The sequence below is a fragment of the Saccharospirillum sp. ABV4_185 genome (assembly GCF_056159245.1).
The window spans coordinates 1946625-2177310 of the sequence record NZ_JBSWUW010000001.1; the positions used below are offsets into that span (position 1 = coordinate 1946625).

General features: G+C 56.1%; 201 protein-coding genes, 2 tRNA genes, 3 rRNA genes and 2 pseudogenes (1 of these 208 running past the window's edge). 115 read left to right on the forward strand and 93 right to left on the reverse strand.

The features are described 5' to 3' along the window. Positions 1-280: the beginning of an MDR family MFS transporter gene (locus tag ACXAE6_RS09110; RefSeq protein ID WP_475146631.1), read on the reverse strand. 971 nt of this gene lie to the left of the window's left edge; 280 of the gene's 1251 nt are visible here — the first part of the coding sequence; it begins with the start codon at positions 278-280; its stop codon lies beyond the left edge, outside the window. 367 nt (positions 281-647) lie between these two features. On the opposite strand from ACXAE6_RS09110, the gene ACXAE6_RS09115 reads away from it, so the two are divergent. The 16 genes from ACXAE6_RS09115 (at position 648) to ACXAE6_RS09190 (ending at position 25687) form a co-directional block, all read left to right on the forward strand. After that, on the forward strand, positions 648-1700 hold the full coding sequence (locus tag ACXAE6_RS09115) for a substrate-binding domain-containing protein (RefSeq protein ID WP_475146632.1): 1053 nt from the start codon (positions 648-650) through the stop codon (positions 1698-1700). Positions 1701-1793: 93 nt separating this feature from the next. Continuing rightward, positions 1794-3359, forward strand: coding sequence for a sugar ABC transporter ATP-binding protein (locus ACXAE6_RS09120; protein ID WP_475146633.1), 1566 nt, complete (start codon positions 1794-1796; stop codon positions 3357-3359). 45 nt (positions 3360-3404) lie between these two features. Then, a complete protein-coding gene (locus ACXAE6_RS09125) occupies positions 3405-4406 on the forward strand; it encodes an ABC transporter permease (RefSeq protein ID WP_475146634.1) in 1002 nt (333 codons plus the stop codon). Positions 4407-4416: 10 nt separating this feature from the next. After that, positions 4417-5379 carry a sugar-binding transcriptional regulator gene (locus tag ACXAE6_RS09130; protein ID WP_475146635.1) on the forward strand — a complete coding sequence of 321 codons (963 nt, stop codon included), beginning with the start codon at positions 4417-4419 and terminating at the stop codon, positions 5377-5379. 2 nt (positions 5380-5381) lie between these two features. After that, complete coding sequence (locus ACXAE6_RS09135) at positions 5382-6368, forward strand: aldo/keto reductase (RefSeq protein WP_475146636.1); 987 nt, start codon at positions 5382-5384, stop codon at positions 6366-6368. 63 nt (positions 6369-6431) lie between these two features. Then, positions 6432-8168, forward strand: coding sequence for a glycerol-3-phosphate dehydrogenase/oxidase (locus ACXAE6_RS09140; protein WP_475146637.1), 1737 nt, complete (start codon positions 6432-6434; stop codon positions 8166-8168). A 20-nt stretch (positions 8169-8188) separates the two neighbouring features. Continuing rightward, positions 8189-9031 carry a class I fructose-bisphosphate aldolase gene (locus ACXAE6_RS09145; protein ID WP_475146638.1) on the forward strand — a complete coding sequence of 281 codons (843 nt, stop codon included), beginning with the start codon at positions 8189-8191 and terminating at the stop codon, positions 9029-9031. Between the two features lie 182 nt (positions 9032-9213). Continuing rightward, a complete protein-coding gene (locus ACXAE6_RS09150; RefSeq protein ID WP_475146639.1) occupies positions 9214-10755 on the forward strand; it encodes an FGGY-family carbohydrate kinase in 1542 nt (513 codons plus the stop codon). Between the two features lie 181 nt (positions 10756-10936). Then, a complete protein-coding gene (locus ACXAE6_RS09155; protein WP_475146641.1) occupies positions 10937-12103 on the forward strand; it encodes an iron-containing alcohol dehydrogenase in 1167 nt (388 codons plus the stop codon). A 9-nt stretch (positions 12104-12112) separates the two neighbouring features. Next, a complete protein-coding gene (locus ACXAE6_RS09160) occupies positions 12113-13618 on the forward strand; it encodes a CoA-acylating methylmalonate-semialdehyde dehydrogenase (RefSeq protein WP_475146643.1) in 1506 nt (501 codons plus the stop codon). 262 nt (positions 13619-13880) lie between these two features. Beyond that, a complete protein-coding gene (locus ACXAE6_RS09165; protein WP_392801860.1) occupies positions 13881-14651 on the forward strand; it encodes an IclR family transcriptional regulator in 771 nt (256 codons plus the stop codon). Between the two features lie 101 nt (positions 14652-14752). Then, positions 14753-15664: an SMP-30/gluconolactonase/LRE family protein gene (locus ACXAE6_RS09170; RefSeq protein WP_475146645.1), complete on the forward strand. Its 912-nt coding sequence runs from the start codon at positions 14753-14755 to the stop codon at positions 15662-15664. Positions 15665-16077: 413 nt separating this feature from the next. After that, on the forward strand, positions 16078-21012 hold the full coding sequence (locus tag ACXAE6_RS09175; RefSeq protein ID WP_475146647.1) for an RICIN domain-containing protein: 4935 nt from the start codon (positions 16078-16080) through the stop codon (positions 21010-21012). Between the two features lie 290 nt (positions 21013-21302). Further along, positions 21303-23363, forward strand: a complete 2061-nt coding sequence (locus ACXAE6_RS09180) for a hypothetical protein (protein WP_475146649.1) — start codon at positions 21303-21305, stop codon at positions 23361-23363. A gap of 39 nt (positions 23364-23402) precedes the next feature. After that, positions 23403-24566 carry a hypothetical protein gene (locus ACXAE6_RS09185; protein WP_475146651.1) on the forward strand — a complete coding sequence of 388 codons (1164 nt, stop codon included), beginning with the start codon at positions 23403-23405 and terminating at the stop codon, positions 24564-24566. Positions 24567-24610: 44 nt separating this feature from the next. Continuing rightward, on the forward strand, positions 24611-25687 hold the full coding sequence (locus tag ACXAE6_RS09190) for a hypothetical protein (RefSeq protein ID WP_475146653.1): 1077 nt from the start codon (positions 24611-24613) through the stop codon (positions 25685-25687). Between the two features lie 54 nt (positions 25688-25741). Here the strand turns inward: ACXAE6_RS09190 and ACXAE6_RS09195 are convergent, their stop codons facing one another. From ACXAE6_RS09195 to ACXAE6_RS09210, 4 genes are read right to left on the reverse strand one after another with little or no spacing between them, the layout of a single operon-like run. Continuing rightward, on the reverse strand, positions 25742-26548 hold the full coding sequence (locus tag ACXAE6_RS09195; protein WP_475146655.1) for a heme ABC transporter ATP-binding protein: 807 nt from the start codon (positions 26546-26548) through the stop codon (positions 25742-25744). Next, positions 26541-27587 (reverse strand): FecCD family ABC transporter permease, encoded by a 1047-nt coding sequence (locus ACXAE6_RS09200; protein ID WP_475146657.1) that lies wholly within the window; start codon positions 27585-27587, stop codon positions 26541-26543. Before ACXAE6_RS09200 ends, ACXAE6_RS09195 begins: the two co-directional genes overlap by 8 nt. After that, entirely contained in the window at positions 27584-28408 is an 825-nt protein-coding gene (locus ACXAE6_RS09205; RefSeq protein ID WP_475146659.1) for a heme/hemin ABC transporter substrate-binding protein, read from the reverse strand. The genes ACXAE6_RS09200 and ACXAE6_RS09205 overlap by 4 nt, the downstream gene beginning before the upstream one ends. Continuing rightward, positions 28405-29424: a hemin-degrading factor gene (locus ACXAE6_RS09210; protein ID WP_475146661.1), complete on the reverse strand. Its 1020-nt coding sequence runs from the start codon at positions 29422-29424 to the stop codon at positions 28405-28407. Before ACXAE6_RS09210 ends, ACXAE6_RS09205 begins: the two co-directional genes overlap by 4 nt. A gap of 120 nt (positions 29425-29544) precedes the next feature. Here ACXAE6_RS09210 and ACXAE6_RS09215 point away from each other — a divergent pair, with 120 nt between their 5' ends. From ACXAE6_RS09215 to ACXAE6_RS09260, 10 genes are all read left to right on the forward strand, one after another. Beyond that, on the forward strand, positions 29545-31497 hold the full coding sequence (locus tag ACXAE6_RS09215) for a TonB-dependent receptor plug domain-containing protein (protein ID WP_475146663.1): 1953 nt from the start codon (positions 29545-29547) through the stop codon (positions 31495-31497). A 43-nt stretch (positions 31498-31540) separates the two neighbouring features. Beyond that, positions 31541-32677, forward strand: coding sequence for an HmuY family protein (locus ACXAE6_RS09220; RefSeq protein ID WP_475146665.1), 1137 nt, complete (start codon positions 31541-31543; stop codon positions 32675-32677). Positions 32678-32820: 143 nt separating this feature from the next. Further along, on the forward strand, positions 32821-33690 hold the full coding sequence (locus ACXAE6_RS09225) for an ABC transporter ATP-binding protein (protein WP_475146667.1): 870 nt from the start codon (positions 32821-32823) through the stop codon (positions 33688-33690). Continuing rightward, positions 33687-34715, forward strand: a complete 1029-nt coding sequence (locus tag ACXAE6_RS09230; RefSeq protein WP_475146669.1) for a FecCD family ABC transporter permease — start codon at positions 33687-33689, stop codon at positions 34713-34715. The genes ACXAE6_RS09225 and ACXAE6_RS09230 overlap by 4 nt, the downstream gene beginning before the upstream one ends. Continuing rightward, positions 34715-35782 (forward strand): FecCD family ABC transporter permease, encoded by a 1068-nt coding sequence (locus tag ACXAE6_RS09235; RefSeq protein ID WP_475146671.1) that lies wholly within the window; start codon positions 34715-34717, stop codon positions 35780-35782. The genes ACXAE6_RS09230 and ACXAE6_RS09235 overlap by 1 nt, the downstream gene beginning before the upstream one ends. A 13-nt stretch (positions 35783-35795) precedes the next feature. Then, entirely contained in the window at positions 35796-36710 is a 915-nt protein-coding gene (locus ACXAE6_RS09240) for a sucrase ferredoxin (RefSeq protein WP_475146673.1), read from the forward strand. 74 nt (positions 36711-36784) lie between these two features. Continuing rightward, positions 36785-37774 carry an iron-siderophore ABC transporter substrate-binding protein gene (locus tag ACXAE6_RS09245; protein WP_475146675.1) on the forward strand — a complete coding sequence of 330 codons (990 nt, stop codon included), beginning with the start codon at positions 36785-36787 and terminating at the stop codon, positions 37772-37774. A gap of 5 nt (positions 37775-37779) precedes the next feature. Continuing rightward, complete coding sequence (locus ACXAE6_RS09250; protein WP_475146677.1) at positions 37780-38742, forward strand: ABC transporter substrate-binding protein; 963 nt, start codon at positions 37780-37782, stop codon at positions 38740-38742. Positions 38743-38843: 101 nt separating this feature from the next. Continuing rightward, on the forward strand, positions 38844-39092 hold the full coding sequence (locus ACXAE6_RS09255; protein WP_475146679.1) for a type II toxin-antitoxin system HicA family toxin: 249 nt from the start codon (positions 38844-38846) through the stop codon (positions 39090-39092). Beyond that, the gene (locus ACXAE6_RS09260) at positions 39092-39436 is read left to right on the forward strand and encodes a type II toxin-antitoxin system HicB family antitoxin (RefSeq protein WP_475146681.1); all 345 of its coding nucleotides are present in this window, start codon (positions 39092-39094) and stop codon (positions 39434-39436) included. Before ACXAE6_RS09255 ends, ACXAE6_RS09260 begins: the two co-directional genes overlap by 1 nt. A gap of 166 nt (positions 39437-39602) precedes the next feature. Here ACXAE6_RS09260 and ACXAE6_RS09265 read toward each other — a convergent pair whose 3' ends face one another. Continuing rightward, positions 39603-39737 carry a hypothetical protein gene (locus tag ACXAE6_RS09265; protein ID WP_475146683.1) on the reverse strand — a complete coding sequence of 45 codons (135 nt, stop codon included), beginning with the start codon at positions 39735-39737 and terminating at the stop codon, positions 39603-39605. Between the two features lie 158 nt (positions 39738-39895). On the opposite strand from ACXAE6_RS09265, the gene ACXAE6_RS09270 reads away from it, so the two are divergent. The 7 genes from ACXAE6_RS09270 (at position 39896) to ACXAE6_RS09300 (ending at position 43824) form a co-directional block, all read left to right on the forward strand. After that, positions 39896-40051 carry a hypothetical protein gene (locus ACXAE6_RS09270; protein WP_475146685.1) on the forward strand — a complete coding sequence of 52 codons (156 nt, stop codon included), beginning with the start codon at positions 39896-39898 and terminating at the stop codon, positions 40049-40051. A gap of 329 nt (positions 40052-40380) precedes the next feature. Continuing rightward, a complete protein-coding gene (locus ACXAE6_RS09275; RefSeq protein WP_475146687.1) occupies positions 40381-41265 on the forward strand; it encodes a hypothetical protein in 885 nt (294 codons plus the stop codon). Positions 41266-41348: 83 nt separating this feature from the next. After that, entirely contained in the window at positions 41349-41660 is a 312-nt protein-coding gene (locus tag ACXAE6_RS09280) for a hypothetical protein (RefSeq protein ID WP_475146689.1), read from the forward strand. Between the two features lie 108 nt (positions 41661-41768). Beyond that, complete coding sequence (locus tag ACXAE6_RS09285; RefSeq protein ID WP_475146691.1) at positions 41769-41984, forward strand: hypothetical protein; 216 nt, start codon at positions 41769-41771, stop codon at positions 41982-41984. 17 nt (positions 41985-42001) lie between these two features. Beyond that, on the forward strand, positions 42002-42226 hold the full coding sequence (locus ACXAE6_RS09290) for a hypothetical protein (protein WP_475146693.1): 225 nt from the start codon (positions 42002-42004) through the stop codon (positions 42224-42226). Further along, a complete protein-coding gene (locus ACXAE6_RS09295; protein ID WP_475146695.1) occupies positions 42217-43191 on the forward strand; it encodes an MvdC/MvdD family ATP grasp protein in 975 nt (324 codons plus the stop codon). The genes ACXAE6_RS09290 and ACXAE6_RS09295 overlap by 10 nt, the downstream gene beginning before the upstream one ends. Beyond that, the gene (locus ACXAE6_RS09300; RefSeq protein ID WP_475146697.1) at positions 43192-43824 is read left to right on the forward strand and encodes a hypothetical protein; all 633 of its coding nucleotides are present in this window, start codon (positions 43192-43194) and stop codon (positions 43822-43824) included. An 818-nt stretch (positions 43825-44642) separates the two neighbouring features. Here the strand turns inward: ACXAE6_RS09300 and ACXAE6_RS09305 are convergent. After that, positions 44643-45911 (reverse strand): type II toxin-antitoxin system HipA family toxin, encoded by a 1269-nt coding sequence (locus ACXAE6_RS09305; RefSeq protein ID WP_475146699.1) that lies wholly within the window; start codon positions 45909-45911, stop codon positions 44643-44645. Next, on the reverse strand, positions 45908-46291 hold the full coding sequence (locus ACXAE6_RS09310; protein ID WP_475146701.1) for a helix-turn-helix transcriptional regulator: 384 nt from the start codon (positions 46289-46291) through the stop codon (positions 45908-45910). Before ACXAE6_RS09310 ends, ACXAE6_RS09305 begins: the two co-directional genes overlap by 4 nt. A gap of 497 nt (positions 46292-46788) precedes the next feature. Between ACXAE6_RS09310 and ACXAE6_RS09315 the strand changes: the two genes are divergently transcribed. Continuing rightward, a complete protein-coding gene (locus ACXAE6_RS09315; protein WP_475146703.1) occupies positions 46789-47292 on the forward strand; it encodes a hypothetical protein in 504 nt (167 codons plus the stop codon). Positions 47293-47524: 232 nt separating this feature from the next. Beyond that, complete coding sequence (locus tag ACXAE6_RS09320; RefSeq protein ID WP_475146705.1) at positions 47525-50272, forward strand: AAA domain-containing protein; 2748 nt, start codon at positions 47525-47527, stop codon at positions 50270-50272. Positions 50273-50375: 103 nt separating this feature from the next. On the opposite strand, the gene ACXAE6_RS09325 is transcribed toward ACXAE6_RS09320, so the two are convergent. The 5 genes from ACXAE6_RS09325 to ACXAE6_RS09345 all read right to left on the reverse strand — a co-directional run bounded on the left by ACXAE6_RS09325 (position 50376) and on the right by ACXAE6_RS09345 (position 57059). Then, the gene (locus tag ACXAE6_RS09325; protein ID WP_475146707.1) at positions 50376-51890 is read right to left on the reverse strand and encodes a DUF6242 domain-containing protein; all 1515 of its coding nucleotides are present in this window, start codon (positions 51888-51890) and stop codon (positions 50376-50378) included. 396 nt (positions 51891-52286) lie between these two features. Then, entirely contained in the window at positions 52287-53480 is a 1194-nt protein-coding gene (locus tag ACXAE6_RS09330; RefSeq protein ID WP_475146709.1) for a multidrug effflux MFS transporter, read from the reverse strand. Positions 53481-54114: 634 nt separating this feature from the next. Then, on the reverse strand, positions 54115-55143 hold the full coding sequence (locus tag ACXAE6_RS09335; RefSeq protein WP_475146711.1) for a FecCD family ABC transporter permease: 1029 nt from the start codon (positions 55141-55143) through the stop codon (positions 54115-54117). Next, entirely contained in the window at positions 55140-56144 is a 1005-nt protein-coding gene (locus ACXAE6_RS09340; protein ID WP_475146713.1) for a FecCD family ABC transporter permease, read from the reverse strand. Before ACXAE6_RS09340 ends, ACXAE6_RS09335 begins: the two co-directional genes overlap by 4 nt. 9 nt (positions 56145-56153) lie before the next feature. Next, a complete protein-coding gene (locus ACXAE6_RS09345) occupies positions 56154-57059 on the reverse strand; it encodes an ABC transporter substrate-binding protein (RefSeq protein ID WP_475146715.1) in 906 nt (301 codons plus the stop codon). Positions 57060-57237: 178 nt separating this feature from the next. Here ACXAE6_RS09345 and ACXAE6_RS09350 point away from each other — a divergent pair, with 178 nt between their 5' ends. Beyond that, positions 57238-58212, forward strand: coding sequence for an ABC transporter substrate-binding protein (locus ACXAE6_RS09350; RefSeq protein ID WP_475146717.1), 975 nt, complete (start codon positions 57238-57240; stop codon positions 58210-58212). 7 nt (positions 58213-58219) lie between these two features. Further along, positions 58220-59107 (forward strand): hypothetical protein, encoded by an 888-nt coding sequence (locus ACXAE6_RS09355; protein ID WP_475146719.1) that lies wholly within the window; start codon positions 58220-58222, stop codon positions 59105-59107. 444 nt (positions 59108-59551) lie between these two features. On the opposite strand, the gene ACXAE6_RS09360 is transcribed toward ACXAE6_RS09355, so the two are convergent. Beyond that, positions 59552-60973, reverse strand: a complete 1422-nt coding sequence (locus tag ACXAE6_RS09360; RefSeq protein WP_475146721.1) for an MFS transporter — start codon at positions 60971-60973, stop codon at positions 59552-59554. A 102-nt stretch (positions 60974-61075) separates the two neighbouring features. Here ACXAE6_RS09360 and ACXAE6_RS09365 point away from each other — a divergent pair, with 102 nt between their 5' ends. Next, positions 61076-61918, forward strand: coding sequence for a helix-turn-helix transcriptional regulator (locus ACXAE6_RS09365; protein WP_475146723.1), 843 nt, complete (start codon positions 61076-61078; stop codon positions 61916-61918). Here ACXAE6_RS09365 and ACXAE6_RS09370 read toward each other — a convergent pair. Beyond that, positions 61906-62733: a 23S rRNA (adenine(2030)-N(6))-methyltransferase RlmJ gene (locus tag ACXAE6_RS09370; protein ID WP_475146725.1), complete on the reverse strand. Its 828-nt coding sequence runs from the start codon at positions 62731-62733 to the stop codon at positions 61906-61908. The genes ACXAE6_RS09365 and ACXAE6_RS09370 overlap by 13 nt on opposite strands. A 149-nt stretch (positions 62734-62882) precedes the next feature. On the opposite strand from ACXAE6_RS09370, the gene ACXAE6_RS09375 reads away from it, so the two are divergent. After that, positions 62883-64091 (forward strand): hypothetical protein, encoded by a 1209-nt coding sequence (locus ACXAE6_RS09375; protein WP_475146727.1) that lies wholly within the window; start codon positions 62883-62885, stop codon positions 64089-64091. 70 nt (positions 64092-64161) lie between these two features. Here ACXAE6_RS09375 and ACXAE6_RS09380 read toward each other — a convergent pair whose 3' ends face one another. From ACXAE6_RS09380 to ACXAE6_RS09390, 3 genes are all read right to left on the reverse strand, one after another. Beyond that, positions 64162-64521 carry a hypothetical protein gene (locus tag ACXAE6_RS09380; protein WP_475146729.1) on the reverse strand — a complete coding sequence of 120 codons (360 nt, stop codon included), beginning with the start codon at positions 64519-64521 and terminating at the stop codon, positions 64162-64164. A gap of 152 nt (positions 64522-64673) precedes the next feature. Then, positions 64674-65363: a VWA domain-containing protein gene (locus ACXAE6_RS09385; protein WP_475146731.1), complete on the reverse strand. Its 690-nt coding sequence runs from the start codon at positions 65361-65363 to the stop codon at positions 64674-64676. A gap of 11 nt (positions 65364-65374) precedes the next feature. After that, complete coding sequence (locus ACXAE6_RS09390; protein ID WP_475146733.1) at positions 65375-66847, reverse strand: hypothetical protein; 1473 nt, start codon at positions 66845-66847, stop codon at positions 65375-65377. Between the two features lie 255 nt (positions 66848-67102). Here ACXAE6_RS09390 and ACXAE6_RS09395 point away from each other — a divergent pair, with 255 nt between their 5' ends. From ACXAE6_RS09395 to ACXAE6_RS09405, 3 genes are all read left to right on the forward strand, one after another. After that, positions 67103-67897 (forward strand): response regulator transcription factor, encoded by a 795-nt coding sequence (locus ACXAE6_RS09395; protein WP_475146735.1) that lies wholly within the window; start codon positions 67103-67105, stop codon positions 67895-67897. Next, positions 67890-69542: a sensor histidine kinase gene (locus ACXAE6_RS09400; protein ID WP_475146737.1), complete on the forward strand. Its 1653-nt coding sequence runs from the start codon at positions 67890-67892 to the stop codon at positions 69540-69542. Before ACXAE6_RS09395 ends, ACXAE6_RS09400 begins: the two co-directional genes overlap by 8 nt. Before the next feature lie 65 nt (positions 69543-69607). After that, positions 69608-69772, forward strand: a complete 165-nt coding sequence (locus ACXAE6_RS09405; protein WP_392801971.1) for a hypothetical protein — start codon at positions 69608-69610, stop codon at positions 69770-69772. Between the two features lie 46 nt (positions 69773-69818). Here the strand turns inward: ACXAE6_RS09405 and yfaE are convergent, their stop codons facing one another. The 3 genes from yfaE to nrdA form a co-directional block, all read right to left on the reverse strand. Continuing rightward, positions 69819-70085, reverse strand: coding sequence for a class I ribonucleotide reductase maintenance protein YfaE (yfaE, locus tag ACXAE6_RS09410; protein ID WP_392801973.1), 267 nt, complete (start codon positions 70083-70085; stop codon positions 69819-69821). Then, a complete protein-coding gene (gene nrdB, locus ACXAE6_RS09415; protein WP_392801975.1) occupies positions 70082-71206 on the reverse strand; it encodes a class Ia ribonucleoside-diphosphate reductase subunit beta in 1125 nt (374 codons plus the stop codon). Before nrdB ends, yfaE begins: the two co-directional genes overlap by 4 nt. Before the next feature lie 89 nt (positions 71207-71295). Beyond that, entirely contained in the window at positions 71296-73563 is a 2268-nt protein-coding gene (nrdA, locus tag ACXAE6_RS09420; RefSeq protein ID WP_392801978.1) for a class 1a ribonucleoside-diphosphate reductase subunit alpha, read from the reverse strand. 508 nt (positions 73564-74071) lie between these two features. Between nrdA and ACXAE6_RS09425 the strand changes: the two genes are divergently transcribed. The 11 genes from ACXAE6_RS09425 to ACXAE6_RS09475 all read left to right on the forward strand — a co-directional run bounded on the left by ACXAE6_RS09425 (position 74072) and on the right by ACXAE6_RS09475 (position 84150). Next, positions 74072-74857 carry an AraC family transcriptional regulator gene (locus tag ACXAE6_RS09425; protein WP_392801980.1) on the forward strand — a complete coding sequence of 262 codons (786 nt, stop codon included), beginning with the start codon at positions 74072-74074 and terminating at the stop codon, positions 74855-74857. 129 nt (positions 74858-74986) lie between these two features. After that, the gene (gene dctP / locus ACXAE6_RS09430) at positions 74987-76051 is read left to right on the forward strand and encodes a TRAP transporter substrate-binding protein DctP (RefSeq protein WP_475146740.1); all 1065 of its coding nucleotides are present in this window, start codon (positions 74987-74989) and stop codon (positions 76049-76051) included. Between the two features lie 55 nt (positions 76052-76106). Beyond that, a complete protein-coding gene (locus ACXAE6_RS09435) occupies positions 76107-76652 on the forward strand; it encodes a TRAP transporter small permease (protein ID WP_475146742.1) in 546 nt (181 codons plus the stop codon). Continuing rightward, the gene (locus ACXAE6_RS09440) at positions 76652-77929 is read left to right on the forward strand and encodes a TRAP transporter large permease (RefSeq protein WP_475146744.1); all 1278 of its coding nucleotides are present in this window, start codon (positions 76652-76654) and stop codon (positions 77927-77929) included. The genes ACXAE6_RS09435 and ACXAE6_RS09440 overlap by 1 nt, the downstream gene beginning before the upstream one ends. Before the next feature lie 11 nt (positions 77930-77940). Continuing rightward, entirely contained in the window at positions 77941-78975 is a 1035-nt protein-coding gene (locus tag ACXAE6_RS09445; protein ID WP_475146746.1) for a histone deacetylase family protein, read from the forward strand. A 34-nt stretch (positions 78976-79009) separates the two neighbouring features. Beyond that, positions 79010-79363: a RidA family protein gene (locus tag ACXAE6_RS09450; protein WP_475146748.1), complete on the forward strand. Its 354-nt coding sequence runs from the start codon at positions 79010-79012 to the stop codon at positions 79361-79363. A gap of 3 nt (positions 79364-79366) precedes the next feature. Then, positions 79367-80329, forward strand: coding sequence for a bifunctional Delta(1)-pyrroline-2-carboxylate/Delta(1)-piperideine-2-carboxylate reductase (lhpI, locus tag ACXAE6_RS09455; protein ID WP_475146750.1), 963 nt, complete (start codon positions 79367-79369; stop codon positions 80327-80329). 12 nt (positions 80330-80341) lie between these two features. Then, a complete protein-coding gene (locus tag ACXAE6_RS09460) occupies positions 80342-81607 on the forward strand; it encodes a D-amino acid dehydrogenase (RefSeq protein WP_475146752.1) in 1266 nt (421 codons plus the stop codon). A gap of 188 nt (positions 81608-81795) precedes the next feature. Then, entirely contained in the window at positions 81796-82878 is a 1083-nt protein-coding gene (locus ACXAE6_RS09465) for a glycosyltransferase (protein WP_475146754.1), read from the forward strand. Beyond that, positions 82866-83987, forward strand: a complete 1122-nt coding sequence (locus ACXAE6_RS09470; RefSeq protein ID WP_475146756.1) for a hypothetical protein — start codon at positions 82866-82868, stop codon at positions 83985-83987. Before ACXAE6_RS09465 ends, ACXAE6_RS09470 begins: the two co-directional genes overlap by 13 nt. Next, complete coding sequence (locus ACXAE6_RS09475; RefSeq protein ID WP_475146758.1) at positions 83968-84150, forward strand: hypothetical protein; 183 nt, start codon at positions 83968-83970, stop codon at positions 84148-84150. Before ACXAE6_RS09470 ends, ACXAE6_RS09475 begins: the two co-directional genes overlap by 20 nt. Positions 84151-84190: 40 nt before the next feature. Here ACXAE6_RS09475 and ACXAE6_RS09480 read toward each other — a convergent pair whose 3' ends face one another. From ACXAE6_RS09480 to rpsU, 8 genes are all read right to left on the reverse strand, one after another. After that, positions 84191-84748, reverse strand: coding sequence for a TMEM165/GDT1 family protein (locus ACXAE6_RS09480; RefSeq protein WP_475146760.1), 558 nt, complete (start codon positions 84746-84748; stop codon positions 84191-84193). A 246-nt stretch (positions 84749-84994) separates the two neighbouring features. Then, on the reverse strand, positions 84995-87013 hold the full coding sequence (locus ACXAE6_RS09485; RefSeq protein ID WP_475146763.1) for a TRAP transporter permease: 2019 nt from the start codon (positions 87011-87013) through the stop codon (positions 84995-84997). Beyond that, complete coding sequence (locus ACXAE6_RS09490) at positions 87010-87519, reverse strand: DUF1850 domain-containing protein (protein WP_475146766.1); 510 nt, start codon at positions 87517-87519, stop codon at positions 87010-87012. The genes ACXAE6_RS09485 and ACXAE6_RS09490 overlap by 4 nt, the downstream gene beginning before the upstream one ends. A 1-nt stretch (position 87520) precedes the next feature. After that, a complete protein-coding gene (locus ACXAE6_RS09495; RefSeq protein WP_475146771.1) occupies positions 87521-88477 on the reverse strand; it encodes a TAXI family TRAP transporter solute-binding subunit in 957 nt (318 codons plus the stop codon). Between the two features lie 128 nt (positions 88478-88605). After that, positions 88606-90465: an RNA polymerase sigma factor RpoD gene (rpoD, locus tag ACXAE6_RS09500; RefSeq protein ID WP_475146776.1), complete on the reverse strand. Its 1860-nt coding sequence runs from the start codon at positions 90463-90465 to the stop codon at positions 88606-88608. Between the two features lie 203 nt (positions 90466-90668). Then, the gene (dnaG, locus tag ACXAE6_RS09505; protein WP_475146780.1) at positions 90669-92558 is read right to left on the reverse strand and encodes a DNA primase; all 1890 of its coding nucleotides are present in this window, start codon (positions 92556-92558) and stop codon (positions 90669-90671) included. Positions 92559-92857: 299 nt separating this feature from the next. Next, the gene (locus ACXAE6_RS09510; protein ID WP_475146784.1) at positions 92858-93304 is read right to left on the reverse strand and encodes a GatB/YqeY domain-containing protein; all 447 of its coding nucleotides are present in this window, start codon (positions 93302-93304) and stop codon (positions 92858-92860) included. A 42-nt stretch (positions 93305-93346) separates the two neighbouring features. Beyond that, entirely contained in the window at positions 93347-93562 is a 216-nt protein-coding gene (rpsU, locus tag ACXAE6_RS09515; protein ID WP_108126214.1) for a 30S ribosomal protein S21, read from the reverse strand. 215 nt (positions 93563-93777) lie between these two features. On the opposite strand from rpsU, the gene tsaD reads away from it, so the two are divergent. Genes tsaD through folK (ACXAE6_RS09530) form a run of 3 tightly spaced genes read left to right on the forward strand, consistent with a single transcriptional unit; the run spans position 93778 to position 95701 of the window. Next, positions 93778-94818 carry a tRNA (adenosine(37)-N6)-threonylcarbamoyltransferase complex transferase subunit TsaD gene (gene tsaD, locus ACXAE6_RS09520; RefSeq protein ID WP_475146788.1) on the forward strand — a complete coding sequence of 347 codons (1041 nt, stop codon included), beginning with the start codon at positions 93778-93780 and terminating at the stop codon, positions 94816-94818. After that, positions 94815-95171, forward strand: coding sequence for a dihydroneopterin aldolase (folB, locus tag ACXAE6_RS09525; RefSeq protein WP_475146791.1), 357 nt, complete (start codon positions 94815-94817; stop codon positions 95169-95171). The genes tsaD and folB overlap by 4 nt, the downstream gene beginning before the upstream one ends. Further along, complete coding sequence (folK, locus tag ACXAE6_RS09530; protein ID WP_475146794.1) at positions 95171-95701, forward strand: 2-amino-4-hydroxy-6-hydroxymethyldihydropteridine diphosphokinase; 531 nt, start codon at positions 95171-95173, stop codon at positions 95699-95701. The genes folB and folK (ACXAE6_RS09530) overlap by 1 nt, the downstream gene beginning before the upstream one ends. Positions 95702-95718: 17 nt before the next feature. Here folK (ACXAE6_RS09530) and ACXAE6_RS09535 read toward each other — a convergent pair whose 3' ends face one another. Next, positions 95719-96231: a sugar O-acetyltransferase gene (locus ACXAE6_RS09535; protein ID WP_475146796.1), complete on the reverse strand. Its 513-nt coding sequence runs from the start codon at positions 96229-96231 to the stop codon at positions 95719-95721. Positions 96232-96262: 31 nt separating this feature from the next. Then, on the reverse strand, positions 96263-96907 hold the full coding sequence (locus ACXAE6_RS09540) for an arylesterase (RefSeq protein ID WP_475146799.1): 645 nt from the start codon (positions 96905-96907) through the stop codon (positions 96263-96265). Between ACXAE6_RS09540 and ACXAE6_RS09545 the strand changes: the two genes are divergently transcribed. From ACXAE6_RS09545 to ACXAE6_RS09575, 7 genes are all read left to right on the forward strand, one after another. Then, entirely contained in the window at positions 96906-97610 is a 705-nt protein-coding gene (locus ACXAE6_RS09545; RefSeq protein ID WP_475146801.1) for an ABC transporter ATP-binding protein, read from the forward strand. The two genes, ACXAE6_RS09540 and ACXAE6_RS09545, sit on opposite strands and share 2 nt — an antisense overlap. Continuing rightward, the gene (locus tag ACXAE6_RS09550; protein ID WP_475146805.1) at positions 97607-100099 is read left to right on the forward strand and encodes an ABC transporter permease; all 2493 of its coding nucleotides are present in this window, start codon (positions 97607-97609) and stop codon (positions 100097-100099) included. The genes ACXAE6_RS09545 and ACXAE6_RS09550 overlap by 4 nt, the downstream gene beginning before the upstream one ends. A gap of 243 nt (positions 100100-100342) precedes the next feature. Beyond that, complete coding sequence (locus tag ACXAE6_RS09555) at positions 100343-100966, forward strand: peroxiredoxin (RefSeq protein WP_475146810.1); 624 nt, start codon at positions 100343-100345, stop codon at positions 100964-100966. A gap of 512 nt (positions 100967-101478) precedes the next feature. Next, positions 101479-103233 (forward strand): S1 family peptidase, encoded by a 1755-nt coding sequence (locus ACXAE6_RS09560; protein WP_475146816.1) that lies wholly within the window; start codon positions 101479-101481, stop codon positions 103231-103233. Positions 103234-103468: 235 nt separating this feature from the next. Beyond that, positions 103469-104842, forward strand: coding sequence for a S1 family peptidase (locus ACXAE6_RS09565; protein WP_475146822.1), 1374 nt, complete (start codon positions 103469-103471; stop codon positions 104840-104842). 129 nt (positions 104843-104971) lie between these two features. After that, the gene (locus tag ACXAE6_RS09570) at positions 104972-105526 is read left to right on the forward strand and encodes an outer membrane beta-barrel protein (protein WP_475146826.1); all 555 of its coding nucleotides are present in this window, start codon (positions 104972-104974) and stop codon (positions 105524-105526) included. A gap of 25 nt (positions 105527-105551) precedes the next feature. After that, on the forward strand, positions 105552-106121 hold the full coding sequence (locus ACXAE6_RS09575) for a hypothetical protein (protein WP_475146830.1): 570 nt from the start codon (positions 105552-105554) through the stop codon (positions 106119-106121). Positions 106122-106145: 24 nt separating this feature from the next. Here ACXAE6_RS09575 and rsgA read toward each other — a convergent pair whose 3' ends face one another. Next, a complete protein-coding gene (gene rsgA, locus ACXAE6_RS09580; protein ID WP_475146836.1) occupies positions 106146-107162 on the reverse strand; it encodes a small ribosomal subunit biogenesis GTPase RsgA in 1017 nt (338 codons plus the stop codon). Between the two features lie 72 nt (positions 107163-107234). Between rsgA and orn the strand changes: the two genes are divergently transcribed. After that, a complete protein-coding gene (gene orn, locus ACXAE6_RS09585) occupies positions 107235-107777 on the forward strand; it encodes an oligoribonuclease (RefSeq protein WP_475146839.1) in 543 nt (180 codons plus the stop codon). 26 nt (positions 107778-107803) lie between these two features. On the opposite strand, the gene ACXAE6_RS09590 is transcribed toward orn, so the two are convergent. Next, positions 107804-108688 (reverse strand): LysR family transcriptional regulator, encoded by an 885-nt coding sequence (locus ACXAE6_RS09590; RefSeq protein ID WP_475146844.1) that lies wholly within the window; start codon positions 108686-108688, stop codon positions 107804-107806. A 124-nt stretch (positions 108689-108812) separates the two neighbouring features. Between ACXAE6_RS09590 and trxA the strand changes: the two genes are divergently transcribed. The 3 genes from trxA to ACXAE6_RS09605 all read left to right on the forward strand — a co-directional run bounded on the left by trxA (position 108813) and on the right by ACXAE6_RS09605 (position 112501). Further along, complete coding sequence (gene trxA, locus ACXAE6_RS09595) at positions 108813-109139, forward strand: thioredoxin (RefSeq protein ID WP_392802078.1); 327 nt, start codon at positions 108813-108815, stop codon at positions 109137-109139. Between the two features lie 248 nt (positions 109140-109387). Next, positions 109388-112000: an acyl-CoA dehydrogenase gene (locus ACXAE6_RS09600; protein ID WP_475146851.1), complete on the forward strand. Its 2613-nt coding sequence runs from the start codon at positions 109388-109390 to the stop codon at positions 111998-112000. Between the two features lie 114 nt (positions 112001-112114). Continuing rightward, entirely contained in the window at positions 112115-112501 is a 387-nt protein-coding gene (locus ACXAE6_RS09605; RefSeq protein WP_475146855.1) for a DUF1761 domain-containing protein, read from the forward strand. Between the two features lie 22 nt (positions 112502-112523). On the opposite strand, the gene ACXAE6_RS09610 is transcribed toward ACXAE6_RS09605, so the two are convergent. After that, positions 112524-112829: an MTH1187 family thiamine-binding protein gene (locus ACXAE6_RS09610; RefSeq protein WP_475146860.1), complete on the reverse strand. Its 306-nt coding sequence runs from the start codon at positions 112827-112829 to the stop codon at positions 112524-112526. Beyond that, entirely contained in the window at positions 112826-113515 is a 690-nt protein-coding gene (rnt, locus tag ACXAE6_RS09615; RefSeq protein WP_475146863.1) for a ribonuclease T, read from the reverse strand. Before rnt ends, ACXAE6_RS09610 begins: the two co-directional genes overlap by 4 nt. Before the next feature lie 157 nt (positions 113516-113672). Between rnt and ACXAE6_RS09620 the strand changes: the two genes are divergently transcribed. Together ACXAE6_RS09620 and ACXAE6_RS09625 are read left to right on the forward strand one after the other, a co-directional pair. Continuing rightward, positions 113673-114623, forward strand: a complete 951-nt coding sequence (locus tag ACXAE6_RS09620) for a flagellar protein MotY (RefSeq protein WP_475146868.1) — start codon at positions 113673-113675, stop codon at positions 114621-114623. 29 nt (positions 114624-114652) lie between these two features. Beyond that, positions 114653-114955, forward strand: a complete 303-nt coding sequence (locus tag ACXAE6_RS09625; RefSeq protein WP_475146872.1) for a hypothetical protein — start codon at positions 114653-114655, stop codon at positions 114953-114955. Between the two features lie 19 nt (positions 114956-114974). On the opposite strand, the gene ACXAE6_RS09630 is transcribed toward ACXAE6_RS09625, so the two are convergent. From ACXAE6_RS09630 to gluQRS, 18 genes are all read right to left on the reverse strand, one after another. Further along, positions 114975-120017, reverse strand: coding sequence for a DUF6701 domain-containing protein (locus tag ACXAE6_RS09630; protein WP_475146876.1), 5043 nt, complete (start codon positions 120015-120017; stop codon positions 114975-114977). Continuing rightward, positions 119995-120411, reverse strand: coding sequence for a hypothetical protein (locus ACXAE6_RS09635; RefSeq protein ID WP_475146880.1), 417 nt, complete (start codon positions 120409-120411; stop codon positions 119995-119997). The genes ACXAE6_RS09630 and ACXAE6_RS09635 overlap by 23 nt, the downstream gene beginning before the upstream one ends. Further along, positions 120408-121301: a type II secretion system protein gene (locus tag ACXAE6_RS09640; RefSeq protein ID WP_475146882.1), complete on the reverse strand. Its 894-nt coding sequence runs from the start codon at positions 121299-121301 to the stop codon at positions 120408-120410. Before ACXAE6_RS09640 ends, ACXAE6_RS09635 begins: the two co-directional genes overlap by 4 nt. Then, positions 121301-121876, reverse strand: coding sequence for a prepilin-type N-terminal cleavage/methylation domain-containing protein (locus tag ACXAE6_RS09645; RefSeq protein ID WP_475146886.1), 576 nt, complete (start codon positions 121874-121876; stop codon positions 121301-121303). The genes ACXAE6_RS09640 and ACXAE6_RS09645 overlap by 1 nt, the downstream gene beginning before the upstream one ends. Continuing rightward, positions 121860-122399 carry a prepilin-type N-terminal cleavage/methylation domain-containing protein gene (locus tag ACXAE6_RS09650; RefSeq protein WP_475146890.1) on the reverse strand — a complete coding sequence of 180 codons (540 nt, stop codon included), beginning with the start codon at positions 122397-122399 and terminating at the stop codon, positions 121860-121862. Before ACXAE6_RS09650 ends, ACXAE6_RS09645 begins: the two co-directional genes overlap by 17 nt. Positions 122400-122505: 106 nt before the next feature. Further along, positions 122506-123006: a prepilin-type N-terminal cleavage/methylation domain-containing protein gene (locus ACXAE6_RS09655; RefSeq protein WP_475146894.1), complete on the reverse strand. Its 501-nt coding sequence runs from the start codon at positions 123004-123006 to the stop codon at positions 122506-122508. Between the two features lie 220 nt (positions 123007-123226). Beyond that, positions 123227-124873 carry a glucose-6-phosphate isomerase gene (pgi, locus tag ACXAE6_RS09660; protein WP_475146897.1) on the reverse strand — a complete coding sequence of 549 codons (1647 nt, stop codon included), beginning with the start codon at positions 124871-124873 and terminating at the stop codon, positions 123227-123229. A 204-nt stretch (positions 124874-125077) separates the two neighbouring features. Beyond that, entirely contained in the window at positions 125078-125458 is a 381-nt protein-coding gene (gene panD, locus ACXAE6_RS09665; RefSeq protein WP_392802112.1) for an aspartate 1-decarboxylase, read from the reverse strand. 44 nt (positions 125459-125502) lie between these two features. Further along, positions 125503-126345, reverse strand: a complete 843-nt coding sequence (panC, locus tag ACXAE6_RS09670; protein ID WP_475146902.1) for a pantoate--beta-alanine ligase — start codon at positions 126343-126345, stop codon at positions 125503-125505. 27 nt (positions 126346-126372) lie between these two features. Further along, on the reverse strand, positions 126373-127170 hold the full coding sequence (gene panB, locus ACXAE6_RS09675) for a 3-methyl-2-oxobutanoate hydroxymethyltransferase (RefSeq protein ID WP_475146904.1): 798 nt from the start codon (positions 127168-127170) through the stop codon (positions 126373-126375). A gap of 99 nt (positions 127171-127269) precedes the next feature. Further along, the gene (gene folK, locus ACXAE6_RS09680) at positions 127270-127749 is read right to left on the reverse strand and encodes a 2-amino-4-hydroxy-6-hydroxymethyldihydropteridine diphosphokinase (RefSeq protein ID WP_475146907.1); all 480 of its coding nucleotides are present in this window, start codon (positions 127747-127749) and stop codon (positions 127270-127272) included. Further along, a complete protein-coding gene (gene pcnB / locus ACXAE6_RS09685) occupies positions 127746-129086 on the reverse strand; it encodes a polynucleotide adenylyltransferase PcnB (RefSeq protein WP_475146912.1) in 1341 nt (446 codons plus the stop codon). Before pcnB ends, folK (ACXAE6_RS09680) begins: the two co-directional genes overlap by 4 nt. A 618-nt stretch (positions 129087-129704) precedes the next feature. Continuing rightward, positions 129705-131144, reverse strand: a complete 1440-nt coding sequence (locus ACXAE6_RS09690; RefSeq protein WP_475146917.1) for a sigma-54-dependent transcriptional regulator — start codon at positions 131142-131144, stop codon at positions 129705-129707. 74 nt (positions 131145-131218) lie between these two features. Then, positions 131219-134173: a sensor histidine kinase gene (locus ACXAE6_RS09695; protein ID WP_475146920.1), complete on the reverse strand. Its 2955-nt coding sequence runs from the start codon at positions 134171-134173 to the stop codon at positions 131219-131221. Next, positions 134173-134340, reverse strand: a complete 168-nt coding sequence (locus ACXAE6_RS09700) for a hypothetical protein (RefSeq protein WP_392802131.1) — start codon at positions 134338-134340, stop codon at positions 134173-134175. Before ACXAE6_RS09700 ends, ACXAE6_RS09695 begins: the two co-directional genes overlap by 1 nt. A 240-nt stretch (positions 134341-134580) precedes the next feature. Beyond that, entirely contained in the window at positions 134581-136119 is a 1539-nt protein-coding gene (locus ACXAE6_RS09705; protein ID WP_475146923.1) for a DUF3369 domain-containing protein, read from the reverse strand. A gap of 1 nt (position 136120) precedes the next feature. Beyond that, positions 136121-137746 carry a sensor histidine kinase gene (locus ACXAE6_RS09710; protein WP_475146926.1) on the reverse strand — a complete coding sequence of 542 codons (1626 nt, stop codon included), beginning with the start codon at positions 137744-137746 and terminating at the stop codon, positions 136121-136123. Positions 137747-137825: 79 nt separating this feature from the next. Continuing rightward, positions 137826-138737: a tRNA glutamyl-Q(34) synthetase GluQRS gene (gene gluQRS, locus ACXAE6_RS09715; RefSeq protein ID WP_475146930.1), complete on the reverse strand. Its 912-nt coding sequence runs from the start codon at positions 138735-138737 to the stop codon at positions 137826-137828. Positions 138738-138775: 38 nt separating this feature from the next. Between gluQRS and ACXAE6_RS09720 the strand changes: the two genes are divergently transcribed. Then, complete coding sequence (locus ACXAE6_RS09720; RefSeq protein WP_475146935.1) at positions 138776-139939, forward strand: aminotransferase class I/II-fold pyridoxal phosphate-dependent enzyme; 1164 nt, start codon at positions 138776-138778, stop codon at positions 139937-139939. A 98-nt stretch (positions 139940-140037) separates the two neighbouring features. Here ACXAE6_RS09720 and ACXAE6_RS09725 read toward each other — a convergent pair whose 3' ends face one another. From ACXAE6_RS09725 to ACXAE6_RS09740, 4 genes are read right to left on the reverse strand one after another with little or no spacing between them, the layout of a single operon-like run. Next, complete coding sequence (locus ACXAE6_RS09725) at positions 140038-140361, reverse strand: Rieske (2Fe-2S) protein (protein ID WP_475146938.1); 324 nt, start codon at positions 140359-140361, stop codon at positions 140038-140040. A 31-nt stretch (positions 140362-140392) separates the two neighbouring features. Next, positions 140393-141172: a heme ABC transporter ATP-binding protein gene (locus ACXAE6_RS09730; protein ID WP_475146942.1), complete on the reverse strand. Its 780-nt coding sequence runs from the start codon at positions 141170-141172 to the stop codon at positions 140393-140395. Beyond that, on the reverse strand, positions 141169-142185 hold the full coding sequence (locus ACXAE6_RS09735; protein WP_475146945.1) for a FecCD family ABC transporter permease: 1017 nt from the start codon (positions 142183-142185) through the stop codon (positions 141169-141171). Before ACXAE6_RS09735 ends, ACXAE6_RS09730 begins: the two co-directional genes overlap by 4 nt. Next, positions 142182-143504: a hypothetical protein gene (locus ACXAE6_RS09740; protein WP_475146947.1), complete on the reverse strand. Its 1323-nt coding sequence runs from the start codon at positions 143502-143504 to the stop codon at positions 142182-142184. Before ACXAE6_RS09740 ends, ACXAE6_RS09735 begins: the two co-directional genes overlap by 4 nt. Before the next feature lie 176 nt (positions 143505-143680). Here ACXAE6_RS09740 and ACXAE6_RS09745 point away from each other — a divergent pair, with 176 nt between their 5' ends. Beyond that, positions 143681-143857: a hypothetical protein gene (locus ACXAE6_RS09745; protein ID WP_475146952.1), complete on the forward strand. Its 177-nt coding sequence runs from the start codon at positions 143681-143683 to the stop codon at positions 143855-143857. A gap of 22 nt (positions 143858-143879) precedes the next feature. Continuing rightward, positions 143880-145091: a phosphoserine phosphatase SerB gene (gene serB, locus ACXAE6_RS09750; protein WP_475146955.1), complete on the forward strand. Its 1212-nt coding sequence runs from the start codon at positions 143880-143882 to the stop codon at positions 145089-145091. On the opposite strand, the gene epmB is transcribed toward serB, so the two are convergent. Next, positions 145085-146122 carry an EF-P beta-lysylation protein EpmB gene (gene epmB / locus ACXAE6_RS09755; protein ID WP_475146958.1) on the reverse strand — a complete coding sequence of 346 codons (1038 nt, stop codon included), beginning with the start codon at positions 146120-146122 and terminating at the stop codon, positions 145085-145087. The genes serB and epmB overlap by 7 nt on opposite strands. Positions 146123-146159: 37 nt before the next feature. On the opposite strand from epmB, the gene efp reads away from it, so the two are divergent. Further along, positions 146160-146735 (forward strand): elongation factor P, encoded by a 576-nt coding sequence (gene efp / locus ACXAE6_RS09760; RefSeq protein WP_475146961.1) that lies wholly within the window; start codon positions 146160-146162, stop codon positions 146733-146735. 126 nt (positions 146736-146861) lie between these two features. On the opposite strand, the gene ACXAE6_RS09765 is transcribed toward efp, so the two are convergent. Further along, positions 146862-148556: a hypothetical protein gene (locus ACXAE6_RS09765; protein ID WP_475151777.1), complete on the reverse strand. Its 1695-nt coding sequence runs from the start codon at positions 148554-148556 to the stop codon at positions 146862-146864. Between the two features lie 169 nt (positions 148557-148725). Then, positions 148726-149079, reverse strand: a pseudogene (locus tag ACXAE6_RS09770) (hypothetical protein); the annotation flags it as partial. 234 nt (positions 149080-149313) lie between these two features. On the opposite strand from ACXAE6_RS09770, the gene epmA reads away from it, so the two are divergent. Then, positions 149314-150258: an EF-P lysine aminoacylase EpmA gene (gene epmA / locus ACXAE6_RS09775; protein WP_475146965.1), complete on the forward strand. Its 945-nt coding sequence runs from the start codon at positions 149314-149316 to the stop codon at positions 150256-150258. Positions 150259-150260: 2 nt separating this feature from the next. On the opposite strand, the gene ACXAE6_RS09780 is transcribed toward epmA, so the two are convergent. From ACXAE6_RS09780 to ACXAE6_RS09835, 12 genes and pseudogenes are all read right to left on the reverse strand, one after another. Beyond that, the gene (locus ACXAE6_RS09780; protein ID WP_392802174.1) at positions 150261-150836 is read right to left on the reverse strand and encodes a ProQ/FINO family protein; all 576 of its coding nucleotides are present in this window, start codon (positions 150834-150836) and stop codon (positions 150261-150263) included. A gap of 72 nt (positions 150837-150908) precedes the next feature. After that, on the reverse strand, positions 150909-151766 hold the full coding sequence (gene asd, locus ACXAE6_RS09785; protein WP_475146969.1) for an archaetidylserine decarboxylase: 858 nt from the start codon (positions 151764-151766) through the stop codon (positions 150909-150911). A 1-nt stretch (position 151767) separates the two neighbouring features. Next, on the reverse strand, positions 151768-153291 hold the full coding sequence (locus tag ACXAE6_RS09790) for an HDOD domain-containing protein (protein WP_475146972.1): 1524 nt from the start codon (positions 153289-153291) through the stop codon (positions 151768-151770). Positions 153292-153382: 91 nt separating this feature from the next. Then, positions 153383-154591: a urate hydroxylase PuuD gene (locus ACXAE6_RS09795; RefSeq protein WP_475146976.1), complete on the reverse strand. Its 1209-nt coding sequence runs from the start codon at positions 154589-154591 to the stop codon at positions 153383-153385. Continuing rightward, positions 154591-154920: a hydroxyisourate hydrolase gene (gene uraH / locus ACXAE6_RS09800; protein ID WP_475146979.1), complete on the reverse strand. Its 330-nt coding sequence runs from the start codon at positions 154918-154920 to the stop codon at positions 154591-154593. Before uraH ends, ACXAE6_RS09795 begins: the two co-directional genes overlap by 1 nt. A 170-nt stretch (positions 154921-155090) precedes the next feature. Then, positions 155091-155594 carry a 2-oxo-4-hydroxy-4-carboxy-5-ureidoimidazoline decarboxylase gene (gene uraD, locus ACXAE6_RS09805; protein WP_475146982.1) on the reverse strand — a complete coding sequence of 168 codons (504 nt, stop codon included), beginning with the start codon at positions 155592-155594 and terminating at the stop codon, positions 155091-155093. After that, positions 155591-156439 carry a xanthine dehydrogenase accessory protein XdhC gene (xdhC, locus tag ACXAE6_RS09810; RefSeq protein ID WP_475146984.1) on the reverse strand — a complete coding sequence of 283 codons (849 nt, stop codon included), beginning with the start codon at positions 156437-156439 and terminating at the stop codon, positions 155591-155593. The genes uraD and xdhC overlap by 4 nt, the downstream gene beginning before the upstream one ends. Further along, positions 156436-158769, reverse strand: a complete 2334-nt coding sequence (gene xdhB, locus ACXAE6_RS09815) for a xanthine dehydrogenase molybdopterin binding subunit (RefSeq protein ID WP_475146987.1) — start codon at positions 158767-158769, stop codon at positions 156436-156438. The genes xdhC and xdhB overlap by 4 nt, the downstream gene beginning before the upstream one ends. Continuing rightward, complete coding sequence (xdhA, locus tag ACXAE6_RS09820) at positions 158762-160204, reverse strand: xanthine dehydrogenase small subunit (protein WP_475146990.1); 1443 nt, start codon at positions 160202-160204, stop codon at positions 158762-158764. Before xdhA ends, xdhB begins: the two co-directional genes overlap by 8 nt. A gap of 222 nt (positions 160205-160426) precedes the next feature. Then, positions 160427-162061 (reverse strand): annotated as a pseudogene (locus ACXAE6_RS09825) (MDR family MFS transporter). Further along, positions 162062-162496, reverse strand: coding sequence for a MarR family winged helix-turn-helix transcriptional regulator (locus ACXAE6_RS09830; RefSeq protein ID WP_475146992.1), 435 nt, complete (start codon positions 162494-162496; stop codon positions 162062-162064). 85 nt (positions 162497-162581) lie between these two features. Further along, positions 162582-163100 carry a DUF6942 family protein gene (locus ACXAE6_RS09835; protein ID WP_475146994.1) on the reverse strand — a complete coding sequence of 173 codons (519 nt, stop codon included), beginning with the start codon at positions 163098-163100 and terminating at the stop codon, positions 162582-162584. A gap of 76 nt (positions 163101-163176) precedes the next feature. On the opposite strand from ACXAE6_RS09835, the gene puuE reads away from it, so the two are divergent. Together puuE and ACXAE6_RS09845 are read left to right on the forward strand one after the other, a co-directional pair. After that, positions 163177-164091: an allantoinase PuuE gene (puuE, locus tag ACXAE6_RS09840; protein ID WP_475146997.1), complete on the forward strand. Its 915-nt coding sequence runs from the start codon at positions 163177-163179 to the stop codon at positions 164089-164091. Between the two features lie 113 nt (positions 164092-164204). Further along, a complete protein-coding gene (locus tag ACXAE6_RS09845; RefSeq protein ID WP_475147000.1) occupies positions 164205-165407 on the forward strand; it encodes an EAL and HDOD domain-containing protein in 1203 nt (400 codons plus the stop codon). Here ACXAE6_RS09845 and ACXAE6_RS09850 read toward each other — a convergent pair. Genes ACXAE6_RS09850 through ACXAE6_RS09860 form a run of 3 tightly spaced genes read right to left on the reverse strand, consistent with a single transcriptional unit; the run spans position 165401 to position 168538 of the window. Continuing rightward, the gene (locus ACXAE6_RS09850) at positions 165401-166273 is read right to left on the reverse strand and encodes an SDR family NAD(P)-dependent oxidoreductase (protein WP_475147003.1); all 873 of its coding nucleotides are present in this window, start codon (positions 166271-166273) and stop codon (positions 165401-165403) included. The two genes, ACXAE6_RS09845 and ACXAE6_RS09850, sit on opposite strands and share 7 nt — an antisense overlap. Continuing rightward, a complete protein-coding gene (locus ACXAE6_RS09855) occupies positions 166266-167201 on the reverse strand; it encodes an SDR family oxidoreductase (protein WP_475147005.1) in 936 nt (311 codons plus the stop codon). The genes ACXAE6_RS09850 and ACXAE6_RS09855 overlap by 8 nt, the downstream gene beginning before the upstream one ends. Then, positions 167198-168538, reverse strand: a complete 1341-nt coding sequence (locus tag ACXAE6_RS09860) for a flavin-containing monooxygenase (protein WP_475147009.1) — start codon at positions 168536-168538, stop codon at positions 167198-167200. Before ACXAE6_RS09860 ends, ACXAE6_RS09855 begins: the two co-directional genes overlap by 4 nt. A gap of 196 nt (positions 168539-168734) precedes the next feature. Here ACXAE6_RS09860 and zigA point away from each other — a divergent pair, with 196 nt between their 5' ends. Continuing rightward, on the forward strand, positions 168735-169931 hold the full coding sequence (gene zigA, locus ACXAE6_RS09865) for a zinc metallochaperone GTPase ZigA (protein ID WP_475147011.1): 1197 nt from the start codon (positions 168735-168737) through the stop codon (positions 169929-169931). A gap of 237 nt (positions 169932-170168) precedes the next feature. Here zigA and ilvC read toward each other — a convergent pair whose 3' ends face one another. Further along, positions 170169-171653 (reverse strand): ketol-acid reductoisomerase, encoded by a 1485-nt coding sequence (gene ilvC / locus ACXAE6_RS09870; RefSeq protein ID WP_475147013.1) that lies wholly within the window; start codon positions 171651-171653, stop codon positions 170169-170171. A gap of 269 nt (positions 171654-171922) precedes the next feature. On the opposite strand from ilvC, the gene ACXAE6_RS09875 reads away from it, so the two are divergent. The 9 genes from ACXAE6_RS09875 (at position 171923) to ACXAE6_RS09915 (ending at position 182032) form a co-directional block, all read left to right on the forward strand. Then, positions 171923-172087, forward strand: coding sequence for a hypothetical protein (locus ACXAE6_RS09875; RefSeq protein WP_475147015.1), 165 nt, complete (start codon positions 171923-171925; stop codon positions 172085-172087). Positions 172088-172171: 84 nt separating this feature from the next. Beyond that, on the forward strand, positions 172172-173068 hold the full coding sequence (gene ilvY / locus ACXAE6_RS09880) for an HTH-type transcriptional activator IlvY (protein ID WP_475147017.1): 897 nt from the start codon (positions 172172-172174) through the stop codon (positions 173066-173068). A 44-nt stretch (positions 173069-173112) separates the two neighbouring features. Further along, positions 173113-173904 carry a CDP-diacylglycerol--serine O-phosphatidyltransferase gene (gene pssA / locus ACXAE6_RS09885; RefSeq protein ID WP_475147020.1) on the forward strand — a complete coding sequence of 264 codons (792 nt, stop codon included), beginning with the start codon at positions 173113-173115 and terminating at the stop codon, positions 173902-173904. A gap of 80 nt (positions 173905-173984) precedes the next feature. Next, positions 173985-174953, forward strand: coding sequence for a protein-methionine-sulfoxide reductase catalytic subunit MsrP (gene msrP / locus ACXAE6_RS09890; RefSeq protein WP_475147023.1), 969 nt, complete (start codon positions 173985-173987; stop codon positions 174951-174953). Then, complete coding sequence (locus ACXAE6_RS09895) at positions 174953-175594, forward strand: protein-methionine-sulfoxide reductase heme-binding subunit MsrQ (protein ID WP_475147025.1); 642 nt, start codon at positions 174953-174955, stop codon at positions 175592-175594. The genes msrP and ACXAE6_RS09895 overlap by 1 nt, the downstream gene beginning before the upstream one ends. A gap of 448 nt (positions 175595-176042) precedes the next feature. Further along, positions 176043-177571: ribosomal RNA gene (locus ACXAE6_RS09900) — 16S ribosomal RNA — on the forward strand. Between the two features lie 217 nt (positions 177572-177788). Then, positions 177789-180780, forward strand: a 23S ribosomal RNA gene (locus ACXAE6_RS09905). A 229-nt stretch (positions 180781-181009) separates the two neighbouring features. Further along, positions 181010-181125: ribosomal RNA gene (gene rrf, locus ACXAE6_RS09910) — 5S ribosomal RNA — on the forward strand. The 16S, 23S and 5S rRNA genes sit together here, the layout of an rRNA operon. Before the next feature lie 289 nt (positions 181126-181414). Beyond that, positions 181415-182032, forward strand: coding sequence for a hypothetical protein (locus ACXAE6_RS09915; RefSeq protein ID WP_475147027.1), 618 nt, complete (start codon positions 181415-181417; stop codon positions 182030-182032). A 55-nt stretch (positions 182033-182087) separates the two neighbouring features. Here ACXAE6_RS09915 and ACXAE6_RS09920 read toward each other — a convergent pair whose 3' ends face one another. Beyond that, entirely contained in the window at positions 182088-184025 is a 1938-nt protein-coding gene (locus ACXAE6_RS09920) for a sigma-54-dependent Fis family transcriptional regulator (RefSeq protein WP_475147031.1), read from the reverse strand. Between the two features lie 349 nt (positions 184026-184374). On the opposite strand from ACXAE6_RS09920, the gene ACXAE6_RS09925 reads away from it, so the two are divergent. The 6 genes from ACXAE6_RS09925 (at position 184375) to ACXAE6_RS09950 (ending at position 190403) form a co-directional block, all read left to right on the forward strand. Beyond that, positions 184375-185463: an ABC transporter ATP-binding protein gene (locus ACXAE6_RS09925; protein ID WP_475147035.1), complete on the forward strand. Its 1089-nt coding sequence runs from the start codon at positions 184375-184377 to the stop codon at positions 185461-185463. A gap of 1 nt (position 185464) precedes the next feature. Then, a complete protein-coding gene (locus ACXAE6_RS09930; protein WP_475147037.1) occupies positions 185465-186565 on the forward strand; it encodes an ABC transporter ATP-binding protein in 1101 nt (366 codons plus the stop codon). Then, positions 186558-187439 carry a carbohydrate ABC transporter permease gene (locus ACXAE6_RS09935; RefSeq protein WP_475147040.1) on the forward strand — a complete coding sequence of 294 codons (882 nt, stop codon included), beginning with the start codon at positions 186558-186560 and terminating at the stop codon, positions 187437-187439. Before ACXAE6_RS09930 ends, ACXAE6_RS09935 begins: the two co-directional genes overlap by 8 nt. Positions 187440-187443: 4 nt before the next feature. Then, entirely contained in the window at positions 187444-188322 is an 879-nt protein-coding gene (locus tag ACXAE6_RS09940) for a carbohydrate ABC transporter permease (RefSeq protein ID WP_475147042.1), read from the forward strand. 13 nt (positions 188323-188335) lie between these two features. Continuing rightward, complete coding sequence (locus ACXAE6_RS09945; protein WP_475147046.1) at positions 188336-188611, forward strand: DUF2160 domain-containing protein; 276 nt, start codon at positions 188336-188338, stop codon at positions 188609-188611. 67 nt (positions 188612-188678) lie between these two features. Further along, the gene (locus tag ACXAE6_RS09950; protein WP_475147048.1) at positions 188679-190403 is read left to right on the forward strand and encodes an ABC transporter substrate-binding protein; all 1725 of its coding nucleotides are present in this window, start codon (positions 188679-188681) and stop codon (positions 190401-190403) included. Positions 190404-190441: 38 nt separating this feature from the next. Here ACXAE6_RS09950 and trmB read toward each other — a convergent pair whose 3' ends face one another. The 6 genes from trmB to ftsY form a co-directional block, all read right to left on the reverse strand. Continuing rightward, complete coding sequence (gene trmB / locus ACXAE6_RS09955; RefSeq protein ID WP_475147050.1) at positions 190442-191137, reverse strand: tRNA (guanosine(46)-N7)-methyltransferase TrmB; 696 nt, start codon at positions 191135-191137, stop codon at positions 190442-190444. 14 nt (positions 191138-191151) lie between these two features. Next, a complete protein-coding gene (locus ACXAE6_RS09960) occupies positions 191152-191541 on the reverse strand; it encodes a DUF423 domain-containing protein (RefSeq protein WP_475147052.1) in 390 nt (129 codons plus the stop codon). Between the two features lie 81 nt (positions 191542-191622). Next, a complete protein-coding gene (rpoH, locus tag ACXAE6_RS09965; protein ID WP_392806191.1) occupies positions 191623-192495 on the reverse strand; it encodes an RNA polymerase sigma factor RpoH in 873 nt (290 codons plus the stop codon). 204 nt (positions 192496-192699) lie between these two features. After that, positions 192700-193668, reverse strand: a complete 969-nt coding sequence (gene ftsX / locus ACXAE6_RS09970) for a permease-like cell division protein FtsX (protein ID WP_475147054.1) — start codon at positions 193666-193668, stop codon at positions 192700-192702. Beyond that, on the reverse strand, positions 193665-194342 hold the full coding sequence (gene ftsE, locus ACXAE6_RS09975) for a cell division ATP-binding protein FtsE (RefSeq protein ID WP_392806185.1): 678 nt from the start codon (positions 194340-194342) through the stop codon (positions 193665-193667). Before ftsE ends, ftsX begins: the two co-directional genes overlap by 4 nt. Then, positions 194339-195322, reverse strand: coding sequence for a signal recognition particle-docking protein FtsY (gene ftsY / locus ACXAE6_RS09980; protein WP_475147057.1), 984 nt, complete (start codon positions 195320-195322; stop codon positions 194339-194341). Before ftsY ends, ftsE begins: the two co-directional genes overlap by 4 nt. Positions 195323-195537: 215 nt before the next feature. On the opposite strand from ftsY, the gene ACXAE6_RS09985 reads away from it, so the two are divergent. From ACXAE6_RS09985 to coaD, 4 genes are all read left to right on the forward strand, one after another. Next, positions 195538-196419, forward strand: a complete 882-nt coding sequence (locus ACXAE6_RS09985) for a hypothetical protein (protein ID WP_475147060.1) — start codon at positions 195538-195540, stop codon at positions 196417-196419. Next, the gene (gene rsmD / locus ACXAE6_RS09990; protein ID WP_475147068.1) at positions 196420-197004 is read left to right on the forward strand and encodes a 16S rRNA (guanine(966)-N(2))-methyltransferase RsmD; all 585 of its coding nucleotides are present in this window, start codon (positions 196420-196422) and stop codon (positions 197002-197004) included. A 58-nt stretch (positions 197005-197062) separates the two neighbouring features. Then, positions 197063-198466, forward strand: coding sequence for a coniferyl aldehyde dehydrogenase (locus ACXAE6_RS09995; protein ID WP_475147071.1), 1404 nt, complete (start codon positions 197063-197065; stop codon positions 198464-198466). A 68-nt stretch (positions 198467-198534) separates the two neighbouring features. Next, entirely contained in the window at positions 198535-199026 is a 492-nt protein-coding gene (gene coaD, locus ACXAE6_RS10000; RefSeq protein ID WP_392806169.1) for a pantetheine-phosphate adenylyltransferase, read from the forward strand. A gap of 3 nt (positions 199027-199029) precedes the next feature. Here the strand turns inward: coaD and ACXAE6_RS10005 are convergent, their stop codons facing one another. Further along, positions 199030-200157, reverse strand: coding sequence for a succinylglutamate desuccinylase/aspartoacylase family protein (locus ACXAE6_RS10005; RefSeq protein ID WP_475147074.1), 1128 nt, complete (start codon positions 200155-200157; stop codon positions 199030-199032). Positions 200158-200315: 158 nt separating this feature from the next. Here ACXAE6_RS10005 and ACXAE6_RS10010 point away from each other — a divergent pair, with 158 nt between their 5' ends. Further along, on the forward strand, positions 200316-201356 hold the full coding sequence (locus ACXAE6_RS10010; RefSeq protein ID WP_475147077.1) for a GMP reductase: 1041 nt from the start codon (positions 200316-200318) through the stop codon (positions 201354-201356). Between the two features lie 3 nt (positions 201357-201359). On the opposite strand, the gene ACXAE6_RS10015 is transcribed toward ACXAE6_RS10010, so the two are convergent. The 6 genes from ACXAE6_RS10015 to ACXAE6_RS10040 form a co-directional block, all read right to left on the reverse strand. Further along, positions 201360-201842, reverse strand: coding sequence for a GNAT family N-acetyltransferase (locus ACXAE6_RS10015; RefSeq protein WP_475147080.1), 483 nt, complete (start codon positions 201840-201842; stop codon positions 201360-201362). Further along, positions 201839-202903 (reverse strand): glutathione synthase, encoded by a 1065-nt coding sequence (gshB, locus tag ACXAE6_RS10020; protein WP_475147082.1) that lies wholly within the window; start codon positions 202901-202903, stop codon positions 201839-201841. Before gshB ends, ACXAE6_RS10015 begins: the two co-directional genes overlap by 4 nt. 99 nt (positions 202904-203002) lie before the next feature. Next, positions 203003-203611 carry a CDP-alcohol phosphatidyltransferase family protein gene (locus ACXAE6_RS10025; RefSeq protein ID WP_475147085.1) on the reverse strand — a complete coding sequence of 203 codons (609 nt, stop codon included), beginning with the start codon at positions 203609-203611 and terminating at the stop codon, positions 203003-203005. A 2-nt stretch (positions 203612-203613) separates the two neighbouring features. Further along, complete coding sequence (locus ACXAE6_RS10030; protein WP_475147088.1) at positions 203614-204255, reverse strand: ATP-binding cassette domain-containing protein; 642 nt, start codon at positions 204253-204255, stop codon at positions 203614-203616. Positions 204256-204260: 5 nt separating this feature from the next. Then, entirely contained in the window at positions 204261-205976 is a 1716-nt protein-coding gene (locus ACXAE6_RS10035) for an ABC transporter permease (RefSeq protein ID WP_475147090.1), read from the reverse strand. Further along, on the reverse strand, positions 205973-207163 hold the full coding sequence (locus ACXAE6_RS10040) for an ABC transporter substrate-binding protein (RefSeq protein WP_475147092.1): 1191 nt from the start codon (positions 207161-207163) through the stop codon (positions 205973-205975). Before ACXAE6_RS10040 ends, ACXAE6_RS10035 begins: the two co-directional genes overlap by 4 nt. Positions 207164-207349: 186 nt before the next feature. On the opposite strand from ACXAE6_RS10040, the gene glnE reads away from it, so the two are divergent. Both glnE and ACXAE6_RS10050 read left to right on the forward strand, forming a co-directional pair. After that, positions 207350-210166 (forward strand): bifunctional [glutamate--ammonia ligase]-adenylyl-L-tyrosine phosphorylase/[glutamate--ammonia-ligase] adenylyltransferase, encoded by a 2817-nt coding sequence (gene glnE / locus ACXAE6_RS10045; RefSeq protein ID WP_475147095.1) that lies wholly within the window; start codon positions 207350-207352, stop codon positions 210164-210166. A 102-nt stretch (positions 210167-210268) separates the two neighbouring features. Continuing rightward, positions 210269-211270 (forward strand): branched-chain amino acid aminotransferase, encoded by a 1002-nt coding sequence (locus tag ACXAE6_RS10050; RefSeq protein WP_475147097.1) that lies wholly within the window; start codon positions 210269-210271, stop codon positions 211268-211270. A 66-nt stretch (positions 211271-211336) separates the two neighbouring features. Here ACXAE6_RS10050 and ACXAE6_RS10055 read toward each other — a convergent pair whose 3' ends face one another. Next, positions 211337-211642 carry a YhbY family RNA-binding protein gene (locus tag ACXAE6_RS10055; RefSeq protein WP_392806133.1) on the reverse strand — a complete coding sequence of 102 codons (306 nt, stop codon included), beginning with the start codon at positions 211640-211642 and terminating at the stop codon, positions 211337-211339. 19 nt (positions 211643-211661) lie between these two features. Between ACXAE6_RS10055 and rlmE the strand changes: the two genes are divergently transcribed. The 16 genes from rlmE (at position 211662) to ACXAE6_RS10135 (ending at position 229048) form a co-directional block, all read left to right on the forward strand. Next, positions 211662-212333 carry a 23S rRNA (uridine(2552)-2'-O)-methyltransferase RlmE gene (rlmE, locus tag ACXAE6_RS10060; protein WP_475147099.1) on the forward strand — a complete coding sequence of 224 codons (672 nt, stop codon included), beginning with the start codon at positions 211662-211664 and terminating at the stop codon, positions 212331-212333. A 45-nt stretch (positions 212334-212378) separates the two neighbouring features. Beyond that, complete coding sequence (gene ftsH, locus ACXAE6_RS10065; protein WP_475147102.1) at positions 212379-214289, forward strand: ATP-dependent zinc metalloprotease FtsH; 1911 nt, start codon at positions 212379-212381, stop codon at positions 214287-214289. 75 nt (positions 214290-214364) lie between these two features. Next, the gene (folP, locus tag ACXAE6_RS10070) at positions 214365-215210 is read left to right on the forward strand and encodes a dihydropteroate synthase (RefSeq protein WP_475147104.1); all 846 of its coding nucleotides are present in this window, start codon (positions 214365-214367) and stop codon (positions 215208-215210) included. 28 nt (positions 215211-215238) lie between these two features. Next, positions 215239-216588, forward strand: coding sequence for a phosphoglucosamine mutase (gene glmM, locus ACXAE6_RS10075; RefSeq protein WP_475147107.1), 1350 nt, complete (start codon positions 215239-215241; stop codon positions 216586-216588). Positions 216589-216694: 106 nt separating this feature from the next. Next, on the forward strand, positions 216695-217450 hold the full coding sequence (tpiA, locus tag ACXAE6_RS10080; RefSeq protein WP_475147110.1) for a triose-phosphate isomerase: 756 nt from the start codon (positions 216695-216697) through the stop codon (positions 217448-217450). Positions 217451-217455: 5 nt separating this feature from the next. Beyond that, on the forward strand, positions 217456-217830 hold the full coding sequence (secG, locus tag ACXAE6_RS10085) for a preprotein translocase subunit SecG (RefSeq protein WP_475147112.1): 375 nt from the start codon (positions 217456-217458) through the stop codon (positions 217828-217830). A gap of 5 nt (positions 217831-217835) precedes the next feature. After that, positions 217836-217922, forward strand: a tRNA-Leu gene (locus ACXAE6_RS10090). A gap of 437 nt (positions 217923-218359) precedes the next feature. Continuing rightward, a tRNA-Met gene (locus ACXAE6_RS10095) sits at positions 218360-218436 on the forward strand. Between the two features lie 441 nt (positions 218437-218877). Continuing rightward, on the forward strand, positions 218878-219339 hold the full coding sequence (rimP, locus tag ACXAE6_RS10100; protein ID WP_392804597.1) for a ribosome maturation factor RimP: 462 nt from the start codon (positions 218878-218880) through the stop codon (positions 219337-219339). 56 nt (positions 219340-219395) lie between these two features. Next, on the forward strand, positions 219396-220889 hold the full coding sequence (gene nusA, locus ACXAE6_RS10105; RefSeq protein ID WP_475147115.1) for a transcription termination factor NusA: 1494 nt from the start codon (positions 219396-219398) through the stop codon (positions 220887-220889). A gap of 19 nt (positions 220890-220908) precedes the next feature. Then, entirely contained in the window at positions 220909-223500 is a 2592-nt protein-coding gene (gene infB, locus ACXAE6_RS10110) for a translation initiation factor IF-2 (protein ID WP_475147117.1), read from the forward strand. Positions 223501-223589: 89 nt separating this feature from the next. Beyond that, positions 223590-223985, forward strand: coding sequence for a 30S ribosome-binding factor RbfA (gene rbfA, locus ACXAE6_RS10115; protein ID WP_475147120.1), 396 nt, complete (start codon positions 223590-223592; stop codon positions 223983-223985). A 39-nt stretch (positions 223986-224024) separates the two neighbouring features. Beyond that, positions 224025-224954: a tRNA pseudouridine(55) synthase TruB gene (gene truB, locus ACXAE6_RS10120; RefSeq protein WP_475147122.1), complete on the forward strand. Its 930-nt coding sequence runs from the start codon at positions 224025-224027 to the stop codon at positions 224952-224954. A 129-nt stretch (positions 224955-225083) separates the two neighbouring features. Continuing rightward, positions 225084-225353: a 30S ribosomal protein S15 gene (gene rpsO / locus ACXAE6_RS10125; RefSeq protein WP_108126065.1), complete on the forward strand. Its 270-nt coding sequence runs from the start codon at positions 225084-225086 to the stop codon at positions 225351-225353. A 240-nt stretch (positions 225354-225593) separates the two neighbouring features. After that, positions 225594-227711, forward strand: coding sequence for a polyribonucleotide nucleotidyltransferase (gene pnp / locus ACXAE6_RS10130; RefSeq protein ID WP_475151735.1), 2118 nt, complete (start codon positions 225594-225596; stop codon positions 227709-227711). A 203-nt stretch (positions 227712-227914) separates the two neighbouring features. Further along, entirely contained in the window at positions 227915-229048 is a 1134-nt protein-coding gene (locus ACXAE6_RS10135) for an SH3 domain-containing protein (RefSeq protein ID WP_475147126.1), read from the forward strand. Between the two features lie 8 nt (positions 229049-229056). Here the strand turns inward: ACXAE6_RS10135 and ACXAE6_RS10140 are convergent, their stop codons facing one another. Further along, complete coding sequence (locus ACXAE6_RS10140) at positions 229057-229707, reverse strand: replication protein P (RefSeq protein WP_475151738.1); 651 nt, start codon at positions 229705-229707, stop codon at positions 229057-229059. A gap of 40 nt (positions 229708-229747) precedes the next feature. Then, positions 229748-230497: a DnaT-like ssDNA-binding domain-containing protein gene (locus ACXAE6_RS10145; RefSeq protein ID WP_475147129.1), complete on the reverse strand. Its 750-nt coding sequence runs from the start codon at positions 230495-230497 to the stop codon at positions 229748-229750. Between the last annotated feature and the right edge of the window lie 189 nt (positions 230498-230686).

Below are 230686 nucleotides of genomic sequence, written 5' to 3' on the forward strand. Positions count from 1 at the left end.
CCAGGCTGCCGAACGCGATGGCCGATGCCAGGGTGCCGGAAATCATCACCACCCGGCGGCCGAAGCGATCGGACAAATTGCCCACGACAAAACTTAGCGAACTGCCGGTGAAGGCCGCGCCACTCAAAATCAGCCCGATGGTGAACACTGATAGGTCGAACTGTTCTTTGAGCAAAATGGCCATAAAGGGCCAGACCATAAAGTAGGTCAGGCGGGTCAGAAAGGTGCCACCGATAACGGTCCAGATCAGCGGTGAAAATTGCGACAAGCGATCGAACATCGGTGGGCCTGTACGACGACTGGTGAAGGGGGCCGGATTATAGGGAGCGATGGTCAGGGTGTCACGGTGGCGGAGATCGCCGATGTTTTTGTCGGACGGGAATTTATCGCTGCCAGGCGGGAAAAGTGCCTCTGTTTCGGCGCGAAAAAAGACACCGTTAAATCAATAGCAAAATCAAACACTTAATAAAAACGGTACAAAATGTCTCAAAAATGTTTTGACAGCCCCAAAATTGTGCAATTACTATCCATCCATGAAATTTATTTCTTTTAACTGAAATATATTTCAAACCAAGGCGTAATCGACTACCTATGCTGTTCAACGCCTGACGAATCTCAATGCACCTATAAAAATAAGGAGAGTGCTGATGAGTAAGTTGTCCATCCTCAAACGGGGTCTGTGTGGCCTGTCACTGACCCTCGCAGCTGGCTTTACGCTGGCCGAAGAAGCGCCCAGCTCGGGCCACGATCACGGTCCCTTCCGCTGCGATCCGGGCGAAACCTACTACATGAACGTTATGGTCTCTGGCGTCGAGTACTGGTTCCCGGTCTATGAAATGATGAAGCAAGCCGCCGAACAGATGGGTTGCGACACCGTTTACACCGGTACACCGGAATACGACGTTAACAAACAGCTGGCGTCTTTCGAGCAGATTCTGGCGCGCGATCCAGCCGGCATTCTGTTGCATCCGATGAACCCCGATCCCTTTATCGAACCGATCAACCGCGCTGCTGAAATGGGCATCCCGGTGGTGACCTTTGCTGCCGATTCTCCCAACAGCGACCGGGTTTCATTTATCACTTCCGACAACTACCAGGAAGGTCGTTACGCCGCCGACACCATTGCCGAAGCCATGGGCGGTGAAGGTGAATACGCCGTGCTGGAAAACCCCGGTCAGGACAACCACGACCGTCGCATCGCTGCCTTTATCGAGCGCATGGAATCCAACTGGCCAGACATGGAACTGGTCGCCCGCGCGGCGAGCAACCAGGACCCGACCCGCGCCTACAATGCGGTGCTGACCATGGCGCAAGCCAACCCGAATCTGGGTGCGGTCTTTATGCCTGAAGCCAACTCCGCCCTCGGTGCGGCCCAGGCAGCGAAGGAGTTGGATCGCGGCATCAAGGTGTTCAACGCCGACGTTAACGCCAAGATTCTGGACATGATCAAAGCCGGTGAAATTTTCGGTGCGGTCAACCCCAACCAGGGTATCCAGGGTTATATGGGCATGATGTTGCTCTACCTGGCGGCGCATCCGGAACAGATCGATCCGATGAACGATTATCTGCGCAGCGGCTTCAACCCCATGGGTGTGCCCTTCGTCGATAACGGCTTCTCCATCGTCACCGCCGACAACGCCGACGACTTCTATTGGGGTGATTACCTCGAACGTCGTGGCACACGCGGTATTAACGAGTAAGACCGGTTTGGGATCGGCCAGTAGGCGGCCGATCCCAACAGGGATTATTAAGCACCGCAGGGACGCTGTTTTGGACAGATGGGAGGATCGGTTTTGACACGCTTTGATGAAACCGTCTTGGAATTGATCGGCATCGAAAAAGCCTTTGGCGCGACCCGCGCATTAGCCGGCGTTAACTTCAGTCTGCGCAAGGGTGAAATCCATGCACTGGCTGGAGAAAACGGCGCTGGCAAATCGACCTTGATGAAAATCATTGACGGCATTCACCAGCCCGACGCCGGAGAAATTCGCGTCCATGGCAAGGCGACGCAAATCGCCGATCCATTGGCGGCGCAAAAAATGGGTATCGGTCTGGTGCATCAGGAAATTGCACTCTGTCCGGATGTGTCGGTTGCGGAAAATATTTCCATGCCGATGCTCAACGCCAGCAAACGCTGGTTTGTGAATTTTCGTGAGATTCGGCGCATCGCTCGTGATGCCATTAAACCGCTGGCGGATATCGACCCGGACGCGCGCTTGCACGACCTGAGCATTTCCAATCAGCAGTTGGTGGAAATCGCCAAAGCCTTGACCCTCAACTGCGATATTTTGATTTTCGATGAGCCGACCGCAGCGCTTACCGAAAGCGAAACCCAGGCGCTGTTTCGCATCATGCAGCAGCTGAAAGCCAAGGGCATCAGCATTATTTATATCAGCCATCGCATGGCGGAAATTTTTGAGCAGTGCGATCGCATCACCGTACTGCGCGACGGCCAATACGTCTGCACCGAAAACATCGCCGACACCTCACCCGATGCCATCGTTGGCAAGATGGTCGGGCGCGAACTGGGTGAACTTTATCCACCCAAATTGAGCACGCCGCCGGAGTCCGGCGAGGTCTTGCTCGACGTGCAAAATTATTCTGATGAACGCCGTTTTCACGACGTCAGTTTCCGCGTGCATCGCGGTGAGATTTTTGGCATCGCCGGCTTGATTGGCGCCGGTCGCAGCGAGGTGGTGAAAGCCATTTGCGGACTGCACAAACGCAGCCGTGGCGAGCTGACCTTTTTAGGGCAGCGCGCCGACATTCGCAATTATCAGGACAGCGTCGAACTGGGCATTGTCTATCTGTCGGAAGATCGCAAGGAAAATGGCGTTTTTCTCGACCTGTCGATTGCCGGCAACATCGCCGCGCTCGATCTCGATCAGGTGTCGCGTTACGGCTTTGTAAATCGCCGCTTGGAACGCGAGCAAGCCCAAGAATTAGCGCAACGTTTAAACCTGAAATACGGCCGGCTCGATCACCCGGTGTCGTCCTTGAGCGGCGGCAACCAGCAAAAGGTCGCCATTGCCAAGATGCTTTCGGTGAAACCGCGCCTGGTGATTATGGATGAACCGACGCGCGGCATTGATGTTGGCGCCAAATCGGAAATCCATCGGCTGACGCGTGAGCTCGCCAGCCAGGGCGTTGGCGTCATTGTTATTTCTTCCGAGTTGCCCGAGGTCGTCGGTCTGTGCGATCGCGTCATGGTGATGTGCGAAGGTCGCAATAACGGCATCGTCAGCGGCGAGGCCATTAATGAAGATCGGCTGATTCGCCTGGCATCCGGTCTGGGACCGGCGGCGGCAGCAACCAGCGTCGAAAACCCAGCGCAATTTCGTGTGCAACCGGCGACCTAAGGCCGTGCAAAACAATAACAAAAGGCAAACCAGGAGCGTGGTTTTATGACCGCTAACACACCGAGTTTCTCACCCGACCCAAGCAAGCAGGGACTGTTTGGCAACATCCGGAAAATGCGCGAACTGACGTTGATCCTGATCATCGTCGGCCTGTTTATCGTGATGAGTTTTGCCTCACCCTATTTTCTGACCTGGGCCAATATGAAGGCCATGCTGCTGTCATTTTCCACCGAGGGCATCGTCGTCGTCGGCATGACGATGTTGCTGATTGTCGGGGGTATCGATCTATCGGTCGGCGCGGTCATGTGTCTGGCCATGGTCATGGCTGCCAAGCTGTTTGTGCTGGGTATGAACCCCTGGCTGGCGAGTCTGTCGTCGATCGGCATCTGCAGCATTATCGGTCTGATTATGGGTAACTGCGTGACCCGCATTCGCATGCATCACTTTATTGTGACGCTGGCCTTTATGGGGATTGCCCGCGGCGCTTCGATGGTGATTACCCAGGGCACGCCGATCTCGTTATTTTCGTTGCCGCCGGAATTTAAATTCGTCGGTCAGGGCACGCTCTGGGGTGTGCCGTTTTCGATCATTATTTTCTTTGTGGTGGTGATTATCGCCGACTATCTGCTGCGTAACGCCACCGCTTTCCGGAAAATTTTCTACACCGGCAGTAACGAGCGCGCGGCAGAGTTCTCCGGTATTCGCACCAATCGCATCAAGATTGGTGTGACGGTACTCAGCTCGACGCTCTGTGGTCTGGCCGGCATTATTTATATGTCCAAATTTGGCGCGGCCACACCCAACTTCGGTGTCGGGCTGGAGCTGAATATCATCGCCGCAGCGGTGATTGGCGGCGCTTCACTGAAGGGCGGCGAGGGCACAGTGTTCGGCGCAATTTTGGGCATTGCCTTGCTGTCAGTGGTATCGAGCTCACTGATTTTGCTGAACGTTTCGGTGTATTGGCAGGACCTGATTAAAGGGTTGATTCTGCTGGCAGCGGTGGCCATCGATCACATCCTGCACAACCGCTCGGTGCAACAGGGCTAAGGCGAAGGAGATGAAGGTGGATTACGACAAGGCGCGATTGTTCAGCCGGATATTGACGATGCACTTTATCGAGCAGCGCAATCAATCCGATATTTCCAAACTGCTGGGACTGTCGACCGCCAAGGTCAATCGCATCATTCGTCAGGCGCGTGATGAAGGCTATCTGGAGATCAGCATCAAGACGCCCTACCAGTCGTTGTTTGAACTGGAAAAAGCGCTCACCGATGCCAGTGGTATTCCTGAAGCTTTGGTCAGCCCGACCTATTCGGACGACCCGGATACCGTCGCTCGCACCGTCGGCAGCGCCGCCGCCGATTATCTGCTGCAGCATCTGCGCGATGGCGATGTGCTGTGCATCAGTGGCGGCAAGCAGATCACCGAAATCGTTCATGCACTGAATCCGCAGCGCCAGTATGACGTCACCGTGGTGCCGGCCACCGGCGGTGTGCAGGGCAAGCATTACACCGATGTGAATCATCTGGCGATGGAGCTGGCAGAACGTCTCGGCGGCCGCGCTCTGCAACTGCATGCGCCGCTGTTCGCCGACAGCGCCTCCGAACGCAACATGCTGATGGACATGCGCCAGACGCGCGAAGTGCTCGACAAAGCCCGTCACGCCGACATCGCCTTGCTCGGTATCGGTTCCATCGTGCCCGAGGATTCGAGCTACTTCGATTTGCGCGCCATGAGCCGCGTCGATCGCGATGCCTTGATTAACGAAGGCGCAACCGGCGATCTGTTCGCCCATCTGTTTAACGTTGACGGCCAATTGGTCGGTCATCAACACAATGAAAAACTGGTCGCGCTGACGTTGAATGAATTGCGCGACATTCCACTGTCGGTTGGGGTGGCAGCGTCCGCCAGCAAGGTGAACCCCATCGTGGGCGCTTTGCGCGGTCGCTTTTTCAAAACGCTGATCAGCGATGAAGTCACTACCAAAGCAGTGCTAAAACGCTTGGAAAAAGGAGCCTGACTATGAAGATGAGAACGCTCGGCAGCACCGATATTCAAGCCTCGGTTGTCGGCCTCGGCACCTGGGCCATGGGCGGTTGGATGTGGGGAGGTCATGACGATGACAACTCCATCGCCGCCATTCGCGAATCACTCGACCGTGGCATCAATTTAATCGATACCGCCCCGGCTTATGGTCTGGGTCGTTCCGAAGAGCTGGTCGGTCGCGCCATTGAAGGCCGGCGTGATGAAGTCATCCTGGCGACCAAGTGCGGCATGATCTGGCACGACGAATCCAAGGGAAAATTCTTCGTCGATGAAGACGGCCAGCCGGTCAATCGTTACCTCGGTCCGGAGTCCATCGAGTACGAACTGGAGCAAAGCCTGAAACGGTTGCGCACCGATTATATCGATCTGTACATCACTCATTGGCAGGACCCGACCACGCCGATTGAAGCGACCATGAACAAGTTACTGGAGCTAAAAAAGGCCGGAAAAATTCGCGCCATTGGCATCAGTAACGCCAGCGAAGCGGACCTTCGCGAATACCTGAAATTCGGACCGGTCGATGCCATTCAGGAATGCTACTCGGCCATTGATCGCGGCATCGAAACCACCTTGTTGCCGATCTGCAAAAGCAATGGTGTTTCCTGCTTGAGTTACTCCTCCATGGCACTGGGTTTGCTGAGCGGACGAATGACACCGACGCGTCAATTTGAAGGCGACGATCAGCGCAAAAACAATCCGCGTTTCAGCGTCGATAACCGCAAAAAAGTCGCCGATTTTTTTGCCGATATCGAACCTCTGTGCAGTCAGTACCACGCCACGCCCGGCCAGATCATCATTGCCTGGACGTTGCAGCAGCCGGGCATCACCTATGCGCTTTGCGGTGCGCGCAATCCATCCCAGGCGGCGGAAAACGCCCGTGCCGGTGAGGTTGAATTAAGCGCCGCCGATTGCGCACATATCGAGGCTGCCCGGGCCAGGCACTTGTCGGATATCGACGGCTAGCGCTCACGCCAGCGGGCGCGGTTATGCGCGCCCAATCGACCAAATGCAGATGAGATCAGGGTTATGAACGAGCATAGCAGGGCCGCGCTGTGGCAAAAATTAACAGCCAGGGAATCGGCTGAGGTGGTGGTGATCGGCGCCGGTATTAATGGCATCAGTGTCTACCGCGAACTGGCGTTGCAAGGCGTCGATGTGGTGCTGATCGATCAGGGCGATTTTTGTGGCGCTGCCAGTGCGGCACCCTCGCGCATGATTCACGGTGGTTTGCGTTATCTGGAAACCGGCGAGACCGCCCTGGTGCGTGAATCCCTGGCTGAGCGCAACGCCTTATTGCATAACGCGCCCCATTATGTGCGACCGCTACCGACCACAATTCCGATTTTTTACTGGCTTGCCGGTGTTGGTGCAGCGCTCAGTCGTCTGTTCGGTCGCGAGCCCGGTCCGTCACGTCGCGGTGCTTTTATTATCAAGGCCGGGCTCTGGTTGTATGACTTCTATACCCGCCGCCGTCAGCTATTACCGCGACACCGGTTTCGCTCGCGCTCGGCAACCTTGCAGCGCTGGCCACAACTGAATGAAAAACTGGTGTGCAGCGCGACCTATTACGATGCCTGGATCAGTTATCCCGAACGCCTGGCGTTGGAAATGGTGCTCGACACCCAGGCCAGTGCGCCCAATTCGCTGGCGATGAATTACGTCGCTTTGGCGGAGACCGAAGGTGATCAATTAACCCTGACCGACAAAATCAGTGGCGCACAAACGACGCTTAAACCGAAGGTGGTCATTAACGCCAGCGGCGCCTGGATCGATCACACCAATGAGGCGATGAACAGCGCCAGTGAATTTATCGGCGGCACCAAAGGTTCGCATCTGATTGTCGCCAACGAAGAACTGCGCGCAGCCACCGGCGACCATATGATTTTTTACGAAACACCGGACGGTCGTGTCTGTATTTTATTTCCCTTTATGGGCCAGGTATTGGTCGGCTCCACCGACTTGCCGGTGGACTCGCCGGATGCGCCTTATTGCACGCCGGAAGAAGAGCAATACATTCTCGAATCGCTGGCTTATGTGTTCCCTGATATTCGCATTGAGCCGCAACAGATTCTCTATCGTTTCAGTGGTATTCGCCCCTTGCCGCGCAGCGACGCGGCGGTGACGGGCCAGATCAGTCGCAATCATCAGTGCCGCGAAAGCGCGCCAACGCCGCAACGTACTTTCCCGATTCTGTCGATGGTCGGCGGCAAGTGGACCACCTTCCGTGCCTTCGGCGAACAGGTTGCCGATCGGGTTTTGCAGCAGCTTAAACGTGAGCGAAACGTTAGTACCAGCGAGCTTGCTATTGGCGGTGGTCAGCACTATCCGCACGACAGCGGCGCCCGGCAAAATCTGCTCAATGAATGGCAACAGCGTTACGCCGAATCACCGGAGCGGTTGACGCAATTGTTTGAGCGTTACGGCACCCGCGCTGAAAAAGTGCTTGGTTATCTTGCCGCTGGCAATGACCAGCCGTTGCGCAGCCTTAACGATTACAGCGAACGTGAAATTGGTTTTCTGATCGAATTCGAGGCGACCCAGACTTTGTTGGACCTGGTCTTGCGCCGCACCAGTATTGGCATTGGCGGACGCATTACACCCGAGTGTTTAATCGAATTGCAGGCGTTACTGAACCGGCATTTGGCACTGAGTGATGCCGAAGGTAATGCCATGCTGCAACAAACCCGAGACCAGCTTCGCCGCCTGCATGGCCTGGCCGACTGGCAACTGAATCCCGCTGAGCGCAATTCGCGTTCGGCCTGACGCATCATAAGGAGTGCATCATGTTTAATACGCATAAGGTTCGGATGAACCGCTTGTTGAATAACGGAAAATGTCTGGATGTCGCCATCGATCATGGCGTCTGTAATGAGCCGAGTTTTTTGAATGGTCTGAGCGATATGGCCGGTGTTGTTGATCAGTTAGTGGCGGCCAATCCCGATGCCATTCAGATGAATTATGGCCAGGCGGATTTGCTGCAGGATCGCAACGGCAAAGACAAACCCGCCTTGGTGCTGCGCACCGATATGGGCAATCCCTACAACCCGGAACGTCATCGCAGTATGTGGGCGGTGTTGCAGAACGAGGACGATCCGATTAACACGGCGCTGCAAATGGACGCCGCCTGCGTGGTGGTGAATTTATTTATGCTGCCCGATGAACCCGATCTGTTTCGCCAATGCGTGAAGAATATCGGTAAAGTTCGTAATGCCTGCGACCGCGTCGGTATGCCCTTGATGATTGAGCCGTTGGTGATGCGTCCGCACGATGGCAAGGGCGGTTATATGGTCGATGGCGACCGCGAAAAAATCGTCACCCTGGTGCGGCTGGCGCGCGAGATGGGTGCCGATATTATCAAGGCCGATCCGACAACTGAGGCCGAAGATTTCCACGAAGTGGTCGAAGCGGCGCGCTGCCCGGTGTTAGTTCGTGGTGGCGGTAAAGAGGATTTGTCGGCGGTGTTCGGCAAGGCCGAGCAACTGCTGAAGCAGGGCGCGCACGGCATGGTCTATGGTCGTAATATCTATCAGCATCCGGATCCGAGCCGGGTGGTGAAGGCTTTGATGGCTATGATTCATGATGGGGTTAGTGCGGAAGTGGCCATGGGGGTTTATCAGCAGGGTTGAGTTTGCCGGTAGTGGTTCGCTGCCATCTTGGGTGGTCCGCTTGGAGGCACGCCGTGAACCCATCCATGGGGGCTCGACTTTGACATCCATGTCAAAGACGTCCTCCAAGCGGACCACCCAAGACAGCCGCTACTGGCTGTGGTTTAGTCGTTAAAAAACAACAACAAGAAAGCGAGCAAGTTATGGCAACCCAGACGCCTTTATTACTGGGCATCGATTGCGGCAATACTGTGGTGAAAGCGGCGCTGTTCGATTTGAACGGCCGCGAAATTGCGGTGCATGCGCAAAGCGTCGATACCCAAAAACCGGCGCCCGGTTTTACCGAAACCGATATGGATGAGCACTGGCAACGCTGTGTCAGTGCTATTGCCGGTGTGCTTAAAAAAGCCGGAGTCAATGGTGATGCCATAGCGGCCATCGGTGTCAGCGGTCACGGTAATGGTTTGTATCTGCTCGATCGTGAAGGCCTGCCGCTTAAAGCCATTCAGTCGATGGACACTCGCGCTGAAGCCCTGGTCGCCAGTGGCGAATTGGACGCAGCGGCGATTCTGCCGCTGAACCATCAGGGCATTTGGGCGGCGCAGACGCCGGTGTTGTTGCGCTGGTTACGCCAGCATAAGCCGGAGCTGTATCAGCGCATCGGCACCGCTTTTCTATGCAAAGATTCAGTCGTGCATCGGTTAACCGGCGCGCGGTCCAGCGACTTCAGCGATATGAGCGGTTGCGGCCTGATCGACTTTGGCCGTGGCGGATATTCCGATGAACTGCTCGCCGCCTATGGTCTGGACGATGCCCACGACTGGTTGCCGCCACTGCATCAATCGACCGAGGTGGTCGGCGAGGTGACTGCGGCCACAGCAAAAGCCACCGGCCTCGCTGCGGGCACGCCGGTGGTGGCCGGGTTGTTCGATGTGGTTGCCAGTGCTCTGGGCAGCGGTGTTGAACGCACCGGTCAGGCGTCGTTAATCGCTGGTACCTGGAGCATCAATCAGGTCATCGTCGAGCAGCCACCTGAGCCCGGTTCGGTCTTTATGGCCAGTACCTTCGATGCGAATCGTTTTCTGGCGATTGAATCCAGCGCCACCTCGACCGCCAATCTGGAATGGTTTATCCGCGAGTTCTGCGCCGATGAATGCCAGCGCGCGCGTGACCGTGATGCTTCTGTCTACCAGATCATCGCCGAAGAGCTCACCAACGTAACGCTGCCCGCCGATCTGCCGCTGTTCCATCCGTACCTTTATGGCGCCGGCCAGGCGTTGCACGCACGCGGTGGTTTTTATGGTGTGACCGGCTGGCACGATCGCAGCGCCATGCTCTATGCGTTGTTCGAAGGCGTAGTGTTTGGTCATCGCCAGCATCTCGATCGCTTGCGCGCCGCCGGTGTCCACTTCGATTCGGTGCGCTTAACCGGCGGCGGCGCGCGCAGCGATTACTGGGCCCAGTTGTTTGCCGATGTGCTCGATGTCGAGATCGACACCGCCGACGGCACTGAAACCGGCGCACTGGGCGCGGCCATCGCCGCCGGCGTCGGCGCTGGTTGTTTTGCCGACTACGCCGAAGGCACCGCCCGGATGACGCGACTGAGCGCTCACTATCAGCCCTGCACCGATCAGCGCGACTTCTTCGAGCGGCGCTATCAGTTCTTCTGCCAGTTACGCCGCGCCATGGAACCGCTGTGGCAGCAACTGGCGGAGTTCAACCAGGGACTGACCCCGAGCGATTGATTTCCCGTTAACCCTGCTGACCCGGTAGCAAGCACCGGGTCGGTTCTGTGCGGCTCAAAATTTAAATTTGTAAAAACGGTACAAAATGTCTCAATATAAATTATATTGACCAGATAACAGCGAGAGCGGCGCCTGAGCCGACCAACAGAAGCCGGTCCGCCGGCGGCAAGGAGGGTCCGACATGACTCATAGAATCGTTCTACCCCGACTGATGGAAACCGGTGCCGGCGCAGTGCAACAGGTACCGGCCTTGTTGCAGACGCTGGGCTGCAAAAAACCGCTGCTGATCACCGATCCGATTATGGTGCAGCTCGGCCACGCGGCGCGGCTGCAAGACATCCTGGCAACGGCCAGTATTCACAGCGCAGTGTTTGCCGACACCATGGCCGAGCCGACCGAGGATTCACTGTTGCCGGCGGTTGATCAGGTCAAAGCCGGCGACTTCGATGCATTGATCGCCCTCGGTGGCGGCTCGGCCATCGACAGTGCCAAGGCCATCGCCATTCTCGGCAAACACGGCGGCCAGATGGCCGATTACAAAGTGCCGCGCATTGTCGATGAGGCCGGCCTGCCGGTGATCGCCATTCCCACCACCGCCGGTACCGGCTCGGAAGCGACCCGCGTCACCATCATCACCGATGCCAAAACCGACGAAAAAATGCTCTGTATGGGATTGGGTTTTATGCCGGTGGCGGCGGTTATCGATTACGAATTATCGATGACGGCGCCCGCGCGGGTGACCGCCGATACCGGCATCGATGCGCTCACCCACGGCATCGAAGCTTATGTCAGTCAGAAGGCGAATCCGTTCAGTGACCAGCAGGCGTTGGCGGCCATCGAACTGATCGCACCCAACCTGCGCCGCGTCTATCACAACCCCGACGACAAGCCCGCGCGCGAAGCCATGATGCTCGGCGCCACTCTTGCCGGCGTGGCCTTTTCCAACGCCTCGGTCGCTCTGGTGCACGGCATGAGCCGGCCGATTGGCGCGCATTTTCATGTGCCCCACGGTCTCAGTAACGCCATGCTGTTGCCGGCCATCACCGAGTGGTCGATTCCGGCCGCCGAGGCGCGTTATGCCACCTGCGCACGCACCATGGGCATTGCCACAGCAAGCGACAGCGATGCCACGGCCAACGCCAAATTGCTCACCGAATTAACCGCGCTGAACGACGAATTAAAAGTGCCGACGCCGGCCGGCTTTGGCATCCAGGAAGGTGACTTTTTCGGCAAGCTCGAATTAATGGCCGAGCAGGCGCTGGCGTCCGGTTCGCCCGGCAATAATCCGCGCGTGCCGACGGCGGCCGAGATCGTCACGCTCTATAAAAAAGTTTGGAATCAGTCTTAAGGAATCGCCATGAAAACCATCGAACACTTTATTAATAACGCACGAGTCAGTGGCGCCAGCGAACGCTACGCCGACGTCTACGACCCGGCTACGGGCCAGGTTCAATCGCGGGTGCAACTGGCGTCGGCCGACGATACCCGCCAAGCCATCGCTGCTGCCCAGGCGGCCTTTCCGGCCTGGTCTTCGGCGGCCGCTTTAACGCGGGCGCGAGTGCTGTTTCGTTTTAAAGCCTTGCTTGAAGAGCACGAAGACGAACTGGCCGAACTGATCAGCCGCGAGCACGGCAAGGTGCTTTCGGATGCGCGCGGCGAATTGACGCGCGGCAAGGAAGTGGTCGAATTCGCCAGCGGCATGCCGCACGCCCAGAAAGGCGAATACAGCCGCAACGTCGGCACCGGTGTCGATACCCACAGCCAGATGATGCCGCTCGGTGTTTGCGTCGGTATTTCTCCGTTTAATTTCCCGGCCATGGTGCCGATGTGGATGTTCCCTATCGCGCTCGCCGCCGGTAATACTTTTGTGCTGAAACCCTCGGAAAAAGATCCGTCGGTGGCGCTGCGGCTGGCCGAATTGCTGCGCGAAGCCGGCTTGCCCGATGGCGTCTTTAACGTCGTCAACGGCGATAAAGAAGCCGTCGATACCTTGCTGACCGATGAGCGCGTCCAGGCGGTCAGCTTTGTCGGCTCCACGCCCATTGCCGAATACATTTATGAAACTGCGAGCCGTCATGGCAAACGCGCCCAGGCGTTGGGCGGCGCCAAGAACCATTTGGTGGTGATGCCCGATGCCGATCTCGATGGCGCGGTCAGCGCGCTGATGGGTGCCGCTTACGGCGCCGCCGGTGAACGTTGCATGGCGATTTCGGTGGCGGTGGCGGTCACCGATGCCGTCGGCGATGCGCTGGTTGAGCAACTCAAACCACGTGTCGAATCGCTGAAAATCGGCGCCGGTTACGGCGTTAAAGACGAAAACGATATGGGCCCGCTGATCACCCGCGAACATCGCGACAAGGTGCGCTCCTATGTCGACAGCGGTGCCGAGCAGGGTGCTGAATTGGTTGTCGATGGTCGCGATTTAAAAGTGCCCGGTCACGAAGACGGCTTCTTTATCGGCGGCTGTTTGTTCGATCATGTTCAGCCGAACATGACCATCTACCGCGAAGAAATTTTCGGCCCGGTTTTATGTGTCGTGCGCGTGCCCGATTTCGACAGCGCGGTGCAATTAATTAACGCCCACGAATACGGCAACGGCACCGCCATTTTCACCCGCGATGGCCAAGCCGCGCGTCGTTTTGGCGAGGAAGTTCAGGTCGGCATGATCGGCGTTAACGTACCGATTCCAGTGCCCATGGCTTACCACTGTTTCGGCGGCTGGAAGCGTTCTTTGTTTGGTCCACTGCATATGCACGGACCGGACGGCGTGCGTTTCTTCACCCGCATGAAAACCATCACCACGCGCTGGCCCGACAGCGAAGTTGCCGCGCCTGCTGAGTTTGTGATGCCGACGATGAAGTAATCCTTTTCGAGTGCGATGCAAGACGGCTTCGGCCAATGACTGCCTGTCTGAAAACCGCCTTTAGAGCGGAGCAGGGATGAGGTTTGGGCGCAGGGATGCGCCTTTGTTTTTTGTGGCCACTGCAGATGGTCTGTTTCGGTTGCCCAGGTGAGATCCCGGATAAGCCTTTTGCACAAGTGCTCGATAAACCTCAACCTAACGCCCATGTTATAGTCTGCCCACTATCCACTGACCCACCACCGGCACGGAGCCCACCCCACCCATGACCCAACGCCGCGAAAAAGGCTCTTCCATCCTGCGTGTGCTCGACATCCTGAAAACCGTCAGCCTGGCCGAACGCGGTGCGTCCTTGCCGAGCCTGATCGACGAACTCGATATTCCCAAAGCCACGGTGCATCGTCTGGTGCAGCAAATGGAGGAAGCGGGTTTCCTGCAGATCAATCTCAAAGGCAATGTGGTGCCCGGGTCGGCATTGCAGGAAGTAGCGTTGGGTGTGCTCAGCAGCAACGAGGTGAAAATTCAGCGTCAGGCGATTCTGCAGGGCTTGGCGCGGGAAGTGGACGAAACCTGCGGCATTTCCATCCCCAATGGCACCGATATGCTGTATTACGACCGCGTCCAGGCCAACTGGCCGTTGCAGGTGCATCTGCCGGTCGGTTCCGAAGTGCCGATCTGGTGTACCGCCAGTGGCAAGCTGTATCTGGCGCTGTTGCCCAAGGCCGTGCGCGAGCGGGTCATCCGCAATCTGCCATTGGATAAGCGGGCGCGTAATACCGTGACCGACCCGAGCGAGCTGGCGACGGAACTCGAACGCATCCGGGCGCAAGGCTTCGGTACCGATAACGAAGAATTTATCGACGGCATGGTGGCGGTCTCGGTGCCGGTGCGTACCGGCGATGGTCAGTTGGTTGCCTGTCTGTTCGCGCACGGCCCGGTGATTCGCTGCTCACTGGACGAGTTAAAAAGCCATATTCCGGCCATGCAACGCGCCGCCACCGAGCTCGGTCAGGTGCTGGATGGCGTGAAAAACTGAAATATATTTCAATAATGAGATTATTTGTCTCATTATTTTGACTTTGATGCGGGCTACCGCTAGGTTGTTTAAAAAAACAACAACCTTGCGGAGCCCGCTCAATGACCTTCGCCCAACCGCTCGATCAGCCATTTTCTGAGAGTCCCCGCTGTGTGCTGCCCTGCGCCGATGTGATCGGCGAAAGCCCGATCTGGTGCGCCCAATCCGCCACTCTGGTGTGGACCGATATCGAAAGTGACCGCATTCATCGCTTCCATCCCGCCAGCGGCCGGCACAGCGTGCATCAGGTCGATATCGGCATCACTGCTTTAGTGCCGACCGACGCCGGCGACTGGATTGCCGCCAGCCGCAGTGGCCTGTACCGGCTCGATGCCGATTTCAAAACCACCGCCTTCCTGCTCGACCCCTGCGTCGGGCAAACCGACATCCGCCTTAACGATGCCATCGCCGACCGCGCCGGTCGGTTGTGGACTGGCAGTCTGTTTGAGGCCGATTTGGCTAGCGCGAAAGGTGCGCTGTATCGATTGGATGCCGACCTGAATTGCACCACTGTCGATGATGGTTTTGCCGTCGCCAATGGCATCGCCGCCAGCCCGGATGGTAAACGCCTCTACGCCGTCGATATGTTCCATCGCCAGATTCGCTGCTACGACCTGAACCCGGTCAGCGGGGAACTCGGGCCAGCGCGTATTTTCACCACCCTCGCCGAGCACGAAGGCAAACCCGATGGCCTGTGTTGCGACGATCAGGGCGGGCTTTGGGTGTGTCACTGGGGCGGTGGTTGCGTCAGCCGGTTCGAGCCCGATGGCAGGCTGAGCACGCGCATTCATCTGCCGGTTTCCCAGGTCACCCGCTGCACCTTTGGCGGGCCGGACCTGCGCGATCTGTTTATCTGCACCGCCCACTTTGAACTCAGCGCCGCTGCCCTTGAGCGCGAGCCCGAAGCCGGCGGTCTGTTCCACATCCGGGTGCCCTGGAGCGGGCTGCCTGAAGCTCAGGGAGCCTCTGAATAACTCCCTCAGGACTCTGGCTTATCCGAGGGACGGTGCCACAAGGCGGACTCATGCAGGAATGTCGAGACCTTTCAAATGAGTTTAACGCAGTGGCAGCGTTCCTCGGAAAGCCCCGGAGGGCGCGGCTAAAACGTCCTGCCCCGGCGTTGCACTTCTTGACAAGGGCTACGGCCATTGCGCTGCGAAGTGCGCCTTGTGGCAGAACGTTTTAGCTCGCGCAGAGCCCTGAGGGAGTTGTTCAGAGTCTCCCTCTAACTGCGATACGGCAGGAGCCGGCGCGGTTAAGGAGGTTGCCCGATTCTGAAGCTCAGTAAGTTGTGACCGGACTGACCCCACAAAAAATCAGCCGGTCGACCGCTCATCACAGTGCGTCCGAACGATCCGTGCGTTGTTCGTTCGGCAAGGAGATCACAATGAAAACAATAAGAAGGATGCTGTTGGCGACGCTGCTGTCGCTGGCCGCCGTGCCACTCGCCTTTGCCCTGAACGGGCCCGGCCTGGGCAATCTCAACTACAACGCGGGCGAGCTGTACCAGCGCATTTCGCTGGTCGATGGCTCCCTCGGTATTCCCGATAACTCCAACGACCCGGCGGCCGTGTTCGGCCTGAATCTGGGTTATATGTACAACGGCTATTTTGTCGGTATTTTCGCGCCCGACCACGGCCATTCCTCCGGCGGCTGGCTGGTGTTGGATGTTTCCGATCCGCGTAACCCGACGCAGGTGGCGCGCAAATACGATTCCACCTACAGCTTCGGCAATGCCTACAACGGCTACAGCAACGGCCAGCAGGATCCGCACTTTTTAGGCGAGACCGGTGACTTCCGCGAAAACCACGGCACCGGTTTTTCCATACAGGATGGCCGTTATTACGCCGCCATTCCCACCGGCTATGGCGTGGAAATCTGGGACTTCACCGATGTCGGCCCCGGTGTGCCACCAGAGCGCGTCACCGCTTTCGATATTCCCAATATCGCTGCCGGCGACTACACCAACACCTCCTGGCAACTGACCTGGCAGGCGCCGTATTTGTATGTCGCCAACGCCAACCAGGGCATCACGGTGATCGACACCAGCGACATCAATAATCTGGAAATTGTCAGCCGCACGCCGATTTCCCTGCTCGGCGGTTTCCGTATCGGGCCGATCTTTGCGATGGGCAACCATATGGTGGTGTCGAGCATGGACACCAATGGCCGCGTCGCCAGCATCGACATCAGCGACCCGGCGCAACCGCAATTGCTGGCCACCTATTCGCCCGGCCAACGTTTTTACGCCATCTGTTTTAACGGTTCCCAGGTGATGTTCACCAACCGAGGTACACCGGCCTATATGCAGGTGGTCGATATCAGCGACCCGACGCAATTTGTGGAACTGAGCAAGAACGAATTACGCATTGATGAGGCGCTCTATTGCGCCACTCAGGGCGACCGTTATTTCTCCGGTAATCAGGAAGACGTCAGCGTCATCGATATGAGCACCCCGGCCGACCCAATCTCGCTCGGCGCCGGCTCGTTGAACGTCGGCGGTGGCAGCGACCACGGACAGGTATCGGTGTTCGGTAACCTGGTCTATGTCGGTAACGACCACGGCGGTGGCAATGGTTTTATCGTGCATCAGACGGCCGCCGATTCGACCGGCCCCAACGTCACTCAGGTGAGCCCGCGCGATGGCGCCACCAATCAAGGTTTGAAAAGCCGCATCGGTTTGGCGCTGGCTGACAATGCGCTGATCAGCTCGCTCGATAACACCACCTTTATTGTGCGCGAACAGGGCAGCACGGTTCCGCTGGCCGGTCAGTACAGCGGCCAGGGTGATATTGTGAACTTCACGCCCGATGCCGCCTTACAGGCCAACACTACTTATGAAGTGGTGGTGCCGGTCGGTGGCATTACTGACTGGTCCGGCAACGCCACCGACGTAGCTTTTAGCTCCACCTTCACCACCGGCGACGGTTCCGGTTCGGCCGACTGCACCGAGAACTGTCCGATTGGTGGCGGCACTGCCAGCGCCAGCACGACGCAATCCGGTCACCCGGCCAGCGATGGTAACGACGGCGATTACAGCACCCGCTGGACCGCCAGCGATGGCTCGGTGCCGCAATGGTTCCAGGTCGATTACGGCACGCCGCACGAATTCTCCGGTGCCCAACTGACCTTCGAATTCGGTGGCGAGCAATACAACTACACGATCGAAGTCTCCAGCGACGGCAGCAGTTGGACCCAAGTCGCCGACCGCAGCAACAACCCGGAAACCACCATCCAGCAGACGCTGACGTTTGCGCCGGTTACCGCCCAATATATGCGCGTGAACTTCACCTCTTTGCCGCCAAGTTCCTGGGCGGCGCTGTACGAATTCAGCGCGCTGCAACCGGTGCAGGGCTGTAATGCGGTGGGCAACGAAGTCTGCTTTGTGAAGCTGATTGCCGATTCGGAAGTCAACGGCGAAGCCTGGACCTCGGTTGCCGAACTGACGGTGCTGGATAGCAATCTCAACGCGATTTCGGTGGCCAATCTTGACCTGTACGACGTCGACAGCGAAGAGCTGGCCGGTGAAGACGGCTCCGCCTTCAACGCCATCGACAACAACCCCGCCACCTTCTGGCACACCGAATGGCAGGCGGCGAATCCAGTGCATCCGCATCAGATCACGCTGAAGCTGGCGGAAGGTCAGGCGCTGGGTGGTATCGATTATCTGCCGCGCCAGTCTGGCTCCAACGGCCGCATTGCCAACTACCGCGTTGAAGTCAGCGCCGACGGCAACAGCTGGACTCAAGTTAGCAGCGGCACTTTCGCTGATTCCGCCACCGAGCAACGCGCCCTGTTCGATGAGCTGGTGCTGCCATTAAGCGTCGAATTGCCCGCGCCCGGTGCCGTTGAAGCCGGCCAGAGCGTGCAGTTCGCAGCCGATGGCGAAGGCGGCGACGGCACTCTGGAATACGCCTTCGACTTTGGCGATGGCAACAGCCGCGGTTTCTCCACCGACGCGACCGCCAGCCACAGCTACGCCAATGCCGGTCACTATCCGGTGATCGTCACGGTGCGCGATGCAAGCAACAACACCGCCAATGCCAACCGGCTGCAAACGGTGCATCGTACGCTGACCGCGAGCGCACCAACGCGCGCCTCAAGCATTGTTCAGGCCAACGGCCGGATTTATACCGCCAATACCGATGCCGGCACGGTCACCGCGATCAGCGCCTCAACTTTGCAGGTGGATTGGGAAGTCAGCGTCGGCGACAAACCGCGCACCCTGGCGATCGCCAATAATGGCGATGTCTGGGTCACCAACCAGGGCAGCGACAGCCTGAGCGTGCTCGATGGCAGCAGCGGCGCCTTGGTCACCAGCGTCGATCTGCCGCGCGGCTCGCAGCCCTATGGCGTGGTGTTCAATCCAACCGGCAGCGCGCTGTACGTCAGCCTCGAAGCCAGCGGCGAATTGCTGTCGCTCGATACCGGTACCGGCGCCCAGCTCGACAGCCTCGATATCGGCGCAACGCCGCGTGGTCTGGCGGTCTCGGCCGATGGCCAGAACATCTACGTGACGCGCTTTATCTCGCCGCTGCAGCCGCAAGGTGAAGTCTGGCGGGTGAGTGCCGCTGGCCTGAATCTGGCGGAAACCATCGTGCTGCAGAACGACACCAGCACCGTCGATGGCGAAGACCGTTCCCAGGGTTATCCGAACTATCTGGCTTCGGTGACCATCTCGCCCGATGGCGACCGCGCCTGGGTGCCATCGCAGAAAGTGAACACTGGTCGCGGCACCTTCTTGAGCGGTGAAGCCCTGACTTTTGAGAGCACGGTGCGCACCATCGTCTCGCAGATCGATCTGGCGACGCACGACGAAGACTTCGCCGCCCAGTTTGATTTCAACGATGCGAACCTCGCCACCGATGCGGTGTTCACGCCGCTGGGCGACTATGTATTCGTCGCGCTCCAGGCCAACAACAAGGTGGAACTGCTCGACGCCTACGCCGGCTCCAGCCTGGGTCAGCTGATCACCGATCGCGCGCCCAAAGGTCTGGCGATCAGCGATGATGGCCGCCGCCTGTACGTGCACAACTTTATGGGCCGCAGCGTGGAAGTGTTCGATACCGGCGGTCTGATCGACGGCACCAACTTCCTGGCATCGTCACTGGCGCTGGTCGATACCGTCGGCAGCGAAGCCTTGTCGGCGCAGGTGCTCAACGGCAAGCGCATCTTCTACAACGCCGACGACACCCGCATGGCGCTTGATGGCTATCTGACCTGCGCGTCGTGCCACCTCGATGGCGATTCCGACGGCCGCGTCTGGGACTTCACCAACCGAGGTGAAGGCCTGCGCAACACCCGCAGCCTGATCGGCGCCGCCGGGACGCGCGACGGCAATGTGCACTGGACGGCGAATTTCGACGAAATCCACGATTTCGAAAACGATATTCGCAACGAGTTCGGTGGCAGCGGCTTCCTGTCGGCGGCGGACTTTGCCGCCACGTCCGATCCACTCGGCGCGGCCAAAGCTGGCCTGAATGCCGACCTCGATGATCTGGCGGCTTATGTCACCTCGCTCGCGGAAACCCCGGCCAGCCCGTACCGCAACAGCGATGGCAGTTTGACCGCCGATGGCGTTGCTGGCGAAGCGCTGTTCAACAGCCTGAACTGCGCCTCCTGCCACAGCGGTGACTATTTTACTGACGGCCAGCGCCACGACGTCGGTACGATTCAGGCCAACTCCGGCCAGGGCAGTGGGCAATCGCTGGCGGGCGTCGGTTTCGATACGCCGTCGCTGCTCGGCCTCTGGTTTAAAGCGCCCTACCTGCACAACGGTCAGGCGGCGACGCTGGAAGACGTGCTCGATTCCAGCAGCCACGGTGGCACCGCCACACTGACCGCTCAGCAGCGTCAGCAACTGGCCTCATACCTGTTGCAATTGGAAGGACCGGAGGCGTTGCTGACCGGCACCGGCCGGCTGCAATCGAAATCCAGCGGTCGCTGCGCCGATGTGGAAAGCGCCGGCAGTGCCGACGGTGATGATGTGCTGCTCTGGGGTTGTCATGGCGACGCCAACCAACGCTGGCAGGCCACACCGACCAGCGCGGGTTATCTGACGCTGACCGCCGAGCATTCCGGCAAGTGCCTGGATGTGGACGGCAACTCTACCAGCGCCGGCGCCAACGTCCAGCAGTGGACCTGCAACGGTGGCGATAACCAGCAGTGGTTACCGGTCGATACCGGCGATGGCTACTTCCAGTTGCAGTCGCGCTTGAGCGGCTTGTGTCTGGGCTTGCTGAACGACGGCACCGCCAATGGCGTGACGCTGGAACAGCAAAGCTGTTCCAGCAGCGATGGCCAGCGCTGGCGGCAGAACTGAGCCCCTGGTTTAAATACATTGGTATAAAGCCCGGCTACCTCTGAGGTGACCGGGCTTTTCTATTTAGTCTCCTAGTAAGAATTATCGCACTTCCACGCCTTCCTACTCGGGTATGGGCATTGGATACACATGTGGCTGCGGTTAACAGACTGTTTTAGAGCATTGATTTCAAAAGACAAATCAAAGTTAAAGATATTGCTTATCAAATAATAATGATTTGTATTTGCAATGTAAGTTTTTTTGTCATAGTTGTATGAGCTCACTGTATTCATACAACAAGGGAAATAAGGATGAGTAAGTTAAGGATCATCAGCGCCCTACTAGGGAGTATTGGTGCATTCGCACCATTAACAGCTAATGCCGACATTTCGGATTTGTTTGGTGTCGGGCATGAAATGCCTGCCTCAGTGGACGAAACCGTTCATCTAGGGATGCCGTTCAATGCCATGTCGGGTCAATTTCAACACTACCGTTGTATCAATGGTCCCATTGTTGAAGCCGTGGAGAACGGCAGCTCGGAATTGGTCCTGCAGCAGGGGCTAACCGAGAGCGAAATACGCAAGTATCTGTCTGGCAGTATCAGCGCGGGTTTCAACAGTGAACTGCTGGATGGCGTACTAGGTGCCGAAGCCGGTGCTGGCTTGGCGCGGTCATTAAGTGAGAGCGAAACCTCTATTTCTTACTCATATGGCTATGAGCTGGAAAAAATTGTTGAAAGTCTGGTGGTGGATTCGTTTAACAGCGAAGGCTTGCCAGAACATATCAGTAGCGAATGTTTAGACCTGATCGATTTGGTTTCTGATACCAGTCAGCATATCGACAACTCCACTCTGGCATCGATGGGCACCCACTTGCTGACTAATATCTCGTATGGCGCCAGCCTCTTTGCCAACCTAAAAATTTCCACCAGAACTGCTACTGAAAAGTCGCAGATTAACGGCATGTTGGATATTAGCAGCGGTATTCTGGATATCAGCGGTAATTTGAACGACCTGTCTGAGGACACTCGAAGAAACACTACTGTCGAAGTTTATGTGCGTCAGTTGGGTGGCGAACCTAGGAAACTACTGGAATCGTTGAGTGCAGAAAACGGCAATGACGGAACCGCTGTTGTTGCTCGATGTGACTTGAACGATATTGGTCCATGCAGAGATATATTTACGGAAATTATCCGCTATGCGAAAGACGGGTTTCAGGACAGTTTAGTGGATGAATATGGGTACCTTGATGCTTCTAGACTGGCAAGAATTAATTACTTTGTAACCCCGTTTGCAAACTACAATTTGACCAGTTTGATGCTAGATGAGTTAAGCCAACATGCTGCGGATGAGTCAGGTTATTTAATAGAGATGCTGCAGGCATATGAGGCTTACTCGGAAAAGCTATTATTAGTGGAAAATGCAATTTTTTACTCAAATGAATTTTATTCGGATTCATATAGAGCTAACCTGTATGCGCTAAGAGACAAGCTTTCTTATTCAAAGCAGTTGTTTCGGAAGGCATCTGCTATATGTAGAAATGACTTTATTATTGGTTCAAATTGTGAATCGGCCAGAAGTGAGATATATAACTCTTCAATTAGTGCTGATTTAAGTGCCATTCCTGTAAGCAGTGAAGCTTTTAATGAGCTGTTCTACTTGAGCGAAGATATTTATATTGAGAGTTCGAGTGTTACGTTCAAAACTGGTTTAACTAATGGACCGGTAAACGAAAGTAGCGCTGGTGTGGTGTTTTCTTGGCAGGTTATTAACGCTTCCAGCTGTAGTGTTGAAATTCAAGATGAAAGCGGCGAGTTAGTTGAAGATTTTGTCTATATTGATTCAGGTGCAGATGGATCTGTTTTAATAAGTGTAGGAACAATTTCTGGTTATCTTTTCCCTAATAGTTGGTATGGTGATGGAAGCAGTTATGTTGAAGAAGTTCAACGCTGGTTTTTGGATATAAAGCTAATATGTAGTGATCCATTTCAAACTACGAAGTTAGTGTTGGAAGAATCGATAGATCTTCATGACGACAACTTACAGTTATCCGAAATAACATATGAGCATGACTTAATTGAATTAAAACTAAATAACTATACGAACATAGGTTCTAATTGCTGGGTAAGAGCTAGGTGGTCGATACTAGGTGTGTTGGTTCCTTTGTATGATGATCAGTGGACTGAATGGTTTCCGCTTGATGCTGATGGAAATGTATCAATAGGGTTAACGCCAATTGGAGTTAGCTATCTTCCATATGAATCCTTTATTCGTCCTTTTGACTTTATGAATCCGGGCGAATCTGAATTAGAAGATTATCCCTATGCGTTTGATGTATTCTCTAATCCATACGAATATTTGTGTGTTTTTTAATATATATTTTTCAGTGTAGGGTTTTAAGAGGGAATTAAGATGAGTTTCAGGAATGTTTTTATATATTTTGTTTTTTTCTCGTGTTCAGTAGAAGCCTATTCGGATACCATTAATATATATGAAGAAAACAATAGTATAGTTCTGCAAGTAGAGGAGTTCCAAAACGAAAGGCTGATGATTTTGCAACCACATCTAGGTATGGGCTATAAAAAATCAGGAAATGCCTTAACTAATATATTGTGTGTATCGGGTATTGAATCTGAATTTGGCCCAGTTAAAGAAAGTTTTAGACTATTAGCTAATGAATCAATTGAAGCTATGCGCGATGAACTCTTTGGTCGTTTAGATGTAGGTATAAGTCTGGGGGGGTTCTCCCTAGATGCGGGTGGTCTAATTGATAGAAGAACCGTTAGTGGGGATTACTCATCTACCTACTCCTTTATATATCAAGGCGTATCTCGACGACGTGTGTTATTACCACATGATCCGGAGAGCCCCTTGATAGATGGCCACTACGACACCAGTGGTTGTGCATCGATTTTTGCCAGCAGTAATGCGCCAAATATTATTGGCGATGAATTTGTTAACTCAATTTTATTGGGTGGATTATTAAAGTTCGACCTGACAATGACCGCTAAGAAAAAGAGCGATATCGATGTCCTAAAAGGGCATCTAAAAATGGGTTCAAGCAATGGCTTTCACCTGGATATCGCTGGTGCTGAAGAACAAGGCGTTAACCTGAATGAAGTTCGGATTACGCTGAGTTTAAGCCAGCAAGGTGGCCGCCCGGAGATGTTGCAACAGGCGGTAGGTGATAGCGCAGTTAGTTGTCGTGCCAGTAATTGGAGTGCTTGTACTGAGCTGTATACCACGGCAATCAACTACGCTTTTAACAACTTCCCCAGTCAGTTTGATAGCGGTGGTGATGAATTCATCCTGTCATATACGACTGTGCCTTATCGCAATGCCAGGATTGCAGATTTTGAATCACTGGGCGGGGCTGATGAAATTAAACAGTTGGCTGTATTGCTACATCTGCGAGGTGAATACGATCAGGCATTAACCTACCTGAACGAACTGGTTGTATTGGAGGCGAATCAATCGGAAATTGCGGCGGCTGAATCAGAAGTGACGTCACTCGAATCGCAGTATCGGCTCTGCCAGCAGGACCATGAATATTGCAGCAGTGTTGTCATTAACTGATTGATTGCATGGGAGCTGCAGGGTAATGCCTGCAGCTATTTTTCATGAAAAAGCTTTTATTGTTTCTGCTAGTCTTATCCGGTGGGGCTCAAAGTAGCACAGAGCTCGTTGGTCGTGGCTATGATGTTCGATCTCAAGAGCTACTTACTGGTCAGTGTATTGAACCTGTAGGCGAGCCAATACCCCTGGCTGGTTTTGTTGAGTTTAACGCCAACCTGTCGAGCAATGTGGCTGAGGATTATCGCCGAACCAGTGCCAGTGGTCGTCTCGCTGGAAACGTTATTGTTGTCTCTGCTTCTGTGAGTGTGGAGCTGGATTATTCCTATTACGAGAGTACCACAGCAATTGAAGAACGATACTTTCGCGAAATAGAAGATGGTCTTACCAGTTATTCAGAATATCGGCTAACTGACCTGGCAGAGAACCTGTATCAAAATTCGTTGCCAGAGTTCCGTCGTCTATGTGGCAGTGGTTTTGTTGCGGCTCAAGGAGATGGTTCCTTGATGAACAGTCGAATAGTGCTGACATTTGATAGTGAGGAAGAACAGAAGTACTACAAAAAGACCACTAAAGTGAAGGCATTATTCGGGTTGGTTAAATACACAGATGTTGATATTGATGAGTATCTGCATGATTTTTCTATTAATCGAATAACTATCTATTACTCAGAATTTGATGATATTCATTCTCGCTTTATCAACCAAAGCTACAGTTGTTCAACCAACTTTCGAACCTGCATAGAACGTCATCTGGAAATGCTGGATCGGTTATACCTTGCCGGTGACAGCAGCGATGACGCGGGTGTTATCTATCGAGTGTTGCCCTATACCGCTTTGGGTCTGAACCCGTACGATCCAATCAACGATTTCAGGCTCGATCAGGTGTTACTGGTCTCGAACCAGCGCCTGGCACGGTTGCGGCATATGGAGACCGCGCTGAACCGCTGCACTCTGAATACACAGAGCGACTTACAGTATGTGCGAGGGCTGATCGCAGATATTCACCTGCAGCAAGGCTACTGTGTCGAAAGTCCCGATATGAATTGTTTTACTGAGCTCTCCTATCTTTCCACAACTCCGCTTAACGAGCTTTCGTCAGGTTGCAGTCTGTTTTCCAGTTAATGGTTTGAATAAAAAGTCACCTTTAATTGGTCTGTCTAATGATTCTTTGGATCGCTAAATAGACTGGCCAATCGGCTCCACCGCTTCGCGCTGCGCCACCAACAATGGCCAGTCCGCTTCCGGATGCGCCAGTTGATGAGTGCGCAGCGCGAAGGCTTCGGCCACTCGTACCGGGGTGAGACTTTCCTTCACCGGGCCGACCACCAAAGGTCGGCCCGCCTTCATCAGCAACACTCTGTCGGCATACTGCGCCGCTAAGTTAATGTCGTGCACGATGGCGAACACGCCGATGTTTTGCATCGTTAATTGCCGCACTAATTGAAACACCTGGTGTTGATGCGCCGGGTCTAAACTGGCGGTGCATTCATCCAAAAATAAATAGCGCTGTTCCGCCGGTGACGACAACAATTGGTGCAGCACTCGCGCCAATTGCACGCGCTGCATTTCGCCACCGGAGAGCGTCGGAAATAAACGCTCGGCCAGGTGGTCGGTGCCGGTTAAACGCAGCCGTTCCAGCGCCAGTTTTTTCTCCACTGCTTTGCGTTTACGACCGTAAGGCGTGCGCCCGAGTGCCACTACTTCCCAGACCTGAAATGGAAAATGCAGCGGACTCGATTGCGGCATGACGGCGCGAACTTTGGCTAAGTCGGCGCGCGAAAAACTGCGCAACGAACGGCCGTTCAGTTCGACGTCGCCATCCTGCATCGGCCACTGGCCAGACAGAATTTTCAGCAGCGATGACTTACCAGCACCGTTGGCACCAAGCACGGCCACTAATTCACCGGGGTGCAGTTGCAGGTCGATGCCATCGACCAGAGCACGGTTGCCGGCGCGCCAATAAAGGTTGCGGGCGTCAATCATGGTTCAGTGTCCTATCGTTCTGGCGCAGCAATAAATAGAGGAAAAAAGGCCCGCCGATCAGCGAGGTGATGATGCCAATGGGCAACTCCGCCGGCGCTACCACGATACGAGCCAGGATGTCGGCCCAGACGAGCAGGGCAGCGCCGACGATACCGGACAGGGGAATCAACGCCCGGTGGTCGGGCCCAATGGACAGCCGCACCAGATGCGGCACCACCAAACCGACAAAACCGATCATGCCGGCGACCGAGACGCCAGCGCCCACGGCCAGGGCAGTAAACACAAACACCAGCCGACGAATGCGATGCGGGTCGATGCCCAGGTGTTCGCACACGGCTTCGCCCATCAGCAACACATTCAACGCCGGTGCGAGTAACGGGAAGGCAATCAGCGATACCAGAATCCAGGGCGCCGATACCGCCAGATCACGCCAGGTGACCGAGGCCAGCGAACCCATGCTCCAGAAGGTAAAAGAACGCAACGCGGCGTCGTTGGCGAGAAAGGTCAGAATGCCGGACACCGCCCCGGCAAAGGCGGTGATGGCAACACCGGCGAGAATCAGGGTAGTGATCTGGCCGCCGCCGGGGGTGCGTTTGGCGATCCAGTAGATAATCCAGGTAACCGCTAAAGCGCCGCCGAAGGCTGCCAGTGGCAAGGCGAGAAAACCCAAGGTCGCCATCCAACCAGCGAGCAGTGTATTGCCGAGCACAATCACCGCCAGCGCCGCCAAGGCCGCGCCGCTGGACACACCAATCAAACCCGGATCGGCCAGCGGATTGCGAAACAAACCCTGAATCGCCGCGCCGGCCATGGCCAGAGAGGCACCAATCAAAACGCCCATCAGCAAGCGCGGCGCGCGGATGTCGCTGAGCACAATCTCAACGTGGCGCGGCAATTCGATGGCGTTACCCGGCCACCAGCGCAGCGACCATAAACCGAGCTGATCGAGCGACACCGGCACGGCGCCAATCGCCAATGCCATCACCACGGCTAGCGCCAGCAGTGCCGCCATGGCTAACGAAAACGGCGTGGTGTTCATGACGGATTGGCCATGCGCTCCGCCAGTTGTTGCAGCGACCAGCCCAGACGCGGACCGAAGGCCAGCAGGTCGATATCATCGACGCTGTAGATGTGGCCGTTTTCCGCAGCAGCGGTCAGGCGCAAGGCCGGGTTGGCGGCCAGCGTCGCCAAATCGTCCTGGCTGTGAAACACCAGAATGGCATCCGGGTTGGCTTCGATGGCGGCTTCCGGCGTCAGCGGCTTGTAGCCCTGAATATCGCCGAAGGCGTTGTTGAAGCCGGCCACTTGCAAAGCGCCGTTGGCGAGCGTGCCGGTGCCGGCGACCTGAAAACCACGCGAGCCACCGTCCATGACGAACATAACGTTCAGGCGACCGATGTTTTGCTGCAACGCCTGCTGCGCAGCGCGTACTTCGCGGTCGACTTCGGCGGCCAGTTGAGCGCCGGCGTCGCTTAAACCGAGCGCGTCTGCCGTCGCCTGAATTTTAGTTTTCAGACCCTGGAGGCTGGGATCGTTATCGAGAATATCGATCTGCACACCGGCGTTGATCAGTTGCTCCAGTGCATCGGCCGGGCCGGCGTCTTCGGTGGTGATGATGCGTTCCGGCGCCAGCGACAAAATGCCTTCGGCCGACAGGGTGCGCATATAGCCGACGTCCGGCAATTCGGTGGCCGCTTGCGGATAAATCGAGGTGGTGTCGACGCCGACCAGGCGGTCTTCGGCACCCAGGGCATAAACAATTTCGGTGATCGAACCATCGATGGTGACCAATCGTTCCGCTTGCGCCAGGCCACAGAACGACACCGCGACGACGAACACCAGCTCGCATTTCAGTTTCATGCAGTCACCTCGGCAGCGGTCAGCTCATCCATCAGCGCACGCCAGTCGGCGCGTTCGGCATTGCCTTCGTGGCGCTCGCCAAAGAACTGCACGATGGAGTTGCCCTGCGCATCGAAAGCTTCAAGCGAAGTAACCTGACCATCGCTGGTCGGACGGCGGATTACCCAGGCCGTGTCGATCGCTTCGGTGCTCAGATGCAGGTTGAAACCCGGATCAAGAATGTTGAACCAGGGGCCGGTGCGCAGCAGTTTTTGCGGCACGGCGGTGTGAATCTGCACTGCGCCGGCGTTGCTGACAAAGGTCATCAGCGGGATGGCACGGTCGCGGCAGGCGGTGATGGCGGCTTCGCAGACGCTGACATCGACGCGCTCGGCGAGGTCGGTACCGGCGGCTTCCAGGGCGCTCAATCGATCCGTTTCATGGCGTTTCAGCAAACCGTGGAACTGATGCACATCGGTAATGGCGTTCCATTCACTGCGAAATTGATCGACGTTTTTCACGGCGCGACGCACCAGCTTCTCTGCTTTTTCCAACGCCGGGGCCTGAGTTAGCTCGGCGCTGTATTCGGCCACCAGCGCATTCCAGGCATCCACATCGGTCGCGTCTTTGCGGTAGATCTTGATCACCGCCGTGCCCGTGGCATCGAACACCTGCAAGCTGTGGCGTTCGTCTTCTTCCACCGCCACCACAAAGGCCCATTTCGAGAAGAACAACCGCTGGTCCTGAGCGCCCAAAAACAGCCCGGTCTGCTCGCCGCCTTTGAGCTCGCCAAAGACGCCGGTGGTTTCATGCACGGCGTTATCGTTACGCACCAGCGCCATCACCGTGCCCAGCTTGGGCAACTTGCCGGCCAGTTGGTGACCGCTGACGTCGAGCCAGGTCACGCCGTCGCCCAGACGGGTCAACAGCAAGTCCAGTTCGCTGACGTTTAGTTGATCGGCAGCATTGCGAATGCGCAGTTTGGGGGTGTCAGCCTTGAGCTTGGCCCAGGCCTGAGCCAGTTCAGCGTGAATCATGGTGTGCCTCTAAGGGTTAGTTTCTTTTTAAGAATGATTCTCAACTCTGTTGACGAGAGTGCGGTTGTACCTATATCGTAATTGATAAGTATTTGCATTTACAAATGGTTATCAAAAGAAATGAAGAGAGTCAGCCAACCCTTGTCAGGGCGCGCCTATCGCAGCGCCATCTTGCCCGCACTGCTGGTCGCCACGGGCGCTGTTCAAGCTGAACAAAGCCTCCAGAGCGCCGATAAGCCAGAGCTCGACACCGTTGTCGTCACCGGCACGCTCAGCGAAACCCTGATTGAAGACAGCCCGGTGCCGGTGCAGGTGATCAGCCGCGACGCCATTGAAAGCAGCCAGGCAGCCACGCTCGAAGACCTGCTGGCCGATGTGCCGGGTATTCAGTTGATTCAGACGCATGGCCAGACTGGTCAGTCGATTCAACTGAATGGCATGGGTGAAAAACACGTGCTGGTGCTGGTCGATGGTGTGCCCTTGAACCAGGCAAACCGATCCAATATCGATACCCGTTCCATTCGCCTGGCGAACGTCGAGCGCATTGAAATAGTTGCCGCCAATGCGTCGTCGCTGTACGGCAGCGCAGCCATGGGCGGGGTGGTGCAGTTGATCACCCGTCAGGCGGAAGAGCCGGGCTATGAAGTCGGTATTCGCACCCGTCAGGCCGAAGCCAGTACCGACCGTGGCCCAACCCGAACCGACGTCGATGGCCGGCTGGTCACGCCTTTAATCGGTGGGCAATTGGCGTCGACTGCATCGCTGTCTTACGACCTGGGTTTTGATCGCACACCCGATACCTGGGAAGACCAAAGCGCCAGCGATCTGTCCTGGTCGCTGGACGAACGCTGGGACCTGCGCGGCGATGTGAATCACAGCCTCGGTTTTGGCTGGAGCGGCTGGGATTTATCGCAACCCGGTGAACACGCAGTGACCGGCAACCCCAACGAAAACTCGGTGTTCGAACAACACCTCACCGGCCAATACCACGCCAAAAGCGACCAGGCTGAAATTATTCTGGCCGGCGGCTTGGGCCGTGGTGTTTCCGAGCAAGACAAGATGGCAACCGAAGAGGTCGATCTGACGCGCACCTATGAAAGCTGGGACGCTTCCATCGACAGCCGATTGTTTTTCAGTTGGGCATCGCGCGATCAGGTCGTCGGTGCTCGACTCGGTGCGGCTTATCTGGGTCAAACCAAAGAAGAGTTGGGCCAAGCGGATGTCGAAGAAATTGAACCGGCAGACCAGCAAAGCGTTGAGGTTTATGTCCAAGACGATTGGTTCGTCGGTGAGCGGGTCGAAATTGTCACCGGTTTGCGTGGCCATTGGGAAGACAGTTACGGCCTGCATTGGGCGCCGAACCTGGCAACGCGATTGGACTTATCCGAACAGCAATTTATTCGCGCCAGCGTCGGCCTGGGCTATCGCGTTCCGGATTTAAAAGAACGCTTCTATCTGTTCGATCACAGCCTGCATGGCTATCGCGTTATTGGTAATCCAGACCTGGAACCGGAGACGTCTTTAAGCGCTCAGGCCGAATGGGTCGCTGGCCCGGCATCTGTCGAAATCTTTGTGCGCGACGTTAAGAATTTAATCAGCACTCGCGAAGTATCCAGCAGCGGCGGCATAACCGATTACCAATACAGCAACGTCGAAGAAGCCGATATCTGGGGCATTAACTTAGGCCTGGATGGCAGCTGGAAATCGCATTCTTTATCAGCTGAATTTCAATGGCTGTATGCCGAAGACAGCCTAACCGGCGAGCGCCTGGCGCGCCGCCCGGAGTATCACCTTGGCCTGAATCACCAATGGCAATTCAGCACCTTTAAACCGCATCGCTTAAACACTCGATTGACCCATACCGGGCCGCAATTTTACGCCGCCGAAGAGAGTCAGCCGGTCGACCCCTACACCCTGGTTGATGTCTCACTGGCCACCGAATTAACACCCGCCATAACGCTGACCATTGGCGTCGACAACCTGACCGATGTCTGGTCAGAAACGGCGCGCAGTCAAGATCCTTTGCCCATTACCGGGCGTGAGTATTTGGTCGGGGTGCGTTATGCGCCTTAAAAAATAACGGGTAATTGCCCACTTAAAATATAACGGAGGAACTATGCAGCATATTAAATGGGGTGTTCCAGCTACGCTGGTTTTAGTGGCTTTGGCCGGTTGTAATCCGTCTGATTCTTCAGATTCAGGTGGTGCTGGTGGTGATGTAGATGTTGTATTGGATGCGTCATCTGGATGGGCTTTTTTGAATCTGGAAACTGAAAGTGAAGTAAGTGCTACTGGAAATTGGGATTTAGCCTTTGAAGGATCCAATGTACGCAGCAATCCAGGTCGAGTAGAGCTTGCACTGGCCGCCCCACAGGAAGATTTTTTTGATAGCGTAGGGGATCCGGTGGCGAATGTTTTTCTTAATGCTACTGCGAGTTCGGAACTAGAACATTTCAACGCGAATTATGAAGTATCAGAATTATCGTTTGCACCAGATGCAATTGATGCGGCCATAGGCCGAGATGGGACAAACTTTTATACTGGATCATTCGCAGCCAATACGAGTGCCTGGTGGATAGTCCGTTCGGCTGAAGGTGACAGTTTCGCTAAACTTAATGTCACTAACTTTAGTTATAACGGGGCAACAAATGAGATAACTGTTGAAGCGGACTTTTTCGTAAAAAGTAGCGGAGACAGCAGTTTTTCTAGCACTGCCGTTCAGTGGCAGAGTCATAGTTTAACGCCAAGTGAAGCCTGTTTTGACTTTGACAGTGGCTCAACTGTTTCTTGTAACAGTACTACCTGGGATGTGCGGTATTTCAGTGTAGGTCAGACCCCGATGTTATTGCTTAACAGTGAATTCAGTGGGGATGGCTCTGCAGGGCTATATGTTTTTGATGACAAAAGTGATAGTGATGCATCGAATGACGATCACGCTATGACTCAGTCTCAAGTGGACGCAGTAGATGTCTCGACTCTTGCCAGTGCAGTCTTTGCAACGGATCAAGAAAACGAGAGCAACATGTTCTTTAATGCGTATCCCGACTACGGAGATACCTATAATGATTGGTTTGTATATGCCGGCCCTTACGAGACAACTTTTGGTATAGGTAACCACGGTATTTACCCGAATTTTCGCGTCTATGCAGCTAAATATTCCAACGGCGATATCTACCTGTTTCAAATTATTGATTATTACAATGAGGCCGACGAAGGCGGTCACATTAGCGTAAGAATTCGTCCGCTTAATTAGTGATCATTAGCACAGCCATCCAAGCCGGGCCCAGCCCGGCTTTTTCACGCCCGCTTATCCGGCTACCAAGTTTGAAAATGCAACCAATTCGCAATACCATTCCCTTCCTACATATTCTTCTGCTCTGACCTCCAAGAGTGCCCATGACTGCGAATTCCACCGCTAACTCTTCCCGCAACTCTCACAACACTGGCAGCCGTTTGCATGGCGAAGCCCTGACTGTGGGTTATGACGATGCCAATATTCTCGATGGTGTCGATTTTGAAGTGCCCGATGGTGAAGTGACCATTCTGGTTGGCCCCAACGGCAGCGGGAAGTCGACGCTGCTGAAGACGCTGGCGCGTATTCTGTCGCCGCGTTCGGGGCAGGTGATTTTGGATGGTGAAGACATTCATCGCAGCAAGACGCGTGAAGTCGCCAAGAAGCTTGGGCTGTTGCCGCAGGGGCCGATTGCGCCGGAAGGGCTGACCGTGCGTGAACTGGTCGGGCAGGGTCGCTTTCCGCATCAAAGCCTGCTGCGCCAGTGGTCGAGTGACGACGAGCGGGCGGTGAACAGCGCCATGGAAACCGCGCAGGTGATGGAGTTTGCCGACCGGCCGGTCGATGGTTTGTCCGGCGGTCAACGTCAGCGCTGCTGGATTGCCATGGTGCTGGCGCAGGAAACCGATCTGATTCTGCTCGATGAACCGACCACTTTTCTCGATCTGAAAGTCCAGGTCGATTTAATGGATATGCTGGTGCGGCTGGCGCACGACACCGGCCGCACTCTGGTCGTGGTGTTGCACGAACTGAACTTGGCGGCGGCCTATGCCGACCGGCTGGTGATGTTGCGCAGCGGCCGCATCGAACAGTCCGGCACGCCGGAAGCCATCTTTAACAGCGCCAACCTGAAGGCGGTGTTCGATCTCGATGCGCATGTGATTCGCGACCCGCATTCGCAGCGCCTGCTCTGTGTGCCGTCTTCATTAGGCGAGGTGTCATCGACCGTTGAGGTTGGAGCCCGCATCGCATGACGGCCGCTGCCGTCGCCAACCGCGGATCACGACAGCATCTGTGGCTGGGCCTGTCGGCCTTGCCGCTGTGTTTGTTGGTGATCGCGATTTTATTTGCCTGGCATCTGGCCGTAGGCGCCCGCCCGGTGCCGCTGGGTACGGTGTTTCAGGCGTTACTGCATTTCGATCCCAGTCAGTTTGATCACATCATCGTACGTCAGTTGCGTTTGCCGCGTGCGCTGATGGCGGTGCTGGTCGGCGCCAGTCTGTCGGTCGCCGGTGCCTTGTTGCAGGGCGTGACGCGTAACCCGCTGGCCGAACCCCATATTCTCGGCCTGATGGCCGGCGCTTCTTTTGCCGTGGTCATGGTGATTGGCGTCTTTAACTGGCTCGACGGTTTCTGGTTGCCCTGGGTCGCCGCTTTGGGGGCTTTGGTGGCGGCGCTGGTGGTCTGGCTGATTGCCCAGTGGGCACCCGGTGGCGCCACGCCGCTCACTTTGACGCTGGCCGGCGCTGCCATTACCGCCTTTCTCACCGCGCTGATTTCCGTGGCGCATCTGCTCAATCAGGATTCGTTTGAACAGCTGCGTGTCTGGCTGGTCGGCTCGCTGGCCGGTTCCGGTCGGGATCTGATCTGGGTGGCGTTGCCGTGGCTGGGTATTGCGCTGGCGCTGGCCATGCTGCTGGCCAACAAGGTGACGATTTTGGCAATGGGCGATGAAGTCGCGCTCGGTTTGGGCGTGCGCACCGGCTGGCTGAAAGTGCAGGCGCTGCTCTGTGTGGTCGCACTGACCGCCGGTTCCGTCGCGCTGGCTGGCCCGCTGGCCTTTGTCGGCCTGGTAATTCCTCACGCCGTGCGGCTGTTTTTCGGCTCGGATTACCGCTGGATCGTGCCTTATTCGGCGTTGATCGGCGCCGGTTATTTGCTCGGTGTCGATATCATCGCCCGGCTGATTCTGCGGCCACAGGAAATCGCCACTGGCATTGTCACCGCCTTGGTCGGGGCGCCGCTGTTTATTCACCTGGTTCGGCAGCGGGCGCGCTGATGGCTAAAGCATCCCCTTCCGTCTACTGGACCCTGCGTCTGGCCAATGAACGCCTGGCATTGCGACTGCCGCGCCAACCCTTGCTGGCGTTAGTCGGGATGTGTCTGGCATTACTGGCGCTGCTGGCACTGAGTTTGATGCTGGGCAGTTATTCGATGTCACCGGCCGAGGTGTGGCAGGTGCTGAATGGCCTGCATGCTGACTCGGACCGGTCCATCGTGGTGTGGGAATTCCGCTTTCCGCGAACCCTGGTGGCGGCGCTGGTCGGTGCCATGCTCGCCATGTCGGGCGCTGCCTTGCAAAACGTTACCCGCAACGGCCTGGCCGACCCGGCGTTGGTGGGTATTTCTCAGGGCGCCGGTCTGGCCGTGGTGTCGCTGACCATTGTTTGGCCGCAGCTGCCCGGCAGTTGGTATCCCTGGGCGGCTTTTTGCGGTTCGCTGATCGTTGCTGCGTTGATTCAGGCCTTAAGCTGGAATCGACAGGGCGGCAGTTCCATTCGTTTTATTTTGATGGGCATCGGCATGGCGGCGTTTATTACCGCCATTACCTCAGCCTTGCTGACCTATGGCGATGTTCAGCGCGCCTTATCGGCGCTGGCCTGGCTCAGCGGCAGTCTGCACACCGCAGGTTGGCCGGACGTTCAGATGCTGAGCCTGTGGCTGGTGCTGCTGTTGCCGCTGGCACTGGGTTTGTCGCGTGCCATGGCGGCGCTGCAGATGGGTGAAGATACCGCTATTGGTCTGGGCGTATCGGCGCGCCGGGTCCGCTATGCACTGATCAGTGTGGCGGTAGCGCTCGCGGCGATTGCCACGGCGGTGGTTGGCCCGCTGGGGTTTGTCGGGCTGATTGCGCCTCACGCCGCGCGCCGGCTTGCCCGGGCCGGGGTCGGGTTACACCTGTTACTGACGGCGCTGCTGGGTGCGCTGCTGGTGATGTTGGCCGACCTGCTTGGTCGCGCGCTGTTCGCCCCCATACAGATTCCGGCAGGCTTGGTGACGGCCATCATTGGTGTGCCGTTCTTTGTGGTGTTGCTGCACCGAGCTCAGGCCAAAAGCACCTTCTAACGCGGAGTCATCGATGACGCAGTTTTGCGCTCAATACAGTCAGGAGGTTGGCGAGCCGCTGCCCGGTACCGCAGCGCATCTGCCCAATAACCTCTTACTCAGTTGGCCCATTGGCGACTGGACCCGGACCTACCATCAGGCCAAGTCGATGACGCCGGAGGTGTCCGAGCAGATTCGCGCCCTGGTGGCCGCCGGCCGTCGCGTCAATCTGATCCATCGCGCCGATCAAGGCGGTGATGTGCATCGCGCTTACTTAATGCCCGAATGTCTGGCCTTTAACGTCCCACGCGAAGAATTGGCTGAATTCCTCAATGCCTTGCAACAGCAACAGTCGTTGGCGCGTTGGCAACTGGGTTCGGTGCACAGCCGCATCCTGCTGTGCTGCACCCACGGCGTAAAAGACAAATGCTGCGCCAAGTTTGGCAACGCCGCCTTCAAAGCCCTGGATCAGGCGGCGCAAGCCTATGACGACGCTTTTGAAATCTGGCAGAGCAGCCATCTGGGCGGCTGTCGGTTGGCATCCTCGGCGCTGATGTTTCCGGCGCTGCGCAAATACGGCCGCATCGAACCGGAGCAGGCCAGCGCGCTGTTGCAGGCCGAGCTGGCCGACCAACCTTATTTGCCCAATTACCGTGGCGATGGCCGGTTAAGCCCGGCGCAGCAAGTCGCCGATGTGGCGGCACGCGAGCATCTGCAATCGGTTGGCACAGTGCCGTTGAACATTGATCTGACCGAGCTGCCGGCAAGCCGCGCAGGCGGTCTCGATTTCCACGCCCACTGGCAGTCCGCCAGTGCTGAGGGCGCGCTGTATGTACAGCTGGAAGCCATCACCAGCGTTCGTTACGGCACCTGTGCGGATATCGACGAAGGCCTGCCACCGGCGGTTTACGGCACCTGGCAGCCGGTCGTTGTTGAAGCGGTAAGCTGAGTTCGACAAAGCGCATCACAAAACGTTATGGGAATTGTTATCATTAACGTTTTGGTCCAAGTGAAGGATATAAGATGCGCTGCCCTGGTTCTGTGTTCCGTCGTTACGCCGTTTTGCTCACCCTCAGTGTTGCCGCTGCCTTTGCTCAGGCCGACACCCAATACCCGCTCAGTCTGGACACCAAATTCGGCACCACCATCATTCCCGCCCAGCCCGAACGCGTCGCTTCAATCGATTACGCCGGTGGCGATAACTTGCTGGCGCTGGGCTTCCAACCGCTAACGGTGCGTTACTGGTTCGGCGATTACGACAACAGCTACTGGCCCTGGGCGCAGCCGCTGGTCACCGAACAACCGCAAGTGTTACGTGGTGAGCTGAACTTCGAACAAGTTGCCGCCACCGAACCCGATGTGATCATCGCCATCCGCTCCGGCATTACCGCTCAGGAATATCAGCAGTTGAGCAAAATTGCCCCCGTGGTGGCGGTGCCGCCGGGCGTTGGTGATTACGCGCTGACCTGGGATCAACGCGCGCGCCTGGTCGCCCGGGTGTTGAATCGCACCGAAGCGGCCGAAGCGCGCATTACCGAGGTGCAAAATCGCCTGCAACAAGCCGCCGATCAGCATCCCGATTGGCAGGGCAAAAATTTCGTGATGGCGACCTACTGGAACAACAGCGTGGGTGTTTATTCCGCCGAAGACACCTCGGTGGCGTTGGTCCAAGCCATGGGCCTGACCGTCTCGCCCGAAGTTACAGCGCTGACCGAGCCAGGCGAGTTCTACATCACCCTGTCGGAAGAAGAACTGTCGCGTTTGGATGCCGACCTGCTGTTCTGGTACAGCTCGGCGGATTCGCGCCAACAGATCGAAAAACTGCCGCTGCGGCCGCAATTACGCGCCTACCAAGAAGGCCGTGAAATCTTCCTGCCCGACACCTCCGAGCGCAATGGCGCGCTGTCTTACGGCACGCTGCTGAGCCTGCCATACGCGGTCGATCTGCTGGTGCCATTGATAGAAACCGCCATCGATGGCGACCCGACTACCCAAGTTCCCGAACAGGATTAATCGCCATGATACTGAACGCGCTGAAAACGCTCCTGCTGGCTGTGCTGCTCTGCCCACTGCTGGCACTGGCCGAAACCCAGACCGTGATCGACGACGCCGGTCGTGAAGTCGAGATTCCGCTGCAAGCACAGCGGGTGATTTCGCAAAACGACAACCGCCTGACCTTGCCGTTACTGGAGCTGGGCGTACCGCTGGTCGGCAGTGCAGGCCGTTTGGATGCCCAAGGCCAACCCTACCTGCGCGCCGTACCCGATTTGCTCGGCATCACCTTCGCTAACAGCGACATCGATTTTATTGGCAGCTACAACGAACTGGATTACGAACGCATCGCCAGCCTGCAGCCGGATTTGATCATCACCATGATCGAAACCCAGGCCGAGCCACTGTCGCGCATTGCGCCGACGGTAGTCATCGACCCCAACGAATATCCGGTGCGCGAAGGCATGCAACGCCTGGCCGAGATAACCGGCCAGCAAGCCAACCACCAACGCCTGGACGCCAACTATCAACGCAAACTGGCGCAGACCCGCGGTTACTTCGAGGCATTGGAAACCAAACCCGACATCAGCGTGGTGTTCTCGTTTCCCGCCGGCGACGCCCTCTACGTGTATCGCGACTTAGGCGCCTTAACCGTCGCCATCGACGACCTCGGCCTATCGTTACCCGACTGGATCGCTCAAATGGACGAACGCCAGATCTCACTCAGCCCGGAACGGCTGATGGATATAGACGCCGACTTCCTGATCAACTTCTACGGCAGCACCCCAGAAGACGGCCCCGAAGCCGTGCGCGCTGGCCTCAACAACTTCTTCCCCGGCTGGTGCCAAGCCCTCCACGCCTGCCGCCAAGGCCAGGTGCTGTTCTTCCCCTACGCCAGCTTCGGTTATGCGTTCAGTGCGTTGGAGCTGAATTTGGATTTGCTGACCACGCATATTGTTGGGCGGGATTGGCAGAAAAAAGCTGACTGAATCTTGGTGAGGTTTCATCTGGGGAGTCATTAGCAACTAAAAATAGTTGCTAATGCAAAGGTTCGATCTTAGGATGAGCCCATCATCAAAAGGAAGTGAAGATGACCAGAGCAGAGAAGCTCATCGCTAAGCTGGTTAATCTGAGTGGGCCATTTACATGGTCGGATCTGGTTAAACTGCTGAGCCATCTGGGTTATGAGAAACAGGAAGGGAAGGGCTCTCGGGTGAAGTTTCACAATGGTAACCCGACCGACATGATCAACCTGCATAAGCCGCACCCAGGCAATGAACTGAAGCAGTACGCGCGCAAGCAGATTATCGAGAAACTGAAAGAAGGGGGGCTGCTCTGATGGCCAATGAATTGAACTACAAAGGTTACACCGGTTCGATTGAAGCCAGTCCCGAAGATGGCGTGCTGTTTGGTAAAGTGCGCTACATCCGGCCGCTGGTGAACTACGAAGGGCAAACCGTACCAGAGCTGGTGGCCGCCTTCGAAGCAGCGGTGGATGACTATCTGGCGACTTGCACTGAGCAAGGTATCGAGCCTGAAAAACCCTGCAAGGGAACCTTCAATGTGCGGGTAGGGCATGAATTGCATTTGGCCGCAGTGCAGGCGGCGGAACGGGAACACAAAAGCCTTAATGACCTGGTGCGTGGTGCTTTGAATCAATACCTGGAGCATGGCCATCGGTAGGTTAGTGCCGGTGAGCGCCCTGTTCATGGACAGGAGCAAGTCGGGGCACTACCTCATCACTATTGAAGCCGGATACAAAGAGCATGCTCAGTGTTGTGGTTGTGGCGGCTAATCTGCCGGATTGCTTCCAGGCGAGAGGGTTCTAACTGCGCCAGCGAGATCGCTCTTAATCCAGGCTCAGGGCATCAACAGGCAGGTCGAGCGCCTTGGCCCATTTCTCCAGTATGCGGCGCTGCGCAAATACGGCCGCATCGAACCCGAGCAGGCTATGGCGCAGCTCGATTCCGAACACCGCGACCAACCCTCTTTACCCTGTTATCGCGGCGATGCCGCCCAGAGCCCGGCGCAGCAGATTGCCGACATTGAAACGCGCAACCAATTGCAGCGTGTCGGTATTGAACCGAGCCGGGTGAGCATTGTTGCAGAGCAGAGTCACGATAATGGGACCAGCATTTCGAGATGCATTGGCAAACCAGCGGCGCATCGGGAAACCTGAGCATTGAACTGAACCCCATCACCACTGTTCGCTACGCCACCTGCGCCGATATCGACGCCGGCGAACCCCCGGTCGAACATCCCACCTGGCAGCCTCAGGTTGTTGATCTTGCTCGCTGAGTTTTCGCGCAGCGCACGGCGCCAAATCGGGCGTTATGCACATTCTTGAACATCGTTCACTCCCCCAAAAGCGGACACATCCGCGCCACCTGATCTTGAACTCCATCACATTTAGCGTTAACCGTAGACGCACCGCAGATTTCGTCTGACGACAAGTAAAACCATTGGTGTGCCCTGTAACCGGCGGGGCGGTAGCGTGGTTGTTGTGAAGGGCTTAGTGGTGATGCCGGTGCTCATTGCGGGTAGGCGTTGATAGCAAGCAAGGCTTGCGTTTTTAAGGACTTAAAATGAGCGTCTTGTTAGCGTTACAAGGAAACTGAAAGCTCCCAATGATTCTAAATCCTAAATCGCTTGAAAAACTGCGCCTATTGATTAACGAAGAGACTGAGTATCGATCAGGTCCGCAGCTTGTTCGTTTCTTCAATAGCATGGGGTTCAATGATTCATACGGGCAAGGGTTTCCATCGCGATGGATGTACACTGAAGAAAAACTGGAACGAATTAACGGCGCCCCGGAACTAGATCAATGCATCAGAATGGTGCTCAATCCTGCAAATTTCATAGATAGGCTCGCAGACCTCGATAATAGCATTTCCGAGTTGAATAAATTCCTTGCCTTTGACAAGTGGAAAGTCGTGCGCGAGGGAGCTGATATTCAGTTTAGGAAACTAGAGAAAGTTGAAATCGAGGAGCCATCTGCGCCTGACCAAACTGGCATTGATACAGAAGATGAATTCTTAAATAGAGAGTTTTCCAGTGTATCAGTGCAAAAAATCGGATTGGATGGAATGGTTTCTGCGATACTTGAGCAAAGAATCAAAGAGATTGAAAAATGCTATTCCTCTGGCGCTTATCTATCTGTAATTTTTATTGCTGGCAGCACTCTAGAGGGGATCCTTCTCGGTTTAGCAATTAAGCACCCCAAACAGTTCAATACCGCAGCCTCATCACCGAAGGATGGTTCGGGAAAAGTTCGTCAATTTCACGAATGGTCACTTAGTGCGTTCATTGATGTTGCTTACGAACTCCGGCTTGTACAGCACGATACTCAAAAGTTTAGTCACACTCTGAGGGACTTTCGGAACTATATTCATCCGTTCCAGCAGATGAGCTCTGGGTTCAATCCGAGGCAACACACTGCAAAAATATGTTTGCAGGTGTTGAAGGCGGCAATACACGAAGTTGGCGAAAATGTTTATAAAATCAACACATAACCAGGGACTCCAGCCGACCGCTATTTCGCTGGCGCTCCAAACCGATGCCTGAGCCCATGCGTTAAATTGCAAAAGGAAGGATTGTGCGAGACCTGAAAGATGAGATGTTAACTAGCGACATTACGTCCGCAATGGGCTTTGCTTCAGTATCGAAATGGTTAAAATATCTTCTGGCCATTGTCGTGATCGTAGCATACTTCACTAACAGCGATTGGCTCACTGAAGTAATAGTAATATCCGTGGTTGTATCACTAATACTTCCGCTTGGGTTCTTTGATGTGTTTATCCAAAAGCTATTAGAGTACAACACTAAAAAAATAGAAGAGCGTCAAACACTAAATGCTACTGAAGCTAATGAGCACTTTGAAAAATTATATAAAAAATTTGGCAAATAATGACATGTAACAAGGCAAGAAAAACCGAATAAAAATGCGTGGGCTAGACTCGATAATGCTCGCCTTTTGTTGCTGCGTTAAACATCAAAAACGATACTGGAGGTTCAGATGATTAACCGTTCTTTCCTTTTAGAAAAAGCTCATGACGTGAGCGCAGTTGAAAATGACTCTTGGTTTTATGATGATCAGGCTGATATTAATACCATTCCTTTAAACGGAAAAAGTACGCCAGTATGCATGTCTTCTGCAATGGTTACCGGCTCGAAAACCGAGGCTGCACCTGGTGATGATGATCCAGATCCTGATGTGGAATTTATGTACTAGTATTCAGGAGGAAGTCTATGAGACTCCTAAATCAATCATTTCTCCTGTCAAGATCTGTTCCTTTGCTTCCAGAGATGGATGTGGGACGTTCTTATGATGAGGAGCTAGGACTTAATTATTATTCTGTAGATGGCAAAGATATTCCAGTAGTGCTGCTAAGTGGTAGCTTGACTACTCAATCTAAGACACTTGCCGCCCCAGGCGACGATGATCCTGACAGGGAGGCAGAAAGTTGTTATTGATCGTATCGAATAAAACCGACCTTGCCACTGATTATTTGATTGTTCGCCTACATGAGAGAGGTATTCCATTTTTAAGAATAAATACCGAAGATTATCTATTATCGTGGGATGTATGCTTTTCAATACAGGAAAGCGCGACTCATGTAGAGATAAGAAAATATGGTAAAGAATCACTGCCGGTTAAATGTTTCACAGGAGCTTATATCCGGCAACCTAAAATACCCGATTTAAATATAGTTGATGGTGATAAGGAGTTTGCGAAGAGAGAGGTAGGGGAGACACTAAAGTCTATATGGCGAGCAATAGACGATAGTATTTGGCTAAATGCGCCGCGCAGGCTCTTGCTGGCTAGTAACAAGCCAGAGCAGCTTACTATAGCCAATTCCATTGGTTTTAAGATTCCTGATACCTATGTGGGAGCGAACTACGAAAGCATTAAAAAATTCTACCAAACACATTCAGGCAACATAATTGCAAAAGCAGTTAAGCATGGATTTGATTTTGATGGGTATAAAGCGCGAGTTGCAACAACTCAGAAGATAGATGAAGAGTCATTAGCTAGTATGAAGAGCTACGCTGCTATACCAATGATTTTTCAAAACCATATAGAAAAAGAGTATGACATAAGGGTTATAGTTGTCGGTAGCGATGTCTTTGCTACGGCAATTGAATCTCAAGACCATGAAGAAACAAAGACCGATTGGCGACTATCTGATTGTTACAAAATACCGTTGAAGCAATATAAAATTAATTTGCCACAAAAAATTGTAAGTTTGTGTTTGGAAATAACTGAGAAGTTCAATTTAAGGTACTCGGCTATTGATCTGGTCCTTGGGAAGGATAGCGTTTATTACTTTCTGGAGTTAAACCCAAATGGGCAGTGGGCTTGGGTTGAACAGCTAGGAATACATAATATTAGAGATAGTATTATCGATGCGTTGGTCGTTAATAAAGGTCATATGTGAATGAAGTCAATAAGCACAATAAGAGAAATGCTGTCATCTGACGATATTAACGTTGTTCAGAGATGCCAAGAATTTGTGGATGAGAGGGCAAGCTTAGAGCGTATTCGTGGTGAATCCGCAGAGCGAAGAGCAAATATTATATTAAGTACTCTCGGTGCATCTTCGGCATTCTTGGTTTTTATTGCTTCTAATTTTTTAGGCGATCCGGAGAAGGTCGGATGGATCGCTATTATACTGTATGCGGCTGCTGCATTATGGGTCTCTAGATCAGTTTGGTATTGCATAAAAAGTATACGCACCCAAAGTCGCTATAGGTTAAAAGAGGAAAGTGTATTTGAGGTTCAGGATAAAAATGAGATTGATGCCATTAAGGATTTGCTAAGCGGAAAAATATGGGAGCTTCAGAACTCAGTTCAGCCAAACACTGAGCGACTTTTTTATCTTCAAAGAGCACAGCGGGCCTTAATAGTCTTTGTAAGTATTCTTTTACTTCTTGGTGTGGTGGTGATTGTTCGAAATTACTTATCCATTCAGCCAGGCCCTTGTGTTTTATTTTTTGTTTTAGCGCTTGGTGTTATTTTTTGGTTCTTTGGGGACTATTTTATTGAGAAAAGTGGGATATGGAATCATTAACTGAGTTAAACAGGGCACCCACTCTAGCGAAAACACATTTGAAGCGATGATCTTTCAAAGCATTTCAGTTTCGATATAAACGGTTGATGCGTTCGATGTTGGTTTTTAAACATATACGCAGTAGCAGTGGCAAATTTCAGGCACGACAAATCACTGCGTCGATAGCCGAGTTTTTTGCAAGCGCTGATTAGAGAATGTGTTGAGCCAACTAAGGTTTTAAAGGAACTTTCGAAGTGCGTTGAAGTATAGAGCCATTTGTCAGCATCGATATTGAGTCGCTCCAAAATCGGTGGAAGCGAGTCATCTATATGGCCTCGTTTACCTCTGCGAATTTGCCAGTTAACTGGACATATATGGACGTCCGACCACTGTCAAGGCATAGCAGCCCTTCAGGTTAGGCGAAAGTCCAACGCCTTTGTTTTATTTTGCCACTGCCATTATCAATCAAAGGAATGATACAAAGTGCAGTCGTACTGACATATATCCGGCCTTCTGATTGGGGTTTCTTGAGGATACCCCGGGCCTTGATGAGATCCGCACTTGACTGTCTAAAACACCCACTCGATTTGAAGCAACCGTGCCCTGACCAGACTCGTGTCAAGGCGGATTGACCGCTTAATCATCATTGCATCGACGGACCTTGGCAGATTAATCCATTTCGTGGTGTTACCGCTCCAACTCCGTTATTTTTAGCTCGACTGATAGGCCTCCTGCTTCTGCATTAAGGCCCATGTGTAATCCCCCCGCAAACCGGTTGTTTTTATCTGACGTTACAGATTGTTGAATCCCTTGTTCAGCACTAGCGGAATCTTCAAACCTTACTTAATTCGAAAATCGTCATGCAAATTACGCCAGTGTATCTGCAATTTTTCCTTGTGCGTCTCATTCATTGGAAGGTCTTCAATCATTTCCCGCCAATGAGTTCGAGCCTTATCCATCACATCATCCAAGTGCGGTTTTATGGCTTTCCAGGGAATCTCAGCATGATTAGCCCACGACTGAAAATTTTCCATTGAGACGGCGTACCAATCTTTAGTCTTTCCTAAGTTGAGCGCGAAATTTTTTTCACCATCGATATAGACGTTCGTGGTGACGATGTCGTATGCGGGTGAAAGTCGGGGCGTGAATGTGTCTGAATAAATCAAACTCCAATTCTTCAAATGCGCATCGCCGTTAGCTAGAAGAATATTAACGAGTAGTCTTCTGGCTAACTGTTGTGCATCAGTTATGCTGTTGCCAGAGTAACTGTAAATGAGTCGGCCGATTTGTTCATAGTTGGCGTTGTTGTACTTTTCATGCGCATATTTGACCAAAACCTGGGCAAAGTCTTCCATGTGAATGCGCGCGTCACCATTGCGGTCAAAACGTTTAATTGCAAAAGCTAGCTTTTCGTCGGGTAGATTTATCGGAGGAAGATTGTCGAGTTTATTCAATTCAACCAATTTTATTTCTGGAATATCGACACCAACCGATTCAGCTAGTTTCATTGCCGTGTATTCATTCAGAGGTACATCTTTATGCCGGGTGGATGGCGTTTTAACAATCCAATCTCCCAAAACGCCGTTTTTGGAAAGGTTGTAGCGTCCATCCTTTTCTTTCATTGAAAATTTCATTTGGACACCGGCCAGCGAAAATTTATTTTCCGCTGATATTTTTTCAAACCTTACTGCGCGAACATCGCCGTAAGTACTGAGTATATTTCCTGGAACATCGTCAGGCTCCAAAGGCTCGGCGATCAAAGCGCCAGGCAAATCATCACCCAAATATGAAAAAATACGGAACTCGTTGTCGGTATGGACTTTGAGCTCTCGTGCAATTAACTCACGCAATGAGCCTTCAGGAAGTAAGTTAGACAGAACAGGATGTAATTTTTGATTTTTTGCCCAAGGTTCCGACAGTATCTGTCTAGAACGAGGAAATGCTGGATGAGTGATCAAACTGAATGTGGGGCGGTTTGTATCATTTATGAATTCTTCGGCAAAACTAAGCACGTTCTTACCGTTTTGAAAGCCAGCCAAATAGCCAACCAATCTTCCGTGCAAGCTCAACTTAAGCACGTTTATTTCATTGCTACGGTCGTCACTCATGATTCATCCTCCAGCAAACCCTGCCACGGATCATCTGAAAGACTTTCCTTTGCCTCTTCCTCAACCCCATTTCCCGGTTGAAGCCTTTGCGCGCTGCCTGGCTCGGAACTCTCTTGCTCAAGGAGCGCCAAAACAACGCCAAGTTTTTCCTTTGGAATGAGTACAAGCTCGCTATTCAAACCCTTAGCGATCAACTCCAGCGTATCCAGCCTGGGGTTGCCTTTTGATTCCAGACGCTGATATTGCTGACGCGAAACGCCAACACGCATCATCATATCGCTCTGTTTAAGGCCAAGAGCCAGTCGCCGCCGTCTTATCTGTCGCAGTATCGATTTCATCATGGTCAACGTATATGTTGCTTTTCCAGTGAATAGCAACATATTGGTTGCTTATTTTACAGAAGGCAACTTATTTGTTGCTTTTAAGGTGTTCATCCCATCGAAAGCAGAAAAAGAAACATATAAGTTGCTTTTTCTATTGTGCTTTAATGTTGTACTGCTGGACCAAAACCTCACGACTTTCCCACTCAAGCATTTGTTTCCAAGCTTTCACACAAAGCGTTTCAACCAATACTGCATCTTGGAACACCGTTCATCGCCAAAAGCGGACATGACCGCACCCATAAATTTGAGATGCGTCACAAAAAGGCGTAGTCGTAACCCTATTGCGGATAATTAAGAACTTGGCGCGCTCTGTAACCGGCTGGGCGGTAGCGTACGTAGTGGATCTTTCTTACTTGGCGGTGGCGTTATCAACCATCATTGCTTTGCCTTAACTGAAATCAGCTTCATACGATTCTTTAAAGATAAGTATCTTGTTTATTGTTCTTGATAAAACGAAGCTATGAAAAATCGACCTAATTAATGTGTAAGGAATTATGCGTAATCGCACTGTAGAAGAATTAGTCATCACCTTGAGTAACATTGATGAGCTGGAGACTTGGAGGAATCATACACAAGGTTATTCCAGCGTTGACGTGGCTTTAGCTTACGAACAGGCTAAGCCTTTGTGGGTTAAAAGAATGGTTTCTGAACAGAAATTATTATTACACCCGGATTCTATAAAACAGCTAGAAACACAGAATTGGCAGCCGAGTGATACACAAAAGAGAATGATATGGGCAAGCCTGCTCGCATCTGATGAAAGAAATGAAAGTAAAAAAAGGATGTATGCGGTTAAGAACAGCTTGATAAAGAAGTATGGGGCATGGTGGTGGGAAGATGTCTATTACCGAATTAAGCACGCCTATGCGGCAAAAGAGCGGATTAAAAAAATTCACGCTGGTCCTGGTGTTTCCGCATTTATTAATAACACAATCATAGGTTCACAAGCGGCTGGTGAAGAACGAGTTCGAGCCTTAGAAATGATACCAAAACATTGAAGTGAATTATCGCCTTAAGATGACTGCAAGCATGTATCTCTAAAGATCGGTTATGTTGTAATATCAGTTCTTTTGATTTTCTGTTCACTATGATGAGAGGGTGGTAGGCGCCCTGTTAGTGCAATTTGAGCAAGGTTGGATTGATATTAAAACAACAAATCCATATGAAATTAAGATTGATGTTTTTATATTTTTGAAGATTTAAAACTAAAGGACTCAAGTTAACTTAACCATGATTTCAATACACATTGGTAAAGAAGATAAAACCAGGGAAGTTAGCAGCTGGTCGATATTTTGGGACGAAGAAAAGCAGTTGCTTCAATTAAAATACCGACTTCAATCAGGACCAGGCCTAAGCCACCCCCTTTCCGATTGCCGAGTGCTTCCTATGCGAGAGCTGGAGGAGAAGCTACTCAAAAGAACCGGTAGTCTGGATTTTCATAGTATTGAAAGCGCTACTGTTTATGGCGATCGATATGCCGTTGTTTATTATCGAAAGGACGACAGACCTTACCCTTTTAAAATGGAGAATGTTGAGTTTTTTCCGACTACAAGCATGACGGAATCATCAGTCTTACGTTATTTTTTAGATGTCGCAAGAACTCGACGTGATTGCACAGAATCTTCCAATCAGAACATTATAGCCGCCAATATTGTTCGTCAGTTGGAGAGTCTGCCCTCTCGCCCAGACACCGCTTTGCATGCCTACTGTGCGGGAGAAAATGCAGCACAAGAACCTGGTGTTGAACTTATCTATCCGTTCGGTGTAAACGAAAGCCAACTAACGGCTGTTGAGCGAGCGTTTAGCCATCAAATCAGTATGGTTGAAGGGCCGCCCGGGACGGGTAAGACGCAGACCATCTTAAACATCCTGGCAAATATTCTACTTCGTGGCCAAACGGTCGCTATACTGTCGAACAATAATCCGGCGGTCAGCAACGTTTATGAAAAGTTGGAAAAAGTCGGGCTAGGTCATCTAATTGCTAAGCTGGGCAACAGTGAGAACAAGCGTGATTTTTTCCGTGATCTTCCATCCTGGCCTGTTAAGGCACCGTCCTCCCAACCAGTGCCTACTATGGATTCTATTCAAGAGATGCTTTCAACTATTAAGCAGTATCTTCACGATAAAAATCGTGCCGCTCAGTTGCGTGCTGAGATCGACGAGTTAAAGATTGAGCGTCGCTATTTGGAGGAATGGCAACAGGAAAACAATGTAGAACCAGCGGGTTCAATTAAAAGATATGGATTATCATCACGTAAAGTCACCGACTTAATGGCTTACATCGCCTATTTGGGCGATAAACGCATACGGATTAAAGATCGCATTGAGCTGTTTTTGAATTTTAGAATTCTGCGTGCTAGGCCGTTTTCTGAGGAAAAACGGCTATCTATCTTTTATGCCTTGCAAATGAATTACTATGATCAATGTATCAACCATAAAGAATTAGAGTTGAAGGCCTGCGAAGATTCACTAGAACGGATCAATTTTGAGAATTTACTAGTATCGTTGACTACATCGTCAATGAGTTATTTTAAGCATGAATTAAATATTAGAGTTCCAAAAGAGCAAGATTTTGAGTTAAAAAAATATCGGAATAAATTTGACGATTTTTTACGTCGCTTTCCGATCATCGGTAGCAGTACACATTCTATTGTTAATTCCATCGCGCCGGGAGCCATTCTTGATTTTGTGATTATCGACGAAGCTTCTCAGCAGGATCTCCTGCCTGGAATACTGGCGCTCGGTTGTGCAAAAAACCTGGTCGTTGTTGGCGATAGTCGCCAGTTGGCCCACATTCCGACTAAATTGGGTATTAAGGCTCCAGAAGATGAATACGACTGTGAGCGATATAGTTTACTGGATTCTTGTGTCAGCGTTTTCAAGGACGCTTTGCCTAGAACTTTGCTGAAAGAGCACTACCGTTGCCATCCGCTTATTATCCAGTTCTGCAATCAACAGTTTTATGACAACACCCTAATACCAATGAAGCAGGATAAAGGTGAGTCACCCTTGCGCTTGATCATTACAGCCAAGGGTAACCACACTCGAAAAAACGTTAACTTAAGAGAGATCGATTCCTTACTGAAGGTTCTTGATGACGAAGCTCAGCAGGAAGATATTTGGTTGGGGAGTGACGGCCGAGGGTTTATTGCGCCATTTCGAGCGCAAGCCCGACTTTCTGATAATCATTTGCCGGATGACTTTGTTAAGGAAACGGTCCATAAGTTTCAGGGGCGCGAGTGCAGTGAAATTGTTTTTTCCACTGTGCTGGACAAAAAGCGTTATAACCAAAGTCAAGAACGGTTGGATTTTGTTGATGAAGCTCGCATGGTCAATGTGGCGGTATCCAGAGCCAAAGATCGATTTACTTTGGTAACTGGAGATGACGTCTTCTTGGCAAATAATGCACACATCGCTGCGCTAGTGCGTTACATCGAATACTACGGAAAAGCTGATCAGATACATAGAGCGCCGGTTGTCTCAGAATTTGACCTGCTATACAGGGAATACGATCAATCGCTCGAATGGCTTAATAACCGATTACGATCAGAAGATTCGCGCTATAAGTCCGAACAGATTGTCGCTGAACTGCTCCGCCAAGCGCTGTCAGATACTGCGTATCGTGGAATCAGATACCATTCTCAAATCTTGCTAAGCCAGTTGGTGCCACCAGCAACATACGATCTGACAGGTCCAGAAAAACGCTTTTTAGGTAACCGCGCCAGTTGCGATTTTGTCTTGTACTTTAAAGTTGGTAAGCGTCCCTTTGCTGTGGTTGAGGTTGATGGTGGCTCGCATGATAGTCCCGAACAAAAAGCTAGAGATGCTTTGAAGAATAGCGTTTTAGAAAAGAGTGGTATTTATCTCTTGCGAGTGAACACCCAAGAAAGTGGCAATAAAGATAAGGTTGCTAGATTTCTTGAGCAATCAAGTAGAGCTGCAATCGCTGCTAATCAAACAGAACTCACGCCACAGTAGCCAAAATTTCACTTATAAAATTCCGCGATAACCAACCCCGCCAAGATTAAATACCCAAAAACCCAACACCAAAAAGGCGCCGAGGCGCCTTTTTGTTTTGTGGTTACTGTTCGTTTGAGAGCGGAATCTGTAAGGGTGTTTTGATGGACAACCGCCAATCTTTGCCATCGGTGGAGCGCCAAACGTCTTTACTGGGGCCAATCATCCACAAGGCTTTGTCGTCAGGTTTATCCGGAGTGTCGCCGAACACAACCAGTTGGTGATATTGGCGTGGTGAAAAGGCTGGAGCATCGGTTTCCAGGTTCCATGTAACGCCATCGCTGGAAGACCAGATGTCTTTCAGGGGCCTGCTGTGACGGTTTCCTCCAACCAACCACAGTTTTTGCTCGGTTTCACCGGGTGCGGCATAAGCCGCTAGCCCGTGTCTGGCGCGGCCAACGAAGCATGGTTCGGGCTCGGGTGTGCAATTGAGGTTCTGTTTGTTCCAGGTTTTGCCATCCTTCGATGACCAGACATCGTCGTAGTAGGGTAATATGCCAGCGCCATCAACGTCGTCTGATGTACCTCCAACCAGCCACAGTTGGTGCTCAACAGTCCCTGTCTCATCGTGAGTATCAAACACCACCACTCGATGCTCGGATCGTTTTGGGAAGTCGGCCGCTTCGATCACTTGATGCCAATGAATGCCATCGTCTGACGACCAGACGTCGTTTTTGTAGGTGTTGCCTACACTGGTGTTATCAGTGTCACCACCAATCAACCAAAGTCGTTCACCTTCGTTGTTGGCATCGAACGCCACCACCTGATGGTATCTCCTTGCACTGAAGCAGTCGCCGGTGCAGATGGGTTCGTGTTCGGTCCAATGAACGCCGTCTGGGGAGGACCAGATGTCATTGAAATAGTTTCCGTCATTCGCACCACCACCAATCACCCAAAGCTGAGGGCCTTTCGGAACGCCTTCCCCATCGCTGTTGGCCTCGAAGACCACCAGTTGGTGGCCGAAGCGTGGTGCAAACAAGGGTTGGCCCGGGGCTGTTTCTACCTGCTCCCAATGGATGCCATCGGCGGAGGACCAGATGTCGCTACTGGCCGCCCCCTCATTGCCACCCACCAGCCAGAGCCGTTCGCCGTCACCGGCATCGAAGCGGACGACTTGGGTATCGGAGCGTGGGCTGAATTCGGCATAAAAGCTTTCGTTCAGCTCCACTGGGGTAGTGGCTTCCTGTTCACCCTGGCGTAAGCGGGCGTAGAGGGGGTGTTCGAGGCCGAGTTTGAGGTGGGTATTGTCTTTGAAGGTAAAGGGCTGTGTGGTCAGTTCGTGTTCCTGGGCGCAGGTTTCGCCATCGGCGATGACATCGCAGTCCGGGTCTTGGCCGAGGTAGAAGTGCAGGTCTTCCAAGCCATTGTAGTCGCCACTGATGGTCAGTTGGCTGTTGTCAGCACCCACCCAGGCGCTAAGTTCAAGCTTAGAGTTTGGTCCGAGTGGGGGCGGGGGTGATTGTGTACCGGGCGTGGACGAGCCGGAATCACAGGCGGCCAGGCTGAGGGTTAGCAGCATGGCTAAGCTAGGTGCCGACCAATGAGTGTGTTTAAAGGGTTTGCCTAAGGTGTTAGTCATTTCGCTTCTCTCCATAACTGCTTTCCGTAACCGCTTTCTATAAATGCTTTCCATAACCGTTCTCCTTAACAGCGTGATCCAGCCGAGCTGAGTTGGTTTTTTAGATCAGCGTGCTCAGCGAGCGCCAATATATTGACATTAAACCGACGGAAAATAGTGGAATTATTGGCGGAAAATTGAGCGATGAGTCACAAAAGCGAAGGTGGTTGGGGGTTGAAGCTTTGAGGTCTGCTTTTAAAGACCGGTTAACCAAACGCCCCTATGCATTCAGTTGGTTGATCGGTTAAATCCGGTGTGCCGGCCCAAGGCCTGGACGACGCGGTTATTGGGGTGATGGTTCAACGGGCATAAAAAACGCCGGGCAAAAGCCCGGCGTTTTTGCGTTCAGTACTGAGGTTAGGCAGTAGCAGGCTCAACCGTTTTCAGCGTAACCACCGACAACACCACCGCAATGGTCGCGCAGGTTGCGATGCCCGCCACCAGTACGACCGGTGTGCCATTAAAGAGCGCACTCAGAATGGCGATGGCGACTGCACCCAAAACCATCTGCAAGGTGCCACCCAGTGAAGCAGCGGTTCCGGCGATCGGGCCGTGTTCTTCCAGGGCCAGCACCATGGAGGTTGGGATCACCAGGCCGAGGAAGGCGAAGGTGAGGGCGAGCATGGCGACCAGAAGCGGGAAGGCGTCCCAGCCGAGCAGTACAAAGGTCAGCAACAACAGCGCTGAGGTGCCGTAGCCGGCGACGGCCCATTTTACGACGGCGATGGAGCCAAAGCGGTTGCCCAGGTTGGCGGCAATCTGGCTGGTGCTGAAAAAGCCCAGCGCATTGACGGCAAAGAACAGGCTGAACTGGAATGGATTCAGGCCGTAGTAGTCGGTGTACAGGAAGGAGGCGATGGACAGGAACGAGAAGAAACTGGCCATGCCCATGCCGCCGATTAACGTCAGGCCCATAAACACCGGGTCAGCGAAGAGCGTCTTGAACGCGCGCATCATGTTGCTGAATTTAAACGGTGCGCGATCTTCCGGGGCCAGGGTTTCCGGCAGGCCGAATTTGGCGGCGCTGACGCTGACGATGGTGACCAGTGCACAAGCGATAAAGACGGCGCGCCAGCCGAACGGGATGATAACGGCGCTGCCGATCATCGGCGCCAGCATGGGGGCAACGGAAATCACCAGCATCACGGTCGACATTAAGCGAGTCGCCGCTGCGCCGGTGTAGCGGTCACGAATAACGGCGCGCGGAATCGACATAACGGCAGCCGCACCCACGCCCTGGAAGAAGCGCAGTACGATCAGCCATTCAATGCTCGGCGCCAGCGCGCAACCAATGGAGGCGACGGCGAACAGACCGAGACCGAAATACAGCGGCGGCTTGCGGCCCAAAACATCAGACGCCGGGCCATAGAAGAGTTGCGACAGGCCAAAGGCAACAAAGAAGGACATCAAGGTGCCCTGAGTGGCCGAGGTGGTGGTGGCCAGGTCCGCCGTGATGGTGGGCATGGCGGGTAGATACATATCGATGGCGAAGGGGCCAAGGGCGCCCATCAGCCCGAGGATCAGGGCTGTTTTGAATAAGTCGGTATTCACGGATGGTTCCTTTGAGGTTTGATGTCCCGGCAAGGCAACCGAGACGGGTGCGGACACTGCAACAGAATAACGGTTTACAGCGAGTGGCGAATGTCCCGAAGGTCATGCTTTTCTGGCATTTTATCTATGTCGTTCACTCAGCTTCCCTGCTGAGTGAACGACACGCCTTGGCAACTCTGGCGAAGATGCGTGGATCTTCTTGAGTTGCCAAGGCTCGCGCCCGGACGGGTCCGGCGGCGGCACGTCCGTGTGCCGCTTGTGAGGTGAACTCACAATCATCTATGTCATTCACTCAGCGTCCCTGCTGAGTGAACGACACGCCTTGGCAACTCTGGCGAAGATGCGTGGTCTTCTTGAGTTGCCAAGGCTCGCGCCCGGACAAGGTCCGGCGGACGGCACGTCCATGTGCCGCTTGTGAGGTGAACTCACAATTATCTATGTCGTTCCCTCAGCGTCCCTGCTGAGTGAACGACACGCCTTGGCAACTCTGGCGAAGATGCGTGGATCTTCTTGAGTTGCCAAGGCTCGCGCCCGGACAAGTCCGGCGGCGGCGCGTCCGTGTGCCACTTGGCGGCCTTGGTCAATCTTGAGTCTAATCGTTTGGCGCAGCAGCTTATCGACAGTCGGTGATGAATTAATGACGACGCCGGTACAGCAGATAAATAAAGAAGGGCGCGCCGACGGCGGAGACGAAAATACCGGCGGGCAAATCCTGAGGCAGGAAAAGCGTACGGCCGATCAGGTCGGCAATCAGTACCAGGGCGGCACCGGTGCAGGCCGAACCGATCAGTCGGCCGACGATGGTTTGGCCGGTTAAACCGCGTGCCAGATGCGGCGCCAGCAAACCGACAAAACCGATGCCGCCGGCAAAGGCGACCGCAGAACCGGCCAGCCCCACGCTGGATAACAACAACAGCAAACGATAGCGGCCAACGGCCAAACCCAGACCCAGCGCCTGGCTGTCGGTCATGCCCATCAAACCGAGCTGGCGGGCGAACAACAGCGTCAGCGGCAACAGTGTCAGCGTCCAGGGCAATAAACCCCAGACATCCTGCCACTGAGCGCCGTACAGACTGCCGGTTAACCAGACATAGGCGCGCACCGTGGTCGACAGTGGGCTCATCACCAACACCAGGGTGGTAATGGCCTTAAGCGCTGCGGCCAGAGCGATACCGACCAACACCAGCCGGATCGGCAGCACACCACCGCGCCAGGCCAGGCCGTAGATTAAAACCGAACTGGTTAACGCCCCGGCAATCGCCAGCGGCGGCAGCCAGTCCAGGCTCAAGGCGCTGCCCCAAGCCAGAAACAGCACGGCGGCAACGGCGGCGCCATCGGTGACACCGATGATATCGGGCGAGGCCAACGGATTACGCACCAGTTGCTGTAACACCGCGCCAGAAACGCCCAGACCGGCACCGACCAGAACCGCCAATAAAGCCCGGGGCAGACGCAGCGTATGGACGACAAAGCGGTGCTCGCTGTCCGGCTGGATCGCAGCGGTGAAAACATCGGTCGGCGTCAGCACGCTCGAACCCAGGCAAAGGCTCAGCAACAGCAGGCCACCGAGTGCCAGCAACGCCAGTATACAGCCGGTTAGCGTGCGCCGATGTAACGCCAGCGCCAGGCTTTCGGAACGGTTGCGCAACAGAAAATGGCTCATAAGGCAGGGCTGCGTTTGCGGGCGACGGCGATAAAGAAGGGCGTGCCGACCAGAGCGGTGAGCGCGCCGACTGGAATTTCCTGCGGCGGTACGATAAAGCGCGACAGCGTATCGGCGCCGAGCAGCAGGCTGGCACCCAATAACGCAGAGGCCGGCAACACCCAGCGGTGATCGCGACCAAAAAGTCCACGCGCCAGATGCGGAATAATCAGACCGATAAAACCGATCATCCCGGCCAAAGCCACCGAGCCGCCGGCGAGAACCACCACGATAGCGCCCAACGCCAGCCGCGTTGCCAACACGTTCTGGCCGAGGCTGCGGGCGACGGCTTCGTCGAGCATCATCAGGTTGATCTGCCGGACCAGCAGCGCCGTGGCGATCAGCGCGATCACAAAGATCGGCACAAAGGGTTTCATGGTGGCAAAAGAGGTACCGGCCACCGAACCGCCGAGCCAATAGAGAATGCCTTCGAGGCTTTCCTGATTGAGGATCAGCAGGCCCTGAGTGAAGGCAACGAACAAGGCCGTCATGGCCGCTCCGGCGAGCACGATACGCACCGGCGACAGACCGGCCGGTCCGCTCATGCCGAGCAGATACACCAGCACGCCCGCCACCGCCGCGCCCAGATAGGCAAACCAGATAAACTGACTGACCGAGGTCAGCGATAGAAAGCTGAACGCCAGGGCGACAAAAAACAGCGCTCCGGCGTTGATGCCGAACAGGCTGGGCGAGGCCAGTGCATTACGGGTTAACGCCTGCATCAGCGCGCCGGACACCGCCAGGCTGGAGCCAACTAATAAAGCCAGCACGGCCCGGTTCAGTCGGTTGGCGCGCACGATGATGTGGTTGACGACGCTGTCGTCATAGGCAAAGAGCGCCTGCCAGACGGTGTCGAGCGACATCGCCGTCTGGCCCAGCGCTATGCTGGCAAAGCCGCTGATTAGCGTCAGCAGCAGGCAGAAAAACAGCGCCAGGCTTTTGGTGAAGGTGTTGGCTAGCAAGGTCGGAGTTCAGTCCAGACCGTAATGTTCGAACACGCTGTCGACCATGCGCTGGGCAGCAATCGGCCCGCCGCCCATATTCCAGTCGACTTCATTGACGCGGTAAACCTGCTCATTACGCACCGCATCGAGGGTGTTCCACAGCGGATGGCTGGTCCATTCCTGGTAGTTTTCCATCACGGTGGCGTCGGTTTCGGTCATAAAGATAAAGAATACATCGGCGTTCATTGCCGGAATGCTTTCTTTGGACGTCAGCTTCACACCCCAGACATCTTCTTGATGCGCTGGCGGCCGTTCAAAACCCAGTTCGTTCAAAATATTGCCGGCAAAACTGGAGTAATAGATGCGCGCATGGTCGTTGCGGAAATTCAGCAGCGCTACTTGCTGTGGCCAATCGATGGTGTCCAGCTCGGCGACTTTTTGCTGGAACTCGGCGATGCGCGCGTCCCAGTTATGGTGCCATTGCTCGGCGGCGTCAGTGCGACCGGTAGCGGCGGCGACCAGATCGAGCGTTTCCTTAAACTGAAACACCGTTTCGTGAGCGATGGTCGGGGCGATCTGGTTCAGTTGATCGTAAACCGCTTCGTGACGCATCTTGGCGGCGATGATCACATCGGGGTTCAGCGCGGCGATTTCTTCGAGGTTGGGCTGGGTTTCCAGGCCGACGTGTGCCACGCCTTCCAGTTCATCGCGCAGATACTGATACATGGGCTTTTCCACCCAGGAATCGACGACGCCGACCGGAGTAATGCCCAGTGCGACCGCCGCATCGGTAGCGCCCTGATAGAGGGTGACGACTCGCACCGCCGGCGCGTCCAGTTCGGTGCTGCCCATGGCGTGATCGATGGTGAGGGTGTCGGCCTGGGCAAAACCCCAGATGGCAAGCAGCGGCAGGGCGATTCTGAGCTTGAACATGGCGTCCTCTGGTTTGTATCGGCGGGATTGGGTGGCGCGTGTGGCGGCCGTCAGGCCAGCGCAAAGACCCGACATACTATTGATAGGAGTTCTCATTTTCAATACTATTCCGGCCAGTTCCCTTCAACCGGAAGGCGGCCTCTAACCGCACTCCGCTGCCTTATTTTGGAGTCTTGTTGTGTCGTCACTCATGCGTATTGGTGCGTTCTTTTTGTTAGCCCTGGCCGGTGCCGCCCAGGCCGAATCGGCTTTTCCGGTCACGCTGGAACACAAGTACGGCAGCACCACCATTGAGGCGGAGCCTCTGCGGGTGGTTTCGGTCGGTTTCAGCGATCAGGACGATATTCTGGCGCTGGGCGTTAAGCCGGTCGCCATTCGTGAGTGGTACGGCGAGATGCCCTACGCCACCTGGCCCTGGGCGCAGGACGAACTGGGTGATGCCCAGCCGGTGGTGCTCGGTCGTGGCAACCTCGATTACGAAACCATTGCCGAGCTGGAGCCGGACCTGATCATCGGCATTTCCTCGGGCATGAGTAACCGCGTCTATAAGCGCTTGAGCCGTATTGCGCCGACCTTGCCGCAATCGGGCGATTACATCGACTACGGTGTGCCCTGGGATGTTCGCGCGCGCACCATTGGACGGGCGCTGGGTAAAGACGACCAGGCCGAGGCGCTGGTCAGCCGTTTGCAGGCGCGCATTGACGCCGTGGCAGAAAACCACCCGGAATTTCAGGGCAAAGAGGCGGCCATCGCTTTTTATTACAACGGCGATGTCGGCGCCTACAGCTCCAACGATTTGCGCAGTCAGTTAATGCAATCCTTTGGGTTTGATATTCCCGAGGTCTACGACGAAATAGCCGGTAGCTCTTTCTATGCGTCGTTCAGCGAAGAACGCCTCGACTTGCTCGATGTGGATGTGCTGGTCTGGCTGTCGGGCAGCAGTGCGCTGGAAGCTGTCGATGGTTTGTCGTTACGACCGATGTTGACGGCCCATCGGGAAGGCCGGGAAGTCTTTGTCGGCGAACTGCTCGGTGGTGCCTTTTCCTTTATGAGCCCGCTGAGCATGGATTATCTGCTCGACGAGTTGGTGCCGGAACTGGAACTGGCGGTCGATGGTGATCCCAATACCGTCGTTCCGTCATCGGTGGAGTAAGACGATCATGAGCTCAGCGGCGCGCCTCTACAAAGTTCCCACTCTGGCTGATTCGCTGGCACGAATGGCGGCGGTGTCGGAGCATTTGGGCTCGGACGTTGGTCCGCTGGGAGGTGAATGGACGCCCTTCAGTGAATTGCTGAAACAACAGTCGCCGCTGCGCGATGAATTGCTGGCGCTGGAAGCGCAACGCTGCCCGGGGCTGGATGACAAAGGTCAGGTCGCCTTCCTGCTTGGCGGGGTGGTGCACTATCTGGTGATTGTGCTGGCGCCGCTGTTGTTGCTCGGTCGACAGGTGCCACTGTTGCAGGCTGAGCGCCTGGCGTTCCGGACTCGCCAAGTACCCTGGCAACACGGCAAAGAATCCGGCACCTATCAGGCCATCGACTGGCGTTTTATCGATGACCGGTTCTGGACCGACCAAAAGGGTGAACTGCCCGCCGGTGGCGTCGCTGTCGATTCTACTGAAGCGCTTTACCGCCATCTGAATGAACAATTGGAAAGCATTCTCTCGCCGCTGATCGAGCGCTTTAAATCGATCAGCCGGTTAAGCCGCGGCGCGCAATGGCGCCAGGCGGCCGACTCTCTGGCCGGGGCTTTTCTCACCACCGGTCAGGTGTTGCAGATGGAAGCCCAGGCGCGCGCCGTTGCCGATGCGCTGATCGGCGATCCGCAGGCGGCAATGCACAATTCCAAGACCGGCTTTGTCGAGATAGCGGTCGATCACCCCAGCAAACCGGGTGAAACCATTTCCCAGACGTTTCGCGCTCGCGGCGGTTGCTGCCGTTACTACACCGCCGACAGCGGCCATCTGTGCAGCACCTGCGTGCTGGTCAAACCGGTTGAGCGCGATGAACGGCTGCGCCAGCATTTGCTGCGTCACCACCACGACTGAGGTTGCTGGAAAAAACGATCGAGCTGCCAAGTTGTGACGAAAGTCACATTTATCATTTGCAAATGATAATAATTATCGTTAATGTTGTTCTCGAAGGTCGATTCAGTACCCGCCTCGATGGTTTGGAGCACGGTCCGCACGCCATCGAACATGGACGACCTCCGCACCGTTTTCCGATTACTCTCCCTCTGTCGTGATCGGGTCTGGCTGGAAGCGGAACAGGACGTAAGGGTACTGAATGGTTGCCGGCCGGGATGGGTGGGCGAACATGCATCCCGGCCGGTGTTTTTTTTACCGGTCGCCTTTAGCTGCCAAGCCAAGGAACTGCGTTATGGACATCAAAATCAAACTGCTGTCATTGCTGTGCGTGAGCGCGCTGTTTGCTGCTGCTATTGCCATTGCGCAATTCTGGCAGCAGGGCTTCAGCGCGTTCTGATGCCGTTATTACACGGCGCCGGTTGCCGTGCGTCGTTGCAGCCGGATGTAAACCAAGGTGGCAAATGCCAGCGCTGCAATGGCAATAAGCTGCACATGGAAAGCCGCCGTCAGTCCTGCCAATAATCCTTCCGTTAAACCCATCTGATGCACCACCAGGCCATAAAACGCCGGGCCAAAACACAGGCAAATCTGCTGTGCGGTGCTTAACACTGCTGAGGCGCTGCCAGCTTGTTCGGCGGGTACCTGCGACAAGCCAATGCGGAAGAAACTGCCCAGTACCAAAGCCTGACCAAAACCCAGCAAGACGGTGCTGCCAATCAACTGAACCGCATCGGGTTGCGACCAGATGGACGCCAGGGTCAACGGCAACCAGACCAATCCCAGCAACGTCAGCACACAGCCGAACAGCAGTGTGTTGAGTAACCCCAAACGGGCGGTGATGCGGGCGCTGACGTAGGACGCGGCAAAGAAGGCCACACCGCAGGCGATAAACGCATTACCCGATTGCTGCGCCGTCATCCCCAGCCCCATTTGAAAACTCAGCGCCAGGCAAAACATCATGCCGCTGACGTAGGTGAAGAAGAACAGCGCCAGCACCAGACCAAAACGAACCGAGCCGGTTTGCATCAGCGACGGCGGAATCAATGGCCAGCGGTGTTGGTGTTCTTTGCGGCGCTCCAGTTGCAAAAACAGCGGCAACAGCGCCACACCCATCAACATCAACACGAAGCACCAGCGCGGCCAATCCAACAACGGGCCAATTGCCAACGGCGACAGGATGGCGGCGATGGCAGCCGCCAATAACAGCGTGCCGCTGACATCAAAACCCGCCGGTTGTCCGGATCGCGTTTGCGGAATAAAGCGCGGGCCGAGTAACAACACCAGCAGGCACACAGGTACGTTGACCAGAAAAATTCCGCGCCAGCCAGTACCGGCGATGTCCGCTGCGATGATCCAGCCACCCAGAATCTGACCGATCAAAAACGACAGGCCAATGACCGCACCAAAAATGCCAATGGCATTGGAATGCGCCCGACCGCTGAGTGACACATGAATGGTCGCCAACACCTGCGGGATGATCAGTCCACCGGCGATACCTTGCAGAAAACGACCGACCAGCAAGATGGGAATATTGGTCGCCAAACCGCAGAACAATGACGCCAGGCCAAACAGGGCGACGCCGATGTTGAGCACTCGGCGGCGGCCAAAACGGTCGCCACTGCGACCACCGAATGCCAACGTCAGCGCCAGTGCCAGGCTATAAACGCTCATCAGCAATTCCAGTTCGATCTGGCTGGCATTGAGACTGGCACTGATGGTGTTGAGCGCCACATTAATAATGGCAACATCGATTAAGGGCAGCATCTGCCCGCACAACAGTAACACCAGGCCAAGCCGACCCAGGTGTTGAGTGGTGGTTGTGGTCATTCAGGTTCCTTGATTCATACCGAAAGGACGCGCATTATCAGCACCGCATTAAACAGGTACCAGTAAGTAGTTATCCTGGTATAAAAACTAACAGGAAAGGCGATGACCACGGCTGATCAATCCACGCCAGGCCAGGCATTGGCCAACTTTCTGCGCAGTCGACGCGAGAGCCTGGACCCGATTCGTCTTGGCTTGCCGCGCCAGGGCCGTCGCCGCACGCCGGGTTTGCGGCGTGAAGAGGTGGCGCAACTCGCGAACGTCAGCACCACCTGGTACACCTGGCTGGAACAAGCTCGGGAAGTGCGGCCATCGGCGGCGACCATGCTTGCCATTGCCGAAGCGCTGCAATGCAATCGGGCCGAGACCGATCATCTGTTCAGTCTGGCGCAACTGGCTCCGCTTAATCGCGAGTCCGGTGATGTCGACCCGATGCTGGAAGCGTGTCAGAAGATGCTCGATAAACTGCTGCCGTACCCGGCCTATATGCTGAATGCGCGCTCGGATTATCTGGCTTGGAATCGGGCACTGGATCATTTCTACGGTTTTAAATTGAGCGAGCTCGACGAATTTGACCGCAATGTGATGTATCTGGCGTTCAATAACGAAACGCTGCGCAGCCGCTTTCGCGCATTAGAGCAAACGCTGCCACGCATGGTCGGCCGGTTTCGCAGCCAGATGACCGCGCACGAAGGCGATCCGGCATGGCAGCTACGATTAGACAGCCTGATGGTCTCCGAGGAATTTCGCCGCTATTGGCAGCGTTATGAAATCAATGGCGTGGAAAACATGCTCAAAGAAGCACATCACCCTGAGGTTGGCGTTTTACGCTTTCAGGTGTTGAACTGGTGGACGGCGCCGCGCAATGGCGACCGCATGATGGTGTACATGCCGCAGGATGATGCCACCGACGTCAAATTGCACCAACTGATGGCTCAGCCAGATTGATGGTCGAGCGCGAAGAACCCCTCATCCGATAACTGCCGACTGAGCCACGGCAAACAATTGCGCAGTTGCTCGGCCAATAAATAAGGCGGATTCAGCACGAACAGGCCCGAGCCGGTCATGCCATAGCCGTCGCTGTCTTGCGCGATATTCAGCTCCGCCACACACCAGTCTTTGCTCAGCTTCTTCAGCTTGCGCACCAGCGCATCGCTGCGTTCGCGCTGCACGATCGGATACCAGACCAGCGCGCACAGCGGCTGGAATTTACGGGTGACGGTCGCCAGCGTGGCGGCCACCTGGTCGTAATCGGATTTCTGTTCGTAGGGCGGATCGATCAGCGCCAGGGCGCGTCTTTCCTTTGGTGGCATCGCCGACAGCAAACCCTCATAGCCATCGCGTTGATAACAGCGTACCCGGCGATCACCGTGGAAATGGCGCTCCAGTGCCGGGAAGTCGTTGGGGTGCAATTCAAACAACTGCAAACGGTGATCGGCCTTAAGCAGGCTGGCGGCGATGGCAGGCGAGCCAGGGTAGAGCTCGTTCAGATCCAGACCGGTGCGGCTCAGCGCTTCGAGAAAAAACTGCACCTCAGCCGGTGGTTTGTCTGCGGCCAATAAGCGGCTGATGCCGGTCTCGAATTCTTTGGTTTTTTGCGCCTGAGCGGCACTGAGTCGATAGGCGCCGGCACCGGCATGAGTATCGACATAAACCAGCGGTTTGTCTTTGCGCGTTAAATAATCGGCGCACAGGCTCAGCACCAGATGTTTGAGCATGTCGGCGTGGTTGCCGGCGTGAAAGGCGTGGCGATAACTGAGCATGGCGCTGGGAACTCTGAGCGGAAAAGAGCCGGCATACTAAGCGCAAAGCCGCCCTGCTGCCAGCAACGCTCGACTTAAGTTGATGCGGCAGCGGTCGATATAACCGGTTAAGGAAAGTGCTGAGTGTTTCTATTAGGGAGTAATAGATCATGATGAGTAACTACTACGGTTTTTTCACGCAACACCCCGATGCTCAGCGTTATCAGGAGCAACTGGGCCAGGCACTGAACAGCAAAAGCATTCCGGAAAGCCGTTCGCTTTCTGAGTCCGGGTACAGTGCTTTAGTAGACAAGATTCGACAGGCGGCAGAACAGGGCGGCGTCTACGATAACGGCGATGTCTCCTTGAGCATTAGCGAGCAGCCGCTATCGGGGGATTTATCGCCACCGCCGCCGGATATGTATGACGACAAGACCTATGAACCGGAGCCCGGTGTCATCGTTCATACCGATAAACCGCAACTGGCTGGCCAGCCGGATGTGGATCGACGCATTACCCAGGTTGAGGCGACCAAGAACGGCGCCGCAGTCGAGTCTGACGCGCTCAATGCCGTGGTTGAAGCCGCCACCCAGCCGGGTGTTAAACCCTCGGTCTTGTTAACCGCCGCCGGTGCATTAACGGCGGGTACCGAAAGCGTGCAGATGACCACCCGGGTCGATGTCGGCCACTATGGTTCCCGCGCCAGCCTGGCCATTGAACTCGGTGGTGGCAATCTTTATGAGCGCCCCGAACGACGCCAGCAAGACAAGGTAGAGATGAGTTTTCAGGTGGCGTTGGCATCGGGCAACCGGGTGTCCTTAGCGGTCAGCGTCAGTGACACCACCAATACCGAAGCCTACAAAGGCGTCAGCCGCACCCTAGGTATTAACTTCTCCGCTGATCAGGCGCTGTCGGAAGACGATGCCGAAGCCGTCAGCAGCCTGATGTCGAGCCTGGATAATCTCCTTGACCGCTTTAACCACGATAAGTCGGTTGCCGTCGCTGACATCAATGCCTTCAGTGCAACCGTGGCGGAGCAGAACGACGCTGTGGTTTCGCTAGGGGCCACATTGTCGTTTAGCGATGATGGCCCTCGTGAATCCTATCGTCGCATCAACTTTACCGCGCAGGACGACGGCACGATTCAGCATCAGGCGTTCGAGAAAGATATGGAGTATTACTACGCTGACGGTTATCAGCCTGACTTTATCGATGAAACCTATCGTCAAGGCTTCGAGAAATACGATCTGCCGTTTTATGAGTATTACGATGAGTTGGAAGAGGCCGGTCTGAGTGGTCAGTATATCGGTGCCGTCGTCGATACCGACGCGGCTGCGGTTCAGGACCGGCGCGATTATTTCGAGTCTTTCTTTAAGTAGAACCTCAGGCGAAAAGTAGGGCCTCAGACGAAACCGGCACAGGCTGCCGTGCCGGTTCCGTTCAGCCGTTTTAGTGCAGGGTTTGCGGCGGCCGGCAGCAGCGGCTCATCATCGCCACTTCGAAATACAGATCCCTCACCTCACGTTTTTCCGCGCTGCTTTGCGCCAGCTGTTCCAGTCGTTGCAATGGCTGATAAATGCTTTCCAGACAGCGGCAGCGCCAGTCTTCGGGCACGAATTCATCGCTGATGGTTTCGCGCAATAGCTGATATTGTAGCCGGTAATAGTGGCGTTGCGAGGCCTGGCTTTGCAGGCGCTGCGGCACTGGCGCATCCAGCCAGTGCCGCAGCAGCTCGGGGTTGTCCGGCTCGGAAGCAAAGCGAATTTTGCGCGCCAATAGCGCAGTGGGAGCGATGGCAGCCTGGGTCATAACACCTTCCTTGTAATGATAACTATTATCATTAAGTTAAGTGGCGGATGCGAGACTGTCAAGGCAAAAGCCAGGGTTTGGTGTGAGTGTGAGGAACAAAAAAAAACCGGCCACAGAGGCCGGTAAAACAAGCAGAGCAGGACGCCTAAGAATCAGTTCATGGCAATCACACGATCCATCCGTTCCAGATCATTCAACACCTGCCATTCGCCGCCGCCATCAAGCACCCGGGCCTGCCAGGCGTCGAGACGGTTCTGGTAGTCGCGCGGATCGATGTTGTCCTGATTCAGTTTGGTAACGTTCAGCGCCACCACCTGAATGCCGGCGACGTCGATCGGGAAGTCGCGGATATGGCCTTCGGGCAGTTCTTCAGCCAGGTCGGAAAACACCAGCAGGTATTTTTCACCGGCTTCGGTTTCATTCAGATAATCGACCGCCTGAATCACACCGCCAGTGACATCGGTATAGGCGCTGCCGCCGTTCACGCTGGCGATAAAGTCGTGCATCTGTTTCTGGAAGGCGCGCTTTTGATCGTTGGCGGCGCTGGGACGCGGATCGAAGGTGGCCTGAACGATGATGTCTTCTTCGTTAAAGCTGGCGCTGTCGATGCGCGCCAGTGCCAGTGAATCGCCGGTGTTCAGCGTGCCCAGCAGGTAGTTCATGATCTTCTCGGCCTTATCCAGTTGCTGGGTGTAGGTGCCGGAAATATCCATCAGCATATAAACAGCGCGGCTTTGTACCGGCGGTTCGCCACAGCCGGCCAGCAGTACGGTGACCGCTAGGGTGCTGGCGGTCAGACGGCCGCGGCGGGTCAGGTGTTGCAGTGAGTTCAGCAGTCGCATGGTGATTCTCCTCAAACGTCTGCGGTGGATTGGTTGCGGATGCGCTTGCTTTCCAGCAGCGCGGGTTCGTCGTCCCAGTCGTCTTCCGGACGATGCTGTTCGCGACGTGACTTGACCAGTCGTTCCACGCCCAGCGGCACCATGATGAAGAGGTCATAAAGGCTGATGACGATTTGGCAGGCATAGCGGCCCAGGCTGCCGACCAGACGCAAAGCCACTCGCAGGGTGCGCAGCAGGCCAACCATGAGCATGCCCATCACGGTGCGCAGTGAATGGATAAAGGACTCCAGCGGGATGGCCACGAACGCCAGGGCGAACGGCAGAATAAAGCCCATGACCATCTGGCCGATGGACGGAATCCAGCGGAACTGGGCTTCAACCACGGCCACGCCAGACAGCGATTGCTGCAGCGCAGAACGGTCCAGCGCCAGCAGATCACGCATATAAGCCAGTGATGCTTCGATGGTGGCGAGGATGGTCAGAATGGTCAGCGTAATAATGATCATGCGCCGGCGCAGTCGGTCGTCCATGGAGTGAATCACCGGGAACAGATGGGTGATGCGCAGCGATTCGAGCAGGAACAAGCCCATGGCAATTTCCACCAGAATGATGACCAGGGCAGCAATGTCTGAGGTGCGCATCGAACCGATGGTGGAGGTGGCGCCAACCATTTCCGACATCGGCAGGGCGATCAGCTGGAAGTTGATCAGGCCGCCCAGGGTGGCGATCACCAATACCAGGCCGGCAATCAGAAACTGGGTGATGGACGAGGAGGTCAGCGCATTCACCGAGGCGTCTTCGCCTTTGCGAATGGATTCGTAGCGCTGCATCTGGCCGTCGATGGTGCGGGTGCGTTCTTCCAGACCATCGAGGGTTTTCTTAACGTTATCCATCGAGCTTTGCAGCGTGCGCCACTGAGGTTGCATGGTGCTCAGATGGCGATGACGGTCGAGCGTCGCCTTCTGGTACGCCTTCAGCGTTTGCTGGTGCGACTCTTCGATGGCGTCCTTGATGTTGTTGAGCACCTTGTTCATCGCCGGATCGCCGTTGGTCGGCAAGGCCGCTATGGTTTCCACCACTTCGGACCAGGCCGGTGGCAATGGCGCGGCTTGGGTCGAGGCCTGATAGTCAGCTTCGATTTTCTCGATGGCGTCGGCTATTTTGCGGTGCAGCTTGGGGTAAGCGCCCAGATCGCGTTCGACCAGGGTGCTGACGCGATTGAATTCGCGCTCAATGGTTTTTTCCGCCTGGGCCCGGCCCTGAGCGATCAGCACATCGCGGTTGCGGACGATCAGACGGTTCTCCAGCCCACGCACCGAAAACGCCGCCAGACGCATGGCGTTATGGATGGCGCGGCCTAGAGTGATAAAGAGCTGATGAGCCTGCTGGCGGCCCAGGTACAAAACGGTAACCAGCAACACCAGCCAGATCGCCGCCGAGATAGCGACTGAATCGGACCAGACGGTTAGTAGTTGTTCGAACATGATGAGTGCCTCTTGTTAGGTTCGGTGATGAGGCGGAGTGTGGAGGGTGCTGGTGAAAAATTTGTGAGGAGAAATGAGAGGAAGACGGGAGACGCTGGACGGAAGACGCTTGCAACGCAACCAGCGAAGCTGGTTGAGAGCTACCTAGCGTCAAGCATCTCCCGTTAAGCGTCTCCCGTCACCGTTAACTCCTTCACGCTAGAGCCGTCTTTACAATGTTAGACTGCTCCTAACAGTCATCGCAGTAGCCCGATCATGACCAGTATTTTGTGGGTAGAAGACCAAAGTCATTGGATAGAGCGCTTCAAGCCTGTGCTTGAGGCCACAGACTTTGGTGGCCAGCCGACCGAGGTGACCACCTTTAAGTTTGCCGAAGCCGCCTGCCAGCACATCCGCGCCGCCAAAGCAGCGCCCGATGTGGCCTTGCTCGATGCCCATATGGGCGGCAACAGCATGGCCGGTTTGCAGGTGTCGCGTGCGCTGCACAAGCGCTGGCCGGGGTTGCCGGTGCTGTATTTGTCGGAACATTCAGGGACCGACATTGAGCAGGAAGCCTTCGAGCAAAGCGGCACCATGGATTTTATCGCCAAACATCAGCGCAATGTGGAAGCCGTATTGTGCTGGCGCATCCGCGCGGCATTGCGCCAACGACACCACCAGAACAGCACCGCTCAGCCGCAGACTGACGACACCATTCGCAGTGGCTCGCTGAGTATCGACACCCGCACCTGGGAGGTGTTCTGGCATGGCACCCGCCTGATGAACCCGACCAATGCGCGGCGACCACTGGCACCGACGCCGCGCAAAATTCTGCGTTATCTGGTGGAAGCCGCACCCAGCCCGCTGTCGACCCTGCAGATTGCCGATAAACTCGATGCCGACCCGGAACGGTTCTCCTACGCGAATTATCGTCAGCACATTCGCACCCTGAGGCGCGCTTTCGACCAGGCTGAAGCCCAACCCAATGCCTTCAGCGAACGCTGCCGACAGGGGCAGGGCATCGTCACCTTTGGCGACGAAGAATCTTATTGCTGGAGGCCGGATGTCTAAACAAACCGCCAATCATGACCAGCCTTACCAGGCCAAATTAAAGATCCATTTCAGTTGGCCCAGTAGCTTTGCGGCCCTGGCGCTGGTGACCTATTTGTTTATCGCCACCGAGCCTCAGATTGCTGAGTATTACGGCCTGACCGATGCCGTTTTCGACTGGCCTTATAAAGTCGGCGCTATGGCGGTTTTTGCGCTCTTACTGTGGTGGGATGCGCATCGTTATGGCCGCGATCAAATAAAACATCGGCGCGAGCGCGAACGGCTGCGCGATGAAATCAATCAGCTCTGGGACAGCCGCAAGCAATTGCAGCGCAAGGCCCACACCCACGCCGGCCAGGCGGACAAACTGAAATTGTTTATCAGCGATAAGCTGCTCGAATACATCGAATACGACGAAAAATTTCTGCACTTTAAAAGCATCGCCGCCGAAGTGCGTCACAACGGCGTGATCAGTTTCGACAAGGTTCAGGGTGCACTGGAAGCGGCCTATGCCGGCTTGCCCGAAGGCGATTTCGCCCGCCGTATGACCGGCGATGCGTTAGAGCAATTGCGCTATTTGTGGGATCTGTTGGATCTGGCAACAGCGGATAATATTGCGCTGCACATCGCCAACCAGATGGGCGAACTGGAAGAGCAATATTATCAGCGCGAACTGAACCCCGAAGCGACCTCGACCTGGGCACTGCAACCGGACTTCTCGCCACAGCGGGCGCTGGAAAGAGCGCTGATCCCGATGCTCGAAAACCCCGACGATTTTGTGCAGCAACTGCAACAGGATTTACCGCTGCGCTGGAGCGATGACAGCCAGTTCCATATTGAAATAGAACCCTGCGGCAGCTTGCTCGGTAATGAAAACCACTGGGTGCTGATGCTGGAAAACCTGCTGAAAAATGCGCAGTTCTTCAGTGGCAAACGACCCTATCGACACAAGTACCGGCGCATCGCCGTCAAGCTCAGTGAACAACAAGGGCGCGCCCATCTGAGCGTCTTCAATGGCGGGCCGCCGATCAGCGAAGAAGATCAGCAGCGAGTTTTTCAGTTGGGATATTCGACCCGCCGCGTTCAGGAAAATCACGGCAAAGGTTTGGGGCTGTTTTTTGTCGGTGAAATCGTCAAAGGCTACGAAGGCCAGGTACGGATTCGCAATATTGAGAACGAAGCCAGTCGGTTATCGCTGCGGGTGACTTTAAAAGACGGTCGGGTGGTTACCGATATCATTGAAACCCTGCTGGACAACGAACTGCCACTGGTAAAACTGGCCGACGGCACGGCTGACAAAGAACGCAGCTGGCAGTTTGATCATCGCGCTGCGGAAATTGAAATTGCCATACAGGGACGCCGTGAACCGCAACGCTTAACGCTCGATGACAGCAGCGGCAAAACGCTCTGGCTGGACCCGGATAACCCCGGCCGACCCGCCTGGGTGATTCAGCTGCAAAACCGCCGCCGTGAGTCGCAATTGCTGTTCACACCGCTGGATGTGCGCGGTGTGGCGTTTGAAGTGGCCTTGCCGTTGGCGCAGACGCGCCTGGAGGATGATGGTTTCGATAGCGATTTAGAGCCGGATTTCGAGCGGTTAAATGAACCTTTTAGAGCGCTGGAAGATTTTCGCGATACCGGCACGGAACCTTTCTCCAAAGGCTGAGTCGAAGTCTGACCCGGGCGCCGATGGCGGCTGGGTCAACTCACTGCAAACGGAGAATAACGATCATGAGTCAACTCAAACTGCTGAGCCTGCCTGCTGCTGCTTTTATCGTTTTATTGGGCGTCGCCGGTTGTTCCAGCATGGGATCGGACGATCACATGATGGACGACGATATGAAAGACAGCGAAATGATGAAAGACGACGATATGATGAAAGACGACGATATGTAAGTCGTCATGGCGGGCTGATACTCGCAGTGTCAGCCCGCCTTTCTGGTCAATCCCAAAACTCCACAGTGGCATCGACCACCACCTTACAACTGCACGCCAGAATATCGTTGGCGCCGCAGAAGGCGAGCGGCTCGCCGACTTCTTCCACCCGACCACGAATCAGTGTCATGCGGCAGGCGCCGCAATAACCTTCGCGGCACTGATAGGGAATTTGAAAACCCTGATCTTCCAGTTGTTGCAGCACCGTCTTGTCACGCTGCGGGAACAGCGTGACCTTGCGGGTGTTGCGGTTGTCCGAGCGTTGCTGGCTCACAACTCGAAGTCACCCAGCGCATCGGCGTCGACATCCGAATGAATGGCACCGACCAGGTAAGTGGTGATTTCGGTTTCCTGGGGCGCAACCTGGACCGAGTCGCTTTGCAGCCAGGCGTCCATCCACGGCAGCGGATTTTTCGGCGCGCCGAACAACGGCTGCTGACCGAGTGCCGCCAGGCGTTGGTCGGTGATGTGTTCAACGTACTGACCGAGGATGTCGGCGTTGAGGCCAATCATCGAACCGTCTTTAAACAGATACTTGGCCCATTCGCGTTCCTGCTCGGCGGCTTCTTTGAAAATCTTCACCAGATTTTCCTGCTCTTCAGCGGCAATTTCACCCATTTCCGGATCGTCCTGACCTTTGGCCATCAGGTTCAGCATGTGCTGAGTACCGGTTAAATGCAGCGCTTCGTCGCGGGCAATAAAGCGAATGATTTTGGCGTTGCCTTCCATCTTGGAGCGTTCAGCAAAAGCAAAACTGCAGGCGAAGCTGACGTAAAAACGAATGGCTTCAAGCACGTTGACCGAAACCATGGTGAGGTACAGAGCGCGCTTTAATTCACGCAGCGCTTTTTTGCCGTCGGCGCCGGCGCGCCATTCATCGGACGCCGTCTGGAAACGTTGCGTCTGGGCGATCAGTTCGTCGTAGTAACGCGTTACCGAAGTGGCGCGCGCAACGATGGCCGGGTTGGCAACGATGTCGTCGAATACCTTGCCCGGCTCGGTTAACACATTGCGCATGATGTGCGTATAGGAGCGCGAGTGAATGGTTTCGCTGAACGCCCAGGTTTCGATCCAGGTTTCCAGTTCCGGCAACGAGACGATCGGCAGCAGGGCGACATTGGGTGAACGCCCCTGAACGCTGTCGAGCAGTGTCTGGTATTTAAGGTTGCTCAAGAAGATGTGCTGTTCGTGATCGGGCAGGGCGATAAAGTCTTTGCGGTCGCCACTGAGATCGACTTCTTCCGGGCGCCAGAAAAACGACAACTGCTTTTCGATCAGTCGTTCGAAGATGCTGTATTTTTGCTGGTCATAACGCGCGACGTTAACGGTTTCGCCAAAAAACATCGGTTGGCTGAACGGATCAAAATCAGCCTGGTTGAATGTTTTGTAACTCATGATGTGTCCTTGTCAGCCGCAGCTGAAAATCTAACAAATCGGATGGGTCAATGAATTCGGCCCCACCCGAAGGTGAGGCCGTTTAGGATTTAGATTTTGCACGCTCCGGATGCGCAATCGTCGTCCTCGAGTTCGGCGCCGGCGCCGTCTCGGGTGTTGTGATAGTAGAGCGTTTTCACACCCAGTTTGTAGGCAGTGAGCAGGTCGCCGATCAGTTTCTGCATCGGTACCTTGCCGCCTTCGAAGCGGGCCGGGTCGTAGTTGGTGTTGGCGGAAATCGACTGGTCGACGAATTTCTGCATGACACCGACCAGGTTCAAATAACCTTCGTTGCTGCCTTGTTGCCACAGCAGTTCGTACTGGTCTTTGAGGTTGGCGATGTCCGGTACCACCTGCTTCATGACCCCGTCTTTAGAGGTTTTGACCGAGACCAGACCACGCGGCGGTTCGATGCCGTTGGTGGCGTTGGCGATCTGCGATGAGGTTTCCGACGGCATCAGCGCAGTCAGCGTAGAGTTACGCAGACCGTCGCGTTTGATGTCGGCACGCAGGCCTTCCCAGTCCAGTTTCAACTCGGTGTTGCACACCTTGTCGAGATCTTTTTTGTAGGTGTCGATCGGCAGTTTGCCAGCGGCGTACTGGGTTTCGCTGAAACCAGAACAGGCACCGAATTCACCGGCCAGTTTGTTGGACGCCTTGAGCAGATAATACTGAATGGCTTCGAAGGTATCGTGCGTCAATTCCAGCGCCGAACCGTCGGAATATTTCTTGCCGTTCTTGGCCAGGTAGTAGGCGTAGTTGATTACACCGATGCCCAGCGTACGACGTTTCATGGAACCAATTTCGGCGGCCTTGACCGGGTAGTCCTGGTAGTCGAGCAGGCTGTCGAGTGCGCGCACGATCAGTTCGGACAACTCTTCCAACTCATCCAGTGATTCCAGCGCGCCCAGGTTGAAAGCAGCCAGAGTACACAGAGCGATTTCACCGTTCTCATCGTTGATGTCGTTGAGCGGTTTGGTCGGCAGGGTGATTTCCATGCACAGGTTGCTTTGACGCACCGGCGCCTGTTTCGGATCGAAAGCACCGTGGGTGTTGCAGTGGTCGACGTTCTGAATGTAGATACGACCGGTGGACGCGCGTTCCTGCAGCAGGGTGGAAAACAGTTCCACGGCCGGAATGGATTTCTTGCGAATGTCGGTGCGCTGTTCGTACTCAGCGTAGAGCCGTTCGAACTCTTCCTGGTCTTCAAAGAAGGCGTCGTACAGACCCGGCACATCGCCTGGGCTGAACAGGGTGATCTGTTGGTTTTTGATCAGACGGGTGTACAGCAGACGGTTGATCTGCACGCCGTAGTCGAGCTGACGCACGCGGTTTTCTTCAACACCACGGTTGTTTTTCAGCACCAGCAGGCTTTCCACTTCCAGGTGCCACAGCGGGTAGAACAGCGTGGCCGCACCACCGCGAACGCCGCCTTGCGAGCAGCATTTAACGGCGGTCTGGAAATGTTTGTAGAACGGGATGCAGCCGGTGTGGAAAGCCGCGCCGCCGCGAATCGGTGAGCCGATGGCGCGAATACGACCGGCGTTGATGCCGATGCCGGCGCGCTGGCTGACGTAACGTACGATGGCCGCTGAAGTCGCGTTGATGGAATCCAGGCTGTCGTCAGACTCGATCAGTACGCAGGAACTGAACTGACGTGTTGGCGTACGCACACCCGACATCAGTGGTGTCGGCAGTGACAATTTGAAGGTGGAAGCCGCTTCGTAGAAACGCTGGATAATGTCCAGACGCTGGTCTTTCGGGTAGGACGAAAACAGGCTGGCGGCGATCAGTACGTACAAAAACTGTGGCGATTCATAAACATCGCCAGTCACCCGGTTCTGCACCAGGTATTTGCCTTCGAGCTGCTTGACGGCGGCGTAGGAGAAATTCAGGTCGCGCTCGTGACGCAGGAAGCTTTCCATTGCTTCGTAGTCGGCTTCGGAGTAATCGGTGAACAGGTGTGAATCGTAGCGGCCGGCTTCGACCATGGCTTCAACGTGGTCGCGCAGTTTCGGCGGCTGGAACTGACCATAGGCGCGTTTGCGCAGATGGAAGATCGCCAGGCGCGCGGCCAGGTATTGGTAATCGGGGTTTTCTGCACTGATCAGATCGGCCGCGGCCTTGATCAGGGTTTCGTGAATATCACTGGTGGTGATGCCATCGTGAAACTGCAGCTGGGCTTTCAGTTCCACCTGGGAAACCGATACATCGTCGAGGCCTTCAGCCGCCCAGTTCAGTACTTTATGAATTTTGTCGAGGTCCAGTGGTTCTGAATGCCCGTCGCGCTTGGCCACTGTGATTTGAGAAGTGTTCACCTGCGTCTCCTGTTTGGTCTTCTGGTGGTGACGCGTCGAACGGTGCAAACCCTCCTGGCTTGTTGCCGTTGTGCCGCAGTTCACCTCCGCCTGCTGGGTGTCAAAAAGGAACGCCCTGAGGGCTACTGAAAGCAGGGCGTTTCGCTGTGCATTTGGTTGCCTCGACCGGCAGGATTACGACGGCGGATCCTGCGTTGTGCACCACCCGGGACAACGTTTTTCAAACGTGCGGAGCGGGCTGTTATGGCGCTTTTCAGGCCACTGCTGATGTTCAGGGCGCTGCTGGGCTTAAGTGCCAAAATGCCTAGATATGGTGGTCGCTAACGAAGATGCTGTCAATATATAGTTTTCAGGTGAGTGTTCGCTTGCCCGCTATTGACCGCATATAGGGGGGCTGAATCTGACTGGTTGATTTTTGTGCGCGAACGCGTTGGGATAGGTTCAAACGCATGCCTTTCGTCAACCCCAAGATGTCGTTTACTGAAACCTAATTCCGCAGGTGTACACCATGGCCATCGTACAATTACAAACCTGTACATTGACGCAGCAATGGGTGTCGCACTCGCACGACCATCATCAGTTGATTCTGGCAACCTCTGGCAACACCGAACTGAGCATTGAAGGTCGGGGTAACCGCATTACCGGCGATACCGGCTGTCTGATTCCGTCCGGCTATCATCACGATTACCTGGGCGATGGCCGTAACACCACCCTGGTGATGGATCTGCCGGTCGCGGCCCTGGGCAAACTCACGCGCAGCGACGATGCCCAGCGTCTGTTCGAGCGACCCACCTTTTATAGTGTGCCCGGCGCACTCAAACAGATGGGCGCTACCCTGGCGCAGCAGGCGAGGGTGACACCCGGGCTGCACGATGAAATCTCGGCGCTGATTCTGCGCACGCTCTATTTGGGATTGTACGATCGGGCTCTGCCGGCCGAGCGACGTCCTGCGGTAGCGGCGCCGTCGGTGCACAGCCGGTTGTCGTCGGCCAGCATGAATCAGTTGGTGGCCTATGTTGAGGCGCATCTGGCCAGCGATATTAAAGTCGAAGATCTGGCGGCGCTGTGCTGTCTCAGCCCGGGCTATTTTCATCAGGCGTTTCGCGCCCAGACCGGCCAGACGCCCATGGCGTTTGTGCAGCAACGTCGCCTGCAACGGGCGCGCTGGTTGCTCAGTGAAACCGATTGGCCGATCGGCACCATCGCCGCCGAAGTGGGTTTTCGCGATCAGGGCAGTTTCAGCCGCGCCTGTCGACGCCGCTTCGGCTGCGCGCCTTCTTCGCTGCGTACCTGAGTTTCGGGCAAAACTGCCTGAGCCTCGGGCAAGCTTCTCTTACCGCTCTCCCTTAGAGTCGAAATAACGCGATCACAGCGGCTCCATAAACCAAACCAATAATAATCGCTTAAAAAAAGGGAGAGACCCATGATCAGCAAGCAGACAACAGCGCTGGCGCTAACCGCCGGCCTGGCATTCGGCGTTGCCGAAGCCGCGGAATACGAAATGGCCATTGCCACCCTGATTCCGGAAAACCTGAACAATAACGCTATTTATCCGGCCCTGGTGCATTTTAAGAACCAGGTTGAAACCCGCACCGACGGAGACGTGGAAGTCGTTATCTTCGGCGGCGGTCAGCTGGGTTCGGAAGTGGAAACCGGTTCGCAGGTTCAGGCCGGTGGCCGGGCGTTGCAATCGACCATTCTGACCTCCGGTGCGATGTCGTCCTTCTATCCGAAATATCAGGCGGTCACCACGCCCTTTATGTTTGAAGACTGGCGTCAGGCCTGGGCGTTCTTCGACGGTGAATGGTTTGCCGACTTTATGAGCGGCGCCATCGACGAAGCCGATATGCGTTACCTCGGCACCTTCGATGACGGCGGCGGCTTTGTGGCCTTTACCAATAATGAGCGGCTGATTCGTACCGTCGAAGATCTCGAAGGCCTCAATATTCGCGTCGAAGAAAACCCGGCGCACGTGGCGATGATGAATGCGCTGGGCGCATCCGCTACACCCCTGCCCTGGGGTGAATTAATCACCGCGTTGGAAACCGGGCTAGCCGATGGTCAGTTCAACGCGCCGGTGTTGAACACCACCTTCAACTTCAACGAAGTAACCGACTACACCACCTTGACCGGCCACGTTTATAACAGCGCCAGCTGGGTGGTCAGCGAAAGCTGGTATCAGGAACTGCCGGAAGAGTATCAGCAGGTGATCATTGAAGCGGCGCGCGAAGCGGTGACCATGAGTCACGGAGCGTCCGGTGCTTTTGCGACCGCCAGCTGGGAAAAATCCTGCGAGGTGTTTGACGAGTGCTACCTGATGCCGACCAGCGAACGTCAGCGCATGGCTGAGATTGCGCGTCCGGCCTGGAAGGAATGGATCGTGAATGATTTCGGTCTGGATGAAAGCCTGATCGACGATCTGTGGGCTGAAGTCGAGCGCATCGGCAGCGAACTTGAGCAGCAGGACTACGCCCGCTACGGCAACTGAAACTGACCGTTGACCGGCGCCCGGTCGTGGTGTCGGTCGACTTCTGGAGTCTGTGATGAAGCGCTTGTTAACCGCAGCGCGGGCGTTGAGCGATGGCGTTAATACCGCCGCCATTGCGGTGTGCATTTTCTGTGTACTGGCGATGCTCGCGATATCCTTTACCGGTTTTCTCTACACTCTTTTCACTGGCGGCGCGCTGAGCTGGACCTACTCATTGGCGCGTTTGTTTTTGCCATGGATTGGTTTGCTGTCGTCAACGGTGGCACTGCATTCGGGTGAACACGTCGCCATGACCTTGTTAATGCGTGTCCTGCCCGACTGGGGTGTGCGCATTGCCGCTGGTTTATCGATGGCGATTCTGGCGCTTTTTGGTCTGGCGCTGATTGTTTATGGCTGGGATTTTTTCAGCAACGCCCGGCAGATTTATATGGTCTCCGACAGCATTCAGGTGTCGTATAAATTAACCACCATTGCCGTACCCATTACCGGCGTGATCATCCTCTTGCATCTGGCGCAGGGCTTTTCGCTGCTCGAGCATTATCTCGATGAAGACGAGCTGATCGATTCTGCGTTGGATGATACCGAACAGGAGGGCGCGTGATGGCCGTCGCGGTAATTGTTTTTATTTTAATTTTGTTGATCGGTGCGCCGGTGGCGATTGTCATGGCCGTCTCCGGTATGGCCGGTTCTTTTATGCTCGGTGGCGAACGCATGATCGGTATTGTGGCCGATCGCATGTTCTCCGGCGTGTCCGGCTATATGTTGATTGCCGTGCCCTATTTTATTTTTACCGCCGAGCTGATGAACCAGGGCGGTTTGACGCGCAAACTGATTGCTTTTAATAACGCCTTGCTCGGTCGGGTGCGCGGTGCTTTGTCGCATGTGAATGTGACGGTCTCCTTGTTCTTTGCCGGTCTTACCGGTGCGGCCATTACCGATACCGTGGCCATCGGCAAGATCATGATTCCGGAGATGAAAAAGCAGGGGTACGACGCCGATTACGCCGCCGCCATTACTGCCTGTTCGTCGATCATCGGGCCGATTATTCCACCCAGTGTGGTGATGGTGGTCTACGCCTCCATGCTGCGCGATATTTCGGTGATCGATTTATTTGCCGGCGGTATTATTCCCGGCGTGCTGATGGCGGCGGTGTTGCTCGGCACCAGCCTGGTGTTGTCCTTTAAACGCGGTTATCCGCGTCAGCCGGCGCAGTCGATCAAGGTGGCGTTGATTGCGTTTTTGACCGCGCTGCCCGCCTTGTTTGTGCCGGTGATTATTCTCGGCGGCATTTTGACCGGCGCCACCACCATTACCGAAGCCTCCGGCTTTGCCACCGTCTATGCGTTGGCGATTGGTTTTCTGCTCTATCGTAACCTGACCTGGCGCAAGGTGTTGGAGTCGCTGGTGACTACGGTGCGTTTATCCGGCGTGGTGTTTTTTCTGTTGGCAACCTCGGCGGTGCTCAGTTGGTTTGTGACCCGCTCGGGCATTGCCCGCGATGCTGCCGAAATTATTACCGCCATTTCCGATGTCGCCATCATTCAGATCTTGCTGGTCTGTGTGCTGCTGATTTTGCTCGGCACTGTGATGGATGTGTTGCCGGCGCTGGTGGTGGTTGCACCGGTGATCGTGCCGGCCATGGTGCGGCTCGGTTTTGATCCGCTGCACTTTGCCATCGTTATGATCGTCACGCTGAACGTTGCCAATGCCACGCCGCCGGTGGGCATGACGCTGATGACCGCCGCGCGCATCGCCAAGGTGCCGTACGAGCGTGCCATTGTCGCCAGCTGGCCGTTTTATCTGGCGTTTCTGGTGGTCATTGTCTTGCTGGCGCAGTTCCCGCTGTTGTCGACCTGGATTCCTTCTTTGCTGGATTAATGGAGCCGAAGATGCAGTGCTTTTATTCACCGCGCCAGGCGGATCATTCGCCCGATACCTTTTTGTTGCGCGGCGAGCCGGCGCCTTCGCCCGAACAGAGCACCCGCGCCGACGTCTTGCTGGCCGCGCTCGATGAAGCGGGATTGGTGATTGAACAACTCGATGGACAGGGTTCAGCGGCGCTGGCGCAGCGACTGGCTTTGGTGCACCGGCCGCGTTATCTGACCTTTTTGAAAACCATCCAACAGCGCTGGGGCGAACTGCCCGGTGCACCGCAGCGCGTTGCACCCAACGTTCACCCAACATCCTCCGCTCAGCATTACCCCGGCCACCCGGTCGGTCAGGCCGGTTGGCATCTGCACGATATGGCCTGCCCGTTAGGGCCGACCAGTTACCGCGGCATTGTCGCCAGCGCGGCCACGGCCGAACGCGCCGCCGAAGCGGTGTTGCTGGATCCGGCGCAGCGCAGCTATGCCTTGTGTCGTCCGCCAGGTCATCACGCCGGTCCGGAACGCGCCGGGGGGTTTTGTTTTTTGAACAATGCGGCGCTGGCGGCGGCGGTGTTGCGTGAACGCTTTGCGCGGGTGGCGATTGTCGATGTCGATCTGCATCACGGTAACGGTACTCAGGAAATTTTTTATTCGCGCAACGATGTCTGGACCGGTTCCATTCACGCCGATCCGGATGGCTTTTATCCGTTTTTCTGGGGCACGGCGAAGGAGACCGGTGAGGGCGCGGGCGAGGGTTTTAACCTGAACGTGCCGTTGCCGGTCGGTGCCGATGGTGATGCCTTTATGGATGGGCTGGAAACCTTACTTGAAGGTTTCGATGACTTTGGCGCCGAAGCGGTGGTTATCGCCCTGGGACTGGACGCCCATCAGGACGATCCGCTGGCCGGCATGACCTTGACTACCGACGACTTTAACCGCGTTGGTCGGCGGCTGGCGCAACTGACACAGCCGATGGTGGTGGTCCAGGAAGGCGGTTATCCGACGCCGGCACTGGGCGCTAACCTGAGCGCTTTTTTATCCGGCCTGAACGGCTGATTTTTTTTACTGTAACGATCGATAAGGAAACCCCATGAGCATTCAATATCACAAGCCAGGCGCACGCATGAGTCAGGTCACCGTTCACAACGGCACGCTCTATTTGGCCGGTCAGGTGGCCGCCGATGCCAGCGCTGACACCGCCGGTCAGACGCAGCAGATTCTGGAGCAAATTGACGCGCTTTTAGCGGCGGCCGGCTCGGATAAGTCGCATCTGTTAGCGGCGACGATCTGGGTCACCGATATGGCTAATTTTGATGCCATGAACGCCGCCTGGGATGCCTGGGTCGTGCCCGGTCGGCCGCCGGTACGCGCCTGCGTAGAAGCCAAGCTGGCCAAGCCGGAATGGCTGGTCGAAATCATGGTGACCGCCGCCGTTAAGGAGTAAGGCATGGATATTCTGTCGTCGCAGGCCGTGGCGACGGCCTTGCCTTGGGCGGCGCTGGTGGACCGACTGAACACCACCTTCCGCCAGGGCATCGAAGCGCCACCGCGTCATCATCACGCCATCGAACGCCCCGACGGCGAAGCGACCATGTTGCTGATGCCGGCCTGGGAGCCGGATGGGTTTATCGGCATGAAGATGGTCAATGTGTTTCCGCAAAATGCGGATCGTGGCCTGCCGGCCATTTCCGGCTTGTATCTGCTGTGCGATGGCGACACCGGTCAGCCGCTGGCCTGCATGGATGGCAGCGAACTGACGCGCCGTCGTACTGCAGCGGCCTCGGCGTTGGCGGCGCGGTATCTGGCGCGCGAGTCGGCCGACAGTCTGGTGGTGGTCGGCACCGGTCGCTTGGCGCCCATGCTGATTGAAGCGCATGCCGCAGTGCGACCAATCCGGCGTGTGCGTATCTGGGGTCGCAACATTGATAAAGCCAAAGCGCTGGCTGATGAATACCGTGGCTACAGCGCTGGCTTGCAGGTGTTGGAGTCGGTTGAGGCAACGGACGATCTGGCCAGCGCCGTCGCTGATGCCGCCGTGGTCAGTTGCGCCACCCTGTCCACTGAACCGCTGGTACGCGGCGCCTGGCTGAGCCGTGGTACTCATCTGGATCTGGTCGGCGCTTTTCGGCGCACGATGCGCGAAACCGATGCTGCCTGCATCGATGGCCAGGCGGTTTTTGTCGATACCTATGCCGGCGCCGAAGGCGAGGCGGGGGATCTGCATTTTGCGCAACACGAAAGTGGTTTTGAGTTTGCCGATATCCGCGCCGATCTGGCTGAGCTGACGCGACAGCAGCATTCGGGGCGCGCCGATGAAGACGCCATAACGGTGTTTAAATCGGTCGGTGCATCGCTGGAAGATCTGGCGGCTGCGATTGAAGTCTGGCAGCAGGTAAAAGCAGCCAATTAAACGGACACTAACATGAAGGTTGTAGTGATTGGCGCCGGCGTGACCGGCGTCACCCTGGCTTGGGAATTGTGTCAGCGTGGTCATGACGTCACCGTTGTTGAAGCACTCAGTGAGCCTGGCCTGGAAACCAGCCGCGCCAATGCCGCCCAGCGTTCTTATGGCGCGGTCTATCCCTGGGCCTCGCCGGCCTTGATGCGGCAGGCGTTGCGAACTTTTTTCAGCAGAAATGGCGCTTTCAAACTGGCGTTGCCGCCCAGCCCGGAGACGCTCGCTTTTCTGTTTCGCACGCTCAAACACGCTCTCACACCTGGCCGCTTCGATGCCAACCGCGAAGCCATGTTGCGTCTGGCTGAACACAGCCGGCAGTGCTTTTTGGCGCTGCAGGAGGAGTTGGGAGCGGCGCTGGCATTCGATGGCGATCACCGGGGTTTGATTGAGCTGGCCAGCAGCCACACAGAGCGTGAACGCTTGGGCGCCGATACCGCCCTATTGGAGCGTTTAGGTATCGACTATGAACTGCTCGATGCCGCAGGCGTACGTCGTTACGAGCCGGCCTTGAATAATGATGCGCCGCTGGCCGGAGGGCTGCGCCTGAACAGCGATGGAACCGGTGATTGTTATCAGTTCACCCAGGCTTTGGCTGCACAAGCAGCCGCAGCGGGTGTGCGCTTTCGCTACGGTGTCTCGGTTAAAGAACTGGCTGTAGAGAACAACAGAGTTCGCGCTGTCATCCTCGATAACGACGAGCGGCTGGAACTCGATGCGGCAGCGCTCTGTGCCGGCTTTGCCAGCCGGGTGCTGGCACGGTCTGTGGGTCTGGCGGCGCCGATCTATCCGGTGAAAGGTTATTCGATGACGCTGCCGCTGATCGATGCTGACCAGGGACCACGCTCCACGGTGCTCGATGATCGCTATAAGGTGGTCTGTACCCGTTTGGGTGGGCGGTTGAGAGTCAGTGGTTTTGTGGAATTGTGTGGTCTCGATCGGCGTCTGCCGCAAGCGCGGTTTGAGGTGATGCAACAGGCACTGCGCAGCCGCTTTCCCGCAGCAACCAGCGGCCAGGTGGAGCAGGCCTGGGCCGGTTTTCGGCCGATGACGCCGGACGGTCCGCCACTGTTGGGTGCCAGCCCGGATGGCCGTTTGCCTAATCTGTATTTCAATACCGGCCACGGTACCTTTGGCTGGACGCTCAGTGCTGGCTCCGCCAATTGGGTCGCCCGCCAGCTCGATGGTGAAGCCTTGCCTGACTATTTAAAGGGTTTTGGGATTCGCGGCTGAAGGATGATCGGCTTTGTTTTAAAGGTATAGCATTAGAATACCAATTATCCTTTTGAGGCCGAAAAATAAATAATAGTCGCGAATCAGTCCACAAAACCTCCCTCTGCTGATTATTAGCACTTGCCTTTAAGGTATCTAAATGATCTCCTTCTGCGCTTTCGAATTAATGAAACGTATAAGGTGGTTGGGTGTCTGCGGTTCAGCTCTCCTTGGTTATTCCGACTTATAACGAAGTTGAAAATATTGCTACTTTGGTACAACGGTTGCGCCAAGCCTTAGCGGGGCATTGCTGGGAGGTCATTTTTGTCGATGATGATTCACCTGACGGTACGCTGGCGGCGATTCAACAGCTGGCCAGCAGCGATGAGCGCATTCGTTATATCAGTCGCAAAGGGCGCCGTGGTCTGAATTCTGCCTGCAAGGAAGGCGTACTGGCCGCGCATGGTAAGTGCGTGGCGATCATGGATGCCGATCTGCAGCACGATGAAAGCATTCTGCCGCAGATGCTGGTTCAGGCGCAGCACCATGATCTGGTGGTGGCCAGTCGTTATAGCGGTGACGGCGGGGTATCGGATTGGTCGCGTCTGCGCTTGTTGGTCAGCCGTGCCGCTACCTTGCTGAGCCGGATGTTTATCCGCCATTCACTGAGCGATCCGATGAGCGGCTTTTTTCTGATGCGCGGCGACTTTGCGCGACGTTATATCGATCAGGTGGGCAGCGACGGTTTTAAAATTCTGCTCGAGCTGGTGGCCAAGTCATCCAGGCAGACGCGCATCGCCGAGGTGCCTTATGTATTCCGTAGCCGCCTTGCCGGTGAAAGCAAACTCGACAGCCGGGTGGCGTTGCAACTGCTTGAGTTCCTGTGCAAACACCGCTTCGGTGAACGCTTTCCGTTTGCGCTGTGCCTTTATGGTCTGGTCGGTGCAATTGGTGTGGCGGTGCACCTGAGTGTGTTGTGGTTACTGCTGCAGGTTTTTGCCGTGGACTTCCGCCTGGCGCAAGCCGCAGCAATTATGGTGGCGATGGTGGGAAATTTTCAGCTCAATGACTGGCTGACCTTTGCCAACAATCAACGTCGTCATGCGCATTATTTGAAGGCGTTGTTGTCTTACGGTCTGGTGTGTTCCATGGGTGCCGGCCTGAGTTATTTGGTCTCTGTCTTCCTCTACGCGCACGATACCCAGTGGTGGCTGGCCAGTTTCTCTGGCATTCTTGCCGGCTTTTTCTGGAACTATCAGGCGTCGAGGTTATGGGTTTGGTGTCGCGTCTAACATTAAAATGGGGCCAGCAGGAATGGCCTGGCAGTGACCTCGGCATTGCGCTGCTGTTGTTCGCCGCCAGCAATGTGCTGGTCTATTCGGTGGTGCTGATTGGCTCGGGTTTTCTGCCCATAGCGCCGCCCAGTTTTTCCGGTTTCTGTCTGGCGGACTGTCTGTGGTATGCCGATCTTACCTCGGTCGGCTACGCCGATGGCAGCACCAATACCGATAAGCTCCGCTACGCAAACTGGGCGTTTTTTCCGTTGTTGCCGATGCTGGCGCGCGGCTTGGTAGCGGTGCTGCCGATCAGCGCTGAAACGGCGTTGATACTGTTGGGTAAGTTGTTTCTGCTGGGCAATATTTACGCCTTTATCAAACTGCTTCGGCACTATCATCCCGATGTACAACCGCAGTGGGCTGGCGCCTTGGTTGCGCTGAATCCCTTCGTTATTTATATGCACGCCGGCTATACCGAGTCGCTGTATTTCCTGCTGTTGACGCTGGCGTTTATCGCTTTGCAACGCGGCTACTGGTGGTCGGGTGCGATAGCGGCGCTGCTATCGGCCACTCGGGTAGTGGGGGTGTTTTTTTTGTTGCCCTATTTGTTGCTGGCTTGGCAGCGTCGGGATAAGCAACAGTGGTTGAGTCGCCGCAATCTGAACTGGCTGCTGGGACTGATGTTGATACCCTTGGGCCTGGCGCTGTTTATGATGTTTCTGGATCAACAGATTGGTGATCCGCTGGCCTTTAAGTCGGTACAGATATACTGGAGACGCACGCTGCAAAATCCGATCGCCGTTATTATTGATGGCTTTCGCGGTTTTGAATCCGGCTATTACTCGCTGACGGCGGTGCTGGGGATTATCTCAATCATAGTGCTGATGTATTGTCGGCAATACGCCCTGGCACTGTTTATGATTCCGACCCTTTTTATACCATTGATGACCGGCCTGATGTCGATGCCGCGTTTTGTTTTTTGGCAGCCGCCGTTTCTGGTGGCGCTCTATTTTGTCTTTTATCGTCTGCACCGCCTCTGGCCGATATACTTTGCCGCCAGCGGCGTGTGGATCGCCATCATGGTGTTAGCCTGGTTTGTGCCTCATGCGTTATTCAAGTACTGATCTGTTGCGCGGTCTGGCCATTATTGCGCTGGCGGTATTTTATCTGTGGCTGGGTTGGCGCGTTCTCGTGGCCACGCCGGACCCGGTCTACCAAGCCTGGTTAGACCGGGAGATAGAGCAAGTCCGAATTGAGCGTACGGCTGGCAAAATTCCACCGAAATAACCCGATTGAATGCGGAATATTGTCGCTGTCAGTGCCGGCGTCAGAACGACACCAGCGTCCACACCCCAAAGCCGATAAAGAGCGCGCAGGCGAACAGATGAGCGGCGCGCACCGGCAGTCTTTGCATCACCCAGTTGCCGGCAAAAATGACCGGTAAGTTAGCCGCCAGCATGCCGGCGGTGGTGCCCAGCGTGACCCAGAAAATAGACTGATATTGTGCCGCCAGAATAACCGTCGCGATCTGGGTTTTGTCGCCGATTTCGGCCAGGAAAAACAACACCAGTGTTGCCAGGAAAGGCCCCCAGCGTTCGACGCTGCTGGTATCGGCGTCGTCTTTATCGGGAATCAGAATCCACAAGCCGACGGCAATAAAACTCAGACCGATCAACCAGGGGCCCCAACCCGCCGGTATCCAACCGACCAGCCAGTCACCGAGCCAGGCCGAGATGCCGTGGTTGATGACAGTAGCGATCAGAATGCCGAAGGTGATGGCTGTACGCGCGCGAAAACGTGTGATTAACAACAGCGTCAGTAATTGGGTTTTGTCGCCGATTTCGGCAAGAGTCACCACAGCGGTGGAACTGAGCAGAGCGTCCAAGATGATTCCTTAGGGGCGGGATGAGATCACGTAAGGCAAACCACACGGTCCCGCCCGGCACCGTGCCGTTTGCCTTAGGTCTCATCAAGCCAGCCGAGAGGCTGGGTGCGACGACCATGAGCTGTGGCTCAATTATGTTGACCGCCGCGCCGGTGGGGATGGAACACTACCGGCCGATTACTCCCCCAAGACGGCACGCAGTTTAGCGGCTCGATCTGGGGGAGACAAGCGACGACCCTGGGTTACTCAGCCGTTGGCCGGAGCGTCTTGGTGTCTGGACGATGACCAGGCATTGATCGACAACAGCGCCGCCATGGTGACCACCCCGGCTATCTCAAACGCCAGGCTCGGATAGAAGATGGCAATAACCGCCGCCGTCAGCACCAGTCGTTGCCAGATCGGCAGCGGTGCAAACAGATAGCCCTCAATCACGGCGGCAAAGGCAACCAGAGCCAGAATGACAATCAAGCCATTCCACAGCAGCAACGGCGGCGGCCCGCCTTCGATGATGATCGGATTGAACACGAAGAACAGCGGAATCAGGTAGAGCCCCTTGGCGAACTTCCACGACTGCACACTGGTTTCCATGGTCTTGCTGCCCGCAATCGCTGCAGCGGCGAAGGCCCCGAGCGCCACCGGCGGGGTGACGTTGGAATCCTGCGAATACCAGAACACCAGCAGGTGAGCGACCAGCAATGACAGCCCGAATTCGTTGGTCAGCGCCGGACCGACCAAAACGATCAGCACGATGTAGCTGGCCGTCACTGGCAGACCCAGGCCGAGAATCAGGCTGGCGATGACCACCAGCAACAAAGCCAACAGCAGGTGGCCGCCGGAGAAGGCGATCATCATTGAGGAAAACTTCAGCCCCAGACCGGTTAAGCCGACCACACCGACGATGATGCCCGCCACCGCACAGGCGATGGACACCGCCAACGCATTGCGCGCGCCCAGCTCCAGCGCTTGCAGTAGTTTGATTGAACCGTCACGCAGCGCTTGCAGCACAGATTGACGCAAGCGTCCGTCGCGGCGGCCTTGTTGCACCGCCAGCCAAAGCCCGTTTAATCCGGCCACGCCGATCAGCCCGACGATGGCGTAGAAACCCACGCGCATCGGCGAAATACCCAACACCAGCAGATGCACCAGCATCAGCAGCGGCGCCAGAAAATACCAGCCGCTGGCGAGCACCTGACGCAGTTGTGGCAGCTCTGAACCCGGCAAACCTTTCATGCCTTGTTTAACAGCGATGATGTGCACAAACAGATAGACGGTGGCGAAATACAGCAGCGCCGGAAAAATGCTGACTTTGACGATGTCCAGATAGGGCAGGCGGGTGTATTCGGCAATCAAAAAGGCACCCGCGCCCATCAGCGGCGGCATGATCTGCCCGCCGGTACTGGCAGCGGCCTCGATGCCACCGGCCTGAGCCGGGCGATAACCGAGCTTCTTCATCAGCGGAATGGTGAAGGCACCGGTGGTGACCACGTTGGCGATGGCGCTGCCGGAAATCGAACCCATGCTGGCCGACGCCAAGACGGCTGCTTTCGCCGGACCACCGCGCTGACGGCCGGTGGCGGAAAACGCCAGGTCGATAAAGAACTTGCCCGCGCCGGTTACTTCCAGCAGCGCGCCGAACAGCACGAAGATAAACACAAAGGTCGCCGCCACACCCAGCGGCAATCCGAAGATGCCTTCCTGACCCAGATAGAGCTGAGCGGCCAGGCGATCGAGTGAATAACCCCGGTGACTCAACAGGCCGGGCAACCAGTCGCCCAGCCAGGGCAGGGCGCCGCGCGAACCGGCCAGCGCATAGACAATGGCGACTGCACCGATAATGGTCAGACCGGTACCGACGGCGCGGCGGCTGGCTTCGAGCACGGTGACGATGCAGATACAGGCAACGACGATATCGGTGCGCGTCCAGAAGCCGGCGCGGCTTACGATGTCGTCGAGAAAATACACCAGATAAAAGCCCGACAGCGCAGCGGCTGCAAACAGCGCGGTATCGAGTGCGATCGCCAGCGGGCCGCGTGTCTGGCCCGGGCGTGGACCAAACAACACAAAACACAGCATCAGCATCAAACCCAGATGGATGCCGCGTTGATAAAACAGGCCCAGCGGTTGAATGCCGGCGCCGTACAGATGGAACAGCGATAAACCGATACCCAGGATGGTAATCAGCGCCAGGCTGAAGCGGTTGCCCGGCAACGCCTGCGGCTGCCAGCTGCCACTGGTTTGGATGGGAAGGGCGGAATAGTGACTCATAACGATGAAGGTCCGTCAGTCGATGGGATCAGCCGAATTTCGACGCGTTCACCTGCCGCCAATTGGCTGAGGCTGAGACGACGCTCACCCACCTCAATTCGATGATCGACGCGCACACTGCCGACGCGCAACAGAAAACGATTGGCCGGCACCGGTGCATCGATATCGACAATGCGATAACCGTGCTCGGTGTCGGATAACAAGCGACCGCGCCCCGGCGTATGGCCCAGTCCAGCGGCGAAGTCCGGTGTGTGTGTGCTGCTCAGCAGCATCTGGCCGTCGGCCACCCGGTAGCAGTCCTCAACCTGAAAGCCCTGTACCGAGTGATGCCACAGCAGACACCAGCGACCGTCAGCCGGTAACGCCAGGCTGGCCAGCGGTGCGCCGCCTGCTGCCTGAACCACCAGCGTTCCAGCCGATTCCGGCGCTGCCGCTGGCGCCTTGGCCAGCAACAGCACCGCGCCCAGAACGATCCAGGCCGAGCGCGACAAGCGTGGGCGACTCACCTCAGCGGCGCAGCCGGGCCGGAATGTCAGCGCCGATTTCCTCGTAGTAACGCAGCGCACCCGGATGCATTGGGATCGGCGTAGAAGTCAGCGCAAACTCGACCGTGGTGTCGTCAGCGGCCGGATGAATGGCGCGCAGTTCCTCGACCCGTTCGAACAGCAGCTTGGTGATTTCATAGGCCAGGTCATCGGACATGGCAGTGTTCACCACCAGAACGTTGGGAATACCAACGGTCTGCACGGCGCTGTCCATACCTTCGTACAGGCCGGCGCGCAATTGATAAGGCGCGAACACCGGCTCTGCGGCAACCGCATTGCGGATTTCCGCATCGCTCAGCGGCAGCAGGCGAATATCACGCGCGCTGGCCAGGCTGAGGATGGAACTGGTGGGCGGACCAACGCTCCAGAAACCGGCGTCGATATCGCCATCACGCAGTGCATCGGCGGTTTCGTTGAAGTTCAGGCGTTGCACGGTGAAGTCGTCATAGCTGATGCCATTGCTTTCCAGAATCGCCTGAGCGTTGACTTCGGTGCCGCTACCGGGAGCGCCGACAGAGACGCGCTTGCCGGCCAGATCGGCCAGCGAGTTGATGCCTGAATCGGCGAGCGTGACGATTTGCACCGCATTGGGGTAGAGCGACGCCAGCGCAACTACATCCAGTTTGCGGCCGGAGAAGCGCTCACCGCCTTCGTAGGCTTGCAGCACGGTGTCGGCCAGAGCGATGGCAAGGTCAGAATCCTCGCGATGGATCAGACCCATGTTTTCCACCGAGGCACCGGTGACTTCCGCCACAGCGGTGGCGCCATCCAGATGTTCGCTGATCAATTCGGCCAGACCGCCGCCGAGTGGGTAGTAAGTACCGCCGGTACCGCCGGTGGCAATGGACAGGTCTTCAGCCTGAGCGGCGGACCAGCCCAGCAGCAGGGTCGCGCCCAAAGCAGGGAGTAGGGTTTTCATCGTGCGTTCCTCTGTTGTTGTTGTTTTGCGAAGTCGGTTTCTGTGAACCGAGGTCGATAGTACCCGAGCTTAGCGATGGCCCACAAAAAAACCGGCTCTGGGGCCGGTTTTTTAATCGAGCTGGTGACTTATTCGTCGAGGAAGGAGCGCAAATGATCGCTGCGCGTCGGATGACGCAACTTGCGCAACGCCTTGGCTTCGATCTGACGAATCCGCTCACGGGTCACATCGAACTGCTTACCGACTTCCTCGAGGGTGTGGTCGGTATTCATGTCGATGCCGAAACGCATGCGCAGCACCTTGGCTTCGCGCGCGGTCAGGCCGGACAGCACTTCACGCGTGGCTTCGCGCAGGCCGGTGACGGTGGCCGAATCGATCGGCATTTCCATGGTGTTGTCTTCGATAAAGTCGCCCAGTGAGCTGTCTTCATCGTCGCCGATCGGCGTTTCCAGGGAGATCGGTTCCTTGGAAATTTTCAGCACCTTGCGGATCTTGTCTTCCGGCATTTCCATGCGTTCAGCCAGTTCTTCCGGCGTCGGCTCGCGACCCATTTCCTGCAGCATCTGGCGGGAAATGCGGTTCAGCTTGTTGATGGTCTCGATCATATGCACCGGAATACGAATGGTGCGCGCCTGGTCCGCAATGGAGCGGGTGATGGCCTGACGAATCCACCAGGTGGCGTAGGTCGAGAACTTGTAGCCGCGACGGTATTCGAACTTGTCGACGGCTTTCATCAGGCCGATGTTGCCTTCCTGAATCAGGTCGAGGAACTGCAAACCGCGGTTGGTGTACTTCTTGGCGATGGAGATCACCAGACGCAGGTTGGCTTCCACCATTTCTTTCTTGGCACGGCGCGCACGCGCTTCGCCAATGGAAATACGCCGATGGATGTCCTTGATTTCCGCCAGGGTGATGCCGCTCTGCTTCTGCACATTGCGCAGTTTGCGCTGGGCACGACGCAGTTCGACTTCGTACTTAAAGGCTTCTTCGGCGAAACGGCTGTCTTCGAGCAGGTTGTTGAGCCACTGTTCGTCGGTTTCGTTACCCACGAAGGTGTTCACAAACTCTTTGCGCGGCATCTTCAACTGACGCACACAGATTTGCAGCAGCTTACGTTCCTGGACACGAATGGTGTCGACCACGTCTTTGATCTTATCCAGCGATTCATCGAACTGACGCGGCGCCAGTTTGAAGCAGGAGAAGGTCATGCCCATGGCGTTCAGCGCGTCGTTGGCTTCCTGGCTGTAACGGCCGTGCTTGTCGATCGCCTTGGTGGCGTCTTTGAGCTGTTCGGCCAGCAGGGTGAAACGCTCGCGCGCCAGTTCCGGATCCGGACCGCCTTCGTTGTCGTCGTCATCGCTGTCGGAATCGTCGTCGTCATCGCTGTCATCGTCGCGGCTGTCATCTTTGATGTCAGGCGGGGCGATGGCGTCCGGTGAGTCGGCGGCCGGTTCCGGGTCGGAATCATCCGGGTCCTGGAAGGAGGTGAGGAAGTCGGACAGACGGCCGCCTTCTTCAGTCTGGCTGTTTTCGTAGGTCTGCAGAATGTCTTCGATAACACCCGGATAAAACGCCATGGCCTGCATGACTTCACGGGTGCCTTCTTCGATACGCTTGGCGATAACGATCTCGCCTTCGCGGGTCAGCAGCTCAACGGTGCCCATTTCGCGCATATACATGCGCACTGGGTCGGTGGTGCGGCCGGTGTCGGTTTCCACCGCAGCCAGAGCGGCGGCGGCTTCTTCGGTGGCGTCATCGTCGTCGGTACTGCTTTCATCGTTCATCAGCAGTTGCTCGGCGTCGGGCGCCGATTCAAACACGCTGATGCCGATGTCATTGATCATGGCAATGATGTCTTCTACCTGATCCGGGGAGTTGATTTCCTCCGGCAGGTGATCGTTGACTTCCGCGTAGGTCAGGTAGCCCTGTTCCTTACCGCGGGCGATAAGTTCTTTGAGGCGTGACTGTTGCTGAGATTTTTCAGCCATAGAAACCCTGTCAGTTCAGTAGTGGATCAGGCGGGCGCAAAACAGCCCTACATTTTACCGTAATTCAGGGTGTTAGCCAATTTTTGACCAACACTTTCTCAGGGTCGAAAACGGCTTGGCCCGGTAGCAGCCAAGGCGTTTCGGTGATGAAGTCAGTAAGTCCGCCCTGGCCGAAGTCAGTATCGGTCGGTCTAAACTGCCCATCACAGCTTGCGTTGCTTTTGCAGCTCTAGGAAGCGCTGCTTCTCAGCCTTCGTCAGTGAAGGATCCAGGTTGTTGATGCGCTGTTTCAGCGCCTCATACTCCGCATGCGGAGCCCTCTTTTTAAGGGCGACCAGCAGTTTTTCAAGTTCTGTCCTGGCCAGCTCAGTGGCATCGGTGTTCTCACCTTCCAGAACCCGATGCTCCAGCCACAGATAATCCGAAGCCGCGATGGGCGCCAGGGTCGCGCGCAAACCATGCTGACAAAGATAGTCAAAGGCATGGTAAAGATCGTTGCCGGGCGCTTCTTGCAAAAGCCCGACCACTTGCGTCAGCAGGCTTTTGCCTTCCTGCTCAGGCAGTGTTTCCAGCGCTGCCAGGTCTAGTTCGTGGGCCATTTCCGGATGGCGAATCAGCCAGGCCAGACAGCGATGCACCAGCGAAAAGCGCACGCCCATGCCACTTCTCAGGGCCTGGCTGTTGGCGCCTGCGTCGCGATAGGGCGGCGCCTCGTCATAAGAGCCATAGTCGTCCGGCGGCGGTTGGTCATAGGCCGGCATCGGTTCGGGTTCGGCCGTGGCCGGTTTGATCGGCTTGTAGCTGCGCAGTATCTGCTCGACCGGTAAACCGACCAGGTTTGATAACTGTTGCAGCAGCAATTGATGCAGCACGCCCTCGGGTACCTGGTCGATCCAGCCGCGGGCGATGCTCGCCAAGCGCGCTTTGCCATCCAGGCTAGAGGTATCGGCCTGAGACTGCAGATGTTGAAACAGAAAATCGGGCAGGCTCTGTGCCTGGCGGGCGCGGTGCATAAAGCCGTCGTAACCTTCTTTGCGCACCAGGCTGTCCGGGTCTTCGCCGTCGGGCAGGAACAAAAAGCGCGCTTGCTGGCCGTCGCGGATTTCCGGCAGGGTGTTTTCCAGAGCGCGCAGGGCGGCGCGGCGACCGGCGGCATCGCCGTCGAAGCAGAAGACGATTTCCGGCGTCAGTTTAAACAGCCGCGAGACGTGCGTCTGGCTGGTGGCGGTACCCAGTGTTGCGACGGCATTTTTTACGCCGAACTGCGCCAGCGCCACCACGTCCATATAGCCTTCTACGATGATGATGTTGTCGAAATTGCGCAGCGCCTGACGCGCTTCATAAAGGCCGTAGAGTTCCTGGCCTTTGTGGAAGATCGGTGTTTCCGGACTGTTCAGGTATTTGGGTTTGCCATCGGGCGATAACACCCGGCCACCGAAGGCGATGGTGCGGCCGCGCAGGTCGCGGATTGGGAACATCAGCCGTTCGCGGAAGCGGTCGTATTCGCGACCATTATCGTTGCGAATGGTCATGCCGGTGGCCAGCAACTGGCCGCGGTTTTCGTCGTTGTCGCCAAAATGCTGGATCAGGTTCTGCCAGCCGGCGGGCGCGAAACCGATCTGGTAGCGCTGCACCACCTCTTCGCTGAGGCCGCGATTGAGCACGTATTGCTGCACGTCGCTGGCTTTGGGGTGGTGATACAGCTGGTGAGCGAAATAGTCGCCACAGCTGCTCATCAAATCGTAGAGGCTGCGCTGGCGTTTTTGCCGTTCGCGTTGCTGCGGTGATTGTTCCTCGCGCGGCACGTCGACGCCGGCCAGGCGCGCCAGTTCTTCCACCGCTTCGGGAAACGGCAGGCGTTCGTATTCCTGCAAAAAGCGCAAGGCGGTGCCGGAAGCGCCACAGCCGAAACAGTAATAAAACTGCTTGGCCGGATTGACCGAGAAGGACGGTGATTTTTCGTTGTGAAACGGGCAGCAGGCCCAGTGATCTTTGCCTTTGCGTTTGAGCGGTACGCGCTGACCGATGACTTCGACGATGTCGGTGCGTTCGAGCAGATCGTCAATAAAGTCGTTGGGGATCAGGCCGGCCATGCGTTCCTCAGTTACTTCTCAGTACTTTTCAGTCGCTTTCTTAGTCACTACAGCGTACTTGAAGGGGCACTCAACCGAGTGATGGGTCGGTGGGTGCTGGCTTCGGGGCATCTGCAGCATGGATGCTGCAGTTGAGTCTACAGGGATGTATTTACGACGTCCCCGAAGGTTGCGCGCATCGGCTCATCACGAACCCGATGCAATGTGCTCAAATCGACGGCATAGCATACCGCAAGCTTAAGGGCTTGCCAGTGAGTAGATTTAGAGAATTTAAGAGATGTGGCTGAGCGCAGGAACACTCAACCCAGGCGGGCTTTGATGGTCTTGCTGACCGCGCCCATGTCGGCTCGGCCCTGCAGTTGGGGTTTCAACACACCCATGACCTTGCCCATATCCTGCATGCCGCTGGCGCCGGTCTGGCTGATGGCCTGATCGACCAGGGCGTTGATTTCGTCTTCGCTAAGTGCCGCAGGCAGAAAAGTGGCAATCACCTCCATTTCTTCCCGCTCAACTGCGGCCAGATCGTCTCGATTCGCAGCTTCAAACTGCTGGATGGAATCGCGACGCTGCTTATTCATCTTGTCCAGGACGGCCAAAACTCGGGCATCGTCCAGCTCGATTCGTTCGTCAACCTCGATGCGTTTGAGCTCGGCAAGGATCAGGCGAATGGTGCCAAGGCGCGCCTTTTCTTTGGCACGCATGGCGTCTTTCATTGCTTCGGTGATCGCTTGCTTGAGCTCAGACATCGTCGGTTAACCCACTAGAAACCGGCTTTTAAAAGGTATTGATCAGTAGAGACGGACCAGGCGCTTCTGTTCACGCTGCAACTTCTTGGCGTGACGCTTAACGGCGGCAGCGGCTTTGCGCTGACGAACCCAGGTGGGCTTCTCATAGTGTTCGCGACGACGAACTTCAGACAGCACACCGGCTTTTTCGCAAGAACGCTTGAAACGACGCAATGCGACGTCGAATGGCTCGTTTTCTCTGACTTTTACGCTTGGCATTCAATCAACCTTTGTTTGTGGGTTTGGCCTCAACTCAGGAAATACGGGCGTTTCGCAACCCCCTGAATTTGAGGCGCGCAATTTTACGTCGCCCTCTGCCGGGTGTAAAGCCTGGGTTCCTTTATCGGTGGTGCTTCATTACACTGCGCAGCGCTGTTCCGACCGGAACTAAGACCCTAAACGATGATCCTTAAGTGACTGACTGTGGAGCCCGGATGCGCGTTCTCGGTATCGAAACCTCCTGCGATGAAACCGGTGTTGCCCTCTACGATACGGACAGCGGGCTCTTGTCTCATGCGCTGTTCAGCCAGGTGGCCATGCATGCGCAGTTCGGCGGTGTGGTGCCCGAACTGGCGTCGCGCGACCATATTCGCAAGCTGGTACCGCTGATTCGACAGGCGTTCAAAGAGGCCGATCTGCCCTTTGGCGAAGTCGATGCCGTGGCCTATACCGCCGGTCCCGGCCTGGTCGGTGCCTTGATGGTCGGTGCTTCTCTGGCGCGATCGCTGGCCTGGACCTGGGAAGTACCGGCGCTAGGCGTACATCATATGGAAGGTCACCTGCTGGCGCCGATGCTCGAAGAGAACCCGCCGCGCTTTCCCTTTGTCGCTCTGCTGGTCAGTGGCGGCCATACCCAGTTGGTCGATGTGCGCGGTGTGGGTGAATACCAACTGCTTGGCGAAAGCCTCGACGACGCCGCCGGTGAAGCTTTTGATAAGACCGCCAAGATGATGGGCTTGCCTTATCCCGGTGGCCCGCTGCTGTCGAAACTGGCTGACACCGGCACCCCGGGCGTGTTCGAGTTTCCCCGCCCGATGGTCGACCGGCCGGGCATGGATTTCAGTTTCTCTGGTTTAAAAACTGCCGTACGTCTGACCGTGGCCGAACATGCCGTCGACGAAAGTGTGCCTGAAAACGTCATGGCCGATATCGCCTGTGGCTTTCAGGAGGCGGTGGTCGATACGCTGGTGATTAAATGTCGGCGTGCGCTCAAGGCGACCGGGCATCGCGCGCTGGTGATCGCCGGCGGCGTCAGCGCTAACCGTCGGTTGCGGGAGAAATTGCAGGCCATGGCCGATGATCAGCGCTGCAAGCTGTTTTATCCGCGTTTGGAGTTTTGCACCGATAACGGCGCCATGATCGCCTACGCCGGTGCGCAGCGGTTATTGGCCGGGCAGCATTCGGATTTGTCGATCGACATTAAAGCGCGCTGGCCGTTAGACAGCCTGGAACCCATCGCCGCGGAGTCGTTATGACCGATCGCGTTTTTCTCGAAGGCTTAAAGGTCGAAACGCTGATCGGTGTTTACGACTGGGAACGCGAGATCCGCCAGAACCTCTGGCTGGATTTATCGCTGGCCTACGATTGCGCGCCGGCAGCACAGCATGACGATATCAGCAAGGCGCTCGATTACGACGCTCTGTCGCGCCATATCCGCAGCTGGGCTGCCGAGCAAAGCTTCGAGCTGATCGAAACCTTCGGCGAACGGCTGTGTCAGGAGATTCATCGCTTTGCTGGCATTACCGACATTGAATTACGCATTAATAAAGCTGGCGCTGTGGCCGATTGCCAGGCCGTCGGCATCCGCATAAGGCGAACCTTCCCTTGATGGAAAGAGCTGAGAGTAATGCTGCCGTGGTCGATGTGGCGCTGAGTCTGGGCAGCAATATCGATCGTTACCGTCATATCAGCGGCGCTCTGGATGCGTTGGCTGACGCCTTTGGTGAGCTGCTCTGTTCGCCGGTCTATGAAAGCGAATCGGTCGGTTTCGATGGCAGTCCGTTTTTGAATTCGGTGGTGCTGATTCGCACCGCTAAACCGCTGGCTGAGATAGTGCGTTTGCTCAAACGCATCGAAGACGATCACGGTCGTAATCGCAGCGGCCCCAAATTCAGTCCGCGTACCCTGGATATCGATGTGCTGACTTACGGCGATGTGGTCGGCGAGTTGGATGGCATTGAATTGCCGCGTGCCGAAACTGCCGAGAACGCCTTCGTGCTCAAACCCATGGCGGATATTCTGCCCGACACGCTATTGCCCGGCAGTGAGCAAAGCTACGCTGAGCTGTGGGCGGCCTATCCCAAAGACCGCCAGAAACTCTGGCCGGTTGCTTTCCAATGGCGCGATCAGGCGCTGTAATTCCCTAGCTTTATTACTTACCCAAAAAACCGTTCACCGGCCGCTACATCACGCCGCACCACTGTGTTGGCGGCGATGATGGCATCATCGCCAATGTGGATGCCGGGCAAAACCTTGGCACCTCCTCCAATCCAAACTCGATTGCCGATACGTATTGGCTTGGCGATGCATTCGCCGGCCGCGCGGGCGGTGGCGTCTCTGGGGTGGTCGATGGTGTAGAGGTGAACGCCCGGGCCAAGCAGAACGTCCTCACCAATATGGATGTCGGCGGCGTCGAGCAGAACGCAGTGAAAATTAATGTAGACGTTCCGACCGAGGTGAATCTGGCTGCCATAATCACACTGGAAGCCGGGCTCGATGACGACCTGGTCATGTGCTGCAAAAAGACGCGTGATATGACGCAGATTGCCCTTGCTGGGGTGCGCATTAAAACGCGCGCAGGCCAGGCGGGCGGTTTCGCGGCGCTGGCGTAAATCGGCGTCTTTGGCATCGAAGGGCAAGCCCTCGCGCATGCGCTCGAACTCAGTCATGACCGGCCTCGGTGGCGTTGTAATCTTTCTGTCAAGATGACATTTCGCTCAGGGCAGCGGCGACCAGCGGCCATACATTGTCCAGCACCTGAGGCTGGGCGGCGGCGGTTGGATGCAGGCCATCGTCCTGCATAAGGGCGTCGGTCAGTGCCACGCCTTCGAGCAGGAACGGCAGGTAGCGCAAGTCGAATTGCTCGGCCAGATCGGCGTACTGCTGAAAAAACGGTTCGGTATAACGGCTGCCAAAATTAGGTGGCAATTGAATGCCCAGCAGAATGACCTCGGCGCCAGCGCGCTGGCTCAGTTCAATCATGCGGCTGAGGTTGGTGGTGATGCGCGGTACCGGATAGCCACGCAGGCCATCGTTGGCGCCGAGTTCGAGCAGCACCAGATCCGGCTGATGCTGTTCCAGCAAGGCAGGCAGGCGATCGAGCCCGCCGCGTGAGGTTTCGCCGCTGATGCTGGCGTTGATGACCTGGTGTGAGGTGTCCTGTTGGTCGAGTCGCTGCGCCAGCAAACTGACCCAGCCATCTTCTGGGTCGATGCCATAGCCGGCGCTGAGACTGTCGCCCATCACCAAAAGGGTGGCGGCACGGCTTGGCAGAATGGCAAGAATCAAGACTGCAGCCAGCAGGCTGCGGACAATCCATTTGCTCTGTAGAGAAGTAACGCTCATGACAACGGAATCCAAGGCGATGATCGAGACCCGGCAGCTTAAACAGGAAGTGCCCAGCCGGGAAGGGCGCTTAGTCATCCTTAAAGGCATCGATATGCGCATCGAACGCGGTGAATCGGTGGCCATTGTTGGCGCGTCCGGTTCGGGTAAATCGACACTGCTGGGCATGCTGGCGGGGTTGGATCGGCCGTCCAGTGGTGAAGTCTGGTTGGGCGGTCGCGAGATCACCGCCCTGGATGAAGAACAGCGCGCTTTATTACGTGGCGAGTTGGTCGGTTTTGTGTTCCAGAACTTTCAGTTGTTGCCGTCGCTGACGGCGTTGGAAAACGTCATGCTGCCGTTGGAAGTGAAAGGCGTCAGCGATGCCGAAAAACGCGCGCGTGACTGGTTGCAGCGCGTCGGTCTCGATGGTCGTGAAACCCACTATCCATTGCAATTATCCGGCGGCGAACAACAGCGTGTAGCCGTCGCCCGAGCCTTCGCCAGCGAAGCGCCGATTCTATTTGCCGACGAACCGACCGGCAATCTCGATACCCGAACCGGCGAGACCATCGCCGATCTGTTGTTTGACTTAAACCGCGCCAGCGAGACCACTCTGGTGCTGGTCACTCACGATCCCAAACTCGCCGCGCGTTGCTCGCGACAACTGGAAATGAAAGCCGGTGAGTTGGCTGAGCTTTTCAGTGAGGAGCAGCCAGCGTGAATTTATCGTTAAAACTGCTGTGGCGTGACTGGCGCGGCGGCGAACTCAATGTGCTGATCGCGGCCTTATTAGTGGCCGTGACTACGGTAACCAGCATCGGTTTGTTCACCGATCGCATCCGCAATTCCATCCTCGATGAAACCGGCAGTTTGCTCGCTGCCGATGCGCAGATTCGCGCCGGTTCACGCCAGACCATCGATGACGCCGTGCGCGAACAAGCTCAGGCTGCCGGTCTGCAAACTGCCGACATGGTGACCTTTCAGGCCATGGCTTTCGGTGCCGATGGCAACTTGCAGCTGAGTTCGGTTAAGGCGGTATCCCGTGCCTATCCCCTTAAAGGTGAGGTGGTGTTGGCGGACACTCCTTTCGGTGTGGGTCAAGCGATCACCGAAGGCCCGGCGCCGGGTGAAGCCTGGCTAACTTCGCGCCTGTTTCCGGCGCTTGGCATCAACGTCGGCGATACTATTGGTTTAGGCAATGCGGAGCTGACCGTTACCGCCGCTTTAATCAGCGAACCCGATAGCGCCGGCTCGTTTTTTGGCGTCGGCCCCCGGGTGTTGATCAACGTCGCCGATATCGAAGCGACCGGCGCGGTGCAACTGGGTAGCCGAGTGCGGTATCGGTTATTGCTCAGTGGCGATGTTGCCGATTTTCGTGATCAGTTTGAGCAGCAATTCGGTGACGCCTCTGATCGCCAATATCGTTGGGTCGAACCGAGTGAAGCCAACGACGGCATTACCTCCGCTTTGGAACGCGCGGAAAGTTTTCTGATGCTCGCCGGTTCACTGGGCGTGATGTTGGCCGGCGTTGCCCTGGCGCTGGCATCGCGGCGCTACGCCGATCGTCAGTTGGGTCATGTTGCGTTACTGAAAACGCTCGGTCTGACACCGCGTCGCATCGCCCGACTTTACGCCGGTAATTTGCTGGTGCTGGGTGTGCTGGTGGTCTTTGCTGGTTTGGCGCTGGGTTGGTTTCTGCACTGGGGTTTCCTCGAACTGGCGGGCGACTTGCTGCCACGTGAACTGGAGCCGGCGGGCATTCGGCCATTGTTGATCGGCTTTGTAACCGGTCTGATTTGTTTGCTCGCTTTTGCCTTTCCGCCGGTCTGGGTGTTGCGCCAAACACCACCGGCGCGCGTGCTGCGTTCCGAACTCGAAGGCGGCACGCTCGGCCGCCGCTTAACGCTGGCCCTGGGCGCGGTGGCCGTGGTGGCACTTGTTTGGTTGTACAGCGGTGATCTGTGGTTGACGGCGGCCTTGCTTGGCGGTGGTTTGGTGACTGTTCTCGGCGTCTCGGTATTGGCGGTTTTGCTGATCGCCGTGGTGCGTCGTTATGGCAGTCGTCTGGGCACGACCTGGCGTTTGGGGCTGGCCAGCTTGCAGCGTCACAGTCGGCAAAATGCCTTTCAGATTATGGTGTTTGCCATCGCTCTGATGTTGTTGTTTGTGCTGACGCTGTTGCGCTCGTCGCTTATTGGCGAATGGCAGAATCAATTGCCCGAAGGGGCGCCCAATCATTTCGCCTTTAATTTATTCGAAGATGAGCGCTCCGGTTTTGAAGCCGTGCTCGATAACGCCGGTGTCGATCGTGAACCCTTTTATCCGATGATTCGCGGTCGTCTGACCGCTGTCGATGGCGAGTCAATGGATGATCGTCTGGCGCGATTGCAAACCGATGATGACGACTTCCGCCGCGAACTGAACCTGACCTGGAGCGATAGCCTGGCGGACGACAATGAAATTGTCGCCGGTGACTGGTGGCAGGCGGAAAACGCGGGCCAAACGCGAGTCTCAGTTGAAGAAGATTTTGCCCGTGAGCTGGATGTCGAGGTTGGTGATGAACTGAGTTTCGACATCGGCGGTCAGTCGGTGGTCGCCGAAGTCGCCAGTCTGCGTTCGGTGCAATGGGATTCGATGGCGCCTAACTTCTTTATTATTTTCAATGGCCCGATTCTCGATGGCGCCGGCGCGGCGTATCTGACCAGCTTCTATCTCTCGCCCGAGCAGAAACCCATGCTGGCCGAGTTAATGCGGCAGTACCCGACGGTCACTTTGATTGAAGTGGACGCCATCATCAGCCAGATCCAATCCATCGTCGGCCAGGTTACTGTCGCTGTGGAGTTTATTCTGGCGCTGGTGCTGGTGGCTGGTTTTATCGTGCTGCTTGCCAGCGTCCAGGCAACACTCGATGTGCGGCTGATGGAAAGTGCCATCTTGCGAACGCTGGGCGCGAAAGCAGCGCTGGTTCGCGGTGGTTTATGGATAGAGTTTTCGGCCTTGGGCGCGCTGGCCGGCTTGCTCGGCGCCTTCGGTGCCGAAGCTGCGCTGGCCTATTTCCAGGTGGAGATGCTCAATCTGGAGTGGACGCCGCACACTACTCTTTGGCTGTCTGGCCCGATCATCGGTGCGCTGGTGATTGGCGCCATTGGCGTGGTGTCAACGCGTCGGGTCATTAAGGCACCGCCGATGGTGGTGCTGAAGTCAGTTTGAGCCTTGCAACGTGGATCGGTGCTTGAAGGCGCCGGTCCAAGCCCCCATTCTGTAGTGCGCAGTAAGCCGATGATTGATTGACAGAGTCGAAGATGGTGATAGCTATTTGCTATAACCTTTATAGAGGTCCATGTCATGAGTTGTCATCACAAAGGCCGTATTCTTAGGCTGCATCAATGCATCGGTGATGCCCCGATTTTTTGACCCTAAACACACCATAATTGGATCCGACAGGAGTCTCGTATGAGCGTATTGCTTGGACGTAAAGCCCCCGAATTTGTAGCCCCCGCCGTACTGGGCGATGGCCAGATCGTTGACGACTTTAACTTTGCTGAAACCATCAAAGGCAAATACGCCCTGGTGTTTTTCTATCCGCTGGACTTCACCTTCGTTTGCCCGTCCGAGCTGATCGCTCTGGACCACCGCGTTGAAAAACTGAAAGAACTGGGCGTTGAAGTCATCTCTGTATCCGTTGACTCTCACTTCACCCACAACGCTTGGCGCAACACCCCGATCAACGAAGGCGGCATCGGCAAAGTGAAGTACACCATGGTTGGCGACATGAACCATGACATCTCCAAAGCCTACGGTGTTGAGTCCATCGGTGGCGACAGCTACTACCCCGCCGGCGTTGCTTTCCGTGCGTCTTTCGTGATCGACAAGCAAGGCGTGGTTCGCGCTCAGCACATGAACGACGAACCTATTGGTCGTAACATCGACGAACTGGTGCGCGTTGTTGAAGCGCTGCAATTCTTCGAAGAAAACGGTCACGTCTGCCCGGCTGGCTGGCAGAAAGGCGATGCCGGCATGGTTAACACCCCGGACGGCGTTGCTGAGTATCTGGGTAGCAACTCAGAGAAGCTGTAAGTTTGTTTTAGCTTTTCAACTAAACCCGGCATTAGCCGGGTTTTTTTGCCTGGAACTTTTTATTTAAGGGAATACTGAATTTTATTTTGAGTTTTATCTTCGACAAATAAAGTGTGTTGATGGTGTTCGTGAAAGCTTGTCAGAATTATGACGTTTGAGCAGCTGATGAATTAGGCGTGAATATTTTTGTCGGTATTTTGACTTGGTGGCTTTTTTTAATACTTTTCAGTGGGAGTCGGTTAAAAATTAATTGTTTCGAAGCATAAAAGAAAATCCTTCCGATTCTGCTATAGCTTGGCGGTTTCTCAGTAAGCCATCACTCACTTTGCTTGTTAGCGCTAATTAAAAACCAAGGTTTTTAAATACTAAGGCGCACATCTGTCCGCTTTTGGCGAATTTTTTTCTTTTCATTTTTCCTCGGCTTGGAATACTTCCACACTTTGCCGCCCCTCGGTGCAGGTGGTGGGGACATATTGACTATCCACTGACGGATGTAGTGAGGGGACCCTGTTGTGAAAATTAAGCAGTTTTTCTTGGGCTTGATTGCTTGTTTGGCGATTCAAGGTGTAATGGCTTCGGCGTATGACGGCACATTCGATAGGATCATCGGTGGTGACCCAGTGGCGGGTGACAGCAATAACTATTTTGCGTTAATTGTTTATCCTTATGACGACGGTAACAATTTTTATATCCCTCACTGTGGAGCCTCTTATATTGGTGACGGATTGTTGCTTACCGCTGCGCATTGTCTGCCTATTCCAACTGGACACATTCTTGGTGATGGACCAAGAGTGTATTTATCAAATTCACGTAGTCTTGCATTCTTGGATTGCAATTCGGGTTCAGGTTGTTCACCTACTACAGATGAACCTGTTGGTGGAAGTGGACACTCTTCAGATCCGGATAAAATCATCTCTGGCATACTTAAAAACACGGGTAATACTGGTGATTTTTATCAGATTTCACGTGACAAACACCCCCATGTTCTCTATGGAGTGGGGTCAAGCAAGTCCAATGATATTGCTATTATTCAGTTAACAACTATTCCCACTACTGGCGTTGCTATCGACCCTTTCCCTACGAGTCGCCCTACGGCACCTAGTACGCTGACGGTAATGGGATACGGTAATACCAATTATGACGAAGCGGATGCAGGTAAAGAAGCAGCTACAGACCCCAGTGAATTTCCGATTAATTTGATGTCAGTGGAACTACCATTTGTTTCAGATACTGACTGTGTGTCTGTGTACGGCACGTCGTTTGACGATAACAATATGTTATGTGCTGGTTACGTAGACGGCATGAACGGCACGGATAGAGTGGATTCTTGTCAGGGAGATAGTGGTGGCCCATTGATCTCTGCTGGAAACCAGGTGGTAGGTGTTGTGAGTTTTGGTTATCTCTGTGCTGAAACTTATGGTGTGTATGCAGATACATATAAACTGCGAGGCTGGATCAGCGCTACAAGAAATGAAATAGTAGGGGATTTGGATTTTCCTCCTTTCGTTTCTTTTGGTGTTCAGAGCGGTAAAGCAAAGGGTTTTACCGCTACTAAGATATGGACGATTGAGAACACCAGTACTTCTTCTGTTTTACTTACAGACTTTGATTACACAGGAGTAACCAATTCGGATGCTTTTGAATTTAATGGTTCGACCTGTGGAACCGAATTGGAAGTAGGTGCTAAGTGCGGAGTGACTATTACAGGCACCTTTGATGGTGAAACATCGAAAGCTGAAACCGGGTACTTCACTTTTGAAGCGGATGGCGTTTTTATGCAGGTGGACCTGGCTGGTCGAGCTCAGTTGAGGTCTGGGATTGTCGGTTCTACGAGTGAAAGTTCTTCAAGTAGTTCTTCCTCAGCCGGCTCAGCCGGCTGGCTGGTGTTAGCTCTGGCAGCACTACTGGCATTTACGCGCTTTCAGGCATTGCGTCGTTCTTTATTGGCGGTTATTGCTGGCTCGGTGCTTAGCGCCTGTGCTACCAGTACTTCCACCGCTGATGCTTCTGAGGTGATCTATAACCCAGAGTTCAGTGAGCAAGAGATCGCGTTTGAACTAATGTCGACGGGTTGTACATCGGCGGACGATCTGGCGGTGTCGGTCGATGGTGATATGCTGACCATTGAGCGGTTAAAGAAAGATATGTGCCGTACTACGCCTCATTTGGTGCGGATGGCATTGCCCCTGCCAGAAACCAATAGTAACTGGACGCTGAAAAACCCTGTGGGTGAGTCCAGCCTTCAGGAACAACCAATCCTTAATTGATTGCAGTATCACATCTCTAAATTTTAAGCGGCCTTAGAGCCGCTTTTTGTTTCTTATACTTGCCGTCTGAATAAATAGCATTTGATATCGGTAAAGAGCAAAGCAGTCGTCTTCTTCATCCCACGTTGCGCTTTCTATTGATAGCGCATACCTTTCTGTTGCAAGCCACTTCGGCTGCTTAATATCACCTGTCGTTATATCGCCGGTTTCGGGGCGATGAGAAGGATCTCAAGCGATGATGAAACATGGGCTATGGATAGCTGTTTTTCTACTGTTGTCGTCTTCTGCCAGTGCGCTGGACATCACTCCAAAGATTATTGGTGGGGAGGCAGTGGAGGTTGGTTACGATTTTTATGCTGCGCTTCTGGTACCCCGTTCTTTATCGGGCGACTCCTCCAATGTGGTCTGGTTTCATAGCTGTGGTGGCAGCTATCTGGGGGCTGGCATTGTGCTGTCCGCGGCGCATTGTTTTACCCATTTAAAAGAGGGCGACTCATTCGCTGTTGTGCTGGGGAATCACTCCGGGGAGTACGGTTATGTGCATTGTGCAGGCTCAGGTGATTGCCGTTTGGTGGGGACTGACAGTCCGCAGCCAGGACTCGATTACAAAGGCTATATCGCCATGGAAAAGCTGCCATCTGCTGCTTTCCAGGTGCGTCGCTCCAGTCATACAGTTGCCGTGCACCCGGATTTTCGTTTGGCGACGTTGCGTAACGATGTGGCGCTGATTCGTTTGCCCATGAATGCCGATAGTGTGTTCATCAATCTCTCTATGCGTGGACAATCGACCTTGCTTGCCGATGCGGTTGTCATTGGTCATGGTGACACCCGTAAGTCATTCAATAATGATGTGGCTGAGCCGAGCGCCGTGCTCCAGGCCGTTGCGTTACCCACGGTGTCCGATCGCACCTGTCAAGATGAGTATGCCCGCCTGGCAGGTGACGCTGACTTAATACATGGGCCGTCCATGCTGTGTGCGGGTTTTGCTAACGGGGTAGATCCGACTGACGGCAATAAGCCGAAGGATTCCTGCCAGGGCGATAGTGGCGGTCCCTTGATCTATTATGCGGTTAACGGTTATGAGCAGATTGGCGTTGTCAGCTGGGGTTTGGGCTGCGCTAAATCCTATAGCGTTTATGCCGATATTAAAGAACTGAGACCTTGGATAGTGAATAAGATGAACGAGCGTTCCTGGAGAAAGCAAGGCGGCACGATGTTTTCGAGTGGTTGGTGGGTGTTGTTGTCGTTGCCATTGATGGTGCTGCGCCAGCGCAAGGTATTATTGGCAGGTTTTGTGAGTGGCGTCCTGGCTGGCTGCTCGTCCATGCCCCAGGGCGCGGGTGAGCCCGAAGTGCTGTTCAATCCGGAAGTCACGGCGGAAGGCTTTGAGTTTTCCGTGGTCTCTCATGGCTGTACTGAAGATGATCATCTGTTTTTGCGGGTTGAGGGTAACCGTCTGACGCTGTTGCGCACGCAAAAAGACCTGTGTCGTACCTCGCCTCAGATGCTGCGTTTTGTGATGCCGTTGCCGATCTCCGACAACGTTTGGCAGATCGAAAATCCGGTGCGTTATTCCAATCGGGTGGGTCACGGCGCGGCGCCGCTATGAAACCATGCTGAGGGTTGCGGACAGATCCGACACCTTTTGTCGGCATCGGTCATTGCATGCCTTTGGCAATACCGTAAGATTCCAGACAGGTCGCTTTGAGCCGTAGTGACACTTTATGGAAGGTCTCCAGTGGTAAAACGAATTCTCTTGGCGTTGCTTGTTTTGAGTAGCGCATCAGCCTATGCCGAGCGCAACGATATTCTGGTGGGTCTTGGTATTGGCTTGGGGCCATCCGATGCCGATTTCTCCAGTACCGGTTCGGATATTACCGTTTATGAACGTCCCATCTTCATGACGTCCTTTAAGTTGGGCGGCATGTTCTCGCCTCAGCACGCCTTGTATTACCAATATCGCCTCGGCTTTTTCCGCTTCGACCGTTCCGATTGGGAGGATGGCGCCCGGGGTGTCAGCTCTTTTTCTGGTCTGGGTTACACCTATTTTCTGAATCCGACGGTCGGCTCTCCTTATGTTGAGGCGGCTATGGGCATGAGTCGTGTTGCGCTGTCGCAGGAGTTCAGCGAGGGCGACGCTGAAGGTTTCGGTTTCCTGGTGGGGGCGGGTAATGAGTTCAGTGAGAACCTGCATATGGGCGCTGTGTTGGACGTCAGTGACACCATTAATCGCTCAAGCCGGGAAGGGTTGTTGTTGAAGACATTCACTTTCCAGTTGGAATATAAATTTTGAGCCTGCGTTCGGGGATGTTGTATCGATGATCAAAAAGATCGTTTTAATCGTTGCAGGTTGCCTGCTCGTCAGTCAGGCCAATGCCGAGCGCAATGAGTTAGTGCTGAATCTGGGCTTGGGTTATGGCATCAACAATCAGAGTGTTTCTACCTGGGATGTTGAAAATCAGCCGGCGGCATCCAGTGATGGCCTGGTAGGGCGGGTTAAAGTGGGAGTGATGACGACGCCGGTCGATGCGCTCTTTGTGTTCGGGCAGGCTTCTCGCATGAGTTATGACAACCAGGAAGCGAACATTGATACCGCGACCCTGGGTCTCCTCGGTGTGGGTTATACCCATTATCTGGAGTCGGATATCGGTTCGCCTTTCTTTTCATTGGGCGTCGCTCTGAGTCGATTTGACGCCGATAATGGTAACGACCCTATCGTCAACACCGGCCAGGCGTTTTTGCTCGAAACCGGTTATGAAGCGAATGATCACTTGCAGCTGAGTTCGATTTTTATGATGTCGCGGATGACGGACCGTGATTGGTACGACGACAATTTTGTCGACGTTGCCAACACCTCGGTCATCTTCAATATTGAGTTGAAACTCTAGCGGCGGTTTATTCCGCTTATTCCGTCAGCGCGGTTCTTCGCGCATCGATACTTCATCCAGCGAATCCCGGATTGCCAGAAAGCTCTCGTAACGTCGTTGCGAGAGCGTGCCATCTGCGACCGCCTGACGCACCGCGCAGCCCGGTTCACTCTTGTGATTGCAATCGCGGAATTTGCATTGGCCGGCTGAATTGGCCAGTTCCGGAAAGCCGGCGAGCAGGCTGTCGGCGTCGACGTGCCAGAGGCCAAATTCACGGATGCCGGGGCTGTCGATCAAGTCGCCGCCACCGGGAATGTGATACAGCTTGGCGGTGGTGGTGGTGTGTCGGCCTTTGCCGGTGGCTTCGGAAATATCACCGACTTTAATCACTTCTTCCGGTAATAAAGTGGCAATGATGGACGATTTCCCGACACCCGATTGCCCGACAAAAACCGAGTTACCCGTCGCCACCAATTGCCGGATTTCCGCCATACCCGCTTCGGTCTGGGCGGAAAGCGCGTGGGTTTCGTAGCCGAGGTTTTGGTATTCACGCAGTTCGTCGCGCATTTCCGGCGCCTGGTCCAGGCAGTCGATTTTGTTCAGTACGATGATCGGGTGGATGTCGTGGTGCGCAGCGGCGACTAAGTAGCGATCAATCAGGTTGGCCGGCGTTCTCGGGCTGGGTGCGGCGACGATGATGATGCGGTCGACATTGGCGGCGACCGGGCGCATCTGGCCGCGGCTGTCGGGACGACCCAGTTCGCTGCGTCTGGGCTGGCAGGCGGTGATAACGCCGCTGTTGTTGTCGTCCGGTTGCCACAGCACCAGATCGCCTGTGACCAGCGCCGGCAGGTTGGTGCGTTTGTGGCAACGGGTGCGCTGGCCGTCATCGCTTTCCACATCGGTGGTGATGCCATAGTGACTGACCACCAGACCGGGGCGGGCGTCGCCGAGCGCGCTTTCATCGATGGTGGCTTCTTTTTTCTGCGCGCGCGACAGGCGTTCATCCTGAACTTTGCGAATGCGGAATTGTTGCTGGCGGGACAGTTTGCGTTTGCTCATGAATCGACGTGAAGGCTCAGGCGCTATACTCTGCGTCTATTCTACACGTCCACCGGAACAAAGGTTGAATGCATGGATAAACAAACGAATCTGATTTGGGTTGATCTGGAAATGACCGGCCTGGATCCGGACACTGATCGCATCCTGGAAATCGCCACGGTGGTCACCGATAAAGATCTTAATGTGCTGGCCGAAGGGCCGACGCTGGTGGTGCATCAGAGCGATGCGCTGCTCGATGGTATGGACGAATGGTGCACCACTCATCATGGTCAGTCCGGTTTAACACAGCGCGTTAAAGACAGTAACTTAAGCGAAGCAGCAGTGGAACAGCAGACGCTCGATTTTCTCAATGAATGGGTAGAGCCGGGCGCATCACCGCTGTGTGGCAATTCCATCTGGCAGGATCGGCGTTTTCTGATTCGTTATATGCCCAAGCTCGACAGCTACTGCCACTACCGCAATATCGATGTTTCGACGTTAAAAGAACTGGCGCGACGTTGGCGGCCGGACGTGTTGGACGGCGTGCATAAAAAAGGCAGCCATCGCGCGCTGGATGATATTCTCGATTCCATCAACGAACTGCGGCATTACCGCGAGACCTTCTTGAAAGCCTGACCTGAAAGTCTGAGCCATCAGGCCGGTTACAGTACGCTGTACAGCCGGCCGATGTGGTTCTGGAAATGATCGAGAAACAGTCGGGTTTTTAACGGCAATTCGCGGCTGCGGTAAATCACCGTCAGTTGCTGCGCCACCGGCTGGCCTTCCAGCTTGACCTCCAACAGCGCGCCACGGCGCACAAAAGGCTCGGCCTGGTAGCGCGCCAGCCGGGCCAGGCCCAGACCGCGTATCGCCGCCTGCAATTGCATGTCCGGGCTGTTCAACACCAGCCGACCCGTTACCGCTACCGATTCAACACCCTGGCCTTTGCGAAACGACCACTGGGTCTCACCGGCCTGCAAAATACAGCGGCAGCGTGCCAGGTCACTCAGTTGAGTGGGTTGCTGATCGCTGCAATGACGCGCCAGAAACAAACCCTGAGGAATGCTCATCAGGGTGCGGGCGATCCACTCACTCGGTGGCAGCGGGTTATCGTGCAGCACAAATTGCAGGTCGTAATCCGGCGAGGGTGCCGGGAACAGGCCGCTGTATTGAGTGCAACTGAGGCTGATGTCCGGGTAGCGCTGCAGGAACTCGCTGATCAGTTCGCCCATCTGGGTGGTGAACAGTTCCTGCGGCATCTGGATCGCCAGCCGGCCTTTGGGCTGACGCTGGTAGGCGCGTACCGAATCCTGAATATCATCGAGTTCTTCGATGTAGGGCGTGGCGCTGTCGAACAGCATTTGGCCGGCCTCGGTTAAATCCAGCCGGCGCGTTGAGCGCTCCAGCAGTTTGACGCCCAACTGCTCTTCGAATTGACGCAGATGGCGGCTCAGCGTCGATTTGGGTACCCCGCGTTTGTCGGCGGCGCCGGTGATGCTGCCGGCTTTGACGGTATCGATAAAGAGGGACAGGCCGTCCAGATCCATAAAAGCTGCTCCGATTGATTGTGCCAAATATGGCACAAAGAAGCTCAAAATTCATGGCTAGTATCAAATGGGATCGCACCTATCATAGGCGGTGTCAAAGTTAGTCATTCAAGGAAACAACATTATGTCTGCTGTAACCATGCTGAACGCTGAACAATTCGCCCAGTCTGTTGAAGGCGGTGAAGGCCTGACTTTGGTCGATTTCTACGCCGACTGGTGCGGTCCATGCAAAATGATCGCTCCTGTTCTGGAAGACCTGGCTGGTGAATACGACGGCAAGGTCACCATCGTTAAGCTCGATGCCGACGCTCATCCGGAAGTACTGTCCAAGTACGGTGTTCGTGGTCTGCCGACGCTGATGATGTTCGAAAACGGTAAGCCGGTCGGTACTCGTGTTGGCGCTCAACCCGCCAGCGCGCTGAAAACTTTCATTGGTGAGCACGCTTCCTGATTCCCCTTTTCCCAGGGAGCAGCGGGCTTTTTCCCGGCCCGCACATTTCTAGCCCGGCTTTATGCCGGGCATTTTTTTGTCTGCGGTTTTTGTATTCAACAAGAGTCGGTTTGGGTGTTTTTTATTGCGCTGAAGTCAACAACCGTTAAAAAAATCTCCTAGTATTGGCATCTGAGTCCGTAAATCGATACGTTTTCAAACAGTTGTTTGGTTTACTGTGACAAGTGTTTTTTAACCGGGAGATCCTTATGAACCATTTACTGGTGTTGATCCTCGCTGTGGTGGTGATGCTGGCGGTGTTGCGGCGTGAGCCGGGCGCGTTGGTGTCGGTCATCACCCTGGCGGTCCTGACGGTTGTCGCTTTCGTGTTGGGCAGTCCGTTGCTGGGCTTGTTGTACGCCCTGATCGCTGCGGCCGTGGCCTTTGCCGGTCTGCCGCAATTGCGGCGCAGCTGGCTGACGCCCAAGTTGTTCGCCTTTTTCAAGCAAGTAGCGCCGCGTGTGTCGCAAACCGAGCGCGTTGCTTTGGAAGCCGGCACCGTCTTCTGGGACGGTCAGTTGTTCTCCGGCCAGCCGCGTTGGCAACAGTTGCTGGGTCAGCGTAATCCGGGGTTAAGCGAACGTGAGCAGGCGTTTATCGATAAGCAGTGCGATCACGTCACCGGCCTGGTCAATGCCTGGGAAGTTGCCGTTGAGCAAGCCGATTTGCCGGAAGCGGTATGGGATTACCTGAAGAAAGAAAAATTCTTCGGCATGATCATCCCCGAGGAATATGGCGGTCTGGGTTTTTCTGCCAAGGCGCAATCGGCAGTGCTGCAAAAGCTGTCGTTAAACGAAACTTTGATGGTCGTTGTCGGCGTGCCCAACTCTCTGGGCCCAGGCGAGTTGCTGCTGAAATACGGCACTGAAGAGCAGAAGAATCATTACCTGCCGCGTCTGGCCGATGGTCGTGAAGTGCCTTGCTTCGGTCTGACCGGTCCGCGCGCCGGTTCCGATGCCACTTCAATCCCCGATACCGGCATCGTCTGCAAAGGCATGCACAACGGCAAGGAAGTGGTCGGTGTGCGGCTGAATTTTGAAAAACGCTGGATCACCCTGGCGCCGGTCGCCACTGTGGTCGGTCTGGCATTCCGGATGTTCGACCCGGATAAACTGCTCGGCGATGTTGAAGACATCGGCATCAGTTGCGCACTGATTCCGCGCGACACTGACGGCATGGAAATCGGTCGTCGTCACTGCCCGATCGGCAGCCCCTTTATGAACGGCCCGATCAAAGGCAAGGATGTATTTATCCCGCTGGAGTATTTGATCGGCGGCGCCGAAATGGCCGGCCAGGGCTGGCGCATGCTGGTCGAATGTCTGTCGGTGGGTCGTTGCATTACCTTGCCGTCTGGCGCGTCCGGAACCGGTCGTTATATGGCCGGTCTGGCCGGTGGCTTTACGCGCATTCGTCGTCAGTTCAATACGCCGGTGGCGGAAATGGAAGGCGTTAAAGTGCCGTTGGCGCGCATTGCAGCCATGGGTTACATCGCCCGGGCGACGGTGGCGCATACCGCCAATATGATCGATAACGGCCAGAAACCGGCGGTGCCCTCGACCATTCTGAAAAGTCAGTTGACCGAGTTCCAACGTCAGATGGTGACCGATGCCATGGACGTTCATGGTGGCAAAACCGTCACTCTGGGTCCGCGTAACTATTTAGGCATTGGTTATTCGGCGACAGCGGTGTCGATCACTGTTGAAGGCGCCAACATCATGACCCGCAGTCTGATGGTGTTCGGCCAGGGCGCGATTCGTTGTCATCCCTATGTGCTCGATGAGCTGGCGGCCAAAGACGCCGATGACATCAAAGCCTTCGACAAAGCCATCTTTGGCCATTTGGGCATGGTCGCTGGCAACGTGGCGCGTTCGTTCAGCGCAGCGCTGGGTGTACCGACGGGTAGCAATCCGTTCAATGGCGAGGCTGCACGCTATGCGCGCGCTGTAAACCGCTTCAGCGCCTCGTTCAGTCTGATGGCGGATGTCGCCATGGGCACGCTCGGCGGTTCGTTGAAGCTGCGTGAAATGCTCTCGGCGCGGCTCGGTGATGTGCTGTCGAATCTGTACATGACGTCGATGGTGCTCAAGCAATGGCAGGAAGGTCGCAAGGTGCCGGGTGAAGAAGCGCTGATGCGTTATTCCTGTGAATTCCTGTTGCACCGTGCTGAACTGGCGCTGGATGAAGTGCTGCACAATCTGCCTAACCGTTGGGTGGCGCGGGCGGTGCGTCCGGTGGTCTTGCCGCTCGGTCGTCGCTGGCATATGCCGGCGGACCGGCTGACCTCGGAAATCGCTCACGATGTATCGACCGATTCCAAGCTGCGCGCTTATCTGCTCGAAGACACCTGGCAGACGCAGAGCAAAGGTCAGTACAGCAATCCGGTCGCGCGTTATAACGCCTTGCTGAAGGATAATGAGCGCGCCACCGATCTGTACCGCACCATCGACAAGGCCTACGCCAAAGGTCAGTTGCCGATGACGGCGCTGCACCCGGAGCAGCGTTTTGAAGAGGCGTTGAAGGCCAAGCTGATCAGCCAGGATGATCGTGACTTTATGGTTGCTTACGAAGCCGAGGTGCTCGACTTACTGACGGTCGATGACTTTGCCTTCGACGAACTGGCGCGCGATCAATCCAAGGTGGTGTGGCACAACGGCAAGCCCAAGTCTGCTGCCAAGGCACCGGCGAAAGCCAAAGCAAAGGCAGCGCCAAAAGCAAAAGCCAAGGCGAAGTCCAAGGCCAAGACGGATGCCAGCGCCACCACAACGGCGCGCAGTACCTCCGAGAAGAGTACGGACAGTTCATCCTCGAACGAGACCAGCTAAGCCGCTGCGTACCCGGCGGTGGCGTTGCCTGAACGGCACGCTGCCGCCACTTCCCTTTCCTCCGTTTTATCTCCTATGCTGGCAGCATTGTTTTGCTGACCGGGAAGCTTTGTCATGGTGATGGATATTGTCGCAGTCGTATTGGCCACGGTTGTCGGTATGGGCGTTGGCGCTTTGTGGTACGGCCCTCTGTTGGGTGAGGAATGGCGTCAGGCAGCGGGTGTGACTTTGGAGCAGGTACAACAGTCCAATTTTAAACTGATGATGGGCGCGACCGTCGGGCTCGAATTGATCATGGCGATTTTCTTCGAACTGGCGGCACGGGATGACACTGTGATGCACGGTGTGCAATTGGGTTGTTTGACGGCGCTGTTTTTTGCGCTGGCACTGGCCGTGCACTATCTGTTCGAGCACCGACCGATGCGGCTCTATCTGATCAACGTTGGCCACACCAGCCTGGTGTTTATTCTGATGGGCGCGATCTGCGGCTTTTTACGCTAGGAAGGCGCTAGCAGGACGCTGATCAGTCTTTGGCGAGGCGGTCAAGCACAGCGTTTTTCTTGTCGGCGAAGGTCTGTTCTTTATCGCTGCGGGTGCCGACTTTAATGGTCGAACTCAAACGCGTGACACCGGCTTCATGCAGTTCCTGATGGCAGGCCTTGATGGCGGCGAAGACCTCGTCCCAGTCGCCATACAAGGTGGTGCCGTAGGCGTGCAGTTCGGTGTCGATAGCAAAGCGCGCCAGAATCCGCTGGCACTGGGCAATTTCATCGGCCACTGACACGCCTGCGCCGATAGGAATAACACACAAATCAGCCATGCATTTCATGAACCATGCTCCTGATCCATAGCGTCCATCGCATCGGCCATTGTCGCCGGCTCTTCAAACAGCGGCCAGCCACCGAGTTTTTTCCACCGATTCACCATTTCGCAGAACAGCTCTGCCGTCTTGCGGGTGTCGTATTCGGCACTGTGGGCTTCGCGGTCGTTAAAGTCGATGCCAGCCGTAGTGCAGGCTTTTTTCAGCACCGTCTGACCGAAAACCAACCCGGCCAGTGCCGAGGTATCGAAGGTGGAAAACGGATGGAACGGATTGCGTTTAAGGTTGGCGCGATTGGCCGCGGCCATCATAAAAGAATGATCGAAGGTAGCGTTGTGACCCACCAAAATAGCGCGCTTGCATTCGGTTTCTTTAATGCCACGACGCACCATTTTAAAGATGCTGGTCAGGGCGGTGCTTTCGTCGACGGCCTCGCGCAGCGGGTTATCCGGATCGATACCGGTAAACTCCAGCGCAGCCGGTTCCAGGTTGGCGCCGGCAAAGGGTTCAACGTTGAAGAACTGGATTTCATCCGGTTGCAGCCAGCCTTCGTTATCCATGCGTAAGGTCATGGCTGCCACTTCCAGCAGGGCATCGGTCTGGGCATTGAAGCCGGCGGTTTCAACGTCAATAACAACAGGGTAGTAGCCACGAAAACGCTGCGATAGCAGCCAGTGGGCATCGGGGTGCGACACGCGCGCTCCACTCCAGGGGTTTGTCGGTCATCTTAATGAAGTAGCTTGCTATGGCAAGGAAACTGATGGTCCGGCCGATAACCTCATCAAGACTGGCAAAGGCTTTGCTATAGCCAATAATAATCCGCACAGAACGACCGTAAGACGAGGAAATTCCATGAACGGACGGCAACGATTGGCCCGGTGGCGGCGCACGGCGGCGAGAACTCGCCGTTTCAGCGTGTGGCTGATGCTGGCCAGCCTGACGTTGACCAGCCAGGCAGTCACCTTCGGTACCGGCATGACCGATACCGACTGGGTGTCTGAAGGCAACGAATTCTACTGCAAATTCATGCAGCCGATTCCCAATTACGGCATGGCGGTTTTCTTTCAGGAAGCCGGCCGGGAGCTGGAATTTTATCTGGAAGTGTCGCGCAATTTGATGGCCGAAGGCGAAGCGGCGATCACCATCGAAGCGCCGGAATGGCGTTCCAGTGCGCTGACCTCGGCGCTCGGTTATACCCGGGTGCGTGAGCGGTTGATTCCGTTGCGGGTCGAACCGGACCGGGCGCGGCGCATGATGGCCGAGCTCGGTAATGGCATGTCGCCGACGCTGACCCGCCAGGCCAAGTACCGCTCCGAGCCGGTGCGGGTGCGGCTGTCACCGGTCGATTTCAAACAGTTTTATCCGCAGTACCTGGCCTGTTCGGCGGGCCTGCTGCCGGTGAATTTCGCGCAGATTGAACGTACCACTGTGCTCTATCCGCCGGGCCAGGATTATTTAACGCCCCAGGGCGAATCCATCCTCGATGACATGATCACCTACATCGAGGCCGATCCCTTTATTTTGTCGCTGTCGGTCGTCGGCCACAGCGATAACCAGGGCACCCGCTACGAAAACCGGCGGCTGTCGGAGCGTCGCGCCAATCTGGTGACCGATTATCTGGTCGAACACGGCATCGAACCAGGCATGATCGAAACCGATTATCAGGGCGACCGCTATCCGGTGGCCAGCAACGAGACCGTCGCCGGCCGTAACGCCAACCGTCGTACCACCATTCTGGTGCGACGACTGGAAGACCAACCCAATGATCCGCTCGACGGCCTGCCGGATTTTGAAGCGCGCTGAACGATTGCAGTAATGGAGAACGAGACTACATGACGACCCCTGCCGTGGAACTGACCAAAGACCGCCTGATATACCGCCGTGGCCTGCAAGCCAAGACCGAGCTGGATATGGCGGACCTGGAAGAAGTGGCCGTGATGGCCAATAACGACCTGTGCTATTGGCACCTGCGCACCCGCACGCGCGGTGAGGCGCTGGTACCGGTCGGCATTCCCGGCGAAGCCCAGATTCGCCAGTATATGTCGCGCTGGCGCGGCTTCGATTACGACGCCCTGGTGCGCTTTGTCAGCGAGCCGCCGGCAAGCGGCAGCCTGCGCTTATGGCCGTTAATCTGACCTCTTTTGCGGGCTTGCGTTAACGGAAGCCCGGTCCCTGGAACAGCAGCGGCGGTCGGCCGGTATATTGGCCGAAGTACAGCATGGAGGCGGGTCCGTTCTCATCCGTGCTGCTGTCATCATCCCAATCCCAGCTCAACCAGTTGGGCACCCGGGCACGGACGCCAACTACGCCGATGGCGCCATTGCCAGCCACGGTGAAATAACCCTGGCCGCTTGTTAAACCGCTGAGTTGGCCGGTGGCGCTGGCCGCAATGGCGGCGCAGTCAGCCACATCGTTCTCTCCATCCAGGCGACACACGCCATCGGCTACGAGGCCGGTCAATTCTGTGTTGCTGGTTTGGCCGTCGGCAGTGACAAGGTTCTGGAAGGTAAAGGCGGGTTCCTGACCCGGATCGACAGCGGTCAGGGTCTCCACCCAAACCGGGAGAATCACCTGAGTCGTGGTGCCACTGGCACGCGGATCGGCGTTTAGCCGGCCGTAGTGTAGTTGCACTTCAGACAGTTCGAAATCGAAGTGCGCGCAGGCTTCCTCTGCATCGCCATTGGGCTTATAGCAGATACCATCACGGTCGGTCAGCGCATCAGGGCTCAGGCGCAATCTGTCGATTTTCTGCGACAGATCGCTAGCATCAGGTACGGCTTTACGCGGCCAGGTCAGTTCGACATCCGCTAAGCCCAGGTGCGCGGCCGTGTCGGCATCGTAGTCGACGTCGTCTGCGTCGCGCTGCCAATTGAGATCGTCACTGTCGTATTGCAGCGCAGCGCCGGTCGTATTCTGGCTGTCGAGGCGGGTGATCGAGCCTGAGAACTGCGCATCGAATCTGAACAGGTCGCCATCGTAGTTGGCCAGCGGCTGATTGGCGTAGTCTTTGGCGACGATGTTCACACTCAGGCCGCTCAGATCGCCCGCTTGACCCTGATAGCGATAAGTTTGCTCACTCCATTGCGCCAGACCTTCCTGGCTGACGCTCAGCCAAGCCGGTACAAAACGCCCCAGCAGACGCTCATTGATGTCGACGCTGACATCCGCCACGCCATCGATGTCCAAATAGCTTTCGATCTGGCCACTGAGCGCGGTGACCCCGACTTCTGAATAGCTGACGCCCGAGGTTTGCAGTTGGTTGTCGTCGTCGGTGGCGCTCCACTGATCAGTCTCACTGATCTTTGGTGCGATGGCGCCAGCGACGCCGGCACTGGGCGCGTGCAGATCCGATGACCAGGTCACCTCGGGCATGACCGTGGTGCGGCCGAAGCTGGCAGTCGGCTTGCCGTCACTGTCGAGCCCGGCCAGGATCACCGAGAAGGGGGCGCCGGCGATTTCAAAATAGTCCTCGTCCAGTAAGTCAGCGACGCTTTCATTGATGCCCGGTGTTCGCCCTGAGCCTTCAACCGTGACGATCTGTAACGCTGCCGGCCGCACGCGCAGATCAATTTGATCGCTGATGGCGGTGATGGAGCTCGGATCGCTGTCCGGGTCATCAAACTCAAACGACATCAGCAGCGGCTGCTTGCCAACGTCTGGTGCCATGACTTCGAAGCTGGCGGTTGAGTTGGTATTGAAGGTCAGTGCAACGCTGGTGCGCTCGGCGCCGGCTATCTTGTCTTGTGGGTTGGGCAGGTTGGTGTCGTTGAGCACCACCTGTTCACCTGCCAGGCAGCTGGCCGGGTCGCTGCAGCGGCTGCCGATGCTGAAATCGAGTGTTTCTCCATCATTAAAAACCCCCTGACAGATGCGCGTGCCTGGCTTGGTTTCGACCGCCTGAACGCTGATATCCCGTGCTGTCCCGGCGACCAGATCGATCAGCGGCAACGAACTTTGGTTGCTGTCATTGGGGTCGAAAAAGCGCAGCCCGGTGTCTTTCATGGTGACGTTGCAATTGGTCTGTTCGGTTGTGCCGATAAAGCATTTTAGTGCGCTGGCATTGGTCGTCGCCGGTGTGCTGTTGGCGACCGAGAGGCTGTAGTCGCCGGCATTGCTCAACCACAGATTCAGGCGGTCGCCACTGTTGATGTCGTCACCGGATACCCTTCTGTTGATGGGGCCGTTAGCGTTCAGCTGGATATCAAATGGCTTGCTGTATTGACTGCTGCATTGGGCATCGAGGCAGGCGCGCACCGCCACCGCCAGCGGTTCACAGGTGAGGCCGGTGGCGCGACTGCGCACCAGTTCGAAGTGGTGAATTTCTGGTTCATAGGGTTCGGCCCTGGTGGCACAGACTTCCAGGTTGTCGATTTCGTGACTGGCGCTGGAGCCGCCGGTCGAGCCGGTCAGAGTGAGCAACATCTCGGCAGGTATTGCACTCTGGCCGGGATGAGTGAGCGCATCGAAGGGCCCGACCAGACGATCGAAGATGCCATCGTTGTTGGCATCACGATCGACGCTGACCAGCGCCTGGCTGCCGTTGCTGTGATCGACCGTCAGCCGATAGCGCTGAGCATTATTACGTCCGGTCAGCAGCGCCGGCGACAGGTTGGCGGCGGTGCCGGTCAGGTAGGCGTAACCGCTTCGGCCTTCACCTGAGCCACGAACCGACACCGAATTTGGCCGCTGGCCCACACCGCCCTGACGACCTTCGGTGGCGTTGGCGTAGTTACCGAACAGATCAATACCGGCACCCAGCCAGCCACCGAGGAAGCCATCTTCGTTGGCATTGTTGTTCTGGGCGTAACCGAGCGAACCGCCGTAACCACCGGCGACCGGCGCGCGGCTGGCATCGGACAACACGATAGCGACGCCGTCGGCGGCATCGTCGTTGTTGGTGTAGGCGTAAAAATCAAATTCGACCTGGATGCGATTACCGGCGCTGGGAAAACGCTGCAACAGCGTCGCTGAGGTCGCGCGATCGGTCGCATCGTCGGTCAGGCGCAGTCGGCCGCCCTGGGTTCGTGGGGTAAAGCCATTGCCATTAACCTGCCATTGGCTGCTGTCGAGTGCGCCCTGGAAATTGTCGGTGATGCAAAACGGTTGGCTGCCGCCGCACTGGCTGAGGTCGCGATCGCCGCCGTCGAGGTTTTTGCCCTGGCGTTGCAGGTCGTACAGCAGTTTGACGTCGCCGTTGCTGAACAACTGCTCGAACACCATGACTTCATCAAGCTCACCCTGAAAATACGTCGGCCCGCCGTTGGTGTTTTCTACCCGGCCCAGGCTTTCGAAGTAGGTTCCGATCAGGCCGCTGGCCTGACGCCCGGCATGATCCAGTTTGCCATCGATGTAGATGCGGTAATTGCCATTACTGGCGTTGCGAATCAGCACGACGTGATGGAAGTCGCCGTCGTTGATGGCTTGTTTCGATTTGCCGTTGCTGCCATTGCCGACGGCCAGACCGATGTGCCCGCGACTGTCCAGCCAGCCCCAGAAAATATCGTCGGTGCCGCCGCTCTCTTCGACGCCGCTAATGCCCGGTGCCAGATAGGGAGTGTCGTTGCCGGTGGCCCTGGTTCGAATCCAGAAGCTTAGCGTCGCATCGCCCCTCAGGGCGTTATAGAGCGATGGCGCGCGGATAAAATCGTCAACACCGTCAAATTCACCGCCGCGACACAAAAAGCCGGACACCGTACTGATATTACCGCCGCCGGTGCCGCTGTTATTGTTGTCGCTGCTGTCGGTGACTTCGCCGGGGCTGCCGTTCCAGCGCGGTTCGTCCATGCGCCACTCCAGTTTCGGTGTGGGCAGCAACGCGTCGCAATGCACCAGATACTGCGCTGGTATGGGGGTGAAATTGGTGCGGCCGTCGTTGGTGATATCCCACAGCAATTCGATGCGGGCACTGCCGGTTGCTTCGTAATAGTCCAGCTCCAGTCGGTAGTAACGATTGGCGTCCAGGTTCAGTTCGGCGCTGTCCAGAGTGGCGCTGTGATTGGTCCAGTTATTGATGATCAGGAATTCGTCGACGCTCAGGCGCACGCCGTCGTCGCTGCGCACGGCGATTTCAAACGCATCACTGGTTGGGGCGCGTAGATAGCCGCTCCAGCGAATGGAAAAATCATCGATACCGAGCGCTGCAACGTTGGGTGAACCGAAGATTCCCCAGTTGAAATCGATCTGCTCATCGGTGCGGCTGAAGGCGCTTGGTGCGCTCAGGTTGGTGTTATCGAAATACTCTCCGGTTAAGCCAGTGGCGAGTGGGCAATTCACCGGTGGGCGATTGATGCAGCCCGGGCTCTCCGGCGTGCAGTTGCCAAACACCTGACTGTCGTCGGAGACGTTGATGGTGGACCAGCTTGGCGCTGTCAGGTCGCCATAAATCACCGAGCTGTTGATTAAGCTGATGGCGCCATTGCGGGCGTTGGCGTTGACCACCCCGGTGGCGCCGCCCAGGCTGGAATCGGTAATGCGGATGGTGCCGGCGTTGAGGCTGCCATCGGTCATGGTGACCCGGTCGAGGTACATCCGATTACTGGTGGAATGGAAATCGCCGGTCAGGGTACCGCCCGTAATGCGGATATCTCCGTTTGACTGAGCACCACCGAGTAAGTCTGAATCGGTGGCTGTAATGCTGTTGGCCGTGCTGGTGACCTGACCGGCAACCTCGCTGTCGGTCAGCTGGATATTGCCATTTGCCGTGACCGTTCCTTGCAGCAAGGTGCCGTTGGCGATAATGCCGTGATTGGAACTGGTGACATCACCACTGACCCAACCGCCGGACAGGTTGATACTGCCGCCCGTAGTTATGCTGCCATCGACGCTGCTATTGGTGAGGTTAATGTCGCCGCTGCTGGCTTCCAGGTCGCCGAACACCGTGGCGCCGTTGGCATCGATATCACCATAGCTCGACTGTATCTTGATTGGATTGGCGGTTGTGCCGATTGTGGCGTTGCGCAGGTTAAAACCGTCGTTGGCAATCAATGTTGCAGAGCCGTTGGCGACGACGATATCGCCACTGCCCAAAGCGATACGGCCGTTGCTGTTGCAGCGATAGGTCGAACCAGAAACGCTCCAACTGGTTGAACAGTAAGGGCGCTGACCCAGCGACAGATTGTAAGTCGCTGCCTGCAGGGTACCGATGCAGCCAACCAGCAGCAGACCGAAAACCGGCTTAATTAAATTCCAGCGTCGCATTCTGCTCCGTCCACACATAGTCTGCCGCACCCAGCTGGCCGTATTCGGCCCGGGCCGTTAAATCATAAAGAACGATGATCGGGTTACCGTACTGTCGTTGCTGGCAAAGCAGGCGGACGCTGATAGTGGGGTAAGCGGGTACGGTTACCGTCGCTCCGTCTAGAGTGCCCGTGCACAGGGTGGCCGGAGCAGCAGCGGTGACCAGTTGCTGAGTTCCCCATTCGAGCCCGGCCTGGGCCGCCAGACGCGCCCGGCTTTGCAACAGGTTCTGGGTGATCTGTCCGCTGCTTTGAGTGGCGAGTGTCGCCAGCAACGCCAGGGCGCCGCCGAGTACGATGATCAGAAAGATCACCGCCACCAGGGTGAAACCTTGCTGGCGCTGCGGCGATGTCATAGCGCACCCGCCAGGATGATGGTGTCAATCAAACGGATATTCTCGCGCGCATTGCCGACACTCAGTGTCACCGTCAGGCTGGGCGGTTGCATAACGGTGCCGGGATGCCAGTCGAAGCGGCAGCTTTGCACCGAGTCGATCACCCGGGCGCTGGTTACAGCATTGCCAGCAAGCGACAGGCGGGCGCTCAAATCGCTGTTGCTGACGCTGTTGTAACCGCTGTGCCGCCACAGAAAACCGCCACTGCACTGATACGCCACCGGACCATCGCTGAGATAGGCGCGATAAAACGGAGAGTGGTCGGTAAAGGTGTGGGTGGCGTTGTGCAGATTAAGCGTCGTTACCGGGCAGTCGCCACAGGCACCGCAGTCACAGTTAAGGTCGGCTGGGTCATCGCTGTGAACATTGTAGCCGCTGATGACTGCCACGCCCCCGGTTGAGGCATTGGCTTGCCAGTCACCCAGCACCTGGGTGGCGCTGCCGCCGGCAATACTGACTCTGGCCGGCAGTTGTAAGTTGCCAAGGTCAGCAAAGACATCAAAGGCGTTATCACCGCCGGTTATCAGTTGATCAAAACCGCTCAGTGCTTGTTGCCGATAGCGCAGTCGGGGCGTGGCGCCGGTCTGGCTAAAACCGAGAAATTCCACGGCTTGGGTATCGCTGTTATTAATCGGCGTGCGCACCGAGTTAGGCACCGACTGACTCAAATCCTGACGCAGATGAAAAAAGGCGTATTCCGCCTGCTGTACCCAAAAAGCGCGTTCGCTGGACTGGAACACACTGCTGTAACCGCGACCGATTAAAGGCCCGACCACCACCGCCAGAATACCGGTGATGACGATGACAATGACCAGTTCGACCAGGGTAAAACCGCGGCTGGATGTCAGCATCAGCAGCCTCCCTGAGTGTCATGGATATAACTGGTGCGGTAAGCGTCGAGTGTCAGTGGCTGGCCGCGCGGATCGGTGACCGTGACGCTAATGCGGGCGACCTGTGGAATGCAGCCGGCGGTGTTGCTCAGGCCGCCGAGCGAAACTCCAAAGCCAGCGTTGACCGCTATCTGAACCCGATAATCAGCCAACTCCGATATCGGCGAGCCATCGCGAAAACGCGGTCCGTCGGGGTCGGAATCGTAACCGTTGTAGTCGCAGATATTGTCCCAGCCGTTGCGGTCGTTATTGCTCAGCGTTTCCGGTGTCGGGCAGACGCTGAGAGGAATGCTGCCGGGGTTTAACACCGGGTCATCATTGCTGTCGAAAAAGGCTTTGGTCTGAACTTCGTTGAGCATGGCTTCGGCCAGCAGGCGGCTCTGGCTGCGCAGCATCGGGTCGACATTACGCAGCACCAGTACCCCCAGAATTTGCAACACGGCGACGGCAGCAATGCCGAGCACGACGATGGTGATGATCAGCTCGATCAAGGTTAGCCCGGCCTGGCGTCTGGCGCCCTTACTGCAAGCTGGCATAGCCGGTGACTCCATCCAGACGCAAGCTGGCGCCGTTACTGAGGGTGATGATGGTATTCGGATCCGGTCGGTTATCGGCGTCTAACGTACCGTCACATTCCGACGTGAGCCTATGTACCTGGCCGCGCGGGGTGAAAATCAGCCGTACCAGCGGCGTTGCTGAACTGGCGGGCAGTGACAATCTGCCGCTCAGGGTGCCGCCATTGCCGTCGCTGAACGCATAGGCTGGAGCATCACCGCAGACCGGTGCCGGTGAGCTGAAACCGTTACTGGAATCGCAGCTGGTGGCGCTGTCCTGATCTCGCCAGACGCTCCAGCCGTTGCTGTCGATGCGCACTTCATAGCTGCACTGAGCAGTAACGGCGCGATTGCGTACCAAGTTTAAGGCTGACTGAAAGGCGGTGCGGTCGTCTGCGGCTTCGAAGGTATCGGCGTTAAAAAAACGCGGCATGCCGACCGCGGCCAGAATGCCGATGATGACAATGACCAAGACCAATTCGACAAGCGTAAAACCGCGTTCCATAGACTGACCTGTGTACTGAAATGCAAAACGCCCCGACCAAGGCGATGCCTGTGTCGGGGCGTTGCTGACCACCCCTGAATAGTTGGGGTATCTATCTTAACGCTGCTTACTGGCAGGTTGCTGAGGTCGGGGTTGACGAACCACCAACGACACCAGTGCCAATAACAGGAGGCGTGGTTGCATCCACAGCAGCAACATAAAATACGCATGCATCTGTGTCTGCGAGTGCGTTGTTAGTGATGATCAATCCAGCGTTAGTTCCATCAACGCCGGAAGAGCGAGTTAGGGTAAAACCTTCTAAGTTGGCTGCCTGGACTATGCCAGTTGCATTGTCGTCTGCGCCGGGATAACCGAAGTCCATATCAATATTGCCTTCGAGGAAGGTAGTAGAACCTGATGCAGTCGTATCACAGGTTGCATCTGCGAGACAGGACGCATGAGCGATGGCTGAACTAGATTTGACTGCGCCCAGCGCACCTTGCAAGGCAGCCGTAGAAGCCTGGCTACTAAAATCCACAAAACGCGGCAGGGCAAACGCCGACAGAATGCCCAACACCACGATGACCATGATCAGTTCGATAAGCGTAAAACCTTGCTGTTTTTTCATTACTTCTTGTATCCGTATCGGTCAATTTTAAAAAAGGTGGGCCGGAGTGCAGGAGGGGATACCGTCAGAACGGGCCGCCGACTCCACACTGGCTGCCTATAAAGTGTAGACAATTCTAGAGTGTTCACACGGCTATTCAAACGATTTTTAAAATAGAAAGAGATTCGCTAGCCCAGATACTATCTGGGCTAGCGGTATATCGGCGGGAAATTAGAAAGGTTTAATTGGTTTGGTTGTCGCGAAATCGTTTGATTAATACAGCGGTCGACGAATCATAGCCATCGGTATTGCCAGTGGAGAGCGCCTCGAAAACGCTGTTGCCGAGCACCTTGCCCAACTCAACACCCCACTGGTCGAACGAATTCACGCCCCAGATAACGCCTTGTACAAAAACTTTGTGTTCATAGAGCGCAATCAGCGCACCGAGAATTTCCGGCGTCAGTTTTTCAAAGATAAGGGTATTGCAGGGTCGGTTACCGGCGATCACCTTGTGCGGCGCCACTTCCCGAGCTTCGGCTTCGCTCATGCCTTTGGCCGTCAGTTCAGCCATGACTTCGGCTTCGGTCTTGCCTTCGAGCATGGCCTGTTGCTGGCCGAGGAAGTTGGCAAATAACCACTGATGATGATCATCGACCGGGTTGTGGCTGGTCAGCGGCATGATGAAATCGGCCGGGATCAAGCGCGTGCCCTGGTGCAATAACTGGTGGTAAGCGTGCTGGCCGTTGGTGCCGGTGCCACCCCAGATCACCGGGCCGGTGGACCAACTGACCGGCTTGCCATCCTGAGTCACGCTCTTGCCGTTGGATTCCATATCCACCTGTTGCAGGTGATTGGGCAGATCTTTCAGCGTTTCATCATAGGTCAGCACCGCCTGCGTTTCGGCACCGAAAAAGTTGTGATACCAGACGCCCAGCATGCCCATGATCACCGGCAGGTTGTGTTCCAGGCCAGTGGTGCGGAAGTGTTCATCCATGGCGTGCGCGCCGCTGAGCAGTTGTTCGAACACATCGAAACCGAGCACGATCGACTGCGCCAGACCAATGGCCGACCACAGCGAATAGCGCCCGCCGACCCAGTCCCACATCGGAAACATATTGGCTTCGTCGATGCCGAATTCGGTGGCGGCTTTAACGTTGGTGGACACGGCGACGAAGTGATGTTTCACATCGTCCGGCTTGCCGCCCTGACGTAAAAACCAGTCGCGCGCGGCTTGCGCATTTTTCAGTGTTTCCAACGTGCCGAAACTTTTCGAGGCGACCACGAACAGGGTGGTTTCCGGGTCCAGATCGCGGCAGGTTTCGGTGACATCGGTGCCGTCGATATTGGCGATGTAACGCAGCTCGTAGCCGTCTTGCCAGTAAGGTTTGAGCGCGTCGGACACCACCTTAGGCCCAAGGAAGGAACCGCCGATACCGATGTTCACAATGGTGCGCAGTTTCTTGCCGGTGTAGCCAGCGAACTCGCCACTGTGCACCGATTCAGCAAAAGCGCGCATGCGTTTTAAGGTGTCGTTGACGGTGGCGGTGATGTCTTCATCGCCGACCTTGATCGGGTGATTGCTGCGGTTGCGTAAAGCGATGTGCAGCGCCGGACGGTTTTCCGAGCGATTGATCACCTCACCCTTGAACATGCCTTCGATGGCTTTGGGCAGACCGGCTTCGCGCGCCAGTGCCATCAGTTCGGCCAGGGTTTCATCGGTGATGCGGTTTTTTGAGTAATCCAGATCCAGACCGGCGGCAGAGACGGTCAAACGCGGACCGCGTTGCGGGTCTTCAGCAAATAGATCGCGCAGATGCAGCGGTTCAACGCGCTTTTTGTGTTCGTTCAGTTTCTGCCAGGTGCTCAGTTGCGTCGGATCGTAGGACATGGCTTGGCTCACTTTGATCGGTTCTGTGACTGGAAAATGAAGGCGTTGAGCCACGCTTCAAGGTGGCCAAACGGGCTGTCATTTAATGACAAAAAGCAGGGCAAGACCACCGTGGGGTGAAAGAAAACTACATTTTTGGGTGGGAGACGTCGGACGGGAGATGCTGAAAAGCAATGGCCGCCCTTGGCGGCCATCAAACAAAAATCAGGCGAACTGAACGGGGATGGCGTTGCTGGTGTGGCTGACGCTGTTGTCGGCGTTCATATAGAGCATGCTCGGTTTGAACTGAGGCAGTTCGGCTTCGTCGAGCACGGCGTAGGCGCAGATGATGATGACGTCGCCGACCGACGCCTTGTGTGCCGCGGCGCCGTTGACCGAAATAATGCCGGAACCGTCTTCGCCGCGAATGGCGTAGGTGGTGAAGCGTTCGCCATTGGTGATGTTGTAGATCTGGATCTGTTCGTATTCGTGAATGCCGGCCATATCGAGCAGGTCACCGCCGATGGCACAGGAGCCTTCATAATCGGGTACCGCATGGGTGACACGGGCCTGATGCAGCTTGGCTTTGAGCATGTTCAGTTGCATGGATCAATCTCCACCTTGGGAACGCAGTCAGCGCGATTCTGGAATCAGCGATCGAGCTGGATGTTGTCGATCAGTCGCGCCTTTCCTAAAAACGCAGCGGCGAGGATAACCAGTTGGCGGTCATCATCTCCGGCCGGTTCCAGGTCAAGACGGCGGCTGATATTGAAGTAATCCGGCGTGAAGCCGGCTTCGGTCAGGCGTTCCTTGGCCTGGCGGGTCAGTTGCGCGAAGTGGTTGTCGCCGGCTTCGATGGCTGTCGCCGTTTCCCTGAGGATTTGGTACAGCTTGGGTGCGCGTTCGCGCTCATCCGAGGTTAAGTAATTGTTGCGTGAACTGTGCGCCAGGCCGTCGTCGGCGCGACCGGTATCGACGCCGATCATGCGAATCGGCAGGAACAGATTATCGACCATCATCTTCAGCACGGTGAACTGCTGATAATCCTTGAGGCCAAAGACGGCAACATCCGGCTGCACCTGGTTAAACAGCTTGAGCACGATGGTGGCGACGCCGACAAAATGGCCGGGACGACTGGCGCCGCAGTGCAAGGTGGTGATGTGTTTGACGTCGACGCGAGTCAGATCCGGTTCGGGATACATGATGGCCGTGGTCGGGGTATAGAGCAGTTGACAGCCTTCGGCGATCAGTCGTTTTTTGTCTTCTTCCAGGGTGCGCGGGTAGCCGGACAGGTCTTCGTTTTCGCCAAACTGAGTTGGGTTGATGAAGATGGACGCGACCACGATGTCGGCGTTTTTGCGCGCCTCGGTCACCAGCCGCATATGGCCTTCGTGCAGGTTGCCCATGGTGGGCACGAAGGCCACCGTTTTGCCGCCCTGGCGCAGTTCGGCCAGGCTGGTGCGCAGCTGCGCCAGGTTATCGACGGTTTTCATCGCAGATTCTCTCTCGCGCTGGGAACGTTATTCAAAGCTGTGTTCCGGGCCGGGGAAGGCGCCGCTGGTGACATCGCGAATGTAGGCGGTGACCGCCGCTTCAATGCTGTCGTTGTCGGCCATGTAGTTTTTGACGAACTTGGCCATGCGATGCGGATTGAAACCGAGCATATCGTAGCTGACCAATACCTGAGCGTCGGTATCCGGGCCGGCGCCAATGCCGATCACCGGCACTGAAACCGCCTCAGTAATGGCTTTGCCGAGTGCCGACGGCACGCATTCGAGCAACAGCATATCGGCACCGGCATCGACCGCCGCCAGGGCGTCGTTGATCATCGCCTGGGCGGCCGCTTCGTCGCGGCCCTGCACCTTAAAACCACCGAGCTTGTTGACCGCCTGAGGCGTCAGACCCAGATGAATGCAGCTGGGAATGCCCATGCGGCTTAACGCAGTGATGTGCTCGGCGAGCCAGGCACCGCCTTCAATTTTGACCATCTGCGCACCGGCCTGCATCACTCGGCCGGCGTTGTGCAGGCATTGCTCGACGCTGCCGTAGCTGTTGAACGGCAGGTCGGCCATCAGCAGGGCGCCCTGGTTGCCGCGCGCCACGTTGGCGGTGTGATAAACCATGTCGTCCATGGTCACCGGCAGAGTGGTTTGCTGGCCCTGAATCACGTTGCCCAGGGAGTCGCCGATCAGCAATACATCGATGCCCCATTCGGAGAATCGGTGGGCGAAGGTGGCGTCGTAAGCGGTCAGAACGGTGAATTTCTCACCCTCGGCGACCTTTTTTTGCAGGCTCGCCGTTGTCTTGGTTTTGGCCATGGTACCGGGCGTTGTCGCTGAAGAGGGTGCGAATGGTTGCGATTTGGTCCGAGCAAGTCAAGCAACGCTTGTCATCAAAGTGTCAATCGAGGTGAGCAGTCAGTCTGGCAGCCGCTTTATGGACTGATCGGCAACGCTGTCGAGCCAGTTTTGTACGCTGCGACCGGCAATCAGCAGTTGTGGATTAAGATCGGCCAGCGGGTAGAGCACGAAGGCGCGCTGGTGGGCACGCGGGTGGGGCAGGGTCAGCTTTGGGTCATCCGATTGCAGATCGTCGAAGGCGATGATGTCCAGATCCAGGGTTCTCGGCCCCCAGCGTTCATGACGCACGCGGCCAGCGCGCTGTTCCAGTTGCTGCAAGGCGCGCAGCAGTTCGATCGGGCTCAGTCGGGTTTCAAGCAGGCAGGCGGCGTTAAGGAAGTCCGGCTGTTCGGGGCCGCCAACCGGCGCGGTGCGATAACGCTTTGAGCGCGCCACCAATTGGCTGTCGGGCAGTTGGGCGATTTGTTCCAGCGCCTGGTCGAGCAAGGCACCGGAATCACCCAGGTTACTGCCCAGCGCAATCCAGGCCTGACTCACGACTCGGAACTGTTGGACGCCGGTGACCGACGCCGGCGACGCTTCGGTTTGGTATTGGCGGTATCGCGTGCCATAGCCGCGCGGACATCGGGGTTCTGTTCCTGATAATCGGTCCACCAGTGACCCAGATTGCCCGGCTGTTCGCCGGAGCGTTCACGCACCAGCAGGAAGTCGTAACCGGCGCGGAAACGCGGATGAGCCGCGGTTTGCTCGGCACGTTTGGGGGTGCGCTTGGGCAGGCGCAGCTGCAATTCCCAGATGTCTTTCATCGGCAGCGAGAAACGCTTGGGAATGGTGATGGAACGCACCTGGTCGGCCACTACCTGCGCCATGGCCTGCTGCCAGGCCGGTACTTCCGGGCTGCCCATATCGATGCGATGTTCGGCATCTTCGCGCACCGCCGGCCACAGCAGCGCCGCGTACAAGAAGGCGGGCGTGACCGGACGACCGCGATTGATGCGATCGTCGGTGTTGATCAACGCCTGTTCGATAAAGCGGTTGTAAGGGCGGTCGCTGTTGCGCGCCAGAGCCGCGTGGGTGGCTGGCAACAAAGGCTCAACCAGACCGTATTCGCGCATCAGCCGCCAGGTTGCCAGACCCTGGCCGGACATCAGCATCTTGATGACTTCATCAAACAGCCGCGCCGGCGCCACATGGCTGAGCAGCGGCGCCAACTCGGCGATGGGTTTGCTGGTGCGCGGTTCGATGTCGAAGTCGAGTTTGGCGGCGAAACGCAGCGCTCGCATCATCCGTACCGGATCTTCGCGATAACGGGTATAGGGGTCGCCGATGATGCGTAGGGTCTGGTTTTCCAGGTCTTTCAGGCCGCTGCCGTATACGCGCAGCGAGAAATCTTTGGGGGTGTAGTAGAGCGCATTGACGGTGAAGTCGCGACGTTCGGCGTCTTCTTCGAGGCTGCCGTAAACGTTGTCACGCAGCAGCAGGCCTTCGTTCGATTGTTTTTGCTCGCCCGGTCCGGCATCGCCAGCACGGCCGCGGAAGGTGGTGACTTCGATGATTTCGCGGCCGAAGGTGACGTGCACGATCTTGAAACGACGGCCAATCAGGCGGGAATTGCTGAACAGCTTGCGCACCTGTTCGGGTGTGGCGTCGGTGGCGACGTCGAAATCTTTGGGTTTTAAACCCAGCTGGAGGTCACGGACACAGCCGCCGACCAGATAGCCCTGATAGCCGGCATTTTGCAGACGATACAGCACCTTAAGTGCGTTCGGGCTGATGTCCTTGCGGGAGATACGATGGTGATCACGCGTCACCGTCTGCAGTGCCTGCGCCGGGCCTTTGGCGGGCAACCAGCGCTTAATCCATTCTACGACCATGCGAGGGCTGTGTTCTCAACGAAAAACGAAGGGCGCAGTTTAGCGGAACTGACGGCTGTTCTCCATGACCGGCGCGAAGCTGTCCGCAGCGCCGCAGATTCGGGTGGTTTGGGCGGTTAAATATGGTTCGTGAACGGGACAAAGACGGGGAAGGGGACAAAGACGAGAAAGCCGGCACGAGGCCGGCTTCAGCAGCAAGAGTACAATGGCGGGCCGTTGTTGTTTTTATTGAGGCCTTACTCTGTGAGTGCGGTTTTTATTGTTATTCAGCGTTTATTGTTTTTGTTTTTGCGCTTTAGGCGATGCGGTCCGGATCCGAATGCAGCCCCCTTATTGTTGTTTTTGGGTGGGGGCGCTTTAGGGCATCTCGGTCGACCCATTATTGTTTTTGTTCGCGGGTCTTTCCTGCATTGCGCGCTAGTAAGAGCAGGCTGCGTGCCAACAATAAAAAATCTTTATTAAACAAATGGTTAGCGAAGTGTGGTTAAAACGTAAACAGCTCGTCAGCGTCTATCTGTTACGTAAGGTGTCAGTTTTGTTACGAAGTTTTGGGCGGGATAGTTACGGTCATTTGGGGAGCTGTTCGACCGGTGGAACGCTGAGCGAAAGCGGACGTTTTTAACGCGAAGAGCTGGCGGTCGCGGCACTCTTTTTCGGGCGCGGAATGCCCAGGCGCTGGCGACGCTCCCACAGGGATTTGCGGCTGATGCCGAGTTTTTGCGCCAACTCAGTCTCGGACATGCTTTGCTGGTGCTCCAGGACAAAATGCTGGAAATAGTCTTCCAGCGACAGTTCTTCGTTTTCCGGTTGCAGCTCGTTGCTGCTGTTCTGGTCGTTACCGGCACTTTCGCGGCCCGCCAGCGATTCCGGAATCTGCCATTCGTTTTCATCCAGGCCCAGCTCATCCAGGCCGATTTCACCGTCATCACAGAGAATCAGGGAACGCTGAATGGCGTTTTCCAGTTCGCGCACGTTGCCGGGCCAATCGTATTTCAGCAGCGCATCGCGAGCGTCACGCGACAACACCACCGAACCTTCGAGCTTCAAGCGGCGGGCGTGCTTGGCGAGCAGGTGTTCAGCAATGTCGAGCACATCCTGGCCGCGTTCGCGCAGTGGCGGCAGGGTGACTTCGATCACCTGCAGGCGGTAATACAAGTCTTCGCGGAAACGACCTTCCTTAACCAGTTGTTTGAGGTTGCGGTGGGTCGCGGCGATCAGCCGGACATCAACGGTACGCGCATGGACTGAGCCGACGCGGCGCACTTCGCTTTCCTGCAACACGCGCAACAGCCGGGCCTGGGCTTCCATCGGCAACTCACCGATTTCATCCAGAAAGAGGGTGCCGCCTTCCGCCGCTTCGACCAGACCCTGACGCGCCGCTGTGGCGCCGGTGAAGGCGCCTTTTTCGTGACCGAAGAGTTCCGACTCGATCAGGCTTTCGGGAATGGCGGCGCAGTTGACGGTGACCAGCGACTGGTCATGGCGCGGGCTGTGCTGATGAATGGCGCGGGCGGCCAGTTCCTTACCGGTGCCGGATTCACCGTGAATCAGGATGGTGACATCGGCCGGTGCGACCCGCCTGATGCGTTTATAGAGTTGCTGCATGGCATCGCAGCGACCCACCAGATCACCAAGAACGCTGGCGGCCTGGGGTTCGTCCGGATTGGGGTTGTCAGACTCCTCCGGGCTCTCGATACGGACCTGCTGACGACGCTGCTCATTAATGATGCGGCTGACGGTGCGCACCATCTCTTCATGGTCGAAGGGTTTGGCGATGTAGTCGACGGCGCCCATTTTCATCGCATCGACGGCCGAACGCATGGAAGCGTAACTGGTCATGATCAGCACCGGGACGGACTTGGCCATCTCGATCAGATCGGTGCCTGGGGCGCCGGGCAGGCGCAGGTCGGTGATGATGAGGTTGAAGCGGTTCAGGTCGTGCTGGCTGGCTTCGGTGACGGATTCGGCTTCGGTCACTCGGTACTGGTGACGTTCCAGCAGGCGTTTCAGTGCCGAGCGGATGATGCTTTCGTCTTCAACAACGAGGATGTCGCTCATCTTGGCCTCCGTCAGATCGCCCGGTGGGCGTCGCTGTTAGCGCTGGCACCGGGCTGGGAAAGCCGTCCGGTGACCTAGTCAGATTCGGTCTCGCCTGTTACCTCTGGTAACAGGGTGTGCAAGGGTAACCGAATTGTGAAACGAGTGCCAAGCTTGTCGGCGTGGAAAGCCGGGCTCTCGACGCTGATATGGCCGTAGTGTTCCTCGACGATGGTGTAGGCCAGAAACAGCCCAAGGCCAGTGCCTTTGCCGACTTCCTTGGTGGTGAAGAATGGATCGAAGACGTGATCGATCACCGCTTCATCGATGCCGCTGCCGCGGTCAACCACTTCCACCAGCACGCTTTCGCCGTCCACGGTGGCGCTGATAACAACGGTCTCACCCGCCGGGCTGGCATCGCGGGCGTTACCGAGCAGATTGATAAACACCTGGCTGAGCCGCTGCGGCTCGCACAGCAGCACCAGTTCCGGGTCGATCTGGTTATCGAACTCGACGGTCTGGCTGTGCGACAACGACAGCAGATCGATGGCGTCCTGCACCACCTGGCGCAGCGGATAAGGCTGATGCTCGCTCTTGCTGTCGTCCTGCTGGCCGGCGTGGGCGAAATTCACCAGCGAACGTACGATGCGGGTGACGCGCTTGGCCTGATCGCGAATCTGATCGGCAATCTGCTGTTGCTCTGTCGGATCGGTGACGTAGCGCAGATCCTGCGCCAGACAATCGATGCCGGTGATGGGGTTGCCGATCTCATGCGCCACACCCGCGGCCAGCCGGCCAATCGACGCCAGCCGCTCCGAATGCACCAGTTCCGATTCCAGCAATTTGTGCTCGGTTTCGTCTTCGAGCAGCACCACCTGACCTTCGTTCATCGACAGCCGCACCGGGCCAGGCGCCTGATGCAGGCTGAACCAGCGCTTGCCGGGGCCCTGGACATCGGGTTGTTCGACCGTGACCTTGCTGGCGCCGCTTTGAATAAAATCGTGCAGCAGGTCGTGCCAGTTAGTCGGCAGACTGTCCAGGCGCGCGCCGATGGCTTCGTTCTCGCTGATGCCGGTCATCTCCGCCATCACCCGGTTCCACAGCAATATTTCGCCGTCGTTGGCCAGGTGACAGACACCGATGGGCAGGTTGTAGAGCGTCTCGCGATGGTGGCGCCGCAGCCGGTCCAGCTCCGCCGCCATACCGGTCAATTGATGGTGGAAGCCATCGAGTTTTTGCTCGAAGAAATGAATGTCGTCGCGCTCGATGGTACCGCTTTGCTCGTACGGCAGCGCCCGTGCTACCAGGGCTTGAGCAACACTGGGGCCCATCAGGCCGGACAGATTGGCTTCGATGGTGTCGCGTAATCGGCGCAGTGCGTAGGGCCGGTATTCACCGAGCGGAAAGCCCAGCGTTTTCAAGGCGCGCTTCACTTCACGCTCGGCCATGATGCGACCCAAGGGCCGGCTCAGCGATTCGATAAATTCTTCGGCATTGCGCGCTTTCAGCGGCAGGCGATGACGGCGGTCAACCGAAGTGATGACACAGGTCTGGGCCGCTTCCTGCTCTTCCGGACTGGTGCGGGTAAAGACCGAAACCAGGATAAAGACCAGGGTATTCAGCGCCAGCGAACTGAGGGTGGTCATCGACCAATGATCGGTGTGCAGCGCGAATTGCAACGGCAACCGATTGGTCAGATGCAGGCTGTCGGTGACCAGCGGTACCAACAGGCTGATGGTCCAAACCCCCAAACCGACCAACATGCCGGCGATATAGCCTTTGCGGTTGGCGCCAGCCCAGAACAGCAGGCCGAGAATGCCCGGCAGCAGTTGCAGCAAGCCAGTAAAGGCGGTGATGCCCAGTGACGACAGGTTCTGCAACTGCCCCAAAAACAGATACAGACAGTAAGACAGGCCGATCACCACGCCGATCAGCAGGCGCCGCACCCACAGCAGCCAGCGGTAAACATCGGTATCGAAGCTGGGCTTGTGGAACGGCAGCACCAGATGATTCAGCGCCATCGACGCCAGGGCGATGGACGCCAGCACAGTAATGCCGGCGGCGGCGGACAGACCACCCAGAAACGCCAGCCAGACCAGCCAGGGTTGTTCCAGCACCAGGCCCAGACCGAGCGAGAAATATTCCGGATTCACCGGCGCGCCCAGACTCATGCCAGCCCAGAAAATCGGCATGATCGGCAAGGCCATTAACAGCAGATAAATCGGTACCGCCCAGGCCACCAGCCGCAGCCGGCGCGGGTCGGCGTTTTCCCGAAACAGCAACTGGAACAGATGCGGCAACACCAGCGGTGCAGCGATAAACATCAGCAGCAGTGAAAACCACTGCACCGGTTGCAAGGGTTCGATGGCGCGGTTAACCGGCAGACTCGCCGGCCATTCCAGCAAGCCGGACCAGCCACCGAACAGATGACTTAGGGCGACCGCACCCAGCACCAGCAGCACAATCAGTTTGAAGGCCGATTCAAATGCCAGCGCGAAAATCAGCCCCGGGTGTTTTTCACTTGGAGTCACATCGCGGGCACCGAAGAGCACCGAAAACGCCAGCAAAATCACACAGATCAGCAGTGCCAGCGGTTTGGCCTGGGTTTGCGGATCGAGCCGGGTCAGGGTGTCGGTGATGGCCTGAATCTGCAGCGCCAGCAAGGGCAACATCGCCAATAGCACGCCGAGCGCCGTGACCAGGCCGGCCCAGCGGCTGCGATAACGAAAGGCGAACAGATCGGCCAGGGAGGCCAGTTGATAGCTGCGCGCCAGCTCGTGTACCGGACGCAGAATGATGGCGGAAAACATCAGCGCCACGGCCATGCCGAGGTAGTAAGCCAGATAGCCATAACCGACTTCGTAGGCCAGACCGACGCTGCCGTAAAACGCCCAGGCGCTGCAGTAGACGCCGATCGACAACACATAGACCAGCGGATGCTGGGTCAGGCGCTGCGGCACCCAGCCGCGCTCGGCGGCGTAGGCGATCAAAAACAGCACCAGCAGATAGCCCAGACCGACGGTCAGCAGCAGTTCCCAGCGAAACACCATCAGCGCCGGCTCCGCAGATATTCAGCCAGGCCGTTGATGGCGATCAGCCCGGCCCAGATTAAAAACGGCAGCGGCCACAAATCGCTACGACCCGCCCAACCCAGCGTAAAGGGCAGCAGCAGATAGAGCGGCAGAATCAGTAATTTCAGCAGAATGGAAAGAGACATCGGGACCAGCGTTCACTATGCGGCGGCCATAGTACCGCCCTAGGCGGTCCAAGGTAAGAGCATCCGCCCTAGGCGGTCCAAGGTAAGAGCATCCGCCCTAGGCGGGGTCCAAGGTAAGAGCACCCGCCCTAGGCGGTCCAAGGTAAGAGGACCCGCCGCAGGCGGTCGAAGGTAAGAGCACTGCCGCAGGCGTTTGAAGGTAAGCACGCCGCCGTTCGCGAACGCTAAGACACAGAGCGTTCAGCTGGGGTCTGGATAGCGGCGTTTGATCTCGGCGAATTCATCAAAATTGGCCAGCAACAGATCGACCAGTTGCGGGTCGAAGTGCTTGCCGCGTTCGCCGGCAAACAGCCCCTTAACCTCTTCCAGCGCCCAGGGCTCTTTATAACAACGGCGGCTGGACAGCGCATCGAAGACATCCGCCAGGGCGGTAATGCGTCCGCCGATGCTGATGTCTTCGCCGGCGAGGCCGCGTGGGTAACCTTTGCCGTCCCAGCGTTCGTGGTGTTCACGCGCAATCTGGGCGCCCATTTTCAGGATCGGTTTATCGGTGTGGCTGAGCAGGTCATAGCCGCATTGAGCGTGGGTTTTCATCACCGCCCACTCGTCGGGGTCGAGCGCTCCGGGCTTGTTCAGGATAGCGTCCGGAATGGCAATCTTGCCTAAGTCATGCAGTGGTGCGGCCTCGCGAATCAGTCGTGCTTCGGTGCTGGGCAGACCGGCTTTTTGCGCCAGCAGATAACTGATCTCAGCCACCCGGCGCAGGTGCTGGCCGGTCTCGCGCGAGCGATGCTCAACCGCATCACCGAGCAGATAGACCACCTCGCGCTGGCTGTCTTCCAGTTCGGTGCGCAGCGCCAGGTTCTCAAAGGCGGTTAACGCATTCTGGCAAAACACTTCCAGCAGATGGCGCTCCATTGAATTGCGCACCACCAGTCCGTTCAGAAACAGCACGCTCAGATGCATCTCGCTGGAGCGGTACAGACACAGATAGCCACCATCGAGTTGCTGGGCACGAAAGCCGGTATCCAGACTTTTGATAAATGACTGAGCACTGACCGGCAGCAGATCCGCCACCGGCTGACCCACCTGGTGATTGTATTGGCCGGTGCCGGCGAGCACCGTCAGGCGACCGAACTGCTCATGCGCAGCAACGCCTTCGCACAGCGCATAGAGCGCATCTTCATCGGGCGAGAGGATGGCGGAAATCTGCTCCAGAATGCCGTGCGCAAAATCCTGGATAAAGGCATGTTGCTGCAGCGCCGTCGAGGCGTTGAGGATGCGCTCCAGCCCCTGGCGGTTGCGCTCCAGCGCCAGAATGTCGCGGTAGGAGCGCAGGCACGAATACATCAGGGTGTGCATCTTGCTACGCGTCAGTTCGGTTTTCTCTTTGTAATCGTTGATGTCGTAATCGGCGATGATGGTTTCTTCCGGTGCCTGGCCGGGCTGGCCGGTACGCAGCACGATGCGGGTAAAGGAGTTGCGCAACTGGTCGCGAATCACCTCGACCATATCCAGACCGGCGTGCTCGGTTTCCATCACCACATCGAGTAGACAGAGCGCCAGGTCAGGGTGGTTGCGTACCTGTTCGATGCCCTCGGCCGCACTGTAGGCGTGGTGAAACTGCAATGGCCGGCCATCGAACTGGAAGTTACGCAACGCCAGAGTGGTGATGGTGTGTACCTCATCGTCGTCATCGACAATCAGCACTTTCCAGGGTTTTTGGTCGCTCGGACCGTCTTGAGATTGTTCTTCAGCAAAGATCAGTTCGTCACTCATGCTAAGCATCCTCCACTGGCTCAGCTGCCGGCTCCAGCGGCAGCGTGATGCGGAAGCGGCAGCCGTCGTGCGGCGGGCTGTGTATCTGAATGCGCCCGCCCAATTTACCGGTTACCAGATTGAACACGATGTTCATTCCCAAACCACTGCCGCCGCTGGAGCGGCGCGTGGTGTAAAAGGGGTCGAAGATGTGTTTCAGGGTTTCCTCGCTCATGCCCTGACCGTCGTCTTCGTACAGCAGTGCCAGACTGTTGGAACCGGCCGGAGCGTTGGAAAAACGAATCTGGCCGGCGCGTTGGCCGTCGTCAAAACCGTGCAGCAGTGAGTTGATCACCAGATTGGTAACCACCTGCGCCAGCGCACCCGGTGACAGCCGCGTGGTGATGTCCGGGTCGATATCATTAATGATCTCCACCGGTGCGGTCTTGTACTTGGGTCGCAAACTGGCCAGCACTTCATCAATGTAGGCGTGCAGATTGATGCGGCGTTGTTCTTCGCTGGTCTGGTCGACCGCCACCTGTTTGAAGGAGCGAATCAGCTGGGCGGCGCGGTCGAGGTTGGCCGACAGCAAATCGCCGGTTTCCAGACATTCATTAAAGAAACGCTCCAGATCGGACTTTTTCAGCTCATTACCCTGCAGCGCCCGCTGCGCCAGTCGCGCTTCGGAGGTCAGGTGGCTGGCGGCGGTGATGGAAATGCCCAGCGGTGTGTTCACCTCATGCGCCACGCCGCTGACCAGATTGCCCAGCGACGCCAGTTTTTCGCTCTGCAGCAATTCTTCCTGAGCAATTTTTAATTTATCGAGCGAGTCGGTCAGGCTGCGGTTGCTTTGTTGCAACTGCTCGGTGCGTTCGGCGACGATTTTTTCCAGATTGTCCTGGTGCCGACGCAAGGCTCTGTCGCGTTCGACCAGACTGTCGTGCTGGCGGTTGAACACCTCATAGAGCTGACCGATTTCGTCGTTGCGACCTTCCAGCAAGGGTTCGCGCTGCTGGCTCCACTGGGTGACGTCCCGAGGCGAGATGCGTTGCACATAGTCGCTGAAATGGCGGATGGGTCGCGCCACCAGATGCTGCACCACCCAGTACAAAGCGCCCAGCAAGGCGATGATGGCGACAATGGCCGACACCAGCGCGCCGCCCAAAACCAGGCCCACCTGGTTGCGGATCAATTCGTTTTCCGAACGCAGATAAATCCAGCCAATGGTGGTCAAACTGCCGTTGAATTCGTGCTCTACCGGCGTGGCGATGATCAGGGCGGTTTCGGTGAGTTGTTCGGTGCGCGAGTCGGCCGGTTGCAGCCAGTCCGGATTCTGGCCGGCCAGATCGCCCAGTTGCAGATCAATCTCTCCCTCCACCGAGCGTATCGCCACGCCGGAGATGTAAGGGTCGCGCAGCAGCGCCTCGGCGGCGCGCTCGACATTGGCGCTGTCGAACGCCCAGATGGATTCGTTGATCAGCGGCAACATATTACTCAGTGAGGCATCGACGTTCTGGTCGCGCAAGCCTTCCATGGTCCGCGTCAGCGTCCAGGACTGCATCAATATCGTCACCAGAATGGCGCAGGCCACACCCAGGGTGATGGCGGCCAGCAAGCGTCTGGCGAGAAATGCATTGACCTCAAACATGGCAGTTCTCACAAGAGTCTGGTTCAAGGTTAGGCGGGGATATTGGCTTTTGCCAGTGAGCGGTGGCACTGCTGTCCGCTCAGCGTTCCAGCCTTAGCTCGACACGGCCATCGAGGCGACGATCAGACCAGTGCTGTTCAGCGGCGACCAGCATTTGCTCGGGGGTGTCGGCCGCAACATCCAGCGCTAAGCATTGCAGCGCCCGTTGCAGATTGGCGCTGGCCTTTCGATCGTCCAGCGCCGGAGCGTGATTCTGCTTGCTGAGTTTTTGGCCGTTGTCGCCGATCAAGACCGGGAAGTGAGCGTAGTCCGGCGGCGTGGCACCGAGACTGCGAAACAGCGCGCGTTGCCAGGGCGTGGAGTCGAGCAGGTCGATGCCGCGCACCACCTCGGTAATGCCCTGGTCGAGGTCATCGACAGTCACCGCCAGTTGATAGGCGAAGGGACCGTCGCGACGGCGCAGCACCACATCGCCCAGCTCGCGCGCCAGATCGACGCTTTGTTCACCCTGATAGCGATCACTGAAACGTTCAATGACCTCGGGTACCTGCCAGCGAATGGCGGCGTCCGTTCTCGGCTGACGACAGTCACGGCAGTTGCCCGGGTAGATGGGTTGGTCGGCCAGTTGCTTGCGGCTGCAACGGCACCAGAACAGTTGATCGGCGCTCGTCAGTTGTTCCAGTGCGGCTTCATAGGCGTCGCTGCGCTGGCTTTGATAGCGCACGCTTCCTTCCCAGTGCAGACCATGCGCTTCCAGGCTGCGCAGAATGGCCGCGGCCGCGCCGGGCTGTTCGCGCGGCGGGTCCAGATCTTCCATGCGCACCAGCCAGGCACCATCACGCGCGCGGGCATCCAGATAGCTGACCAGTGCCGCCACCAGCGAACCCAGATGCAAAGGGCCAGTCGGTGACGGCGCAAAGCGGCCGCGATAGGGCGTATTGATCATGCGTAGCAGGGTTCCGCAATTGAAGCTCGGCCTGACATTCTGCATGATGCCGCCGGACCTTCCCAGCCATGGACTCGCCAACAATGAAGCTAGCCAACCGCACCGACCGAATTCAGCCGTTCCAAGTGATGCAGATACTGGCGCGTGCCAAGACGCTGGCTGACCAGGGGCGTTCGGTGATTGGGCTCTACGTTGGCGAGCCGGATTTCGGTACCCCGCGAGCCATTATCGAAGCCGGCCAGGCGGCGCTGGCTAATGGTCATACCGGCTATACACCGGCGACCGGTTTGCCCGAACTGCGCGCCGCCATCGCCGAGCGGTATCGTCGCTGGCACGGCGTTGAAGTCGCACCGGAACGCATTCTGGTGACGCCCGGCGGTTCCAGCGCTTTGCTGTTGGCGTTCGCGGCCAGCATCGATGCTGGTCGCGAGGTGTTGCTGCCAGAGCCGGGTTATCCCTGTAATCGTAATTTTCTCGAAGTAATCGGCGCTAAGCCGCTATCGGTGCCCTTGGCTGAGCAAGGCTTGCGATTGTCGTTGCCCGAGCTGGAAACTGCGCTGACGCAGAACAGCCAGGGCTTGCTGCTGGCATCGCCCTGCAACCCGACCGGCCAGGTGCTGACCTTGGATGAATGGCAGCAGGCGGCGAATTTTGCGCAGCGTCATCAGTTGGCCTTGTTTGCCGATGAGATCTACCACGGCCTGAGCTTTACCGATGAACTGCCACCTTCGGCGCTGAACGTCACCGACGATGTCTGGGTGACCCAGAGTTTCTCCAAATTCTACGGCATGACCGGCTGGCGTCTGGGTTGGCTGGTGGTACCGCCTTACGCTATCGAAGCGGCGGAACGGCTGGCACAGAATCTGTATTTATCGGCGCCGTCGATGGCGCAACACGCCGCCCTGGCAGCTTTTGACACTGAGGTCGAAGCCGAGTGCTTTGCCCGTCGCGATGAACTGCGTAAGCGCCGCGATTATTTGGCACCGAAACTGGAAGAACTCGGCTTACCTTTGCTGGCGCAACCGGACGGCGCTTTTTATCTGTACGCCGATATGTCGGCCTATGGTGACGATGCGGTGGACTGGTGCGATCGACTGCTGGAAGAAACCGGCGTGGCCATCACGCCCGGCGTCGACTTCGGTGGCGCGACGGAAAACAGCGCGGTGCGAATTGCCTATACGGCGGAGGTTGCGGTGCTGGAGGAGGCGGTGGCGAGATTGGCCGCCTTTGTTGGGAGACGCGATTAACGGGAGACGCCAGGCGCACGCTCCGCTGACGGAAGACGCCAGATAGCGGTATCCAGCGTCTCCCGTCTGGGCGGCACTCCGCTCCCGGCGCGAAGCGCCTAAGCGTCTCCCGTCAAAACGATTACATCGTTTTGAACAACAAACTCCACCGGCGTCAGATACTCGCCCTGGCAGGGCCCTACCAGACAATGACCGGTTTCAATCTCGAAAAGGGCGCCGTGGGTGGAGCATTCGATCAGCGCGCCGTCCATATCGAGAAACTGGTTTTCCATAAATTCCAGCGCCGTATTCAAGTGCGGGCAGCTGTTTTTGTAGACGTAAATCTGATCGTCTTTGCGCACGGCAAAAACCGGGTTATCGGGCAAATCGAAACCCAGAGACTGACCTTCTTCCAGCTCGTTAACGTTGCACAGTTCGGTCATGACGTTCCTCAGTACTCCCCTCAGTATTCGTTCAGTGACTGATAATCAGCGGGCAGTCGTGATGCGGATGCGGCTGCACCGTCACGCTCAGCCCAAAATGTTGTTGAATGTTTGCCGCGGTCAGCACCTCGGTGGGTCGTCCGGTGCATACTGACCGACCGCGATTGAGCAACAGCACCCGGTCGGCGTAGCGTGCCGCCAAATTCAGATCGTGCACCACCAGCAGCACACCTACACCGCGCCGGGCAAAACCACGCACCGCCTGAAACAGCATCTGTTGATGATGCAGGTCGAGGCTGGCGGCGGGTTCATCCAGTAACAGAAAACGATGGCCTTCCGGCTGGGCGTCCCAGATTTGCGCCAGCACTCGTGCCAGGTGGACGCGCTGGCGTTCGCCACCGCTGATTTCGTGAATATTGCGCTGCGCCAGGTCGGTTAATTCACACAGTGCCATGGCCTCGGCGACGATGCTGTCGTCGCGGCGTTTGCCGGTGGCGTGGGGGTAGCGACCCAGCGCCACCACTTCAGCCACGCGAAAGGCGAAATTTAAAGAGTGTTGCTGAGGCAGCACCGCGAGCAGACGCGCCCTGTCTTCACCGCGCCAGTCGTTGATGGCCTGGTCGTGCAGGCATACCTGGCCGGCGTTTGGGGTGCGCTCGCCACTGAGCAGATTCAGCAGGCTCGATTTGCCCGCGCCGTTCTGGCCGATCAGCGCCAGCACTTCGCCGGCGTCGAGCTGAACGGAAACCTCGTCCAGTGCGGCGCGGCCGGGAGACAGCTGCAATTGCAAACGCTCGCCCGTCAGACTCATAACCCGGCATTCCGTTGGCGATGGATCAGGAAAATAAAGAAGGGTCCGCCGAGCAGGGCGGTGATAATGCCGACCGGTAATTCAGCCGGGCTGATCACCAGGCGCGCCAGCCAATCGGCCCAAAGCGTCAGCAAGGCACCAAAGCCCAAACTCAGCGGCAACACCCGGCGATGGTCCGGGCCCACCAGCAGACGCACCATATGCGGCACGACCAGGCCGATAAAGCCGATGATGCCGGTAAAGGCGACGGCGGCGCCGACACCGGCGGCACACAGATAAATCACCTGGCGTTTCAGCCGTGGCACATCAAAGCCCAGATGGCGACACTCGGATTCGCCCAGCAAGAGGGCATTCAAGGGTTTGTGCAGCGGCCAGGCCAGCAGGGTGATGGTTATCAACACCGTGGCGGTGACCACCACCGCTGACCAGGTTGCAGCGCCGAAGGAGCCCAGCGTCCAGAAGGTGAGGGTGCGCAGTTGTTCGTTGCTGGCGAGATAGGAGCACAGCCCCAAACCGGCTGCGGCCACCATGTTAAAGGCGACACCCGCGAGGATCAGCCGCAGCGGTGAACTGGCGCTGTCGCGGCCGAGCAGCATCACCAGTTGAGTGGCGATTAAACCACCGATAAAGGCCGTGGCGGGCCGGCTCAGTGTTTGCAAAGCAGGCGGCAACATCGTCAGCAGGGCCGGTGCAAAAATCAGCGTGGCGACAACCGCCAGGGTGGCACCACTGGAAACGCCCATCAGTCCAGGTTCCGCCAAAGGATTGCGAAACAAACCCTGAATCAGGGCGCCGCTGATACCGAGCAAAGCGCCCACACAGAGCGCCAGCAGCAGACGCGGCAGGCGAATCTGCCAGACGATCAGGCTGTCGACACCGACGCCCGGCTGGACCAGCGACTGCCAGACATCGGCTGTGGTCAGGCTCGATGGCCCCACGCTCAGCGCGCAAAAGGCCGACAACAGCGTCAGTGTGATAACCAGCCAGGCCAGCTTGCGGGCGCTGACGGTCATCGCAAGCGCTCGACCAATGTGTGCGCCTGAGACGCCAGCAAACGATCGCGATGGCCGGCAATGGCATCAAGCTCCCAGACTTCCAAACGACCGCCGTCGCTGAGCGTAATGTCGCGCAGCAAAGAGACCTCGATGCTCTGGTTCACTTCCTGGTACTGCAACATCGGTTCAGCCAGATAGATGGCGCCACGCGGTTGTTGGGCGCTGACCTGTTGCAGCCACTGGGCCGCATCGCCGGCGACCAGCGGCAACGGCAGGCCGTGCTTGGTGGTGCGCGAAACAAACGCCGGACCGGCACTTAACGAAAAACCAAAGGCCGGTTGCAACGCCGGATGTTCGCGCTGGCTTTGCAGAATCGCCAGTTGCAGGACGCGCGCAGCGCTGACCGCGTGCATGGCGAAGTGCTCGTCATCACCCAGACCGAACACCAACGTAAAACCTTCGGGCAGCAACACCCCGCCGTAAAGTTCACCGACCTGAGTGATCAGGTTTTCGTAGCGCGCCCACAGGCTTTGCAGTTGGTGGGCGTCGTAGTGGCGCGTCATGGCGTCCCAGTTATGGCACTGCACATGGAGCAAGGCGACGTCGCAATAGGCACCCTGTTCGCCCGCCAGATGCACCTGTTCCAACAGGCGTTCGGCTTCGCCGTCGCTGCTCGCAGTCGCCAGGGTACGCAACACCTGACTGTTGGAATCGAGCGAATTGCTCAACCGCGCGACTAACGCCTTCAGTTGCGCTTCCGGCGGGCCGCTGAACTGAGCCCGCCAGCCCGGCAGATGCTCACTCAGCTGTCGTGCCAGCTTGCCGGTGGTGGCGTCCTGAATCTGGCTGCGCCAGAAAATCAGTCCACCAGCGCTGGCCAGCGCCAGCAGATTGAACAAAAACCAGGAACGTTGAGTGCGGGTGCGCCATTGAATCAACAGACGTTGATCGAGTTGAATTTCGGCCTGGCCAAGCAGCGTCGATTCAAAATGAACCGGATGTTCAAAGGCCACTGGGTCCAGTGGTTCGGGGCCGACCGGCCGGGAGTTGAGCGTTAAATTCTGATCGGCGGCGCTGAGCGAGGCCGAGGCCACTAAGGGTTCTTCGGCGGTGCGATTAAGCAACAGGCTGATTGCCAGGCGATCGCTACGCTGCAAGGGCGCGGCGATATCAAAAGCCAGAGTCCGTGCCAGACTTTCGCCGAGGCGCTGCTGGGTTTGGTCGATGGCATTCAGCGCTGGCACATACCACAGCCAGGCGAGCAACAGATTGAGCACGACCAAAATGGCCAGTGCGAAGGCGGTCAATGGCTGCCAGAGCCAACGCAGAGCATGCATGGTGGAATAATTCAGTCTGGTCGATACAATATCGCCTCCGCTAGGGGGCCCCCCGGAGCGACAGTCGGTTGAATGGACTGTCGATCCAAGGGCGCAATGGTAGCGGTATTCGTCGCTTTAAAGAACCGCCCGGCTTATCAGGCCGGTCCGCCCAATCGATGTTGAGAGGATGTCCCATGAGTGATGCCGCCAACCAACTGGCTGCCCAGTTGAAAGAAATCAAACACGGTCTGTTTCTGATGGGCCCGGATCGCTACCGCGCGTTGTCGACCCACGAAACCGAAGACCTGATCGCCAAGCTGGAACAGGTTGCCGACCAGGCGTTGCAAACGCTGGAAAACATTAAGGGCTGAGCCCAACTGACGGAGCTCGTCCTTGAGTACCATCCTGATGCTCAAGGTCAGTGGTCATGACCGCCCGGGCCTGACCGCCGACCTGACCGAGACGCTGGCGCAGTTCGGCGTCACCTTGCTTGATTTAGGGCAGTCCGTCATTCACGACCAGGTGTCGCTGGGCATGCTGCTGAAGTTGCCCGACGGCGAAGACACCTCGGCCCTGTTGAAAGAAATTCTGTTTCGCGCCCACGATTTAGGCATCGACGCCCGCTTTACCCCGGTCAGCGACGACGCCTACAGCGACTGGGTCAGCCAGCAAGGCAAAGATCGCTACGTGCTGACGCTGCTGGCGCGGCGCATCAGCGCTGAGCAACTGGCCTGGGTATCGCGCGAAGTCTCCAGACAGGGCCTGAACATTCAGGACATCACCCGTCTGACCGGCCGCATCGCGCTCGACCAGGCCGATGACGTGGGCCAGGCCTGCATCGAGCTGACCTTGCGCGGCCAACCGGCCGACGATGCTGCCTTGCGCCAGGCGTTTCTGGATATCAGCGCCCGCTTCGATATCGACGTCGCCTTCCAACTCGATTCCGTTTACCGCCGCAACCGTCGTCTGGTCTGTTTCGATATGGATTCAACGCTGATCGAAGCCGAAGTGATTGACGAGCTGGCGCACGCCGCCGGCGTCGGCGATCAGGTGGTCGCCATTACCGAACGCGCCATGGCCGGTGAGCTGGATTTTCAGGCCAGTTTCCGCGAGCGGCTGGCGTTGCTAAAAGGGCTGGATGAAAGCGTGCTGGCAGACATTGCCGAGAAGCTGCCGCTGACCGAAGGCGCCGAACGCTTGATCGGCACACTCAAAGCTTACGGGTTTAAAACCGCTATTTTATCCGGCGGCTTTACTTATTTCGGTCATTATCTGCAGCGCAAATTGGGCATCGATTACGTCTACGCCAACGAGCTGGAAATTGTCGATGGCAAGGTGACCGGCAACGTCAGCGGCACCATTGTCGATGGCGCGCGCAAAGCGCAATTGCTGCGCGAACTGGCGCAGCGCGAAGGCATTAAGCTGGAGCAAACCATCGCCGTCGGTGACGGCGCCAACGACTTACCGATGTTGTCGGAAGCCGGCCTTGGCATCGCCTTTCGCGCCAAACCGCTGGTGCGTGAGAGCGCACGCCATTCCATCTCAACCTTGGGCTTGGACGCCGTGCTCTATCTGCTCGGCTTCCGCGACCAGGACATCTACTGATTCAGCCAGCGCTTGCCGGCATCGCCCGGCACTTCGCGCACCAAACGCGGCACCAGATAACCGGGCAGACTGGCTTGCAGATCGCGCCATAACTGCCGGGCTCGATCGTCCGGTACATCAAAGTGCGCGGCGCCGCGCACTGGGTCGAGCTGATGCAGGTAATACGGCAGAACATCGGCGTTAAACAACGCCTGGCTCAAGTCGGTCAGCGCTGCGATCGAATCGTTCACGCCCGCCAACAGCACCGCCTGGTTCAGCAATAAAGTGCCATTTTGACGCAGCGGCGCCAGCGCTTGCCGGACTTCGTCGTTAATTTCCTGAGCGTGATTGGCGTGCACCACCAGCACGGTTTTCAGGCGTGTCTCTTTTAGCAACCGCAGCAAGCCGGCATCGATGCGTGACGGCATCACAATGGGTGTGCGGCTGTGAATGCGCAGCGTGGTCAGGTTCGGCAAGCGTTCCAGATCGGCGATTAACTCGGCCAGTCGGTCATTGGGCAAACTGAGCGGATCACCACCGCTGAAAATCACTTCGTGCAGATCATCCTGGCTGGCTAAGTAATCCAGCGCGCTTTGCCATTGCGCCGGGCTTAAGCGGTTATCGGCGTAGGGAAAATGCTGACGGAAACAGTAGCGGCAATGCACCGCGCAGGCCTGGGTGGTAATCACCAGCGCGCGGCCACGGTATTTGTGCACCACACCGGGCGCTGGCGCGTGCTCGCGTTCGGCCAGCGGATCGTCTTGAAAACCCGGCTGCGGATCAATCTCTGCCGCGCTCGGCAACACCTGACGCAACAGCGGATCGTGCGGGTCTTGATGGCGCATCCGGCGCACAAAACTCAAGGGCACACGCAGCGGAAACTCAGCCTCGGCCAGCGCGGGCCTGTCCAAATCGGCCGCCGTTAACGCCAGCAGGTCCAGTAACTGCGACACCGAACGCACGGCGTTTTTCAGGTCGCTTTGCCAGTCGGGGAGGGCGTCAATCGAAATCAGGGCGGGGGAGTCCACAGCGGGCTCGAACTCGGTTAACATACGCTCCTCTTGAATTTCCAGGCAATCAGGACAGGTCATGGCCTCCTATTCTACCAATGAATTTCGTTCAGGGCTGAAAGTGATGCTCGAGGGCGACCCTTGCACCATCGTCGAAAACGAGTTTGTGAAACCCGGTAAAGGTCAGGCCTTCAACCGGGTCAAACTGAAGAACCTGAAAACCGGTCGTACGTGGGAACGCACCTTTAAATCCGGTGAATCCGTCGAGTCCGCCGATGTTATGGACATCGACATGGAATACCTCTACGAAGACGGCGAGTTCTGGCACTTTATGAAAACCGACGGCTCGTTCGAGCAGTTACCGGCCGATGCCGCCGCCGTCGGCGACACCAAAGACTGGCTGAAAGAACAGGAAACCTACGTGGTCTGCCTGTACAACGGCGACCCCATTTCGGTCACCCCGCCGAACCACATCGAGCTGGAAGTGGTGGAAACCGATCCAGGTTTGAAAGGCGACACCGCCACCGGTGGCTCCAAGCCGGCAACGCTGTCGACCGGTGCTGTGGTGCGCGTGCCGCTGTTCCTGAACCAGGGCGAGAAAATTCGCGTCGATACCCGCACCCGCGAATACATCAGCCGGGCCAAATCCGACTGAGTATTCCAGAACAGCGTTATTGCGGTTTCGCACAGCCGTTGCACAACGAACGGAATAAAAAAACGAACCTCCATTGAGGTTCGTTTTTTTTGTGCGCGAAGGTGGCAAAGCGGTTAGGCGCACCTTTTATTTGGAGACATAGACCCGGTCGCCGTTTGTCAAGTCTACGGCCAGCAGGGCTCTTGATCCTGTGTCCAGCACCAGTGCCCGGTTGTTGATGCTGTCGAGTGCGATTGCAATGGGGTTGCTGAACCTATTATCGCCGCCCGCGGTGGTGGGGTCGGAAATAACGGTGCGTGCGCCAGTCGTGAGGTTTACGGCCAGCAGGGTGTTAAAACCTCTGTCCAACACCAGCGCTTGGCTGTTGGCGCGGTCGAATGCAATCGCAATTGGAAGGCCGAACATCCGGCCGCTGAAGCCTTGGGAATTATCGGAAATTACCCAACGTTGGTCGGATTCGAGATCCGCAGCCAGCAGGGCATTTAAACCTCCGTCCAGTATCAGTGCGAGCTTGTTGTCGCGGTCGGATGCGATTGCAATTGCAGCCGGAGAGGAGATGAACAGCTGGTCGCCGTAGTCGTCGGTGTAGTCGGAAATGACGCTGCGTTTGCCGGTATCGAGGTCCACGGTCAGCAGTGCCTTTAAACCTTGGTCCAATACCAGCGCCTTGTTGTTGACGCGGTCGAGTGCAATCGAACTGACAAGGCTGAACGTCGGTTCGCTGCCCTGAGTGTCGTTATCCGAAATCACCTCGCGTTTGCCGGTGCTGAGGTCTACCTTCAGCAGGGCCCTTAAACTGAAGTCCAACACCAGCGCCTTGTTGTTGTCGCTGTCGAGTGCCATCGCAATGGGGGAACGGAATGTCGGGCCACCGTCCTTGGTGTCGTCATCTGAAATCACCCTGCGGTCGCTGGTGTTGAGGTCTACCGCGACCAGGGCATCTAAACCGCTGTCCAGCACCAGTGCTCGGGTGTTGTCGCGGTCGAGCGCGATCGCCCCGGGTGAGCTAAACGCCTTGTTGCCACCTCCGATGGTGGTCTCCGAAATCACCGTGCGTTGGCCGGTGTTCTGGTCTTTGTCGAGATTCACCGCCAATAGGGCATTTAAAACATCGTCCACCACCAGCGCCCGCTTGTTATCGCTGTCGAGTGCGATCGCAATTGGATTTCTGAACGCCTTGCCGCCGCCGATATTTTCATTCGAAATCACCGTGCGTTGGCCGAAGACGTCGTGGTCGGTATCGAGATTCACCGCCAGCAAGGTATCTGAACCACTGTCCAGAACCAGCGCCCGCTTGTTGGCGTGGTCGAGTGCGATCGCACTAGGGATGTCGAACCCCGTGCCGCCTTCTACGGCCTCGTCATCCGAAATGACCGTGCGTTCGCCGGTGTCGAGGTCCACGGCCAGGAGGGTATTTGAACCGTCGTCCAGCACCAGCGCCTGGTTGCTGTCGCTGTCGCTGTCGCTGTCGAGTGCGATTGCAGTGAGCTTGCCGATCGTTGGGCCACTGCCCATAGTTTCGTTATCCGAAATAACCTTGCGCTGTCCGGTGTTGAGGTCCACTTCCAGCAGGGCATCTAAATCTTCGTCCAGCACTAGAGCCCGGTTGTTGTCGCTGTCGAGTGCCATCGCATTGGGAAAGCCGAACGCCGTGCCGCCGTTGGAGAGATCCGAAATCACCCTGCGTTGCCCAGTGCTGAGGTCCACTTCCAGCAGGGCACGGGAACCGGCGTCCAATACCAGCGCCCGGTTGTTGATGCTGTCGAGTGCGATTGCAGTTGGGAGGCTGAATGCCTTGTCGCCCCCCCCCAATGGTGGCATCGGAAATCACTGTGCGTTCACCGGAGTCGAGGTCCACGGCTAGCAGGGCATCTAAACCGCTGTCCACCACCAGCGCCCGGTTGTTAACGCTGTCGAGGGCGATTGCATTGGGGTTCTTCAAGATATTGGGCTGGTAGGTCACCTGTGCCTGGGCGGCCAGGCTGTTACGGTTGCCTGCCCGGTCGCGAACATCGACGGTAATGGGGTTGTTGCCTTTCAACAAGGGCACCTCGGCCGACCAGTGTGCAAAGCCATCATCGCTGGTGGCGGGTACGCTATTGACGACAACCGAATCGACGCCGATGTCGACACCACTGGCGGTACCTCGGACCCGAACGGTGTCGGATTCAGTGAGGGCGTTGGGTGTGGGGAATTGAATGGTGGCAGTGGGTTGTTTTATATCTTTGGTGCTGGAGGAATCGCAAGCGGCCAGTAACCATACTAACTGGCCGATCAGCAAAGCGGTGTAACCTATCTTTGGAATCCGTTTCATCGTGTTGCTCCATGATGCTGGGGTCTGCATTGCTTGTCGCAGGGTGCCCGGGCCTGAGTTATAACCTCCTGCCTGGGGCTCAAACTGAGAGACAATAAAGGACGCCCATTTGAATAAGCGTTTGAAATATCGTTGTTTTTTTAAGTGCGAATATGATTGTGTGACGCGGTTCTCGTTTAACGGAGAGCCTGTGTTGGTCAGCGGAGCGAAGAGGATGGCAACGATGGATGGACTGGGGAGAGATGATGATCACAGGCACTCAAGATGACTGACTGGCAACCCACAGCGAGCTTGAACAACCTGCGCCGCCGGGCTCAGTTATTGGCGGATATTCGCGCTTTTTTTGCGGCGCGCCAGGTGCTGGAAGTTGATACGCCGGTGTTGTCGAACGTCGGCGTGACCGATGTCAATCTCACCAATATCCGCACCACCGATGGCGGCTTTTTGCAGACCTCGCCGGAGTACGCCATGAAGCGGTTGTTGGCGGCGGGCATGGGCGATTGTTATCAGCTCGGTCATGTGTTTCGTCAGGACGAAAGCGGCGTGCGCCATAACGCTGAGTTCACCTTGCTGGAGTGGTATCGGTTGGGTTGGGATGACGTTCAGTTAATGGATGAGGTGGCGCAGTTGTGTCGCGAGGTTTCAGGCCAGCCAGAATTAGCAGCCGAACGCTTGAGTTACCTTAAAGCGTTTGCACAGGCGGGGTTGCCCGATCCGCACCGGGCTGATTTAACGGAGTTGCGCGCTGCCGTGCATCAGCATTTGTCGGCCGACAGCCGTGATTGGCAACGCGATGACTGCCTCGATGCGTTGATGGCGCTGGTGGTGGAACCCTCTTTACCGGCCGATCAGCTGACCTTTATTACCCATTATCCCGCCAGCCAGGCTGCCTTGGCGCAACTTGAAACTCAGGATGAGCTGACATTGGCGCGGCGCTTTGAGGTGTACTGGGGCGCTATGGAACTGGCTAATGGTTATTTCGAGTTGACCGATGTGGCCGAGCAGCAGCGGCGTTTTGCCGAGGATCAGCAGCGCAGAAAAGCTCAGCAATTGCCAGAGGCGGAGATGGATCAGCGCTTGCTGGCGGCGATGCAGGCGGGTTTGCCGGATTGCGCCGGGGTGGCGCTGGGTGTGGATCGATTACTGATGCGGATATTGGGCGAGGACCGCATTGCAGCGGTCCTGCCCTTTAACCGGGAAAACGCCTGAACTCAGTCGTTTTTGGGTTTGTTGACCAAGGCTTCCAACTTGCGTTGCAAGCGATTTTCCTGGTCTTCGGCCGACACCTTCGGCTGCGCCGGTTTTTTAGGTTTGGCTTTCGGTTTTGCCTTGGCTTTTGCTTTGTCTTTTGGCTTGGCTTTGGCGGCACGCTCGGCACGGCGCTTGTCGATGGCGTCGAGTTTTTCTTTGGCGTGAGCGGCGTCTTCGGCGCTCACGGTGCCGGCGGCGCTGCCGTCGATGGTGACGCGATCGGCACCTTCCACCATGCAGGCGTAGTAGGAACGCAACCGCACATAGACGTTGAGCGCGCGGCGAATGCGCGTTTTCGACAGTTTGCCATCTTCGGCCAGCGCTTCATGAATACCGATTTTCAACGGCTTCGGCTGACGCGGATTAAACGCCTGTGGATAGAGTTCGCACAGTTCGTCCATGGCCTTGCGATTGGCCTCAAACTCTTTTTTACGCTGGGCGTCGGTCTTCTTTTTCCTGGCCGTAGCCGCCTCGGCCTGAGGCTGGGCTTCAGGCTTGGTTTGAGACACGTCTTCCTGGGTCGTTTCGTCGGTCATGGTCTGTCCGGCAAGCTCATTGAACGGCGCAGGATACCGGCTTTGAAAACCCGATTCCAGAGACCTTGTTCATCATTTTGTCGCATTGAGCGGTTGGCCCAGTCGAACCGGCTGGCCGGCGCTGATGGTGGCGTCCCATTCCAGGGCGTCGGCTTCGAATAAAGCGATGACGGTACTGCCCAAACGAAAGCGTCCCATTTCCTCGCCACGCTTGAATTGGGGGCCGTCTTCGCCGAAGTGCTGGTGTTTGATGCGGCGGCCGTCGGGCGCGACGATGCCGGACCAGACGGTTTCGATGCTGGCGACGATCATGGCGCCGACCAATACCAGAATCATGCGGCCGTGCGCGGTCTGGAATTCGCACACCAGCCGTTCATTGCGCGCAAATAAACGCGGCACCTTGTCGGCGGTAACGCCATTGACGCTGAACAGCCGACCGGGCACGAAGGTGGTGCGGATCAGTTTGCCGTCACAGGGCATATGAATGCGGTGGTAGTCGCGTGGCGATAAATAGAGCGTGGCAAAACGACCGTCGCGAAAGGCTTTGCCCTGGTCGGCGTCGCCACCGAGCAATTCGGTCAGGCTGTAGTCGCGGCCTTTGGCCTGGAAAAGTCGACCGTTGTCGATATTGCCAGCCTGGCTGACGGCACCGTCGACCGGGCAGATTAAGCGCTGTTGGTCGTCCGGTAAGGGCCGTGCGCCGGGCTTAAGCGCGCGGGTGAAGAAGTCGTTGAAGTTGCGATAGTCGCTTAAATTCTCGCGTTCGGCTTCGCTCATATTGACTTGAAATTGCTTGGCGAAACGTCCGATAAAGAGGCGGCGAATCGGTGCCCATTCGCTGGCGGCCAGACGGCCGACAACACGAGACAACAGATGGTGCGGCGCCAGATATTGGCTGGCGACGAAAAGGCGTTCGGTCAGTAAGCTCATCTTATTTCCGGTTCAGGGCGCTGTTCCAGTCGGCACAAAATTCACGGAACAGGCGATAATCGTGTTCGTTCAGTTCTTCTTTATCGTCTTTGGCGTCGGCGTAAATCAGCAAGGGTATTGCTGTTCCTATCTTGAACGAGCGTAAGAAAAACGCTTCGCCATCGGCGGCTTTCAACAGATCGGCCGGCAGGGTTTGCTGGCCTTTGTTGCGATTGCTGTCGTTGACCCACAAAGCGGCGGTCCGGCGACTGAATTCCTGCATCACCGTGCTTTTAAACAACGGCAGGCGCAGGTTACGCAGCAGCAGATAATAACTGCAACCGGCGGTGCGCGTCGCCTGCCAGTTACCTTCGATCATTTTTAAAATCACGATACGACTGAGCCCCAGACCTTTTTGCAGGCCTTCGAGCGCTGTCTTGTGGACTTCCGCATCGGGAAGTTCAATGTCGCGCCGCAACAGGGTGCGGGCGTTATCCAGATGATCCTGATTCACAGCGCTGCGCTTTTTCACCGGTGGCGGTGGCGGCGCTGGCGGCGGCACGGGTTTAGCGGCCACGCGGGGGCGCGGCTCTTGGGGTTTTTCACGCAGGCGCAGATCATCGGCGGTATCGAGATTGGGGTCGCGGACTTTTTTGGGTGCGACGCCCGGTGCCGCTTTACTGATCGGTGGCTGGTGCGCCAGCAATTGCCGGGCCGCGCTGCCGGCTTCCGGCAGGTGGTATTGACGCGCTGCCTGGGGAATCCAGATTTTCAGTCGCTGGCGGAAGTCGGCGAGGCCCAGCGCCGTTGCACCGATTTTGCACAGTCGGTCCAGTGCCGGCGAATCCCACGACAGCCTCAGTTGATACGCCAGTTCGTGACTGAGCGGCAGCAGCGCACTGAGCATGGCGCTGCGATTGGGCAACAGACGCTCGCTGATCTGATCGAGTTCTGCGGCGCTCAGATGTTCTGGTGGCTGCGGTAAGTTCAGGTAATGGCACAGCCGGCGAGTCCAGTGGGTCAGCGATTGTTCGATCAGGGTTTCGACCAGTTCGGTTCGGTCACGGCCTTCGGTCGAGCGTTGCTCAAAGGCTTCCATACGCTGCGGTTCCAGCAGCCACAGCGCCCAGAAACCGAGGTTGTGAAACAGCACGCTCCAGAAATCGGCGTCGCTCCAGGGCAGGCTGCGCTGCTCGAACCATTGCTTCATCAGGCTGGCGGCGACCAGGCTGTCGGCAATGTTCAGGCGCAGGCCGCGATAGGCAGTGCTGCCCGGGCTGATGCGCGGAATGGTGCGGTTCAGGTTGATCAGGCGTTGTACACCGAGCACAGCGGCGGCGTGATCGAGGGTGCTCAGTTGCTGGTCGCGGTTGGCGTAAATGCGGTTGGCCTGCCCCATGATCTGCATCGCCAGCAGTGGATCTTCGCGCACGGCCTGGTTCCAGTCGGACAGCGGCGCGGCCGACGATGGCAAGGCACTTTGGGGAATCAGAGCGGGAAGATTGGCCGCTTGAATACGTTCTAGCCAGGGGTTGGAAGTGCTCATCCGCAGGTCGTCGGGTCCGGTTGTGGCTGGTCCCCGACACGGATCGGGGTGGGCCGGCAATCCCAATGGCCGACCCACATTTTAGTGTGGCTTAAAAACGTTGTTTTAACCAGTTGCCCAAAGCGACGCGTTCGTCGTCGGTCATCTCCGTTCGGTTCAGGAACGGCATGTCTCGGGTGACCACGGCGCGTTGTTCGATGCGTCCGGACCAGCGTTCAATCTGCGCCAGGTCATCGAGCACCACGCCCGATGGCGCCGACGGAAACAGGCTGTCGGTCGGCTGCGCCGAATGGCAGGTGGCGCAGCGGTTCTGCACCAGCGCCAGAGCGTCGGCATCGGACATCACCGAAGCGGTTTCTTCGCTGTGAGCGGCGCTGTTGCTGATTGCCGGCGTCGATTCAGGCCAACTCAGAATAGCCGCCATCAGTACAAAGGCGATGCCGGCGGCGACCAGATAGGCCGGTTGCCGAACGCCGCGATGCGCCAGGTTGAAGTAATGCCGCACGCACAGGGTGATGGCGATGATGGCCATCAAAATCAGCCAGCTGTCGTCGCCCTGATAGGTCATCGGGTAGTGGTTGCTGATCATCAAAAAGATGACCGGCAGCGTGAAGTAGTTGTTGTGGACGCTGCGTTGTTTGCCGGTGAGGCCTGGTTTCGGGTCGGGCAGTTCGCCCCGCGCCACGGCGGCGACCATTTTGCGCTGGCCGGGGATGATCTTGAAGAAGACGTTGGCAACCATGATGGTGCCGATCAACGCGCCCATATGGATAAAGGCGCCACGGCCGGAAAAGGTGTGCGTCAGCAGCCAGGCAAAGCCGCAACCGATGATAAAAACAACCACGCCAAACCAGCGGCTTTCGACCAGCCTGGTGCGACACAGGGCGTCGTAAATCACCCAGCCGGCGAGCAGGTATCCCAGACCATAGAGGATGGCGCGACCGGTGCTCAGCGGCATCACATTGGGATCGATCAAATAGGCCTGGGCGCCAAAATAGTAGACCCAGGTAAGCAGCAGGAAGCCGGTGATCCAGGTGGTGTAGGCTTCCCATTTGAACCAGTGCAGCTTGTCGGGAATCGCCTTGGGGCCGACCTTGTATTTGGCGACTTCGTAGAAACCACCGCCGTGTACCGCCCACAGATCACCGCCAATGCCGGCGTCTTTTTTCCATTGCGGTGGCTCGGTCAGATGGTTGTCGAGCCAGATAAAGTAAAACGACGAGCCAATCCAGGCGACGCCAGCGATGACATGGAACCAACGTAAAAACAGGCTGACCCATTCAGCGAAAAAAACGTCCATTAACTGCCTCGGTAGGTGGAATAGCCAAAGGGACTGACCAGCAGCGGCACGTGATAGTGCGCGTCGCTGCCGGACAACTGAAAGCAAACGGTCGCTTCGGGATAGAAGGACTGGCCGTGGGTGGCGGTCAGATAGTCGCCGGTGTGAAAGGTCAGGGAGTAGACGCCATCGGCAAAACCGCCTTCGGGCCAGTCGCCAAAACGGCCGTCATCGTTGGTGACGCCTTCGGCGATGACAGTGCCGCTGGCGTTTTTTAGCGTCAGCTTCATGCCCCGGGCGGGCTGGCCCAGGGTGGTGTCGAGCACATGGGTTGAGAGGGTGTGGCTCATTTTGACTCCGTGTTTTTGTTGTCGGCGTTAGCCGCGCCGGTTGGCGGGCACTCCCCCAGAGGGACGCTGCAAGTACCTCCCTGTAAGCTCGTGATTCCCATCCCTGGGAATCCACGCCCTCTGGTGAAGTGCCCGCCAACCAGCGCTTAATGCAGTGGTTTCAAACCGGTTTACAAGACGGCTTCATCCAACCGTTTCAACGTAATTTTCAACTGCTGCTGCGCCGCCAGTTTCAGTTCCTGATCGGTGCTGTTGTCGATGCGGGCGTTGAGCAGTTCCAGCATCTGGTCGGCGGTTTTGCCGCTGGCAAAGACAATAAAAATAAAACCGTGTCGTTTGAGGTAGCGCTTATTGCCATCGGCCAGTGCCTCTAACGTTGCTTCGCTGGCGCCCGTCGCACCGGCCTGTTCGGCGCTCGATAGGTCTTTGCTGGCGTGGTATTTGGCGCGCAGGCTGTCGATGTCGCCAATCATCGGATGGCCTTCGAACGCCTGGCGCCAGTCTTCTTCATTGGTGCCGGCCCAGTGGATACGGGCGCTGTCGAGCAGGTCGGTGCGGTCTTTGAAGGGCCGCGCCGCAACCATGCGATCAATCCAGCGCTCGGCAGTGCAGGTGGTGCGCAAAAAAGCGGCCATCTGATCGGCGGGCAGGGCGTTGATTTCTTCCACTGTCATGACGTCTTTTCCTGGCTCAATGACTGACTGTGTTGCCAGTTCAGACCGGTTGTTTTTTTACCGGTTTGCGCAACCGGCTGATGCAGCCTTTGGATCAGTTGGCCAGCGATCGAAACCGCCACTTCCGCCGGACGCTTGCCCGGAATGTCTGCCTGGCCAACCGGGCAGATAACGCGCGCGATATCGGCGTCCGACCAGCCGCGATGCGCCAACCGCTGACGAAAACGCTTGGCTTTGGTGGCCGAGCCGATAACGCCGATATAGCCGATATCCGGCCGCTTCAGTGCCGCCTGTACCAGTTCGAAATCGAGTTGGTGATTGTGCGTCAGAATCAGTACCCAGCCGTTTTCCGGTAAATCCGCCACCGCATCGACCGGATTGCTCAGGCATTGCACGCGTACGCCGGCGGGCGCGTCTGCCAGCCAATCGGCGCGCGGGTCGATCCAACTCAGTTGCACATCGAGTGGCGCCAGTATCGGTAGCAAGCGCTGGGCCACATGGCCGGCACCGAACACCGCCAAAGGTTGGCGAGCGTTTACCAGCACTTCAAACAGCAACTGAGCCGCGCCGCCGCAGCATTGGCCGCGACTGGCGCCGAGTTCAACGCGTTCGACCTCGGTGCGGGCCTCGCCTGCAGCAAGTAGTTCACGCGCGCGCTCAATGGCCTGATATTCCAGGTTGCCGCCACCGATGGTGTCCCACTGATCGGCGGCGCTGACTACCATCTTTGTGGCGGCGTCGCGTGGCGTGGAACCGGCGGTGCTGAGTACGGTGATCAACACCAGGGGCTCGCCGTTTTGTTGCAGCTCGTTGACCGCTTCGAACCAGCGCCAATGTCGTTTCATTGGGTATTTCCTCGCAGCGATTCGATGGCGAACAGCACCCGTTCGGGTGTCGCCGGTGTGTCGAGCGCCGGGCTGAGTTGGTAGTCACTGACGCTGGCGATGGCGTCGCGCAACGCACACCAGACACTGATCGGCAACATCAGCGGCGGCTCACCGACGGCTTTGGATTTAAACACTGTGTCTTCGCGATTCGGCTGCGGGTAGAGGTCGACATTGAACACCGGCGGGGTATCGCCGATGGCCGGGATTTTGTAATTGGCCGGGCTGTTACTGAGCAATCGGCCGCTGTCGTCCCATTTCAGTTCTTCGCTGGTCAACCAGCCCATGCCCTGAATAAAGCCGCCTTCAATCTGACCGATGTCGAGCGCTGGGTTGATGCTGTCGCCGACGTCGTGCAATACATCGACGCGATCGACCGAGTATTCGCCGGTCAGGGTGTCGATGCTGACTTCCGAGCAGGACGCGCCGTAGGCGAAATACAGGAAGGGCCGACCTTTGCCGTTTTCGGCGTCCCATTCCAGCTTGGGCGTGCGGTAGTAACCGGTGGCTGAGAGTGAAATTCGGTTCAGGTAGGCGGTTTGCACCAGGTCGGCGAAGTCGATGATGTTGTTGCCCAGCGTGACTTTGCCGGCCTGGAAGCTGACTTCATCGGGCCTTAAACCATAGTGATCGCAGGCAAATTCGATCAGTCGCTGCTTGATCGCCCGCGCTGCGTTCTGCGCCGCCTTGCCGTTCAGATCGGTGCCGCTGGACGCTGCCGTCGGTGAGGTGTTGGGTACCTTGTCGGTGCGGGTAGCCGAGACCTGGACGGTTTCCAGGGCAACACCGAATTCGAGCGCGACGATCTGCGCCACCTTGGTAAACAGACCCTGACCCATTTCCGTGCCGCCGTGGTTCAGGTGAATCGAACCATCGGTATAGATGTGCACCAGCGCACCGGCCTGGTTCAGGTGTTTGGCGGTGAAGGAAATGCCGAATTTTACCGGCGTCAGCGCCAGGCCTTTTTTGATGATCGGGCTGGTTTTGTTGAATTCGGTGATCGCGGCGCGGCGCTGCCAGTAATCGCTGGTGGTTTCCAGACGTTCGATCAGCTGCGGCAGAATGTTGTCTTCTACCGTCATCTGATAGGGCGTGACATCGCGTTCACCCTGACCATAAAGATTGCGCTTGCGAATGGTCAGCGGGTCTTCGCCGCGATGGCGGGCGATGTCGTCCATGGCCGCTTCGATGGTCATCATGCCCTGAGGGCCGCCAAAGCCGCGAAAGGCGGTGTTGGAGACGGTGTGAGTCAGGCAGCGGTAGCCGTCGATGGCCGCATCGCCGAGGAAATAGGCGTTATCGGCATGGAACATGGCGCGATCGACAATGGCGTTCGATAAATCCGGCGAATAACCGCAGAAGCCGTTCACTTCTATTTTCGCTGCCTGAATCACACCGGCGTCGTCAAAACCCAGCTGCCAGCGGTTATCGAACGGGTGGCGTTTGCCGGTGGCGCTCATATCGACGCTGCGCGGCAGCCGTATTTTTACCGGCCGGCCGGTGTGATGCGCCAGCAAGGCAGCGATGCAGGCCCACTGCGCTGCCTGGCTTTCCTTGCCACCGAAAGCACCGCCCATGCGGCGTACATCGACTGTGACCTTGTTAAAGGCAATACCCAGCACTTCGGCGACCAGCTTCTGCACTTCGGACGGATGCTGGCTGGAGGTGTACACCAGCATGCCGCCGTCTTCTTCGGGAATGACCAGGCTGGCCTGACCTTCGAGATAGAAGTGTTCCTGACCGCCGATCTGAATACGGCCGCTCAGTTGGTGTGGTGAGTTTTTGAGTGTGGTATCGGCATCGCCATGGCGAAAGTGCACTGGCTTGCCGACCTCGGCGCCGATGGCTCGCGCCTGTTCGACGCTGAGAATGGCGTCGCTGGCTTCGATCTCCCAGCTTGCCGCTTTGACCGCCAAGCGCGCCTGTTCGTAGCTGTCGGCAGCGACGGCGAATAAGGGCTGGCCGTGGAACAGAATGGTGTCTTCAGCCAACACCGGATCGCCGCCGAAGACGGCGCCGATGTCGGTATGGCCGGGGACATCGGCGACGCTGATCACCCGCTGCACGCCGGCGGCTGAACGCACCGCATCCAGTTGCAGCGACTTAAGCGTGCCGTGCGCGACATCGGCCTGGCCGACCGCCGCGTGCAGCAAACCGGCCGGTTCGGGCATATCGTCGATATAGCGGGCCTGGCCTGCGACCTGACGGCGGGCGCTGTCGTGTTCGACCGGCTGGCCGGCCTGGCCGAGGCTGAATTCGGGCTTGAGCAGGGCGTCGGTCAGTTTACGCATGATGGAAGGCTCCCGGGTTCGATACACGGGTAATCAGACCGCTGTTGCTGGTCTCCAAATAGAAGCGGCGCAGCAGATTGGCAGTGACGGTGACGCGGTACTGGGCGCTGGCGCGGACATCGTCGATGGGTTGCAGCCGGCTGGCGAGGTCGCTGGCGACGGCGTCGATATCCAGTTGCGACCAGGCTTGGCCAACCAGCTGTTGCGACCAGTCATCGAGGCTTAATGGCGTCGCCGCCAGGCCACCAAAGCCAGCGCGGAAGGCGGTGACGCTGTCGCCATCGCGTTCCAGATAAAAGCAGGCGCAGACGGTGGAAATATCGTCTTCAAAGCGTTTGGAAATCTTGTAGGCGCGTACCGTGCTGTTGTCCGGACGGCGCGGAATATGAACGGTGTCGATCCATTCGCCGTCGGCCAACACCGTTTGGCGATAGCCGGTAATCAGCTGCGCGACCGGCAACCGACGCTGACCGTTTGAGCTTGCCAGCGTGACCTCGGCGTTCAACGCAATCAGCAGCGGCGGGGTATCGCCAATCGGTGAGGCGTTGCCCAGGTTGCCACCCAAACTGCCGCGATTGCGGATCGGCGTGGAGCCGAGGCGATCAAGCCATTCGCTGGCTTCGGGGTAGTCGGCCAGCAGCGCGGGTGCCAGATCGGCGTAAGGCAGGGCGGCGCCGATGTTGATAAAGGCGTCGTCGACGCTCAGTTGCTGCAATTCTTCGACGCCAGTCAGGTCGATCAGGGCGGGCAGCTCTTTGACCAACTGGGTTTTCTCCAACGCCAGGTCAGTGCTACCCGCGCTCAGCCGAGCTTCGGGATGCGCTGCCAGTACCTGGCCCAATTCATCGCGGTTGCGCGGCTGCCAAAAGCCGACACCGCTATCACTTTGGGCCGGGTTCAGCGCCGCTAATTCGGCTTCGATGGTGTCCGCCTGTTCGCTGAACGCATCGCCATGGTGTTGTTCGAGCAGTTCCAGGGCGGCATCGATGATCGGCCGGTAACCGGTGCAGCGACAGAGGTTGCCGGACAGCGCATTCAGCACCGCCACGCGTTCCGGCGCGACCTCGCTGTGGTAGAGCGCGAACAGACTCATGATAAAACCGGGCGTGCAAAAACCGCATTGCGAGCCGTGGTGTTTCACCATGGCCTGTTGCACCGGATGCAATTGGCCGGTTGCGGCCAGATGTTCGACCGTCAGCAACTGTTTGCCGGCCAGGCTGTGCACGAAGGTGATGCAGCTGTTGACGGCGCGATAACGCAGCCCTTTCTGGGTGCGTTCACCGACCACCACGGTGCAGGCGCCGCAGTCGCCGGAGGCGCAGCCTTCCTTGGTGCCGGTTAGTTTGGCGTGCTGCCGCAGGTATTCGAGAACGGTGAGGTCCGGATCGGTCGGCGTCAGCTCGACGCGGGACCGGTTTAATAAAAAGGTGGTCATGCCATGGCTCGCTGTTCGCGGGCAAGCCGTCACGGTTGCTTGCCCTTGTTGTTTTTAGCAATGCAAATTAAAGACCATAATATGACCGAACGGTCAGGAAATGCAAAGAAGCAGTGGCGTCGCAAAGGTGAGGTTTGGTAACAATCTGTTTGGCGCCTTGGTCGAACCAAAACGATGCGTGCTGTTTTTGTTGTGCGCTGTTTTGGTTCGGATGGCGAGGCTTCAGACCGAGGCGGTTGAACGCCTTGGTTGCAGTCGGGTTTCGGGAATAAAGCAGGTGACTATCAGGCCGAGCAGAATCACCAGCGCCTGGGCCCACAAAATAGCGCTCATGCTGTCGGACCAGGCGCCGCGCAGATCGCGATCCAGCGCTTCAGCGGCGGCCAGCGTTGCCAGGCGCTCGTCTTCGACAGACAGCGACAGTGGCTGTGCTTCAGTTTGGTAGTGCGCTTCTATATCCGCCTGCAAGGCCGCCAGGTCGAGATGCGGTTGCTGCACATCAGCGCGGGTTAACTCGACCACGGCCTCGTAGTCGGTCAGTGCAGCGGGAATGGTTGGCAATACCTGACTGCTCAGTTGCACCTGCATCACCGCCGCGAAAATAGTGCCCATCACCGCTACGCCCAGCGTGGAACCAAACTGGCGGGTAAAGTTGGCGGCACTGGAGGCCATGCCGATTTTGTCGGCCGGCGCGGCGTTGATCATCATCTGGGTAAAGAGCGGCATGGACGGGCCCAGGCCGATGCCGAGTAAGACGACGCGGGTGGTGACAGACAACTGGCTTTGATCCGGGCTTAACGTCAAAGTCAGCCAGACAACGCCGGTCAGCAACAGCAGCAGGCTGGGAATCAGCACTGGCTTGTAGGCGCCGATGCGCGACACCAACTGACCGCTGACGATGTTGCCAAAGACAATGCCTAACGTCAGCGGGATCAGCGTCGCGCCCGAAGCGGTGGCGCTGACGCCCAGAGCGTTGACCATATAGAGCGGAATAAACACCAGCGAGCCGAGAAAGGCAGCACCGACCAGAAAGCTGGCCAGCGCCGATTAGCCATAGCGCGCATCGAGAAACAGACGCAACTCGATGATGGGTTCGGCCGCGCGCCATTGATGCCAGCCAAAAGTCAGTGCCGCGCCGACCGACAACGCCAGCATGCTCAGCGTCTGAGGGGCGCTCCAGGCAAAGCGGGACGGCGCCAGCGACAGCGCCAGCAACAGCGGAATCACCGCCAGCAGTAACAGCAGGGCACCGCTGTAATCGATGGTGCGGGGGCCGTCGTGACGCAGCACTGGCATGCGCGTCAGCACAAAGGTCAGCGCAATCGCCGCAATGGGCAGATTAACGAGGAAGATCCAGTGCCAGCCGACCAGGTCGGTCAACAGACCGCCGATGCCCGGGCCGATCACCGAACTGAGACTAAAGACCGCACCGAACAAACCCTGATAACGCGGCCGCTCTTCGGGGGTAAAGAGATCGCCGATCACCGCCAGCGCATTGGTCATAATGGCGGCGCCACCCAAGCCTTGCAGCGCCCGCGCCAGGACCAGTTGCAGTGGCGATTGCGCCAGGGCGCAGAACAGACCGGCGGTGCTGAACAGCAGTATGCCGGTGGTGATGCTGTTGCGCCGGCCATAGAGGTCGGACAGCTTGCCCCAGATGGGCAGCGTGGCGGTGCTGGTCACCAGATAGGCGGTGGCAATCCAGGTAATCCAACTGGTGGGGAAGGCCAGCTCGCGCACGATTTCCGGCGTGGCGGTAGTGACAATGGTTTGGTTGAGCGCGGCCAGAAACAGCGCCAGCATGGCGCCGATCAGGGTAGCGTTGCGCTCCGCTTTGGTGAATTCGTTCTTGGGCATTTACTGCTCCTCAATGAGGGTGGCGGCCAGCTTATCCATGACCCGGGTCGCCGCCGTCAGTTCGTCCTGGGTCAACCCCGATTGCACGATGATGGTGTGCAGCGCCTCAGAGACCTTCGCCAGCAAACTTTCGCCTTGCTCGGTCAGCGACAGCAGAAAGCGGCGGCTATCGGCCGGGTCCAGTTCGCGGCGGATCAGGCCGTTTCTCAGACCGCGCTCGATCAGATGAGATACCCGAGAGTTGGAAACCTGGATGCGTTTGCTGATGTCACTCGGTGAGCGCACACCCTGGGCAACGGCCGACAACAGCGGGTAGTCGCTAAAGGCGTGCCCGGTTTCTTGTTCGACTCGCTGGGCCATCACCGGTTTGATCAACGAAACGTAGCGGCGAATGCTGCTTTGGAAGCGTCGGCTGTCTTCAAGTTGGGGTTTCATTACACTTCCTAAATAATTTAGTTTAGGTAGTAAATAGTTTACCGAAAGAAGTTATGGCTGCCAGTGTGGATCGTCGTTAGAGCGGTTATTGGCGGTTTCGCTGGCTGTCAATTAATCGGTACAAGTCGTCCAGGCGGGCGTTGGAGAGGGCGCGGTAATCGAAATAGGGGGTCAGTATCAGGCGTCGTGACGGTGACCAGCGAAAGCCGTTTTCGCTGTGCAGATCGTCCAGTTGATCAAGCCTGCAACTCTCGGCGTAGGCCTTACCCATAACCAGTTGCCAGCGGTTTTCCGACTTCAGTGGTGGCGCAGAGAACAGCAGTGCGCAACCGCTGCCGGCTTGCAGCAGACGCTGGTCGCGACAGTCTTGCCAACTGGCTTCTTGTGGCTCGAGACGGTGCACTAACTTGGCGTAGAGATTAAAAATTTTGCGCCAGTGATTGCCCGTTGCACTGACCATCGCGCCCAGTTCCCCGGGCACCAGCGGCTGCAGTCGGTCGAGGCTCAGATAGGGTTCCAGCGGTGGTCGATGCGGTGCGAAGAGCACCCACTGGGCATCGGCATCACCCAGGCCAATGGCCGTGTTCGCTAGGTCTTGGGGCATTGCGAATCCGTAAGTTGTTCAATTGGTCGGTTTTTTGCTGTGAAATGTGCTTTCTATCTGTGATCGGAGTTTACCCATGTCCAGTTCGCAAACGCACTATCCGCGCGACCTGATCGGTTACGGTGCCCAGCCGCCCGCGGCGCAATGGCCCAATAAGGCACGGTTGGCGGTGCAGTTCGTGATCAATTACGAAGAGGGCGGTGAAAACGGCCAACTGCACGGCGACGCCGAATCGGAACGTTTTCTGTCGGAAATTGTCGGTGCCGAAGCTTATCCAGAGCGTCATCTGAGTATGGAAAGTATCTACGAATATGGCAGCCGCGCTGGCTTCTGGCGGTTGCATCGGTTGTTCACCGAGCGTCAGTTGCCGGTGACGGTTTTTGGCGTGGCCATGGCCATGGAACGTCATCCCGAGGCGGTCGAAGCCATGCTCAAAGCGGATTGGGAAATTGCCTCCCATGGTTACCGCTGGATTCATTATCAAACTATTTCCGAAGCCGTTGAGCGCGAACATATGGCGTTGGCGATCGACATTCATCAGCGTCTGACCGGTAAACATCCGGCTGGTTGGTACACCGGTCGCACCAGTCCGAATACGCTGAAACTGGTCGCCGAGCGTCCGGAGTTCCTTTACTGCTCCGACAGTTACGCCGACGATTTACCCTATTACGATCTCAATTATCAACGACCTTTATTGATGGTGCCCTACACCCTGGACACCAACGATATGCGCTTTGCCACACCTCAAGGCTTCAACAGCGGCGAGCAGTTTTTCACCTACCTGAAAGACGCCTTCGATGTGCTTTATGACGAAGGCGCAACCACCCCTAGGATGCTCAACATCGGTCTGCATTGCCGATTGGTCGGCCGCCCGGGCCGCTTTGCCGGCCTGAAACGCTTTGTCGATTATGTGCAATCGCACAGCGATGTTTGGGTGACAACCCGAGAAGCCATCGCCCATCACTGGCAGGCAATGCATCCACTAAATTAGTGAGTTTTAATGCAGCTCCAAGCGGTCCGATCCGACACCCAGCCGGTTTTGCCAGCGGGCAATTTCCCGATGTCATTGGTATAGTAGCCGGCTGAAGTTTCGGAGGGTGTATCGTGTCCGAAGAAGTACTGTTTGCCCGCCAACCGATTTTTGATCGTGGCTTGCAGGTGTTTGGATATGAATTGTTGTTCCGGCAGGGCGATCTAACCCAGGCCGTTTTCGAGGATGGCGATCTGGCCACCCAGGCGGTCATGCTCAATGCTTATACCCACAGCAACATCGCTCAGGCACTGAATCAGAAACCCGGTTTATTGAACGTCACTAAAACGATGCTCAATGCGCTGCCGGATTTTCTGCGTCAGACCCTGATTATTGAAGTGCTGGAAGATTATCACGCCGATGACGACCTGGTGCCGATACTCAGTCATTTGCGCGAGCGCGGCTTTCGCATGGCGCTGGACGATTTTGAGCAGAAAGATTATCGACCGGAACTGATTGATCTGGTCGATATTGTCAAAATTGATGTGCTGGCAACCAGCCGCGATGGCATTGTCGAATTGGTGCGCGAGTTGTCGTCTCACCCGGTAAAACTGGTGGCAGAAAAAGTTGAAGATTACGACACCTTTCAATTTTGTCTGGACCAGGGTTTTGATTATTTTCAGGGCTATTTCTTCTGTCGCCCCGAAGCGGTTCATGGGCGACGATTACAGCCGTTGCGCGTTAATCTGCTGAAAGTTCTGGCGCAGTTATATAAGCCGGATGTGACTGTTAATGACATCTATTATCTGGTGCAACAGGACACGGTGTTGTCTTATAAATTGTTGCAGCTGGTGAACTCGTCTTTTTATCGTCGGGCGCACAGTATCGAATCCATTCATCAGGCAGTGACCTTGCTGGGGATCGATCGCATTCGTGGTTGGGCAACCTTGATTAATATGGATCGCTTTGAAAACAAACCCAAAGAGTTGCAGCGCGAAGCTCTGACCCGGGCGTTCTTCTGCGAGCAATTGGGTGAGCGCCTGGCACCGGATGAAAAGGACTGCTTTTTCACTGTAGGTTTGTTATCGGTGCTGGATGCACTGATGGATCAGCCTATGCCGCAGGTGCTCATTGAACTGCCGCTTAAGGAAGATCTGAAAGCTGCTCTGAGTGACAGAATTGGATTGACAGGACGAGTGCTGAATCTGGCGACAGATTATGCACATGGTAAGCCTCTCGAAGCTGATTTTTTGCGCGACTATGAGCTGGAGCTGGTTGATTTGTCGGCGTTGTATAACGGTGCTATTGAACGGGCCGATGAATTACTCGGTCAGTGATGATGGGTATTTTGATGGGGTGGTGATCCTGGCCGGACGGATTGATCGGATGTTAATTCTTCCGCCAATCGCTGGCGCATCAGGCGTAAATACAGATCGGGTAACAGCCGATATAACCAGGCGGCCATCGCACTGAAACGGTCTGGAAAACAACGGCGTTTGCGTTTGCGATGAATGGTGATAATACGCTCGGCCATCCAGCCAGCGTCGCGAATTTTTCCGACCGACGAGCGTTGATGCTGAGCTCTATGGCCATTTTGGTCGAGCGCATTCTGCTCAATGGGCGTTGCCAGAAAACTCGGATAAATCAGCGTTAATTCATCGGCGCGAATCAACCCTTCAGCACGGGCGGTTTCAAAAAACTGATGCAGAGCTGCCTTGGCGGCGCAATAACCTGCACGGCCGAGCACCGGCATCCAGCCAGCCATGGAACCGATCACTATTATCCCCCGATCACGATGGTCGGGGGCTGTTCCCAGTAACGGACGCAGCGCCAACGTCAGTTCCAAAGGCGCAAAATAATCCACCGCCATAACCCGACGAAACACCGCCGGCTGCGTCTTTTGGGCGACGCTGCGATGGGTGATGCCGGCGTTGTTGATCAGCAAGGTCAGACTCGGAGTGAGCGTGGCGACCCAGGCGGCAATTTGCTCAGCGGCATCGAACTCGGTGAGGTCTTGCAATTTGCTGCAGTGATTGGCTTGCGGTTGTTGGGTTTGTAGTTGAGTCAGGCATTTTTGCAACGCTTCGGCGTTGCAATCGACCAGTAATAATCGATGGCCAAGCCGTGCATAACGCTGCGCCAATTCCCAGCCCAGCCCAGAGGCAGCGCCGGTAATCAGAATAGTGGCTTGGGCATCAACCATGCGGCAAGGTTCTCAGGCCAGCGGCGAATTCGGCCAAGACTTCGGCGGAGGTTTTGCGCGGACAGTAACCAAACTCCTGTTTTAAAGCGGTATTGGCCAGTACCGGCCGGTAGCGCAGAAAATTCAATTGCTCTGGACCGTAAGCGGTTAACCCCAAAAGACGCCCGCACCTTAAACCAAAACGCACTAAAGGCACCGGTAAATGCCAGATGGGTTTACCCAATTGTTCGGCAATCTCATCCAGGGTGAGCGCACCGTCGCCCGCCAGATTGTAGATGCCGCTTTTTTCTTCGCGCACGCCCTGTTCGATAATGGCGAGCACATCCTGATCCCAGATAAAGACAAAAGGCGAACTGGAACCCTTTAACGCGATCAGCCGTTTGCCTTCGAATAAACGGGTGATGAGGTTGTGGGTGTGGCGACCGAGAACGGTGCCAGGACGCAAAATTAACTGGCGTAATTCCGGGTGGTTTTGGCGATAGTCGGCGAGCCGTTCTTCGACCAGCCGTTTGTGCCAGGCGTAGGAAAATTCGATGTTGCCGCGCAGCGCATCATGCTCGGTTAACCAGTCGGGATTGTCGGCATGATAACCGTAGGCGGCGCCGCTGGATGTGAGCGTGAAATGGCGTACACCGGTGGCGACGCAGGCAGCTAATAATTGCTCGGTGCCTTCGACATCGATGCGGTAGTCGCGCTCGCGATCGCGGCTGGGTTCGAGTACCGAGGCCAGATGAATAACGTGGGTGAAGGCTTCCTGGTCCATCCAGTCGGCGAGACCCGCGCTGGTAATATCGCGCTGTTCGATGGGAAAAGCGCTGTCTTCTTTGGGCCGAATATCGAGACCGGTAACGGCGTAGTGCTTACTTAACCGACAGCCCAACTGATAACCCAGATAGCCACTGGCGCCAGTGATGAGGATGTGTGTCATGCCACTTCCTCGGCGCTGTGCACGATGCTGCGCAGCGGCGATTCGAGATCGCGTTGCAGGCGTCGCTGGTGCTTTTTCAGCGTCTTCAGGTAGGTCGCTTTATGGACGTAGTAAGCCATGCGATCGACGGCCAGATAGTTCATGCCACCGCGACAGTCGCTGTTCGGATGGGCGCGAATAGCGCGTTCAAACTGACGCGCCGAAGCGGTGTCGCGAGCGCGCTGATGCAGGTAGAGCGCGACCAGATGGGCTTGCTCATCACGACCCTGCCAGCCCAGACCGGCGGCTTCGATCATGCCCATCACAAACAGATTGGGGTTGTCCGGATTGAACACATTTAAAAACAGGTCCGGCGCGGCGCCCTGCCAGTTCAGTTCGCGAGAATCGATGTAGGGATAACTCAGACGGTAGCCGGTAGCCTGAAGAATCAGATCGTAGTCGGCCTGTTCACCATTGCTGAAAGTGACGCTGTGGCCATCGACCGCTTGCACATCCGCACGTGGTTGTATATCGCCATGACCGATGTGATGCAGAAACTGGGAGTTCACCACCGGGTGTGATTCGTACAGGCGATAATCCGGGTCAGGCAGGCCGTAATCGGATGGCTTCCCGATCAAGGCGCGGATGATGCCGCCATCGATCCATTGTTTCAGCCGGTTCGGCAAACGTACCTTGCCGCCGAGAGTATCGATGGGGCGACCAGCGACGAATTTGGGCAAAAAATAATAACCGCGGCGCACCGACAGATCGACACGGGCAGCGCGGTGCACGGCGTCGACGGCGATATCGCAGCCACTGTTGCCGCAGCCGATGATCAGCACGCTTTTGTTATCGAACACAGCCGGGTCGCGATAGTCGGCGCTGTGCAGTTGCTCACCACTGAAATGGCCGGGCAGGTCGAGGTGTTTGGGTGCGTGTAAAGTGCCGCTGGCAAGCAATACCCCGGCGACGGCATGACGTTGCTGACGACCCTTGCATTCGGTCTCGATCTGCCAGTGGTCGCCATCACGTTCGACCTTGAGCACCCGGGTGTTAAAGGCAAAGCCGGAGTGCAGGTCAAAGTGTTCAGCGTAGGCCTCGAAATACGCCTTCATCTGGTGGTGACTGGGGTAGGGCGGCACCGATGCAGGCATCGGGAAGTCGCGAAATTCGGTCATGGTTTTCGACGAAATCAGATGCGCCGATTGGTACATCGTCGAGTGCGGGTTATCGATGTCCCATAACCCGCCGACGCCGTCGTTCAGTTCGAAACCGATCCACGGCAACTGGTACTGGCTGAGCCGGCGCGCGGTGCACAGTCCCATCGGACCGGCGCCGATAATGGCGTAGGGAAGCATGACCCTGTCCTTAAGTGGTGATTCAGACACCCAGCTTAGGGTCAGGAGCCTGGCCCTGGCTTGGCTGCTTCGGGACGGTCAGTGGTTTATTTGAGACAGGATGCTGTTTGCTGATCGGGTGGGTGTTGGTTATGAATGATATGTTGTAACATAAATATATCGAATCTGATCTCAAATACCGCCTTCAGGAGTTGCAATGACACTGCATAAAAAGCTTCCGGTTACCGTCCTGTCCGGTTTTCTGGGCGCTGGCAAAACCACCGTACTCAATCATCTGCTCAACAATCGCGAGGGTCTGCGCATCGCAGTCATCGTCAACGATATGAGCGAAATCAACATCGATGCCGCTACGGTGCGCCAGGATGTGTCGCTGAACCGGCGCGAGGAAAAGCTGGTCGAGATGAGCAACGGTTGCATCTGCTGCACACTGCGTGAAGATTTGTTGATTGAAGTGCGGCGTTTGGCCGAAGCCGGACAGTTTGATTATCTGGTGATCGAATCGACTGGTATTTCCGAACCGCTGCCGGTGGCGGAGACCTTTACCTTTGCCGATGAAGCAGGGGTGACGCTCAGCGATGTGGCGCAGCTCGATACGCTGGTGACGGTGGTCGATGGTGCCAACTTTTTAACCGATTACGATCAGGCTCAGGCCCTGGCCGAACGCGGTGAAAGTCTGGGTGAGGAAGATCAGCGCAGTGTCACCGATCTGCTGGTCGATCAGGTGGAATTCGCCAACATTATTTTGGTCAGCAAGACCGATCTGATTGCACCGGCGGAACTGAAACGTCTGAGCGCTATTTTGCGCACGCTCAATACCGACGCCGAGATTGTGCCCATTGTTAATGGTCAGATTCCCAGTCAGAAAATCCTCGCCACTGGCTTGTTTGATTTTGCCAAGGCCGAACAGGCACCAGGCTGGTTGAAGGAAATGCGCGGCGAACATCTGCCGGAAACCGAAGAATATGGCATCGGCAGTTTTGCTTATCGCGCCCGCCGGCCGTTTCATCCGCAGCGCTTTTTCGACTTTCTGCACAGCTCAGATTTGGCGGGCAAACTGATTCGCTCCAAAGGTTATTTCTGGCTGGCGACGCGGCCGGATTTCGTCGGTCAGTGGCAGCAGGCCGGCGGCATTGCACGCTATGGCTTTGCTGGCATGTTCTGGGCGGCGGTAGCAAAAGAACAGTGGCCGCAGGATGACGATTACTTGGGTGCCATTCGTTCGATCTGGCAGGAACCCTATGGCGATCGTCGCCAGGAATTGGTGTTTATCGGTCAGAACCTGGATCGTGATCAGGTGGTGGAAAAACTGGATGCCTGCTTGCTCAGCGAAGCAGAGCTGGCTGCTGGCGAACAGGCCTGGCGCGAACTGGAAGATCCGTTTCCGGCCTGGTAGGTGGTTTGGCTATTGCTGAGCGCCGCCGCTTGGTGGTGCTACCTTTTCCCTTTCCTGAAAATTGCTCCTGCATTGTCAGGATACCGTCCATCCCTGGACATAACCGTCAATTGCGTCCTGCATTGTCGGGTACCGTCCATCCCTGGACATAAAAAAAGCCCGCCGATTGGGCGGGCTAACACTCATTCCCTTTTGGGGACCTCACTGAGAGACGGTCACCCGGTCGGGGCTATGCAATCAAGCCTCGACCAGACGTTTCATATCCGTCATATAACCGCGCAGTTCTTCACCGATCCATTCGATGGGGTGGTTGCGAATCGCTTGGTTGACGGTAATCAATTCGATGTTGTCGACTTCGGTGCCGGCATTACCCAGACCTTTGCCAATAACGTCGGTTTTGATTTTCGGCATGAACTTTTCAGCCAGCAGCGGAACCGCCGCATTGGCGAACAGATAGTTGCCGTACTCGGCGGTGTCGGAGATCACCACGTTCATTTCGTACAGCTTCTTACGCGCAATGGTGTTGGCGATCAAAGGCAGTTCGTGCAGTGATTCGTAGTAAGCCGATTCTTCGATGATGCCGCTGTCGACCATGGTTTCGAACGCCAGCTCAACACCGGCTTTAACCATGGCTACCATGAGGATGCCGTTGTCGAAATATTCCTGCTCAGACAGATCGTTTTTCACTTCCGGCGCTTTTTCGAAAGCGGTCTGGCCGGTGGCTTCGCGCCAGCCCAGCAGGTCTTTATCGTCGGCGTCCCAGTCGGCCATCATGGTGGCGGAGAAGTGACCGCTGATGATGTCGTCCTGGTGTTTCTGGAACAGCGGTGCCAGCAGGCCTTTCAGTTCTTCAGACAATTCATAAGCACGCAGCTTGGCCGGGTTGCTCAGGCGATCCATCATATTGGTGATGCCGCCGTGTTTGAGCGCTTCGGTGACGGTTTCCCAGCCGTACTGGATCAGTTTGCTGGCGTAGGTAGCGTCGACGCCTTCGGCGATCATCTTGTCGTAGCACAGCAGTGAACCGGCTTGCAGCATGCCGCACAGGATGGTTTGTTCGCCCATCAGGTCGGATTTCACTTCGGCAACGAAGGAGCTTTCCAGCACGCCGGCACGGTGACCGCCGGTGGCCGCGGCCCAGGCTTTGGCGATTTCCAGGCCTTCGCCTTTGGGATCGTTCTCCGGGTGAACGGCGATCAGTGTCGGTACACCAAAGCCGCGCTTGTACTCTTCGCGTACTTCGGTGCCCGGGCACTTGGGTGCGACCATGACGACGGTGATGTCGTCACGAATTTTCTGACCGACTTCGACGATGTTGAAACCGTGCGAATAACCCAGGGCCGCGCCTTGCTTCATCAGCGGCATCACCGCTTCGATGACGCTGGAGTGCTGTTTGTCCGGTGTCAGGTTGACAACCAGATCGGCCTTGGGAATCAGGTTTTCGTGGGAGTCGACTTCGAAGCCGTTCTCGGTGGCGTTTTTCCACGATTGGCGCTTGTTGTCGATGGCCGACTGGCGCAGGGCGTAAGCGACGTCCAGACCGGAATCGCGCATGTTCAGACCCTGGTTCAGACCCTGGGCACCACAGCCGACGATAACGACTTTCTTGCCTTTGAGGGCGTTGCAGCCATCGGCGAACTCGGCTTTGTCCATAAAGCGACATTTGCCCAGCTGAGCCAGCTGCTGACGCAGGTTGAGGGTGTTGAAATAGTTAGTGCTCATGCGAAATCCTGTTAACAGTCATGGTGGAGAACCCACCGTTAGCGCCGCAGTCTAGCGGTTTTTGGATATTGCTTTAAATGAATTGTTCACAACGGACTGTTGCTGGAAATGCAGCAGAAGAGCGGTTGTGGTGCAGCAAGTCATATAAGGCTGCGAGTCGCAGGTATTAATCGCTCAGGAATAATCGTTCTCAATAGCGGTGGCTGTACATTCTTTGCTAAACTCTTCGCCGGGAAGGGGTCGGGCCCATTCTCATAAAGGAGTTAAGCATGTCTATTAAGCAACTGTGGCTGGCGCTTTCCCTATTGGGGATGGTCACACTGATGAGTCGGCCACAAGCGGTCACCAGCCTGACAGAAAGCCTGATTGATGCCGGATTTTGGGTGCTGTCCGCGACCTACGAAACCTTCATCAAACTCAATACTGACTACTGACGCAATTGTGCTCTGTCTTTATTGCGTTTGCTGCAATAAAGGCTGGGCCATGCCATAATCAGGCCTCTTCAGAGGAGGCCCGTTATGGATCTGCGAGCACTGAAACAGTTCTTGCACCTGTCTGCGACCCTGCATTACGGCAAAACATCCGAAGCCATGCACGTCAGTCCTTCGACGCTCAGTCGAAGCATCGCCCGTTTGGAAGACGAACTGGGTGCTACCCTTTTCGAACGTGATAACCGCACTGTGGTGCTGACTCAGGCCGGTCGGTTGTTTCGTGAATTTGCCGAGTCGACCCTGGCGCATTGGCAGGATCTGCGCCACAAACTGCAGAACGATCCGGTCGAGTTGCGCGGCCAGATTCGCCTCTATTGCTCGGTGACCGCCAGCTACAGCTTTATGCTGGGATTGCTGACCGAATTCCGTGCCCGTTTTCCCAATATTGAAGTGGTGCTGGAAACCGGCGATGCCGCCCAGGCGGTGCAGAAGGTGATGGATGATGAAACCGATATCGCCATCGCGCCGCGTCCGGATCATTTGCCTAATCCGTTGATGTTTCAGTCGATCGTGGAAACACCGCTGGAATTTATCGCGCCGGCGATTGATTGCCCGGTGCGTACTCAACTGCAACAATCGCCCATTCCATGGGGCCAGATACCCTTTGTGGTGTCCGAATACGGCCTGGCTCGCAAGCGTTTGGACAACTGGTTTCGCGCCCACAGCATCAAGCCGAATATTTACGCTCAGGTGGCCGGTAACGAGGCCATCGTCAGCATGGTAGGGTTGGGATTCGGTATTGGCGTGGTACCCGGGCTGGTGATTGAGAACAGTCCGTTGCAAGAGAAAATCGAGCGCATTGAGACCGACAGCCAGCTGGAACCTTTTGACGTGGGTGCTTGCGTCCTTAATCGACGTCTGCAGGATCCGTTGGTGAGCGCTTTCTGGAAAACGGCCAGTGATCTGACCGATACCGTGAACTGAAGTGTCGGTGGCTAACATTTCGATTTTATTATTTGGAGGGAACTATGAGTTCCAATGACAGCAAGGTGGCACAACCGACGCAAAATCTTCCGGTGCAACAGCCAGCCCATCGCCGTGGCATCTATCTGCTGCCTAACTTGCTGACCACAGCGGCGCTGTTTGCCGGCTTTTTTTCGATTGTCTCGGCCATCAACGGCGATTTTGTGCGTGCCTCCATTGCGATTTTTGCCGCTCAGTTGCTGGACGGCATGGACGGACGCGTCGCGCGTATGACGCATACCCAAAGCGAGTTCGGCGCGCAGTACGACAGCATGTCTGACAACATGGCCTTTGGTGTGGCACCGGCGATTTTGATCTTCCAATGGTCGCTGCACAGCCTGGATAATCTGGGCTGGGTTGCCGCCTTTATTTTTGTCGCCGGTGCGTCCTTGCGTCTGGCTCGGTTCAATATTCAGATCAACAGCGTCGACAAAAAATTCTTTGTCGGTCTGGCAAGCCCTGCTGGCGCCGCCATTCTTTGGGGCTCTGTCTGGGCGTTGACCAAGTCGGGTGTGGCCGGCGAGTCGGTTGCCTGGATCATGGTCGTCGTTGTGCCTTTGGTCGGTGCCATGATGGTCAGTCCGATCCGCTATTATTCGTTTAAAGACCTTAGTGACCGTGGTCGCGTGCCTTTTGTGGTGTTACTGCTGTCGGTAGCGGTGTTGGCGCTTATCGCTCTGGACCCGCCGCGAGTCCTGTTGGGTATGGCGGTACTCTATGCGTTGTCAGGTCCGGTTTTTGAAGTGTGGCGACGCGCCCGCCAATATCGCAACGCGCGTAAGTCCGGAACTTCCTGAAGCAAAACCGGTCAGAGGTCCGTTGCGTACAGTATGTTAACGGGCCTCAAGGCCCAACACCGGTTTTGACGGAGGGCTCCATGATTATCAAACAACGCTCCGAACTGACAGAGAATGACGTCACCCCGAAATCTGCCTATCTGAATCGTCGTCAGTTGATGCAGGCTGCCGGCGGTCTGGCAATGACCAGCCTGGTACCCGCAGCCATGGCGACGCCACCGGCAGCACCGCCCTGGTTAAGTACCAAGGTTGCCAACACCGCGTATCGCTCGATCACCACCGATGAAGGTGTGACCGATCAACGTGACGCCACCAGCTACAACAACTTCTATGAATTCGGTACCGGTAAAAGTGATCCGGCCAATCATGCCGATGAGTTCAATCCTTATCCTTGGGAAATTGAAGTCGGCGGCTTGTGCGATAACCCCGGCACTCTGGACCTGGAGGCGTTGCTCAGCGGCAAGCGTACCGAAGAGCGTATCTATCGACTGCGCTGCGTCGAAGCCTGGTCGATGGTGATTCCCTGGATCGGTATCGAACTGGCGGCCTTGCTCAAACCCTTCCAGCCGAAATCCAACGCGCGCTATGTGGCTTTTCAAACCATCCAGCGTCCGGATGAATTGCGCGGGCAACGCTCCTTGTTTTCCTTTATCGACTATCCCTATGTCGAAGGCTTGCGAATGGACGAGGCCATGCATCCCTTAGCCTTCCTGGCGGTGGGCATGTATGGCGAGCCGTTGCCCAATCAGAACGGCGCGCCGATTCGTTTGCTGCTGCCCTGGAAGTACGGTTTTAAAAGCATCAAGTCGATCAGCAAGATCGAATTCGTCGAAGAGATGCCGCCAACCACCTGGAATATCGCCAATGCCAACGAATATGGTTTCTATGCCAATGTGAATCCTGAGGTCGACCATCCGCGCTGGAGTCAGGCAACTGAGCGTCGTATTGGTCCGAATGGCGATATCAATCGAATCGATACCCGTCTGTTTAATGGTTACGACGAAGTCGCTTCGCTGTACCAGGGCATGGATCTGCGGACTTTCTTCTAATGCGTATTCAGTTATTACCAAAGCAAGGCTTGCTGTGGTGGGTCTTATTTTTGCTGGCTCTGTCGCCGGCGCTTTACTACTGGACCCTGTTTATCGCTGATCCGCGCACTCTGGGTGTGGATGCGTTGGAAGTGGTGCTGGAAGAGATGGGCAAATGGGCGCTGTGGCTGTTGTTGATAACGCTCAGTTGCTCTCCCTTGTCTCGGCATACAGCATTTAGGGCCGTTCGCTATCGACGCATGCTGGGGCTTTATTGTTTCTTCTATGCCAGCTGTCATCTGGCGACTTATCTATTTGGCTGGATCGAGTTGGATTGGCGCGTCTTTGTCGAAGACCTTGGTAAGCGTCCCTTTATCTATCTCGGTATGCTGGCCTGGGTGGGGTTGTTGGTTTTGGCGATCACGTCACCCAAAGCCATGGTGCGTCGTCTGAAGAAAAACTGGAAACGTCTGCACCGGGTTATATATCTAATAATAGTGTTGGCATTGATTCATTTCTGGCTGCAGTCACGAGTGTCGTCATTTGAAGCCTGGCTTTATACCTTGCTGGCGGTGGTGCTCCTGGGTGAGCGTTTGGTCGTCAAACTGCGGGCACGACGAGGTACAAAAAGCGATAGTGCGCTGAAACAAAAAACCGCCTGAACGTTGTTCGTCATCTTTCTTTCAACTTTCCCCGTGGCGGCCGTTGACAGCGGCCGCAAAAAGACTATTATACGCCTCCCTCGCCGCTGAGCGCGGTTGGGGAGCGAAGTTTTCCAGTCTTTCTTCTCTTGGTTCGGTGCTTTCTAAGTGCCTGTTTTGAAAAGAAAAAATCTGAATCTTCGGTTGACAGTGCGGCGCCGATCGGTAGAATGCGCGCCACGCTAAAGGGTGGTCACCAACAGCTGTGACACCTTGTGATCTTTAACATCGTCAGAAGTAATTCGTGTGGGCGCTTGTGGGTCGACCTATATGTCCTTAGGGACAAAACTCGATCGACAAGTGACCTGTCAGAAATTCTGAGAGGCGTTTATTCGAACTTAGGTTCGAATGAGCTTGCGAACGAGTCATGAGTAAAGGCGGAGTGTCTTTGGATGCTTTGCCAGACTTTAAACTGAAGAGTTTGATCATGGCTCAGATTGAACGCTGGCGGCAGGCCTAACACATGCAAGTCGAGCGGTAACAGGACTAGCTTGCTAGTTGCTGACGAGCGGCGGACGGGTGAGTAACGCGTAGGAATCTGCCCGGTAGTTGGGGATAGCCCGGAGAAATCCGGATTAATACCGAATAATCTCTACGGAGGAAAGGGGGCTTCGGCTCTCGCTACTGGATGAGCCTGCGTGAGATTAGCTAGTTGGTGGGGTAAAGGCTCACCAAGGCGACGATCTCTAGCTGGTCTGAGAGGATGATCAGCCACACTGGGACTGAGACACGGCCCAGACTCCTACGGGAGGCAGCAGTGGGGAATATTGGACAATGGGGGCAACCCTGATCCAGCCATGCCGCGTGTGTGAAGAAGGCTTTCGGGTTGTAAAGCACTTTCAGACAGGAGGAAGGGGTTTCGGTTAATACCCGAGATCATTGACGTTACTGTCAGAAGAAGCACCGGCTAACTCCGTGCCAGCAGCCGCGGTAATACGGAGGGTGCGAGCGTTAATCGGAATTACTGGGCGTAAAGCGCGCGTAGGCGGCAAGTTAAGTTGGATGTGAAAGCCCCGGGCTCAACCTGGGAATGGCATTCAAAACTGGCTCGCTTGAGTACGGCAGAGGAGTGTGGAATTTCCGGTGTAGCGGTGAAATGCGTAGAGATCGGAAGGAACACCAGTGGCGAAGGCGACACTCTGGGCTGATACTGACGCTGAGGTGCGAAAGCGTGGGGAGCAAACAGGATTAGATACCCTGGTAGTCCACGCCGTAAACGATGTCGACTAGCCGTTGGGACCTTTAAGGACTTGGTGGCGAAGTTAACGCGATAAGTCGACCGCCTGGGGAGTACGGCCGCAAGGTTAAAACTCAAATGAATTGACGGGGGCCCGCACAAGCGGTGGAGCATGTGGTTTAATTCGAAGCAACGCGAAGAACCTTACCTACTCTTGAAATCCTGCGAACTTGGTAGAGATACCTTGGTGCCTTCGGGAACGCAGTGACAGGTGCTGCATGGCTGTCGTCAGCTCGTGTTGTGAAATGTTGGGTTAAGTCCCGTAACGAGCGCAACCCTTATCCTTATTTGCCAGCGATTCGGTCGGGGACTATAAGGAGACTGCCGGTGACAAACCGGAGGAAGGCGGGGACGACGTCAAGTCATCATGGCCCTTACGAGTAGGGCTACACACGTGCTACAATGGCCGGTACAGACGGTTGCGAAGCCGCGAGGTGGAGCTAATCTGAAAAAGCCGGTCGTAGTCCGGATTGGAGTCTGCAACTCGACTCCATGAAGTCGGAATCGCTAGTAATCGTGAATCAGAATGTCACGGTGAATACGTTCCCGGGCCTTGTACACACCGCCCGTCACACCATGGGAGTTGATTGCACCAGAAGTGGGTAGCTTAACATTGGGCGCTCACCACGGTGTGGTTGATGACTGGGGTGAAGTCGTAACAAGGTAACCCTAGGGGAACCTGGGGTTGGATCACCTCCTTAAACCTAGACTCGCAAGTGTCCACAACGAATTACTTCTTAGAGGCTGAATCGAGCGATCGATTTGGCCTTTAGGCGTTCTTTAACAATCTGATTGAAGTTTTCTCAAAGAAAGAAGTCTGATTAAAACCAAGCGTAGCAATATCTTTGTCGTTCAAGACGTCGCTCATAAGCTTGAAGCGTGAAGCCACTTCGGTGGGGACACTCCTTCGGGTTATATGGTCAAGCGATTAAGCGTACAGGGTGGATGCCTTGGCAACTGGAGGCGATGAAAGACGTGGTAGCCTGCGAAAAGCTTCGGGGAGGTGGCAAACGACCTGTGATCCGGAGATGTCTGAATGGGGAAACCCACCTGCTTTTAGCGGGTATCTTGTTCTGAATACATAGGAGCAAGAGGCGAACCGGGGGAACTGAAACATCTAAGTACCCCGAGGAAAAGAAATCAACCGAGATTCCCTCAGTAGCGGCGAGCGAACGGGGACCAGCCCTTAAGCACCGGGCCAGTTAGTGGAAGGTTCTGGAAAGGACCGCCATAGTGGGTGATAGCCCCGTACACGAAAGCTCAACGGTGTGAAATCGAGTAGGTCGGGACACGTGGTATCCTGACTGAAGACGGGGGGACCATCCTCCAAGGCTAAATACTCCCAGTTGACCGATAGTGAACCAGTACCGTGAGGGAAAGGCGAAAAGAACCCCGGAGAGGGGAGTGAAATAGACCCTGAAACCCTGTACGTACAAGCAGTCAGAGCCCCTTCGGGGGTGATGGCGTACCTTTTGTATAATGGGTCAGCGACTTACATTACGTGGCGAGGTTAACCGTATAGGGGAGCCGTAGCGAGAGCGAGTCTTAACTGGGCGTCCAGTCGCGTGATGTAGACCCGAAACCCGGCGATCTATCCATGGGCAGGTTGAAGGTTGAGTAACATCAACTGGAGGACCGAACCCACTAATGTTGAAAAATTAGGGGATGACCTGTGGATCGGAGTGAAAGGCTAATCAAGCCGGGAGATAGCTGGTTCTCCTCGAAAGCTATTTAGGTAGCGCCTCGGACTTATACCTACGGGGGTAGAGCACTGTTTGGGCTCGGGGGTCATCCCGACTTACCAACCCCATGCAAACTCCGAATACCGTAGAGTACTATCCGGGAGACACACGGCGGGTGCTAACGTCCGTCGTGGAAAGGGAAACAACCCAGACCGTCAGCTAAGGTCCCAAAATCCATGTTAAGTGGGAAACGATGTGGGAAGGCTTAGACAGCTAGGAGGTTGGCTTAGAAGCAGCCACCCTTTAAAGAAAGCGTAATAGCTCACTAGTCGAGTCGGCCTGCGCGGAAGATATAACGGGGCTCAAACATGGTACCGAAGCTACGGACTTGTGGAATTCACTTAAGCTTGCTGGAGCGAAGCGGAAGCCAAGCGTTCCCGAACGTTGAGTTCGGTGAGGCTGGGATGATGCGAGCGCAAGAACAGTGGGTTTAAGGAATTCCACAAGTGGTAGAGGAGCGTTCTGTAAGCCGTTGAAGGTGTGTTGAGAAGCATGCTGGAGGTATCAGAAGTGCGAATGCTGACATGAGTAACGACAATGGGAGTGAAAAACTCCCACGCCGAAAGACCAAGGGTTCCTGTTCAACGTTAATCGGAGCAGGGTGAGTCGGCCCCTAAGGCGAGGCTGAAAAGCGTAGTCGATGGGAAACGGGTTAATATTCCCGTACTTGGGTGTACTGCGATGGGGGGACGGAGAAGGCTAGGTGATCCAGGCGTTGGTTGTCCTGGTTCAAGTGAGTAGGGAGTGGGATTAGGCAAATCCGGTTCCACAATCCTGAGACACGATGACGGTCGTTCTACGGAACGCGAAGTCACTGATGCCCAGCTTCCAGGAAAAGCCTCTAAGCTTCAGGTACACCGGAACCGTACCCAAAACCGACACAGGTGGTCAGGTAGAGAATACCAAGGCGCTTGAGAGAACTCGGGTGAAGGAACTAGGCAAAATGGTGCCGTAACTTCGGGAGAAGGCACGCTGGTGTTAGGTGAAGGTCTTTACGACTGGAGCTGAGGCCAGCCGAAGATACCAGGCCCCTGCGACTGTTTATTAAAAACACAGCACTGTGCAAACACGAAAGTGGACGTATACGGTGTGACGCCTGCCCGGTGCCGGAAGGTTAATTGATGGGGTTAGCTTAGGCGAAGCTCTTGATCGAAGCCCCGGTAAACGGCGGCCGTAACTATAACGGTCCTAAGGTAGCGAAATTCCTTGTCGGGTAAGTTCCGACCTGCACGAATGGCGTAACGATGGGGGCGCTGTCTCCACCCGAGACTCAGTGAAATTGAAATCGCTGTTAAGATGCAGTGTATCCGCGGCTAGACGGAAAGACCCCGTGAACCTTTACTACAGCTTCACACTGGACTTTGAACTTGTTTGTGTAGGATAGCTGGGAGGCTTAGAAGCGTGGACGCCAGTCCATGTGGAGCCGACCTTGAAATACCAGCCTGGCAAGTTTGAGGTTCTAACTCAGCCCTGTGATCCAGGGCGAGGACCGTGTGTGGTGGGTAGTTTGACTGGGGCGGTCTCCTCCCAAAGAGTAACGGAGGAGCACGAAGGTACCCTAAGCATGGTCGGAAATCATGCGGTTAGTGTAATGGCACAAGGGTGCTTGACTGCGAGACGGACAGGTCGAGCAGGTGCGAAAGCAGGTCATAGTGATCCGGTGGTTCTGTATGGAAGGGCCATCGCTCAACGGATAAAAGGTACTCCGGGGATAACAGGCTGATACCGCCCAAGAGTTCACATCGACGGCGGTGTTTGGCACCTCGATGTCGGCTCATCACATCCTGGGGCTGAAGCCGGTCCCAAGGGTATGGCTGTTCGCCATTTAAAGTGGTACGCGAGCTGGGTTTAGAACGTCGTGAGACAGTTCGGTCCCTATCTGCCGTGGACGTTGGAAAACTGAGAAGAGCTGCTCCTAGTACGAGAGGACCGGAGTGGACGAACCCCTGGTGTACGGGTTGTGATGCCAATCGCATTGCCCGGTAGCTACGTTCGGACGGGATAACCGCTGAAAGCATCTAAGCGGGAAGCCCCCTTCAAGATGAGTTTTCCCTGAGACTTCGAGTCTCCTAAAGGGCCCAGGAAGACGACCTGGTTGATAGGCTGGATGTGTAAGCGCTGTGAGGCGTTGAGCTGACCAGTACTAATGGCCCGTGCGGCTTGGCCATATAACGCCCAAGGGGTGTTGGCGGCTTGGACGCAACAAAGATAGAGCTATAGAACACTTGGACGATCGGACGAAGACGGCTGGTGAGAAAGAAAGCTAGAAAGCTAGCTAGCTGTAAGAAAGATGAGAAAACGTGTCAATCAGAGCGAATTGGGTGCGTTGTTGACAGGAGCCGAGTAAAGAAGGGCTTCGTTGCAGACAGCAAAGAACAACAGCCACCAACCAGTTTGCTTGACGACCATAGAGCTGTGGAACCACCTGACTCCTTGCCGAACTCAGTCGTGAAACGCAGCCTCGCCGATGGTAGTGTGGGGTTTCCCCATGTGAGAGTAGGTCATCGTCAAGCTTTTAATACCGCCCCGGACCAGAGATGGTTCGGGGTTTTTTATTGCCTGGAAACCGGGGGACGACGATGTCCTACTCTACGAGTCCCGGGATGCCGGCCAAGTCCTCGTCAAGCTTTTAATACCGCCCCGGACCAGAGATGGTTCGGGTGGTCCGACGGGTCGATTTTTTTATTGCCTGGAATCCGGTAACAACATTTTATGTCTGCTTGCTAATCCCACCGTATTTTTAACTCTCTTCGACGCATTGAAGTTGTTAGAGTTATTGGATATCTCTTGCTAGGTAAGATTATGAATAGTTTATGGAACGCTGGTCTTAAAAGTCTGGCGGTCATACTTTTGGCTGGCTGTAATCCCGCTTCAGATGCCGACACTAAAACGCACCCAGAGCCGGTTAGCACTGAGGCTATTGGTGTTGGCCATGATCAGGGTGCTGTTGAAATACAGGCGCTCGCGCATCATTGCCTGGCGGGAGAACGTGTCTATCTGTCAGCCAAAATGCAGAAGGTTAATAGAAACACCGAGTCTGGTCTTAGTTATGAACTTCAGCCGACGGATAAGGTTTTGTCACTGTGCATGACGGATGAAAGCCTGACCTATCGCTATGGCGCGATTGGTGAGGTAGGGCTGGAACATACAGCTACTGTTGAACACCCCTTTGCATACTTTGAGCAAAGCATTGGCCGTGTATATGAGCAGATGTTTTATTTTAATAACGGCGACTATTACTACTATGTTGTCGAATCTGGGGGTATGGGACGCGGTGTGGGCTTGAAGGTATTTCAGGGTGATCGGTTAATTGGCGACTATTTTTCTGGCCTAGAAGACACTGACTTTTACAGCAGCATGAGCGTTATTAATAATGCCCTCTTGTCCTCACAGGTTCCCAGGGCTGCTCACCTGAACTGATAGCCGTGTTGTTGCGCCGTCGGTAATTTGTAATCAGCAATGCATCATGGCTGTTTCAGCGTAGATATTTATAAACAGTATTACGACTGACTCCAGCCAGGCGAGCTGTTCGACTGATATTGCCTCCGGTCTGTTGATAATAGGTTCGTATCTTTTCTGCCTGCGATGTCTGAATAGTATCTGCCGGATTGCTATCCGGTGCCTGAGGCTGTTTACATTCTGGTGGTGTATTTAAATCGTCGTAAAAATCTTTAGGCAGATGTTCCGCTTTAATGAGACCGTCGTCGCTCATCGCACTGGCGACTTTCAAAACGTTGCTTAACTGACGCATATTGCCGGGCCAAGGGTGTTGTAGAAAGAGATCCAACACGGCGGGTGACAAGCGTGTTTGACTGGGGTTTCCTGGATGCAGTCTTTGCGTTGCGTAGTTGATGAGTTCCGCTTTATCCGTGCGTTGCCGAAGAGGTGGTATGGTGACATTCAGTCCGGCTAATCGGTAATACAGGTCCTGACGAAAAGTGCCTTGCTGCACGGCTTGCTTCAGGTCGCGATTAGTCGCAGAAACTAGCCGGATATCGATTGGATAGGTTTCGGTTGATCCCAGTGGGGTCACAACCCTTTCCTGGAGAACCCGCAGTAACCTTGCTTGCATGGCAATTGGCATCTCTCCGATCTCATCGAGAAACAGCGTGCCGCCATCGGCGCGTCGGATTAAACCGATAGCGCCATCCTGGCTGGCACCGGTAAAGGCACCTTTGTGATAGCCAAAGAGTTCGGACTCAATCAGATCAGCAGGAATAGAGGCACAGTTTACCGCGACCAGGTTCTTGTTACTGCGACTGCCGTGGTAATGCAGTGACCGGACCAGTATTTCTTTTCCCGCCCCGGTCTCGCCATGAATCAGTACCGGAATATCTTTTTCGATGACCTTGCTGAGCTGAAGCAGGACCTGCCGAACGACAGGATCGCCATGTTCTAATTCATCAAATGGCACAACATCGGCGGGCAGTTGGTGATGTTTAGTAAAAGTGGCCGCGTTAGATTTTGTTGGTTTATCCTCAGTTTGTGCCTGTCGATAATCCGGTATTTTCAGTACTGGAGCTAATGGCGGCTGCACCCTTACCCAGGTGTGATAGCGACCGAACGCCTTTAATGATAGAGGCGTGTTGGCGGGTTGATGACATAATTCGAGAAAACGGCAATTGAATATTTGTTCGATGTTCAGCAGCGCCAGGTCTTGTGCCAGCATTGCCCAAGCGCGCCGGTTGGCGGAGATAACCTTGCCACTGTCATCTAACACCAGCATGCCGGACCAATGAGAATCCAGCCCACTGATGTTGGCGCTGAAGGTGACAATAAAGTGTTCCCGCTGGAACGCGGCATAGATCAACTGATTCTCAACACTCAGCGACATCAGTTTTACCATGCCAAGGGTGTGATCTTGAGGCAAATAAGCATCGGATGAAATATCGAGCACACCGATCATTTTTTTGTGTGTGTCGTAAATCGGCGAGGCTGAACCGACCATATAACGATTCGCGCGCAGAAAATGTTCGTCCCGGCTCACCTGGACGGCCTGGCCGGTTGCTAAGGCGGTACCGATAGCATTGGTTCCGGTGCCCACTTCGCGCCATTGGTAACCCGGAAGCAAGCCGTGACGGTCGCTTTCATGGAACCGGTTCGATCCCCAGGTATTCAGCACTTGTCCTTGGTTGTCGGCCAGAACAATCAGGCAGGCCGAGTTGGACAGAATGTTCTGGTAATGGGGCAGAACCTCGTTTTCAGTGGTGTGTACTAGGTTGTGATGTTCGTCGAGTAAAGCGGCCACATGACCTCGGCGAACCTCGCCAAACTGCGGCTGACTGCTGTGTGATAAACCATAAGATTCGCACCGGGACCAGGAGTTCTCGATGACTTTATGGTGGGGTAAGTCAGCCGTATCTGACTGGGTCGATTGCAAGCCCTGGAGCAGGGCCTCATCCATCTCTGTCATTGCCATTCTCAGGTAGAAGTTTCGTTATTGTTGTACTTCTTCCAGCCTTATCAGGCGCTTCCAGCATACCTGAAATCTGTTCAACGGCTACTGTTCATAAGACTGAACAACTGTTGAACAGCACTGTTTCAATATGAACATAAATGAACAGCTTGAAAAAGTGTTCTTTGCGCACTCATCTTTTTAAATTTCGCTAACTATTTGAAAAATATGACAATAAAAATTTGTTCGTTTTGTTTCGTATTGTTGGCACTGAAGTTGTAACAACGGGTGAAGAACGCTGAAAAGGCGACCTGCTGACACTTCAATGAACAGCAGGCACCAAAAATAACAACAAAGAGAAACAGCAATGTCCTTAACCCTTGAGCGCGTTAGCAAAGCCGTTGGCGGTCAGGAATGGATCAAAGACATCAGTCTGACGCTGGAGCCGGGTTCCTTTAATGTGCTGCTTGGGCGCACTCTGGCTGGTAAAACCAGCTTAATGCGGCTGATGGCCGGCCTGGAACGTCCGACGTCTGGCTCCGTTATTATGAACGGTGTCGATGTGACCGGAATGCCCGTTCGTAAGCGCAACCTGTCGATGGTCTACCAGCAGTTCATTAACTACCCTGACCAGACAGTGTACGAAAATATAGCGTCACCATTACGTCTGGCCCGGTTGCCGAAAAAGGTTATTGACCGACGCGTGCGTGAAACTGCGCAAATGCTGCATATCGAATCCCATCTGGAACGTTTTCCATTGGAGCTCTCTGGTGGTCAACAGCAGCGCACGGCAATGGCACGAGCACTGGTTAAAGATGCCGACCTGATACTCTTTGACGAACCCCTGGTTAATCTCGATTACAAACTGCGCGAAGAGTTCCGTGAGGAATTGCGCGAATTGTTTAAAGCCAAGCACTGCATCGCTGTTTATGCCACGACCGAACCGAATGAAGCATTGGCTCTGGGTGGTCACACCGCCGTTCTGCATGAAGGTGAGTTGCTGCAATACGGAAAAACACCCGATGTTTATCACCGCCCCAAAGACATCCTTACCGCCCAGATGTTTTCCGAGCCGCCGATCAATATTGTTGCTGGCCGAGTAACGGAATCGGAGGTGACTTTTGATGAATCGGTGCACTTCAAACTGAATCAGGATTTAAGCGGGCTCAAGCCAGGCAATTACCAATTTGGCGTGCGGGCATCACACATTGGCCTGGTGCCACACGCCGATGATGACCTCGAACTGACGGTGCGTGTCGACCTCGCCGAGATCAGCGGTTCAGAAACCTTTCTGCACGTGCGCAGTGAGCAATTTGAGCTGATTTTGCACCTGTCGGGTGTGCACGAGTATGCCGTTGATCAGGAAGTGAAAGTCTACTTCCCGACCCACAAAATTTATGTCTTCGACTCGACCGGCGCTGTTGTGCATGTGCCGACACGTTTAGGAGGTCGATGATATGGCGGAAATAATCTTACGCAGTCTGGCGCATACATACGATGCCAAGCCGGGTTCTGACTCCGATTATGCCATTCGGCAAATGGATCATGTCTGGCATCAGGGCGGTGCTTACGCCTTATTGGGGCCTTCAGGCTGTGGCAAGTCAACCATGCTGAACATCATCTCGGGCTTGCTGAGTCCTTCGCAAGGCGAGGTGTTATTCGATACCGAGCGTGTAAACGAACTGTCGCCGGAAGAACGCAACATTGCGCAGGTTTTTCAGTTTCCGGTGGTGTACGACACCATGACGGTCTATGACAACCTGGCCTTTCCGTTGAAAAACATCGGTATGGCCAAGCACCTGATCCCCGCCAAGGTTCATGAAGTTGCGGACATTCTCGAATTAACCTCTGTGCTACATCGCAAGGCCAAGAACCTCAGTGCCGATGAAAAACAAAAAGTGTCGATGGGGCGAGGATTGGTACGTGATGATGTATCAGCCATCTTATTCGATGAGCCGTTAACCGTTATCGACCCTCAGTTGAAATGGAAGCTGCGCCGCAAGCTCAAGCAAATCCATGAGCGGTTCAACATCACCATGATTTACGTGACGCATGATCAGCTTGAGGCCTCGACCTTTGCTGAGAAAATTGCCGTTATGTACGACGGTCAGATTGTTCAGTTCGGGACGCCAAGGGAGTTATTTGAACGCCCAGCACACACCTTCGTAGGTTTCTTTATTGGAAGTCCGGGTATGAACTTTTTAGAAGTGACGGTTGATGCCCATAGTGTTCATTTCTCAGGTTTGAAGATTCCTGCTAATCCGCATCGGCTGAAGACTGCTATCGCTTCCGGTTCCTCCAATATAAAGGCGGGTATACGGCCAGAGTTTATTCATGTCTGGGATGACCCCAATGACGAGGCTTTCGAAGTTGAGGTGCAGGATGTTGAAGACCTGGGTACCTATCGGATTCTGTCGTTCTTTTTAGGGGATCAGATCGTCAAAGCCCGCTTGAACGAGGATCAAGCGGTTCCTTCGCAAAAGGCCTACGTCAGCTTTCCTGAGCAATGGTTGAATATCTACGTGGATGAGTACCGGGTGGGAGGTGAAGATGAATAAAGTAGAGAACAATAAAGCCTGGTTTTTGGTCTTGCCCATGCTGCTACTGGTGGCGTTCTCGGCCATTATTCCACTGATGACCGTTGTTAATTATTCGGTTCAGGATATTTTGGGCAGCAGTGCTTATTTCGTTGGCACGGAATGGTTTAAGGACATTCTTAAGGATAGCCAACTGCAGCAAGCGCTTATCCGGCAATTTATTTTCTCATTCACAATTCTCGCGATCGAAGTGCCATTGGGGATCGGGGTTGCTTTGCTGATGCCCAAGAACGGTTGGCGCGCATCTTTAGTTTTGATTCTGGTAACGCTGCCTTTATTGGTGCCTTGGAATGTAGTCGGAACCATCTGGCTGATTTTTACCCGCACTGATATTGGCCTGGCCGGCGTTGGCCTTCGGGAACTGGGGTATGCCTATAATATTACGCGTAATGATGGCGATGCCTGGGCGACCATTGTATTGATGGATGTCTGGCATTGGACACCATTGATCGCGCTGTTGTGTTACAGCGGATTGCAGGCGATTCCTCAAGCTTATTATCAGGCGGCTCGAATCGATCGAGCATCACGCTGGGCCATTTTCCGATATATCCAACTGCCCAAACTGACCAATGTATTAGTCATTGGTGTGCTGCTGCGATTTATGCACTCCTTCATGATTTATGCCGAACCCTTCGTTTTAACCGGTGGTGGACCCGGAAGCTCGACGACCTTTCTTAGTCAGACGTTAACGACTATGGCCATTGGGCAACAGGATCTGGGTCCGTCTGCCGCTTTCTCCATTATTTATTTCCTGATCATTTTAGCGGTCTGCTATTGCTTCTACGTGGCCATCCTAAATATGGGACGTGACAAGAACACGTCGCAGTCGAGGTAAGCTTATGACGACTTCAAATCATCATTCGACAGCGCCTAAAGTCGCTTTTGCTAAACGCAGATCCGTTAACAGTCCTAATTTTCAGCGTTGGCGACAACGATTCCTGCTCGGGTTGTTTTTGGTTTTTCTGCTGCTGCCTATTTATTGGTTGGTTAGCATGTCGTTTAAGACCAATACCGAAATTCTCTCGGGCTTTTCGTTATTTCCGAAGAACCTGACCTTTGCCAGTTATATTGAAATATTAACGGATCCCAGTTGGTACATGGGTTATGTTAATTCGCTGATGTACGTTGTTACTAATATGGTGATCAGCATCCTGGTCGCCTTGCCAGCTGCTTACGCCTTTAGTCGGTATAAATTTATTGGCGATAAACATCTTTTCTTTTGGCTGCTGACCAATCTGATGGCGCCACCTGCGGTGTTCTTGTTGCCGTACTTCCAGCTCTATTACTCAGTGGGTTTGTTTGACACTCATATAGCTGTCGCCTTAGCGCACTGCCTTTTTAACATTCCGCTGGCGGTCTGGATTCTCGAAGGCTTTATGAGCGGTGTGCCCAAGGAAGTGGATGAGACGGCCTACATTGATGGTTACAGTTTTCCGCGCTTTTTTATCCGTGTCTTTATTCCCATGATCCGCTCGGGTATCGGCGTCACGCTGTTCTTTTTGTTTATGTTTTCGTGGGTCGAACTGTTGCTGGCCAGAACGCTGACCGCAACTGATGCGCAGCCGATTGGCGCCATCATGACCCGTACCCGAGGCGCCTCAGGCATTGATTGGTCGTTGCTGGCTGCGGCCGGCACTTTGACCATCCTGCCTGGTGTCATGGTGGTTTATTTCGTGCGCAACTATATCGCCAAGGGCTTTGCTCTGGGCCGGACCTGAAAGGAGAGGTGACATGCTTCAGTGGATGGTATGGACCTTACCAACAGCCGTTTTTTTTACGGCGATAGCGGTGATGTTGTTTGGGATGACCCTATGGCAGTTGTGGGTTCCTACAATTGAACGAAAAGGTTTTCTGCCCATTGTCACCACTCGTGGCGATCGGCTTTTTATTGGTCTGTTGTGTGCGGCTTATCTGCACTTGGCTGTTGTCGGTTTTACCGACATCTCAATTTGGTTTGCCTTAGCTGCTTCGGCTGTATGGATGGCGGTTCTAATGCGCTGGGGTTAAGTCAAATTAACAATCATGGACGAGATAAACGTCAAGGATGACTGTTCTCGATAGCAACGAGGTGGCTATGAATAACAATAAGATCCCCTACCTATCTACGCTTGCACTCAGTGCTTTGATGGCATCAGGCAGTATTCAGGCAGAAGACCGACGTGCGGTTATTGAGCGCTGGGTTGACGAAGAGTTTCAACAATCGACCTTGACCCGTGAGCAACAGATTGCGGAGTTGGAATGGTTTGCCGAGGCCGCAGAACCCTTTCGTGGTATGCAGATTAACACCGTCGCCGAAGGTCTAACGACGCATGAGTATGAAGCCAATGTTTTGGCCAAGGCCTTTGCGGAAATTACCGGTATTGAAGTCACGCATAACATCATCGGTGAAGGTGATGTTGTCGATACCATGCAGACGCAAATGCAGTCGGGTCGTAATATTTACGATGGTTTCGTCAATGACTCCGACGCCATTGGTACTCATATTCGTTACGGTGTGACCACTAACATTTCCCGGGCCATGGAAAACGAGTGGGCGGACTATACCCTGCCAACACTCGATCTGGATGACTTTATTGGTATCCAGTACACCACCGGCCCAGACGGCAGCATCTACCAGTTACCGACGCAGCAGTTCGCTAACCTTTATTGGTTCCGCTACGACTGGTTCCAGCGTGCTGACTTCCAACAGCAATTCCGTGACATCTATGGCTATGACCTGGGTGTTCCGACCAACTGGACGGCGTACGAAGATATTGCCGAGTTCTTTACCGAGCATGTTGGCGAAATTGATGGCCGCAAGGTTTATGGCCACATGGATTATGGTCGGCGCGATCCTTCGTTAGGTTGGCGTTTCCACGATTCCTGGTTGTCTATGGCCGGCATGGGCAGCCCGGGTGTGCCCTTTGGTAATCCGGTGGATGACTGGGGGATTCGTGTCGATGAAGACAGCAATCCGGTTGGCGCCAGTGTTTCCCGTGGTGGTGCAACCAACTCTCCAGCGTCGATCTTCGCCGTGACCAAGATGGTCGATTGGCTACGTGATTATGCGCCGCCCGAAGCCCAGGGGATGACCTTTGGTGAAGCGGGTCCGGTTCCTGCTCAGGGTAATATTGCTCAGCAGATGTTCTGGTATACGACCTTCACGGCCGACATGATTGACCCGGATTTACCGGTCAACAGCGACGAGGGTCCATTGTGGCGTATGGCTCCATCACCGACCGGACCTTATTGGGAAGAAGGTATGAAGGTGGGTTATCAAGATGTGGGTTCCTGGACGTTCTTTGAATCAACGCCTGAGGATCGCCGTACCGCTGCCTGGTTGTTTGCGCAATTCACCACGGCCAAATCCGTTTCCTTGCAAAAGCTGTTGACTGGTCTGACACCGATTCGTCGTTCCGATATCGAGTCGGAACAATTTGGGGCCATGGCACCACGCCTAGGTGGGCTGGTTGAGTTCTATCGCAGTGAGAACGAAAACTGGTGGACACCGTCATCCACTAACGTGCCTGATTACCCGCGTATGGCGCCGCTGTGGTGGCAGAACCTGGCACCGGCGGTAAATGGTGATATCAGTGCTCAGGAAGCCTTGGATAACTTGGCGGAGGAGATGGATGACATCATGGCGCGTTTGGCGCGGGCGAATGTCTTTGATCAATACGCGCCGAAGTTGAATGAAGAACGGGATCCGGAATACTGGTTATCTCAACCCGGTTCGCCGAAAGCTAAACTCGCAAATGAAATGCCGCAGGGAACCACGGTTCCTTATGATCAGTTGATTGAGAATTGGATCAATAACTGAGTTTAAAAGGGCCAGCTAAGGCTGGCCCTTTTTTTAGCTTAAAGCTTTCGGTAAATCAGATCCCAAACTCCATGACCTAGGCGTTGGCCGCGTTGTTCAAACTTGGTCACGGGGCGATGTTCTGGGCGACCGTTTTGATAGTTTCCGGTGCCTGCGATGTTCTCAAAACCTTCGGCGGCGTCCATTACTTCCAGCATATGTTCCGCGTAGTTTTGCCAGTCGGTCGCCATGTGGAAGGTACCGCCCTGGACGAGCTTGCGACGCAACAATTGCGCGAATTCCGGCTGCACGATACGACGTTTGTGATGACGTTTTTTATGCCACGGATCGGGAAAGAAAAGCTGGACACAATTCAGGCTGTGGTCCGGAATACAGTCGTGCAATATCTCCACCGCGTCTTCGCGAAAAACGCGGATATTGGTCAGTTTATCTTGCTGGATATGATGCAGCAGTCGACCCACGCCCGGGGTATGAACTTCGACGCCGATAAAATTGGCCTGTGGTCGAGCTCTTGCCATCTCAGCCAGTGAGTCACCATTGCCGAAGCCAATCTCAAAGATGACCGGGGCGCTATTGCCAAACACTTGCTGCAAATCCAGCAGGCCCATTTTATGTTCCAGACCATAGTCATCCCAGCCAGAATCTAAGGCTAACTTCTGGCCTTCAGTCATGCGCCCGGTACGCATGACAAAACTACGAATTTTGCGCTGAATGGGCGCTCTTCCCTCGGTCATGATGAATCCTTTGATTATCGAGTCGGGCGCCAGCGCCACAGAATTAAAATAAACCAAACCCAGCCGGCTAATTGGCTTAAACCACCGATGGGTGTTAAGGCGCCGAGTATTGGCAAATCGAGCAGCACCAGAGCATAAAGACTGCCGCTGAATATAACGCTGCCCAGTGCCAAGCAGTAAGCGGGGCCAATCAATTTTTGTTCGGTAGCCTGCAGTTGAATGGCGCCAACAGACAGCAATGCCAAGGCATGGAAGAGTTGATAACGCACGGCCGTTTGCCAGGTCTCCAGACGTTGGCTATCAACCAGAGTTTCCAGGGCATGACTTCCAAAAGCACCCAAGGCAACACCAAGGCCTGCCAGCGTTGCAGCTGTGATCAGGATTAGCCGGGAATCTGCATTCATGGTGATTTCGCTATTCGTTTAAACGTAAAAAAGCCGCTGATAACACAGCGGCTTTAATAATTGCCTGAAGAAACCGGAAGGTTAGAAGTCGATGCTCATAACCTTTTTAACTTTCTTCATGGCGTTCTTTTCGAGCTGACGAATACGCTCTGCTGAGACGCCGTAAACATCGGCCAATTCGTGCAGGGTGGCCTTGTTTTCGTTCAGCCAGCGACGTTGGATGATGTCTTTAGAGCGATCATCCAGGTCAGCCAGAGCGGCGAATAGCTGCTCATTGGCGTCGGTTTCGTAGTCTTCCTGTTCGACCACTGCGGCCGGATCGGCACCCTGGGCCACCAGATAATGAACCGGGGACAGTGCCGGGCCTTCGTCATCGTCGTCAGTCGGAGCATCGAAGGTGGCGTCGTGAGCCGTCAGTCGACCTTCCATCTCATAAACAGTCTTCAGATTGACGCCCAGATCGTCAGCAATGGCTTGAGCTTCGCGCTCATTCAACCAGCCCAGACGCTTCTTGGAGGAGCGCAGATTGAAGAACAGTTTGCGTTGAGCCTTGGTGGTCGCAACCTTAACGATGCGCCAGTTGCGCAGAATAAATTCGTGAATTTCTGCCTTGATCCAATGCACGGCAAAGGACACCAGACGAACGCCAACTTCCGGGTTGAAGCGACGCACGGCTTTCATCAAACCAACGTTGCCTTCTTGGATCAGGTCACCCTGATTCAGGCCATAACCGGAATAGCTTTTAGCAATATGAACCACAAAACGCAGGTGTGACAGGACCAACCGGCGGGCTGCATCGATGTCTTCCTGATAATAAAGCCGTTCGGCCAACTCTTTCTCTTCTTCTGCGGTCAGCAGATCGAAGGCGTTGACTGATTGGATGTAAGACTCCAAATTTTGGCCCGGAGCCAAAGAATCCAGAGCTAGAGCCGGAACACTGCTGTTCAGTTTCACGTTGTCTCCTCCCCATCACGCGTTTGTAACGGTGGATGCGGTTTATGTGTCACTAATACTATCAGAAAACCGCGTTACGACCCTAGTATCGCCAGTAAAGGACCTGAAAAACCAGGGTTCAGTTTGGATGGTAACGATAGCGAAATTGCATCGACCTGCCAGTGAACAAAGTCACCTACGCTGCACAGGCCGCTGTGGATCAATCTAACGCGGTTCGGCTTCGCGCAAGTGGCGCCATAACGCGATATGTGTCCCCGCCAGGCTCACTAAGGTAGCGCTGAGCAAGAGGATGAGCGTTTCGCCAAAGTCGAGCCAGGTGACGTGAGCGTCCAGTCCATAGGTATCCAGGAAGGCGCTCAGAGGAGTATGCAGCCACCAGGCGATACCGCTGACCAGAATCCAGGCGGCGATGCCACCGAGCAGCCCATACCAGAGCCCCAAATAGAGAAAAGGACGCTTGATAAAGGCTTCTGTGGCGCCCAGTAGTTTGACGATGCGGATTTCTTCTTTGCGTGATTCGATGGCCAGGCGAATGGTATTGCCGACGACCAGTAAAACGGCAACACCCAAGAGAATGGCCAGACCGGTAACCCCAGTGGCAATCAGCTCCAGAAAGCGATTCAGCCGGTCGATCCAGGCCAGATCGAGCTGAACATCTTCAACCTGAGGCAAACCTTCAATCAGCAACTGCAGCGCTTCCAGATCGGCGGCACTTTGACCATCAGGGACCACGACGATACTGGCGGGCAGCGGGTTACTTTGCAGTTGCAAGCGATCGTCATCCAGCGTCAGTGACTGGCTGAAACTCTGCCAGGCTTCATCGGCGCCGACGTAACGCGTGCTGATAACTTCCGGGCGCTGTCCGAGTTCTTCGGTGAGCGTGCGACCCTCATCCAGACTGGTACTGTCGGTCAGATAGAGGGTGATCTGACCACCGGCCTGCCAGCGTTCGGTCTGGTGTTCGAGCGAAGCCAGGGCCAGATAAAATAACGTTGGCAGCGTCAGTGAGATGGCGATAACCAGCCAAGTCAAAGCACTGGACACCGGGTTGCGGACCAAGCGCATCAAAGCGGATAGTGCACAGTCGCGATGATGGCGTATCCAGGCGGTGGTCACACCCTGAGCTGGCTCGTCACGGCGGCGGTTCTTGGCTTGTTGACGCTGTGCGGTCATGAACGGCCTCCACTGAACGGCGTGGTCAGCAGACGACCTTCCTGCAAGGAGACCACCCGATAATTCAGCCGTGCGATCAGGCCCAGGTCGTGACTGGCGATCAGCACAGTGGTGCCAACCCGATTAAATTCCGAAAACAGCGCCATGATGTCGCGTGACAAGGCAGGATCGAGATTACCCGTCGGCTCGTCGGCTAGCAGCAGTGCCGGTTTGCGGACCACCGCCCGGGCGATGCCGACGCGTTGTTGCTCGCCGCCAGACAGTTGAATGGGGCGATAGTTTTCGCGTTCGAGCAGACCCACTTTATCGAGCGCCGCCCGCACCCGGCGAGTGACATCGCGCGGATGCTCACCGGCAATCACTAACGGCAGCGCCACGTTGTCGAAAACCGTCTGGTCCATCAGCAGTTGATGGTCCTGATGGACGATGCCCAGATCGCGGCGGAAGAACGGCACCCGGCTTTTGCCCAAACGATTGAGCAAATGGCCGTTGACCCTGAGTTGGCCGGAAGAGGGCTTTTCGATGCGCATGATCAGTTTCAGCAAGGTACTTTTGCCGGCGCCACTGTGACCGGTTAAAAAGACCATTTCGCCGCGTTCGATATGCAAATTGACACTGGCGATGGCTTCGTGGCCGCCATCATAGCGTTTGCTGACCTGATCGAAGTGAATCATTCGCTGTCCTGATCCAGCAGCGCGTCGACAAAGGTGTCAGCTTCGAACGGTCGCAAATCATCGACCTGTTCGCCCACACCAATAAAACGCACGGGAATACCCAGTTTGCGCGCCAGTGCGAAGATCACACCGCCGCGGGCGGTGCCGTCCAGCTTGGTCAGCGCCAGGCCAGTTAGATTGACCGCATCGGTAAAGCTTTGTGCCTGGCTGATGGCGTTCTGACCGGTTCCGGCATCGAGCACCAGTAGGACTTCATGGGGCGCGGTGTCATCGAGTTTTTTCATCACCCGCACCACCTTGCTCAGTTCCTGCATCAGGTTGTCTTTGTTGTGCAGACGGCCGGCGGTATCCGCGATCACCACATCGATATCGCGCGCCTGGGCGGCCTGAACGGCATCGAAAATTACCGAGGCACTGTCGGCGCCGGTGTGCTGGGCGATCACCGGAATGTCATTGCGTTCACCCCAGGTCTGGAGTTGTTCAACGGCCGCAGCCCGGAAGGTATCGCCGGCGGCGAGCAGTACAGAGTGCCCCTCTTTTTCCAGGCGCTTGCTCAATTTGCCGATGGTCGTGGTCTTGCCAACGCCGTTTACCCCGACAACCAGAATTACATAAGGCGCCTTGCTGCGATCAATCTGTAACGGGGCTTCGACCGTTTTCAGTTCGCTGACCAGAGTGTCACGCAAAGCCGAGACCAGGGCGTCGCTGTCTTTGAGTTCACGACGCCCGAGAGTGTTGGTGAGAGATTCCAGGATGGCACTGGTTGCTTCAATACCGACGTCAGCGGTGAGCAGCAGGGTTTCCAGTTCCTCCAGCAAATCATCGTCAATCTGCTTCTTGCCACCTAAGGCGGTGGCGAGACCCGAGGTCAGGTTGCCTCGCGTACGGCCCAGGCCCTGACGGACCCGGCCAAACCAGGAGGCATCGTTATCGGGAGTGTCGGTCGGTGTGTTAGAGCGCTTTTTGCCAAAGCCGAACATGTAGGATCAAACCTTCTAATAGATGACAGGCCGATGGCGGCCCCAAGCCGGCCTATGCTAGCAAAAGCGCTCGGCCAGCCAAAGCGATCTGTCTAGCGTGGCATCTGAAGCGGCGCTTCGGTACATTTGTCGCCACAAAACGTTGGCTGGGTCACAGCGCGTTTTGCATCGCCGCCAAGCCGTGCGCGGCTATTATCAATCAGTCTGGGTCGAGCATGTTTCATTTCAGTCGTCGAACGCTCTGGATCATTATTTACATCACCATTCCGCTGATCTTCATTTTAAATCAGTTGGGCGGCGAGCCCGATTCGGATTCAGCACAGAGCGTTGAGCAGCGCTGGTCACTGGATGACATCGATTTTCAACAGAACGCTAATCGCTGGCAGGTGGATTTACCGCAAGCTGAGCAAATCTGGCTCAGTATCATTCAGCCTCAGGCGCCGGCGCAGACCTTGGCAAGTGGTGATTCTACCGGGCTCAGTCTCACTCGCCAGGGTGGGCAATTTGTGGTCACAGTGGTTAATCCGGCCAGGCTGCAGTTGCTGGAAACCAGTGTCGATTTTCTGGTCGATTGGCTGCCGGACAGCGATAACCGGCGCATCGTCGTGTCCGGTTCGTTAAACGATGAATGGCTGGCGGCGCTGGCACCGCTAAATGGTCAATTGCAGGGTGAGGCTCGCCAAACTGAGATCCAGCCAGCGGCGGCCGTATCGCGACTGACCGCGCCGCCGATGGGCAGTGATGAGCAACTGGCGTTTCTGATCTGGGTCGATGTGCTGGAGCAACGTTTGGGCGGTTATCAGCCTGAGGTTCGCTGGGACCATCGAGCGATCCGCAGTCAGGTGCTGTTTAACCAGACCCTGGCGCCGTCGCTGTTTGCTCCCGTCAGCAAAGAAGAACTGGAGCCGGTGCTGTCGGCCTATCGCAATGCAGCGGCGCAACGCGAGCGTCGGGCTGATCAGATTCATCGTTACCTGGTGACCACCGCCGTCTATCAGCTGCCACTGGATTTCTTATTGCGCCAACCGGAACGACTGGCGCAGGTGGATCTGGCGGCAGTCAATCAACAACGTCAACAGACTATGGAATCCCGTTAGATGGCACGCAGAAATCGTCCCAACCCCGGCCGTGGTGCTGGTCTGGTTCGTTTGATTGGCGGTCAGCATCGCGGCCGGCGATTGTCTATCGCCAACCTCGATGGCTTGCGCCCGACCGGAGATCGACAGCGCGAAACGCTGTTTAACTGGTTGCAGTTTGAGTTGGCTGGCAGTCGGGTCGCTGACCTCTATGCCGGTACGGGTGCCTTAGGGCTGGAAGCCTCATCGCGAGGGGCCGAGCGGGTCTGGTTAATTGAGCAACATCCGCAGGCGGTGACGGCCTTGAAAGCAGCGGTGGCACAGTTGCAGTCCGATGCCGAGGTTCAGTCCGCCGATGCGCTGGATTGGTTGGCGCGTACCGATGCCGGCCCATTCGATGGTGTCTTCGTGGACCCGCCATTTGCTGCCCAGCTGTGGCAATCCACATTAAAAGCGTTGGTGGCTCGGCCTTTGTTGCGTGACAACGCCTGGGTCTACGTCGAGGCGCCGGTCAGTTGGCTGCCTGACGTTCCTGAGCAATTCCAGTTGAGCAAAGAGAAAACCAGCGGTGAGGTGGTGCAGCGGCTGTACCGTTACACAGCTTAATTGACCGGCGGTCATTTGGTTGTTAGCGTCGCCTTTGTTGTCCTCAGGAGCCAGTACGGTGGCGGATCTCAATACCGATTTTGACGCTCAGCGTCGTGCCTTTGCGCAGCAATCCTATCCCAGTCTTGCCGAGCGAAAACATCGGCTGCGCCAGCTTAAACGCCTGATTCTGGACAATGAAGCGGCCATAGCGGAGGCCCTGGATGCCGATTTTGGCGGACGGGCGTTTTATGAAACGCGCTATGCCGAAGTGCTGCCGGCCATCACCAATATTAATCATACTCTGCGCTCGCTGCGCCGTTGGATGAAGCCGCAACGACGCCTGCTGCATTGGCTGTATCAGCCGGCAACCGGTGGTGTCTGGTCTCAGCCGTTGGGTGTGGTGGGCATTATGGTGCCCTGGAACTATGGCTTGTTGTTGGCTTGCGGGCCGCTGATTTCGGCGCTGGCGGCGGGTAATCGCTGCATGATCAAGCTGTCTGAACTGACCCCACGCTATGGTGAGTTAATGGCTCGGCTGGTCGCGGACTATTTTTCTGCGGATGAAGTCGTAGTGATCAATGGTGAGCGGGACGTCGCTCAGGCATTTGCTGCGCTGCCATTCGATCATCTGGTGTTCACCGGTTCCACGGCCGTCGGCCGCCATATCATGACCGCTGCTGCAGCAAATCTGACGCCGGTCACGCTGGAATTGGGGGGTAAAAGCCCGGCCTGGGTCGACCCCAGTATTCCGGTGGAAGAAGCCGCCCGGCGCCTTGTTTTCACCAAGTGCACCAACGCCGGCCAGACCTGCGTAGCGCCGGATTATGTGCTCTGTCCGCCGGATCGTATCGCTGCCTTTACCCAGGCTTATCTGGCCGAAGTGAAACGCCAGTACGGTGACGATCCCAGACTCAGCCCGGATTATTCCGCCATTATTAATGCGCGCCAGCATCAGCGTTTAACCGATTATCTCAAGCAGGTTCAACAGGCTGGCGGGCAGTTGCATTGGGCCGGACCGACTCCGAACCTGGACGATAGCAGTGCCAAATTGCTGCCGGTGGTGCTGACCGGCGTGGACCCTGAAAGTGCTGTTATGCAGGACGAAATTTTCGGACCCTTGCTGCCGGTATTGCCGTGTGCGGATGCGGCTGCGGCCGTTGACTTTATCAACCAGCGTCCGCGCCCTTTGGCGCTCTATGTGTTTGGTTATGCGCGCACCTTGAAGCCGCTGTTTCGCGAACGCACGCACAGCGGTTCGCTGCTGTTTAACGACGCCCTCATTCAGGTTGCCCAGGACAATCTGCCTTTTGGTGGTGTCGGTGCCAGCGGCATGGGCAACTATCATGATCGGGCGGGTTTTGAACGGTTGTCGCAGATGAAGTCGGTGATGGTGAAGGGGCGCTGGTCCAGCCTGAAGCTGGTTTATCCTCCCTACGGCCGCTGGATTCACCGCCTGATCCAATGGCTGATACTGCGCTGAGTGCGCGCATTTGTGCGCCTATGGCGGCTGGGTTACCATTCGCCGGCGTTTAAACTCCGGAGTCTTGAATGAGCCGAACCGTCGTTTACCCAGGTACCTTTGACCCCATTACCCTGGGCCATATGGACCTGGTCGAACGTGCCTTGCGCCAGTTCGATAAGGTGATAGTGGCGGTTGCCGCCAGCCCCAAGAAGAAGCCTTTATTCAGCCTGGACCAGCGCGTGGAAATGGCGCGCGAAGTCACTAAAGACTTTGGCAATGTCCAGGTCGAAGGGTTTCGCAATCTGCTGGTCGATTTTGCCCGTGAGCAAAATGCCTTCACCATTTTGCGCGGTCTGCGGGTGGTCAGCGATTTCGAATATGAATTCCAGCTGGCCAATATGTATCGGGCCCTGGCGCCGGATATCGAAAGTCTGTTTTTAACCCCGTCTGAACAGTTCTCCTTTATTTCCTCCACCTTTGTGCGGGAAATTTCGCTGTTGCGTGGAGATGTCACCAAGATGGTGCATCCCTACGTGCAACAGGCGCTTAAGGAAATCTATCACCAGGAAGAAGACTGACGATCAGTTAGTCAACTGGGTTCCAGGCTTGATCTGGCGTTGCTGCGTCGCGATCATCGCCAACTGCGAACCCGGATAGGCAATGTAACTTTGCGTACGGCCGAATAACAGACCATCGGCCGGCGCATAAATCGCCTCACGTTGCGCCCCTTCACCATCGAGCAGAACGACGTCAGCCAGATGATCTCCCTGGCGGATTTGCTCACCCAATTCGCGTCGATACACCACCAGACCGTTGCTGTTCGACGATACGACTTTGACCTGATCAACATTGATGCGGGTTGGCGGCAAGCCCAATTCGCTCGCCTGTGCCTGGGCGCCGCTGTTGCGCACAAAACCCTGTTTTTCCAGAAACGCCAGGATGCCCTGGGCGTCACGTCGGGCGAAGGTTTCATTCACATCCTGTCGACCACGCAGTTCGAGGGTGGCCGCAAAACAGGGTCGATCCAAGGGGGCGTTGAAAGCGCTGGCGACCCGCACCCAGGGCTGGGTATGACTGCCATCGAAAGCCACGGTGCCGCGCACGTCTTCTTCCAACCGCACCGGAAAGCCCAGACAGTCGGCCAACTGGCTGCCGATGTCGTTCTGGTGATTGCCGTAAAACAGATGCGGCAGGGCGGCATCATCGCAGTGCAGATCAAGCACCACAGTGGCATCAAGTGACTGACTGAGCAGCGCTTTGTGCAGCGCATCGATTTCATAATGGGCGGTCTTTTCTGCCACCAGTCGACGCAGTTCAGCGCGTACTTTTTGATCATTTTCGGCTGCGTTATCACCCAGTTGATCACTGAGCCGGTCAATCAGCTCATCGCTGTCGATGGCCATGCCGCGATTGAAATTCTGTCCGGTTGTGGCATCAAAACGGCCGGGAAATTTGCCGAACAGACGTTGGTTAAGTCCCACTGGATTGGCGTAAGGCACGATGACGATGCGTTGCTCAATATGACCCGCCGCATCCAGCTTTTGCAGCTCCTCAAGCAATATCTGGATGGTCAGCAGCCCCGGCCATTCATCGGCGTGCAAGCCCGCTTGCAGATAAGCTTTGTGTTCGCCCTGGCCAAATTCGTGCACGGTTAAAAAGCGCTGATGGCCTGGCGCTGGCGCCGGTAGCGGTAGGCGGGTGGTGTGCATGAGCAACTCCTGAAATGTTCGCGGACTGAACCTCGGCTGGCCCAGTGAATGGTGGCGCAGTTTACACCCAGCGAGTGTCGACGGGCAGCATTGGTGACGCATCCAGGCACTGATATGCTGCAAACATCCGCTCGGATAATTGCCACAGGAGTTTGATGATGCGTGTCGAAGACGAGGTCAAGCTGGGCTTTAAGGACGTGATGATTCGTCCCAAACGATCCACTCTCAGTAGCCGTTCTCAGGTATCGCTGGAGCGCCACTATCAGTTTCGCAACAGTGGGCGACAGTGGTCCGGCGTGCCCATTATCGCTGCCAATATGGACACCGTTGGCACCTTTGCGACTGCAACGGCGCTGGCCCAATCGCAACTGCTTACTGCGGTGCATAAGCATTATTCGCTCGACGATTGGCGTCAGTTTCTGACTCAGGCCAGCGACGCGGATTGCACCGGTCTGATGGTCAGTTCAGGCACCTCCGATCAGGATTTTAAACAGCTCGGTGACATCCTGGCGCTCGACAGTCGACTGGCCTTTATCTGTGTCGACGTGGCCAATGGCTATTCCGAACACTTTGTGCAATTTGTCGCCAAGGTGCGGGCGGCGTTTCCATCGCACACCATAGTGGCGGGCAATGTGGTGACCGGCGAAATGACGGAAGAGTTGTTACTGGCTGGCGCCGATGTGATCAAGGTCGGCATCGGGCCGGGTTCGGTCTGTACCACCCGCATTAAAACCGGGGTTGGCTATCCGCAGATCAGCGCAGTGATTGAATGCGCCGATGCCGCTCACGGTTTGAACGGCCATGTTATATCCGACGGCGGCTGTACCTGTCCGGGCGATGTCTCCAAAGCCTTTGGCGCCGGGGCTGACTTTGTCATGCTCGGTGGCATGTTGGCTGGTCACGATGAAAGCGGCGGTGAGCCGATCGAAATCGATGGCCGTCAGTATCGGCAGTTTTACGGCATGAGTTCGGACACCGCCATGGGCAAATATCAAGGCGGTGTTGCTAACTATCGGGCCAGTGAAGGCAAGACGGTCAAGGTGCCGTATCGCGGTCCGCTGGCAGCGACCTTGCAGGATATTCTGGGTGGCGTGCGTTCGACCTGTACCTATGTCGGTGCCTCCGAACTGCGTGAACTGACCAAACGCACCACCTTTATCCGCGTTCAGGAACAGGAAAACCGGGTCTTTACCGACTGAGGTTCAGCAATCCTTGGGTATTTGATATTGCCAGCGTTGCAGTCGTTGCTGGCTGTCACTGAGGAAGTCACCTTTGTAGTTAAAGCCGTATCTGTTGAGTACCGCCTGGCTGGCCAGATTATCGTCTTCGACGACGGCAAGCACTCGTTTCACTTCGGCCACGGCGCTGGCTCTTTGGCAAAGCCAGCCAACCAATTCGTTGGCAAGGCCGCGTTGTCGATAGGCGGGATGGACGCGGTAGCCAATCTCCACCCAGTCTTGCTGAGGCGGCCCTTTGAAGCCGCCTGCGGCCACCCAGCGATAGTCCATCCAGATTCCGGCAGGACGGTACCACTGGGCTTCGCGGCTGGCCGGGGCGAGCTTGTCGAGCAGCTTTTCGACCAGGGCGGCGGTACCGAATAACTCCCGGCACTGGTCTGGCCGTGCCAACAACTCTTTGAGCGTGGCGTCGGACAGCCAGTCGATAACTGGGGGGGCTTGCGTCATCCGTCCGTCGGGTCGTTATCGAGCAGATCACGGGAACGCAAATCGGACAGACGCTTCATCAGGTGCTCCAGTTCGGCGTGTTTTTCCTGACGTTCATTGACCCGATCTTCAAGGAAATCGATGACCTGACGCTGCAGTTTGGTTTTGCTCAGGCGGTTGATATTGGTGATGCCGCCCGGGTTGCAGACGTTCACTTCCAGCAGCCGTTCACCGATCAGATCCAGACCGACAAAATCGAGACCATCGGCGACCAGTTTCGGGCCGATCTTACGACAAACCCGCTTTTGACCCTCGGTCAGCTTCCACGGATGAGCACTGCCGCCGGCCTGAATGTTGGCGCGGACATCGCCTTCGGCCGGTTTGCGGTGGTAGGCACCGATGGCCTTGCCGTTGAGCATCAGCACGCGCACATCGCCGTCTTCTGCGCCTTCGATGTATTCCTGCAGGATGACGTAGTTATTGCGTTCGCGATCGATGTAGAAATCGAGCAGCGAATTGATGCTCGACTGGGCCGATTTTTCCAGCACGATGACACCGTGGCCGCCACTGCCATCGAGCGGTTTGAGAATCATCCGATCCTGTTTGCTCTCGCGGATGACCCGCTTGAGGTAATCCTTGTTTTTGGAAACATGCGTTTCCGGCAGGAAGTCGTTGGACGGATCGTGGAAGGTGGTGTTGTACAGCTTATTGCTGGCCTTGCGCAGACCATCCACATCGTTGATGACCAGCGTTTCGTTTTTGACCGCATCGAGAAAGCTGAGCAAGGTTGGTTCAATCGGCGGATCCTTGCGCACCATGATGCAGTCGAAAGCGTGCAGCGGCAGCATCTTCTCGTCGAATTGCACCCGCTTATACAGCGCTGACACGCTTTCAGGCACTTTTTGCATCGGCTGAATGATGCGCGAGAAACCGTGAACCACATTGTTGCGTACGGTCAGATTCTGCGGATACAGCAGGGCCACCTTATGCTGACGCATCAGGCATTCCTGGATCATGACCAGAGTCGAGCTCTTACCCGGTTCGATGTCTTCCCAGGCGTTGATTAAAAAGGCGATGTACATGTCTGGCCCTTGGTTGGTGAACGACAGCAGCCTAAACCGCTTGTCGGGTAGCAAGCAATGCGCATGCCTGCAAACCCTGATTGCGGGCGCCTAGCATACTCAAGTGCGCAAAGTGTGAAAGCCCCCGATGACACGAGTGGCGGTGGTGATCACGCAGAGGACAAAAAACAGGCTGGCGAGCAGCACAAAGGCGTCCGGAAACAGGCACATCAACACAAAGAAAGCGATGGTTTCGGTGCCTTCGGTGATGCCACCCAGATAGTAAAAGCCTTTGTTTGGATAGCTCATGCTGGTTAGGCCGCGACGTTCGGCCTGGATGGCAAAGGCCAGAAAGCTGCTGCCAGTGCCCATAAAACCGAACAACAGCAGGGCGGCAGGCAAGGCGTTGGTATCCGGCCGCGCCAGCGCAAAGCCGGCGATAATGGCGGCATAGAATAGGAAATCGAGCACGATATCGAGGAAGGCGCCGCTGTCGCTGGGTTGATTGAGCCGGGCCAGTTCGCCATCCAGGCCATCGGCGATGCGGTTCAGGGCGATGGTCAGCAGTGCCAGGCCGTACCATTCAACGGCCAGCAGCGGTAACGCCAGCAGACCGACGGCAAAGCCGCCCAGGGTGACCTGATTGGCGGTGACATTGCGTTTATCCAACTGGCGCGCAGTGCTTTGTAAGGGGCCTTTGATCAGTCGCAAGGTCCAGCGATCGAGCATGGTTATTCTCCGCTTGGGGCGATCAGTTGCAGTAAGGGGCCCTGGACAGGGCGGTCCGTTGGATCGTGGGTGACCAGCAAGGCCGGAATGCCCAGCTCGGTGATGCGGGCAAACACCCAATCGCGAAAACTCTCCCGCAATTGCTGATCGAGCTTGGCAAAGGGTTCGTCGAGCAGAATCAGTTGTGGTTCGGCCAACAGCGTTCGCAACAGGCTGACGCGGGCGCGTTGCCCCCCGGAAAGGGTGGCGACATCGCGGCCACCCTGGCCGTCCAGACCGGCGCTTGCCAGTGCCGACTCAATGCGCAAGCGTCGTTCGGTTTTGTTTAAGCCCGCCGGTAATCCGAACGCCAGATTATGAAAGACGTCCAGATGCGGAAACAGCAGATCGTCCTGAAACAGAATGCCAACGCCTCTGTCTTCCAATGGCAACACCGCTAGGTCGTGGCCGTTCAGCTGTATCTCGCCTTTGGCCTCAAACGCCGGCAGCAGTGTGCCGCAGATGGCGGCCAGCAAGGTCGACTTTCCCGAACCGCTGGGGCCCATAACGGTGGCGATTTCACCGCCGGCCAGTTGCACGTTGAGTGGCTGAAACAGCAGTTGCTGATCAAGGCAGATAGTCAGTTGCTGTAATTCAAAACTCATGCGAATCAAAACCCACCCTGTTGCAAGTCACGAGAACGACGGTAACGCCAGCTGACGGCCAGCGCCGCCAGCGCAAAACCCAATAATGGCAATCCCTGTTGCGCCAGTGCATAGACGGCTGCGGTGCGACGATCGCTGCCACTGGCGAGACTGACAGCTTCGGTGGTGAGGCTGGCAAAGCGCCCGCCGCCCATAAAGAGCGTCGGCAGATATTGCGCCACCGAAACGGCGAAGCCGGTGGCCAGTGTGTAGCCGATGGGCCGCCACAACATGCCCAGTTTGATGCGCCACCAGGCGTGCCAGCGTGAGCCACTGAGGGTCTGCGCCAGCCAGCTGTAGCGATCGTCAAAGGCGCGGTAGGGACCGCTGAGCGTAAGAAAGGTATAGGGCAGCACAAACACCAGATGCGACCAGACCAGAACCCACCAGTGACGATCCAGATTGAACCAGATCAGCGTCACCTGAAAGCCAAACAGAAAGGCGATTTGCGGCACCAGCAACGGCAGGTACAGCAACCAGAGCAAGCGCTGAGCATTAAAATCGCGTCGTTGATAGTGCAACCGGACTTCGTTTTCCAGCGCCGCCATCACCAAAACCAGCGCAATCAAGGCCGCACAGAGGCCGGTACTTAAGGTCAGCCAAAGCGCTGAGCCGAGTTGTTGGGGCGCGTTTTGCCAGTGGCTCAGATCGAACTGCGGTAAAGCATCGGGAAAGCGCCAGGCTCCGGCCAGTGACCACAGCACCAGCACCAGCAGAGCGCCACCGTAAGCCACAGCACCAATCCCGAGCACTACAGTGGCCAACGGCCGCAAGCTAGGTGAACGCCGCCAGCGTTGACCCGAACGGACTGACTGTTGTCGCCAGAAACGCACCAGCGGTTCCAGCAAGCGCAGGCAGAGCAACACCGCCATGGTCAGTGCCAGCAAGGCGGTGGCGCCCGCGGCACCGGGTAAGCGCAACAACAGATCCGGGTCGTTAAAGAGTCGATTGACCAGCACCGCCACCGTTGGTGGTGTGGTCGGCCCGGCGATCAGCGCCAGATCGACGACGGAAAGGTTATAGGCTGCGACGGCGAAAAAAGGCAGTCGCAAGCGGGGATACAGCTGGGGCCAGAGCAGCGTCAGCCAGATTTTGGCGCGGCCATAACCCAGACTGCGTCCGAGCCAGAGTGTCTGCGACACCTTGAGCGACGGCAATGACGCCAGCGCCATAAAAAGTAGAAAAGGCGTCTCTTTCAACGCCAATACCAGCATCAGGCTGATGCCCCAGGGGTCCTGAAAGGTTAGCCAGTTGGGCGGGTAAGCCGGCACGCCAGTGAGGCTGGCAAAGAGCCGCATCAACCAGCCGCTGGGCGTGATCAAAAACCCCAAACCGATGGCAAAGGCAGCATGAGGTACCGACAGCACCGGCGCCAGCCAACGCTCCAGACGACGAAACAAACGCGATGGATAGAACGCCATCAACATCAGCAACATGGCCGTGAGCGCCAGTAAGGCGGAACCGAGACCAGTGATCAACGTCAGTTGGATAGCGCTGAAAAACCCCGGATAAGCGAAGAGGTCGTACCAGGGTTGCAGGCTAAAACGGTATTGGCCCAGCGCCGGAAACCAGCCAAAAGCCGGCAGCCAGGTGCCGGCCAGGCCGACGCTGACCGGTATCAAAAACACCGCCAGCGTCAGGATGGGGACCCAACTGAGATTGAAGCGTGGCGTCCAACTCAACGAGCGTAGCGTTCCAGCCAGGCTTGTTCCAGGGCACCGACCCAGGAGGCGTGTGGCTCGCGCAGTACGGCGCCTAACTCGTCCGGCGATAAGGTGGCAGCGCCCATAGGCAGAGCGTCAAACAGGGCGCTTTGATCGGCGCTCAGTTTGTTCATCGCCAGCACAGTGGGGTCACCCCAGACGTTGGTGTTGGCTTTACGCGCTTGCGCTTCCGGCGACATCAGGAAGTTGGCGACCACTTGCGCAGCGGCGCTGTGGCTGCTGTTGTAAGGAATGGCGACAAAGTGGGTGTTGCCGATGGAGCCGGCATCGTGCACGGAGGTGCGCACGCTGTCGGGCAGTTCGCCATTGGCGATGGCGTTACTGGCGTCGTTGGGATTAAAGCTCAGGGAAATGACGATTTCGCCGTCGGCCAGCAGCCGCTGCATTTCCGGTGCGCCGTTGGTGAAGGTCTGGCCGCGACGCCACATCAGCGGATGCAGTTCATCCAAAAACGCCCACAGCGGTGCGGTAACCGCATCGAAATCGGCCTGGTCGACCGGTTGATAGAGGGCGTCGGGCGAAGTGGTTAGCTCCAGCAACGCCTGCTTCAAAAAGGTGGTGCCGTGAAAGGCGGGCGGCGCCGGGTAGGTGAAGCGGCCTGGATTGTCATGGGCAAACTCCAGCAGTTGCGCCATGGATGCCGGTGGCGTATCCAGTCGCGCGCTATCGTACATAAACACCAGTTGTGCCATGCCCCAGGGTGCTTCGAGATGATCGACCGGCGTGGTGAAATCGAAGCGGGTCGTCGGTTTATTCTCGGTATCCACCAGGGCGTAGTTCGGCAGATCTTGAGTGAAGGGACCGAACAGCAAACCATTGGCTTTCATGGCGGCGAAGTTTTCGCCGTTGATCCACACCAGATCGACCGAGCCGTTGGTATTGCGGCCAGCGGTTTTCTCCGACAACACCTGGCTGACCACAGCACCGGTTTCCGCCACTTTGACGTGCTCCAGATTAACGCCGTATTCCTGCTCCACTCGATCAGCAACCCAGCTCAGGTAATCGTTGATCGGCTGGCTGCCGCCCCAGGCATGGAAGTAAACCGTTTGGCCGTTGGCTTCGTCGAGAATGTCTTGCCAGTCGTCGGCCCAGGTAGAACAACTCAGGGCAGTGAGAGTGGTTAACAGCAATACTAAGCGTTTCATGGAATATCCTTAAGCAGGGATCGATCACGGCGAATGATGGTACCTCAAGCAGACGGCGTCTTGGGGTCTAAAGTTCCTTAATTCGTTGTCGCTATGCATTTGGATGACTGTCGTTTGGCTGGCGTCAGGCTTGACAGTCTGGACCCGGCTGCCGAGCCTGAGTGCCCTTGGATTTAGGAGTTCCTGATGATCGACGCCAATCACCCGCTGACCGACCAGGCTGCCTGGCAAGCCCTGACAGAAGATCAACAACAGGTGCTTGAAAAAGCGGTGCTGTGCAGTCCGTGGTTGGCGCAATGGCTGGAAGGTCGTGAGTCGCAATGGGTTGATTTTGCCAGCAGTCTGCAACTTGATGTAGACGCCGCTGAGCAGTTGCGAGCGCGCAGTCGGGATTGGTCGCTGGATAACGAAACTCAGGTGCTTGCCGATTTACGTCAATGGCGCAACTGGCACCTGGCGCGGCTGATCGTGCGTGATGCCGCTGGTTTAAGTAACGTGCGCCAAACAGCCCGGGCGGTTTCCGACCTGGCCGACGCCGCCATTGGCGAGGCGCTGGATTATGCGCATCGTTTTTGGGCGCAGCAGTGGGGTGAACCCGGACCTTCCGATTACGGTGAAGATCAACAGCAGTTGGTGGTTTTGGCCATGGGCAAACATGGCGCGCGGGAACTGAATTTATCGTCCGATATCGATTTGATTTTTGCCTTTCCAAGTCAGGGTGAAACCAGTGCCGGCAACAGTCACGAAGCCTTCTTTACCCGCGTCGGACGCAAGCTGATTCAACTGCTGGATACCCGCACCGAAGACGGTTTTGTATTTCGCGTCGATATGCGTTTGCGGCCCTGGGGACAAAGCGGCGCTCTGGTCAGTAATTTCAACGCCATGCAGCGTTACTACACTCAGCAAGGTCGTGAATGGGAACGCTATGCCATGATCAAGGCGCGGCCGGTCACTGGCGCGCCCGCGGCCTGCGAAGCACTGATGGCGGAATTAAAGCCCTTTGCTTATCGGCGCTATGTCGATTTTCAGGCGCTGGGTGCGCTGCGTCGACTCAAAGATTTGATTCAAAAAGAAGTCCGGCGTCAGGGGCTGGAAGACAACATCAAACTCGGCCGTGGTGGGATTCGCGAAGTCGAATTTATCACCCAGGCGTTTCAGTTAATTCGCGGTGGTCAGGATACCGACTTGCAGCAGACCGGAACCTGGCCGGTGCTGAAATTATTGTCCGGCGAAGGCTATTTGCCCGCGGGCGTGGTCGAGGAATTAACCGCCGGTTACGACTTTTTACGCGACCTGGAACACCGCATTCAGGCGCTGCATGATGAGCAAACCCAGCGTCTTCCTGCCGACCCTAAGGACCTTGAGCGTTTGGCGTTCAGTCTGGGTCTGGCCGATACCGAAGCGCTGCTCGCTGAGCTTGAGCAGCACCGCGAACGCATTCACTTTCATTTCAGTCAGGTTATCGCCGAAGACAGCGCTGCCGATGCTGATGCCGAGTCTCACTGGCTGGCCTATTGGCAAGATCCGGCTGCGCAACCGGAGCAACTGCCGGAGGCTGCCGCCGAAGCGGTGCAGGCATTTCGCAATGAACCGGCCGTGGTTCGGCTGAAAGGTGAAGGTCGCGCCAATCTGGATCGGCTAATGCCCTTGCTGTTGACCGAACTGGCGCGGACTCATCAACTGGACAATGGCTTTATTGCCATTCGTCCCATTCTTGAAGCGGTGTTGCGGCGCAGCGTTTATTTTGTGCTGCTGGTGGAAAATCCGGAGGCGTTGCGTCAGTTGTGTCGTCTGGCGCCAGCGTCATCCTGGATTGCCGACTTGCTGGAAAACAAACCCTATTTGCTTGATGAACTGACCGACCCGGACAGCCTGTATCGTTTGCCTGATAAGGTCGAATTAAAAGACGAGCTGTTGCAGATGTTGTTGCGTATTCCCGGCGATGATCTGGAGCAGCAAATGGAGGTGATGCGTCATTTTCGTCATGGCCGGGTACTGCGGGCAGCGGCGTGCGAAGTCACCGAATCCTTACCGCTGATGAACATTTCCGATTATCTCGCCTGGGTTGGCGAGGTTGTGGTGGAGCAGGCTTTGGCGCTGGCCTGGCAACAGATGGTAGAGCGGCATGGTCGCCCCAGTCGTGATAACGGGGATTGGTGTGAGCTGGATTTCGCGGTGATTGCCTACGGCAAGATGGGCGGTCTGGAGTTGTCCTATGAATCGGATCTCGATCTGGTATTTCTGCACGATGCCGCCAGTCAGGGCGAAACCGAAGGTCCCAAGATCATCGATAACAGTCTGTTTATGGCGCGCCTGGGTCAGAAACTGATTCATCTGCTGTCGGCACAAACACCGTCCGGCAACCTTTATGAAGTCGACGCCCGCTTGCGACCGTCGGGCAATTCCGGCTTGCTGGTCAGCAGCCTGGCGGCCTTTGCCAAATATCAGAACAATCAGGCCTGGACCTGGGAACACCAAGCCCTGGTGCGGGCGCGTTGCATTGCCGGTGATCCTGAAATTAAACAGCACTTTGAACAGATTCGCGCGGACGTATTGCAACATCATCGCGATCGGGAAACGCTGCGCCAGGAAGTGGTTAAGATGCGCGCCAAGATGACCCGCCATCTGAGCAGTTCAGACAACACTCTGTTCGATATAAAGCAGGATGCCGGCGGTATCGTCGATGTGGAATTTATGGTGCAATATGGCGTCTTATCATGGGCTGCGGACTACCCGGAGCTGACGCGCTGGTCGGACAATATCCGTTGTCTTGAGCAACTGCATCGAGTGGGTTATCTGAGCGAAGCTGAGCATCGTCGTTTGCTGTCTGCCTACCTGGTTTTGCGCCGCGAGGTGCATCAACGTATTTTGCAGCGCGAGGCTAATGTGCTTGAAGGTGCGCAGATCAGTGCTGAACTTGCTGGCGTTCGCGAGGCAGTCACTGACTGCTGGCAAGCCCTGATGGAAGCGTCGCCCCGGCTGCCTGAGCGCCGTTTGGAGTGATGTAACGGAGCTTTGGGAAATTATTCAAAGACTCCTTAAGGGTCGCCGGTGTCGCCGGCGCTGTTAATGGTCCGTCCGGACCCTGGAAATTTGGAAATTATGATGGCCGCATTTGGAACCGTTTTTATGCCGCAGATGGCGCAGGCCCGGTACGAGGGTGGGCGTTGGTCGTCGACTGAAATCGTCCCGTCCGACGCGCTTACGCTCCATCCTGGCGCGCATGTTCTGCATTATTCCAGTACCTGTTTCGAAGGCTTGAAGGCCTTTCGTCACGCCGATGGTTCGGTGAAGCTGTTTCGTGTGGAGGCCAATGTAGAACGCTTGGCTCAGAGCAGCCGTTTGCTGAACCTTCCAGCGATCGACAAAGCCCAGTTGACCGAGATGATTGTTGATCTGGTGGCGCGCTTTAAAGATGAAGTGCCGCAAGCGCCGGGGTCGATGTATATCCGCCCGACGCATATCGGTACTGAAGCGGCCATCGGTAAAGCGGCAGCCCCAACCGATAGTTCCTTGCTCTACGTGCTGTTATCACCCGTAGGTGATTATTTCAGCGGCGGCGGTGGCGGTCTGACGTTGTTGCTGGAAGAGGACGGCATGCGTTGCGCGGCTCATATGGGCATGGTGAAAAGTGGTGGTAACTACGCCTCTGCCTTGACGCCCATTCTGACGGCCAAGGCCGAGTACGAAGCCGATCAGGTATTGTTCTGTCCGGGCGGTGATGTCCAGGAGACCGGCGCGGCCAACTTTATTTTGATCGACGGCAACGAAATCATCACCAAAGGCCTGGATCGTTCCTTCCTGCACGGTATTACCCGCGATTCATTGCTGACGTTGGCGCGGGATCGCGGCATGACGGTGAGCGAACGCAACTTGACGGTTGATGAGTTGCTGGAACGTGCGGCCAAACCCGGTACCGAAGCGGCTCTGTCCGGAACTGCGGCCGTACTAACACCGGTCAGTCGATTGATCCGTCATGGTGAGTCCTATCCGGTGGGCGCAGGCAAACCCGGCCCGACCACGGAAGCATTGCGCCTGGCGTTGAATCAGGTGCAGTGGGGCGAAGCGCCGGATGAACACCACTGGCTGACGCCGGTAGGCGCTTAACGCAGAACGGGAGACGCTCGACGCTATTTAGCGTCTCCCGTCTCCCGTCTCCCGTTTAGCGTCTTCCTAAACTCTCAACAAATTAGACAACTTCGGATTCGGCTTGTCTTCACGGCGTAGCAACAGTGCGACGTGACCAATGGACTGCACCAGAGTGGCGTCCAGTTGTTCGCAAACGGAAGCGATGGCGGCTTTCTTTTCATCGCGGTCGGCCAGGTTGACCTTAATCTTGATCAGTTCATGATCGCGCAGCGCCCGGTCGATTTCCGCCAGGACCGATTCGGTCAGGCCTTTTTCAGCAACGGTGACCAAAGGATTAAGGTCGTGACCGATGGCCCGGTAGCGTTTTTTCTGTTCCTGATTCAAACTCATTTCACTTAATTCCAACTCGATGCGTGCAAGCGCGCCATTGTACGTTACAACCGCCCAAACGAGGAAACCCGTGGCCCGATCTAAAAGCAGCAATGACTGGCTGCGTGAACATTTTGATGATCAGTTTGTGCGCCAGGCTCAACAGGACGGCTTTCGCAGTCGCGCCAGCTACAAACTGATTGAGATCATAGAGAAAGACAATCTGCTCAAGCCGGGCATGACAGTGGTTGACTTGGGCTCAGCGCCCGGTGGTTGGTCACAGGTGGCTGCTCGTGCCGTCGGTGACGACGGGCGTGTCTTTGCTTCCGATATTCTGGATATGGACCCGGTTCCCGGGGTCGAATTCATTCAGGGGGACTTTACCGAACAGGACGTCTACGACGCCCTGCTGGCGCTGATCGGCGAGCGTCCGGTGGATCTTGTAATCTCCGACATGGCCCCCAACATGAGCGGGGTGGCCGCGGTCGACCAACCGGCTGCCATCTACCTGGTCGAATTGGCAATGGAGATGGCAACAGCTATCCTGAGGCCCGGCGGCAGTTTTGTTGCCAAGGTCTTTCACGGTGAAGGCTTCGACGACTACGTCAAGGCCGCCCGTCAGGCTTTCACGCGTGTGGTGATGCGCAAACCGAAATCATCACGTGCCCGCTCCCGCGAGACTTATCTGGTTGCCCAGGGGTTCCGGGGTTAAGCGACAACGCAGCGATGCTGCAAAGAATGAGTAAAGTAGAACCTTATGGCTAAGAATCTAGTTCTCTGGTTGATCATAGCGGCGGTGCTGCTGGCGGTGTTCAATAATTTCGACATGGCGCCCAGTACCGAAGAGATGAGCTACTCCCGCTTCGTCCAGCAGGTCGAGCAGGACCAGATCCGTTCAGTGACCTATCAGGGTTTGAACATCCAGGGCATTCGTCGCGATGGTTCGAGTTTCGATACCGTTCGCCCGCCCTATGTGGATGACTCCCAACTGATCGATCAGATGATCCAGCACAACGTCGATGTGGTGTCCAAACAGCCGGAGCAGCAGAGCATCTGGACTCAGTTGCTGGTTGCAGCCTTCCCGATCCTGATCATTCTGGCAGTATTCATGTTCTTTATGCGCCAGATGCAAGGTGGCGCGGGCGGCGGCAAAGGCCCGATGAGCTTTGGTAAAAGCAAAGCCAAGATGCTCAGTGAAGATCAGATTAAAACCACCTTCGCCGATGTGGCAGGTGTGGAAGAAGCCAAAGAAGACGTTCAGGAATTGGTTGAATTCCTGCGCGATCCGGGCAAATACCAGCGTCTGGGTGGCACCATTCCGCGTGGCGTCTTGATGGTCGGCCCTCCCGGTACCGGTAAGACCCTGCTGGCTAAGGCCATTGCCGGTGAAGCCAAGGTGCCGTTCTTCTCCATTTCCGGCTCTGACTTCGTCGAGATGTTTGTGGGTGTGGGTGCGTCCCGTGTCCGCGACATGTTTGACCAGGCTAAGAAGCAAGCGCCGTGCATCATCTTTATCGATGAGATTGATGCCGTTGGCCGTTCGCGCGGTGTTGGCATCGGTGGCGGCAACGATGAACGCGAACAGACATTGAACCAGTTGCTGGTCGAAATGGATGGCTTTGAAGTAAACGATGGCGTCATCGTTATTGCTGCCACCAACCGTCCCGACGTGCTCGACCCCGCCTTGCTGCGTCCGGGTCGTTTCGACCGTCAGGTCGTGGTTGGCCTGCCCGATATCCGCGGTCGCGAGCAAATTCTGAAAGTCCACATGCGCAAGATTCCGGTGGCTGACGATGTGAACGCTGCAGTGATTGCTCGTGGCACGCCCGGTTTCTCCGGTGCCGATCTCGCTAACCTCTGTAACGAAGCCTCCCTGTTTGCCGCTCGTCTGAGTCGCCGCGTGGTCAGCATGGAAGAGTTTGATCGGGCCAAAGACAAAATCATGATGGGCGCTGAGCGCAAATCCATGGTCATGTCTGAGAAAGAGAAGATTAATACCGCCTATCACGAGTCCGGCCACGCCATTATTGGTCGTTTGGTGCCCGAGCATGACCCGGTTTATAAGGTGTCAATCATCCCGCGCGGTCGTGCTTTGGGTGTGACCATGTATCTGCCGGAAGAAGATCGTTACTCGGTCAGCAAACGTCATCTGGAAAGTCAGATTTGCAGTCTCTATGGCGGTCGTATTGCCGAGGAGATGACCAACGGTGTTGATGGCGTGACCACCGGCGCGTCGAACGACATCGAACGGGCGACGCAGTTGGCGCGTAATATGGTCACCAAGTGGGGCTTGAGTGAACTCGGTGCTCAGCAGTTCGAAGAAGAACAGCAGGGTTATCTGGGTGATCAGGGTTCTATGTCCAAAGTATCGGGTGAGACGGCCAAGGCAGTGGATGCCGAGATCAAACGGATTCTCGATAAGTGCTACAAAACCGCTTACGACCTGTTGGAAGACAATCGCGACAAGCTCGAAGCGATGAAAGATGCGTTGATGGAATATGAAACCATCGACGCCGAACAGATCGAAGCGATCATGAACGGCAATAAGCCGAACCCGCCGAAAGGCTGGGAAGATCGCAACAAAGGCGGCCCGGACCCCGATCCGGCACCGGCCGGTCAAACCGCTGATGACGATGGCGAACTGAACCGCGAAGGTCAGCCGGAGTAAGGCGGAACTGACGAGCCAGATCAAACGGCGCTGCGGCGCCGTTTTTTTATGTGTGCGCACCAGTGAGAGAGTGGAATGAACAGTTGGCAGCAGTGGCAGTGTGGGAATCGCACCCTGGATCTGAGTCGCACTCAGGTTATGGGCGTTTTGAATGTAACTCCGGACAGCTTTTCCGATGGCGGTCGGTTTGTCGGTCAGGATGCAGCCATTCGCCACGCCGAAGCTATGGCGGAGGCCGGTGCTGCCTTGATCGATATCGGCGGTGAAAGCACGCGCCCCGGCGCTGCCGAAGTCAGTGTGCAGCAGGAGTTGGATCGGGTTTTGCCGGTGGTCGAAGCCTTGTCAGGACGGGTTGATGCGGCCTTGTCGGTTGATACCAGCACGCCGGAAGTAATGCGTGAAAGCGCTCGGCTGGGTGCGCATCTGATCAATGACGTGCGCGCTTTATCCCGCCCCGGTGCGATACAGGCGGCGGTCGATACGGGCTTGCCGGTCTGTCTGATGCACATGCAGGGACAGCCCGGCACCATGCAATTAAGCCCGCAATACGCCGATGTGGTGGTGGAGGTCGAGCGCTATTTAGGTGAACGCATAGCTGCCTGTGAGGCCGTGGGGCTGCGTCGTCAACAACTTATGGTTGACCCGGGGTTTGGCTTTGGCAAAACGGTAGGTCACAATCTGGCGCTGCTTGATCAACTGGCTCGTTTCCGCGCTTTCGATTGCCCGATTCTGGTGGGTATGTCGCGCAAATCCATGATTGGTGATGTTTTGGGTAAACCGGTTGATCAGCGTCTGTATGGCAGCCTGGCCGTCGCCGTTACCGCGGCTTTGAAAGGGGCGGCCATTGTGCGGGTGCACGATGTGGCTGAAACCGTCGATGCCATCACCATGACCAACGCCGTCCAGTACGGTGTCGATTAGCACCGCTTTATAGGGAGAAACACTCCAGGTGAGTGACGTAAAACGTTATTTTGGAACCGATGGTATTCGGGGTCGGGTTGGCCAGGGTGTGATCACTCCTGACTTTGTATTGAAGCTGGGTTGGGCCGCCGGTCGCGTTTTTGCGCGTGAAGGCAAGGGTCGCATTCTGATCGGTAAAGACACTCGCATTTCCGGCTATATGTTCGAATCGGTATTGGAATCGGGCTTGTCGGCGGCAGGCTGCGACAGCTTGCTGGTCGGGCCGATGCCAACGCCGGCAATTGCTTATCTGACGCGCGCTTTTCACGCCGATGCCGGCATCGTTATTTCAGCGTCACATAATCCCTACTACGACAACGGCATTAAGTTCTTTTCCGCTGCTGGTACCAAACTGCCCGATGAGCTTGAGCTGGCCATCGAAGCAGAGCTTGAGCTGGCCTTGACGACAGCAGAAAGCGATCAATTGGGTAAAGCCAATCGCATTCCCGATGCCGGTGGTCGTTATGTCGAATTCTGCAAAAGCACCGCCGGCTATATCGGTTTGGGTGGGCTGAAGATCGTGCTCGATTGTGCCCACGGTGCAACCTACGACGTGGCTCCCAAGGTGTTTCGGGAGCTGGGTGCCAAGGTCAGCGTTATCGGTGCCCAGCCGGACGGTTTGAACATTAACGAAGGGGTGGGTTCGACTCATCCGGCCAACCTACAGCGTGCCGTTCTGGAACAGCAGGCTGACCTGGGTATCGCCTTCGATGGTGATGGCGACCGGCTGTTAATGGTCGATGGCGATGGTGAGTTGGTCGATGGCGATGAGTTGCTGTACATCCTCGCTGTTCATATGAAAGCAACGGGCCAACTGGCCGGTGGCGTCGTCGGTACGCTGATGACCAATCTCGGACTGGTGGTGGCGCTGGAGCGCGAAGGTATTGAGCTGGTTCGCGCTCAGGTTGGTGATCGTTACGTGCTTGAGCAGCTGAATGAGCGTGGCTGGAATCTGGGTGGTGAAAATTCGGGCCATCTGGTGTGCAAACACGTCACCACCACGGGTGACGGTATCGTTTCTGCGTTGCAGGTTTTGTGCGCGCTGATCCAGGCGGATCAGACGCTGTCGCAAGCCAAATCGGGTATGCGCAAATTTCCGCAGGTGATGATTAACGTTCAGATGCCGCAGAAAAAAGACGTCCTGTCATTGCCATCTGTGGTCAATGCCGTGGCTCATGCAGAAGCCACTCTTGGGCGCAGCGGTCGTGTCTTGTTACGTCCGTCAGGAACTGAGCCGCTGGTTCGGGTGATGGTCGAAGGCGAAGACGTAGCACTGGTCAAGCGCACCTGTCGTGAATTGGCCGCTCAGGTAACAGCCGCAGTGCAGGAAGCCGTTTAAGGCTTCTGGGCTAAGCCCTTGTTTTGAAACCACTCTTTTTTGAGATCAGCTTGCCCATGGCAGGCAAAGGAAGTACACTCTGCGCCCGTTTTGAGGGAGGCCTGCAATGCGCCGCAAGCTGGTAGCCGCAAACTGGAAGATGAATGGCAGCAAAGCTCAGACTGAGAGTCTGTTGAATGCTTTTGTTGCCGGCATTGATGCAAAAGCCATGGACGCAGTGGTGTTTCCACCAGCGTTGTACGTTGCTCAGGTTGCCCAGATGTTGAACGGCACTGGCATCGAGTGGGGCACTCAAAACGTTCATGCTGCGGAGAAAGGCGCCTATACCGGCGAATTGTCTCTGGGCATGGTGAAAGATTTTGGCTGTCACTATGTATTGATTGGTCACTCCGAGCGTCGTGAACTCTTTGCTGAGAGCAACGCTGATACGGCGACCAAGGTGGCAGCGGCACTGGCTGCGGATGTAACGCCAATGCTGTGCGTTGGAGAAACGCTGGCAGAACGTGAAGCTGACACCACCGAACAGGTGGTAGGTGAGCAGCTGGATGCAGTATTGAACGAAGTGGGTATTGCGGCGTTCAAGCGCATCGTTATCGCGTACGAACCGGTTTGGGCGATCGGTACGGGCAAGACAGCATCGCCGGAACAGGCTCAGGCCGTGCATGCTTTTATTCGCGGTCGTCTGGCTCAGGCCGATGCCGATGTGGCGGCTCAGAACCGCATTTTGTACGGCGGCAGTGTTAAAGCCGCTAATGCACAGGAATTGTTTCAGCAGCCGGATATTGATGGCGGGCTGGTCGGCGGGGCGTCCCTGCTGGCTGATGAGTTCGTCGCCATCTGTCAGGCGGCAGCAGAGGTCTAACGGATATGATGGTTGAGAATTTAGTTTTGGTTGTGCACGTCTGCCTGGCCGTTGCTGTGGTCGGTTTCGTGCTGATCCAACGTGGTAAGGGTGCGGATGCCGGTGCTTCCTTTGGTGGCGGTGCATCTCAGACGGTTTTTGGCAGTGGCGGCAGCGGTAACTTCCTGACTCGCACCACCGCCATTTTGGCAACCGGCTTTTTCCTGACCAGCTTTGGTTTGGCTTATATTGCCAAGCAAAAGGCGAGTGGTCTGGATGATTTGGGCCTGGATATTCCCGCTGCAGAACAGAGCGTGAATACTCAGTCCGAAACGGCGGGTGATCTTGGTGAGATCCCGGCTGGTGAAGGCAGCGCAACATCGGAAGTACCTGCCGAGTAAGTTTTGCCGACGTGGTGGAATTGGTAGACACGCCATCTTGAGGGGGTGGTGGGCTTTTGCCCGTGCTAGTTCGAGTCTAGTCGTCGGCACCAATACCCGGGCCTGGTTTCCAGGCCCGTTTTCTTTCTCCCGGACTCTTTGCTCCGGGCAGCCTTGAAAGTCGAGTGACGCATCCCTATAATTCGCGCCGCCCGGGGATGATCCTTAGTGGGAGTCATCCAGTTTTGAGACCACCGGAACAGGTTCCGGGATATAAATAACCTGAAAGTTTGATGCGGGGTGGAGCAGTCTGGTAGCTCGTCGGGCTCCCACACCGCAAAAGTCGAAGGGAGTTTTAGCGACCTTCGGCTTATGAGACCGATCCGGCCAGGTTCCGGGATATAAATAACCTGAAAGTTTGATGCGGGGTGGAGCAGTCTGGTAGCGCGTCGGGCTCCCACACCGCAAAAGTCGAAGGGAGTATTAGCGACCTTCGGCTTATGAGACCGACCCGGCCAGGTTCCGGGATATAAATAACCTGAAAGTTTGATGCGGGGTGGAGCAGTCTGGTAGCTCGTCGGGCTCATAACCCGAAGGTCGTAGGTTCAAATCCTGCCCCCGCTACCAATTGGTGAGGTCGTTCAGCTTTAGGGTTGTGCGTCCCAGCGGTAAGGTCCAGGCTGCACATCCGTGTGCAGCCGTAAAAACGGACAGGAAGCATGCTTCCTAAACGTCCATTTTTACCCTGCCCCCGCTACCATTTGAAATGTTGTTTCTATATATGAAGAATCAGCATTTCCGGAATTCCACGGAATTCCAGGGTCTTCGGACCACCGGAAGCCAGAGGGCCTTCCGTAGCATAAAGAAGTCCGCTGGACTTCAGCATTAAGCCCCTCATGCAGGGGCTTTTTTGTACGTGCAGCCTCGCAGTGAGGTGAATGGCTACCGACGGCGGCCATTGTCGAGATCAGTTGATTTTGATCTGGGCCTGCGGAATCGACGCCGGTGCGACGATTCCAAAGTTGCCCTTTTTTTGTTTTTGAAAAAGCGCTCAAACAGAGGACGCCCATGGCGAAGGTAGATGAACTGACAACGCTGATCGAACCGGTTGTGACCGGTTTGGGCTATGTGTTCTGGGGTTTGGAATATGTGGCGCGTGGTAAGCACAGTTTGTTGCGCGTTTATATCGATCATGAAGATGGCATTACTGTCGATCATTGCGCTGAAGTCAGTCATCAGATCAGCGCTGTGATGGATGTCGAAGACCCGATCAGTCAGAACTACACCCTGGAAGTGTCATCGCCAGGCATGGATCGGCCGTTATTCACTTTGGAACAATTCGCTCTTTATATTGGTGAGTGGATTGATGTTCGACTGCGCGCTCCGTTCGAAGGACGACGTAAGTTTAAAGGCGTACTGAGCGCCATCGAAGACGGTGATATTTGCGTCACCCTGGATGGCAGCGATTACCTGCTGCCGATTGAAAGTATAGAAGTGGCGCGTTTGGTTCCGAACTTCGACAACGCATAACCGATTAATCGAAAAGGAAAGCCCGGTACAGGCCCGGCAAACGAGAGGCTGAGACGATGAGCAAAGAAATTCTTCTGGTCGTGGACGCGGTAGCGAATGAAAAGGGTGTATCCCGTGAAGTCATTTTTGACGCCATGGAACTTGCTCTTGCCGCTGCGGCTAAGAAGCGCTTCGACGATGAAGGCGAAGCGGACATCAAGGTAGTCATCGACCGCGAAACCGGGGAATACGAAACTTTCCGTCGCTGGACGGTAACCGCCGATGACGTAGTCCCAATGTTGGGTTCGGAGTGGACGGTGGAAGAGGCGCATGAGGTCGACAAGACACTGCAGCCTGACGACATCTACGAAGAAAAAGTTGAGAACGCCGGCTTTGGTCGTATCAGCGCCCAGGCCGCCAAGCAGATTATCGTGCAGAAAGTGCGCGAAGCCGAACGCGCGAAAATTGTTGAACAGTATCGCGAGCGTGTTGGTGAAATGGTGTTGGGTACGGTCAAGAAAGTGACCCGCGACAACATCATTGTTGATCTGGGTAACAACGCCGAAGCGGTATTACCGCGTGAAGAAGTGATCGGCCGCGAAACCTTCCGCATCGGCGATCGAGTCCGCGCTGTGCTGCAGGGTGTACGCGCCGAAGGCCGTGGCCCTCAATTGGTATTGAGTCGCGCCAGCAACGAAATGCTGATCGAATTGTTCCGCATTGAAGTGCCGGAAATTCAGGAAGAAGTGATCGAAATTCGTGGTTGTGCCCGCGACCCGGGTTCACGCGCTAAGATCGCGGTGAAAACCAATGACGGACGCATTGATCCGGTTGGCGCCTGTGTCGGTATGCGCGGTTCACGCGTGCAGGCCGTTTCCAACGAGCTGAACAACGAACGCGTCGACATCATTTTGTGGGACGACAATCCTGCGCAATTGGTGATCAACGCCATGGCGCCGGCGGAAGTCGCGTCCATCGTTATGGATGAAGACACTCACACCATGGACGTCGCTGTTGCTGAAGATAACCTGGCGATCGCCATTGGCCGCAGCGGACAAAACGTTCGTCTGGCCAGCGATTTAACAGGCTGGACCATCAACGTCATGACCGAAGCCGAAGCCGGTGAGAAACAGGAAGCTGAAGCCGGTCAGTTGGTCACTTATTTTGAAGAAAAACTGGCTGTCGATGAAGACATCGCCCTGGTACTGGTTGAGGAAGGCTTCACCACTTTGGAAGAAGTGGCCTACGTACCCCAGGAAGAATTTCTCGCCATCGAAGGTTTTGATGAGGACATTGTTCAGGAATTGCGTCAGCGCGCCAAAGATGTGCTGTTGACTCAGGAACTGGCCAGTGAAGAACAGCTGGATTCCGCCACCCCTCAGGAAGATTTGCTGTCCATGGAAGGCATGGATGATGGTCTGGCTCGCCTGCTGGCGAGCAAGGGCATTTGCAGCATGGAAGATCTGGCGGAACAGAGCATCGATGAACTGATGGACATCGATGGAATGAACGAAGAGCGCGCCGGTCAATTGATCATGGCAGCACGGGCGCCTTGGTTTGAAAACGACTAATCACGGGTAGGAGGAATCCATGGCAGAAGTCACCGTTAAACAACTGGCGGAGAGCGTTGGTACACCCGTTGATCGTTTGTTGAAACAGATGAGCGATGCGGGTCTGCCGCAGCAGTCGGAAAGCGACGCCGTCAATGACGACCAGAAGCAGACCCTGTTGACATTTTTGAAGAGCAGTCATGGTGAAAGCAATGACAGTTCGCCGAAAAAAATCACCTTAAAGCGCAAAGTGACCACTCAATTAAAAACCGGTGGTTCTGCGCGCGGCAAAACGGTCAATATCGAAGTGCGTAAGAAGCGCACCTACGTTCAGCACGATGCTGTAGAAACGACCGAAAGCGAAGCGCCGGCTGAAGAGAAAGTAGCAGCGGAAGCGCCAGCACCGACAGCGAATGACAGCGCCACTCGTCGTGCTGAAGAAGACGCCAAACTGGAAGCGGCACGTCAGCGCGATGCTGAAGCAAAAGCCAAAGCGGAAGCGGATCGCAAAGCAGCCGAAGCGGCGCGTAAATCAGCGCAAAGCGAAACGGTTGAAGAAGATCCGCAACTGGCGGTGGCGGATGCCGAAGCCAAACTGGCTAAGGAAGATCGCACCACCGAGAAGAAGAAACACAAAACTGAAAAACCGGTTCGAGTCGATGACGGCCCGGCCGGTGACAGTCGTAAAGCGGGTCATAAAAAAGGCGGCAAGAAAGCCGAGGTGGCTCAGCGTGTGGCCAGCGGTCGTGGCGGTAATAAGCATCAGCAGATGTTGTCGGCCTTGGATGAAGGTGAAGGTGATGGCTTTGGTCGTCGCCGTCGTCGCAAGTCGAACAAGCGTCGTGATCACCAGTTCGAACGTCCAACCGCACCGGTGGTGCGTGAGGTGCAACTGGGTGAAGCCATTACCGTGGCTGACCTGGCGAACCAGATGTCGATCAAAGCCGCTGAGGTGGTCAAGGTATTGTTCAAGATGGGTGTGATGGTGACTGTTAACCAAAGCATCGATCAGGATACTGCCATCCTGGTGATCGAAGAGATGGGCCACAAGTATGCGGTCGTCAATGAGAACGCCATGGAAGACGATTTGATGGAAGTGAGCTACAGCGGTGAAGAAACCGCCCGCGCTCCGGTCATCACCGTTATGGGTCACGTTGACCACGGTAAAACCAGCTTGCTCGACCACATTCGTCGCACTCGCGTTGTGGCGGGTGAGTCCGGTGGTATTACCCAGCACATCGGTGCTTACCACGTTAAGACCGACAAAGGCATGATCACCTTCCTGGATACACCGGGACACGCGGCCTTTACCGCCATGCGTGCGCGTGGTGCTCAGGCGACCGACGTGGTGATTCTGGTCGTCGCTGCCGACGATGGTGTGATGCCGCAAACCGAAGAGGCAATTCAACACGCCAAGGCAGCCGGTGTTCCGCTGATCGTTGCCATCAACAAGATGGATAAAGAAGAAGCCGATCCGGATCGTGTTATCAATGAACTGTCGCAGCGCGATGTCATTCCCGAAGCCTGGGGTGGCGATACGCAGTTTGTGCAGGTCTCGGCGCATTCCGGTCAGGGCATTGACGAGTTGCTCGACGCTATTCTGTTGCAGGCTGAAGTGCTGGAACTGAAAGCGCACGCTACCGGTCCGGGTAAAGGTGTGGTGGTTGAATCCAGTCTGGATAAAGGCCGCGGCGCCGTTGCTACGGTCCTGGTTCAATCCGGTCTGTTGCGCAAAGGCGATGTGGTTCTGGCGGGTGCTTTCTACGGTAAGGTACGTGCCTTGCTGGATGAAACCGGCCAACAGGTTGACGAAGCCGGCCCCTCCATTCCGGTCGAGATTCTCGGCTTGAACGGTACGCCTGACGCCGGCGACGACTTTGTTGTCGCTGAGAGTGAACGGACCGCACGTGAAGTGGCCGAGATGCGTTACGAGCGTGCCAAGGAATCCATCCAGGCGCAGCAACAGGCGGCCAAACTGGATGCCTTGTTCCAGGGTATGGGTTCGGATGAACTGCAGAACCTGAACATCGTACTCAAGGCTGACGTGCGCGGTTCGCTGGAAGCGATCAGTGCTTCACTGCAGAAACTCAGCACCGACGAAGTCAAGGTGAATATCATCGCCAGCGGTGTGGGCGCGATTTCCGAGTCGGATGCCAACCTGGCGATTACCGCCAGTGCGGTGGTCTTCGGTTTCAACGTTCGTGCCACCGGTAAGGCGCGTACGGTCATCGAAAATGCCGGCCTGGATCTGCGTTACTACAATGTCATTTACGACCTGATCGACGACGTCAAAGCCGCCATGAGTGGTCTGTTGTCGCCCGATCTGCGTGAAGAGATCGTGGGTCTGGCGGAAGTGCGCGATGTCTTCAACTCACCGAAGTTTGGCCAGGTCGCTGGCTGCATGGTGGTTGAGGGTACCGTCTACCGCAACAAGAAGATCCGTGTTCTGCGCGACGAAGTGGTGATCTACGAAGGCGAACTGGAATCGCTGCGCCGCTTTAAAGACGACGTTCAGGAAGTACGTCAGGGAATGGAATGCGGTATCGGTGTTCGCAACTACAATGACGTGAAAGCCGGCGACAAGATCGAAGTCTTTGACGTTAAAGAAGTGGCACGCAGCATCGAAGACTGATGCTTCTCGTCCCGGTTCTAGGCTGGGGCGGATGACTGCCCAGACTGACCAAAATGGTTGGTCTGGGCGCTAATCGTTTAGGTAATCTCATGGCTAAAGACAACAGTCGCCTGCGCCGGATCGGTGATCAGATTCAACGCGATCTGTCAGTACTGATTCAGCAGGAAGTCAAAGACCCACGCCTGGGCATGGTGACCATCAATGCGGTCAAGGTCAGTCGCGATCTGTCCTACGCTGACATTTATTTCACTTGCATGGCCTTTGGCGATAACGCCGAAGCTGAACAGCAACGCGATGAACAAGCCGCCTTGTTGAATAAGGCGAGTGGCTTTTTGCGTTCCATGCTGGCGCAGGAAATACAGCTGCGCGTAATGCCGCAATTGCGTTTTCATTATGACCAGGTACTGGAAAGCGGCACCCGCCTGACGGGCTTGATTGACGAAGCCTTACGTCAGGATCAGGCTCGTCATCAGGACGACGACTGAGTCGTCCTTTTTCCCTCCCATTTATTTCCTAGCTGATTCATGGCACGCAGAAAAAAAGGTCGTCCTTTGGATGGCGTAATACTGGTTGATAAACCCGATGGCTGGTCGTCCAACGGCGTGCTGCAAAAGGTGCGTTGGTTGTTTCAGGCACAAAAAGCCGGTCATACCGGTGCGCTGGATCCGCTGGCCACCGGCTTGCTGCCGATCTGTCTCGGTGAAGCCACTAAATTCAGTCGTTTTTTGCTCGATGCCGATAAAGCCTATCGCGCCACTGCCCGCTTGGGTGTGCGTACCGATACGTTGGATGCCGAAGGCGCAGTGATCGACAGCCGTCCGGTACCTGAGTTGCAGCGTGAAGCGGTAGAGCGGTTGTTGGCTGAGCGGTTTACCGGCGACATCGAGCAAGTACCGCCGATGTACTCGGCGCTTAAGCGCGATGGTCAGAAACTCTATGACCTGGCGCGCCAGGGCAAAACCGTTGAGCGCGAAGCGCGGCCGGTGCAGATTTTCAGTCTGACACTGGTTGAGCTCAACGACGACGAAATGGTGTTGGACGTGCATTGCTCCAAAGGCACTTACATTCGCACCCTGGTCGATGACATTGGCGAGGCACTCGGCTGTGGCGCTCATATCACCGCTTTACGCCGGACCCGCCATGGCCGTTTCAGTCTGGATCAGGCGCAGGCATTGCAAACCTTGATCGAGCGACAGGAGGCACAGGGCCACACCGCTCTGGATGAGTGGTTGCTGCCGTTGCAATCTTTGTTAGTCGACTTGCCTGTTATCGAATTGAGCGAAGCCCAGGGGCAGCGTTTCAGTCATGGTAATCCGGTGAGTCACTTCCGTTTGGAAGCGCCGTTTGAAGGCCTGGCTCAGGCCGTCGCCGAAGGGCGTTTTCTGGGGGTCGGTGAGGTCGACGCCAGCGGTGAATTACACCCGCTTAGAGTGATCGCAACCAGGGCGGTATGAGGCTTTGTTCCTGCCCGGTTGCTGATGTATAATCCCGCGCGGTTTGCAGCTGTGTAGCTGCACGCTGGAATGCCACTGTTAATATGCGCGGTGGTCACTCCTTTATTTGGCATATTCGTGGAGTTACCCATGTCACTGACAGTTGAACAAAAAGCGGAAATCGTTAAGGAATTCGGTACCGGCGCCAACGATACTGGTTCCCCGGAAGTCCAGGTTGCATTGCTGACCCGTAACATCGAAGGTCTGCAGGGCCACTTCAAGGATCACAGCAAGGATCACCATTCTCGCCGTGGTCTGATCCGCATGGTTAACCAGCGTCGTAAGCTGCTGGACTACCTCAAGCGGAAAGACGTCGAACGTTACGCTACCCTGATTAAGAAACTGGGTCTGCGTCGCTAAGCGATACCGCCAAGGGCTCCGTCAGGGGCCCTTGTTCGTTTCAAGCCAGTGTCACTGCGCTCCCGCCGTTGTATTTGGATCTGTAGTTTCGGACGACCGTGAACAACGATATTTCCCCGGGCTGGTGTTATACCGCCTGCGGAGCTTCTATCCATGAGGTCTCAGCCAGACTTTATCGATAGAAGCATCGTTGGGATCGGGGTCCACCCATTAACCAAAAAGGAGACTCGAGTGAGTCATTTGACCCCTAAAACCCATAGCTTCCAGTTCGGTGGCAAGACCGTCATTCTGGAAACTGCTCGTATCGCTCGTCAGGCCACTGGCGCTGTACTGTGCACCATCGACGACACCGTCGTGCTGGCCACCGTTGTCGCGGCCAAAGAAGCCCGCGCCGACCAGCCGTTTTTCCCGCTGTCGGTTCATTATCAGGAAAAATATTACGCCGCGGGTAAAATCCCCGGTGGCTACCTGAAGCGTGAAGGTCGTCCTTCTGAGAAAGAAACCCTGACCTCGCGTCTGATCGACCGTCCGATCCGTCCTTTGTTCACCAAAGGCTTTATGAACGAAGTTCAGGTCATCATCAACGTGGTGTCTGCCAACAAGACCGATGATCCGGATATCGCCGCGATGATCGCGACATCGGCTGCGCTGACCATCTCCGGTGTACCGTTCAATGGCCCGATCGGTGCTGCCCGTGTGGGTTACACCGATGAAGAGGGTTACCTGCTGAACCCGACTTTCGAACAACTGGAAAGCTCGCGCCTGAACATGGTCGTTGCCGGTACCGCCGATGCGGTTCTGATGGTGGAATCCGAAGCGCAGGAACTGAGCGAAGATCAGATGCTGGGCGCCGTTCTGTTCGCTCACCAGGAATACCAGGTTGCGGTTGAAGCAGTTAAAGCCTTCGCCGCTGAAAACGGCAAACCGCGTTGGGATTTCCAACCGAAAGCTGAAAACACGGCTCTGATCGAACAAGTGAAGGCCGGTTTCGGTGACAAGATTGCCCAGGCTTACCAGATTTCCGACAAGATGGAGCGTTACGCCGCTCTGGACGCCCACAAGGCGGAACTGGTTGAACAACTGGCCAGTGAAGAAGGCCCGTCGGCTGACGAACTGAAAGGCGTCTTCGCCAAGCTGGAGAAACAGCTGGTGCGTGAGCGCATCGTTAAAGGCGAGCCGCGTATTGACGGTCGTGACACCAAAACTGTTCGTCCGATCACCGTTGAAGTCGGTGTGCTGCCGAACGCTCACGGTTCTGCGCTGTTCACTCGTGGTGAAACTCAGGCGCTGGTGGCAACCACCCTGGGTACGCTGCGCGACGGCAAGATGGAAGACCAGTTGAACGGCACCATCACTGACCACTTTATGTTCCACTACAACTTCCCTCCGTTCAGCGTCGGTGAAGCGGGTCGTATCGGTGCGGTGGGTCGTCGTGAAATCGGCCACGGTCGTTTGGCCAAGCGTGGCGTGCTGGCGATGATGCCGAATCAGGATGACTTCCCTTACACCGTGCGCGTGGTGTCTGAAATCACCGAATCCAACGGTTCTTCGTCCATGGCCTCAGTCTGTGGCGCCTCTCTGGCGATGATGGACGCCGGTGTGCCGGTGAAGAGCCCGGTCGCGGGTATCGCCATGGGCCTGGTGAAAGAAGACGACGGTTTTGCTGTGTTGACCGACATCCTGGGTGACGAAGACCACCTGGGTGACATGGACTTCAAAGTGGCCGGTACCAAAACCGGTGTTACCGCTTTGCAGATGGACATCAAGATCGAAGGCATTACCGAAGAGATCATGGAGATCGCTCTGGAGCAGGCCAACGCCGCGCGTCAGCACATTCTCGATGAAATGAACAAGGTGATTGCGAGCTCTCGTACTGAGCTGTCCGACAAAGCCCCGACCATGCAAACGATGAAAATCGACACCGATAAGATTCGTGACGTCATCGGTAAGGGCGGTGCCACCATTCGCTCCATCGTCGAAGAAACCGGCGCTGAAGTGGATATTTCCGACGACGGTACTGTCCGTCTGTACGCCCCGGATAACGCCTCGGCCACCGCTGCCAAGAACAAGATTCTGGCGCTGACCACCGAGCCGGAGCCGGGCACTGTGTATCAGGGCAAGGTAGTACGCATCGCCGACTTTGGTGCTTTCGTACAATTCCTGCCGGGTAAGGACGGTCTGGTGCATATTTCCCAGATCGCTGACCGTCGCATCGAGAAAGTGACCGACGAACTGAGCGAAGGCGATGTCGTTGTGGTCAAGATTCTGGATGTTGACAACCGTGGCCGCGTTAAGCTGTCTATGCGTGAAGTCAGCGACGAAGAGCGCGCTTCATTCGCGGAAACGCCGGCAGAATAACCGCCAGGCACTCGGAAAGACTAAAAAACCTCGGTTTACCCGGGGTTTTTTTATGGCATTATCAGAACAGTCCGGGAATCTCTCCCCAAGATGGACATTCTACGTCTGACGGCCTGTGGTATGCTTCATGGCTGTACCTTAGCGATGTTATGGCACCGACGCCTATTGCACGGTGTTACAACCAGTGGTTGAATGAAAAGGTTATGAAATTTTTGGCTGATTCTGATGTGACAAGCACTTCGTTCTGGTTGCGCCACCCCGACTCAACTCAGGCGGCGGTTCACCTGGCATTACAATGGCTTGCCTACGTATATCCTTCCAGCGAACAACACCTGCGTGAAACACTGCAACGTTCGCTTTCCTATACTGATGACACTCTGGTCGAGCGCTGGCGTCAGCTGCTTGAAAACCAACCTCTGGAGCAACACGTTGAAGCGTTGCGCTGGATGTCAGAAACCCTGTCGCGCGACCAGGTCCCGTTTCTGGTCGAAACCTGTTGGCGGATGTTGCTGGTGTTTCACGAAATGCCCAGTCAGGTGCCTCTGGCACTGCGTTTGCTGGGGCGAATTCTGGGAATTTCCGAGGACCGGGTGCTGGAAATTGGTGAGCGTGTCCAGCGTGAGACCCAGGATGAAAAGGGTGACGTCGAACGTCCGCCGCTGTTACCGGAAGACCCTCGTTATCTTGATCGCATTGAGTGGCGTCTCTTTGGTGTTCAGGCTCGTACCCGTCGTAATTCGCTGCCCAAGGCCAATAAAGACAGCCAGTGGATGTCCTACACGCTGGTATTTTTAATCGGCTTTCTAATGGGCGGCAGCTTCATCAGCTATATGGTGTGGGGCGCGCCACAATGGGGGCGTCAACCAGTACCGCGGCTCTCCCATCTGGTGATGGATCCGGTTGAGAACCCACAGACAGCTGTTGTTGAAGAAGAGACAGCGGAGCCTGTACCCCAGACCGTTGCCGAGACCCCAGCGGTTACCCCTGAAGCACCGGTCAGTGCTGCTGAGCCAGAACCGGCCCAAGTTGCCGCCGTGGCTGAGCCAGAACCAGAACCAGAACCCGCGCCACCGGAGCCAACGCCTATTGTCCAGCAGCAACCCAGTGATGGGCCGGCCGTCTCCTCTACCGGTTCTGAAGAAGTGCTGATGGCAGTAACGGCGTCGGTGCTGAACGTTCGGGCAGAACCTTCCACATCCTCGCCGGTTATTATGAAGCTGGGGCAGGGCGCGCGCGTTTGGGTTGATCCTGAGCAAGCGCAAGGGTTTTGGGCGCATGTACGCGTTGCCGGTGAAGTGGGTTATGCCAGTGGTAACTTTTTAACACCGGTAAACTGAAACCCGTCTTATTCTGGTAATTCCACCTTAAGGTCGAGCGCCGTCAGGCGCTCCTGACTGTGCTGGCGATAGCGCGCGCGCAACTCGCTGCCAGCCGGTTTCTCCAGATAGTAAGCCAGTTGGTAGGCGTCAGCTTCGATGGCGCCCGCAGCTATTAATTGCTCCACTAGGCGATCTTCGGCGCTGAAATCCGGTGCCGGCAGAGCCCTTTCCTCAGTATCGAATTCAATCTCCTCGCCTTCAGCCAGCCGCTCGACCAGACTCCGGTACACTCCTTCAAACGCCGGCCAGCTATACCGCTCTTGTTCTGAACGCAATTTGAAATAACCGGTTTCACGCGCCGCCCATTGAACAGCGGGGTGGGTCCAATGACGTTGCGCGGGGGCGTGACTGTTCTGACAGGCTTCGAGGTAGGCGTCGCGAATGGATGGCAATCCCAAGGCTTGCGGATCGGGCGTTAAATAACGCACGAATTCAGCGATCGTCGGTGGCCAGGCCAGTTCCAGCTTGCACTTTTCCAAGGCGTATTCGATGCGCGACTGCTCGACACCGGCCAGGCTGTAGGCCCACTCGCGTTTCGCCTGAGTCAGGGTCTGTTCATCACCATAGGCGCTTTCGAAACGATGGGTGTAGATCAGCTGCATGCGCGCAAAGATCATATTCACCAGCAGTTTGGTGTCGTGATCCAGGGCGCTTTTTTTACCAGTCGGTGTCGCGGATGTTACGGAGAGCTTCCCGGACTTTAGCCCGCTTGTCCCGAGAAGGGTTTGCAGGCTCTTGGGTGCGTTGGTTGCGCTCATAACGGCCCTTATTGTTCAGTTGATCGTGCCAGGCGCGCTGAACCCAGTTCAGAAAGCGCACATCCCAGCTGTATTCCGCCTTGTCTCTATCCTGATAGTACTGACGGAATTTAGCCAGCTCCGACAGCGCAAAGGTCAGCGGTATATCGTGAAAGGTTAATAGCCGTGGGAAGTCTTCTGAGGGTTCCCAGTCGGCGTGCATGCGGCTGCGTTCAGCGCGCACCGACGGCATCGGTGGTTGGTCCGCCTTGAGGTAATCCAGATCATTTTCGACCTGATTACGGCGCCGGGCATCGTTCATGCGGTGGACCGGCAGGCGTTCGACCGGAGGCGTTTCGGCCGTCGGTGTCTGCACCGTTGGTTGTGGATCAACATCCTGCTGTGGTTGCGCCAGGTCGGCCAGGGTGATTTGCCAGGGACCTTCACCGGAGACATCCAATAACCCTTGAGCCTGCAAGCGACGCAATACCGAACCGACCTGGACCGCACTCCAGAACGGCAACAGACGTCGCCGGTGCTGATCAGTCAGTTGCAAGGCAGGGCCACTCATCAGCGTCAGCTCACTGAGCAACTGATACAATAGGGCTTCTTCCAGGCCCAGGGTTTCGGCCAGGGCCGGAGAAACCACCAGGACTTTCTCGGGTATCACTGAGGTTACTCTCCGATGTACCAGGGTAAGACCGACGCGGATAGCCGGCTTGGAAACAGCGCTAAACCGCAGGTCAGGCTGAAGGTGCCAGTCTAACATTGCCGGCGGCCTCAGTAGAATGACAATCGGCCATGGCGTCCTTGGCTTTACGGCGTTAGGCTGCGCAGCGGCCGGTTTGGCCGGGGCTTA

Bases quoted from the DNA above. Each gene is read 5' to 3' on its own strand.
- ACXAE6_RS09115 (WP_475146632.1), top strand. From the start codon at position 648: ATGAGTAAGTTGTCCATCCTCAAACGGGGTCTGTGTGGCCTGTCACTG.
- ACXAE6_RS09125 (WP_475146634.1), top strand. From the start codon at position 3,405: ATGACCGCTAACACACCGAGTTTCTCACCCGACCCAAGCAAGCAGGGA.
- ACXAE6_RS09130 (WP_475146635.1), top strand. From the start codon at position 4,417: ATGAAGGTGGATTACGACAAGGCGCGATTGTTCAGCCGGATATTGACG.
- ACXAE6_RS09135 (WP_475146636.1), top strand. From the start codon at position 5,382: ATGAAGATGAGAACGCTCGGCAGCACCGATATTCAAGCCTCGGTTGTC.
- ACXAE6_RS09140 (WP_475146637.1), top strand. From the start codon at position 6,432: ATGAACGAGCATAGCAGGGCCGCGCTGTGGCAAAAATTAACAGCCAGG.
- ACXAE6_RS09145 (WP_475146638.1), top strand. From the start codon at position 8,189: ATGTTTAATACGCATAAGGTTCGGATGAACCGCTTGTTGAATAACGGA.
- ACXAE6_RS09150 (WP_475146639.1), top strand. From the start codon at position 9,214: ATGGCAACCCAGACGCCTTTATTACTGGGCATCGATTGCGGCAATACT.
- ACXAE6_RS09155 (WP_475146641.1), top strand. From the start codon at position 10,937: ATGACTCATAGAATCGTTCTACCCCGACTGATGGAAACCGGTGCCGGC.
- ACXAE6_RS09160 (WP_475146643.1), top strand. From the start codon at position 12,113: ATGAAAACCATCGAACACTTTATTAATAACGCACGAGTCAGTGGCGCC.
- ACXAE6_RS09165 (WP_392801860.1), top strand. From the start codon at position 13,881: ATGACCCAACGCCGCGAAAAAGGCTCTTCCATCCTGCGTGTGCTCGAC.
- ACXAE6_RS09170 (WP_475146645.1), top strand. From the start codon at position 14,753: ATGACCTTCGCCCAACCGCTCGATCAGCCATTTTCTGAGAGTCCCCGC.
- ACXAE6_RS09175 (WP_475146647.1), top strand. From the start codon at position 16,078: ATGAAAACAATAAGAAGGATGCTGTTGGCGACGCTGCTGTCGCTGGCC.
- ACXAE6_RS09180 (WP_475146649.1), top strand. From the start codon at position 21,303: ATGAGTAAGTTAAGGATCATCAGCGCCCTACTAGGGAGTATTGGTGCA.
- ACXAE6_RS09185 (WP_475146651.1), top strand. From the start codon at position 23,403: ATGAGTTTCAGGAATGTTTTTATATATTTTGTTTTTTTCTCGTGTTCA.
- ACXAE6_RS09190 (WP_475146653.1), top strand. From the start codon at position 24,611: ATGAAAAAGCTTTTATTGTTTCTGCTAGTCTTATCCGGTGGGGCTCAA.
- ACXAE6_RS09195 (WP_475146655.1), bottom strand. From the start codon at position 26,548: ATGATTGACGCCCGCAACCTTTATTGGCGCGCCGGCAACCGTGCTCTG.
- ACXAE6_RS09200 (WP_475146657.1), bottom strand. From the start codon at position 27,587: ATGAACACCACGCCGTTTTCGTTAGCCATGGCGGCACTGCTGGCGCTA.
- ACXAE6_RS09205 (WP_475146659.1), bottom strand. From the start codon at position 28,408: ATGAAACTGAAATGCGAGCTGGTGTTCGTCGTCGCGGTGTCGTTCTGT.
- ACXAE6_RS09210 (WP_475146661.1), bottom strand. From the start codon at position 29,424: ATGATTCACGCTGAACTGGCTCAGGCCTGGGCCAAGCTCAAGGCTGAC.
- ACXAE6_RS09215 (WP_475146663.1), top strand. From the start codon at position 29,545: ATGAAGAGAGTCAGCCAACCCTTGTCAGGGCGCGCCTATCGCAGCGCC.
- ACXAE6_RS09220 (WP_475146665.1), top strand. From the start codon at position 31,541: ATGCAGCATATTAAATGGGGTGTTCCAGCTACGCTGGTTTTAGTGGCT.
- ACXAE6_RS09225 (WP_475146667.1), top strand. From the start codon at position 32,821: ATGACTGCGAATTCCACCGCTAACTCTTCCCGCAACTCTCACAACACT.
- ACXAE6_RS09230 (WP_475146669.1), top strand. From the start codon at position 33,687: ATGACGGCCGCTGCCGTCGCCAACCGCGGATCACGACAGCATCTGTGG.
- ACXAE6_RS09235 (WP_475146671.1), top strand. From the start codon at position 34,715: ATGGCTAAAGCATCCCCTTCCGTCTACTGGACCCTGCGTCTGGCCAAT.
- ACXAE6_RS09240 (WP_475146673.1), top strand. From the start codon at position 35,796: ATGACGCAGTTTTGCGCTCAATACAGTCAGGAGGTTGGCGAGCCGCTG.
- ACXAE6_RS09245 (WP_475146675.1), top strand. From the start codon at position 36,785: ATGCGCTGCCCTGGTTCTGTGTTCCGTCGTTACGCCGTTTTGCTCACC.
- ACXAE6_RS09250 (WP_475146677.1), top strand. From the start codon at position 37,780: ATGATACTGAACGCGCTGAAAACGCTCCTGCTGGCTGTGCTGCTCTGC.
- ACXAE6_RS09255 (WP_475146679.1), top strand. From the start codon at position 38,844: ATGACCAGAGCAGAGAAGCTCATCGCTAAGCTGGTTAATCTGAGTGGG.
- ACXAE6_RS09260 (WP_475146681.1), top strand. From the start codon at position 39,092: ATGGCCAATGAATTGAACTACAAAGGTTACACCGGTTCGATTGAAGCC.
- ACXAE6_RS09270 (WP_475146685.1), top strand. From the start codon at position 39,896: ATGCATTGGCAAACCAGCGGCGCATCGGGAAACCTGAGCATTGAACTG.
- ACXAE6_RS09275 (WP_475146687.1), top strand. From the start codon at position 40,381: ATGATTCTAAATCCTAAATCGCTTGAAAAACTGCGCCTATTGATTAAC.
- ACXAE6_RS09285 (WP_475146691.1), top strand. From the start codon at position 41,769: ATGATTAACCGTTCTTTCCTTTTAGAAAAAGCTCATGACGTGAGCGCA.
- ACXAE6_RS09290 (WP_475146693.1), top strand. From the start codon at position 42,002: ATGAGACTCCTAAATCAATCATTTCTCCTGTCAAGATCTGTTCCTTTG.
- ACXAE6_RS09300 (WP_475146697.1), top strand. From the start codon at position 43,192: ATGAAGTCAATAAGCACAATAAGAGAAATGCTGTCATCTGACGATATT.
- ACXAE6_RS09305 (WP_475146699.1), bottom strand. From the start codon at position 45,911: ATGAGTGACGACCGTAGCAATGAAATAAACGTGCTTAAGTTGAGCTTG.
- ACXAE6_RS09310 (WP_475146701.1), bottom strand. From the start codon at position 46,291: ATGTTGCTATTCACTGGAAAAGCAACATATACGTTGACCATGATGAAA.
- ACXAE6_RS09315 (WP_475146703.1), top strand. From the start codon at position 46,789: ATGCGTAATCGCACTGTAGAAGAATTAGTCATCACCTTGAGTAACATT.
- ACXAE6_RS09320 (WP_475146705.1), top strand. From the start codon at position 47,525: ATGATTTCAATACACATTGGTAAAGAAGATAAAACCAGGGAAGTTAGC.
- ACXAE6_RS09325 (WP_475146707.1), bottom strand. From the start codon at position 51,890: ATGACTAACACCTTAGGCAAACCCTTTAAACACACTCATTGGTCGGCA.
- ACXAE6_RS09335 (WP_475146711.1), bottom strand. From the start codon at position 55,143: ATGAGCCATTTTCTGTTGCGCAACCGTTCCGAAAGCCTGGCGCTGGCG.
- ACXAE6_RS09345 (WP_475146715.1), bottom strand. From the start codon at position 57,059: ATGTTCAAGCTCAGAATCGCCCTGCCGCTGCTTGCCATCTGGGGTTTT.
- ACXAE6_RS09355 (WP_475146719.1), top strand. From the start codon at position 58,220: ATGAGCTCAGCGGCGCGCCTCTACAAAGTTCCCACTCTGGCTGATTCG.
- ACXAE6_RS09360 (WP_475146721.1), bottom strand. From the start codon at position 60,973: ATGACCACAACCACCACTCAACACCTGGGTCGGCTTGGCCTGGTGTTA.
- ACXAE6_RS09365 (WP_475146723.1), top strand. From the start codon at position 61,076: ATGACCACGGCTGATCAATCCACGCCAGGCCAGGCATTGGCCAACTTT.
- ACXAE6_RS09370 (WP_475146725.1), bottom strand. From the start codon at position 62,733: ATGCTCAGTTATCGCCACGCCTTTCACGCCGGCAACCACGCCGACATG.
- ACXAE6_RS09375 (WP_475146727.1), top strand. From the start codon at position 62,883: ATGATGAGTAACTACTACGGTTTTTTCACGCAACACCCCGATGCTCAG.
- ACXAE6_RS09380 (WP_475146729.1), bottom strand. From the start codon at position 64,521: ATGACCCAGGCTGCCATCGCTCCCACTGCGCTATTGGCGCGCAAAATT.
- ACXAE6_RS09385 (WP_475146731.1), bottom strand. From the start codon at position 65,363: ATGCGACTGCTGAACTCACTGCAACACCTGACCCGCCGCGGCCGTCTG.
- ACXAE6_RS09390 (WP_475146733.1), bottom strand. From the start codon at position 66,847: ATGTTCGAACAACTACTAACCGTCTGGTCCGATTCAGTCGCTATCTCG.
- ACXAE6_RS09395 (WP_475146735.1), top strand. From the start codon at position 67,103: ATGACCAGTATTTTGTGGGTAGAAGACCAAAGTCATTGGATAGAGCGC.
- ACXAE6_RS09400 (WP_475146737.1), top strand. From the start codon at position 67,890: ATGTCTAAACAAACCGCCAATCATGACCAGCCTTACCAGGCCAAATTA.
- ACXAE6_RS09405 (WP_392801971.1), top strand. From the start codon at position 69,608: ATGAGTCAACTCAAACTGCTGAGCCTGCCTGCTGCTGCTTTTATCGTT.
- nrdB (WP_392801975.1), bottom strand. From the start codon at position 71,206: ATGAGTTACAAAACATTCAACCAGGCTGATTTTGATCCGTTCAGCCAA.
- ACXAE6_RS09425 (WP_392801980.1), top strand. From the start codon at position 74,072: ATGGCCATCGTACAATTACAAACCTGTACATTGACGCAGCAATGGGTG.
- dctP (WP_475146740.1), top strand. From the start codon at position 74,987: ATGATCAGCAAGCAGACAACAGCGCTGGCGCTAACCGCCGGCCTGGCA.
- ACXAE6_RS09435 (WP_475146742.1), top strand. From the start codon at position 76,107: ATGAAGCGCTTGTTAACCGCAGCGCGGGCGTTGAGCGATGGCGTTAAT.
- ACXAE6_RS09440 (WP_475146744.1), top strand. From the start codon at position 76,652: ATGGCCGTCGCGGTAATTGTTTTTATTTTAATTTTGTTGATCGGTGCG.
- ACXAE6_RS09445 (WP_475146746.1), top strand. From the start codon at position 77,941: ATGCAGTGCTTTTATTCACCGCGCCAGGCGGATCATTCGCCCGATACC.
- ACXAE6_RS09450 (WP_475146748.1), top strand. From the start codon at position 79,010: ATGAGCATTCAATATCACAAGCCAGGCGCACGCATGAGTCAGGTCACC.
- lhpI (WP_475146750.1), top strand. From the start codon at position 79,367: ATGGATATTCTGTCGTCGCAGGCCGTGGCGACGGCCTTGCCTTGGGCG.
- ACXAE6_RS09460 (WP_475146752.1), top strand. From the start codon at position 80,342: ATGAAGGTTGTAGTGATTGGCGCCGGCGTGACCGGCGTCACCCTGGCT.
- ACXAE6_RS09475 (WP_475146758.1), top strand. From the start codon at position 83,968: ATGCGTTATTCAAGTACTGATCTGTTGCGCGGTCTGGCCATTATTGCG.
- ACXAE6_RS09485 (WP_475146763.1), bottom strand. From the start codon at position 87,013: ATGAGTCACTATTCCGCCCTTCCCATCCAAACCAGTGGCAGCTGGCAG.
- ACXAE6_RS09495 (WP_475146771.1), bottom strand. From the start codon at position 88,477: ATGAAAACCCTACTCCCTGCTTTGGGCGCGACCCTGCTGCTGGGCTGG.
- rpoD (WP_475146776.1), bottom strand. From the start codon at position 90,465: ATGGCTGAAAAATCTCAGCAACAGTCACGCCTCAAAGAACTTATCGCC.
- dnaG (WP_475146780.1), bottom strand. From the start codon at position 92,558: ATGGCCGGCCTGATCCCCAACGACTTTATTGACGATCTGCTCGAACGC.
- ACXAE6_RS09510 (WP_475146784.1), bottom strand. From the start codon at position 93,304: ATGTCTGAGCTCAAGCAAGCGATCACCGAAGCAATGAAAGACGCCATG.
- rpsU (WP_108126214.1), bottom strand. From the start codon at position 93,562: ATGCCAAGCGTAAAAGTCAGAGAAAACGAGCCATTCGACGTCGCATTG.
- tsaD (WP_475146788.1), top strand. From the start codon at position 93,778: ATGCGCGTTCTCGGTATCGAAACCTCCTGCGATGAAACCGGTGTTGCC.
- folB (WP_475146791.1), top strand. From the start codon at position 94,815: ATGACCGATCGCGTTTTTCTCGAAGGCTTAAAGGTCGAAACGCTGATC.
- folK (WP_475146794.1), top strand. From the start codon at position 95,171: ATGGAAAGAGCTGAGAGTAATGCTGCCGTGGTCGATGTGGCGCTGAGT.
- ACXAE6_RS09535 (WP_475146796.1), bottom strand. From the start codon at position 96,231: ATGACTGAGTTCGAGCGCATGCGCGAGGGCTTGCCCTTCGATGCCAAA.
- ACXAE6_RS09545 (WP_475146801.1), top strand. From the start codon at position 96,906: ATGACAACGGAATCCAAGGCGATGATCGAGACCCGGCAGCTTAAACAG.
- ACXAE6_RS09540 (WP_475146799.1), bottom strand. From the start codon at position 96,907: ATGAGCGTTACTTCTCTACAGAGCAAATGGATTGTCCGCAGCCTGCTG.
- ACXAE6_RS09555 (WP_475146810.1), top strand. From the start codon at position 100,343: ATGAGCGTATTGCTTGGACGTAAAGCCCCCGAATTTGTAGCCCCCGCC.
- ACXAE6_RS09565 (WP_475146822.1), top strand. From the start codon at position 103,469: ATGATGAAACATGGGCTATGGATAGCTGTTTTTCTACTGTTGTCGTCT.
- ACXAE6_RS09575 (WP_475146830.1), top strand. From the start codon at position 105,552: ATGATCAAAAAGATCGTTTTAATCGTTGCAGGTTGCCTGCTCGTCAGT.
- rsgA (WP_475146836.1), bottom strand. From the start codon at position 107,162: ATGAGCAAACGCAAACTGTCCCGCCAGCAACAATTCCGCATTCGCAAA.
- orn (WP_475146839.1), top strand. From the start codon at position 107,235: ATGGATAAACAAACGAATCTGATTTGGGTTGATCTGGAAATGACCGGC.
- ACXAE6_RS09590 (WP_475146844.1), bottom strand. From the start codon at position 108,688: ATGGATCTGGACGGCCTGTCCCTCTTTATCGATACCGTCAAAGCCGGC.
- trxA (WP_392802078.1), top strand. From the start codon at position 108,813: ATGTCTGCTGTAACCATGCTGAACGCTGAACAATTCGCCCAGTCTGTT.
- ACXAE6_RS09600 (WP_475146851.1), top strand. From the start codon at position 109,388: ATGAACCATTTACTGGTGTTGATCCTCGCTGTGGTGGTGATGCTGGCG.
- ACXAE6_RS09605 (WP_475146855.1), top strand. From the start codon at position 112,115: ATGGTGATGGATATTGTCGCAGTCGTATTGGCCACGGTTGTCGGTATG.
- ACXAE6_RS09610 (WP_475146860.1), bottom strand. From the start codon at position 112,829: ATGAAATGCATGGCTGATTTGTGTGTTATTCCTATCGGCGCAGGCGTG.
- ACXAE6_RS09620 (WP_475146868.1), top strand. From the start codon at position 113,673: ATGAACGGACGGCAACGATTGGCCCGGTGGCGGCGCACGGCGGCGAGA.
- ACXAE6_RS09625 (WP_475146872.1), top strand. From the start codon at position 114,653: ATGACGACCCCTGCCGTGGAACTGACCAAAGACCGCCTGATATACCGC.
- ACXAE6_RS09630 (WP_475146876.1), bottom strand. From the start codon at position 120,017: ATGCGACGCTGGAATTTAATTAAGCCGGTTTTCGGTCTGCTGCTGGTT.
- ACXAE6_RS09635 (WP_475146880.1), bottom strand. From the start codon at position 120,411: ATGACATCGCCGCAGCGCCAGCAAGGTTTCACCCTGGTGGCGGTGATC.
- ACXAE6_RS09640 (WP_475146882.1), bottom strand. From the start codon at position 121,301: ATGCTGACATCCAGCCGCGGTTTTACCCTGGTCGAACTGGTCATTGTC.
- ACXAE6_RS09645 (WP_475146886.1), bottom strand. From the start codon at position 121,876: ATGCCAGCTTGCAGTAAGGGCGCCAGACGCCAGGCCGGGCTAACCTTG.
- ACXAE6_RS09650 (WP_475146890.1), bottom strand. From the start codon at position 122,399: ATGGAACGCGGTTTTACGCTTGTCGAATTGGTCTTGGTCATTGTCATC.
- ACXAE6_RS09655 (WP_475146894.1), bottom strand. From the start codon at position 123,006: ATGAAAAAACAGCAAGGTTTTACGCTTATCGAACTGATCATGGTCATC.
- pgi (WP_475146897.1), bottom strand. From the start codon at position 124,873: ATGTCCTACGATCCGACGCAACTGAGCACCTGGCAGAAACTGAACGAA.
- panD (WP_392802112.1), bottom strand. From the start codon at position 125,458: ATGCAACTGAACATGCTCAAAGCCAAGCTGCATCAGGCCCGTGTCACC.
- panC (WP_475146902.1), bottom strand. From the start codon at position 126,345: ATGAAAACCGTCGATAACCTGGCGCAGCTGCGCACCAGCCTGGCCGAA.
- panB (WP_475146904.1), bottom strand. From the start codon at position 127,170: ATGGCCAAAACCAAGACAACGGCGAGCCTGCAAAAAAAGGTCGCCGAG.
- pcnB (WP_475146912.1), bottom strand. From the start codon at position 129,086: ATGGTCGTAGAATGGATTAAGCGCTGGTTGCCCGCCAAAGGCCCGGCG.
- ACXAE6_RS09690 (WP_475146917.1), bottom strand. From the start codon at position 131,144: ATGAGCGACATCCTCGTTGTTGAAGACGAAAGCATCATCCGCTCGGCA.
- ACXAE6_RS09695 (WP_475146920.1), bottom strand. From the start codon at position 134,173: ATGGTGTTTCGCTGGGAACTGCTGCTGACCGTCGGTCTGGGCTATCTG.
- ACXAE6_RS09700 (WP_392802131.1), bottom strand. From the start codon at position 134,340: ATGTCTCTTTCCATTCTGCTGAAATTACTGATTCTGCCGCTCTATCTG.
- ACXAE6_RS09705 (WP_475146923.1), bottom strand. From the start codon at position 136,119: ATGAGTGACGAACTGATCTTTGCTGAAGAACAATCTCAAGACGGTCCG.
- ACXAE6_RS09710 (WP_475146926.1), bottom strand. From the start codon at position 137,746: ATGTTTGAGGTCAATGCATTTCTCGCCAGACGCTTGCTGGCCGCCATC.
- gluQRS (WP_475146930.1), bottom strand. From the start codon at position 138,737: ATGCAGAATGTCAGGCCGAGCTTCAATTGCGGAACCCTGCTACGCATG.
- ACXAE6_RS09720 (WP_475146935.1), top strand. From the start codon at position 138,776: ATGAAGCTAGCCAACCGCACCGACCGAATTCAGCCGTTCCAAGTGATG.
- ACXAE6_RS09725 (WP_475146938.1), bottom strand. From the start codon at position 140,361: ATGACCGAACTGTGCAACGTTAACGAGCTGGAAGAAGGTCAGTCTCTG.
- ACXAE6_RS09730 (WP_475146942.1), bottom strand. From the start codon at position 141,172: ATGAGTCTGACGGGCGAGCGTTTGCAATTGCAGCTGTCTCCCGGCCGC.
- ACXAE6_RS09735 (WP_475146945.1), bottom strand. From the start codon at position 142,185: ATGACCGTCAGCGCCCGCAAGCTGGCCTGGCTGGTTATCACACTGACG.
- ACXAE6_RS09740 (WP_475146947.1), bottom strand. From the start codon at position 143,504: ATGCATGCTCTGCGTTGGCTCTGGCAGCCATTGACCGCCTTCGCACTG.
- ACXAE6_RS09745 (WP_475146952.1), top strand. From the start codon at position 143,681: ATGAGTGATGCCGCCAACCAACTGGCTGCCCAGTTGAAAGAAATCAAA.
- epmB (WP_475146958.1), bottom strand. From the start codon at position 146,122: ATGTTAACCGAGTTCGAGCCCGCTGTGGACTCCCCCGCCCTGATTTCG.
- efp (WP_475146961.1), top strand. From the start codon at position 146,160: ATGGCCTCCTATTCTACCAATGAATTTCGTTCAGGGCTGAAAGTGATG.
- ACXAE6_RS09765 (WP_475151777.1), bottom strand. From the start codon at position 148,556: ATGCCACCATTGGGGGGGGGCGACAAGGCATTCAGCCTCCCAACTGCA.
- epmA (WP_475146965.1), top strand. From the start codon at position 149,314: ATGACTGACTGGCAACCCACAGCGAGCTTGAACAACCTGCGCCGCCGG.
- ACXAE6_RS09780 (WP_392802174.1), bottom strand. From the start codon at position 150,836: ATGACCGACGAAACGACCCAGGAAGACGTGTCTCAAACCAAGCCTGAA.
- asd (WP_475146969.1), bottom strand. From the start codon at position 151,766: ATGAGCTTACTGACCGAACGCCTTTTCGTCGCCAGCCAATATCTGGCG.
- ACXAE6_RS09790 (WP_475146972.1), bottom strand. From the start codon at position 153,291: ATGAGCACTTCCAACCCCTGGCTAGAACGTATTCAAGCGGCCAATCTT.
- ACXAE6_RS09795 (WP_475146976.1), bottom strand. From the start codon at position 154,591: ATGGACGTTTTTTTCGCTGAATGGGTCAGCCTGTTTTTACGTTGGTTC.
- uraH (WP_475146979.1), bottom strand. From the start codon at position 154,920: ATGAGCCACACCCTCTCAACCCATGTGCTCGACACCACCCTGGGCCAG.
- uraD (WP_475146982.1), bottom strand. From the start codon at position 155,594: ATGACAGTGGAAGAAATCAACGCCCTGCCCGCCGATCAGATGGCCGCT.
- xdhC (WP_475146984.1), bottom strand. From the start codon at position 156,439: ATGAAACGACATTGGCGCTGGTTCGAAGCGGTCAACGAGCTGCAACAA.
- xdhB (WP_475146987.1), bottom strand. From the start codon at position 158,769: ATGCGTAAACTGACCGACGCCCTGCTCAAGCCCGAATTCAGCCTCGGC.
- xdhA (WP_475146990.1), bottom strand. From the start codon at position 160,204: ATGACCACCTTTTTATTAAACCGGTCCCGCGTCGAGCTGACGCCGACC.
- ACXAE6_RS09830 (WP_475146992.1), bottom strand. From the start codon at position 162,496: ATGAAACCCCAACTTGAAGACAGCCGACGCTTCCAAAGCAGCATTCGC.
- ACXAE6_RS09835 (WP_475146994.1), bottom strand. From the start codon at position 163,100: ATGCCCCAAGACCTAGCGAACACGGCCATTGGCCTGGGTGATGCCGAT.
- puuE (WP_475146997.1), top strand. From the start codon at position 163,177: ATGTCCAGTTCGCAAACGCACTATCCGCGCGACCTGATCGGTTACGGT.
- ACXAE6_RS09850 (WP_475147003.1), bottom strand. From the start codon at position 166,273: ATGGTTGATGCCCAAGCCACTATTCTGATTACCGGCGCTGCCTCTGGG.
- ACXAE6_RS09855 (WP_475147005.1), bottom strand. From the start codon at position 167,201: ATGACACACATCCTCATCACTGGCGCCAGTGGCTATCTGGGTTATCAG.
- ACXAE6_RS09860 (WP_475147009.1), bottom strand. From the start codon at position 168,538: ATGCTTCCCTACGCCATTATCGGCGCCGGTCCGATGGGACTGTGCACC.
- zigA (WP_475147011.1), top strand. From the start codon at position 168,735: ATGACACTGCATAAAAAGCTTCCGGTTACCGTCCTGTCCGGTTTTCTG.
- ilvC (WP_475147013.1), bottom strand. From the start codon at position 171,653: ATGAGCACTAACTATTTCAACACCCTCAACCTGCGTCAGCAGCTGGCT.
- ACXAE6_RS09875 (WP_475147015.1), top strand. From the start codon at position 171,923: ATGTCTATTAAGCAACTGTGGCTGGCGCTTTCCCTATTGGGGATGGTC.
- ilvY (WP_475147017.1), top strand. From the start codon at position 172,172: ATGGATCTGCGAGCACTGAAACAGTTCTTGCACCTGTCTGCGACCCTG.
- pssA (WP_475147020.1), top strand. From the start codon at position 173,113: ATGAGTTCCAATGACAGCAAGGTGGCACAACCGACGCAAAATCTTCCG.
- msrP (WP_475147023.1), top strand. From the start codon at position 173,985: ATGATTATCAAACAACGCTCCGAACTGACAGAGAATGACGTCACCCCG.
- ACXAE6_RS09895 (WP_475147025.1), top strand. From the start codon at position 174,953: ATGCGTATTCAGTTATTACCAAAGCAAGGCTTGCTGTGGTGGGTCTTA.
- ACXAE6_RS09915 (WP_475147027.1), top strand. From the start codon at position 181,415: ATGAATAGTTTATGGAACGCTGGTCTTAAAAGTCTGGCGGTCATACTT.
- ACXAE6_RS09920 (WP_475147031.1), bottom strand. From the start codon at position 184,025: ATGACAGAGATGGATGAGGCCCTGCTCCAGGGCTTGCAATCGACCCAG.
- ACXAE6_RS09925 (WP_475147035.1), top strand. From the start codon at position 184,375: ATGTCCTTAACCCTTGAGCGCGTTAGCAAAGCCGTTGGCGGTCAGGAA.
- ACXAE6_RS09930 (WP_475147037.1), top strand. From the start codon at position 185,465: ATGGCGGAAATAATCTTACGCAGTCTGGCGCATACATACGATGCCAAG.
- ACXAE6_RS09935 (WP_475147040.1), top strand. From the start codon at position 186,558: ATGAATAAAGTAGAGAACAATAAAGCCTGGTTTTTGGTCTTGCCCATG.
- ACXAE6_RS09940 (WP_475147042.1), top strand. From the start codon at position 187,444: ATGACGACTTCAAATCATCATTCGACAGCGCCTAAAGTCGCTTTTGCT.
- ACXAE6_RS09945 (WP_475147046.1), top strand. From the start codon at position 188,336: ATGCTTCAGTGGATGGTATGGACCTTACCAACAGCCGTTTTTTTTACG.
- ACXAE6_RS09950 (WP_475147048.1), top strand. From the start codon at position 188,679: ATGAATAACAATAAGATCCCCTACCTATCTACGCTTGCACTCAGTGCT.
- trmB (WP_475147050.1), bottom strand. From the start codon at position 191,137: ATGACCGAGGGAAGAGCGCCCATTCAGCGCAAAATTCGTAGTTTTGTC.
- ACXAE6_RS09960 (WP_475147052.1), bottom strand. From the start codon at position 191,541: ATGAATGCAGATTCCCGGCTAATCCTGATCACAGCTGCAACGCTGGCA.
- ftsX (WP_475147054.1), bottom strand. From the start codon at position 193,668: ATGACCGCACAGCGTCAACAAGCCAAGAACCGCCGCCGTGACGAGCCA.
- ftsE (WP_392806185.1), bottom strand. From the start codon at position 194,342: ATGATTCACTTCGATCAGGTCAGCAAACGCTATGATGGCGGCCACGAA.
- ftsY (WP_475147057.1), bottom strand. From the start codon at position 195,322: ATGTTCGGCTTTGGCAAAAAGCGCTCTAACACACCGACCGACACTCCC.
- ACXAE6_RS09985 (WP_475147060.1), top strand. From the start codon at position 195,538: ATGTTTCATTTCAGTCGTCGAACGCTCTGGATCATTATTTACATCACC.
- rsmD (WP_475147068.1), top strand. From the start codon at position 196,420: ATGGCACGCAGAAATCGTCCCAACCCCGGCCGTGGTGCTGGTCTGGTT.
- coaD (WP_392806169.1), top strand. From the start codon at position 198,535: ATGAGCCGAACCGTCGTTTACCCAGGTACCTTTGACCCCATTACCCTG.
- ACXAE6_RS10005 (WP_475147074.1), bottom strand. From the start codon at position 200,157: ATGCACACCACCCGCCTACCGCTACCGGCGCCAGCGCCAGGCCATCAG.
- ACXAE6_RS10010 (WP_475147077.1), top strand. From the start codon at position 200,316: ATGCGTGTCGAAGACGAGGTCAAGCTGGGCTTTAAGGACGTGATGATT.
- ACXAE6_RS10015 (WP_475147080.1), bottom strand. From the start codon at position 201,842: ATGACGCAAGCCCCCCCAGTTATCGACTGGCTGTCCGACGCCACGCTC.
- gshB (WP_475147082.1), bottom strand. From the start codon at position 202,903: ATGTACATCGCCTTTTTAATCAACGCCTGGGAAGACATCGAACCGGGT.
- ACXAE6_RS10025 (WP_475147085.1), bottom strand. From the start codon at position 203,611: ATGCTCGATCGCTGGACCTTGCGACTGATCAAAGGCCCCTTACAAAGC.
- ACXAE6_RS10030 (WP_475147088.1), bottom strand. From the start codon at position 204,255: ATGAGTTTTGAATTACAGCAACTGACTATCTGCCTTGATCAGCAACTG.
- ACXAE6_RS10040 (WP_475147092.1), bottom strand. From the start codon at position 207,163: ATGAAACGCTTAGTATTGCTGTTAACCACTCTCACTGCCCTGAGTTGT.
- glnE (WP_475147095.1), top strand. From the start codon at position 207,350: ATGATCGACGCCAATCACCCGCTGACCGACCAGGCTGCCTGGCAAGCC.
- ACXAE6_RS10050 (WP_475147097.1), top strand. From the start codon at position 210,269: ATGGCCGCATTTGGAACCGTTTTTATGCCGCAGATGGCGCAGGCCCGG.
- ACXAE6_RS10055 (WP_392806133.1), bottom strand. From the start codon at position 211,642: ATGAGTTTGAATCAGGAACAGAAAAAACGCTACCGGGCCATCGGTCAC.
- rlmE (WP_475147099.1), top strand. From the start codon at position 211,662: ATGCGTGCAAGCGCGCCATTGTACGTTACAACCGCCCAAACGAGGAAA.
- ftsH (WP_475147102.1), top strand. From the start codon at position 212,379: ATGGCTAAGAATCTAGTTCTCTGGTTGATCATAGCGGCGGTGCTGCTG.
- folP (WP_475147104.1), top strand. From the start codon at position 214,365: ATGAACAGTTGGCAGCAGTGGCAGTGTGGGAATCGCACCCTGGATCTG.
- tpiA (WP_475147110.1), top strand. From the start codon at position 216,695: ATGCGCCGCAAGCTGGTAGCCGCAAACTGGAAGATGAATGGCAGCAAA.
- secG (WP_475147112.1), top strand. From the start codon at position 217,456: ATGATGGTTGAGAATTTAGTTTTGGTTGTGCACGTCTGCCTGGCCGTT.
- rimP (WP_392804597.1), top strand. From the start codon at position 218,878: ATGGCGAAGGTAGATGAACTGACAACGCTGATCGAACCGGTTGTGACC.
- nusA (WP_475147115.1), top strand. From the start codon at position 219,396: ATGAGCAAAGAAATTCTTCTGGTCGTGGACGCGGTAGCGAATGAAAAG.
- infB (WP_475147117.1), top strand. From the start codon at position 220,909: ATGGCAGAAGTCACCGTTAAACAACTGGCGGAGAGCGTTGGTACACCC.
- rbfA (WP_475147120.1), top strand. From the start codon at position 223,590: ATGGCTAAAGACAACAGTCGCCTGCGCCGGATCGGTGATCAGATTCAA.
- truB (WP_475147122.1), top strand. From the start codon at position 224,025: ATGGCACGCAGAAAAAAAGGTCGTCCTTTGGATGGCGTAATACTGGTT.
- rpsO (WP_108126065.1), top strand. From the start codon at position 225,084: ATGTCACTGACAGTTGAACAAAAAGCGGAAATCGTTAAGGAATTCGGT.
- ACXAE6_RS10135 (WP_475147126.1), top strand. From the start codon at position 227,915: ATGAAATTTTTGGCTGATTCTGATGTGACAAGCACTTCGTTCTGGTTG.
- ACXAE6_RS10140 (WP_475151738.1), bottom strand. From the start codon at position 229,707: ATGATCTTTGCGCGCATGCAGCTGATCTACACCCATCGTTTCGAAAGC.